The sequence below is a fragment of the Longimicrobium terrae genome (genome assembly GCF_014202995.1).
Lineage (GTDB): Bacteria > Gemmatimonadota > Gemmatimonadetes > Longimicrobiales > Longimicrobiaceae > Longimicrobium > Longimicrobium terrae.
On sequence record NZ_JACHIA010000005.1, the window covers coordinates 1 to 230,686 of the forward strand.

Here is a 230,686-nt window from a genome sequence, read left to right on the forward strand (position 1 = left end):
CACACGCGGGGTGAATCGGAGGAGCAACCAGGCCTGCGCAGACAAGATACGGCTCAGGCGCGCATCCACATAATCATACGAGGCTGGACATCTACCATCCGCCGAGCCAACGTCGCGGGACACACGTCCGTTCTCGCGGGGAAAGCAGATCCTTCGCCGGCACCAAAGTTTGGCGGGTCGCCGCATCGTCCGGCGTCCCTGTTCCGATCGCGATCCACCACGACCCGCTTTCCCCAATTTCCGGATTGACCACGATCCGCGGCGGGGCGCGACCGGGGCGCAAGCACTGCGCGGTCCAACGTGAGATCCGGCGGGCCGGCAACTCCGTTCACGTTTCGTCATCAATCCCCAACTCCTTGCCGCGGGGCGCTTTGTAGAGACACCCGCCTCCCCGCGCGCCGCCGTTCGCGCTCCCGCGCACCCGAATCCGGCGAATCACGGCAGAAGCGCCTGTGCGGAAGTTCGCGGTTTTCGTATCGTTTCCCTTGACACGGAGGCGCAGGAAAACGGAGATTCCCACGGGAAAACTGCGTTGGATGGTGCATGCCTCACGTGGAGGTCGGATGGCACGCCACAACCGCGAGGGCGAGGGAGAAGACCAGCACGGCCGCCGGTACATCATCGGCTACCAGCCAGACTGGCTTCAGCAGGTAAAGGTGGCGCGCGGGCTCGACAACGGGCGCCAGAGCACCAAGATCCTCATCCGCAACTCCGAGGTGCCCCTGGGCGACCCCGGGCCGCGGGTGCGCACCCACATCGCCGCCCCGGAACTGGGGATCGACGTGGAGGTCACGCTGCGCGACGAGGGCGGCGTGGTGCGGCGCATCATCGTGGAAACCGTGGTGCCCGAGGGCGAGGAGCGCGGAGAAACGGTGTCGTTCATCGTTTCGCGCATTCCCGAAGCGCGCCGCGACGGCCGTGGACTCTGAAGGGCGGGGCCGCCCGGCCCCGCCGCGTCGCACGTTCCCCCGCCCGCGCACTCTCGCATGATGCTGGTCATGGCGGTGCAGTCCGCCATTCCGCCCGACAACCGCCTGTTGTTCGTGGTGAGCGTGGTGGTGGTGGCCAGCGTGGTGCTGTTCACCGCCGGCGTCATCGTCACCCTGCTGCGCCGCTCCGACCGCCGCCGCGCGGAGGAAGAGAAGCTGGCCGCCATGGGCACGGCCACCGCGCGCATCCTGCACCAGATCAAGAACCCCCTGCAGACCATCGTTCTGCACGCAGACCTGCTGCAGAACGACCGCATCGTCAGCGACGCCGAGCAGCGCCGCGAGGTGGCCGACGCCATCATCGGCGAGTCGCAGCGGCTGGTGGACATGCTGGAGGAACTGTCCGTCTACGCGTCCGGCGCGCAGCGCTCCATGAACCGCCAGCCGGTGGCGCTGGACGAACTGGTGAAGCACGTGGCCGCCCACGAGGCCCGCGACGCGGGCGACAGCGGGCTGCTGGTGGACACCTCGCGGATGGATCGCGCGGTGGTGCTGGCCGATGCCTACTATCTGCGCCAGGCCATCGACAACCTGGTGCGCAACGCGCGCGAGGCCATGGCGGAGCAGGAGGGCGCGCGGCTGGCTGTTTCGGTGGAGCGCGATCCGGCCGGGGCCGTCGTCCGCGTGGCCGACAACGGGCCCGGGATTGCCGCGGACAAGCTGGAGCGCATCTTTGAGCCGTTCGTGTCCACCAAGGGCAAGGGCATGGGGCTGGGACTGGCCATCTGCCGCGAGATCGCCGAGGCCCACGCCGGGCGGCTGGACGTGGACAGCACGGTGGGGCAGGGAACGACATTCACGCTGCGGCTGCCGCTGCACGGCGACGGGGTAACGACGGGCGCGCTGCCCGGGCTGGCGCCGGAACCACGAGGGATGGGAACATCATGGAACTGAACGGCGTTTTCGCCCCGGCCACCACGCCGTTCGATCCGGTGACGGGCGAGGTGGACGTGATCGGGATGCGCGCCAACGTGCGCCGCTGGCTGCGCGCGCCGCTGGCCGGCGTGGTGCTCTTTGGCTCCACCGGCGAGGGCGTGCTGCTGGACGAGGACGAAAAGGTGCGGCTGACCGCCGCCACCCGCGACCTGCTGGACAGCGGGCAGCTGCTGCTGGCCGGCACCGGCGCGGAAAGCACGCGCGCCGCCATCCGGCAGACGCGCGCCGTGGCTGAGGCCGGCGCCGACGCCGTGCTGGTGCAGCCGCCGTCGTTCTACAAGCCGCTCATGACCCCCGCGGCGCTGCGCGACCACTACCGCGCCGTGGCGGACGCGTCGCCGGTGCCCGTAATCCTGTACCAGGTGCCGCCGCGCTTCAGCGGGGTGGAGTTGGAGCCCGGGCTGGTGCACGAACTGGCGCGGCACCCCAACATCACCGGCATCAAGGATTCGTCGGGCGACCAGCGCACGCTGGGCAACCTGGTGGATGCCTGCCGCGGCGGCTGCGACGTGCTGGCCGGCAGCGGCGCTATCCTGTACGCGGCGCTGGAGATGGGCGCGGTGGGCGGCATCCTCGCCGTCGCGCTGCTGATGCCGGAGGAGTGCGCGGAGCTGTGCCGTGCCTTTGCCGAAGAGCGCTTCGCGGACGCCGGGCGGCTGCAGGAGCGGATTGCGCCGCTGCACAAGGTGGTGGTGGGCGAGCTGGGGATTCCGGGGATGAAGGCGGCGCTGGACGCGCTGGGAATGCAGGGCGGCGAGCCGCGGTCGCCCATTCAGGCGCTGCGCAACCGCGACGGGGGCAAGCTGGCCGACGCACTCGCCATCGCCGGCATCCTGCCCAACCCCATCGCCGCCCCGGCTGCCTGAGTCGAGAAGGCGGCCGGCGCGCCTCGCCGGGGATGACGGGCGTTCGGCGCTGGGCGGATCGGGGTTCCGCGTATCATCCCCCCGGCGGCAGTTGATCAACACAAACAGCGTGGGGCCGCGATGAACGCGGCCCCACGCTGTTTTTCATCCACCGAAGCCGGAACTACCTGCGCGGATCCAGGCCGTTGGTGGGCGCGAAGCCGCCGCGGTTGTAGCCGGCGTACCCGCGCTCGTTGGGCCGCTGCTGCCCTGCCTGCGGGATGTAGCGACCCTCACCGCGCGCGCCGGGCGCATGGCCGTAGCCGCGGTCGTACTCGCTGCCGTAGCGCAGGCCCACGCTGTTGCGGTTGTACTGGCCCAGGAAGCGGCTGTCGCCGTGCACGCCGCCGTTTTCCACGTGCCGGTACTGCGCGTCGTACCGCCCGCCGCGCGGCATGCCCTGGGTGCGGGGGCGCTGCACGCGGCCGTGGTGCATGGGGTGATGGTAGATGCCGCCGGCGTCGTAGCTGCCCGGGCCTTCGTCGTAGATGCCGTCGAAGCCGCCGCTGGACTGCAGGTCGCGCTCATGCGCCTGGCGGTACCAGCCGTACGCGCCGTGGCGGTTGTCGGGCGTCATCCGCTGGCCGTGGTACTCGCCGTCGGCCCAGTTGGGGTCCATGGGGTGCGGCTGGCCCCACTGCGGTCCCATGGGATAGCCGCGGTAGTACGGATCGTCATAGTGCCTCATCAGGCCCTCCTCTGGTTCATGCCGTGCGTGATCTTGCCGGCGGTCACCAGCGCAAGAAGCCTTCCCGCTGGCGATCCAGCACGGAGTTGGGGTTGATTCGTATGGGTCCCTTGGATTCGTGCGGGCCTCAGGCCGTGAGGGCCCCTCCCCCGGCCCCTCCCCGTGCAAACTGCGCACGGAGAAGGGAGAACGACAACTCAACCCGATCCGGATGGTGCCGCTCGGCGGAGAGGGCCCCCCTCTCCCCGGCCCCCTCCCCCGCTCCGCGGGAGAAAGGCAGACCTCAGCGTGGGGGCTGAGGGCGATGCGGGTCGGCGGGTGTCGCCCGGCGGTTGAAACCGCGCCTCGAAAGACAGGAAGTCCGCCTCCGCGGACTGCGCCCGCAACCAACATGCTCGTACCCCACGCAGTTGAAGCCCCGAACCGGACGCGCCAGCGGCCGGTGTCGGGGCTTTGCGCTTGTGGAGCGGCGGATTCATCCGCTCAACAGGTGCCCGGCGGCGCAGATCTCGGGACCGCATGCCGAACCCTCCGCCCCGACAACCCTCCCCCAGTCTTTTTTGGGGGAGGGTGGGCGAGTAGTACGAGCCCGGGTGGGGACCGCCCGCGATCTCCCGGTTTTGCACCGCACATCATCCCCGCCTACATTCCCGCCCTTCGCCTCCGCAGCCCCGATCCGCGCGCCGTTCATGCCGCTCAAGCTCGTTCAGGTCGATGCGTTCGCCGACCGCATGTTCTCGGGAAACCCCGCCGCCGTCTGCCTGCTGGACGCGCCCCGCGACGCCGCGTGGATGCAGTCCGTCGCCATCGAGATGAACCTGTCGGAAACGGCGTTCCTGGAGCCGCGCGGCGACGAATGGGGGCTGCGCTGGTTCACCCCCGCCGTCGAAGTGGACCTTTGCGGACACGCCACGCTCGCCAGCGCGCACGTGCTCTGGCAGGACGGCCATCTCCCGGAATCCGCCACCGCGCGCTTCCACACCCGCAGCGGCCTGCTGACCGCGCAACGCGACGGCGAGTGGATCTCCATGGACTTTCCCGCCAAACCCTCGCAGCCCTCGCCCGCCCCGGACGGGCTCGCCGAGGCGCTGGGCGCGGAGCCGGTCGCCATCGTGCGCAGCCACTTCGACTTCGTGGTGGAACTCGAATCGGAGGCCGTGGTGCGCGGCCTGCGGCCGGACCAGGCGCGGCTCGCGGGCGTGGAGGCGCGCGGCGTGATCGTCACCGCGCGGGGGGAGAACGGCGAGTACGACTTCGTATCGCGCTTCTTTGCGCCGCGCGTGGGCGTGCCCGAGGACCCGGTCACCGGCTCCGCGCACTGCGCCCTCGCGCCGTACTGGGCCGCCAGGCTGGGCCGCGAGCGGATGACCGGCTATCAGGCGTCCGCGCGCGGCGGCGTGGTGCGCGTGCGGGTGGAGGGCGACCGCGTGCACCTGGGCGGTCAGGCGATCACCGTGATGCGCGGCGCCCTGGTGGACTGAACGAGGAGGATCGGACGATGAACGACATTTCCAGCCACACAGGCCCTCCGCTCGCCGCCGCCGACGGGACGCGCGACGTGCCGCTTCCCGCCATGACCGTCCGCGAGGTGGCGGGACGGACGCAGGTGTCCAGCGGCGGGCCGTGGGAGGAATCCGTCGGCTACGTGCGCGCGGTGCGCACCGGCCCGCACATCCACGTCGCGGGGACGACGGCGACGGATCCCGAGGGCGAAATCGTCGGGGCGGGCGATGCGTACGGGCAGGCCCGGTACACCTTTCTGAAGATCCGGGCCGCGCTGGAGCTGCTGGGCGCGGGGATGACGGACGTGGTGCGCACGCGCATGTTCGTCACCGACATCGGGCGATGGGAGGAGTTCGGCCGCGCGCACGGGGAGTTCTTTGCGGGCGGCGGCGCCCGGCCCGTGGCGACGATGGTGGAAGTGGCCAGGCTGATCGACCCCGCCATGCTGATTGAAATCGAAGTGGAAGCGTATGTCGTTGCGCAATAACGACATGGGTCATTGCGGCGACTTCATCTGATTCCGTAGCAGGTGTAAGACTCTGGCGTGAGGCGGCGCCTCGTATTATCATGCCCCCCACGCAACTGAACGCCGTGTACGCGCCGCCCCCGTGCCTGCGGGAAGCCGTCGCGCGTTCGTATCCGCAACATGCACCCGGAGCGTCAGTTACACCCGCCGCAGTTCGCAGGCACGTCAGGCAGTTTCCGTTCGATTTCCCGGCCGCATCCGCATCCGGGGACCTCACCGAAAACGGCAAACCCGTCGAAAGCCGGGGACGCAAAGCCACGAGGCTACCGCGCGCGCTCCACGCGCCGCTACGCCAGTCGGGCCGCCGACGAGATCACGCAATGAAATCCTCGCTCTTCCCCGCCGTGCGCGTCGCCGCCACGGCACTGGCCCTCGTTGTCCTCGCGCTTCCCGCGAAGGCACAGGCGCCCACCGCCTCCATGTTTTCCGCCAGCGCCGGCCTCCTGAGCCCCCGGGGCCGCACCGCCGAGGCCGGACGCATGATGGTGCCCGTGCAGGGCATCACCCGCGAGCAGCTTCACGACACGTACACGCAGTCGCGCTCGCAGGGCCGCACCCATCACGCCATCGACATCCATGCGCCGCGCGGCACGCCGGTGATGGCCGTGGCCGAGGGCACCATCCGCAAGCTGCACATCAGCGGGCTGGGCGGCACCACCATCTACCTGATGGACGACGACGGCCGCACCCGCTACTACTACGCGCACCTGGACAGCTACGCGCAGGGGCTTCACGAGGGGCAGCGCGTGCAGCGCGGCGAGGTGATCGGGTACGTGGGCGATACGGGGAACGCGCAGCCGGGCGACTGCCACCTGCACTTTTCCGTGGCCATTCTGCAGAACCCGTCGCGCTGGTGGGACGGCGAGAACCTGAATCCGTACGACCTGCTCAAGCCCGTCGGCCGCTGAGCGTTGCCGGTTGATGAAAGCGCCCCGCCCGCATTGCCGGGCGGGGCGCTCGTGCGTCGTGGATGAACGGCGGCCCGCCGCGTGCAAAAGGTCCGCACAACCCTGGAGCGAGGAGACGCATGCGGCGGCTGGTGCTGTTCGACATCGATGGAACCCTGCTGAACGCCGGCGGTGCCGGCAAGCGCGCCGTGACGCGCGCGCTGCGCGAGGTGTACGGCGAAACGGGGCAGGTGGAGCGCTACAACATGGCCGGGCGCACCGATCCGCAGATCCTGCGCGAGGTGCTGGGGCAGGCCGGGCTGGACCGCGCGCGCATCGACGCGGGGATGGACGCGTTCTGGGACGTGTACATCCGCGTGCTGCGCGATACGCTGGATCCCGCCACCGTGCATGCGCTTCCCGGCGCGGCGGCGCTGGTGGACCGCGTGGAGTCGGAGAACGACACCGTGCTCGGCCTGCTGACGGGAAACGTGCTGGAAGGCGCGCGCATCAAGGTGGACGCGGCGGGGCTGGGCTTTGACCGCTTTCAGGTGGGCGCGTACGGATCGGACCACGGCGACCGCGCGGAGCTCCCCGCCGTCGCCGTCCGCCGGGCCAGGGATCGCACGGGCGTGGAGTTCTCGCGCAAGCAGATCGTCATCATCGGCGACACGCCGTTCGACATCAGCTGCGGCGAGGCGCTGGGCGTGCGGACCATCGCCACGGCCACGGGAACGTACAGCCGGGATGAGCTCGCCGAATGCCATCCGGATCATCTGTTCGCGGATCTGGCGGATACGGAGGCGGTGTGGAGGGCGATCGTGGATTGAGGGAAGTACGAAAGTGCGGAGGTACGAAAGTACGGAAGTACGAGAGTGCCCAGTGCTCAGGGTCTGGGGCCAGTGATGCACGTCGGGGTGCAAGCCCGAACCGCGTGAGCGACTGACGTTGCCGCTACAACGCGGGTGAAGCCTCCACGATACTGCTGTGAGCTTCACCCGCATTGAATCCGGAAAAGAAAGCCGGAGTCTGCGCTCGCGCTGAGGTCTCCCTTTCTCCCGCGGAGCGGGGGAGAGGGCCGGGGAGAGGGGGCTCTCTCCGACCGCGCGGCACCGTCCGGGACCAAGCTGAGTTGCAGTCCTCCCCTCTCCGTGCGGCAGTTTGCACGGGGAGGGGCCGGGGGAGGGGCCTCCCGGCCCGGCGCCGGGCGAGCATCCGTGACCGCGAGTGGTGGCTTCCGGGTCCTCGCGGTGTCGAACCGGATCGCGCAGATTGCACGGGCGGCTCCGGTCCGGTGCAGACGCGAAGGGCGCGCATTACTTTCCTCGCTCCAACCCCGCTCCATCCATCCAATCCATCCCTGGATCACCCGTGAAACCTCGCTTCACACTCCTGGCCGCCGCGCTTGCCGCGGGGTCGCTTTCCGCCTGCGCCGTGGCGCGTGGTGCGCCGGCGGACAATCCCCGCCTGGCGCAGCTGTACGAGCAGGACCAGGCGGACCGCACGGGTACGACGGTGCTGGGCCCCGAGGTGGACCGCCGTGACGCCGAGCGGCGGCGGGAAGCGCGCGCCCTGCTGGATTCGTCGAGGGTGCGCACCGCGGCGGACCACTACCACGCCGCCATGGTCTTTCAGCACGGGTCCGATTCCACAGACTTCCGCCTGGCGCACGAGCTTGCCAAGCGCGGTGAGGAGATGGGAAACGACCGGGCGCGGTGGCTGGCCGCCGCCTCGCTGGACCGCTGGCTGCTCAGCACTGGCCAGCCGCAGCGCTACGGCACGCAGTACCTGGAGCAGGGCGGCAGAACGTACCTGCAGCCCATCGACAGCACGGCGGTGACGGATGAGGAACGGCGCCGCGCCGGGGTGGAGACGCTGGACGGCATCCGCGCCCGGCTCGCGCGGGTGAACGGGACGGCGGAAGGCTCACTCGCCCCGCCCCCCGCCCGCGCGGAAGCGGATGAAGGCCCGCGCGTGGAACTGGTGGGGACGGTGGCGGATCTCGCCCGGCAGGTGCGCTACCCGGAGGCGGCGCGCGCGGCGGGAATCACCGGCCGCGTCCGCGTGCAGCTTACCGTGCAGCCGGACGGCACGGTGGGCGAGATCTTTGTCGTGGACGGGCTGGGGCACGGGGTGGACGAGGAGGTTCTGCGCGTGATGCGCGCCGCCCGCTTCACCAACCTCACCGGCGAGCCCCATGAGATCCGCATGGTCATCCCCGTGGCGCCCTGACCTGATCGAGATCAGCCGGGCGCTGGCGCAAAACGAACGAGAGGGCTCCCGCGCGGATTGCACGGGAGCCCTCTTTCATCGGTCAGGCGCGGGGCCGGCGGTCATTCCTCGCCGTCGTCCTCTTCCTCGTCGCCCGCTTCGTCTTCGTCGCCGTCATCCACCTCCGCGGCGAAGTCGCCCGGGCCGCCGGCGACCGCCAGCACCCAGGACGGCGGCGTGCGGCCGTGGCGCACGAACAGGCCGCGGAACAGCTCGGCGGCTTCGCGCACGGCCTGCTTGCGCCCGTCGTCCAGGCCCCAGAGCAGCAGTTCCAGCACGGCGGCCGCCTCCGCGGGCGGGAGCGCGTCGTCCGGGCGGCCGGCCAGCCCCTCGCGCAGGTCGCGGGCGTAGAAGCGCTTCCAGAGCCGCAGATTGCGCTCGTACGGAACCGAGCCGTCCACGAACTTCTTGGTCGCGCCCACCTTGGCACCGGCGCGCGCGGCCACTTTGCGCAGCGACGTACGCGCCACCTGCGCGCGCACGTGGTCACGGATCCGGTCGATGGACGGATCGGGTACGCGGTCGCTCATGCGGTCCTCCGGGGCCGGAGAACCGAGGCGCTGCGTGCACTTTGTTTAACTTGGTTTGGATTACACTCTACAGATTAGTGCCGCTTTTTGGGACAGGCAAGACGCGGAAGTGCCAAGTTCTGAACTTATACAGAATAGACACCCCGCCGTCCCCCCTGCCGCCGTCCCGCGCGTGGCCGATCCGGAGCGCCCGCGGTGGAAGAAAATGAGTGGATTAGCCACCTGTGGCGGATTCTGGATGCCTCGCGCCCGTCAGAGCAGGGTGAGCGCCGCCGTCAGCGCCGAAAGGAGCGCCGCCGCCGCCGCGAGGCCCAGCGCCAGCGCCGACCGCCGCTCGGCCGCGGCGCCGGTGGTGCGCGCGGACTCCGCGGCCGTGGCGCCCGCCGCTTCCACGGTGCCGCGCAGCTGGTCGATGCGGGTGAGCGCGTCGGCCTGGGCGCGCTGCACGCGCCGCAGTTCCTCCGTCATCGACGTCACCGCGTCCTCCACCTCCACCAGGCGCGAGGCGAGCGCCGACAGCTCTTCGTCCAGCTCCGGCCCGGGGCGCGCGGCGGCCAGCGCCGCCATGGACGCCGCGTCGCCGAACAGCGTCTGGTCCATCACCCGCTTGGCGCCCAGCACTTCTTCCATGCTGGATTCAAAGTGCCGCTGCCAGATGCGCTTTTCCGCGTCGTCGCCCGGCTCGGCGATGGCCATCTGCGCGGCCTTGAGCACGGCGTTCTTGATGTCGCCGCCGGTGCCGGGGTAGCGCGCCGCCAGCGCGCGGAAGTCCACGTCGTCGCCCAGCGGCGTCTTGCGGGCGTGGATCTGCACGCGCCAGATCATTTCCCGTTCGTCCGGGCCCGGCTGCTCGAACAGGATGTGCGTGCGGATGCGCCGCTCGAACGCCGGGTCGAAGTTGGCGGCCAGGTTGGTCGCAAAGATGACGACCCCGCTGAACTCCTCCAGTTCGCGCAGGAGGACGTTGACCACAGCGTTGGCCTCGCGCTGGTAGCCCTGCTCCACGTTGCTGAAGCGGCGCCCGGCGATGGCGTCGGCCTCGTCAAAGAAGAGCACGGCGTCCTGCTCGGCCGCGGAGGCGAATACGGCGGCCACGTTCTTGGCCGTGGCGCCCGCCCACTGGCTTTCCAGTTCGTTGTAGCGCACCACCAGGAGCCGCTTGCCCAGCGCGTGGGCGATGGCCTCGGCGCAGACGGTTTTGCCCGTTCCCGGCGGCCCGGCGAAGTTGAAGGCCAGCCCCAGCCCGCTTTCGTGCCGCTCGCCCAGTCCCCACTGGTTGAAGATCACGTCGTGCTTGCGGATCTGCACCAGCGCGTTGTCCAGCGAGCGGCGCGTGGCCGGCGGCAGGACGACGTCGGCGAACGTGCGGCGCGGCAGGTGCGCGGTGGCCAGGTCACGGCGGTCCTGCCCAAAGAGCAGGTCGCGCAGGGAGTTGCCCATGCAGGTGCTTCGGGAATCGGGTACGGCCGCCCTCGCGCGTGTCCGGAACGGGCATCGCGGGGCGGCTCAGCGCGGGTGGATTGCAAGAGCTTCGCCGGGGGTTGGTTTCCGGTGCTGCTCGTGCGGATGGATGCATGGAGAGCGGGGAACTGCAGAGCCGTGCGTTCCGGATGGTGTAGCGCGGCGGCTGGCAGCCCTCACCCCCCGGCCCCCTCTCCCGCAAGCGGGAGAGGGGGAGACCTCAGCGCCGGGGTGGGTTCGGCGCCGGGCGGCGGGCGCGCGTCCGGCGGCTGAAACCGCGCCTTGAAACGCGCGGCGTCCGCCTGCGCGGACTGCGGGTGTCGGTGCGATGTGGTTGAAGCCCCGATCGTGGACGCGTCAGCGGCCACGAGTCGGGGCTTTCCGCTGTTTGAGCGGCGGATTTATTCGCTCAACAGACTCGGCTTACGCGCCGGCCTCCGCTCCCGCGCACCAATCTCCGCTCCCGCGCGGGGATCTCCGCTCATGCGATGACCCCCGCTTCCGTACTGATCTTTGTCACGCGACGGCCTCCCGCCGCCCGCACCGAACTCTCCGCCCCAACAACCCTCCCCCAGTCTTTTTTGGGGGAGGGTGGGCGAGTAGTACGAGCCCGGGTGGGGGCCCGCCGTTGCGCCCCTACCCCTGCCGCACGCTCTCGCCCGCCATGATGTCCGCGGTCACGCGCTCCGTGAGCTCCTCCTCCGGCTCGGCAAGCCGCTTCCGCTTCCAGTCACCGCGCGCATATACGGCCAGCGTCACCAGCACGGTGATCGTGTACGTGATGGGGAACGCCCACCAGATCCCGCGCGACCCCATCGCCGTGTGCTTGCTCAGCACGTACGACAGCGGAAACTGCAGCACCCACTGCGACATCAGCGTCAGCATCATGGTCATCACCATGTTGCCCGACGCGCGCAGCACGCCCGTCATGCACAGCTGCGCGCCCAGAAAGCCCCATGACAGCGCGATGGTGCGCAGAAACACCGTTCCCGCCGCGATCACGTCCTGGTCGCCGGGCACGAAGAAGCCCACCAGCTGCGGCGCCAGCGCGAACACGATTACCCCGAACGCGGTCAGGATCCCGAAGCCCAGCCACGCCCCCAGCCGCCCGATTTGCGCCGCCCGCTCGATGTTGCCCGCGCCGATGTTCTGCCCCACCAGCGTGGAAACCGCCATCGACAGCCCCATCGCCGGAATCATCACCACCTGCAGGATCGTGCTTCCCACACCGTATGCCGCCACCGTCAGCGTGCCGAAGCTGGTGATCAGAAAGGTCAGCACCGTCAGCCCCAGCGCGCGCGCCGACTGCTCCACCGAAGCGGGCAATCCCAGAAAGAAGGCGCGCTTGATGTACGCCAGGTCCGGCCGGAAGTCGCGCCACGCCAGGTGCACACCGTGCCGTCCGCGCAGCAGCACGATCAGCGCGATCACCGCGGCCAGGCTCTGCGTGCCCACCGTGGCGACCGCGGCGCCCATCACGCCCATGGCGGGAACGGGGCCCCATCCAAAGATGAACAGCGGGTTCAGCGCAAAGTTCAGAATCACCGTCCCCAGCACGATCAGCACGGGAAAGCGCGCCTCGCCCACGCCGCGCATGATCGACTGGAACATGAAGAAGAAGAAGTTGAACACCAGGCCGATGAACGACATGCGCATGAAGCCCAGCGCGCCGACGTACACTTCCGGCGCCACGCCCATCAGCTTCAGCAGCGAGGGCGCGGCGATGTAGCCCGCCGTCCCCAGCACCGCGGACACGATCACCACCATCAGCAGCGTCTGCGCGGCGATGTGGTTCACCATCTCCTGGTTGCGCGCGCCATAGTACTGCGCGATCAGCGTGGAGCCCGCGATCGCCAGCCCGGCGCCCACCGCGATCGTCAGGAACACCACCGGCGTGGTGACGGACACGGCCGCCACCGCCGCGCCGCCGAGCCGTCCCACCCAGAACGCGTCGTTCAGCTGATACGCCGCCTGAAGGATGTTGGCGGCGGCGATGGGGATTGCCAGCGTGAGAAGAGAGCCCAGGATGGGCCCTTCCAGCAGATTGCGAGACTGTACCTGTGCCATGCCCGGCTACCGATGCGGGAAGGCGGAACGCGTGCCGCGCGCCGCCGGAATTCCGGATTCTCCGTCCCGCGGCGGGCAATACTCCTGCCACTCAGGGCGCGCGCCGTCCGCGGCGGTGGGCGGCGGGAAGCACGCTTCCTGCTCCGCGGCGTTACCTGTTTTCATCGCGACTTCCGGCCCGGACTCATGACTTCCGTTCCCGACACAGCCGCGCCGGCCCGGCGCTTCCGCGTGCCGCCGTCCGCGCTCGTCGTCCTCGTCTCCATGGCGGCGTTCATGGGGCCGTTCACGCAGACGGTGTACACGCCCATCCTTCCGGACCTGGGCCGCCGCTTTCACACCTCCGTCTTCGTGGTCAACCTCACGATCTCGCTCTTTACCGTCGTACTGGCGGTCATGCAGATCGTCTACGGGCCGCTGACGGACCGGCGCGGGCGGCGCGCGGTGCTCGTGCCCGGGCTGGTGCTGTACGCGGTCGCGTCCGTCGCTTGCGCGTTTTCGCCCAGCGCGCCGGCGCTGCTGGCCAGCCGCGCGCTCCAGGCCGTGGGCATCGCCGCCGGCTCCGTCGTGGCCACCACCGTCATCGCCGACCTGTTCACCGGCGCCGCGCGCGGCCGGGCGATGGGGACGTTTCAGATGCTGGTGGCCATGGGGTCGGTGATCGGGCCCGTAGTCGGCGGGGCCGTGGCGGTGCACTTTGGCTTTCGCGGCATCTTTCTCCTCTTGGCGGCCATTGGCGTCGTGCTCGCGCTGGCGCAGATGGCGCTCCTTCCCGAGACGCGCCCCGACGGCATGGGCGAGCCGCGGCGCATGCGGCTGGCCGATTTCGCGCGCATCCTCGGTGACGCGCGCGGGTCGGCGGTCATCCTGCTCGGCATCGTGCAGTACTACGCCTACTACTGCTTTCTCGTCTTTCTCCCCGAAATCCTCCGCGAGCGCTACCGGCTTACGGCGGACCGGACCGGGCTCGCGTTTCTTCCGCTGTCGCTCGGCGTGGTCATCGGCAGCTTTGCGGGCGGACGGCTGCAGGCGCGATTCAACGGGCCGCGCATGCTGGTCGTCACTTCGCTGCTCAACGCGGCGTCGCTGCTGCTCTTCATCTTCCTTTCCGGATGGTCGCTCCCGGCGCTGCTGGTCGGCGGCGGGGTGTTCGGGCTGCTGCTCGGCCTGTCGCTCCCGGTGCAGACCACCATCCTGGCCGACGCCTTTGTCCGCGACCGCGCGACGGCCATTGGCGTGTACAACTTCGGCCGCTATCTCGGCATGGCCGCCGGGCCCATGCTCGGCGCAGTCCTCTTTCACCGCGGGGGCGTGCCGCTGCTCTTCGGGTTCGGTGGATTGGTATTCGCCGCCTCCGCCTGGATCGCCAGTCGCCGCATGGCCTTGGCCCCGACCGCCTGATCGCGTTCCGTAGAAGCTCGCCCTCTGCGCGGGCTCGCCGTGCCGCGCGTGGGCTGAGTCCATGAACAGACGCGCAGCAGACAGGTGTGCCGGCGGGCCTCGTCGCCGACGCGCCGCCTTCCGTGCGTCGGATGGCGTGTTCTGAGGATGAGGATGGATGATGAACAGCCGCGCGCACCGCGATCCATCATCCGGGAAACCGAAAGGTGTCCTCTCCCAAAATGCGGATGAACTCAGCGCGGTCGCCTGCCCGCGGCCCCGCCCGCGCAGTGCCGCGCGGCATTCCTGGCGCATGGTGCGGGATTGGCGGATGATGTTCATCGCCGAACACGAACCTGCCGCCTGACGAGAGCGTGCAAGCAACGGCGAATTCCTTCGCTCCTGGAGCGGACTCGCCGCCGATCACCATGCTCACTCCGCGACGGGCACCGGCTGACGAGCTCTGACGAACAGATGGCCAACGCACGGCTGTCGAACGCACATCATCAACAACACGAAAGAGATACGGATGCTGCTGAACGGAAAGGTCGCGCTGGTTACCGGCGCGTCGCGGGGAATCGGGGCCGCCATCGCGCGGGAACTGGCTGCGCAGGGCGCGGCGGTGGGCGTCAACTATTTCAGCAGCCAGGCCGCGGCGGATGATGTCGTCGCGTCGATCCGCTCAGCCGGCGGGCGGGCAGTCGCGCTCGCCGCCGACGTGCGCGACGCCAGCGCCGTCCGCGTGATGGCCGATCGTGTAGCAGAGGAGTTCGGCGGCGTGGACATCCTGGTCAACAACGCGCTCCACAACTACCGCTTCGACCCCATCGCCAACGTCCCCTTCGCGCGGATGGAGTGGAGCGGCTTTCAGGACCAGATCGACGGAACCGTTCACGCCGCCGTGAACACCTGCCAGGCCGTGCTCCCGCACTTTCGCGCGCGCGGCGGCGGGCGGATCATCAACATCCTCACCAACCTGATCACCAATCCCGTGGTGCAGTACCACGCCTACACCACGGCCAAGAGCGCCATGCTCGGCTTCAGCCGCAACCTGGCGGCGGAACTGGGGCCGGAGAACGTCACCGTCAACATGGTCGCGGGCGGGCTCATCATGACCACCGCCGCGTCGGAGCCCACCACGCCGGAAGTGCAGGAGATCGTGCGCGGCTCCACCCCGCTGCGCCGGCTGGGCCAGCCCGACGACATCGCGCGCGCCGTCGCCGCCCTCGCCTCGGACCTGATGGGCTTCGCCACCGGCCAGTACATCGCCGTCGACGGCGGCCTCACCATGCCGTGAACCGCCGCCGCATGCACCCGTGGCGGGTGCGCGGTATCGTCGATGACAGACGGGCCTCTGAGGCTTCCACCAGATCGTGTGGCGGTGCCGCTGGCCGGCGCCCGTGCTGAGTTCATCCGCATTTTTGGGAGGGGACGCCTTTCGGTTTTCGGGCGGGGATCCGGGGCGTGCGCGGCTGGTCATCATCATCCATCCCACACCCGACGCGCCATCCGCCACACGATGGGCGGCGTGACGCGCGGGAGCCTGCCGACACACTACCTGCCGCGCGTCTGTTAGCGGATTATGGGTGCGCGGGCAGTGTGGGATGCGCGCCGGACCGATCCGGGCGGCTGATCGAGCGGTGGCGGATGCGGGATGATCAGCGCGGGAATGACGATCGGCCCGGCACCCTGAGCGGGGGCCGGGCCGATCGTCATCCATCCACAAACGACGAACTGCCTATGCGGCTTCGTCGGGGAGCGAGGCGCGGCGGGCGGGGGTGCGGCGCAGCGAGTCGAGCTGGGCCATGTCATCCTCCCACACGGACTTGAGGATAGGATGCCGCTCCATGTACTCGCGCAGCCCGCCGACCAGCGCATCCAGGTTTACCCCCTCGAAGTCCTCCGCGAAGCTGGCGGTGATCGCCTGCCCGTCATCGGCGAGCGCGTCGGTGGTGCTCTGCGCATCGCCCAGCCACACCACGCGCCCGTCCTGAAACTGAATGCCCACGCGCGTGCCGTCGGTGGCGTAGCGCAGCGCGCCCTCCCAGGGCATCACGTCGTGGATTTCGCGCCCGGCCGCATCGGTGCGGGGGAGGTAGAAGCGGTCGGGAAGGCGGATTTCGCGGGTTGCAGACATCTGGACGGCGGGGTGAGTCGGGTTGGTGCGTGAGGGCCGGTCCCCATACGAAAACGGGGCGCCCGCGGGCGCCCCGGACCGTCAGGCGAGGGAAGAAGACGTTTCGGGGCGCGTGGGGGACGCGGGGTCCCGGGGCGCCGCGTTGAACGATTCCGGCTGAATGCGCTCCAGCTGCGCGCGCACCTCCACAAAGCGCTGCGCCTGCGCCACCAGCCCGCGCCGCTCCAGAAACGCGTTCAGGTGCTGCATGACCGAGCAGAGCGAATCCATGCGTTCCTCCACCCGCCGCAGCCGCCGGATCTCGCGCACAAGCCGAAGCCCCGCATCGGGATGCATGGCGGCGATGTAGCGCTGGTCCGCCTCGGAGATGTCGACCTCGCGCTCCACCACGTACCGGAACTCGCTGTCGGATTCGGGGGCGTGCACCACCACGCGCGCGCTTTCGCCCGTCACGTAGTCCAGCACCACCTGCGGCTCCCAGGGGCCGGGGGTGGCGTCGCAGGCCAGCGCCTCGATCTCGTACAGTTCCTGGTCGGACGGCGGAATGTGCTTGGCCATGGGCGGGAGTGCGTGGCCGGGGCGCTGGGCGCGGCGGCCGGTGGGACTGAGGAGCGGTGCGGGAGCGGACGCGTGGGCGGCCGGACCGCCAAGCTTGCGGAAAGCGGGCGGGGTACGCAAGGGTTTCGGGCGCGCTTCGGGCGATGGTGGTGCGTGCGGTGGCGGATTCCGGGTAGATGAGGATGGATGCGCGCGGCGTGGTACGACGGATGCGGAACCGCCCCGATCCGAGGACTGAAATCATCCAAACGATTCTGCCCGAAAGGTGCCGATGTTCAGGCTGCGCTCCCTGTCCGCCCTGGTTCTGACCGCCGGTTTCGCGCTGGCCGCCTGCGATGGTTCCGGCGGGCACCAGGTGCCCGATGAAGAGAACCAGGCCACCAGCCGCCCCGATTCCATGTCGGCGGGCACCAACATTCCGCCGGTGCTGCCGCCGGCGGGCACGGTGAACCCCAACGCCCCGTCCGGCCCCGGCACCGATCCCAATGCCGACAGCACCGTGCAGACGCAGGGGGCCACGGGCGGTCCGGTGCAGAGCGGCGCGACGGGCCCCGTGGGGAACGCGACCGGGCAGACGACGGCGGATTCGGCGAAGCAGTAGCCGACGCGGCGGCCTCACGCGGACTGGCACGACCGCCGACCCCCTCACCGGAACAGACCGGGAGCGCCGGAGCGTGGCGGAAGGCGTGAGGCGTTTCGGAAGGACCTGTCGCGCCCAGGCATTCTGGAGCGAATAAATCCGCCGCTCCAACAGCGGGAAGCCCCGACACGACGCCCACAGGCGCCGTTCGGGGCTTCAACTGCATACAGCGGGTTTTGGGACGAACGCCACGGTCTGGACCCCGTACCCGGTGCTCCCCCTCCCCCGCTTGCGGGGCGAGGGGGGAGCCCGCCGCCACGCCAAACCATCCGATCCGCACGATACTGGTGTGTGCTCCCTCTCCCACATCGGTTCGTGGGAGAGGGTCGTCGTGCGCAGCACGCGGGGTGAGGGCCCCCCGCGGTGGTTATTTCGGCGGGGTGACGCCGATGCCGGCCAGGGCGCGGCCGTAGAGCGCCGCCAGATCGCGCAGCAGGTTGGCGGGATCCCACGTGCCCCCGCGCTGAATGAGCGTGAGCGAGGCGAACAGCGCCGCGTCGTACACGCTGGAGCGGTCCACCGTGAACTCCACCTCCAGGTTGCGCGCCGTCTGGACCGCGCGGAACACCACGCCCGTGGGCCGGGCCTCGCCGAGCGCCGCCAGCGTGGGCGCGCGCAGCCCCGCCATCGCCGATTCCACCGTGCCGTCCAGCACCAGGTGATGCGCGGAAAAGGTGAGTTGGTGCTTCTCGAAGGCGGCAGACGGGGCGGCGGTCTTCAGCCAGTTGCGGCCCAGCGCCAGCGGCTTGACGATGGTGGCCGGATCGCGCAGGTCGGGGTCCAGCGTGGTCCACTGCACCCCGTCAAAGGTGAAGCGGTACACGCCGCCGGGCCCCAGTTCCGCCACGATGGCCGACGCCAGCGAACCGGACGGATCGTCGTCCACGTGCACGTCGGCGAGCGCCAGGCCCAGCGGAGCGAGCGCGGTGAACAGCCCCGCCGCCAGCGCGTCCCGCTGCGGAAGCAGCGCAGCCGCGGGGGTGGTGAGGGTGCCTTGGTACTCCAGGGTGCTTTCGGCGATTTCGGTCTGCGGCATCGGGATCGGCGCGGGGGTGATGGATCGAGCGCGCATCCTACCCGTTGCGCGCGCCGATCACAAGCGGGAGCGCCGGCATCCGGGGTGCGGGATGCCGTCGAGGAACGGGATGATGATGATGCGAGGACAGCGGAGGCTCGTGCGGCCGCCGGCGGGGGCCCTCACCCCGCGTGCTGCGCACGACGACCCTCTCCCACGAACAAATGTGGGAGAGGGAGCACACACCAGTGTCGTGCGGAGTGGATGGTGCGGCGCGGGGGGAGAGAGGCCCTATCTCCGACCTTTCCCCATAAACCAGGGGAAGGAGACCGCAGCGCCGGGGCTGGTTCGGCCCGGGGCGGCGATACCCGCCCGGCGGTTGAAACCGCGCCTCGAATAACACGATGTCCGCCTCCGCGGACCGGGTTCGATCAACGATGTCTATGCCGCAATGCAGTTGAAGCCCCGAACGTGGACGCGACAGCGGCCATGTGTCGGGGCTTACCGCTGTTTGAGCGGCGGATTCATCCGCTCTCGCACGGGTGGGGGCCGCCGTGGAGCCTGTCGCGATCGCATCACGGGTGGCGGAATGCGTGTTTTCTCATCCTCTCCGTCCAGTATCTCCCGAACGGATGGCGAAGATGTTGCAAGCGCAAGGATGTGGACGAAATACACGCGTTGCAGGAACCTTCGCCCGAAGTGCTCATGACCGCATCCGTCCTCACCCGCCCCTCGCGCACGCTCCCGGCCGGCGCGCGGCTGATCGCGCTGGCGCCCGGTGCGGCGTACGCGGTGCGCGTGCTGGCCTCCGCCGCGGCGGGGGCCGCGCTGGGCACGCTGGCGTCCGACGGCGTTGATCCATCGCAGCGCATCGTGAGCGGCGCGGCGGCGCTGGCGGACGGCATCGTGGCGCACGCACTGGATGCGCCCGGCGCGCCGTCCGGCGACGCGCTGCGCACATCGGCACAGGAAGTGGCGCGGCTGCTGGATTCCATGCGCATCCGCCTTCCGCACAGCGCGGCGGAAATGATGCCCTCCACCGACGATCCCCCGCTGGCGCTGGCCCAGGAGTGGCTGCAGGAAGCCGCGCTGGAGCGGCACGCGCACGCGCTCATGCTCCTCATCCACCCCCGCTACGCCATCGTGCTGGGCGTGCGCGCGCTGCACCCGGCTGAGGCGCTGGGGCGCGCGGCAGAGCGCGTTCTGGCCGCCGCCGAGGCGTGGGCCGCGCACGACGAGCTTCTGGAGATGGAAACGGAGGCGGCGTACTGGCTGGGCGAGCGCTGGAGCCAGGCCGCGGACGACGAAAGCGAGCGCGCGGCGCGGTCCATCACCCGGCGGATGGAATGGGCGTTCGCGGAGCGGCCCACGCTGGCGGCCGGGCAACCCATCCTGCGGCTGCTGCTGGATGCGCCCGAGTCCGCGCACTGGCCCGCGTCCCGGCGCGCCGCGGCGGAGGCGCTGGTGGCGTCCATCCCCGGCGCGTGGCGCGTCGTGCGGCGCACGGGGGACGAGACGGCGGACGTGGTTTCGCTGCTCGATGGGCGGGAACTGGTCATCCGCGATCCGTACGGCGAGGCGCTGCCCGGCCGCGTGCTGATGGGGCGCGCGCTTCCGTCCGCTGGCGGGGAATACGTGTTCGCGCTGTCGACGGAGCTGGTGGCGGAGTGCTCGCCCGGGGACCTGCGCGGGCTTACGGCGGACGTGCGGGCGTTCGCGGGGACGGCGCACCTGCCGACCGCGCTTGCGGTGGAGGCGACCATCGCGGATGGATTGTTCGGCGCGCGCATCCCGCGCCCGGTGCCGCCTGCGGAGGATGCGGACGACGCCCTGGCCCGCATCGACGAAGCGGGCGACCTGCTGCTGCGGCGCGGCGTGGCGCAGCGGCTGGACGCGTCCGCGTCTGACGCGTCTCCGGGAACGACGCTGGATCTGCTCGCGATCCCGGACGATCCCGCCGTGGGGGCATGGATGCGCGCGCTGGCGGACGCTGCCCACGCGGTGAGCCGGCATCGCTGAACCGCCGTTTCACACGGAGGTCACGGAGGATGCACGGAGGTCACGGAGGGGCGGATGATCATCATCTGCTCCTTCGATGCACTGCGTGGATGGCGGTGGATGGTGTATCTTGGGATCGATCCCCATTGTGAACCCCGATCGGAGTCCGTTCGTGAACGTCAGCCAGCTGGTTCTTCGCCATCGCATTCCCACGCTCCCGGACGACGCGGAGCAGATCGCGGCCCACCTGACGGAGGCGGGATATGAGGGTGTGCGCATCGTCCCGCTCGCCGAACTGCTGAAGCCGATCGTGGTGGCCCGGGTGGAAGAGGTGACGCAGCACCCCAACGCCGACCGCCTGCGCATCTGCGTGGTGAACGATGGCGGCGAGCAGCCGCTGCAGATCGTGACGGGCGCGCCCAATGTGCGGGCCGGCGCGTACTATCCCGTGGTGCGCACGGGGGTTACGCTGCCCAACGGGACGAAGATCAAGCGAGGCAAGCTGCGCGGCGAGGAGTCGCAGGGAATGCTGGGCTCGGCGGATGAGCTGGAGCTGGGCACCGACCACGCGGGGCTGATGGAACTGCAGGGCGAGCCCGCGCCCGGCACGCCGATCGTGGAGGTGATTCCCACGCCCGGTGTCGTATTCGTGATGGATGGCAAGGACACGCTGGACGACGTGATCCGCAAGCTGGGCGGCGAAGTCCCCGACCCGCCCGCCGCCGCGGAGTAACCCGCCCCATCCCGACGAGAAACGCCCGCCGCGATCCCATGGTCGCGGCGGGCGTTCTTCATCTATTCCCAGGCGTCAGCTGGCGCAGAGTACCCGTACGTCGCGCGCGAAGCGCCATGCGGCGGAGCGTGTCTTGTGCGTTCTCACGCGCCTGAGCGCCACCTCGAAAGTGACTCGCGCGTCGTGACGCCGGAGCGCACCGCAGGACGGTGTCTCGCTCGTCCCCGCCGCCGCGACTCCGTGGAGAGCGCATGCTGTGGCCGCAATAACGCCCAATGGCGTCATCCTGAGCGAGCGTGCGCGGAGCTTTCCCCGGGGCCGAGTCCTGCGCGAGCGAAGGATCTACCATCCGCCAAGCCAACGTCGCGCCACGCGAGCCCGTTCTCGCGCGGAACGTAAACTTTCGTCAGCGCGTGGATTCGGCGCCGTGGAAAGAGCCCTCGGTGCCTCCAGGATGGCACCCGGCGCCGCCATCCGCCGTACCTATTCCCTATTCCCTATTCCCTATTCCCTATTCCCTGCCGTTCGTCGCCCATCCCCCCGGTACCGCTCCACCCCGATCCCCAGCACGTACCGCGTATACCCGTTCTCCGGATCGCGGCCGCGGCGCAGGTCGCGGTCCACGGCGCCCTCGCCGCGGTTGTACGCCAGCAGCGCCAGGTTCAGGTTCTGGTACTTGTCGATCAGCCGCCGCAGGTAGCCGAACCCCGCGCGCAGGTTGGGCTCCGGCTCCATGATGGCCTCGCGCGATGTCATCCGCCGGTCCAGCCAGCGCGCGGTGGATGGCATCAGCTGCGTCAGCCCCAGCGCGCCGGCGTGGCTGCGCGCCCGCGGGTTGAACCCGCTTTCCGCGCGCACCAGCCGGAAGCCGAGCTCCGGATCCAGCCCCTCGGTTTCCGCCGCGCGGTGGATGGTGCGCGCCAGCTGCGGCGAGATGCCGTACCGCATGGGCGAGGTGAACATCCCGCCGCGCCCCAGCTCCGTAAAGCGGTGCGCCTCGTCGCGCAGCCACCGCCAGAACTGCTGCCCCGCCGTCTCGTTCGCGGGGGCGGCCGGCGCGGGCGCGGCTTGCTGCGCGCACAGCACCGGGGTCCAGGCGCACAGCGCCACGAGGGCCAGCAGCACGGGGGTGCGCCGGCCCGCGCGGGCCGGCGTACGGGTTGCCGTGGAACTCACGTCGTCGTCTCCCTGTTCCGGGTTCCGCCTTCAAGGAAGCCGCACAACGTGGCCGCCGCGCCGAGCCCCGTCAAGCAAACGCGCGTTCGAACGCGGGTAGTGCAAAGCCTACGGGATAGAGCTAAGTGCTTTAACGGCACTGCCAGCCGCGGTTGCCTAGCCCCACTCCACCCGTGCCTGTGGGGCAGCGGTTTGGCAGGCAAACAGGCCGGTGCCCATCGTGTGGTGGATCAGGTATCGCAGAGGGCGGCCCCGGCATCCCGCGCCTTAGTTGGGGTGTGGTCGGACCTGCACGGAGCTCAAGCGGCTAGGTCGAAAGGAAGGTCGCTGATGTCACGCAGACGTTGGCTGGTTACCAAGGTTTCGACTTCTTCGGCCGGATAGTCGAATCTTGAATGTGAGCTCAGAGCTGCACGCAACTCGCGGAGAGCAAAATGGTACGTGCAATCCACATCTCCAGTCCCAAGTGCGATTGAGGTGATTCGCGCCGGCAAGGGCTCTGCGGTAACAACGATGATACGCGGTGTAGTTCCCTTCCGGTTCCGAACCAAGTTCAACGCCTCTGTACGTGTATTCTGGGCTCGGTCACTCCGGATAGTCCATTTGCACGAAATGCTTGCGTGCAGAAAAGCCAGCTTTTGGTTTGCCGAACGAAACGGGGTCAACGTAGCGAGCCCGGCCCCGGGCTCGACAAGCATCTGGTGCTGGTTGATTTCCGAGTCGTCAACAGGTTCACGCGCCACGGTGATGTCAGGCGTAATAAAATAGTCCTGCCCGAGTATGTCCCGGATCTCGGGGTGGGCGCTAGCTAGTCGGCTCAGCTTCGACAAGTGGGCATATTGTTCAAAAGCTGCGATTCCTAGCTTCGCTTGGCTTGTCGAAAACTTCCACTTGCCCGGCCGAAGGTGAGCGAGAAGCGGGAATGATTTGCTAAGAAACTCGCAAGTGCGCTTCCCGAACTCTGAACCTGCGCGTTGGGCAGTAGGAGGGTGAAGACAGAAGGGAGCCCCGATCTGCTGCGCTAGCGCATCCGCGATAGCGATACTCATTTTGGAACTCGAATCCGCGTTGGTGTAGCCTTTTGAGGTACCGCCACGCAGTCCGAGGATCTCGCTGCAGATACCCCGGTGATATTCCTTCCGCAGATCCTCGATCAGCATCGCTCACCCTGGGTGGATTCGGCCAGCACTAAGGACGGTTATTCTATTCTCATTCAGTGGCTGGGAAAAGGTGCCATCCCGGCAGACCACAATCCGCCACTGCACGAACAAGATCGTGTAAGGCTAAGTTCTTGCGCATCTTCCGATTGCGGTCTTGAAAATCGGCCTCTCTGCACCCATCTTTCCCCCGTTCACCCCCAGTCCTCCTGAGTACCGGATAGCCAGATGCTGACGTCTCTAGAGATTTGCGCTGGCGCTGGAGGCCAGGCGTTGGGGATCGAGCAAGCTGGTTTCAACCACGTGGCCTGCGTTGAGGTTGATCCGTTCGCCGCAGCTACGCTAAGAAAAAACCGCCCGGGCTGGAATCCGCTTGAGATGGATGTGCGTGATCTGCGGGCCCGGGACTACCGCGGCGTCGACCTGTTCGCGGGGGGAGTGCCTTGTCCCCCATTCTCGATTGCTGGGAAGCAACTCGGGGCTGAGGATGAGCGCGATCTTTTCCCGACGGCGCTCCGGCTGATTGAAAAAGCAAGGCCGAAAGCAGTCATGTTGGAGAATGTGAAAGGCCTTTCCGGTTCGCGTTTTTCGGATTACAGACGGGATGTAGTCGCTAGGTTAGAGCGGATGGGCTACCGGGTGGATTGGAGAGTGCTAAACGCTTGCAACTACGGCGTACCCCAGCTCCGCCCACGGTTCATTCTCATCGCGCTGCGCCCCCGCGCGTTCGCCCGGTTCGCATGGCCGGAGCCGGTAGGAGTTCCCCCGACTGTGGGAAGCACGCTACGTTCCGCTATGGCGGCACGGGAGTGGGCGGGTGCAAACGCATGGGCGGAGGTAGCCTCAGGCATCGCCCCTACGCTCGTTGGCGGATCGAAAAAGCACGGCGGGCCAGATCTCGGGCCAACCCGGGCTAAAGCCGCGTGGCGTGCAATGAGGGTAGATGCTATGGGCCTCGCCGACTTACCTCCCGGGCCAGATTTCCCCATCGATGGTGCGCCGAAGCTCACCGTCTCTATGGCCGCTGAGATTCAAGGCTTTCCCCGTGAGTGGGAGTTCGCGGGACGGAAAACGGCCGCTTATAGACAGGTAGGGAACGCGTTCCCGCCGCCTGTTGCAGAGGCTGTCGCAACCTCTATCCGGGATGCGCTCACGGGAAAAGGCACGGCGCGAGCCCGGCCGCGCAAATCTGAAGTGCTCACGCTAGATGTGTGAGTATTACCGGGTTGGCATTGAGAACTTGGGGCTGCGCTATGAGTAGCTATCGCCCGAAGCCCCGCGATGAAATTGCCCGTAACATGAGCGCGATCCGATCCAAGGACAATCGGACTGAGGTCGCTTTACGCAAAATTTTGCATCGCAGGGGACTTCGCTACCGCACCTACTACACCGGTCTGCCCGGTAAGCCGGATATAGTCTTTCCCCGGCAGCGTCTCGCCGTCTTCATTGATGGAGATTACTGGCACGGCCGGCTGTTGAGAGAGAAAGGCCTCGATGCTGTGGTGGCAAAGATAAAATCACCAAACCGGGAATACTGGGTACGTAAGTTCCAGCGGAATGTAGCACGAGACGACTTCGTGACGTCTGAACTGCGGGCGAAAGGCTGGACTGTCTTGCGCTTCTGGGAAAGCGACACTAAGCGGGACATTGAAGGCGTGGCACAAGTTATCACAGCGGCCGTGCGTGGGACTCTCGCGAGTAACACCAACGGCCCGGCGACTGAATAGATCACGCGTTTGTAGCACGCTATGCTCGCTTCCTTTTCTTTCGTTCGGTTTCGATGTGGCTCACTGCCGCCCGGGGCCCTTCCGGCGGCCACGCGGCAAACCGCTCGAGCCGGTAGTAGGAGATCATGCGCTTCCCCACTCGTTTCTTGCTAACCTTGATTTCCCAACCTATCGAGCGGAGTTCGCGTAAGCGCCGGGTTGGATCTCCTTTGTTTTCCTCTCGTGCTACCAGGTTGACTACATCGACCGGAACATCACGGCCTTGTAGTGCCTTCAGGAGTTCGCCAATCCGCAGGTGTACTTCCCCGTGGTTGATTGCATCGCGGATCGCCGGACCATATTCGTCAAATGAAGCAAAGTGAGCCTGCTTTCCGTGATTGTGCTCACTACAGAGCGCTTGGAGGTTATCAATGTCGTCTGTGCCACCCCAGTCGACGGGGATTTTATGATCAATGACTAGCTTTACGCGATCCTCCTTTGGTGACCTGCCGCACATCGCACACCTGTATCCATATGCCTCAAAAACGGTGGCCTCAGTCTTCGCACTTAATTGCCGCCGCGCGCCTCCTTTAGCGGGCCGTCGGCCAACGAGCTTGTACGTCGCTTCCGCACGCTTCCCAGAGCCGCGGCGGTGAACGACTTCAATCAGGAAATGAGTTCGCAACTCTCGCGTGCGGCGGTCTATCTGCTCATGTGCTTCCCCCAAGGTGCGCTCTGCATGGGCACGAATCTCCGCCATTGTGGGTGGATGATCCTGCCGCGCATGCAGGAGCGTGTAGATGGCCCGGTGATCGTCTCGCGGTAGAAGAAGGGCCAGCTCACTAGAATCCGGCTCTGGTAGCGGGTATAAAGGGCCACTCGCCCCATCAGCAAGTACAACCACTTCATCTAACTGGTCGGGTACCACAATCCCGTCCCAGCGTTGGTCTAAAAAGTCATCCTTGTGGCTGTCTTTAGAAAGCGCATCCATCTGCAGGTTGAGAAACCCGGGACCAGGGAATGAGGCGTCGTTCATAGAAAGCTCGGTGTCCGCTAACGTGCGTGCTGAACCGACTAGAGTTCCAATATCATATACTTTCCGCCATCGAGAGGACAGAGCCTCTTGCTTGCGGTCTGAATGCATTGGTTTCTAGCCAGTTCATGGAGGATCCGCATGCTTCTGTTTGCATTGTCGTCCATGCTCGGCGGCATCTCTTGGATCTGCGGGCCAGTCTGCTGTTGCAATCGCGTGTATCGGGACGTTATTTGTGATCCAGCTGAGTGTCTGCCTCGAGTCACACAGCGGTTTACCGAGATCCGCTCCCACCTTTCAGCCCTGGGCCCACATGAACGCGAGACTCGCCTTTTTGTCGCTGTCCTGCTGCTCGCATCTACCGCGGCGTGCGACAATCCCGTGAGCCGGAGCACACCGCCCAGCGCAGCGCCCGATGCACCGAGCAGCGCGAGGTCTGCGGATGGCGTGGTGTACTCGTGTGAGTTGTTCGTCCGGAACGTGCACGGACGTGGGCAGTCGGCCGAGCACGGGCGGCGGATGAACGTTGTGTTCCCGCGGGCGGAGCTGGCGCCCGGCGGTGTCACGCGGGCGTTCACCTACCGAGGGTACGCGAATGGCGCCACCCTGGTGCGGAACGCCGAATGCACGGTCCCGGCAACGCGGGGTGCCATGGAGCGGATCACCCGCACCTTCATTCGTGAGGGCGCCCCGGGCGAGCCGACAATGCAGGTGATGGCAGACCCGTGGGTGGTTGTCGTGACCGCATGCCAGAACGGGGGAACGTACCCCAGCTGCGAAGATCAACCCACCGACATCCCGGTGATGGAGAACGACTGCGCCTTTTACGGCACCTGCAGTCCGACCTCGCCTTCCGGCGGCGGCGGTGGGGGCGGCGGGGGAAATCCTTCGATGTCCTGCGATCCGAATGTCGATCCGACGTGTAATCAGCTACTGTCCGACCACGACAAGCAACTGATCAAGAATGCAATTGCTGCCTTCGTGCGTCCAAAGGCTGAGATCAGCGATTCTGCCACTGCAGAGATGTGCGAGCAACTACTTAACACATTCAACAGCATGGTGACGAGCGGGGAGGTGTTCAAGGGAAAGTATGATACACCCAGCGGAACACGCGATCATTACGGCGCGTGGGATGAGGGAAGCGGAACCATCCATATCGAACCCAAGACGCTCGTTTTGGCCTTGTCAGGCGATTACTATGAGCTTGCCGCTACGGCCTTGCACGAGGCGGGGCATGAACTGGGCTACCGCCACCCTCTCGGTTCGCACCAAGTGGGAAATTATCTGATCTACATGGACTATCCTTTCGACCTGCTCAACCCCGGAGAGAACTCGTGCTTGAAAAGTCGCTGATCCTGTTCATCGTGGCATTGCTGGCAGGCCACAGCGGCTCTTTGAGCGGTCAGGGCCAAAGCGAATACCGCGCGGACAAGCTCGATGCAGTTTCAGCCAGCATGCGGGCGCGTCTGGACATGATGGATGATCCTGTTCCGTTCGACGCATGCACCGTCTACGAGCAGGGCGGCAGACCGGACAGTCTGATTTCGCGTCTTTCCCCGGGGCTTCGAGAGTTCCTGGACCGGCCAGTCAATCAACCGTGCGCGGTGCCCGCCCCCGTATCACGGCCCGGCAACTCGCGCAGCGTGGCGGTGGATTCTCTGGTGCTGGGCGATTCCACGGGTTCAGTGTACCTCACCGTCCAGCGCGGAGAATGGATGTATCGCGAGCGCCATGACCTCATGCTGACGGCGAATGGACGCCGCTGGGCGCTCCGCGGCGTGCAAGTGTATCCCGGCACGCGGATCACTCCGTCGCACTGATCTGCAGCCCGAGCGCCGGTTGCGGCCTGTGGAGATCATCCAAAATCAGATTGCCACCATGTCTCGAACGTCGGGCGTTCTCCTTATCCTGCTGCTCTTCGGAGCCGGCGCTGCTCCCATGCCCGCCAGCGCGCAGCACGCCGGATCCAGGCTGGAAGCGATCCGCACGGTGATGTCGGCAAGGGCGGGGCAGATGGGCGATCTGCTGCCCTTCGATGCATGCAGCGTGTACGAGCAGGCCGGCCGGCCCGTCGCGATGATCGACAGCATCCGGTTCATCGCTCGCGATCTGCTGGACCGCCCGGTGAACGACCCCTGCGCGCAGGAGCCCGCCCCGTCGCGGCCAGGGCGCAACCGCTTCGTTCGCGTGGAATCGGTGGTGGTGACGGATTCAGTAGCGTATGTGGACCTCGCGGTCATCCGCGGCGAGTGGAGCTACCGCGAGCGGCATACGCCTCCGGCGTTGCGCGGTGGCGGTGGTTGGGGCTGGCGTGAGGCGCGCGTATTTGCTGGACTGCAGGGTTTTCCCGGCACGCGCGCGCCGGACTGAACTCCATCGCACCTGCCGTTTCCTACCTGCGCCCTCCCCGCAACGGGAGGGCGCGCTGTGTTTCGGCGGATGGCGGCGGCCCGGTGCAGCTGGCCGGAACAGGCGTCGTCTGATCCGGTTCGCATCTTGCCACACGGTCCGGGGCTGGCCGGCCGGGAGCCGAGCGGCGCTAACTCGCGGATGCGGGGGCACATGGCGGGATTGGAAGGCCTGCTCACCGGCCACACGCTGGTGAAGCGCTACACCATCGAGCAGGTGATTGGCCGCGGCGGGTTCGCCGTGGTCTACCAGGCGCTGGACAAGCGGCTGAACCGGCCCGTGGCCGTAAAGGTCATTACGCTCACCGCGGTGGACGAGGGGCTGCGCGAGCAGATGCGCGAGCGCCTGCAGAAGGAGGCGCGCGCGGCCGCCAGCCTGCCGCACCATCCCAACCTGGTGACGGTGCACGACGTGGGCACCGATCCGCAGCTGGGGCTGGACTTTCTGGTGATGGAAATGCTCTGGGGCCAGAACCTGTCCCAGTACTTCACCCATCACGGCCGCCCCAACCTGCACGATGGCCTGCGCATCCTGCGCGACGCGGCGGAGGGCCTCGCCATCGGTCACCGCGCCGGCCTCATCCACCGCGACGTCAAGCCGGCCAACATCTTTCTGGCCGAGCCCGCCTCGGACGACGAGCCCACGCGCGTGTGCCTGCTGGACTACGGGATCGCGCAGGCCGTGGAAGACGACGCCACCGTAACGCGGGGCGCCAACACGCCGCTTTCCCCGGCCTACGCCAGCCCCGAGCAGCTGGCCGGCGCGCGCGACCTGACCGCCGCCACGGACGTGTTCAGCCTGGGCGTGGTGGGATACCAGCTGCTCACCAACGAGCGGCCGTTCGCCACCAAGGCCGGCGAGGCGCCCACCTCGTGGACGGTGCGCCGCCCCATCCGCGCCTTCAACTCGCGCGTCCCCGCCGCGGTGGAAGCGGTGCTGATGCGGGCAATGTCGGAGTCGCCGGCGGACCGGTATCCGGACGCCGCCGCCTTTGCCGAAGCGCTGGATGCGGCCCAGCGTCCGGATGACGTCACCGCCGTTGCGCCCGCGCCGGCCATCGTGGCGCCCGTGGCGGCTTCCGCGCCTCCAGTCGACATCCAGCCCGTGGCCGCGCCGCCGGCCGACGACGTGACTGCGCTGGCTCCCGCGCCGCCGCCCATCCGCGAGGAAGCCCCTCGCAGGCCGGTCCCCGCGGCCGTGTCGTCGCCGCGCGCCATGCCGCCGCTGCGTCCAGCCGCGCCCGCGCGTAAGGGCGGAAGCGGGTTGATCATCGGCATCGTGCTGGCGCTGCTGGTGGGTGCGGGCGCCATGTGGGCCATGTTCGGCCGGGGCGATGGGGATGAACAGCAGGCGGCGGATCGCCCCGCGCGCGACACCGCGGCGGTCACGCAGCCCGCCGATCCGTCGCCCACGGACGTGACGGGAACGATGACGGTGGATTCCGCCGCGGTGGACGTTCCGCCGGTCAGCACGGGCGAGCCGTCCGCCACGGAGACGGAGCCGGGGATCGCCACGGGCGTGAACCCCACCTTTCCCGCCGTGGAGCCGTCGCCGTCCGCGCCGCGGCCCAGCGCGCCCGTGAGCCGTCCCGCGCCCTCGCAGCCGGCCGCGACGCGTCCGCAGCCGGCGACGCCCGCGCAGCCCCAGCCGCGTCCCACGACCCCGGCGCCGCGTCCCACGACGCCCACGCAGCCGCGCCCGCGTCCTACGACGCCGGTGGAGCGCGAGCCGGAGCCCACGCCGCCGCCGGCCCAGCCGCAGCCCGAGCCGCCCGAGCCGCAGCCGCCGGTGCCGCAGCCGTCGCCGCCGGTGTACACGCCCATCCCGGCGCCCACGCCGCGAACCGAACCGGTGGACACCATCTTCTTTCCGTCCACTCCGCCAAACGGAACGCGCGGCAGGTAAGCGATCGGTTGATGGCGGATGATGGTTGATGGATGACGAGAAGCCCCACGTGATGCCTGATGGCTCGCGTGGGGCTTCGTCGTGTCCTCATCCACCGCCCGTTCCTTACCGCGCGTGGCGGATTCCGGATCGATGGTGGCGCCTGGTGTATCGCGCGTATGGAGATGATGATTGCGCGCAGGCACTCCTGAGCGAATGAATCCACCGCTCGGACAGCGGTAAGCCCCGACACCGGCTCCTGGCGCATCCGGTTCGGGGCTTCAACTGCATTCGGAATCCGCACGATGGTTTGGGCCCCAGTCCGCGAAGGCGGACTTCGTGCCTTTCCAGCGCGAATTCACTTGCTCCTGGACAGGCGGACGTGCCGCGGACCGCCACCCGCACCGATGCCGCCCCCACAGTCCGCGCAGGCGGACTTTGCGCCGTTGTTGCCGCGGCTTCAGCCGCCCGAGCTCTTTTCCGCCACGGGCAGCCGTTCCATCCGGATCGCATAATCCTGGAATCCCACGGATTTCCAGAAGTGATGCCCGCCCCCGTTGCTGGCCAGCACGTCCAGCGTCACCCGCGCGCTCGGCGGGATGATTTCCGCCATCAGCAGTGCAATCGCTCGCTTGCCCACGCCGCCGCCGCGGTGCTCGCGCAGCACAAAGAAGTGGCGGATGAACGCCGAGTCGTCCTCGTCATCCACGCTCACCAGCGAGTACGCCACCGTCTGTCCGTTTTCGATGAACAGGGTGGCCTGATAATCACCCTCTTCCAGCCAGCGGCGCATCCGTGCCTCCAGCCGCTCCATCGACATTCCGCCGCCGTCCCACTCGTCCTCGATCAGCTGCCGGTTGATGTCGGCCAGCAGCGGTACGTCTGCATCAACCGCCTTGCGATATTCCATCAGGTCTCGTTTCTGTCGAAAAAAGGACCGCGTTCCCCGCGAGACGATTCCCGTCCCGCCACAGAACGCGGTGCTGCAGCCATCAATCCTCGCGCGCATCGCTGACGTAAAATCTATCCCCGTCTGATACGCGGGCGGACAATCTAACGCATCCCGGCCAGGATCTCTTCGATGGCGCCGAGCGCGTGGTCCACCTGTGCATCCGTCATCACGAATGGCGGAGAAAGGGAGAGCACGTTGCCGTGAATTCCGCCGCCGAGCAGCAGCAGCCCGCGGCGCAGCCCTTCCACCATCAGCCGGCCGGACAGCTCCGGCGCGGGCGCGCGGGAGGTCCGGTCGCGCACCATCTCCACACCGATCATCATCCCCCGGCCGCGCACCTCTCCGATGTGCGGGTGGTCCGCGCCGATCTCCGCCAGCCGCGCCCGCATCCGCTCGCCGACTGCCGCGCTGCGTTCCACCAGGCCCTCGTCGCGCAGCACGGAGATGGCGGCAAGTGCGGCGGCGCATCCCACCGGGTGGCCCAGAAAGGTGGAGGTGTGGATGGCCTCTCCGCCTGACTTCGGCCACGCCTGCATCACCGCGTCCGTACCGGTGCAGGCGGCAAACGGAAATCCGCCCGTCAGCCCTTTTCCCACGAGCATCAGGTCCGGCACCACGCCCCAGTGCTCGCACGCGAACCACTTTCCCGTGCGCCCGAATCCGGTGTAGACCTCGTCCAAGATGAGCAGCAGCCCGCGCTCGTCGCAGATCTGGCGCAATCCGGGAAGGAACGCGTCCGGCGGAACGATGTCGCCGCCGCGCGCCTGAATCGGCTCCACCAGGATTGCGCCGATCCCCTCGTGCGCGGTCCCCGGCGTGTCCAGCACGTGGCGGATGTACCGCAGCGTCTGCTCTCCGATCGCGTCCGCATCCCCATCAAACGGCGAGCGGTAAGCATACGGGTACGGCACGAACACCGTCCCCGAGCCCAGCTGTGCCTGAAAAGGTGCGCGGAAATCTTCCCGCCCGCTTACCGACAGCGCGCGGTACGTCAGCCCGTGGTAGCTGCCGTGAAAAGCCAGCACGCGCGGCTTTCCCGTGGCCATCACGGCCGTCTTGAGCGCCGCTTCCACCGCTTCCGCGCCGGAGTTGGCGAGAATGCTCCGGTTCAGCCCGCCGGGCGCCACCTCGGCCAGCGCGCGCAGCAGATCCACCTTGATGGCCGGCGGATGCACGTCGCCCATCCCGTGCAGCAGCCTTCCCGCCTGCGTCTGGATGGCGGAAACTACGCGTGGATGCCCGTGCCCGATTCCCGTCACCGCGAACGCGGAGGTGAGGTCGAGGAACACGTTTCCATCCACGTCGCGCACATTGGAGCCGCGTGCTTCATCCCAGAAAACCGGGAAGTCGTCGGCCAGGTACGTGACGTTGGGCGATTCCCATCGCGCCAGCTCCGCCGCAAGCTCGCGCGAACGCGGCCCCGGCGGCGGCACGGGAACGGAGGGCAGGGCGGTTCCGGACAGCGTTTCGATCACGTGCGTGGGGGTCAGGTCAGAAGCTTCAATACATATCGCGATCGTGATACACAATGATAACTGACTTAGCCACGCCGCGCAGTGCAGTGTGATCTCTGAATCCCGTGCTGCTGACGATCAGTAAACTGCTATCACGCGGAGGACGCGGGGGTGGCGGAGGGGCGCGGGGGAACTGCGGGGGGATGTGCGACGCCCCGAACACCGGGCGGGCGTTCGAGGCGTCGGGGCGGATAAGAACGCGGGATCAGCGCTTGAGCATCACACGCGCGGCGTTGCGGCCGGAGGCACCAAAGACGCCACCACCGGGATGCGTGCTCGCGCCGGTCAGGTACAGGCCCGGAATGGGCGTGCGGTAGCCGGAAAGGGCAGGCGAGGGGCGAAAGGTGAACATCTGGTCCAGCGACATCTCCAGATGCATCACGTTGCCGTTGTACAGCCCCAGTTCGCGTTCCAGGTCTGGCGGGGACTGGATGTACACCTGCTCCAGGCACGCCGGTACGTTGGGCGCGAACCGTCCTACGGTCTTCAGGATGTCGGCGGCCGCGCGGCGGCGGGTTTCGTCATCCCATTTGCCGTCGCTGGCGAGCGCGTACGGATGATACTGTGCCCACGCGAACAGCAGGTGCTTACCGTCCGGTACAATGCTGCGGTCCACGGCGGACCAGGTCATCGCCACCACCGCGGGGTCGCGAGGAAGCTCGCCCCGCAGGTAGTCGGCGTACGCGTGATCCAGGAACGGCGCGGGGGGACAGAGCAGCTGCAGTCCCTGGTGCATCGGCCCGGGCGAGCCGTCCGCGGGGGCGCCGGCGTACGCGGGAAGCTCGGAGGTCACGCAGCGCAGGATCATCCCGAACCCGTTGCCGATGCGCAGGTTGGCCACCCGCTCCCGCAGCGGCGCGGCTTCCGGCGCGTCCGCCAGCAGCCGCCCGAACGTGGTCGCCACGTGGCAGCCGGCCAGCACCGAACGCGCTCGTACAACACGGCCCGGCCCGTTATCCGCCACCGGCGCGCCGAGCGGCAGTCCGTCTTCCGCCCGGTCGCCGATCTCCACGCCCGCCGCGCGTCCACTTTGCACGATGATCCGCCGCACCGGCGCGGATGTGTGCACCTCGCCACCGTGCGCGCGAATGTGCGCCACCAGCGCCTGCGTGAGCGCTCCAGACCCGCCAACCGCCCGTTTTACGCCGCTGTCGTGATACAGCGGCTGCCATCCGGCGAGCGGCGCACTCCCCAGTTCCGTCGGGGGCGGACCGCTCTGCGCGGCGATCCACTCGATGGCGGCGCGCACGGCGGGGTGCTCAAATGTCGTATTCAGAAGCTGCCGGTACGAGCCCAGAATATCCTGCAGCTTTTCCGCGCCGCCGCGCGCGAATCCACCGCCCGTCCCCATGGTCCACGCCAGCCGCCCGGCCGTGGGCGCGCCCAGGAACGCGCGCAGAACCGCCTCGCTGATGGGCCGCCAGTCATCCAGAAACCGCCGGTACGCGACCGCATCCCTCGGCGAAATGGCGGCAATGGAATCGCACGTACGCCCCACATCCTTGTGAAAGTAGATGGCGCGCCCGTCCTCCAGCGGATAGTACGCCCACGGATCGCAGTCCACATAGCGCAGCCCGTACCGCTCCAGTTCCAGTTCCTGCAGGATGGGCGTAAGGTGGATGAGGATGTGCGCCGACGAGCCCACGTCGATACGGTAGCCGTCAAAGATGTCATCGCGCGTCTGCACCGCGCCGCCGGGCCGCGGCGCTCGCTCAAAGACGGCGACGCTGCGCCCGGCCTGCGCCAGGTACGCGGCGGCGATGAGCGCGTTGTGCCCCGAACCGACGACGGCGACGTCCAGAATCGACAAGCGAGTGCGTGAGTACGGGGTACGTTCGTGCGTGAGTGTCGCGATCCGGGGGATTTACCGCGTGCGAAGTCGGCTGTCAAAGGATTGTGAAGACTATCACGCGGGCCTGCATCCCCGGCGTTACCGAAGTCTTTCTACAGGAAGGGTATCATGCTCGCCCGGACGCGCCGGGCTCTCAGATGCTTTGTAACATCCGCACCGACGCTCTCGTGGTGAAATGTAACACCGGGAGATGCCCGACCGGATTGTTCCCCAAGTTGTGGGTGTGCAACAGTTTGGAGTGCCGACAGTCCGTGGCCGTATCAGTCTGCGTGGCTGACCAGGAACTCTGTAACGCGGGTCTCGGCTGCGAATAGTTGATTGTAACGCCGCTTTGGTGAGCGTCCCCGCCCCGCTTTGTCACGGCGCACGGCCCGTTCCTGCCGATCAGCCGCCGCGGAGGGCCGCGTGCAGCGCATCTTCCATCGTGGGGTGAAGATAGCGGAAGCCGAGCTCCTTCAGCCGGCGCGGTTCGGCGTTCTGGCTGCCGAGGAGCGTCTCGTCGGCCATTTCGCCGAAGAGGGCGCGCAGTGCGAACGCGGGTGTCGGGATCAGAGCGGGCCGGTGGACGGCGCGCCCCAGGGCGCGGGTGAAATCCTGGTTCCGCACGCTGGCGGCAATCGCGTTGATGGGCCCCTTGTACCGCGGATCGCGCAGCGACACCACGATCATTTCCACGGCGTCGTCAAGCGACAGCCAGGGCATCCACTGGCGGCCGGTGCCCACGGGTCCGCCCACGCCCATGCGAAAGGGGAGCAGCAGTTGCTTCAGGGCACCGCCGCGCGCGCTCAGCACCACGCCGAAGCGCAGCTTCACCACGCGGATCCCCGCCTCTTCCGCCAGCGACGACGCACCTTCCCACGCGCGGCCCACGTCGGCCAGAAATCCCTTTCCCGGCGCGGATGACTCATTCAGCGCCTCGTCGCCGCGGGCGCCGTAGATGCCGGTGGCGGCGGCCTGCACAAAGACCCGCGGCTGGCGGGTCATGTGCGCCGCCGCGTGCGCGATCAGGCGCGTGCCCTTTACGCGGCTGTCCATGATGCGGCGCTTCTTTTCGTCGTTCCACCGCGTGCCGACGTTCTCGCCGGCCAGGTGGACGATGGCATCCACCCCTTCCAGCGCGGCGGAATCGATAGTCTCCGCCTCAGGATCCCACGCCACGTCGCCGGGCCCGGCCCGGCCCCGCACCACGCGCACGACCGTGTGCCCGTCGCGTGTGAGCCGGTCCACCAGCGCCGATCCAATCAGCCCCGTGGCGCCGGTGACCGCAACCCGCATGGTGCCCGCCGCGGCGGGAGAAGTATCGCTCATGATCCGCTTCCAGTCAGGAGAAACCCGCTCCGTCCATCGTACGCACAACTCGTACTCCGCCCCCGAGTGATGGCCGTATCACCGCGCCAGCCCTCGCGGCGCGACTCTTCCCGTTCCCATCCCGTCGACCAGGCCCTATTCCCCATTCCCGATTCCCTATTCCCCATTCCCTGCCGTTCTCCCTTGCTTCGGATTTTCTTCACCCGTAACCTGTGTGCGCGTTCGCCCGCTGACCTGAACCGTATCCCGTGAAGCCTCGCACGCCTGACCTAGAGTCCTACTCCAGTGCCGTCGCCGGCGGGTTTGCCGGGCGATGGGCGCAGGGCGTGGCGCGCCGGTCGGCGGAGGCGAGCGATGCGGAGGTGGCGGCTTCCGGATGGTTCGTGGATGCATTCGCGGGGGCAGACCTGCAACGTGCGGCGCTCAGCGGCCGGTCCGTGCAGCCCGCCGCCGTCGCCGCCGTGCGCGCGATGGCGGGTGAAGCGGCAATGATGCGCATCGCGTTGGTGGAGGAGGATCCTGGGCTGGTCGCGCGCTTGGCGGAGGCACTGGACGGCATCGGCGTCGGAAACCGGGTGCGCGTCCTCTCCGATCCCGCCACGATCGCGCCGGGGGAGATCGGCCTGCTGGAAGCCGCCTTTCCCGCTATCACCCCCGCCCTCGCCGCCGCTGTGGGTGACGATCCGCTGCTGATGCGCATGGCTCCGCTGGCGGCGCGCGCGCTTCCATGGCGAAGCGTGGAGCCGTTCGCCGCGCTGGCCTCCGCCGATCTGCTGCTTCGCGTTCCAGAGGAAGACTTTCGCAAGCAGGCTCGCTTTTCCGGACCGCTAGCGGACTATCCGCCCCACCTGCGGCGCGTGGTGGAAGGCTGCTCCGCGTTCATGGGCGATGACCGGAACGGGTGGCTGGTTGCGTGGCGCGCGGCGGAGCGTGCCGGCGGCGTGGATGCCGCGCTGGCCGCGATGGCGGAGCGTCTGCGCCTTCTGCTATCCGCCGCGGGCGAGGACGGGCGGATTGTGCGGACGCAGCTGCTGGAGGCGGGAAAGGAATCCGTCCACGTGCTGCTCGCCGCCTCCCGCCCCGAGCATCCGCTGGAACTGAACGGCGCGATCGGGGATGCGGGCGGAGAGGTGGCGCTCACCGTCGGCTTCCGCGCGGAGGCGGAAGAGGAGCCGGAATCTGCGCCGGAGCCGTCACCCGTCCTGGAACTCTTTCCCGTCGTGGCGCCCGCGCCGGAGCCCAAGCCGCGCGGCCCGGACCCGCAGGCGATCGCGGATGATCTGCACGCCCGGCACCGGGGTGAACTCGTCCTGTTTCGCGATCTGCTGGCGAGCCTTGCGGAGAGCGGCCTGACGACGGAGCAGGTGCGCGCCGCGCTTGCCCAGTTGCGGCGGGAAAGCCGCGTGCGCTACCGCGGCCTGGACGCGCCGGATGCCGAGGTGGACTTTCTGCTGGAGCCCGCGCTACCTACGCCGCGGGTGAAGAAGCCGCGCAAGGCGCTGCCGGGGGAACTGGGGCTGTTCGACGAGGGGTGAGGGAATAGGGAATGGGGAATAGGGAATAGGAACAGACATCGCAGACGGCTGCGACGAATCCATTTATCTACTCTTCCATCATCTTCTCTGCTGTCCCCGCGACCTCCGCGACCTCCGCGACCCCCGCGTGAGATGCAGTTAAGGATGCCTTGACGCGCACGTGGCTGGCCGATGACAGCTCGATCCAAAGCAATCTCCCCATCAGTTCCCCCGCGCACCTCCGCAACCTCCGCGTTCTCCGCGTGAGGGCAGTTATTCGGAATACGCCACCGCACGAACGCCGGAGAATCCCGCAACGGTGCAGCGAATCCCACGAGGTTCGCGGGATCGATGAACTGGCATTGTTCCTGCCTCCAGATGTTTCGTCCATCGGGCCTGGGCACCGGCCCCGACCGCTCGCACCACCGTACGATCCCGCATGCAACAGGACGTTCGCACCCCGGGCCGCCGCGCTTCTGCGTGGCGCGGCTTCGACGGCCGTTCCGCCGACCGCATCGACTCGCAGATGCGCGAAGGACGCCGGCCCTGCTGCCCGCTCTGCCGCGAGCTGCTCGAAGCCCGCCCCGTCACCCGCATGATCCGCCACCTGGTGCTGGACGCCTCCGGATACGACCTGGAGTGCCGCACCTGCCGCCGCTTCCGCTCCGTCATCAAACACACCGCCCGCTCGCTCCGCCTGGTGCGCATGCGCCGCCTGGCCGCCGCGGTGCGCGCCACCGGAAGCCGCGAGCCCGCGCTGGCGTAGACCGCCGGAAGTGGCACGCGCGTTGCTCCTTGCCGGGGATTCGGAAACGTACTGAAACCCTTCGCGCCGCCGGGCTCCGGCGGCGCGTCCATGATCCCGGGAAGCGCACGATGTCCCTGCACCTGTTCAGCACCCCGGTCCAGTGCACGCGGTGTGGCACCGTGGTGGAAGACCCCACCACCGACAAATGCCCCAAGTGCGGCAACCTCATGAAGGAGCGCCGCGCACCCCGCCGCCTGGCCGGCGTGGAAACGCGTTACAGCAGCCTTCGCCTGCTGCTGAACGCCATCCGCTTTCTGGCGGTGCTGCTGGTATTGCTGGGCGGGCTGATGTTCTTTTCCACCCTGGGCAACGACGGCCTGAGCGGCATCCAGGGCGGAATGGTGCTCATGGGCTCCATCGTGGTCGCCGTGGCCATGCTGGCCATCGCGGGCATGTTCGTGCTGATGATCGACATCGAAGAAAACACGCGGTCGTCGTTCCGGCTTCAGCAGCAGATTCTGGAAGAGATTGAACTGGCGCGCGGCGACCACCGCCCGGGTTCGGGCGCGTCCGCGGTTCCGGCCGCCGTGCCGGTGCAGCCCGCCGCCGCCCCCGTGCCGCCGGCCACCGGCGCACGCTGAAAGGAAAGCAGATGAAGTACCTTCATACCGCGGCGCTGGCGCTCACCCTGAGCGCCGCCGCCGCGGCGCTGGCCGCGCGCGGCGCGCAGACGCAGGCCTCCACGCCCGCCACCGGTCCGCTGCAGGCCCAGGCCGACGCCCTGGTGGGCAACAAGGGCGAGTGGACCATCCTGGCGTGGTCCATGGACCGCAACGAGCCGCTCTTTGCCATCAACGCCGACTCGGCGCGCGTTCCCGCGTCCAACAACAAGGTGTACAGCACCGTGTGGGCGATGGGCACGCTGGGCCCCGACTACCGCTTTCCCACCGACCTGCTGATCGCCGGGCCCGTGCAGAACGGCACCCTGCGCGGCAACGTCGTCATCCGCGGCTCGGGCGATCCGGCGTTCGGCTATCCGGACTGGGACAAGGACGTGATGGCCAGCCCGCGCAAGATGGCCGCGGCGCTGCAGCGCATCGGAGTGCGGGTGGTGGAGGGCGGCGTGGTGGCCGATCCCTCCATTCACGACCAGCAGAACTTCGGGCCGCAGTGGCCGCTGGATACGGGGAACGGCGCGTCGCGCTATGCCCCCACCGTCAGCGGGCTGCCGTTCAACCGCAACATGCTGTGGATCGAAATCCGCGGGGGCACGGCCTTTCAGCGGATTCCGGACGTGCCGGAGATCCCGGTGATCAACAACGTCCGCGCCGGCGGAGGTCGTGCCTTCGCGGTGCGCAAGCCGGATGAAGACACCATCCGCCTGCGCGGCGGGGTGGGCGGCCGCGGGCCGTACCGCTTCGGGGTGGGCGCGTACGAGCCGGCGTACCTGGCCGGCGGCGCCATCCGCCAGGCGCTGCGCGAAGCGGGCATCGAGGTGCGCGGCGCGGTGACGGTGGGCAAGACACCGGAAAACGCGGTGGTCGTCCATCGCCACTTCAGCATTCCGCTGCACGAGATCGTTCACGTCACCAACCGGCACTCGGACAACTTCTTTGCCGAGCACCTGTGGAAGGCGGCCGTGGCCAAGAGCACCGGGCACGGCACGTACGCGGGCGGCGGCTCGGCGTCGGCGGCGTTCTTTCACGACCGGGCGGGCGTGCCCTGGGGGCAGCTGTGGCAGGCGGACGGCTCCGGCCTTTCCGCGCAGAACCGCACCAGCGCCAACGCCATGGTCCGTACGCTCATGTACGCCCACAAGGCGCCATGGTCGGCCCAGTTCCACGAATCGCTGGCCATCGCCGGCGATCCGGAGGGGACCATGAAGAACATGTTCAACAACACGCCGGCCGCGGGAAACCTGCACGCCAAGACGGGGTTCATCCGCAGCGTGCGCTCGCTGTCGGGATTCGTAAAGACGGCGGGGGGCGAGACGGTGGCGTTCAGCTTCATCTACAACGGCCGCAACACGTCCGGCTCGCGCGGGGTGCAGCTCGCCCTGGGCAACCTGCTGGCGACCTACCGGCGCTGACCCGCGGCGGGGATGGATGTCCCGGGGAGATGAACAGCGGGGGACCGGCGGCGCCGGTCCCCCGCTTTCGTTTGTGGTGCTTGGCCCGTCCCGAACGTCGTGCGGATAAACTTCACCACCGCCGATGATCGTTCTTTACTTCGACGAGGGCGGAGATTAGTATCCGGCGGACGAGGGAGGGGACGTTCCATACCACCTGCCAGGAGCAGCGGCGATGACGATGACAGAGGCGGCGGATCCACGGTTTCCCGCGGGCAAGTTCCACTGGGAAGACGGCGCGGATGAGAATCACCGCGCGGAGTGGATCGCGGAGATCGCCGGCGCGCCGGCGCGGTTCCGCGACGCCCTCCGCGGCCTGAGCGACGAGCAGCTCGCTACGCCCTACCGCGACGGCGGATGGACGGTGCGGCAGCTGGCGCACCACATCCCCGACAGCCACATGAACGCCTACGTGCGTCTCAAGCTCGGGCTTACGGAAGACAATCCCGTCATCAAGCCGTACGAGGAGGCCGCGTGGGCGGAGCTGGGCGACACGCGCACCACGCCGGTGGAGGTGTCGCTGACGCTGCTGGAGGCGCTGCACGAGCGCTGGGTGAACACTCTTCGCGCCATGAGCGAGGCCGACTGGTCGCGCACCGTCCGCCACCCGGAGCGCGGCCTCATGCGGCTTGACCAGCTGCTGGCTCTATACGCGTGGCACAGCCGCCACCACATCGCCCACATCACCGCGCTCCGCGAGCGAATGGGCTGGTGATCCGGCAGCGACAGCTGGAATGAGGCGGGGCCCCGACCAGTGCTGGTCGGGGCCCCGCTTTGCGAATCCGAGAGGATCAGGCAACCGGTCAGGGCGTCGTCATGCCGAGAAGGCGCTCGATTCTCTCATTCAGCACCGCCTTCTTCGCCGCGAGTTCTTTCAGCTGCTGGCGAAGCAGTTCATCGCTCTCCCCGATGCGCGTAGCCAGTACTTTCGCACGGAGTGCTTCGATGCGAGCCGTCAGATCACTCTTGCTCTCGTCGCGCATCGTCGTCTCCCTCCATTCCATTGCTCTGCGAGCCAGCCGACTGGTCAACCACAGCTTGCGAAAGGATCGGGCGATCGATCCGCGCATTCAGTTCCGCAAGTACTCCAGACATCTCGCTGACTAATTCGGTTAAAGCATTGTGATTTCTCACCGTGGCGTCAAGCCTCTCGTTTACAGCCGCCAGTTCCGTATCTCTGACGCGATCGGTTTTCTGCTGATCCGATTGCGACTGCTTGAGGGTGAACACGCCCGCGACGCCGAGTTCGCTGATCTCGACGGGTGTCTTGCTCCATCCGCCCGATTTGATGAAGTGAAACAGCCGGTGCACCACCATCAGCCCGGCGCTCAGCAGAAGCATGGCCGCCACCACGATCGCCAGGACGATGAGCGTCTGCATCGAGAACCGGGCCGGCTGCCAGCCCGGAACCAGGTTGTCGATGATCGGCGTTGATGTCTCTGCCTTCTGCTTCTCCGGCTCGGGAGCGCGAACCGCCGGCGCGGCGGCCTGCACGGTGTCCCGCGTCCGTTTCGCGGAGTGATGGGAGGATTCGGCCGGGACCGCCACCGGCCGGGGTTCCGCTTTCTGCATCAGCGTGTCAGGCATGCTCGGCACCGGCTCGCTCCTCCTGTCCGGCTGGACCGCGGGGACCCATCGCGGCGGCGTGCATCGCCGCGAAAGAGGACGTACAGTACACGGGGCGGAACCGGGGATCAAGGCCCATGACGAGGCCGAATCAGGGCGGATGGGCGGCCGCGGTGCGATCCGTGCCGTGACCCGATTCGGAATCCGTCACGCGCCGCACACGCGGCCGCACCCATCAGCGATCCAGGCACGCATGGCCAGCGACCAGCCATCTTTTACGCGCCAGCTCTTCAGCGGCACCATCGACGACAGCATCCTGTTTCCGTTCCCCCGCATTTCGGAGGACGAGGAGCAGCGCGTCACCGCTTTTCTGGATGAACTGCGGGCGTACTGCGAAACCCACATCGACCGTGCATGGATCGACGAGCACGAGCAGATCCCGCAGAACGTCATCGACGACCTGAAGCGGATGGGGCTGTTCGGCATCTCGCTGCCGCGCGAGTACGGCGGAATGGGGTTGTCGCAGAGCGCGTACTGCCGCGTGTTCGAGTTCGTCACCGGCTACGATGTGGGGCTCGCCATCATGCTGGGCGTGCACCTGTCCATCGGCATCAAGGGGATTCAGCTGGCCGGGTCGAATGCGCAGAAGGCGCTCTATCTTCCCAAAGCCGCCACGGGTGAGTGGATGGCCTCGTTCGCGCTCACCGAGCCGGGCGCCGGGAGCGACGCGGCCGGCATCCGCACGCGCGCGGTGCCCGACGGCGAGGGCGGATGGATTCTGAGCGGCTCCAAGATCTGGATCGGCAACGGATCGTTTTCCGAAGTGATCGTCACCTTTGCGCAGACGCCGGTGGAGCGCGACGGCAAGACGACGGACCGGGTGACGGCCTTCATCCTGCGCCCCGACATGCCGGGGTACGAGCGCGGCCCGGCGTTGCGCAAGATGGGCGCGCGGGGGAGCAACCAGGCGGAGCTGTACTTCAAGGACGTCCGCGTCCCGGCGGAAAACGTGCTCGGCGAGGTGGGCGACGGCTTCAAGATCGCCATGCGCGTCCTCAACTCCGGGCGCCAGGGGCTGAGCGCCGGCGCGGGCGGCGGCGTGAAGCAGTGCCTGCGGATGGCGAGCGAGTTCAGCCGCACGCGCGAGCAGTTCGGCGAGCCGATCGCCAAGTACGAGCTGATTCAGGGCAAGATCGCGGCGATGGCGGCGGACGCGTACACGGCGGAGAGCGTCGCCTTCTTCACCACCGGGCTCAACGACCGCGGCGACGTGGATTACGCGCTGGAAAGCGCCGCCGCCAAGACGTGGAACTCCGAGGCACTGGACCGCGCCGTGGACGAGCTGGTGCAGATCGCCGGCGGGCGCGGGTACGTGAAGGACCATCCGTACGAGCGCCTGTACCGCGACGCGCGTATCACGCGGATCTTTGAGGGGACCAACGAGATCCTGCGGATCTTCGTGGGGCTTTCGGGGATGCAGGAGCCCGGCGCGCAGCTCAAGGAGGTGGCGGCGGCGCTGCGCGAGCCCATCCGGCAGATCGGCCTGCTGACGGACTTTGCGGCGGACCGGGTGCGGCTTGCCCTGGGCCGCGGCGAGCCGGAGCTGGCCAAGCAGATTCATCCGCGGCTGCAGAAGCACTTCGACTACCTGACCGAGCACACCCGCGATCTGCGCATCGCGGTGGACCGCGCCATTCGCCGGCACGGGCGCAAGATCGTGGAGCGGCAGTTCGTGGTCGCGCGCATCGCGGACATGGCGATCGAGCTGTACGTGCGCGCGGCCACGCTGTCGCGCACGCAGGCGCTGCTGGAGGCGCGCGACGCGGGCGAGACCATCGCGCCCACGCTGACGCCGACGCGGCAGTCGCTGGATGCGGAGTCGGTGGAGCAGATTCTTCGCGTCTGCGACCTGGCGTGCCAGCGCAGCGGGCTGCGGTTCCGCGCCGCGCGCGTGCAGCTGAACGGCGAGCGCGACGACCTGGTGCGCGCCGTTGCGCAGGACGCGCTGGGGATGGATGCGGGCCCCGGCTCCAGCACGACGCAGGAGACGGAGGCGCCGGAGTTCGGGAAGCGGTAGGAGCCGGTTCGGGGACCGCCGTTCGGTCGATGGGGTCGGTCGATGGAAACGGGTGCGGGTGGCGGGCTTCACGGGCGCCCCCCACCCGGGCTCGTACTACTCGCCCACCCTCCCCCCAAAAAGACTGGGGGAGGGTTGGGGCGGGCGGAGGGTTCGGTGTGGGACTCGAGGTTGGATGGGGCCCAGGCTGTCCTGAGCGAATGAATCCGCCGCTCCAAAAGCGGAAAGCCCCGACACGGCGCTATTCGCGCGCCGTTCGGGGCTTCAACTGCATTGGGCGTGGCGGGCAGAGTTGGCGACCCAGTCCGCGCAGGCGGACTTCGTGTATCTCGAGGCGCGGTTTCAACCGCCGGACGGAATCCCGCCGCCGCGCTCCGCCTATTTCCCCACGCCGATCTGGGGTGTGCTCCCTCTCCCACATCTGTTCGTGGGAGAGGGTCGTCGTGCGCAGCACGCGGGGTGAGGGCTCACCTCCGCTGCTCACGCGAAAACCCGGAGCCGGGTCGATCCGTTCTCCCGGACCCCCTACAATCCCATCCGCCGCTTCATCTCCTGAAGCCTCGCTTCCACATCGTCCGCGTTGGGAGCGGAGGGCGGAGGCGGCGAATCGTCCAGTTCCTCGAGCGCGTCGCCGTACGCGGCCTCGCTTTCGATGCGGCCGGCCATGCGGTCGAAGTCGTCCATCCCCACCTCGCCCGCCTCGCGCACCGACTGCTGCGCGCGCGCCTTGCGCACCGCGGCCAGCAGCCCGAAGCGGTTCAGGTCCGCCTCCTTGTAGCGGCGCATCATGTCCTGCACCTCGGCCGCGCGCAGCTCCTTTTCCGCCTGCGCCGCGCGCACTTTTTCCTCCAGCACGGCCACACGCCGGCGGTGGCGCTCCGCGAACTCGGCGGCGATGCGCACCGTTTCGGCGTCCTGAATGCGTTCGGCCAGCCCGCCGCGGCGGACGGCGTCTTCCAGCGCCTTGCGCTCGCGCGCCAGCTCGGCCTCGGCGGCGCGGACGCCTTCGTCGTACAGGGGAAGCGAGGCGCGCGCCTGCACCATCTCGCGGCGCATGCCGGTCAGCAGCTCGGCCACGTCGTCTTCGGGCCCGCGCCGCCCCGCCTCGGTCACGAAGGCGCTCCAGCTTTCCGAGAACAGCTTCTTGAGATCGTTCAGCATGGGGCAAAGGTACGCACGCGCGGCGCCGCCGGTCAACGCACACGGGGCCTGGAGCCGTGACGGGTCCGATTGTTGCTTTTCCCCGGCGCAACGATTCAACCACGGATTCGGTTCAAATGCCCAAGGTTCAGCCGGACGCACCCACGTTTCCCGGGTTCAACTACCTCACCAAGGAAGAGCGGAAGTCCGTCACCCACGGCGGATTCTGGATTCCCGAGGTTGAGCGCGAAGTGTACAAGGTGGCGCTCGCCGCGCTGAACGAGGCCAAGGTGCCGTACGTGGTGGCGGGCGCGTACGCCATCTACGAGCACACCGGCATCTATCGCCAGACCAAGGACCTGGACCTGTTCTGCACCCCCGAGGCGGTGCTGCAGGCCATGCAGGTGCTGCGCGATTCGGGCTTCATCACCCGGCTGGAGCAGCCGCACTGGATCGGCAAGGCCATCAGCAAGGCCAATCGCGACCACTTCATCGACATCATCTACGGGATGGGCAACGGCCTGGCCCTGATCGACGATGACTGGTTCAAGTACAGCACTCCCGCCGTGCTGGCCGCCACCGACGTGCACGTGGCCCCGGTCGAGGAGCTGATCTGGCACCGGCTGTTCATTCACGAACGCCACCGCCAGGACATGGCCGACGTGGCGCACCTGATCCTGTGCAAGGGCCATCTGATGGACTGGCGCCGCCTGATCACCAAGACGGGTGAGCACTGGCCGCTGCTGCTGTCGCAGGTATCCATGTTCCGCTACGTGTATCCCGGGTACCGCGACCAGGTGCCGGAGTGGGTGGTGCGCGAACTGGTGGGCCGCGCCGAAGAAGCCGCGCACCAGCGCTCGGACGAGGGCGACGAGCACAACATCACCCGCGGCACCATGATTTCGCGCTTTTCGTTCGCAATCGACGTGAACGAGTGGGGATTCCACGACCTGCGCGAAGACAGCATCTCGGCCATGCAGAAGCATCCCGCGGTGCTGGGCGTGGAGGCGAGCGACGTGTGGGACGAGCGGGCCAATTTCGAGGAAGAAACCTCCGGCGGCCACGGCGAAGAGGACGACGAGGAATGACGGACGGGCAGAACGTGGCGGACGAGAGCGGCGCGGCCGGCGCCTCCTTCGGGCGGCGGCGCGAGGACCGGGCGGCGCGCGTGGTGCGGGTGGCGGCCGTGGGCGACTTTCACTGCGGCGAAAAGGACGGCGGGCTGTACCGCGACCTGTTCGCCAAGGTGAACGAGGAGGCCGACGTGCTGCTGCTGGCGGGCGACCTTACCCGCCGCGGTATTCCCGCCGAGGTGGAGGTGGTGCTGGGCGAACTGGCCGACGTGCGGGTGCCCATTCTGGCGGTGCTGGGCAACCACGACCACGAATCCGGCAACGTGGAGCGGGTGAACGACATGCTGCGCGCGCGCGGCGTTCATCTGCTGGACGAGGCCCCGTTCGAGCTGAACGAGCACGTGGGATTCGCCGGGGTCAAGGGCTACATGGGCGGTTTTGGCCGCTACACGCTCACGGCGTTTGGCGAGCAGGACACCAAGCAGTTCGTGTCGACCACGCTGGACGAGGTGCAGAAGCTGGAGTACGCGCTGCGCCGGCTGAGCACGCCGGTGCGGGTGGTTCTGCTGCACTACGCGCCCATCATGGAAACGGTGATGGGCGAGCCGGAGCAGATCTTTCCGTTCCTGGGCAACGACCGCCTGGTGGAGCCCATCGACCGCTTCAAGGCGGCGGTGGCGTTCCACGGCCATGCGCATCATGGCACCTTCAGCGGCACCACGCCGGGCGGCGTGCCGGTGTTCAACGTGTCGATGGTGCGGGTGCGGGAAGATGCGGGGCTGCCGATGTACTACGTGCATGAGATTCCGCTTCCCGTGGACGCGCCTGCGGAGCACGCCACCGAGCCCGGTGTGGAACAGCCCGCCGGCGCCGCCCGCTAGCCCCGGCGGCACCCGCCCGCGGGATGTCTCGAAAGACAACGGCCTTCACCGATGCGTGGAGGGCCGTTTTCTTTTGCGGGTGATCGGGGAGGTGCGGGCGCCGGGCCGTAGTCCCTGACCGATGCACCCGGCCCGCGGACAGGCGGAACGGCAACACCGTTTCACGCGGAGGACGCGGGGGTGGCGGAGGGGCGCGGGGGAACTGCGGGGGGGACCCGCGCGGGTCCGGAGCGGGGCAGAGGAGTAGGGGAGGGGGGGATATGGGTGGATGCCGCAGCCAGACCAGGGCGGGTGCCGAGAGCTGTTCCCGTACTTTCGTACTCTCGTACTCTCGTACCGCCCGGACGCAGAATGCCCGGCACCGGAAATCCGGTGCCGGGCATCCCTCAGCCGAGCGTGAAGCTTACAGCGTCGACTTGAACAGCAGGCGGTTCGGCGTGCCCGTGGGGTTGCCGGTGATCACGTTCAGCGTCGCGTTGTTCTTGAGCCACGCGTCGATGGTGGCCTGCGAGGCGTTGCCGTACACGCCCTTGTACAGCGCCGCCACGCCGGCCACGTGCGGGCTGGCCATCGAGGTGCCGCTGATGCTGTTGGTGCCGCCGTTGCTCCAGGTGCTGGTGATGCTGCTGCCCGGGGCGTACAGGTCCACGCAGCTGCCGTAGTTGCTGTACGAAGCGCGCGCGTCGGTGCTGGTGCTGGCCGCAACCGTGGTGACCGCCGAAGCGTTGGCCGGCGACACGTTGCAGGCGTTCTGGTTCTCGTTGCCCGCCGCCACGGCGACGAACACGCCCGAGTTGGCCAGGTTGGTGACCGCGGTGTTCAGGCTGGCCGAGTTGCCCCCGCCCAGCGACAGGTTGGCCACGGCCGGGTTGGTGCGGTTCAGGCGAACCCAGTCCACACCCGCGATGATGCCGCTGATGCTGCCGCTGCCGGAGCAGTCAAGCACGCGCACGGCGCGCAGGCGCACGCCCTTGGCCACGCCGTAGGTGGAGCTGCCGACGGTTCCGGCCACGTGCGTGCCGTGCCCGTTGCAGTCCTGGCCGTTGCCGCCCAGCGCGTCGTACGCCACCGCCGCGCGGCCGCCGAAGTTGCTGTGGGCGGTGTAGATGCCCGTGTCGATGATGTACGCGTACACCGAGCTGCCGGTGTTGGTGTAGTTGTAGGTGCCGCTCAGCGGGCGCGCACGCTGGTCGATGCGGTCGATGCCCCAGGTGGCGCCGCTCTGCGTGGTGGCCGCTTCGGCAACCGCGTCTTCTTCCACGTACGCCACGTTCTGGTTGTGCAGCAGGGCGTTCAGCTGGCCCTGGTTGAGCGACGCCGAGAAGCCGTTGAGGGCCGTGGTGTACACGTGGCTCGGCGTCACGCCGACGATCGCCGCGACGGAGTTGGCGTTGGCGCCTTCCTTGAGCACGACCATGTAGTCGCCTTCAATGGCGTTCACGCCGGCGCTGAGCAGCGGAGCCGCCTCGGGGGCGCGGATTCCGGTGACGCCTTCGCTGTCGGAGCAGGCGGCGAGCGCGAGCACGCCGGCCAGGGTGAGGGTAGTGCGGCTGAGCTTCATGACATCCTCCGTACGTGGGGTGGTACGACTGCGCGCGGCCGTTCGGCCGCCGCGCGGGGGACTGCACCTGCCGGATGGACCACCAGATCACCGTATTCCGAATACAGCGGGATTTCCGCAAATCGCGTAACTCCTCTCCGAGCGGCCTGGCGCCTCGTGCCGGGGGGCACGGGACAGGGCTGCGTCGGCACTGCATTCGTTGTGATTCGGCGGGTTGCATCAAGGCACGGCGCGCGCCATTCGCCCGCACAGCGCTAAACCCTTTCCGTGCAACAAAGTCAACGCTCCGTACACAGATTGTGTCCGACCAAGAATGGTGCACCTCACACCATTATGCATCGGCGATCCGTGCAAAACGGGACGACGCAAAATGATCGTGTGTTGGACCGGCTGATCCGGACCCCTGAATTAGGCCCAAGTTCTACCAAATGCGCAGCGATCCAGCTTCGTTTTTATGTCTGTCAATATGGTCGTAATAGGTGAGTTGCTGGCCGTCGGGAATGCCTGACGCGGAACGCGGGCGCGGCTATGGATCGCGCACGGGAGGTCCGAAGAAAGGAATCGGCGCGGAGGTCCGCGTGGCGGGCTGGAGACGTCCGTCTGCCCGCTGCACCGTCTTCTGCTCCTCTGCTGCTCTGCTGCTCTGCGTGAGGTTCCCCTGCTGTTCCCCCGCGCCCCTCGCCGTACAACCCCCGCGTCCTCCGCGTCAGAGCAGTGGGTGTAGAAGCTCGCCCTCACACCGGACCCGGCACCACAAAAGAGAACCGCCCGGCGCGAGATCGCGCCGGGCGGTTGTGACTGCCAGTTCCGCGGGTGCGGATCAGGGCTTGGTGGTCACCAGCGTGTAGGTGCCGGCGCCGCTGTACGAGTACACGCGCCAGCGGTAGGTGCCCGCGGTGCCGCTGTACGTCACGCTCTCGGCGGAGGTGGCGCCCAGGCTGGAGGCGACGGTGCTCCAGGTGCTGCCGCTCAGCTTCTGCAGGTACAGGTCGAAGTCCGCGCCCGTGCCGCTCAGCGTGGCCGAGTGCGTGCCCGAAACGCTGCTGACGTAGCCGGCGCTGGGCTGGTACGAGTTGGCGCCGGTGCCGCTCAGCGAGCCGGTGAAGGTCACCGAGGTGCCGCCCGTGGGAGGCGTGCCCGTCTCAACCGTCAGCAGCGAGTACAGCAGCTTGTTGGGCGAGCCCGTGCCGGCCGACGTCACCTTGTTGCTGGTGGTGGTGCCGATGACGGCGCTGGCCACGGCCGAGGGAATCGCGCCGGTGTTGCCCTGCAGGTACAGCGCGGCCACGCCGGCCACGTGCGGCGACGCCATTGAGGTGCCGCTGATGGTGCTGGTGGCGGTGGTGCTGGAGTACCAGGACGAGGTGATGTTGGTGCCCGGGGCGAACAGGTCCACGCAGCTGCCGTAGTTGCTGTACGAAGCGCGCGCGTCCGTGTTGGTGGTGGCGCCCACGGTGATGGCGGCCGGCACGCGCGAAGGCGACACGTTGCAGGCGTTCTGGTTTTCGTTGCCCGCGGCCACGACGACGGTCACGCCGGCGGCGATCATGCGGTTCACGGCGTCGTCCACGGCGGTGCTGGCGCCGCCGCCCAGGCTCATGTTGGCCACGGCCGGAAGCACGCGGTTGGCCGTCACCCAGTCCATGCCCGCGATCACGCCGGCGTTGGTGCCGCTGCCGGAGCAGTCAAGCACGCGCACGGCGATCAGGCTCACGCCCTTGGCCACGCCGTACGTGCTGCCGCCCACGGTGCCGGCCACGTGCGTTCCGTGCCCGTTGCAGTCGGTGGCGCCGCGGCCGTCGCTGATGGCCGAGTAGCCCGCCGACGCGCGGCCGCCGAACTGGCTGTGCGTGGTGAGGATGCCCGTGTCGATGATGTACGCCCGCACGCCCGCGCCGGTGGGCGTGTAGTTGTAGCCGCCGTCCAGCGGCAGGTTGCGCTGGTCCACGCGGTCAAGGCCCCAGGTGGCGCCGGACTGCAGCGTGCTGGCGCTCACCACGGCGTTCTCTTCCACGTACGCCACGTGCGGGTTGCTGCGGATGGCGTTCAGCTGGCCGGCGTTCAGGTTGGCCGAGAAGCCGTTCACCGTGGCCGAGTACACGTGCGACGGCGTGGCGCCGGCGTCCGACGACACGTCGCCCGCGTCGCCGTCGTTGAGCACCACGATGTAGCTGCCCTGCACGGCGCGGCCCGCGGGGGCGGACAGCAGCGGGGCGATGCGGCCCGGAGCGGCGGCGGTGGGCGAGTTGCTCTGGTCGCCGCAGGCGGCCGCGGCGGCCAGCACGAGCACGGCGAAGGGAGTGAGGGTACGCTTGTTCACGAGCTCCTCCAGCATGATAAGGGTGGGCAGGACGGGTGTGCCGTGCCCGGGGGAAGGCGGCCCGGGGAGGCCGCCAATTCACCGGGACGCGGACGGAGTCGCGCTGACCTGATCCGCCGCATCCCATGGTTGAGTGCGGATGGATAAGGCACGGGGCGGACCACAAATGGCACAATCGCAAGTGGCCATCCCGCAACGACTTGGCAAAAATGCCCACCGTGGATGCGCGCCCGCGCTGGGGCACGGGATGGTGCAGGTGCACCGTTTCGGTTCACCGGCGCCATCCGTTTGATGCGGGCGGAGAGGATCGCGGACACTGTCGGATAGTGTCTGCCCGGCGTGCGGCGGGAAGCCGTCGCGCACGTGCGGAGTCGAACAGGCTGCGGGATTGAAGGCAGCTGCCGATCGGGATCGGGTGTGCTTACGAAGGCGATCGGCGAACCTGATGGCCTGGAGGGAGCGGATATTCGCGGGGGGCGCGGCGGATTGGCGGAAATCCGCGACGAATGGCGGATCACGCACGTCATCCACATGCAACGGCCGCACCGGGATGGTGCACGGGGCCGGCGGATCGGCGTGCGCGGCGGGGTGGGCGGGTGCACGGTTGACACGCGCGCGCACGGGGGGCAGTGTACCCCCTCGCACCTGATCCAATCCGCACGAGGCAGCAGACGATGTCAGATCGCAGGCAGGACGCGCTCGACTACCACAGCCAGGGCCGCCGGGGCAAGATCGCCGTGGTTCCCACCAAGCCCGCCAGCACGCAGCGAGACCTGTCGCTGGCGTACTCGCCCGGGGTGGCGGAGCCGTGCCGCGAGATCGCCGCCAACCCGGAAGAGGTGTTCCGCTACACGGCGCGCGGCAACCTGGTGGCGGTGGTCAGCAACGGCACCGCGGTGCTGGGGCTGGGCGACATCGGCCCGCTGGCCGCCAAGCCGGTGATGGAGGGCAAGGCCGTGCTCTTCAAGCGCTTCGCCGACATCGACGTGTTCGACCTGGAGGTGGCCAGCAAGAACGCGGACGACGTCATCCGCTTCTGCGAACTGCTGGAGCCCACGGTGGGCGGCATCAACCTGGAGGACATCGGCGCGCCAGAGTGCTTCTACATCGAAGAAACGCTCAAGGAGCGGCTGGACATCCCCGTCTTTCACGATGACCAGCACGGCACGGCGGTCATCAGCGGGGCGGCGCTGCTGAACGCCATGGAGATCAGCGGCAAGAAGATCGACGAGATCACGGTCGTCTTTTCCGGCGCCGGCGCGGCCGCCATCGCCACCGCGGAGCACTACGTCTCCCTGGGCGTGCGGCGCGAAAACATCAGCATGACGGACAGCAAGGGCGTCATCCGCGCGGACCGCGGCAACCTGGACCGCTACAAGGGCCGCTTCGCCACCACGCGCGATCTGCACACGCTGGAAGAGGCGCTGCGCGGCGCCGACATGTTCGTCGGCCTGTCCATCGCGGGCGCGGTCACAAAGGAGATGGTGGCGGGGATGGCGGATCACCCCATCGTCTTCGCCCTCGCCAATCCGGATCCGGAGATCCTGCCGGAAGACGTGCTCGCCGTGCGGCCGGACGCCATGGTGGCCACCGGGCGGACGGACTATCCCAACCAGATCAACAACGTCCTCGGCTTCCCCTTCATCTTCCGGGGCGCGCTGGACGTGCGGGCGCGCGCCATCAACGACGAGATGAAGATGGCCGCCACCCGCGCGCTGGCGGAACTGGCGCGGCGCGATGTGCCCGAGTCGGTGGAAAAGGCGTACGGCGGCGAGCGATTCCGCTTTGGCCCGGAGTACCTGATCCCCAAGCCGTTCGACCCCCGCATCATGCTGTGGGTGGCGCCCGCGGTGGCGCAGGCGGCGATGGAAACGGGCGTGGCGCGCGTGCAGATTGACTTGGACCAGTACCGCGCGGAGCTGGACGCGCGCCTGGGCCGCGGCCGCGAGGTGATGCGCGACCTGATGCGCCGCGCCCGCAAGGACCCGCGCCGCATCGTGTATCCGGAAGGAGAGAACGACGCCATCATCCGCGCGTGCGCGCTCGTGCTGGCGGAAGAGGTGGCTCGCCCCATCCTCCTCGGCCGGCCGGACGTGATCCGGCGGCGCGCGGCGGAGCTGGGCGTATCCATCGAAGGCGCCGAGCTGGTGGACCAGTGGAGCGAGGAAGCGCGCGAACGGTACGCGCGCGACTTCTTTCAGCGGCGGCAGCGCAAGGGCGTGACGATGGTGCAGGCGCGCGCGCGGATGCACGAGCCCGTCTTCTTCGGCTGCATGATGGTGCTGGCGGGCGACGCGGACGGGCTGCTGGCGGGCGAGGATCTCTATTATCCGGAGACGATCCGCCCCGCGCTGGAAACGATCGGCACGGCGCCGGGTGTGCGCCGCGTGGCGGGATTGTACATGATGGTGCTGCAGCAGGAAGTCGTCTTCTTCGCCGACACCACGGTGAACCCGGACCCCGATGCGGCGACGCTGGCGGACATCGCCCTGCTGTCCGCGGACTTCGTGCGGCGGCTGGGGATTGAGCCGCGGGTGGCGATGCTGTCGTACAGCAGCTTCGGCTCGGCGCGGGGGCCGGCGTCCGACAAGGTGGCCCGCGCCACGGCGATCGTAAAGGAGCGCGCGCCGGGGCTGGAGGTGGATGGCGAGATGCAGGCGGACACGGCGCTGCTGGACGATTTCCGGATGGAGAACTACCCGTTCACGTCGCTGCGGAACCGGCCCAACGTGCTCGTGTTCCCCAACCTGGACGCGGCCAACATCGCCTACAAGCTGATGTGGAGGATGGGCGGCGCGGAGGCGTTCGGCCCGATTCTGCTCGGCATGGCGCACCCCATTCACGTGCTGCAGCGCGGCAGCGAGGCGGCGGACGTGCTGAACCTGACCGCGCTGGCCGTGGTGGATGCGCAGGAGCACGCCGGCCGCCGTGGCTGAGCCGTCTTACGCCGCGGGGGAGACGATCGAGATCCACTACCTGCGCCCGCCGGACCGCGTGACGGTGTTCCGGCAGCGCGTGGTGGATGACAACGAGACCGTGGTCGTCACGTATCTGCCGTCGGCGGAGCTGCGGAAGCCGGTGATGGCGGGCGGGCGCGTGGTGCTGGAGCCGGGCGCGCCGGTGGTGTGGTTCAGCTACCGCGGCGAGACCTGGCACGACGTCGGCCGCTTTCACCTGGCGGACGGCACGTTCACCGGCATCTACGCCAACGTGCTGACGCCGGTGCGGATGCGCGGTGCGCGGTGGGACACGACGGACCTGTTTCTGGACGTGTGGATGGGCGCGGACGGCCGCGTGGAGCTGCTGGACCGCGACGAGTTCGACGCGGCCGTGGCAAAAGGCGTGGTTTCCGCCGCGGACGCGGAACGCGCGTTCACCGAGGCGGAGCGGCTGATCCAGGGCGCGCGGCAGGGCGCCTGGCCGCCCGCGCACGTGGCCGAGTGGACGCTGGAGCGCGTGCGCGAGGTCGCCGGGGCGGCGGGATGATCGGGGAGTGATGGGTTCGGGTGATGGAAATCGGCGGATGGCGGGCTTTGCGGGCGGCCCCCACCCGGGCCGGCACCACCGGCCCACCCTCCCCCGAAAAGACCGGGGGAGGGTTGGGAGGCGGCAGGGTCCGGCGCGGAAAGCGGAGATTTGCCCGCGCCGAAGCGTGTTGAGCGAATGAATCCGCCGCTCGAACAGCGGGAAGCCCCGACACGACGCCCACAGGCGCCGTTCGGGGCTTCAACTGCATTCGGGACCCGATGCATCGTTTCGGCCGCAGTCCGCGGAGGCGGACATCGTGTATTTCGAGGCGCGGTTTCAACCGCCGGGCCGAAAGCCGCCGACACGCGCCGCGCTTTACCCTCGCGCTCAGGTCTCCCCCTCCCCCGCGGAGCGGGTGGAGGGGGCCGGGGGGAGGGGGCCTCTCCGACAAGCGGCACCATCCGGGACGAACCGAGTTGCAGGTCTCCCCTCTCCGTGCGGCAGTTTGCACGGGGAGGGGCCGGGGGAGGGGCCCGCGAGGCGTCGGACGCGAGCAACCTTTCCGATCCGCACGGCACTGATGTGTGCTCCCTCTCCCACATCCGTTCGTGGGAGAGGGTCGTCGTGCGCAGCACGCGGGGTGAGGGCCCCGCCCGATTGACCCGCCGGACGGCGCGCGGCTATCTTCCGGCCGATCTTGTACGCGCGGAAGGGGCGCCCGAGCCGACCTCGCGCGCCCCTTCCGCGTTCTCCTCACCGCACCCATGATCCGTATCCGCACGCCGCAGCCGCGGCACCTTCGCTCGCTGGCGAGCGCCGCCGCGCTGCTCCTGGCGTCCGTGCTGGCCACCTCCGCCTGCGCGCAGCCGGGCTCCACCTCCCAGGCAAACGGCGCCGCCTCGGCCGTGAACGTCGACTCCGTCGTGGCGCGCGCCGACCGCGGCCGGATGAAGGGGCAGGAAAACGCCCCCATCACCATCATCGAGGTGTCGGACTTCCAGTGCCCGTTCTGCCGGGACTTCGCCACCACCACGTACGCGCGGCTGGACAGCGCCTACCTGCGCACCGGCCGGGTGAAGATGCTGTACATCAACCTGCCGCTCACCAGCCACAGGCAGGCCTTTGCCGCCGCCGAAGCCGCCATGTGCGCCGGCGCGCAGGACAAGTTCTACGCCATGCACGACCGCCTGTTCGCCACCCAGCGCGAATGGTCCGGCCAGGCCGACGCCACCACGCGCTTCGAGGGCTTTGCGCAGCAGCTGGGGCTGAACATGGCGGAGTTCCGCGACTGCACGCAGAACGACCGCACCGCGTCGCTCATCGTGAACGATGCCATGCAGGCGGCCGGCGCGGGGATCCAGGGCACGCCCATGTTCATTCTGAACGGCGGCAACGGGCAGCAGACCTCGCTGAACGGCGCCGTGCCGTTCGAGCAGTTCGTGCAGGCCATCGACTCGCTTTCCGCCGGACGCGGCACTCCGGCCCCGCAGCCCGGCGCGGCGCCCCCCGCCTCCTGATCCGCGAAGTCGTCGCGCGAAAACGGCGTCATCCCAACAAGAAACCGGCCCTCCCCGCGACTGCGGAGAGGGCCGGTTTTTCATCACGGTGCGCAAACCGTCAGGATTCGGACTCGACCACGGCCGCGGACACCAGCCGGTTCATGTCCACGAACAGCTGCCGGGTCACCGACTCTTCCTCGCGCAGCAGGTCCACCAGACGCTCGTACCGCCCCAGCAGGTCCATGGGCACGTTCACCGTTTCGGCGTGAAACGTTCCCTGGTCCGCGAACACGAGGCGCACCAGCACCGTCTGTCCCGGTGTATGTGACATCGTACGGACTTCCTTTGCAGATCGGTCCAGAATGATTGCCGCGCCTACCGGGCCTGCCGCAGCCCCGGAATGGACAGCAGAAAGATGAGTGTGATCAGGATCGCCGAAACTACGCACCACTGGCACCACGCGTGGATCACCGCGGCCTCCAGGTACGTCAGGTACGCCGAGAACAGCACGCCCACCAGCGACATGGCGAAGATGGAAAGCGCCACCCACCGCTCGCGCGCAAAGCGCGGCTGCGTGCCCATCATCGCCAGCGCGAAGATGATGATGTACGCGCCCACGCCCCATACCGCCACCGGCTGCCCCAGGAAGAAGGCGTACCGTGATGCCTGCACCTTTTCGCAGCTCCCGAACTGGCACTGGATGATGCCCAGGTAGCCGAGCTTGTACATGGACAGGTACACGGCCACCAGCAGCCCCACCAGCGCCAGGACGGCGATGGCCATCCGCGCCAGGGGTGGACGGTCTTCCAGTTCGCCGGCCAGGTGCTCCGCGGCGGTGCTCATCCCGCCGCGCTGTCGGTGGCGGCCGGAACCGCGCCCGCCGCGGGAGCCGCGGCCGGAGCCGCACCCGCCGCCGGGGCGGCCGCGGGAGCCGCCGCGCCGCCGCGCTCCTGCTCAATCAGCTGCTGCCACTCGGCGCGCGTGCTGGGGATGTTCGTGACCTTCTTGCCGTTCACGAACAGCGTGGGCGTGCCGCCCACCCCCAGGGTTTCGCCAAAGGCCGACGACTCCGACACTTCCTTGAGGTACTTGTCGGAGCCCAGGCAGCCGGCGAACGCGCCGCGGTCGATGTTCACCGCTTCGGCGTAGCCGGCGAACAGGTCCGCCGCGTCGTTGGACTCCGACCACTCCGCCTGGCGGGCAAAGATGTGGTCGTGGAACTCCCAGAAGCGGTTCTGCTCGTTGGCGCAGCGGCCCGCGCGCGCGGCCAGCACGGCGTTCTTGTGCAGCTGCGGCAGGGGGAAGTCGTACCACACGTAGCGAACCGTGCCGTCCTTGATCCAGTCCTGCATCAGCGGCTCGCTGAACGTGGCGAACTGGCCGCAGCCGGGGCACTGGAAGTCGGCGAACTCCAGCATCACCACGGGCGCGTTGGGGCTCCCCTTGCTGATGCCCGCCACGGACTGCATCTGCTCCGGGGTCAGCGCCACCTTTTCCAGCGTGGTGGCCGGCGCGCCGCCTCCGCCGCTTGCCTGGCGAAAGAGGAAGAAGGCGCCGCCGAGCGCGACGAGCCCCAGGATGATGTAGAAGGGCAGCATTGACGACGAGCGCCGGGCGCTGGGCGCGTTGCGGGGCACGGGTCTTTCTCCGGATGGTGGGTGCGGAGGCGGGCGGCGGGGGCCGCGGGACGCCCCGGTGCGGGACCGCAAACAATAACCGCCGCGCCGCGCGCCCGGCAAGCACGCACCGGAACACTCCTTGCGCATCCCGGCCGTGTTAACCCGTTTCTCATCCAGGCGAAACCAATGGATATCAGGCTGGTGCGCGGACGCGAGTCGCGCGTGTGGCTGTGGACGGGGATGCTGGCCGGCCTGTCGCTGCTGGTGCTGGTGTCCGCGTACGTCTTTGGCGACCGGACCATGTCGGCCAAGAAGATGGTGGGCGCGGCGGCGGGCTTCGGCTCCGACCGCACGCCCGTGCTTCCCATGCAGACGGACGAGTTCGAGTCGCTTCTGCCGCTGGACACCCGCGAGCTGGGCCGCCTGGTGCACATGACGGCCACCACGCAGAGCGTGGTGCGCGGCAACTCGGTGTGGGTGCGCACGCCCAGCGGCCGGCGCATTCTGGTGCGGTTTGAGCCGGATCCGGATGCGAGTGCGTTCCGGGGGATGGGGCCGGGGTCGCGGCTGGATGTGAACGGCTACCTGCAGAAGCTGTCGCGCGCCGAGCTGGAGCTGTGGACCGACACGCTGGGCGTGGTGATTCCGCGCCCCACGCCGGGGGTCAAGTTCGGCGACCTGCCGGACAGCGGGTTCGCCAAGATCGATTCGCTGTTCATTAAGGACTTCTACCTGTCCGTGCGCCCCGAAGGGTTGCGGGCAGTGCGGTCCACCACGCAGCTGCGGCCCGACACCTCCGCCGGGGCGGCCGCGCCCATGCCGCTGCCCACGCTGACGGACAGCGCGGCGGCGGTGGGCGCCGCCCTGGGCGAAACGTCCAGCGTTCCCGCGGGCGCGCAGGGTGCCGCGCGGGACAGCGCCCGTCCGGAGCCGGTTCCCCAGGCGCCGCGGTGATCTGGACGCCCACCGCGCTCACCCGGCTGGAGCGCGCGATCGACGAGGGAATGCGGGTGCAGATCCGCCGGCGCGGCACCGACATCGTGCTGATTCCCTCGGAACTGCGCCACGCATACGGCGGAGAACTGCTCGTCGGCAGGCACCTGGGCACGGGGGACCGCGTGCAGGTGGCGCTGGATGAGGTGGAGTCGTTCGTGGTGCTGGGGTAGGGTGGATGGGCGGGATTGGTCGATCAGGGACGACGGATTGGACGTGGATGATGAAGAGGCGCACGGAGCATCGTGCGCCTTTTTTGTTGTGCGGCGGGCTCCAGGGCGGCCCCCACCCGGGCCGGCACCACCGGCCCACCCTCCCCCTCGAGAGCGGATGAATCCGCCGCTCAAACAGCGGTAAGCCCCGACTCACGGCCGCTGTCGCGTCCATGATCGGGGCTTCAACTACATGGGGACGCGAGCGGGGATGGCGTCCAGTCCGCGGAGGCGGACTTTGTGTGTTTCGAGGCGCGGTTTCAACCGCCGGCCGGGAGCCGCGGGGCGAACCGATGCGTGATCCTTCGTTCCCCGGCGTTTGTCCCTGCAACGCCGAGGAGTTGAGCGAGGAGGCGCGTCAGTCCCCGCCGATGGAGACAGCGGCGGCGGATTCGGCGGCGAACTCGCGGGCGGCCTGCACGAACGCCCAGAACAGCCGCCGGTCCGGGTCGCGCTCGTCCGCGTCCGGCCCGTGCGCCTCGCCGCGCTCCGGGTGCCACTGCACCCCGCACACCCATCCACCCTCCGTTCCCTCCACCCCCTCCACGACCCCGTCCTCCGCCCAGACGGTGGCGCGCAGGCCGGGTGCCACGTCGCGCACCGCCTGGTGGTGGAACGAGTTGATGCGCAGCTCGCTCGCGCCGAATACCTGCTCCAGCGTGCTCCCTGCCTCCACGCGCCCGGCGTGCGACCGCTCGCGCCAGTCGCTGGTCTGCTCGTGCAGCACGTCACCGCCCAGTTCGGAGGGAATGTCCTGGTACAGCGTTCCGCCCAGCGCCACGTTCAGCACCTGGATGCCGCGGCAGATGGCCAGAATGGGCAGTCCCAGCCGCCGCGCCTCGTGCACGGCGGCCAGTTCCGCGGCGTCACGGGCGGGATTGATTTCGCCCAGCTGCGGATGCGGCTCCGCGCCGTAGCGAACCGGGTCCACGTCCTCGCCGCCAGTGAGGAGCAGGCCATGGCAGAGCCCCAGCAGCCGCCGGATGGAATCCTCGCCGTGCGCGGGGGTCAGCAGCAGCGCGGTGGCGCCGGGCGACTCCAGCGCATCGATGTACTGCGCGTTCAGCTGCGTGCGCGGCAGGCCGAACGATCCCCCCGGCCAGAGCGTGGTGGTGACGGCGATGAGCGGACGGTCGGTCATACCCTGCGATCCCGGTTTCTCGGCGAAAAGAACGGCGCGGCGGGAGTCGCAGGTTCCACGCCGGGCGGGAGCTCAGGGAAGAGGGAATAGGGAATGGGGAATAGGGATTAGGGTAGAGCAAAGAAAAGAGGAGGGCGGCCCGGTGCGGGCCGCCCTCCTCTTTTTCCTCCGCGTTCCTCCGCCACCCCCGCGTCCTCCGCGATCAGGCAGTTGCCGGACTCCGCCAACGTGCCGATCTGGGCCGTGCGTGGCGGATTCCGGGTTGCGTCAGGCCGCGGCGGCGGTGGCGGACACGCAGATGCGGTTGCGCCCGCCTTCCTTGGCCTGGTACAGCGCCGTATCCGCCAGCGAAATCAGCTCATCCGCCGTGGCGGCATCCGCGTCGGGCCACGACACCACGCCGGCGCTGAGGGAGGCGCGGATCGTCACCTCGCCAAAGACAAAGGGGATGGAGGCGAAGTGCGCCCGGGCCCGCTCGGCAAACAGCTGCGCCGCCGCCGGCCCCACTCCCGGAAGAACGACCACGAACTCGTCGCCACCGTAGCGGCCGGCGCGCTCGTTGGCGCCCAGCCCGTCCGATTCCAGCCAGCTCCCCAGCGCGCGCAGGGCCGCGTCTCCCGCCAGGTGGCCGCAGGTGTCGTTGATCTCCTTGAACCGGTCCAGGTCCAGAAGCACCAAGCTGAGCGGCGCCCCCGTGCGGCGCGCGGCGTCAAACTGGCGCGTCAGGTATCCCACAATGGAACGGCGGGTGTCGCACCCCGTGAGTTCGTCCGTGTGCGCCAGGTCGTGCAGCTGCTTGCGCTGGTCCACCAGCTTCTGAAACAGCTGCACCCGCCCGCACGCCTGCACGATGGCCTCCACCACCCGCTCGGCCAGCTCCGCCGCCTCGTCGCCCAGCAGCGGCTCGTCCACCGTGGCGCGCTCCACGAAGAGGCCGGTGACGGTTTCGGTGATGGGGAAGGGAACCACGATCACGGAACGCAGCGGCGTCAGCATCCCCCGCCGTTCCCACTCTTCGCGCACGCCGTCGAACAGCGGAGACAGCGCCACATCGCGCACCACCACGGGGCGGCGCGTCTGCAGCGCTTCGCGCACCTCGGGGTAGAGGGAAAGGTCCAGTTCCAGCCCCTCCGTCAGCTCCTTTTCCGACGACGCGGCGACGCGCACCACCTGCTCGCCCTCGTGGACGACCAGCACGGAGCATCGCCCCACGCCCAGGATTTCGGAGGTGCGGGAGGTGACTAGGTGAAACATCTCCTCCGCCGTGACCACGCGGTTGAGTTCGCGGATCAGGTCGATGGCCTGCAGGCGCATGCGGGCCTGCTCGCGCGCCCGCTTGAGTTCCTGGTTGCGCACCACGTGGCGCTCCACGCGGGCCAGCAGTTCATCCAGCCGGAACGGCTTGGTCAGGAAGTCCACCGCGCCGTCGCGCAGGGCGGAGACGGGGAGTGCGCCGTCGTTGGTGGCGGTGATGAGCACCACGGGGATGTCTACCCAGCGCGGGTTCAGCCGCAGCGTGCGCAGCACCTCCAGCCCCGTCATTTCCGGCATCATCACGTCCAGCAGCAGCAGGTCCGGCACCTGGTCCGCCGCTTCTTCCAGCAGCTTCAGAACGCCGCGGCCGCTGGTGGCGGTGCGCACGTGGTACCCGGTCACCTTCAGCGCCCTGTCCAGGCCCTGCAGAATGGAGGGATTGTCGTCGGCGACAAAGACGGTGGCGCGATCGGTCATGGGTGCAGCGGCGATGCGTGTCCGGCGCGGCGGCCGGTTCGCGATGAAAGACTGCGGGCTGCGGCCCCCGTGGGAGGCGCGGCCGGAAGAACGAGCGGATGAAGGGACCCGCGGATGGACGTGCGCGCGCCATGCGCATGCGCGAACCCGGAAGGAGGCGGCAAGAGCCGGACCAGCCATGGACGGTCCGCCCGCGCGCGCGGCTGCGTGCGCCCGTCCACCGGCCCCGCGGAGCGGTGAGGCGGCGTTGACCCGGCATGCACCATGGCTGTCCCATGCGCGTCCCGGTCCGGAACCTGCCTCCCCATCCGCCAGCGCCTCGCGGGTGCGCGGGCGCAGCCGTCCGTGCCTGCGGGGCGCGCCCGCGCCGTGCAGGCACGCCCGGGCTAATCTCTTGACTCCTGCATTCGTTTGACCCGCATCCGCCCGTCCGCGTTGGCCGCCGCCCTGCTCGCCCTGTTGGCCGCGGGGTGCAGGCAGGCCGAAACCTCGCCCTGGTCCGAAGACCGGCTGGCGCGGATGGAACTGCGCGCGCGCGTGGCGCAGATGCTGGCGCCCGCCGTGTACGTGGGCGCGGACGCACGCGCCGTGGCCGACACCGCGCTCGCCCGCCGCTTTGCGCAGGCGGGCGTGGGCGGCGTGCGGCTGCTTCCCGGCACGCTCCCCGTGGCGGAGCGGCGGCTGGGCGCCATTCAGCGCGCCTCGCGGCTGCCGCTGCTGGTGATCGCCGACCTGGACCGCGGCGTGGGCGGGGCGCTCGCCGGCGCGTCGGAACTGCCGCCCCCGCTCTCGCTCGGAACGGCGGAAGGGGAGCGGGTGGACGCGGCCGCGGCGCAGGCGTCGGCGGAGGCGGGGCGGCTGGGGATCAACTTCGCGCTGCTGACGGCGCCCTCGTTTCCGTATCCCACGGCGCTCCCGGCACCGTGGGGCGCGGGGGCGGACAGCGCCTTTGTTCGCTACGCGCGGCAGCTTTCCGCGGGCGGAATGCTGGTGGGCGTCCGCGCGCTGTCCGCGGGGCCAGAGGCGCGCGACGGAGGGCCGCCCATTCTGGACTGGGACCGCGCCGCGGTGGACGGGCTGCAGCTTGGACTGATGCGCGGGCTGGTGGCGGCCGGCGTGGCGGGGATCAAGCCCGCGTCCATCGCCATCCCCTCGCTGACGCGCGACACCGTTCCCCTTCCCGACAATGCCGTGTTCACGCAGGGCGTGCTGCGGCGGGACCTGGGGTTTGACGGACTGATCCTGGAGGACCTGGCGCCCGTGACGCCGCTGGTGCGCCGCTACGGCGCGCAGGAAGCCGCGGTGCGCGCCGTGGCCGCCGGGGCGGACCTGCTGGTGGGGGTGGATGACGTGCCGGGGACGGTGGACGCCATCGTCCGCGCGGTGGAGACCGGGCGCATTTCGCCGTCGCGGGTGGAGGCGGCGGTGCGCCACGTCTTTGCCGCCAAGGAACGGCTGCGGCTGGGGATGGCGGACACCGCGTCCGCGCGGCCGGACTCGGCGCGGGCGCAGAACCCGCGCGCGGCGGCGGACTCGGCGTTCCGCGGCGCGGTGGCGGCGCACCGGGCGGCGCTGCTGGTGATGGGGCAGGTGCCCGCCACCACGCTGCGCGGCTGCCGGACGACGGTGCTGGTGACGGCGCCGGGGATCGCCGCGCGCCCGCTTTCCGTCGCCCTGGCCGGGCGCATCCGCGGGCTGACGCACCTGCAGACGCCCCGGCTTCCGCGCCGCGGTCCGCTGGTGCCGCGCGCCGTGGACTATGCCGGGCGGGACGCGGACTGCGTGATCGCTGCCGCTTTTCCCGGCGCGCGGCCGGCGGTGCTGGACCGGCTGGGATCGGCCGGGGCGTGGCCGGATTCCGCCGCGCGGGCCGCGCTTTCGCCGGACTCGCTCGCCCGGCTGGCGCGCGACACGGTGCCGCGGCGCATCGTGTGGATCGACTTCTTTCCCGGCGCGGAGGCCGCGGCGCCGGCCGCGCGCTCGCTGCTGGTGGTGCGCGGGGTGGGCCCGGCGGCGCAGCAGGCCGCGGCGGAGGCGGTGCTGTCGCCCTCCACCCGCGCCGGCGTGCCCTCGGGCGGCGCGTGGCCGGCGGCCCGGACGCTGCGGGTGGCGGCGCCGGACTCCGCGGAAATGAAGGCGGCCCGTCTGGCCTCCATCGACACCATTCTGCGCAACGGCATTCGCGACAGTGTGTTCAGCGCGGCGGCCGTGGTGGTGGCGCGGCGGGGGATGGTCGTCAAGATGAGCGGATACGGGCAGACCGGCGGCGAGCCGGTAGACCCGCGCGGCACCCTGTTCGACCTCGCGTCGCTCTCCAAGGTGGTTGGAACGACGCCCGCGGCCATGGTTATGGTGGATGACGGGGCGATTTCGCTCGGCGCGCCGGTGCGGAGGTACATCCCCGAGTTTCGCGGCGGGAACAAGGCCGACGTCACCGTGCGCCACCTGCTGACGCATACCTCCGGGCTGCCCGCGGGCGACTGGCTGTACAACCTGTCGTCCTCCACCACCGCGCTTAACCGCGTGATCCGCTCGGAGCTGGTGCGCGCGCCGGGGAGCGGGATGGAATACAGCGACTTCGGGATGATTCTGATGGCGGAGTCCATCCACCGCGTGTCGCGCGAGCCGCTGGACCGGCTGGTGGCGCGGCGGGTGTTCGGGCCGCTGGGGATGGTGAACACGCAGTACCTGCCGCCCAGCTACGACCAGGCGCGCACCGTGCCCACCGCGGTGAAGTCGGAGCGGCCGTACGTGGTGGACGGCGTGGTGCACGACGCCAACGCGTACCGGCTGGGCGGGGTGGCCGGGCACGCGGGGCTGTTTTCCACGGCGTGGGACGTGTCCATCTACGCGCAGACGCTGCTGAACGGCGGCGCGTACGGCACCCGGCGCGTGTTCCGCGAGCAGACGGTGCGCTCGTGGACGCGCAGGCAGCCCAATGCCGACACGCGCGGGCTGGGGTGGGACACGCCCGGCCCGCGCAGCTCCGCCGGAAGCTACATGACGGCGCGGGCGTACGGGCACACGGGCTTTACGGGCACGTCCATGTGGATGGATCCGGAGCTGGACCTGTTCGTGGTCCTGCTCACCAACCGCACCTACCGCGAGGGGAGCCAGGGCGCGCTGCTGCGGATTCGCGCGGCGGTGGCGGACGCGGCGGCGCTTTCCATCACCGACCGCCCGGTTCCGCCGCGCGCGGGGACGGCGGCAGCCATCGAGGCCGCGCGTCCCAAGGTGAAGCCCAGGCGTCCGGCCCCGCGCCGCCCCGCCCGCCGCCCGACGCGGCCCGCCCGCCGGCGCGGATAGCGCGAGGTCCGTTCGTCGTTCAGGATCAGCGCCGTCGGCCTGCCCTCCTGAGCGGATGAATCCGCCGCTCAAACAGCGGGAACCCTCGACACGTGGCGCTGACGCGCCCACGTTCGGGGCTTCAACCGCGTCTGGAAACAACACCGCCGGTCTGTAACGACGTGCGCCGTGCCCCAGCGTTTCCGGCCTCCAGCGGTTCTTGGGATAGCAATGCGGCCGCTCTCCGCCGGTGCCGGTCCATCCAGAGCACACGGCACTGGGGTGTGCTCCCTCTCCCACATCCGTTCGTGGGAGAGGGTCGTCGCGCGCAGCGCGCGGGGTGAGGGCCCACAGCCGGCGATCCTCCATCGAGCCCGCCGAACCGCTCAAAAGACGCTCGATCCAACCCAGGCCCATCAACCGATTCACCTCTCCCGCCACGGCCGTGTCTTTTCCCGGATGGCTCCGGACGACAGATTCCCCGTCGGAAAGGGCCTGACGCCGCCGTACGGAAACCGGCGGACGCGGGCGTTCGTAGGGCCGGCACGCACGCCGGCCGCGCATCCGCTACGGGAGATCTCGTGTGAAGAAGTTCTTCGCCGCCATACTGATCGTCATTTCCCTGTTCATGTTCCTGGGGTTTCTGAACGCGGGGGACAGGGCATCCACGGGTGCCAACATCGCCGGGCTCTGCCTTACCGTCCTCCTTCCGGCGGTGGGCGCCTTTCTGCTGCTGCGCGGCGAATCGCGGGAAAAGAGCCGCGTTTCCGGCCACAAGGCGGCGCTGCGGCAGAACTCGCTGGAATCGGAGATCCTGCGGCTGGCCACGCGCAACGAGGGCAAGCTGCTGGCCCTGGAGGCCGGAATGGCGCTGCACTTGTCCGAGCCCGCCGTGCGCGAGGTGCTGGACCGCATGGTGGCCGAGGGCCGCGCCGAACTGGAGGTGACGGACGGCGGGCACCTGGTGTACGCCTTTCCCGTTCTGAAGCAGTTGGCGGACAAACGCACGGCCAGGGGGATTCTGGATGAATGACGCGCTGATCCGGATGGAATGCCCCGCCTGCCTGGGCATTCCGCTGGAAAAGGTGGCCGTGGAGCCGGGGCTGGACATCGACCACTGCAACCGCTGTGGCGGAAACTGGATCCTGCAGGCGCACACGCCGCAACTCGCCGCCGTCCCCAGGGCGTTTGCGCGCGCGGCGCTCTCGCACCGCACGGAGGAGTTCCGCTTTCTGTGCCACGGCTGCCACGCGCCCATGGAGCGGAACTCGGCCCGCTGCGGCACGTGCGAATGGGGCAATCACCTGGACTGCCCCTCGTGCGGCCGGGCAATGGCGCACCGCAAGCACCAGCACATCACGCTGGATGCGTGCGCCCACTGCCGCGGCATCTGGCTGGACCACGCGGAGCTGTGGGCGCTGTGGACCGCCGCCGCCGCGGCCGTGGCGCACACCAGCGGCGGGCTGGCCAGCGACATCGGCTCCGGGCTGGACGCGGCCGACGCCATCTTCAACGTCCTGTACTACGGCCCCGAACTGGTCCGCGTCTCCGGCCACGCGCTTTCCGCCGGGGTGGAGGCCGCCGCCAACATCGCCGAGGGCACCGGCGGCGTTCTTTCGCTGCTGCACGGCGCAGGCGAGGTGGCGGGCGCCGTCTTTGGCGCAATCGGCGACGTGTTCAGCATCTTTGACGGGCTGTGACGGATTCCGTGCCCGTCGCCGCCGTCCGTGTGTGTACCAGCCGTACCCGGGGCGCGATCTGTTGCGCCCTCCTCTGTCCATCGAGTCGAAAATCGTGATCCGTACCCCTGGATGGGCGCGCGCCGCGGCGTGCGCCCTTTGTGCTGGCTGCTTCCTTTTCCGCCCCGCCGCCGCGCAGACTCCGCGCAAGCAGCAGCAGGCGGTGCGCGTGTCCGGCGCCGCCCCGCAGGTGGACGGCCGCCTGGACGACGCGGCGTGGGCCGCCGCGCCCGTGCTGTCGGACTTCGTGCAGAAGGAGCCGGTGCAGGGCGCCGAACCCAGCGTGCGCACCGAAATCCGCTTCGTGTACGATGACAACGCGCTGTACGTGGGCGCGCGCATGTACGCCGGCGCGGGCGGGCCCATCCGCGCGCCGCTCACCCGGCGCGACAACGGCGGGCAGGCGGAGCGCCTTCTGCTCTCCCTCGACACGTACCTGGACCGGCGGACGGCCTACACCTTTGGCGTCACCGCCGCGGGGGTGCGGCTGGACTACTACAACGCCACGGACGAGGAGTACAACCGCGACGCCTCCTTCAATCCCGTGTGGTCCGCGCAGACCCGCGTGGATTCACTGGGATGGACGGCGGAAATGCGCATCCCCTTCAGCCAGCTGCGCTTCAACGACCTGCCCGAGCAGACGTGGGGCTTCAACCTGAACCGCTTTGTTCCGGCGCGGGAGGAAGACATCTACTGGGTGCCCATTCCGCGCGGCGTGGAGGCGTGGAGCTCGCGCTTCGGCGAGCTGTCGGGCATCCGGGGCGTGCGGCCGTCGCGGCGGGCGGAGCTGGTGCCGTACGTGGCGGCGGAGGGCACGCGCCGCGGCGAGGTGGATGAGGACGATCCGTTCGCCCGCTCGCGGTCGGGAACGGTGCGGGCCGGCGCGGACGCCCGCATCGGCCTGGGGAGCAGCCTTACGCTGGAAGCCACGCTGAACCCGGACTTCGGGCAGGTGGAGGCGGACCCGGCGGAGGTGAACCTGAGCGCGTTCGAAACGTTCTTTTCCGAGCGGCGGCCGTTCTTTACGGAGGGGAGCCGCTACCTGTCCGCGGACGGCCCTTCGTACTTCTACTCCCGCCGCATCGGCGCGGCGCCGCGGGCGCGGGTGAACGCGGAGTACGTGGACAATCCGCGCAATTCCACCATCCTGGGCGCCGCCAAGCTGACCGGGCGCACGCAGCGCGGTCTTTCGCTGGGCGCTCTGGCGGCGGTGACGGACGCGGCGGATGCACGCTTCGTGGCGGCGGACGGCGACATTCAGACCGTGCGCGTGGCGCCGCGGACGGCGTGGGGCGTGGTGCGCGCGGCGCAGGAGTTCGGCGCCAACGCGTCCACGGCCGGGGTGAACCTGACCGCCGTGCAGCGGGGCACGGAGGAGGGCGGGCTGGACGCCGCGTGGCTGCCCAGGACGGCGGTTACCGGCGGCGCCGACTGGCTGCTGCGCTTTCGCGGCGGCGACTACGAGCTGGGCGGGTTTGTGGGCGGCAGCGCGCTGCGCGGCGACACCGCCGCCATCCGACGCGTGCAGACCGCGCCCGCGCACTTCTTTCAGCGGCCGGACCGCGACTACGCGGTGCTGGACGCCACCCGCGACGGGCTGGCCGGCTACACCGCGGGGCTCAGCCTGGAGCGGCGCAACGCGCGGCACTGGGTGTGGGGCGTATCGACCACAGCCATCTCCCCCGGCTTTGACGTCAATGAAACCGGCCGCATGCAGGTGGCGGACTACACCACGGCGGACGGGGAGCTGACGTACCGCGAAACGCAGCCCTCCGGCGTGCACCGCGGGTACGAGATCGAGGTGGAGATGGAAAACGGGTGGGACTACCAGGGGCTGCGGCGCCATGGGGTGCTGGCGCTGGGCGGCGGCATCACCTGGGCAAACTACTGGCAGACCTCCGCCACCGTGGTGACGCAGCTGCGCCGGCAGGACGCCTCCGCCACGCGCGGCGGGCCCCGCGTGGGGTTTGACCGGGGATGGGCGGCGGAGTTCAACGCAAGCGGGCGGCAGACGTCGCTGGTGCGCTGGGGGACGGGGATGGAGGTGCGCGGCGACGCGCAGGGCGGGCGCGGGTGGGGTGTGGAGGTGTCGGCCGCCGCCAATCCCGGGCCCAACTGGCAGATCTCCATTGAGCCGTACTACGACCACGGCCGCGATCCGCGGCAGTACGTGGGAACGCTGGGCGGCGGCCCGGCGGCGACGGGCGGCGTGCGGTACCTGTTTTCCGCCATCGACCGAAGCACGCTGGCGGCCCCGGTGCGGCTTTCCTACACGGTGACGCCGGACCTGTCGGTGGAGGTGTATGCAGAGCCCTTTGCCGCCAGCGGGCAGTATTCCGGATTCGGGCAGGTGCCGCGGGCGCGCGCGTTCGGGCTGGACCCGCTGGACGAAACGGAGATCCGCAGCTGCGGCGGGGGCGGGGATGGGTGCGCGCCGGGGAGCCACGTGTTCATCGCGGGCGGCGAGAACGAGACGATCGCGCGCGACTTCAACGTGCGGTCGCTGCGCAGCAACGCGGTGCTGCGGTGGGAGTGGAAGCCGGGAAGCACGCTGTTCCTGGTGTGGCAGCAGGACCGGTCCTCCAGCCTGCCGTACGGCGACGCGGTGGGCCCGCGCGCGCTGGGCGACCTGTTCGAGGTGCCGGGAAACAACTTTCTTGCCCTGAAGATGACGTACTGGTTGCCGGTGCAGTGAGCCGGCCCGAGGCGCGGGACGTCGTCCCGAGGGATGACGGGGTGGGGCGCTCCCCTGGTGAAACCGCACGAACGTGCCATCCTGACGAGGCGCCGGAGGCACCTGCTCCCGCCCCACAGTCTGGCGCCGACGAAGGATCTGCTTTCCCCGCGGGAACGGGCGTGCGTGTCGCGACGTTGGCTCGGCGGATGGTAGATCCTTCGGTCGCGCATGGGCTCGGCGTGGCGGAGGGGGCGGCGCACGCTCCCTCAGGATGACATGGCTGGGCGTGGGCGTGGTAACTGGAATCCCCACAACAACATATCATCCTGAGGAGGCGGCGAAGGCACCTGCCTCCATCCACACTCCGGCGCCGGCGGAGGATCTGCTCTCCCCGCGAGAACGGGCGTGCGTGTCGCGACGTTGGCTCGGCGGGATGGTAGATCCTTCGGTCGCGCATGGGCTCGGCGTGGCGGAAGGGGCGGCGCACGCTCTCTCAGGATGACGCCCGTTGGGCGCGCTCGGCATGCGGAGCGGGTTGAGAGCGCGAAGTCGGGACGCGGGGACGCAGGGACGCAGGGATGCGGCGGGGCGGCGGGGCGGCGGAAGCGCCTGGCAAAGAGACTTGCCGCCGCCAAGGCGACGTGCAGACGCTCGCCGCGGCGGGTGGCGGGAGGACGGAACGCAGAACCGGCCCGGGCGCGAAGCGCCGGGCCGGTTCTTTTCATCGGGGCGGAAGAAGCACCGCGAGGGTGGCGACGACGCGTGAGGGATTCGCGCCCGGAGGGCCGAGAACCCGGTTCGCGCGTGCTTCATCTCCGCTTCGCGAACCCGACCGTGGCGCGAACCGGGGGCTCGGCGCCGTTGGCAACAGCTGTATCGTTGCCTACGGCGCGCGAAGCCCGGCCCCGCGCAGCGGGGACACGCACAGAACCGCAGTGCGTGAGTGCTGGGTGCGTGAGTGCGTCAGTGCTTGAACAGCAGTGCTCAGTGCCCGGTGCTCAGTGCCCGGGTGCAGAAGACGCAACCCCCCAACAGGATCAGTCTTCTTCAAAGATGTCCGCGAACGCCATCCCCACCGGGCAGATTCCCGTGCGGACGGTGCGGTCCAGCGTGCTCGGCCCCGTGAGCCGGTACAGGAACCCGCGGTCCGTGCAGCTGCCGTAGTCGCTGATGAGCAGGCGGCCTTCCGGATCAAACTCCACGTCCGCGATCGCCGTGCTGCCGCCCGGCTTGATGGCGCCGGCCTGCGAGATGGGAAAGGTGTTGGAGAACGGATCGTACGCGAACACGCCCAGCCCGTACCCGCCCACGAACAGCACCGGGCCGGGGCCCACTTCCAGCGCCGTGGGCGCGGCGCCAAAGCCGGTGCGGTGCTCCACTTCCGTCAGCGAGGTCATGTCGATGACGGAAAGCGATCCGCTGGGCGTGGAGTAGCTTCCCGAGTTCAGCACGTACAGCCGGGTGCCGATGGCAACCGCCGCCACCGGGTTCACGCCCGTGAGCGGAATGGTCTTGGTGACCACCAGGTTGCTGTTGAGCACCGTGATGCTTCCCGGGCCCGCCGGGTTGAAGTTGACCAGGTTGGAGTTGAGAATGAACACCTGGTTCTGCGCCACCGTGATGGCCGACGGATAGGTGCCCACCGCGATCTCCGGCCCGGCGGTGCCGCTCACCGTGCGGACGGTGGAAACGGTGTTGCGCCCCGGGTTGGCCACCATGGCCAGCGTGTCGTTCAGGAACGCCACGCCGGTCGCGCCCGAGTTGGCGGGAAGGGGCACGTTGTGGCGCACCGTCCCCGTGCGCAGGTCCACCACGGCCGCGAACGGATAGGTGCCCATGGGAACCACGGCGGTGGTGCCCAGCACGGCCACGTCCACCGGCGTGCCCTGCGCGCCCAATCCAACGGTGCGGATGGCCACGCCCGCGTCGCCGTCGCGCGGAACGAGCGACAGGGTGCGGTCGATGCTGTTGACCACCACCACCAGGCGCTCCTGGATCTGCGGCAGGTTGGGGCTGTCGTCGTCCAGGCACGCGGCCGCGCCGGTGAGCCCGGCAAGGGCGGCAAAGGTGAAGAGCCTGCGAACGAATCGATTCTGCATGGTCGTCTTTACATCGGGGGAAGAGAACCCGCGCGCGACAGGCGCACGGTGAAGCGAACCCGGCGTCCGGGTTCGGGAAATCCGGCGATCAGCGCGCCCCGCTCGTCCAGGGCGCGGTCCACGTCCAGCAGGGTGCCCGCGGTCCACCGCCGCATCCGCCAGTCACGCCCGGCGGAGAACTCCGTCGTCCAGTAGCCCGGGATGGCGTTGGCGTCCGTGGGCGACGAGTTGCGGGTGCCGGTGTAGCGGGCGCGCGCTTCCACCCGCCACGCTCCCGGTGCCCACGCCGCGCCCATCAGCGCCGTGTGCCGCGGGCGGTAGACCACCTGCACGTCTTCGTCCGTCTCGCGGTCGTAGGTGATGCGCGCCAGTGCATACGACGCGCTCACCCGCAATGCGCCACGCGCGGCCTCGCCGCGCGCCTCGGCGCCGCGCCGGTGCGCGTTCACGTTGGCGGGCGACCAGCGCTCGTTGAAGCGCCGCATCCACACGATCATGCCGCGCACGTCGCTGTCGTACGCGGCGGCGGACCCGCTCACCCGCACTCCGTTGATCTCTCCCGCCGCGGTGGCGCCGCCCTCCCACTCGTTGGGCACCCGCTCCGCGCGCAGCTCCGGGTTGGGCACGATCCCCACGCCGTCGCGAAAGAACTGGTCGCCCAGCGAGGGCGGGCTGAAGGCGCTGCGGTTGGCCAGGTGCACGCGCACGGCGGACAGGTCCACCGCCAGCGTCAGCCCGCGGCTGCCGTACCATCCGCCGGTCACCCCGTCGCGGTCCACGCGCCCCTCCGCCTCCACCGTGGCCGGCCGGCCCAGCAGCCGCAGGTCCGTCCCCGCATGCCCGAACACGCCCAGCCCCGCCAGCGTCCGCGGCGCCTCGTCCGAAAGCGGCGCGGTGATGCGCTGCAGCTGCCCCTCCGCCCCGCCGCCCCACACGCGCACCGGCCCGCCGCGGACCGTTCGCGACGATTCCACCCGCGCGTTGAGCGTGCGCGCCCGCGTGGTGTCGTCATACGGGATGCCGAACGGGGGCGCCGGGTCCGCGAAGTGAATGCGCTGCACGGCTGCGGAAAGCACGGCCTGCGTCGGTCCGCGGCTCCACGCGGCGGAGGCGCGCCCGCGCGACATCTCTTCCCGCGCGTGCAGCGAGGGCGTGTGCCCCACGCCGGGCAGCCCGCGGTCCAGCCACTCCCATCCGCCGCGCAGCCGCAGGTCGCCGCCGGCCACGCGCCCGCCCGCCGCGCCGAACAGGCTGGCCTCCCCCAGGTCCGCGTTGGTCCGCCGGACGACGGTGGGATCGTTCACGTCGCGCGCGTAGTCGAAGCGGCCGGACATTTCCCGCGCGCCGCCGCCCGCCTGCACCGACCACCTCCCCAACGTTTCACCCCACTCCGCGCGGACACCGCGTTCCCCCAGCGTCCCCGCGGCAAGCTCCACCGCGCGCGACGTTTCGCCCGTCCGCGTCTGGATGAGGACCACGCCGCCCTCCGCCCGCGGCCCGTAGCGCGCCGAGCGGGCGCCGGGGAGCACGGTCACGCTTTCGATGGACTGCGCGGGGATGCCGCTGAGGTCCGCTTCGCCCGTCACCGGATCGTTGAGCGCCACGCCGTCCACCAGCACCAGCACCGCGTCGGCGCCGCTGCCGCGGATGCTCACCGTCCGCGCGCCGGTCGCGCCGGTGCCGCGGACCACCACGCCGGGCACGCGCTCCACGATTTCCGCCGCGCTGCGGGCGCCGGACGTCTGGATCTCCGCGCGCCCGATGCGCGTTCCGTCCGCCAGCGGGTCGGCCGCGGCCGCCGTGGCGCGCACCGTCTGCAGCCGCACCGGCGCGGGGGCCAGGGTGATGGCGATCCACACCTCCCCGCCGTTGCGCGCCTCCACCTCCGCGCTGGACGGCACGTATCCCGTCCGCGTGACGCGCAGCCGTTGCGGGCCCGGATCCACGCCGCGCAGGCGAAAACGCCCCGCCGCGTCGGTCGATGTCCGCAACCCCAGTTCCACGATCTCCACGATCGCCCGGTCGACGGGGTCGCCGCCGCGCTCCGTCACCGTTCCCGCCACCTCGCCCGGCCGCTGGGCGCTCAGGCGGAGGGGGACGATGACCATCATCCCGATCAGAAGCAGCCAGCTACGCCGCATCCACCCGCTCCGCGCCGTGCTCCATCCGCACGCACTGCTCGCCCGCGAGCGCGACCACCTGGGGCGCGCCGGTGTCCGGCCCGGGGCCGGGGTGCGCGGCGATTTCCACCGGCCAGCCGTACACGCGCTCCACCGTGGCGCGCGTCAGCACCTGCGCCGGCGGCCCGGACGCGGCCAGCTGCCCGTCCGCCAGCAGGATGAGGTGGTCGGCGTAGCGCGCGGCCAGGTTCAGGTTGTGGGTGACGAGCAGAACCGTCCGTCCGCCGTGCCCCAGGTCGCGCAGCAGTTCAAAGATCGCCATCTCGTGGGCGATGTCGAGCGCGGCGGTGGGCTCGTCCAGCGCCAGCGTGGGCGCCTCCTGCGCCAGCGCGCGCGCCACCCGCGCCCGCTGCCGCTCCCCTCCCGACAGCGTCGACACGGGACGCGCGGCGAGGGAGGATACGTCGCAGCGGCGCATCGCCTCTTCCACCGCGCGTCGATCGGCATCCCCTTCCCGCCGCCACGCGCCCAGGTGCGGGTAGCGGCCCATCGCCACGAGTTCGCGGACGGAAAGCGGGAACGCCGCCTCTTCGCCCTGCGGCACGACGCCGACTTCGCGCGCCATCGCCTCGCGCCCCCACGCCGCCACCGGCCGCCCGCCGAACGTCACCTCGCCGGCGGAGGGACGGTGGATGCCCAGCAGGATGCGCAGCAGCGTGCTCTTTCCCGACCCGTTCGGCCCCAGCACCGCCGTGCAGGCGTCCGCGGGGATGTGGACGGAAAGATCGCGCAGCGCCGGCCGGTCCGCCTCGGGATAGCGATAGGTGACGCCCTCGCAGTTCCACCCGCTCACGCCGGCCTCCTGCGCAGAATCCACAGAAAGAACGGCGCGCCGATGAAGGCGGTGATGACGCCGATGGGCAGCTCCGTGGGCGCGGTGGCCGTGCGCGCCACCACGTCCGCCAGGACGAGGAACGTGGCGCCGAGCAGGATGGACGCGGGGAGGAGAAAGCGGTGGTCGCCGCCCCACATCGTCCGCACCACGTGGGGGATGATGAGCCCCACGAAGCCGATCACCCCGCTCACACTCACCGAAGCCGCCGTCAACAGCGAAGCCGCGCCGTACGCGATCACCTTCACCCGCTCCGTGCGCACGCCCAGGTAGGCCGCCGTTTCCTCCCCGACGGCCAGCAGGTTCAGCGGCCGCGCCAGGCCGATCAGGATCAGCAGCGCCGGGCCGCCGGCGAGGGCAAGGAGGCCGATTTCCCGCCACGTGGCGCCGCCAAAGCTCCCCATCATCCAGAACAGCGCGGCGCGGAACGACTCCGTGTCGGCGAAGGTGAGGGCCAGCAGGATGCAGGCGTTGAAGAACGCGCCCACCACCACGCCGGAAAGCAGGAGGATGCGCGTATCCAGCGTTCGCCCGATGGACGCCGCCAGCCGCAGGACCAGGAGGATGGCGATCACCGCGCCGCCGAACGCCGCCAGCGCCACCGTTCCGCTCGCCGCCGACGCGCCCAGGACGATGGCGAACACCGCGCCCACCGCCGCGCCGCCGGACACGCCCAGCACGTACGGCTCCGCCAGCGGATTGCGCAGCAGCGCCTGGAACGTCGCCCCGCTGGCCGCCAGCCCCGCGCCCACCAGCGCCGCGAGCACGGAGCGCGGCACCCGCAGCCGCCGCACGATGGCGATGGTGGTGGGGTCGCCCGTGCCGCGCAGCGCGCCCACCACCTCGTCCACGCCCAGCCGCACCGCGCCCAGGCGCACGCTCAGCAGCAGCGCGCACGCGAGCAGCGCGGCCAGCACGGCGAGGCGAAGGGCGGGCTTCACTTTCCCGCCAGCTCCGGATGCAGGGCGTCGCGGAACATGCGCGCGGTGACGGCGATTCCCGGCCCCATGCGGTTGACCTCCATCACCGGAAGCGTGCGCACGGCGCCGGTGCGGAACGCGTTCAGATCCCGCCATCCCGGGCGCGCGGACAGTTCGCGCACCCTGGCCGGCCCGTCACCGTCGACCGGGAGGAGGACGATCTCCGGCTGGCGCTTCACCAGTTCCTCCATCGACACGTACTGCGGCTGGCCGGTGGCGTCGGGAAAGATGCTGCGCCCGCCCGCGGCTTCCAGCAGCTCGTACGTAAAGGTCCCGGGCCCCGCCGTCATCAGCGGCTCGTCGCCGATGACGAAAAAGGCGGAGCGCACCGGCAGGCCGGCGACGGAACGGTGCACTTCGTCGATCTGCGCGCGGACGGAGGCACGCACGGAATCCGCCGCCGCCGCGCGTCCCGTCACCTGGCCCATCGCGCCGATGATGCGGTACACGTCCGCCGTGTCCGTCGTGCGCACGGCAAAGAAGGGAATGCCCATCTCGCGCATGCGGTCGCGCGTGGGGTTGGGCCCGGCCGAGTTCCACCCGATCACCAGGTCCGGCCGCAGCGCGATCAGCCGCTCCAGGCTGGGGTCCAGCGCGCCGCCCACGGACGGAACGGAGTCCACGCCCACGTCCACGTCGTAGTCCGAGCGGCCGGCCAGGTGCCCCAGCGCGCCGATGGCCACCAGCGTTTCCGTCGCGTTCGGCGCGAGCGAGACGATGCGGCGGGCGGGCGCGGCAAGGCGCACCGTGTCGCCCGCGTCGTCCACCACGGCGATGGCGGACGGCGCGGCGGCGGGCGCGGCGCGATCCTCATTCCCGCACGCGGCGGCAAGGACGAGGAGCAGGACCGGGGCGAACCGGTGGATGAACGACAAAACGCCCGTCCTTCCCGAAGCGAATCGCGGGAGGAACGGGCGCGGACGGCGCCGGAAGGGTGCACACGGATGTGCCCCGGCCGGCGGATACGCGGACCCCGCTCCCCTCCCGCGAGGGGTTTGCATGTGCGGGAGCAGAGAGGGCCGCGTCTCCTGGCTCGAGGCGGTCCCCGCTCGCCTTCCCGGGGGTGAACCCAGTGGCGCGTGTGAGCGGGGCCGGGCCGGCGATGGGTTGCCGGGCCTCTTACAGTGGCGGGGCCGCGCCGGATTTTCACCGGCTTCCGTGAGGCCCTCCGTGCTTATGTGCGGGGGAAGCTAGTCCCGCGTGCACGGGATGTAAAGTGTTGCGGCGCCAACGTGCGGCCGCGCAGGGAGATGCACAGGCTTCGTCCATCCTCCTTCCCGCCACCATCCGTGCGGATCGTGATCCGGCACGGGCGGGGGGTCGCCGGTGACCCCCACCCGGGCTCGTACTACTCGCCCACCCCTCCCCCGCGAGAGCGGATAAATCCGCCGCTCACACAGCGGGAAGCCCGACACGTCGCCCACAGGCGCCGTTCGGGGCTTCAACTGCATGCCGCGATTCCACATACCAGCCGGGCGGCCACAGGCCGCGGAGGCGGACTTCGTGTGTTTCGAGGCGCGGTTTCAACCGCCGGACAGAACCCCGCCGCACCATCCGATCTCTCTTCCGCGCCGGGCTGGGGTGTGCTCCCTCTCCCACATCTGTTCGTGGGAGAGGGTCGTCGCGCGCAGCGCGCGGGGTGAGGGCCCGCGACGGCATCGTGTGCCGTGGTCCCGGCGTCCAGCGCAGATCCGCACCTCACACCATCCACCATCCTCTGCAAACCCGCCATCACCGCAGGCGCTGGCCCGTTCCGCTGCACGCCGCCGTGCATGGTTTCTGCGTTGCGCCGCGCTCCGGAAAACACATCGACCGGCACTCCTGTGCGTGAAGGCGCGACCTCATACGGTCCGCGCCACCGCCCGCGCATGCCGGCACCGCGCAACCCCGGCCCGCACATCCATGAAACGCAACATCCTGCTGGGCTCCCTTGCCGCACTGGTCGCGGCGACCGGCGCGCAGGCCCAGAACAACACGCCGGCCAAGCAGGTGGAGATGTCCGGGGTGCGCAACACGCCCGGCCGCCTGCCGCGGATCAACCCCGACGAGATCGCGCGCGGACTGCGCGTGCCAGCCGGCTTCACGGTGAACGTGTTCGCCGCCAACGTCGGCAACCCGCGCATGCTGGCGGTGGCGGAAGACGGCACGGTGTACGTCAGCCGCCGGGACAGCAGCGACGTGTGGATGCTGCGCGACCGCGACGGCGACGGCCGCGCCGACGAGCGCCGCCAGGTGGCGCGCGACATTCTCATGGCGCATGGCCTGGCGCTGCACGGCGGCAAGCTGTACGTGGCCTCCGTGCGCGAGGTGCAGTCCGCCGACATCCGCGCCGACGGGACGCTGGAGCCCATGAAGGTCATCATCAACGACCTTCCCGACGGCGGCCAGCACCCCAACCGTACCATCGAGTTCGGGCCGGACGGGATGATGTACATCTCCATCGGCAGCTCCTGCAACGCGTGCAACGAGACCAACCAGGAGCACGCCACCATCGTCCGTGCCAGGCCGGACGGAACGGAGCGCGGCGTGTTTGCGCGCGGCCTGCGCAACACCGTGGGATTCGGCTTCCATCCCCAGACGCGCGAGATGTGGGGCTCGGACATGGGCAGCGACTGGCGCGGCGACGACAGCCCCCCGGACGAAATCAACCGTATTCAGGTGGCCACGGACTACGGCTGGCCGCACTGCTACGCCAACCGCGTCCCCGACGACTATCTGGCCACGGAACCCATGGGGAGCCGCAAGGAGGAGCTCTGCCCGCGCACGGCGGCGCCGGTGCTCACCTACACGGCGCACAGCTCGCCCATCCAGATGAAGTTCTACACGGGCACGCAGTTCCCCGCGGAGTACCGGGGCGACGCGTTCGCCACGCTGCGCGGCTCGTGGAACCGGCGCGAGTTCAGCGGCTACAAGCTGGTGCGCATCCGCTTTCAGAATGGCCAGCCGGCCGCCATCGAGGACTTCGCCACCCGTTTTCTGACGGCGGATGGACGACACTACACCGCGCGCATCGCCGGCCTGGCGGTGGCGCGAGACGGATCGCTGCTTTTTACGGATGACGACTACGGTGTGATCTACCGCGTCTCGTACACGGGCGCGCGCTGATCTTTTTCCGCCAGACGCGAACGCTCCCCGCCCTCGATGCCGAGGATGGGGAGCGTTTCTGTTTCCGGCCTTCCGCCGGGGCGGGGAAGGGGATTCGGGGCCGGGATTCGGTGCGGCGGACGGTGCGGTGCCCGTCCGCCGGCTGTGGCCCTCACCCCGCGTGCTGCGCACGACGACCCTCTCCCACGAACGGATGTGGGAGAGGGAGCACACCCCAGATCGGCGCGGTGGATACTTTCGCGTGGATCGCGGATCTTCGCCCGGCGGTTGAAACCGCCTCGAACACGATGTCCGCCTGCGCGGACTGTGACCGCCCTGCTGGTATGTCGAATCGCCGCATGCAGTTGAAGCCCCGAACGGCGCCTGTGGGCTCCGTGTCGGGGGTTCCCGCGGTTTGAGCGGCGGATTCATTCGCTCTCGCGGGGGAGGGTGGGCGAGTAGTACGAGCCCGGGTGGGGGCCGCCCGTGGAGCCCGCCGCCCCGACGAAAAAACCGGCGGAACTCGCGTTCCGCCGGCCTCATCTCCATGCTCCTCCGACCATCAACCGCTGGCGAACCTTACCGCGGCAGCAGGTGCGCTTCCACGCGGTTCTGGTTCAGGCGCGCCAGCAGCAGGCGCCCGCGCCGCGCATCCACCGAGATGTCGCCCACGCCCATGATGTTGTCGATGGCCTTGGCGCCGCCATCGCCATCATCGTCGTAGCGGTGGATGGCGCTCGTCGCCTGGCTGGAAACGAGGATGGTGCCGTCATCCAGCACCGCCACGCCGTCAAACTGCCCCGGCCCCGTCGCCACCTGCCGCACCACGCCGTTCTGGAGCGACAGAATGCGCGTGCCGCCGTACGATACCACGATCATCCGCCGGTTCCGGCGGTCGTATGCGATCCCGTTGGGTCCCTGCATCAGCGGGTCCGCCGTCACCACCGAAGCCGCGCCGCCCGCCAGCCGGTAAATGCGGCCGCCGTCGGGAATGGGTACGCCGCGCTCGTCGTAGCGCGTTCCGGTGTCGGTGGCGTACACGCCGTCCGGCCCCTCGGCCAGGTCGTTCAGGAACACGGCGCCTTGCGCGCGCAGGTCGATGGTGGCCAGCGCGGCCCCCGTGCGCCGGTCAAAGCCGCGCACCGCGTCGATGTCCGCCACCCACAGCGTGTCGCCCACGATCGCCATCCCCTTGGGCGCGTTCAGCGTCACACCGTTGCGGCCACCGGCCACCCACTCGCGCGTCTCCACCGTGCCGTCCGGCCGCATGCGGCTCAGAAAGCCGTTGTTGTCGCGATCGGCGTTGCGGCCGTTGATGTTGGAAACAAAGTAGATGTCCTGCTCCGGATCGTGGATGACGGATTCCGGGATGGCGAACCCCTGCGCGTGCGCCTCCATCCGCGTGTGCGGAAGCGGCGGCACCAGCGCGGGGTCCAGCGTGGCGGTGGGCGCCAGCGTCAGACGCGCCGGCGCGACGGGCCACGACGGGCCGCCCGCGGAGGGCATGGGCGGCGGAGGCGGCGCGGCGTGCGAACAGCCGGCGGCCACCGCCGCCACAAGCGTCCACGAGGCAATTCGCTGAAACATCGGTTCTCGTCCGGGTCAGGGTTGGCCCCGCGCTCGGGCAAGTCGCGAACCACCACGGCTGCACCCGGAACCGACCCCATCCCGCGTGCGATCCCCGTCCAGAAGCCGCCCGATCCGCGCGGATCGGATGTGCGCCACACCCTGAATGACCGAGATCAAACGACCGCAATCGTGGGATGATCGCCCGCGCGAACCTCAGCCGGCCCGCGTTCCGCCGTCCGCGCGGCGAAAGATGCCATCCACCGCCAGCAGTTCCTCCGATTGCGGATCGAGCAGATTGGGCTGCAGATCCAGGCAGGTGAACCCGGCGTCCGTCAGCCACGCGTACAGCTCGGGAAACAGAACCTGCCCGGCGTACAGCGGCAGCAGCGACATCTCGATCTCCACCGTCTCGATGCGCGGAAGCGAGGCAGCGGCTCCGGCCAGCACCGCGTCCTCGTGCCCCTGCGTGTCGATCTTGAGCCACGCGCGCTCGCCGGGCCGCACCAGCCGGCCGAACAGGGAGTCCAGCGTGATCGTCTTCACCGCCTCGGCGCCGACGTACGCCGAATCGGGCGCGACGCGCAGATGCCGCTCGTCCATGTCGTGAAGCGAACTGCTCCACGAATTGCCGGAGCGGAACAGCGTGCGCTCCCCCTCGGTGCTGCTCAGCGCGACGGGGTGTGCCTCCCACGCGCCGTCTGCCGCGGCCACGCCGGACAGCGCCTCGAACGCGGAGGGGAGCGGCTCGAACGAGACGATGCGCCCCGCGTAGCCGCACGCCCGCAGTTCGCGCCCGTAGATGCCCGAGTTGGCGCCCACGTCCAGCACCACCGATGGCGCAAAGCGGGAGAGCAGCCGCGCGCGCCGGCGCAGGTGCGGCGGAACGGGCTCGTACCGCGCCACGTCGATGCCGAAGCGGCGGAGGGCGTGTCTGGCGAGGCGGCCTGCGGAGCGGAGCATGGATGGAGCGGCTGGGGATGGAGGGCGAGCGGGAATGCTGGTCCCCCCGCCGCGCGATGTCAACGGATGGGGACGGAAGCGGGGATTTCAGTGCGGCCCCCACCCGGGCTCGTACTACTCGCCCACCCTTCCCCCAAAAAGACTGGGGGAGGGTTGGGGCGCCGCGGATGGATCCAGGCGGGACGCGGAGATCGTCGCGTGAGCGGATCTCGTTGAGCGAATGAATCCGCCGCTCGAACAGCGGGAACCCCCGACTCGTGGCCGCTGTCGCGCCCACGATCGGGGCTTCAACTGCATCGGCGATCGCAGTCGGCGCCGCGATCCGCCACCAGGGTGAGGTCTCCCCCTCTCCCGCTTGCGGGAGAGGGGGCCGGGGGGTGAGGGCTGCCCGCCGCCGCACCATTCCATCCGGAACGCGATGAACTGCCGTTCTCCCCGCCCTGTCCAGCACGCAAAAGCAGAGGCCCGCTCCGGCAATCCGGAGCGGGCCTCATCAACCCAACACGTGATGGATCAGCGCGCGGTGGTCGCCTTTTCCGCCTCGGCGCGCATGGCGGGCAGCCCCTGCTGGTGCTCCTGGTACTCCGGAAGCCCGCGGGCGACCTCGTCCTGGTACGCGGCCAGGAACCGGCGGTAGAACCCGGCCGCCGCCCCCGTATCCCCACGAACCATTTCCGCCTGCGCCGCGCCGAACAGCCCGAACAGGTGCGTCGGCGACTCCGCCAGAATCGCGTCGGCCTGGGCGCGCGCCTCGGCCGCGTCGCCCTGCACGCGGTACAGCTGCACCACGTGGTAGCGGGCGTCGGCATCAGGCGCCTCCACCATTCCGTACGCCTGAATCCCCATGGGCGCAAACTGCTTGGCGGTCGCCATGTCGCCCGTGGCCTCGGCCTGCATCACGCGGTCGAACAGCCGGTCGGCGGCCTGGCGGGGCGTCATGCTCGCCAGGTCCACCTTGGTGGGGTCGCCCGCGCCGGCGCCCGGCGCGGCACCCTGCGCAAACGGAGCCGCGGGGGCGGCCGGCGCGACGGTGTCCGCGGGCTGGCGCAGCACCAGCACGCCCGCCAGCGCGGCCACGGCCACACCCGCGACCGCCCAGGGCAGCGCAGCGGCGCCACGCCGCCGGGCCGCCACGGGGACGGCGGAAACGGGAAGTCCGCACTCGTTGCAGAAGCGCGCCCCTGCGGGAAGCGGGTTCTGGCACTCGCGGCACGCGGCATCAAGCGCCACGCCGCACTCAGGGCAGAAACGTCCGGACGCAGCCGCGCCGCAGGACGGACAGGATTCGCTCATTCAGGCCGGGCCGGGGAGGTGAACGGGGAGATCAGCGGCCCAAATCTATGCGCTGCACTCACTTCCCTCAACCCCGCGGGAATGCCCCCAGCACACACCCCGAATCCGCCTGCCTCTGCTACAATGGGCGGCGGTGCCGGGCACACCTTCTGCAACGCCAGCAATCCGCTACCGCAAGACGACACACGAGCCCAGCCCACCCGGGCGGAGGACCCCATGAAGACCGGAGCCGAATCCGCGCTCCCGCTGGCTGAAGACCGCCAGACCGCCTCGGTAACCCCGATCCGCGCGCTGCCGCTGGACCCTGACCCGCAGGCCGTGGAACAGGCGCGCCTGCTTCGCCGGCTGGCCACCGACCGCCTGCGCGAACTGCGCGACGACGGCGTGACGCCCGGCTACATCGCCCGCATGTACGGCGTGGAGCTGGGGATGATGGAGGATACCATGCAGTCGCTGGGCCTTCTGGCCCGCTGACCGCCCGACGGAGGGATGCAAGACGGCCGGACCGCCACTGTGCGGTCCGGCCGTTCTGGCATCCATCATCCCCGATGGCCCGTCATTCACAATCCGTCACGGCGTGAGCAGCACCTTGCCGAAGTTGCGGCGGTCCTGCAGGTACGCGTGTGCCTCGCCCGCGCGTTCCAGGGGAAAGGTCTGGTCCACCACGGGGGTGAACGTCCCGTCATCCACCAATGCCATGATCTCGCCCTGCATCTGCTTCAGCAGATCGGCGCGGTGCCACAGGTGGCCCAGGTTCACGCCGTGCACACCGCGGTTGGCGTTCATCATCGCGATAGGGTGAAAGCGCGGGATGCTCAGCATTCCCTTGAGCGCGGCGGGAATGCTGCGCCGCCTTCCCGGCGCGAAGCTGCTGACCCCGAACACGTACAGCCGCCCCAGGTGCGCAAGCGAGCGGTAGCTCTTGCGGAACGATTCGCCGCCGACCGCGTCCAGCGCGATGTCCACACCGTTGCCGCCGGTGATGCGCTTGACCTCGGCCTCGAAATCCTGGGTCGTGTAGTCGATGCAGTGCGCCACGCCGGCCTCGCGCAGCCGCGCGTGCTTGGAGGCGCTCGCAGTGCCGATGACCTCCGCGCCGCGCCACCGGCAGATCTGGATGGCCGCCTGCCCCACCCCTCCCGCCGCCGCGTGCACCAGAACGCGCTCGCCCGCGTGCACGTTGCCCAGGTGCACCAGCATGATCCACGCGGTCAGGTAGTTCACCGGGATGGCCGCGGCCGCCTCGAAGGAGAGGCGGTCCGGCAGCGGCGTGGCCTGCGCCTCCGTGACGCAGACCGTGTCGGAGTATCCGCCGAAGCGGGTGAGCGCGCCCACGCGGTCGCCCTCGCGGATGCCGCGCACGCCGGCGCCCACGCGGTCCACCACGCCCGCGACCTCGTAGCCCACCACTGCGGGAAGGGGAGGCGCGTCGGGGTACAGCCCCATGCGCGCCAGCACGTCCGCGAAGTTCACCCCGGCGGCGGCCACGCGGATGCGCACCTCGCCGGGTTTGGGCTCCGGGTCCGGCGCCTCGCGCACCTGCAGTACCTCCGGCCCGCCCGTCTTGGTAATCCACACCTGCCGCATGATGGCTCCCTGTTGGTGAACGGCTGAGATCGCGATGGCGCGTGGATTCCCGTCGCTGCAAGATCGGTACGTATCGCCATCGGAGCGGGTGAACCCGCCGCTCAAACCCCGCGGAGAGGGAAGAACTGCGGATCTCGTGTGCTCCGGATGGTTCGGCGCGGCGGCGGGCAGCCCTCACCCCCCGGCCCCCTCTCCCGCAAGCGGGAGAGGGGGAGACCTCACCCTGGTGGCGGATCGCGGCGCCGACTGCGATCCCCGATGCAGTTGAAGCCCCGATCGTGGACGCGACAGCGGCCACGAGTCGGGGGTTCCCGCTGTCTGAGCGGCGGATTCATTCGCCCAACCGACCCCGCCCACCGGCCAATCTCCGCCCGTCACACCGAACTCACCGCCGCGTCCCAACCCTCCCCCAGTCTTTTTTGGGGGAGGGTGGGCGAGTAGTACGAGCCCGGGTGGGGGCCGCCGTGAACCCCGCCCCCCGCAACACAAACCGCCCGGCCGGATGAACCCCGGCCGGGCGACTCTTTTCCTCCGTGACCTCCGTGCATCCTCCGTGACCTCCGTGTGAAACGGCAGTTCAGCAGAGACGGCGGCCCGCGCTCAGTTGCGGACCTGCACGCTGGGGTTGGGATCGATCGTCACGCCTTCCTCGGTCTCGGCGATCAGATGATCCACCACGTCCTTGAGGTCGCCGGTGCGCTCGTACACGGCCAGCTGCCGGTCCGCGCTCGACCCTTCCTCCATGATGCGCAACGCGTACATCACCTCGGCGCGGCTCCCCAGATCGTCCACCACGTCATCCACGAACCACTCCAGCATTTCGCGGATCAGCGCGCGGGCGCTGCTTTCCTTCTGCTTGCCGAAGTCGATCAGGTTGCCGTCCAGCCCGTAGCGCACCGAACGCCACTTGTTCTCCTCGATCAGGTCCGAGGGGTACAGGCGGAACGTCATGTTGTCGCGGCGCAGCTTCCACAGCTTGGCGATGATGGCCTGCAGAATCGCGCCCACGCACACCGCTTCCTCCACGCGCGTGCACACGTCCAGAAAGCGGAATTCCAGCGTGGGATACGCGTGGTGGGGCCGCAGGTCCCAGTAGATCTTGCTTCCATCGGGAATGCAGCGCGTGGCCACAAGCGTTTCCTGCAGTTCGTTGAAGTCCGCCCACCCGCGCATGATGCGCGGCACGCCCGTGCGCGGAAAGTTGCGGAACACCACGCTGCGGTAGCTCTTGAGCCCCGTGTTGCGCCCCATCCAGAACGGCGAACTGGACGACAGGCACAGGATGTGGGGCAGAAAGTACCGCGACACGTTCATCGCGTCGATCAGAAACTCCGGATCCTCGATGCCCACGTGCACGTGGGTGCCAAAGATCAGCAGCTGCTGGGCGAGGTCCTGCATGTCCTGCTTGACGCCGATGTAGCGTTCCAGCGGCGTGATTTCCTGCGTCATCCAGCTGCTGAACGGATGCGTGCCCGCCGCCACCACCTTGAGGTCCTTTCGCGCCGCCAGCCCCATCACCATCCCGCGCAGGCGCCGCAGTTCCGTGCGCACCTCCTGGGGCGTGCGGCAGACGTTGGTGCCCACCTCCACGATGGACTGGTGCAGCTCCGGCTTGATCTCCCCCATGATCATGTGGTCGGATTCCAGCAGCTCGGTAATGTACGACCGCAGCTCCCGGGTTTCGGGGTCGATGATCTGGTATTCTTCTTCGATGCCGAGCGTCAGCGAAGGCGCCTTCATTGGCGGAGATCCCCGAGGGTGGTGGAGCGGACGTTCGTCCGCACGAGACATCTGATGATTTTCCTGCCGCCGCAATCTGCACGGACCGCGCCCGCTACTCTGCCCGAGAGCCGTCTCGGGTTGAAAGGGTGCAGTGCCCAGTCCCAAGTCCCCAGTCCCGGCCGTCCTCAGCCCCGGCCGTTCCTATTCCCTATTCCCCATTCCCTATTCCCTGCCCCTCTACCGCTCCTCCACCAGGAACATCGCCACACTGCTCCCGCCACCGGCCGTCACGTTCAGCAGCGGGTCCGTGGCGATGCGCGTCAGCCCGCCGTCCACGAACGTGGTGTCGCTGATGTACGGCGCCAGGTCCAGCATGCGGTCGGTGATCTGCACGCCGCCATCCACCCACGACGGGTACGGCTCCTCGGGAAGGATGATGCGCTCCTGCACCACGTGCGGCCGCTCCAGCGCCGTCCTGATGGCCGCCTGCCACTCATCATCCGACACCAGCCAGCCGAGCACGATGCCGTGGCCGCCGTAGTCGTCGTTGGGCTTCAGCACCAGGTGCTCGCGGTTGCGCGACATCCAGGGCAGCAGGTCGATGTCCGTGCCCTCGTAGTCGGTGTGCCGCTCTTCCACCACGCGCGTCCACGGAATGCTGGCGTGGATGGACTGCAGTTCATCCGCCGTGAACATGTCCGCGTTGCGCTCGTCGGCCAGCACGGCGAGACCGGCCTTCTTGTAGATGATCTTGCAGCGGAACGGGTTGACCATGCACACCGCGCCGTCCTTTACGGCACGCGCCACGGGGTTGTCCATCCCCATCCGCAGCAGCAGTTCATCGATCAGCACCCGCTTGTAGATCAGGTCGATGACGAATCCGCCCGGCGCGATCAGCTTGCCCTCGCGGTACTCGCACTCGCGCGGATCGGCGATCTCGCACTCCAGCCCGTGCGCGCGGAAGTAGTCGCGAAAGAAGATGAACTCGCTGACGGTCGGCACATCGTTCCAGTCCAGAATGCCGATGCGCGGCAGCGTGCGCCCGCCGCTGAATTCCCGCCACGCGCGCAGCAGCGTGTGCATCACCCCGTGCCGCGCGGGGAGGGGATGAAGCACGTGCGTCCGCAGAAACTCGCCGGTGACGGGAAGCGACAGGAACGCCTCGGAAAGCACGTCCATGTACGCCGGCCCGGCGGGCGTCTCCGCGTTGTACTCCGTCACCTTCAGCGTCTGGTCATCAGACGAAAAGAAGGTGTCCAGCCGCGACGTGGGGCAGGGCGAGGTGAAGCCGGGATCGAAGTGGACGATCTCTTCTTCCCAGTCCAGCAGGCGGAACTGCCCGCGGAACTCCGCGTCCACCAACGCGCGCTCGTGGATCTTGCGGTAGGCGCCCATGAGCGAGCCGATGCGCCGGCGCACCCATCCGTACTGGCCCACGGTCATCATCCGCGGGCGCAGCACCGAGCAGAGCGGCCGGTCGCCAAAGTACATCCCCTGGCGCCGGTGCTCCGCTTCCATGCGCTCCGCGCTGTCCGCCGCGAGCGCATGATCCTCCAGCAGCGTGTGCCAGTCCTGAATGGCCCGGCGGGCCAGCGCGGCGTCGCTCACGAGTGGCCCTGCTCCACCTCGGCGTCCACGACGGCGTCGGGCGCGTCGCCCGGATCGGCCGCGCCGCGGATCGTCTCCGGCGCCGTCCCCGTGCCCAGGATGGCCGCGCCGCCGACTTCCGCCGCCACGCGGCGGCCGGTGAACAGCCCGTCCCAGCTGAGCGCGCGGTCCTGCCGGCGCGGGTTCTTGGCCAGGTTGATGGCCATGTCGGCCATGTGCTTGACCACCCACTCAAAGTAGTGCGGGGTCAGCGAGTACACGTCCATGTCGGGCGCGGGGTTCATGAAGTCGATGGCGTAGGGCACGCCGTCCTTGACGGCCCATTCCATGGAATTCATGTCATAGCCCAGCGCCTGCACCAGCTTGCGCGAGTCGTCCACCACGCGGCGGCCCAGGGCGTCGCTCATGTGGTCGTGCTCCACGTGGTACTTCCGTTCCCGCGGATCGTACTTGATGGGAAGGATTTCTTCCTGCCCCAGGCAGATGCAGCGGATGAAGTGGTCCCAGTGAATGAACTCCTGCACGATCATCGTCAGCAGGCCCGACGTATCGTAGTGGTGAATCAGCTCCTCGAGCGTGCGGCAGACGTAGACGTCCTTCCACCCGCCGCCGTGGGCGTCCTTGAGGATGCAGGGAAGGCCCACGTGCTCTACGATGGCTTCCCAGTCCAGCGGATACTTGAGGTTGCGCAGCGACTCGTCGTGCACGATGCCGGGAATGTACTCCTTGTTGGGGAGCACCACGGTCTTGGGGTGCGCGATGCCGAGGTTGGTGGCCAGCGCGGCGCCGAAGAACTTGTCGTCGGCCGTCCACATGAACGGGTTGTTGACGACGGTGGCGCCCTGCAGCACGGCCTGCTTGAGGTAGGTGCGGTAGAACGGCACCTCGTGCGAGATGCGGTCGATGATGACCGCGTAGTCGCAGGGTTCGTCCATGCGCGGCGCGCCCAGCGTGACGAACTCGGCGGTCACGCCCTGGTCGCGGCCGTTCACTTCTTCGATGAAGGCCGGCGGAAACGACCACTCGCGCCCTACGATCAGCCCCACTTTCAGCGTCATCTGCCGCTCCGTTGTTGAGAAAAGAGAAAGGGAAGTGCGTTAGTGCTGGGTGCGTCAGTGCGTCAGTGCGTCAGTGCTCGTCGCCGGCTGCTTTGGCGCGTCGTGCGTGCTTCATGTGCTCCGGACGTTGGCAGACAACCTGGAGGCGGCGGGACCGTTCCGGAGCCGGCCGGGGCAACGGTACTGCTGTCGCCCCATCCGTCTCCTGCACGGGGGCGGCGAGCCTCCTCGGCGCGGACGGGCCTTGTCTCACCACGCCGGCCCCCGCGCGCCGCGCCTGCGGGGTCTCCCCGCCCGCTCCGGGAGCCTCGCGCCGCGATCCGTCGCGCTCCGCAAGATCCCGCCCGCGCGAGTCTCCCTCCGCCCATGCGGCGGGAGGGGCAACTCACCGCCGCGTCAGTCTTTCGTGCGGCCGGCCCGCCCGAGTTCGGCCGCCTCGGCCCGCAGTTCATCGAGCGCGTCCTCGGGAACCAGGTGCCCCGCCTCGCGGTGCCGCAGCAGGTGCTCCACCATCGCGGCCTGATCGGGCGTCACGGTATCGCCGTTCTCGCGGAGCGCGCATTTGCAGCAGATGAACTGGTCCCCATCCGCCTCAAAGACGTATACGTCGCTCATGGCGCCGAACCGGCAGAACGCCATCGCGACCTCACCTCATCCGCGTCTTCAGGTACCGGGCACTGAGCACCGGGCACTTGGCACTGAGCACTTCCTTCTGTTTCCCTCGCACTCACGCACCCCGCACCCCGCACTCACGCACTTCGGTTCAATCGCTTCCGTTCACGTACGCCCGGATCATGTCCTGCCAGTACGGCCAGTCGTGCGCCCAGCCGTCCCAGATGCGCAGGGCGTTGCCCACGCCCTTGTCCCACAGGATGCGGCTCAGGTGGCGGTTGTTTTCCACGAAGCTGTCGTCGTGCCCCGTCGCCAGGATGATGTCCATCCGGCGCAGCGCCTCCAGGTGCCCGTGGTCGCTCAGGTCGCTGATGAAGTGCGACGGGTTGTTGGCGTAGACCGCCTCGTCGTAGTGCCCCGCCGCGAACTGGCGGATGTCGTACATCCCGCTCAGCCCGATCACCCGGTTGAAGGCGTGCGGATGCCGCAGCGCCATCGTCACGGCGTGGTACGCGCCGAAGCTGGCCCCGGTAGCGATGACGAACGGGTTGTCGTTGCGGCTGCGCGAAAAGGGCAGCACTTCGTTCAGGATGTACGACTCGTACTGGAACTGGCGCTGCGCCCGGTCGTGCGGATGCTTGCCGCGCGCGTACCAGCTTTCGCCGTCCACACTGTCCACGCAGATGATCTGCAGCCACCCGTTGCGAAGCTGCTCGCCCAGCGTGTCCATCATCCCGCGGTCTTCCCACTCGTAGAAGCGGCCCATGGAGGTGGGAAAGACCACCATGCGGGCTCCGGCATGGCCAAACACGAGCAGTTCCATCTCACGCCCCAGCGAGGGGCTGTGCCAGCGGTGGTGCTCACGGTTCACGGAAGCTCATCTCCGGTGCGGGGCGCAGGGCGAGACAGCGGCGGGCCGGGCGCACGCTCCGCAAGCCTCGCACCGGGCCAACGTACGCCCCCTCCGCGCGGGGGAAAAGGGGCGCGAGCCGTGTGGATGAAACACCCATCAACGCAGACGGGCGCGGATCACTCCGCGCCCGTCCTCCGCACCCTCGCACCCGCGTTCGGGATCGATCAATTCCCGTCAGCGCCACCCCGCCAGCAACCCGACACGGCAACGCTCACCTCTCACCAACAACACTCTTGACGCCACCTATCGTCGACACCGTATTGTAGCCCAACCCTCTTCAAGAAAGGACGATCATGAGAACATCGATGCGCAGTTTCACAGCCGCCCTGTTGAGCGTATTTCTTGGCGTCACACCTTGCCGCGTCGCAGCGCAAGTACGGAGTATTCCGATGCCGTATGACAATTGTGCATACCTTGGGACCGGCTCACCGGGAGATCCACACGAGTACTTCGTCTGGATGTGCTGGAACAACGACAATCAGGGGTACGCGCTGGTCTACATCCCCACGGGACGGTACTAGCCGGTTTGCGTCATCAGTAGCGGCGGCGCGCCTACTGCGCCGCCGCTTGGTACCCGCCGGTATCAGGGTTCTTGCTCCGCTCGGCTGCGGGAACCAACACTCACCTCCACGCCTCATTCGACTTGCTTGGCGTTCGATCCCTCCCCCGATCGCGCCAAGTGTACTTCCACCACTTGATCCTGATCAGGACGTCCAGTCGAAGACGTCCGCTGTATCGACGCGCATCACCGCCATCCCGCCGGCAGCCGCCGCACGACGACGTGCTCCACATCGTCCTCATCCCGCTCGATGAACGCCGCCAGCCCGCCGCGGCTGATGGCGGCGGGCAGCTTCATCGCGGTCGTCGTGCCCAGGTACTGTCCATCACTGGTGATCAGATCCAGCGGCCCGGGCTCACCCGCGACAGGCCCGGTGCGCTCCACCCAAAGCCGGCCAGTCGGCGTAGCCAGGAGTCCCTGCAGGGTCATCACGGTATCAGCGAAACGGGTGCTCGAGAGCAGTTCTTCCCGGCGTCGCCGAATCTCGTCTGCGGTCGGGCCGGCCCTGCCCGCGGCTGACACGGAGAACACTCCGGCCCCACTCGCAATGCGAGCCCGTTCCGCCGTCAGCCATGCTTCGCGGTCCGCCGCGGTCGTGAGGCGCGGACGAATTGGGCGCTGCAGGTAGTGAGTAGTCTGCCCATCCAGGCCCACGAGGCGAATGGTGTATCCCGTGGTAAAACTCACCGCCATCTGCCCGTTGGACAGCACCGCAACCAGGTTTCGAGGCGAGAACACAGGCTGGCTGAGAAACACCGCCATCCTTGACCCCGAAGACCCCGAGCCTCTGGACGTTGACGCTGCTTCGCGAGAGGGGATGCCGAACACGCGCCGCGGCTCTCCGCCCGCAAACCCGAACAGCATCAGGGGCGTAACGTCGGATGCCGTTGCACCGCCAGCGGCCATCGTGGCCGCGGGCGCGGGCCGCACCGGCGTCACAATCCCCTGCCGATGCAGCGCGAGGGGCGCGCCGAATCCCATGGACATCCACGGCGTGGTAAGCACGTTGCGCACAAATGTCCCATCCGGCCGGAACAACGCGTACCCGAAGCGGGCCACGTCGGCAACGACGACTGTACCGTCCGGCGCTACACCCACCTGTGCGGCCGAGAGCAGCTCTCCGGGCCCTTGACCACGCCTGCCGATCTGCCGCAGGAACCGTCCGTTCGGCCCGTACACCATCACCCGTGCGTTCTGCCGGTCCAGCACGTACAGGTTTTCCGCCGCGTCGAACGCCACGCCGGCGACCGCGCCAAACATCTGCTCTTCGCTGCCCTCCGCGGCGCCGAGCGTGTAGACGGCCGCGGGGGCACCGGCGAGCGGGCGGTCCTCGCGCGGAAGCGTGACGACCCGGCCCTGCGCCCCCGCGTTCGCCGCCAGCAGCGCAATCGCCAGCAGCGGCGCCGCGCCCCTCATCCCGATGTGCCTCATGTCCGTCCGCGTGTGCTGAAATGTGATGAGCGGCGGCGCATCCGGTGCGCCGCCGCCCATTCCGATTCCGCCACCGTCCGGGTGGTTGCTCGTCTCCCCCGCCGATCCGCCGGTTTGTACCACGGGTGCCGGCACGCGTGTGGACCGTCGCCGCGATCTCCTTCACCCGCGCCAGAACGAGAACGGGGCGCGGATCGCTCCGCGCCCGTCACCCGTCACTTCCCCCGCGCCCCTCCGCTCACCCCCGCGCCCTCCGCGTGAAACTAGAGACTTTCCGCCGCGCTCGGGCCTTCTCCCGTGCGGATCGCCATCCGCCGGATCAGCGCCACCCCGCGGGGAGCCGCCGGACCACGACGCGGGCCACGTCATCCTCGTCCGTCTCGATGAACGCCGCCAGTCCGCTCGCGCTCACGGCGTCGGGCAGCTTCATGGCCGACGTGGTCCCCAGGTATTCGCCCCGCGCCGTGATCAGGTCCAGCGGCCCGGGCTCATCCGCCGTGGCGGTGCGCTGCACCCAGATGCGCCCCGACGGCGTGGTCCGCAGCGCACGGACCGCCGCGATCGTGTCGGCAAAGGTCAATCCCGAGACGTACTCCTCCACCGACGCGGAACTCGGCGCCGTGGACCGTCCGCCGGACGAAGATCCGCTCAGCTGCCGCATGGACTCGCGGGCACGGTCGCGCGCCCGCTCGCGGTCCGCCTCCGTGGTCACCCGCGCGCGCATGGGGCGCTGCAGGTAGCGCGCGGTCTGCCCGTCCGGGCTCAGGATGCGGATGGTGTAGCCGTTGGTGAAGGTGAGGGCCATCTCCCCGCCGGGCAGCACCCCGAAGCTGGGCGACGGGGCAAAGACGGGCGGGCCCTGCATCATCATCGTTCGCGTCACGTTGCGCACCGATCCGCTGCCGCTGCTCTGCTCCGTCTGCTCCACCCGGCTGAACTCCGGGATCCGAAAGAGCCGCACCGCCGCGCCGCCCGCCAGCGGTTGAAACAGCAGCGGCACCGAGGTTTCCGTCCGCGAAAAGTTGCCCTCGCGCGAGGCCGGATTGCGGAACGTGCCCACCACGCCGCCGCGCGGGTGCCACGCGAACCCCGCCCCCGTGCCGAAGCCGAGCCGCTCCATCGGCACGTCGCGCAGATAGGCGCCGTCCGGGCCAAAGACGATGAACCCGGCGCGCACGGCGTCGTGCACCACCACCCGGCCGTCCGGGGTCACGGCGAACTGCATGGGATGGGAGAACTCGCCCGGCCCTTCTCCCTTCCCGCCGATCTGCCGGATGAACCGCCCCGTGGGCCCGTACACCATGACGCGGGCGCTCTGCCGGTCCAGCACGTACAGGTTGTCGCGCGCGTCGAACGCCACGCCGGCCACCACGCCGAACATCTGCTCGTCGCTCCCCTCCGCCTGGCCGACGGAAAAGACCTGCGCGGGCGTCCCGGCCAGCGGCCTGTCGCGCGCGGGGAGCGGAATCACGCGGGCCTGTGCCCGCGCCCCGGTCGCCAGGACGAGCGCGGAAAGGACCGAGGCGGCAACCCGGATCATCGGTTTCATGGGATTGAGACTGGGTGGGATGGAAAGGTCCGGCCCGGCGAGCCGGCGGCACCCGCCGGGGATGCCGCGGCCCGCGCCGGGGATTGCGGGTCAGGCGGACGGCTCCAGGGTGAACTCCGTGCGCCCCGTCAGTACGTCCGTGCCGGCCAAGCGCACGCGGACGGGAGTGCCCGGCTCCGGCGCCGTCACACCTTCCGCCAGCTGCGCGACGGCGCGCACCGGCGGATCGTCGATCTGCACCTCCACGCCGTGGCCGCGCGTGTCCAGGCACGTGGCGGGAAACACCTCGCCGACGCGCTCGCGCAGCACCCACGCCTCCGCCACGTCCACCGACCGGCGCTCCAGCTTTGACTCGCGCGTTTCCGCCTCGTTCATCACCGCGGGAACGCGGGCCAGCGTCTCCGCCTCCTCCGCCGAGGGACGCGCGCCAGCGGCCAGGGTCACGAGCAGGTCCAGCACGTAGCGGTCGCCCAGGCGGCGGAGCGGCGCGGTGGCGTGGGCGTACTGCATGGCCAGCGCGTGGTGCACGGGGTCCGCGGGCGGCTCGCCGTTGAAGGCGACGTAGTCCGCGCCGCGCATCACCGGTCGCGCCTGCCACACCAGCGGCGTCAGCCGGGGATGTGCGCGGTCCAGCGAGTGGATGAACTCCGCGTAGGCCATCCCTTCCGGCCACGCGAAGCCCATCGCCAGCGCCGCGCGGCGGAACTTTTCCACCGCGCGGGGATCGGCGCCGCCCATCACCCGGAGCATTCCGATCCCGCCACGCACCATCTCCACCGCCGCCTGGTGCCCGATCAGCAGCGACACCTGCTCGTTCCACTCCTCCGAAGGCGCCGGCTGCTCGAATTCCAGCTCGTACCCCAGCCGCTGCGCGGTCATCTGCGCCACGTGCTGGCTGACGAGGGGGAGGGAGACGCCGCCGCGCGCCGCCTCCTGCGCGCGCCGCAACTCGCCGAAGCGCCGCATCTCCGTCAGCGTCCCCGCCCATTCCTCGGATGCGAAGAGCGTTTCGCCCTCGCACACGTGCTCCGTCACCTGCGCGTACGTGAGCTGCGCGCGGCTGCGCACGATGGCGGGCGAGACCTGGAATCCGGTGACCTCCGCTTTGTCATCCAGCGTAAAGTCGAAGAGGATGCACGGCCGGTCCTCGTCCGCCAGCAGGCTGCCGGCCTGCTGGCTGATCTCCGGCGGATACAGCGGCTCGCGGTGGTCCGGCGTGTAGAATGTGACGCCGCGCTTCCACGCCTCCTGCTCTACCGCGCCGCCGCGATCCACCCAGAATCCCACGTCGGCGATCGCGTAGAACAGACGGAAGCCGTCACCGTCCGTGCGCTGGATGCACACCGCCTGGTCCAGGTCGCGGCTCCCCGGCGGATCCACGGTCACCAGCGGCAGGTCGCGCCGGTCCCCGTGCTTTTCGGACGGCGCGACGGGACGCTTCGCCGCCTCCACCGCGGCGGCGACCACCTCCGGCGGAAAGCCGCTGCGCACGCCGAACTCCGCGCGCGCCGCGTCCAGCGCCTGCTCCACCGTGCTCTGCTCGCCGTCCGCCATCGCGTCTCCGTGGGATGATGATCATCTGCTCCGCGCCCAAGGTGCGGGCGGTGCCGCCGTCCGCGCAACGCATCCGCCGTTCACGGACGCGAAAAGGCCCCGGCTCCATGCGGAGTCCGGGGCCGTTCTCCATCGATCAGAACGCGGTCAGGCGAAGGCCAGCGAGTTGGCGTCGTGAAACTGGTTGGCGGCTTCGATGAAGTCCTCAAACAGCTTGCGCGTTCCCGCGTCCGAATCGATCAGCATCTCGGGATGCCACTGCACGCCCACCAGGAACTGCCCCTCGCGCGTGCCTTCCAGCGCCTCCACCAGCCCGTCCGGCGCCCACGCGGTGGCGGCCAGGCCGTCGCCCAGGCGGTCGATGGCCTGGTGGTGCATGGAGTTCACCATCGCCGTGTCGCCCAGCGCGGCCTGCAGCCGCGAGCCCGGGGCAATGCGGATTTCGTGCGCCAGGTGGTCGCGCGCCCAGCCCGCGCCGGGAAAGTAGTCGTGCTTGATGGCGCCGGGAAACAGCTCCGCGCAGTCCTGCACCAGCGTGCCGCCCGCGGCCACGTTGATGACCTGCTGGCCGCGGCACACGCCCATGACCGGCTTGCCGTCTTCCAGCGCCCACCGGGCGAACATCAGCTCCACGTAGTCGCGGGCCAGGTCGGTGCGGCCGCACAGCTGGTGGCGCTCGGCGCCGTACGAGGCGGGATCCACGTCCACGCCGCCGGCGATGAACACGCCGTCCAGCCGCTCGTAGATGCCGCGCAGCGTCTCGGGATCGTTTTCCAGAAGCGGCACCATCCACGGAATGGCGCCCACCGAGGTGCACGCCAGAAAGTAGCGCTGGTTCATGACCCACGACGCCGGAAGATCTTCCGGAATGCGGTCGATGGACTGCAGCGTCTGCGTGGGAATGCCGATGACGGGGCGCTGGCGCATCTGTAAACCTGCTTCCTTCCTGAACCTGCGTGAATCTGAAGAGCGACCGCTGGACTGATTGGACCGGCCCCCGGGGGTGGCAAGATCGGGACCGCCCGGCAACATGCACGCGGCCGGCCCATCATGCAACCATCTCGTTACACCCGGGCGGGACATCTGTTTCCCGCGCGCGTTCGAGGGGTGGATCAGAGGCCCTGGGGAAGCCGGGCCGGGGCGGATTCGTGCAGCGGGGCGGCGGCGGGCGCGGGGTTGGAGTCCGCCGGAACCAGGTTGACGGGCGACTTGCCGCGCCGGCCCAGCACCAGTTCCGCGTAGCCGTTGCCGGGGTCGCCGCCCTTGCGGCGGATGCGCGCGACTGTGCCCGGGCCGCGGTTGTACGCGGTGAGCGCCTCCTGCTCGTCGCCGTCGTACACGGCCAGCAGCTGCTTCAGGTAGCGGAAGCCCAGCCGCAGGTTGGTGTCGCGGTCCACGATCTGTTCGCGGGTAATGCCGGGCTGCAGCTCCGCCGCGGTCGCCGGCATCAGCTGGGTGAAGCCGAGCGCGCCCACGTGGCTTCGCGCGTGCTGCCGGAACTCGCTTTCCACGCGCACCAGGCGGAATGCGAGTTCCGTGTCCAGCCGCTCTGCCCGCGCCGCGCGTTCGATGGCGTCGGCCAGGTCCATGGGAATGCCGTACTGCCGCGCGTAGCCGGCCACCATCCGCTCGCGGGCCTCTTCGGCGCGCATGGCGCCGAGCGCCGCGTCCACCCGGTCCCACGCGCGTCCCGCCACCGCCCGCGTAGGCGGAAAGATCAGCAGCGCCGCCACGAGCCCCATCACCAGCCACGCGCGCCGGTCCACCCGCCCCGCCGCCGCGCGCGCCGAACCCGCGCGGCGCCTGGGGGCGCGGCGCGGCGTCGTGGGATTGCGGCGGCGGTTCGGTGATCGAGGAGGCATGTCGCTCGGCGGATCATCGGTCAGAGGATGACTCGGAAGCTAACCCCATCCGCCGCAACGCGCGACAGTCATGTGTGATGGGGCCGGGAGATGACAAGCAACCCCGCTGTTCGGCGCCGCTGTCAGGGTTGATGAATCCGACGTAGCTCAGTGCGTCAATCCACCTGTCCACGTGATCGTGGATCGCAGGCGAAGTTCTCCCCTCTCCGTGCGGCGGTTTGCACGGGGAGGGGCCGGGGGAGGGGCCCGCGAGGCCGACGGCCCGCCCAGAGTTTGTGCCGCGAGCGAACCCCGTTGAGCGAATGAATCCGCCGCTCAAACAGCGGAAAGCCCCGACACATGGCCGCTGTCGCGTCCACGTTCGGGGCTTCAACCGCAAACAGAATCACCGGCGAAAAAAGGGGGCGGATTGCTCCGCCCCCGGGTGGAACCTACTAACCGGTCTGGCCGGGTTTCAGATCCGCTTTGATACTACTCATCTCCCAGCGGTCTGTCAAGAGCGTGCGATTTGCGCGGTCTCGCATCCTATTTCGAGGCCAGACAGCTGCATCTCACGCCGACGTGCGGGACGGCAGAACGGGAGACCAATGGGGCCGGAGCAGGACCATCTACCGCGCCGATCCACCTATTCCCCATTCCCTATTCCCTATTCCCTGGCCCTTCCACGTCCGCCCACCGCACCAGCTCCCGCAGCGGCGCGCGGCCGTCGTGGTGCCACCAGGGCGGCGGCCACGCCATCGAACCCAGCGGGGAGAAGCGGCTGGCCCCCAGCGGCGCGAGCACCTCCGCCACGGTCCGCATCTCCTCCGCCGTGCCGCCCACGCCCACCGTCTGCAGCACCGCGCCATACGGCTCCACCAGCCCGGCGATCTCCGCCAGCGAGCCCACCGGCTTCACGCGGACGAGGCGGTTCAGGCACGACGCCACGAAGTCCGGACGGGGATCGTGGACGACGGTCCACGCCGTCCCCTCCGCCGAGGCGTGCAGCCGCATCCCGCCGCCGCCCGCCTCCGCGAACTCCGCTTCCGCGCGCAGCTGCCGGATCGCGGACGACTCACCCGGCGCCAGCGTGCCGCGTGGCAGTTCGCGCTCCACGCCCGCCATCTCCTCCGCCAGCATCGCCGACCACTCGTGCGGCGACACGCGGCCGCCCTCCTCCACGTAGAACAGATGCGGAGAAACGCATCCCTGCTGGTCGAACGTGGACGCGTCTCGCGCGGCGCCGCGGGCGGCCTCGCGCGCAGCGCCGCCGTCCAGCGCGCCGCGCGCGACCACGCCGAACGACACCTTGGGCCCGTAGCCCAGGAACCGCGCCGAGGCCGGCGTGCGCGCGCGGATGGCGCTCACCGCCTCCGCCCCGCCATAGACGACCACCGCGTCGGCCCCGTCCAGCGCGGCGCGCTCCATCATCTCGTCCCCGCCGGGCCAGTACGTCACGGCCAGGCACGAGCCCAGCTCCGCGTCCGCCTCCGCCACGCCGCGCGCAAAGAGCGCGGCCAGCAGCGGCTCGCCCACGGCCGCCTTGCCCAGCGTGGCCGCCTTCACCAGCAGCGAGCGGATCAGCGACGTCACCGCTACGCCCGGCACGTTGCCGCTGAACACGTGCACCGCCAGCCGCGGCCCGAACGCCGCGTGCAGCCCGCCGGAACGCGCCACGGGCTGAAACCCGTCCAGCACCCGCGGATCACCGAACTCCGCCCGCAGCAGCTCGCGCAGCCGGGGCGCGCGCCAGTCCGCCGCCATGCGGTCCAGCACCAGGCGGATCATCGCCGGCGAATACGCGGTCACGGCGGGAAGCGCGCGCTCCGCCGCCTGCCGCAGCGGGTCCGCCGGGTCCAGCAGGCGCGCCGCGACGGCGTCCACCACGTTGATGATCTCCGCGACGGGGCGGCGGGCCAGCACGCGGTCGCGCGCGGCCACCAGCGCCTCCACCTGCCGCTTCAGGTCCGCCGGGGCCAGGCGCGGGATGCGCACCTCGAACGCGTCCTCGCCCTTGCCGTACGACCATGTGGTCGCGCGCGGATGCTCCAGCGCGGGCAGGTGAAAGGCGTCGATCACCGAGGGGCGGCTGGCGTTCACCGGCATGATCTGTCCGCCGTGCGGATGTGCATCACAGGAAATCCCAGAACGTGGGATTGGCTTCCACGATCACCTCCCACCGCCCGTAGCGCCCCATCCCCCGCGCCAGGTCCACGCGGATGATGTCGTAGAACAGGCCGACCCCCGCGCCGACGGACGCCATGCCGCCGCGCTCCGGAATCAGGTCCAGCGTTCCCGCCTGCCCTCCATCCACCACCACGCGCCGCCGCAGATCGTGATCGAACTCGTCGCCCGTCCACCCCGCCGCGCCGAACACCCGCCCGCGGATGAAGGGGTGCGCCACGTTCCACGAAAAGGTGGCGCGGCCAAATCCGTACACGTCGCCGCCGTACCCGCGGAACTCGTAGCCCGGCACGGTGCCGCGCCCGCCGATGCGCCACTCCGCCTGGAGCGGCACCCCGCCCAGCGCCGCGCCGGTGGAAGCCTCCAGCAGGAGTTCACCATTCCGCGGATGCCGCAGCGTGTACGCCGCGTCCACGCGCGGGCGCACGAAGGCGGCGTCTTTTTGATAGAAGTCGGTGTCCAGCACGCCGCCATCCACCGTGACTCCCAGCGACAGCCCGCGCGCCACCAGTTCCGGCGCCTCGCGGCGGAGGGAAAGGGTGCCGCCCGTCAGCGTCCCTTCCGCGATCCGGGGAACGGGGCGGAACGATCCGCCGAACACGCTGAAGTCCGAGGCCAGCCGCGCCTGCTCGTGCTTTTCCACCCGCACCGCGGCGGACGCGGTCCATCCACCCAAGGGACGTTCCGCCCGCAGTTCGCCGCCGCTGGCGTAATACGGATCGCTGTAGTCGCTCCCCGCCAGCAGCGCGGACAGCGAGTTCATCGCCCCGCTGATCACCGGCGCGTACCCCACGTCGCGCGGCTGCCGAAAGTATCCGCCGATGCCGATGCGGTCGCCCAGCGCGCCCCGCCACGCCTCCGCCTCGGCGAACGGCCTCATCGTCGCCGTCGCGATGCCGGCGCGCAGGGCCAGCGACGTGCGCTCCGCCGGCGTGACGCGGTAGCCGGCGGAGAGGGCCAGCCCCTCCGCGCGGTTGTAGCGCAGCGTCCGCGTCGCCCCGGCCAGGTCCACCCGGCTGCCGGGAAGCCCGCTCAGCAGGCGACGGCCCAGCAGTTCGGCCGCCTGCTCGCGCACCTCGCCCAGCTCCGTGGCCGGGCTGAGCCCCGCCTCGCGCAGCTCCGCGTCAATCCCTTCCTCAAAGGCGAACGCCTCGCGCTGCGCCTGGGGCACGCTCACTACGCGCCGCCCGCGGAACAGGGAGGGGGAAAGCCCCTGGTTGAAGCGGTAGTTGGAGATGCGCATCGTCCCGCGGATCATGCCGCCCGCGGGAAGGCCCAGCTCGGGAAGCTGGCGGCGGATTTCCACCTGCTGCTGAATGGGGAGCCAGAACCGGCCCTTGTACAGGCCGTTTTCCATGCGGATGTTGATGAAGTCCAGCTGCCGGTCCACGTACGACGACGGCGTGAAGGTAAAGTCCATCCGCACGATGTCGCCCGCTCGGCGGTCCACGTACACCGCGCCCACCAGCGCCGGAACGGACGGATCGCGCGGGCGCACCTCCAGCTTGTACACGCGCACCGGCTCCGCCACGCCGGGAAGGCGGATGCTGCTGCTGTCCGCCAGCCGGTAGTCGTAGATGGAGGGCGCGGCGCCGGCCGCGGGGTGCAGCACGTCGCGCACCTCGTCGCCGTCGCCCAGGCGGATCAGGTCGCCGAAGTTGTCCTGCACCACGGACAGGTGATCCTGGTGGTACTGGATGTTGGTGGGCAGGTCGCGCCGGTCGCGCAGCCCGATGATGCGCTGCTTGGCCAGGTTGGGCGCGGCCCACAGCACCTCCAGCGCCACCTGGTCCGTCTTTACCAGGGTGCGCTCGCCGGTGTCGCGCCGGTCCAGGTAGAAGTAGATGTAGCCCCGCGCGTCGGCCTGGTAGTCCACCATGCCGGTGTCGGCCTGCGTCTGCTGCCGGCGGTCGCGGGCGCGCCCCACCAGCTCCATCGCGCGGCCGGAGTTCCACGCCTCGGGCGCGGGCTCCTGCGCGCGCGCGGGAGCCGCCGCCAGCACCGCCGCCGCCAGCGCGGCGAGCATTCCCATCCCTCTGCTTGCCAACCGAGTACCGCTCCTGTGTGGATCTCTCAGAACAGGCGGTGAAAAGATAGTGCCCAGCCCGCAGTACCAGGTGCCCGGTACCAGGTGCTCAGTGACAAGTGCCCGGTCCGCGGTACCAGGTCCCCAGGTCCCGTGTGACAAGTGCCCAGTGCCGGAATCCTGGGCACTGGGCACTGGGGTCCTGGGCACCGCCGTTCTCCTACGCTCCGCAGCCGCCCGTGCTCAGCGAGATCCGCAGCGAACCGTTGATGGTGTTCTGCAGCCCTTCCTCGCTCACCCCGGCCGCGCGCGCGTAGTCCGCGCGGGAAACGGCGTAGGGAAAGTTGTCGCCCGCGCCGGCCGTAAGCCGCTGCCCGCCGGTGCTGCTGAAGCGCAGGCTCAGCACGCGGGGCAGCAGCAGCTCCGCCGGAATGGCGCCGCTGGAAAGCTCCAGCCCGATGACATCCTGCCCGTAGCTCACGCTTCCGCGCAGCTGCTGCAGAAAGTTGTCGCTCTGCCGGGTGTACACCAGGTCGTAGCCGCCGTTGAGGGCCAGCGCCAGCGTGGGCTCCGGCCGCCCGGCGGAGGGCGTGGTGTCAACCACCGTGCGCAGCAGCTCCGCCGCCGGCAGGATGGCGTTGGACGGGGTGAAGGCCAGGTCGCACACCTGGTACACGCCGGCCACCTCCGCGGGGCTCAGGCGGCTGCCGCCGGTGCCGCCGCCGCCGTCGCAGGCGGCCAGCAGCGCCGCGGCCAGCAGGGCCGCGCCAGAAAAGAATGCGTGCTTCATCAATCAACCGGGGTGCGTCTGATGTCGTCAGGCCGGAATGGCGGGCGGGGATGTACCCTGCGAGGCCCCGTCCGGGTCCGTGCCGGGCTCGCCGCCCTCCCGCTCCAGCATGGCCGCCTGCGGATCCAGGTAGGCCGTAAGGGACGACAGAATGGCGCGGTCCACCATCCCGTCGATCTGCTCCATCGCGGCGTAGGCGCCCTCCACCTGCGCGCCCACCGCCGTCAGGTGCGCCCAGATGGCGCGGCGGAACATCAGCAGCTCCAGCACCGTTTCGGCGATGTTGTAGCCGCTGAGCCGCCGCATGAAGCCGTGCACCGTGGCGAACTGCTCCGCGTCCTCGCGCGACCGGTTGATCTCCAGCCGGTCCAGAATGGCGTCGAACAGCTGCGGCACGTGGTCCAGCAGCAGCGGCTCGGCCATGGCCTGGCCCGTGGCCATGGCCTGGTTGGCGCGTACCCGCTCGATCCAGTCGCGCAGCACGGTTTCGCGCCCGCCGCGAAGCTGCTCCACGGCGCGGTTCAGGTCGCGCGCTTCACGTTCGGTGTAGAACTGCGTTTCGGTCAGGCTCACCGCGTCTCCCGGGTTGCTGGTGCCGTGCAAGCTAGCACCGCGCGCCTGCCCCCGGTAGCGTCACCCGGCGCCGGCCAGTACCAGAAACACGTCGTACAGCGCGTGCGTCCACGCCGCGATCCCAAAGCCGCGCCACACGTACAGCGCGCTGAACGCCAGCCCCGCGATCAGCCGGAAGGTGAAGCTGCCCAGCTCCAGCGGGTACGCGTACGGGCCGATGTAGTGAAAGGCGCTGAACAGGAACGCCGAGGCGATGACGGCGACCGGCGCGGCGGTGGAGCGGCGCATGCCCAGCGCGGGAAGCAGGGCCAGCAGCCCGCCGGTGAGCAGGACGCGAAAGAGCAGTTCCTCGTAGATGCCGGCGCCCAGCGAAAGCACGATTCCCTGCGCGCGGGGGAGAGACGCCAGTCCCCCGTCCGCCGCCATCCGCACGAAGCCGCCCAGCAGCGCCTGCGTCGCGGTGGAAACCACGACCCCGAACGCCAGCGCGTACACGGCGCTTTCCGCCATCATCCCCGCAAAGAACGAGGGGCGGATGGCGACGCGCTTCTTCCGCTGCTCCATCGCGATCAGGATGGCGCCGCCGATCGCCAGCGCGGCGGTAAAGGCCAGCGTCCCGCTCACGCCGCCCGCGGCCAGCAGGGTGCGCAGCAGCACGTCGGCGCCGTTGCGCATCCCGCCGCGGTCCGTGGCCGTAAGCGCGGCGCCCACCTCGTACAGAACGAGGAGCGGGAGCGCGAACAGCAGCGTGTAGGTGTGCGTGCGGGTGGTCTGCAGATAGGTGCGCATGTCCCTCTGTACGGCGGTTGCGGCGAGGCGTTCGCGGCGGCTGGCCTGTCGATTGCGAAATTCGGCCCGCGAAGCGGCGCGGGCCCCCATTGGACGGGGCAGGCGCACGGAAAGTTTCCCGGGGAGTGTGTCGATGCGGCGTACGCGGTTCGGGATGGGCACCACGGTTCTGGCCGCGCTCCTGTGCGCGGGGTGCAGCGTGCTGGGCGGCGGATCGGCCTCCGCGCCAACGCCGGCGCAGGTGGCCGAGCGCACCGTGCAGGACACCACCATCGCGCGCGAGGTGGAGGCGCGCATGGCCGCGGAGCCCTCCATCGGCGCGGGAAAGGTACGCCCCATGGTCAGGGACGGCCAAGTGCAGCTTCACGGCGCGGTGCAGGGCTTTGGCGCGCTGCAGTGCTCGCTGGCCAACGCGGGGTTGGTGCCCGGCGTTACGCTCGTGGTCGACATGCTGGTGCTGCAGCCGGGGCCCGCGCGGGTCACCTGCCTGGCGCCGCGCGTTTTCGGACAGCCGCGCGCGGAATGATGGCTGGGTGAACTGCCCTCACGCGGGGGTCGCGGAGGACGCGGAGGTCGCGGGGGGAACCGCAGAAAACGGCCGGTCTCACGCAGAGCAGCAGAGGCGCGGAGAAGGGCTTGGAGCAGGAGGATCGATGCCGATCCTCCTGCTCTTTTTTCGTAACTTTTCTGCGGGACCGCATCCTTGCGGGAGGTCGGTTCTGTACCGTTTTCGGCGTACCGGAAACCGCCATCGTCAGTACGGATGGCAGGCGGATGCTTGGCTTTGCGCCTGTGTCGGGAAGGGGGAGCGGGGTTGCGGGATCTCTTTGGTTCGTTTACCATCCGGAGCAAGAAGTGGACAAAGAAGACGGACTTTACGAACGGTCAACAAGGGCCATGGAAGCCGTTCGTGCCGTCGTATCCGTACGGGCAGAAGGGGCCGAATGAGCCACTCCCGCCCGTCCGCCGGAATGGGCAGGAGCGATGGACCATCGGGCTGTGCCGCTGGAGGTGCTCAGGGAGTTTGCGCGGGATGAATCCGAGCGCACTTCGCTGCGCCAGGTGGCGACAATGCTGGGGCTGGGACGCACCACGCTGCAGAAGTTCATCGGCGCCGAAACGACGCCGCACCCGCGCGTGCGCCGCAAGATCGCGCTCTGGTACCTGGAAGCCGGGCCCGGCGGCGACGCGGCCGTGCCCGCGCGCGCACCCTCCCCGTACGGCTCGGCGGTCGACACGCTGCTGGACGGCATCGACCAGGCCCGCCACCACGACGCCCGCGCCGAACTGCTCGACGCCATCGCCGCGCTGCACGCCGCGCACGGATCGGGGCCGCCCGCCTGGCTCGCCGAACTGCGCGGGGAGTGAGCGCTTGATGGTCATCCGCTGAAGACATCATCGATCATCCGCTGGAGCAGCATCGATGTCGGCTGGAGATCATCATCTGTCATCCGCCTGAAAGGTCGATCGACCGCGGGATCGTCAGCCGCTGGCGATCGTCATCTACCGAAAAACAGAAAGCCCCGCCTTCCCGGCGGGGCTTTCTGTTTCAGTCATCCAGCGTGGATCAGGGGGCGACGTCGTAGAAGACGAGGTCCTTTTCGCGATCCACCGTGGTGCGCATGGTCCACTCGCTGTCGAACAGGACCAGCGGCTTCTGCTTGGCGTCGTACACCAGCATGCGGCCGTGTCCGTGCGCCAGCCGCTCGATCTCGCGGATGGGTCCATCCACCCAGCGCGCGCCCGTGTACGACATGTGCTCCAGCCGGGCGCGCACGTTGTACTCGTGCTCCAGCCGGTGCAGCAGCACGTCGAACTGCAGCTTGCCCACGGCGCCCACGATGGGCGCCGGGCCGGTGAGCGACTCGGCGTAGAACACCTGCGCCGCGCCCTCTTCCGAGAGCTGCTGCAGCCCCGTATCCAGCTGCTTGCGCTTCATGGGATCGCCGATGACGATGCGCGCGAAGTGCTCCGGGCTGAAGCGCGGAATCCCCCCGAACTCCAGGTCGCCGTCCGCCGACAGCGTGTCGCCGATGCGCAGGTTGCCGCGGTCGTGAATGCCGATCACGTCGCCCGGCCACGCTTCTTCAATCAGCGTCCGCTCGCGCGCCATGAACTGCGTGGGGCTGGCCAGGCGAATGGGCTTGCCGCTGCGGATGTGCTTTACCTGCATTCCCGCCTCGAACCGGCCGGAGCACACCCGCACGAAGGCGATGCGGTCGCGGTGCTTGGGGTCCATGTTCGCCTGGATCTTGAACACGAATCCCGTGAACGACGTTTCCTCCGGCTCCACCATGCGCGTGTCGGCCTGCCGGGGGCCGGGCGCCGGCGCCAGTTGCAGGAAGCGGCGCAGAAACGGCTCCAGCCCGAAGTTGGTCAGCGCGCTCCCGAAGAACACGGGCGACACTTCTCCCGCCAGGAACGCTTCTTCGCTGAACTCCGCGCCCGCCATCTCCAGCAGCTCCAGATCTTCCAGAAGCTGGCTGATGGCGCGTTCGGGGATGGCGGCCAGGATGTGGTCGTCGGTCAGCGCGCCCTCGTGCGTTTCCACGCGGCTGCTGCCGTGGTCCTCGCCGCGCTCGAACAGGTAGACGCGCTCGTCCACGCGGTCGTACACGCCCAGGAAGCGGTCGCCGTCCAGGATGGGCCACATCATGGGATAGCACTTCATCCCCAGCTCGCGCTCCACGTCGTCAATCAGCTGCAGCACCGGCGCGCCCGGCCGGTCGCACTTGTTGACGAAGGTGAACACGGGCGTCTTCCGCAGCCGGCACACCTCAAACAGCTTGCGCGTCTGCTCCTCGACGCCCTTGCGGTTGTCCAGCAGCATGACGGCGCTGTCCGCGGCCATCAGGGTGCGGTAGGTGTCTTCGCTGAAGTCCTGGTGGCCAGGGGTGTCCAGCAGGTTGATGGACTTGCCCAGGTACTCGAACTGCAGGACGCTGGAGGTCACGGAAATGCCGCGCTCCTGCTCCATCTGCATCCAGTCCGAGGTGGCGTGCCGCGCCGCGCGGCGTGCCTTGACGCTCCCCGCCAGGTGAATCGCGCCTCCGTACAGAAGGAGCTTTTCGGTGAGGGTGGTCTTGCCCGCGTCGGGGTGGCTGATAATGGCAAAGGTCCGCCGCCGGCGGACCTCTTCGCTCAACGTGCCGCTCATGGAAATCGTTGTACGAGTTTGTGTTTCAACCCTGCAATCTAACACCCCCGCCGCGCCGGTTCAACGACGGGCCCGCGGACGCGCTTCACCACGCCCCGCGCCCCGCCAAATCCCGCCCCAAGGCGTCATCCTGAGAGAGCGTGCGCCGGCCTCTCCATCACGCCGAACCCCGCGCGACCGAAGGATCTGCCGTCCTGCCGAGCCAACGCCGCGACACGCACGCCCGTTCTCGCGGGGAGAGCAGATCCTTCGTCGGCGCCAGAGTATGCGGCGGGAGCGGGTGCCTTGGGCGCCTCCTCAGGACGACGCCGGTGGCGTCTGACCCGATGCAGCCCAGACCTCGTCATCCGCCGACATCGCTCTTCCGCACGGGCGCGGATGGCGGCACATTGCCGAATCCCCGCCGCGCGTCTCCCGCCGCCATCCGCATGAACGAGCAGATCATTCCCATTCAGGACCGGGCGCAGTCCGTTGCCGGCGCGGCGGAACTGGTGGGCCACATGGCCGCGGCGGTCGGCGTGCTGGGGGCGGCGGCCGGCCAGCTTCCCGTGCGCACGCCCGGTACGGCGCTGCTGTTCGCGGTAGAGTGCGCGGCCGGCGCGGCGCTCGCCGTCGTCATCGTGCGCGAGGCGCGGCAGCGGTTCCGCAAGCGCAGGGAAGAGCGCGCGCATGGCCGGAACTGGGTGAGCCTGTTCGCCGGCGCGGTGCTCCTTCTGGACTGGTACCTGGGGGTGAGCGGCGGGGGCAAGATCATCAGCCCATCCCTCGTCGCGGCGGGAATCGCGTTCATGCAGCCGCGGCTGGACGCGCTGGCCCGGCGCCACCGCGCCCTGCGCATCACCGGCGACGGGCTGGATCTGCGCCTGGGCCGCCTTCGCCGCGTGCACGCGCGGTGGCGTGACGTGCTGCGCGTGGAAGCATCCGGCACCGAACTGCGGCTGGTGCTCACCGACGGTGGGGTGCGCCGCATCAGCCTGCGGCGCGTCATCAACCGCGAGCAGGTGGTGCGGGCGGCGCTGGAGGCCGGCCGCGTGCACGCCTCCGCATCCACCGGCGCCGCCGTGCTCGCGCGCGGCGCCTGACCGCGGTCAGCGGATCACGAACAGCTTTCCAATCAGCGACGCCACGCCGGTCAGCAGCAGCCCCAGCGGTCCCAGCACCTGCGGCCGCTCCGCATCCAGCTGAATTCCCGACAGCGCCACGCGCCCCTGCAGCCCGCGCTGCGCCGCCTCCAGCGCGTCGATCTCCCCCTGCACCCGCGCCAGTTCGCGCTCCACCTGGATCAGGTCGCCCACCGCCGAGCTCTGCGACAGGTGCGCGCGCAGCCGGTCGCGCAGCGTGCGCAGGTTGGTCAGCCGCGCATCCAGGTCCGTGGCCTGCGCCGTCACGTCCTGCCTGCGGATGGAGCGCTGCCGGACGCGCCCCATGGACGCCAGCCGGTCCAGCGCGGCATCCAGCGACGGGGCGGGCACGCGCAGCACCATCCGCAATCCGTCATCTCCGCGCATCTCCGACGTTTCCACGAATCCGCCCAGCGCCGTCGCCATGCTGTCCGCCGTGCGCGCCACCGCGGGCAGGTCGTTGGCCACCAGCGACAGCCCCGCCTGCTGCGCCACCTGCCGCTGCTGCGCGCCCCGGGGCTGCACGGTGAGTTCCTCGAGCATCAATGGACCGGAGGCCGGCGGCGCCGCTTCCATGCTGGCGCCGCACGCGGCGAGCGTGAGCAGAAGGGCGGCAGGGAGGAGGGATGGGGTGATGCGCATGCGCGGCTCCGGATGTGGCGGGATCGGTGAGTTTCGGCGGGACGGCGAGAGCGCGGAATCAACGCACCGGGTGGCGTGATCGGGACAGGATGCGCGCGGTCTCGACAGGCGGCGCGCGGGGACGATACTGTTGATCCGCCGCGCCCGCGAGGTGTGTCATCCTCTCCATCCCACCCGCCCGCATCCGCCCATGCAGCCCGCCGCCCAGCGCCAGTTTCGCTACTACGACTTCATCACCGCGACCTTCGTGACGGTGCTGCTGTGCAGCAACCTCATCGGCCCAGGCAAGATCTGCGAGCTTTGGGGATTCACCTTCGGCGCGGGAATCCTCTTCTTTCCCATCTCGTACCTGTTCGGCGACGTCCTTACCGAGGTGTACGGCTACGCGCGTGCCCGCCGCGTGGTGTGGACCGGCTTCGGCGCGCTCGCCTTCGCCAGCCTGATGTCCGTGGTCGTCCTCAAGCTCCCGCCGGCGCAGGGGTTTGCGGGGCAGGCGGCGCTGGAGTCGGTGTTCGGCAGCACGCCGCGCATCGTGCTGGCGTCGCTGGCCGCGTTCTGGACGGGGGAGTTCGCCAACTCGTACGTGCTGGCGCGGATGAAGGTGGCCACGGACGGGCGGCACCTGTGGTGGCGCGCCATCGGCTCCACCGCGCTGGGGGCGGTGGTGGACAGCGCCATCTTCTATCCCGTCGCGTTCCTGGGCGTGTGGGCCACCCGCGACGTGCTGGTGGTGATGGCGACCAACTACGTCCTCAAGGTCGTGTGGGAGATCATTGCCCTTCCCGCCACGTACCGCCTGGTTGCCGCGCTCAAGCGGGCGGAGCACGAAGACTACTTCGATCGCGCGACGGACTTCACCCCGTTCTCCCTCCGGCCGGAGTAGGCGCTCCGCACGGTTCGTCTGCATCGCACGAAACGGAGGGAGGCGAAGCCGGGTGCTTCGCCTCCCTCTGTCGTTCGCGCCGTATGGCCTGGCGACACACCACCTGATCGCGATCCGTGAGAGCCTGCCATCTCGCGGGGCCGGCTGTGTCGTGAACGGCGTAATCTGATAAAAGACGCGCGGCGGGTGGAGCGTCGGCCGGCCGCGGTGCACATCCGCATCGATCCGTGTGGCGGATAGCGTGTTTCGGGATGCGGATGGATGACGATCAGCCACGAACGCGACGATCGTCATCCCCGGAAACCGAAAGGTATCCTCTCCAAAAAATGCGGATGAACTCAGCGCGGGCGCCGGCCAGCGGCACCGCGCGCCGTTGTTCGTGCGAACACTACGGTCACCTGGCGACACGCCACCTGATCGCGATCAGTAAAGGCCTGCCTCTGCGCGGGGCCGGCTGTGTCGTGAAAGGCGGAGGCCGCAAACAGACGCGCGGCGGGTGGAGCGTCGGCCGGCTACCGTGCACATCCGCATCGATCCGTGCGGCGGATGACGGGTCGTGGGATGCGGATGGATGACGATCAGTCACGAACGCGACGATCGTCATCCCCGGAAACCGAAGGGTGTCCTCCTTAAAAAATGCGGATGAACTCAGCGCGGGCGCCGGCCAGCGGCTCCGCGCGCCATCTTTCCCGCCGTTGCCGCGCCGCTCAGAAGGTGCCGGAGTCGGGCACGGGGGATTGCGGGCCCGTCGCCGCGGGCGGGGCGCCGGTGCGCTGCAGCCGCTTGGGCGCGCCCGCCGCGCAGTACGGCTGCACCACACTCATCACGCCGGGGCAGGTGGCGTCGTTCGCGCACACCTTGTTGTGCCACACCTTGGTTTCGCCGATGGAGGTGGGCGCGGGGACGCCGGTGCAGAAGCCGGGCGTGCTCTGGCTGTATTCCAGGCAGACGCGGGTGAATGTGCCCAGGATCATCCCCTCCTTGATCCCCGAAACCCCCGCCGCGCGCTTCCGTGCCTCGGCCACGCACCCCGCCTCGTCCGTCGTGCTGCCGAACTGCGCGCCCTCCTCTCCTCCCCGCGTCATTCCTTCCTTGTTGCGGTTGAAGAAGATCATCACACCCACCACAAAGAGGATGCCGATCAGCACCAGCGCGCCGCAGCCGATGCCGGCGGCCTTGAGGCACCCCTTTTTCTGCGATCCGGGCGGGGTGGGTCCGGGAACGATGGGCGGAACGCCCTGCGCGTCGGTCATGAGAATCGGGTACGGTGCGGCGGAGAAAACGATGGGGCGGTGGATGGGAATGGATGGGGCACGCGGGGCGCGCTGTCCAGAGGCGCGCGCGTCAGTCGCGGTCGTATGACTCCAGCATGGCCCGTTCTTCGTGCGCCAGAATGGCCCGCAAGGCCGCCTCCCAGGTGATGCGCTCGGTGAACGCGGCGGCCTGCGCCTCGATCCACACCTCTCGCAGCACCACCTCGCTTACGCCCACCGGCTGGCTTTCGCGCGTGCGCCGCAACTCCGCCGCGCGCCGCGCGATGTAAATGAGCGGCTCGGGGATGTCGGCTTCGGGATGCAGATAGGCGCGGCCAGCGGTTTCGTCGCTGCGGCCCTCGCTGGGATCGTCGGGGACGGGCGGCGCCTTGCCCCAGCGGCGCGGATCGGCCGCCACGCGCACGGCCAGGCTGCCTTCGGCAAACGGCTGCCACCAGTCCACCAGGCCGCCCTGAAGTTCGCCCAGCAGCTTTTCGATGGAGGCGCGGATGGGGCCGCTGCGTCCGCCCACGCGGCGGGCGCGCTCCACGATCAGCAGCAGGTCGGCGCCGGGCTGCTCGTGCGCGTAGCTCTGAATCCACCGCAGCGCCTTCTGCCGCGCGGTGTCGGGCCCCTCGCCCTGCAGATCCAGCCGGCGCATGGGCGGGTAGCGCTGATTTTCGTACTCGCGCGCAAGCTCGTTCAGCCGCATGGGCGGGTGCATCGCGGGTGCGGGGCAGGGTGGACGCGGCCCCCGTACGCACGGACGGGGCCGCGTCTCCTTCACCCCACCGCCGCGCGCTCCGCATCCGCCGCATACCGCCGGGAACGGCAAAGGCCCGCGATTCCGGATGAATCGCGGGCCTCGTTTCCGGCCATCCGGCGATCCGCCGCCTTGGTCAGGCGGGCTGCACGATCAGCTTGCCGCGCAGCATGTTCATCCCGCACGTCCAGGTGAACTCCCCGGCGCGGTCGGGCGTGAACTCCACCGCGGTCGTCTGGTGTGCGGGCAGGTCGCGCGCAATGCCGAAGTCGCCCAGAATCACCTGCTCGCTGCACGAACTGGTCTCGTCGCGAAAGAAGTTCAGGCGCACCGGCCGTCCCTGCCGCACGGTGACGACGGACGGTGAATATCCGCCATGGACGGTGATGTCCACCTCCTGCACGCCGCCGGTATCCGTAGCCGCGACCGCCTGCCGCTCGCCCAGAAAGTACCACAGCACCAGCGCGATCAGCACGATTCCGCCAGTCAAGACGGCGATTTCCGTCGTATCCATCACACCCTCCGCAGGTTACTCGAAAGTACAACAGTCTGATTCAGGACCGTACCGTTCAGGGAGAGCCCCCTTCTCCCCTTTTGTCGCAGCAGAAAGAGACACCTCAGCGCGGTCAGGCTGTGTCGCGGGCCGCCATCGCTGATGCAGTTGAAGCCCCGAACGGGGCGCGAATAGCGCCGTGTCGGGGGTTCCCGCTGTCAGAGCGGCGGATTCATTCGCTCAAGGCACCCCGCTCACGCCCGGCACCTTCCGGCTCGCGCCGAACCTTCCGCCCGCCCCAACCTCCCCCAGTCTTTTTTTGGGGGAGGTTGGCGAGTCGTACGAGCCCGGTGGGGGCCGCCCTGAAGCCACCGCCAGCCGCGGGCGTCACACCCGTGCCGGCTTCCACCCGCGCAGGCGCAGCGAATTGCCCACCACGCTCACGCTGGACAGCGACATCGCCACGCTCGCCAGCACCGGCGAAAGCAGCCACCCGGTGACGGGATACAGCAGTCCCGCCGCGATCGGAATGCCGATCACGTTGTAGACGAACGCCCAGAACAGGTTCTGCTTCACCGTGCGGATGGTGGCGCGAGAAAGCTGGATGGCGCTCGCCACGCCGCCCAGATCGCCGCGCATGAGCGTGATGTCGCTGGCCTCCATCGCTACGTCCGTCCCCGTGCCGATGGCGATTCCCACGTCCGCCTGCGCCAGCGCCGGCGCGTCGTTGATGCCGTCGCCCACCATGCCCACGCGGCGCCCGGCGTCCTGCAACCGCTTGACCTCGCGCGCCTTGCCGTCCGGCAGCACCTCGGCCAGCACGTCGTCCACGCCCACCTCGCGCGCCACCGCCTCGGCCGTGCGCCGGTTGTCGCCGGTGATCATCACCACGCGCAGCCCCATGCGGCGCAGCGCGGCGATGGCGGCTTTCGATTCGGCCTTCACCGGGTCCGCGACCGCCACCAGCCCCGCCGCGCGCCAGTCCACCGCGGCGAACATGGGCGTGCGGCCCTCGCCTGCGATCGCGTCCGCGCGTGTCGCCAGATCACCGAGTGCAATGCCGCGATCCGCCATCAGCCGCGCATTGCCCAGCAGCAGCGCGCGCCCATCCACCGTCGCCTCGATGCCGTGCCCGGCCAGGGCGGAAAACGAGGCTGCATCCGTCAGTGTCAGCCCGCGGTCGCGCGCGCCGCGCACGATGGCCTCGCCCAGCGGGTGCTCGCTGCCGCGCTCCGCGCTGGCGATCCACCCCAGCAGTTCATCTTCCGCAACCCCTTCGGTGACAACGACGTCCGTGAGCGCGGGGCGGCCCTCGGTGATGGTTCCCGTCTTGTCGAGGATGATGGTGTCCAAGCGGTGCGCCGTTTCCAGGCTTTCGCCGCCCTTGATCAGCACGCCGTGCTCCGCGCCCTTGCCGGTGCCCACCATGATGGCCGTGGGCGTGGCCAGCCCCAGTGCGCACGGGCACGCGATGATGAGCACGGACACGAACGCCACCAGCGCATCGGTAAAGCGCGTATCGTCTGGCGCCAGCAGGAACCACCCCACGAATGTCGCGATGGCGATGCTGATCACCACCGGGGTGAACACGCCGCTGATGACATCCGCCATCCGGGCGATGGGCGCGCGCGAACCCTGCGCGTCCTGCACCATGCGGACGATGCGCTGCAGCGCGGTGTCGCGCCCCACGCGCGTGGCGGTGAAGCGGAACGAACCTGTCCGGTTCAGGGTGCCGCCGAACACCTCGTCGCCCGGCGCCTTTTCCACCGGCAGGCTCTCGCCGGTCAGCATCGATTCGTCCACGGCGGATGCGCCGGCGGCCACCTGCCCGTCCACCGCGATCTTTTCGCCCGGGCGCACCACGATGAGGTCGCCCACGCGCACGTCGGCGAGCGGGATGTCGGTTTCCGTACCGTCGCGCAGCACGCGGGCGGTGCGCGGCTGCAGCCCCATCAGCCGGCGGATGGCGTCTCCTGTGCGGCCCTTGGCGCGCGCCTCCAGCATCCTCCCGAGCAGGATGAGCGCGATGATGACGGCCGCGGCCTCGAAGTACACGGGCGCGCCGCCCATTCCCGCCATTCCGCCGTGCGCGTCGCTGGCGAACCAGTCCGGCCGCACGGTGGCGGCAACGGAGTAGAGGTACGCCGTGCCCGTTCCTGTCGCGATCAGGGTGTTCATGTCCGCCGCGCGATGGCGCAGCGCGGCCCAGGCACCGCGGTAGAACTGCCCGCCGGCGTACAGCACCACCGGCGTGGCGAGCAGCATCTGCACCCATTCCACGCCACGGAACGCCAGCCACGGAATGCGTCCGTGCGACATGGCCAGCACCAGCACGGGGAGCGAAAGGATCGCCGCGACCCAGAACTTGCGCCGCGTCTCGCGATACTCCGCCGCGCGGTTCTCGGCCTCCACGTCCACCGGCTCCGCGTCGTCCGTCGCCGCGGTGTCGCCAAGCGGAATGCCGAGCGCACGAACGGCGTCACGGAGCGCTCGCTCGTCCGTGACGCCGTCCAGGTAGTCGATCCGCAGCGAACCGGCGTCCGCCTCGGCCGTCACCACGCCGGGCAGGGCGCGGACGGCCGTCAGGCGACCGTCATCCAGCGCGGCGGCGGCGGAAACGGGGAGGACGGCGCGTGCGCTTCCCGCCGCGCCGTAGCCCGTGTTCTGTACGACGTGAATCAGCGACGGCAGGCCGGTCGCGGCGGGATCGTACTCCACCGTGGCGCGGCCGGTCGCGAAGTTTACGCCCGCGCGGTGCACGCCCGGCGCGCGGCTCAGCTTCGTTTCCACACGGCGCGCGCACGCCGCGCAGGTCATTCCCGTAATCGGAAGCTCAAGGCGTTCTCCAGATGGCGCCGCGTCCGCCCGCGGCTTCATCGAAAGCTGCACGACGGGCTGCGTTACGCCGCTTCCGTCATCATGGGTCGAGTCACTGCCTCGCGTGTTCGTCATCCAAACTCCCCGACGATGTTCATTCAGAACCGCCCTTCTCGTATACCCCTCCCCCCTATAATGTGCCAAGGTGCGGTGTGTGTCAACGGGCGGTCGTTCCCGGTCACACGGTGGCGCCAGACGAGAACGCGGCGAAGCACCTGGAGTGCCCCGCCGCATTCAGATGTCGTTTCCGCCGTCCGTCACCGCGGTGGCGGGCGAAGTGTGATGTGGACCTCGTTCTCCGGCCGGTCCGCGCCTTTCCTGCGCAGCTCGATGGAATCGATCCGGGATGCGTCGATCATCCGGAATACGTCACCGGTCACGCGCTGGCCGTTCACGATGAAGACGATCGGCTCGTTGGCGGGGATGCCCGGGCCATTCCCGCCGTCCAGACGAATCACAACCGGTTTCCCGGCCGGGGCGGGGCTCAGTTCCGGCGCCGTGACGCCATCCCCCGCGCACGCGGCCAGCATCAAGGCGGAGGCGGCGAGCCAGCACGGGCGACGGAACGGCGGGTTCCGATCTGCTGAAATGCCGCGATCAATCCCACGAATCAGGCGCATGCGGACCTCGTGTTCCCGGGGCGGATGAACTGCACCAGCGACAAACGTCGTGAGCGGGGCGTTTCGGACAGAGCGGACGCGCCGCATCTTCCATTCCGTGCTACACGCCGGCCGGAATGCGGAACGGTTCCGGCTGGCGTCCGTCCACGTCCGTGAAGCCGTACTCGCGCGCCAGATCGCCGGCGGTCAGCAGCTGCCCGGACCAGCGCAGCACATCCGTATCCGCCACGAGCGCGGCGACGGCGCGGCCCAGGTACGCGGGCGACTCGGTGGCGTCCAGGTTGAACGGTGCCGCATCATGAGCCGCCATCACGCGCTCGGTGCGCATCCACCCGGGGGCGAGCGCGACCGCGGCCACGCCGTGCGGCCGAAGCTCCCACGCCATGCCGTACGCCATCCGCGCCAGCGCGCTCTTGGCCACGTCGTAGTACAGGTGCCGCAGGTACTCGCCGTGCGCCCAGGCGATGGTGTTCACGATCAGCCCGCGGCCGCGTTCCACCAGCAGGGGCGCGGCGTGGCGGCTGGAATCGAACGCGGCGCGCACCCCGGCGACGAACATGCCGTCCCACGACGATGGAAGCGTCCAGAACGGCTCCATCGGCAGCCCCGACGCGGCGCCCTCGTATCCGCCCCACGCGTTGTTCACCAGCAGGTCCAGCCCGCCCTGTTCCCGCCGGACGCGCGCGAACAGCGCCTGGATGTCCGCCTCCACCGTGTGGTCGCAGCGCACACCGATCCCGACACCGCCCGCTTGAGAAACCGCCTCCGCCGCGTCCTCCACCGAACCCGGCATGCCATCCGGTGCCCGTCCGCCGCGCGTGGTGCGTCCGGTGACGTACACCGTCGCGCCCTGCTCCCCCAGCACCCGCGCGATCGCCAGCCCCGCGCCGCGCGTGGCGCCCGTAACGACGGCGACCTTTCCCCCCAGCGTTCCCATCCGTATCCTCACTGCGTGACGTACGACGTTCCGGCGAGCAGAATAAATGAACACTCATTCAGAAACTGTCAAGCATGGCACGTCCACGCAGCGCATCCACTGAGCAGATCGTCGCCGCCGCCATCCGGGTGATCGGCCGCGTGGGCCCGTCACGCCTGACGCTGGCGGAGGTCGGTGACGAGGCGGGGCTGTCCGCGGCGGCGCTGGTGCAGCGGTTCGGCGGCCGGCGCGAGCTGCTGCTGGCCGTGGCGCGGCACGGCGCCGGCTCCGTCCCCGAGCTGTTTGACCGGGCACGCGAACGCTTTCCGGCCTCGCCGCTGAACGCGCTGCTGGATGCGCTGGCGGAGGGCGCCGGCGCGGTGCAGACGCCGGAGGAGATCTCCAACCACCTGGCGTTTCTGCAGATGGACCTGACGGACCCCGAGTTCCATGCGCTCGCCCTGCAGCACGCGCGGGCGATGCTGGTGGAAATCTCGGCGCTGATCGAGGAGGCGATGGCGGCCGGCGAACTGGGAGACTGCGACCCGGACGGGGTGGGGCGGACGGTGCAGAACAGCTACAACGGGGCGCTCGTCACCTGGGCGATCTACCGCGAGGGGACACTGGCGGAGTGGATGCGCGGCGAGGTGGAGGCGGTGCTGGAGGGGTACGGCCCGGCCCCCGCGCGCTGATCGTTTTCCGTCATCGGCGGAACGAGGCGGTGCCGCCGCTCCCCATCCGGACGGGAGCGGCGGACGGGGGCGGGCCAGCGGGATGCTACTGCCGTTCCCGCGAGGCGATCAGCGTTGCGAAGCCGTTTTCTTCCGCGATCTCCACTGCGTACCCGATCGGGCGGTCCTTGCGGATCCAGGGGAAGGGAAGCACCGGCACCGGGTCCAGCAGCTCCTCAAGCGCCTCCAGGTTGGTGCTGATGGCGATGCCGCGCGGGTCCGGCCCCATGGCGTTCAGCACCACGCCGCGCACCCGCAGCCCGGCGTCGTGCGCGGCGCGGACGGTGAGCAGCGTGTGGTTGAGCGCGCCCAGGCGGTTGCCGGCCACCACCACCAGGTCCAGCCCCCATCCCACGAACAGCCCGTCCCACGCCAGGTCGCGCGTGACGGGAACCAGAAGGCCGCCCGCGCCCTCCACCAGGATGGCATCGCGGTCCTTGCAGAGCGCCTCGTACGCCGTTTCCAGCGCGCCCAGGTCCAGCAGCCCGCCGCTGCGCGACGACGCCACCCAGGGCGCCAGCGGTTCCGTCATCAGGATGGGGCGCACCGTCTCCAGCGGGTCGTTCTCCCCCGCGGCGTCGCGCAGAAGGACGGCGTCGCTGGCCGGATCGTCGGCTTTCACGCCCGTTTCGATAGGCTTCATGGCCGCCACGCGCAGGCCGCGGTTGCGCATCATCGCCAGCAGCACGGTGCCGATGAGTGTCTTGCCGACGTCCGTGTCCGTTCCCGTGATTCCCAGCCGGATCATTCTTGTTCCTGGTGCGGGGGCGCCTCGCGCGTTCGCCAGCCGGCGACATCCGCCGGAGCCCGGGCGCGTGCGGCGGGCCAGCCCGCAAGGTGCGTGCGCCGCGCCGCGCGCGAAAGGGTTCCGTCGCGGCACGGCACTTCCGTCAGGCCCCTCCAACATCGCCCTGCGTGCCCGCGCCGGCCGACCGCGAAAACGATCCTACGCCGCCCATGCCGCACCGCCTTCGAACGCACGCCACCGCATCGCCCGCCCTGCCCGGGCGCGACGAGCTGTATCGCCTGCTGGTGGAAAACGTTACCGACTACGCCATCCTGCTGCTGAGCACGGAGGGGCGCGTGGTGACGTGGAACGAAGGCGCCGAGCGCATGTTCGGCTACGACGAGGCCGACGCGCTGGGCCGCGAGTTCGCCCTCTTCTTTCCCCAGGAGGAAGCGGAATCCGGAACGCCGGACCGCGACCTGGCCACGGCGGCGCGCGACGGCCGCTGCGAAACGGTGGCGTGGCGGGTGCGCAAGGACGGGTCGCGGCTGTGGGCCAGCGTGGTGCTCACCGCCATCCACGACGCGTCGGGGCGGCTGATCGGCTTCGGGCAGATCACCCGCGACCTCACCGAGCGCAAGGAAGTGGCGGAGCGGTATGAGGAAAGCCGCCAGCGCTACCGCTCGCTCTTTGAGAACAACCCCGACGCGGTGTGCTCGTTCGACCCGGACGGAACGCTGCGCACGGCCAACCCCGCCGCGGAGTCGCTGACCGGCCACCATGCCGACGATCTGCGCGCGCGCGAGTTCTGGACGCTCTTTGTCCCCGCGGACCGCGAGCAGATGCGCACCCTGTTCGCCGAGGCGCTGGCGGGGCAGCCGCAGGTGGCGCAGTCCGCCCTGGTGCACCGCTCCGGGCGGCGGGTGGAGCTCCGGCTCACGCTGGTTCCCATCCTGGTGGCGGGCGCCATCATCGGTGTGTACTGCATCGCCGAAGATGTCACCGAGCGGCTGCGCGCCGACGCCGAGCGCGAATCGCTGCTGCTGCGCGAACGCGTCGCCCGTGCGGAGGCCGAGGCCGCCAACGCCGCCAAGACGGACTTTCTGGCCGTGGTGAGCCACGAACTCAAGACGCCGCTGCACGCCATCACCGGGTTCGCCGACCTGCTGCACGACGGCGAACTGGGCGCGCTGACCGATCCGCAGCGCCGGCCGGTGGACCGCATTCGCACCAACGGCCGCCAGCTGCTGCGGATGATTGAAGACGTGCTGGGCTACGCGCGGCTGGACTCCGGCGAGGAGCGCGTGCGGCTGGAGCGGGTGCCGCTGGACCGCGTGCTTTCCGAGCTGGTGGACGAGGCGCAGAAGAGCGCCACCGCCAAGGGGCTGGCGCTGTCCATGGAGGTGCGTGACGAGATCTGCCTGGCGGAAACCGATCCGGGGCGCGTGCGCGACCTGATCCGCGCGCTGCTGAGCAACGCGGTGAAGTTCACCGAATCCGGCGAGGTGCGGGTGACGCTGTGGCGCGAGCCGTCGTGGGTGGCGGTGGAGGTGGAGGATACGGGGATCGGGATCGACCCGGAGCAGATGCCGCGCGTGTGGGACCCGTTCTGGCAGGCGGAGCACCCGCTGATCCGCAAGGTGGGTGGCACCGGGCTGGGACTGAGCATTGCGCGGCGGCTGGCCAGCCTGCTGGGAGGCGACATCGCCGTGGTGAGCACACCGGGCGCCGGGTCCACCTTTACCGTGCGCCTCCCGCTCGCCCACGGGTGACGGGAAGAGCGCGATCCAGCATCCACCACGGACGGCTCCAGAGATGCCCATCCGCGATGAAAAAGTGTTTTCGGACGAGGAGTGGATCGCGGCGTTCTCGCTGATCCTGCCGCCGGACCGGGCGCGCGAGGAAGGCCTCGGCTTCAACCCCATGCCCGATCTGACGGGATTCGAGACGGCTACCGGCGCCGAACTCGCCGCCGCCCCGGCCTGCGGCCCGCGCAGCTACAGCGGAGATCTGCTCGACCTCCTTTCGCTGGTTTCGGACAGCTGCGCCGAGCGCGCCTGGCGTCTGATGAAGATCTCGCCCGAAGAGGGCGCCGTACGCAGGGACGCCATCAGGCTCCGCGTTGAGGAACTCGATCGGTATCGCCAGGAGCACGGTCCCGACTGAGTCCGCGGTTGAGGCGCGTTCGGAGAGGCCCCCTCCCCCCAGCCCCCTCCACCCGCTCCGCGGGAGAGGGGGAGCTTGTTCGGTGCGGAGGAGGGTTGGGCTCGCGTCCCACGCCTCGCAGGCCCCTCCCCGGCCCTCCCCGTGCAAACAGACGCACGGAGAGGGAGAACTCACACGCGATCCCATGCGCCCCGTGCAGTTGAAGCCCCGAACCGGACGCGCCAGCGGCCGGTGTCGGGGCTTTGCGTAGTTTGAGCGGCGGATTCATCCGCTCAGGATCGTCAGGCGCCGAGACAAACTCGTTGGCGCGCGCTCCGATCCGGCGCTCATCACTGTCCGCCAATCCACCGCCCATCCACTCTCATCGAACCGCGCTCATCACCAACCTCGAACGCACGCCCATCACTTTCCTCGAACGGGCTCATCGCCGTCCTGGAACCGCGCCCGGCGCCGTCCTCAAAACGGCGCGCGCTTGACACCGGCTCCGGCGCGGCGCAGCATTGCCCTGCCGCCGCGCACACCGGCGGCCATGCCCGGACCGGAATCCGGAACCGCCCACCCCGCACCCCCGGAAGCCACTGACCTCCATCACCGCGAACCCCGCCGCGCGGCCCCGCGCCGCGCTGCTGCTGGGCGCCACCGGGCTGGTGGGCGGCCACGTGCTCGATCTGCTGCTGGCCAGCCCCGCGTACGGCCGCGTCACCGTCGTGGGGCGGCGCGCGCTGGACCGCGAGCACCCGCGCCTGGTGCAGCACGTGACCGACATGGACCGCATGGCCGACCATCCCGAGTGGTTCGCGGTGGACGACGTGTTCTGCTGCCTGGGCACCACCATCGCCGCCGCCGGATCGCAGGAGGCGTTTCGCCGCGTGGACCACGACTACGTGGTGCAGGCCGCGGAACTGGCGGCGCGCGGCGGCGCGGTGCGCTATCTTCTGGTCAGCTCGTCCGGGGCGAACGCCCGGTCGCGCATCTTCTACAGCCGCACCAAGGGCGAGGCGGAGGACGGCGTGCGCGCCACCACCATCCCCGGCGTGACGCTGCTGCGCCCGTCGCTGCTGATGGGCGAGCGCGAGGAGCACCGCGCGGGCGAGGCGCTGGCGCAAAAGGTGGCGCCCGTCCTCAATCGGGTGCTGGTGGGGCCGCTGCGCCGGTACCGGGGCGTGGATGCGCACGTGGTGGCGCAGGCGATGGTGCGCCTGGCGCAGGACGAGCCGCGCGGCGTGCGGGTGGTGGAATCCGAGCAGATCCAGGAACTGGGCGCCGCATAGATGACGGAACGCGAGGAGCCGCGCGAGCGGGACGAGGCGGCGCAGCACACGCCCGTGGGGGTGATCGACCGCACGCCGCCGGGCGGATGCGGCTTTACGGGGTGCATGTGGATGGTGATGATCGTCTTCAGCGTGCTGCTGGCCCTGCTCATTTTCGGCCTGCTGACGCGCGTGTGGATCGTGCCGCCCCCGCCGGTGCGGTAGGCGCTGTCCACTCCGCTTCGCGCCAGCGCCGCCTCCGGATGGAGATGATGACGAGCGTCCGGACCGTGGCGTGAGCGGAATCGCGGGCTTCGTTTCCGCCGCCGGCGACGCGGATGCGGGGGTGCTGGCGCGGATGGCGGCTGCCCTCGCTTTTCGCGCCCCGGACGGCACCGCGGTCCGTGCCGCCGGACGCGCCGGGCTGGCCCACGCCGCCCTGCGCACCGGGGACGCGGGCGAGGCGGACGACCGCCAGCCGTTTTCGGTGGATGGACAGCGCTGGATCGTGGCGGATGCGCGGATCGACGCGCGCGGCGACCTGGTGCGCGCCCTCCGCGCGGGCGGCATCCACACGTCCGCGGACCGTCCCGCGGCGGAGCTGATCCTGCACGCCGTCCAGCTCTGGGGCGACGGCGCGCCGGAGCACCTGCTGGGCGACTTCGCCTTCGTAGTGTGGGATGTGCCCCGCCAGAGGCTGTTCTGCGCGCGCTCTCCCTTCGGCTTCAAGCCGTTCTACTACGCCGACGCTCCGGACGCCCTCGTCTTTTCCAACACGCCGGACTGCGTTCGCGTGCATCCGGGGGTGGCGGCGGGGCTGGACGAGGAGTGGATCGCGGACTTTCTGGTCCACGGCGAATCGCAATCCGCCACCGCCACCATCCACGCCGCCATCCGCCAGCTCCCCGCCGCGCACACGCTGGTGGCGGAAAACGGGCGCGTCCGCATCCACCGCTTCTGGTCGCTCCCGGAGCGGAGCGAGCCGCTTCATCTGAAACCCGCGGAGTACGCGGAGCGATTCCGCGCGCTGCTGCGGGACGCGGTGGCGGACCGGCTGCCGGCGGAGCGCGCCTCCCTGCTGCTGAGCGGCGGGCGCGACTCCACCGCGCTGGCCGCCGTCTGGCGGGAACTGGCGGATCGGGGTGACACCTCCGCCGAACTGCGGGGATACACCGCCCACCACGCGCGGCTGATGCCGGATCAGGAGCCCGCGTTTTCCGCCATGGCGGCGCTCGCGCTCGGGATTCCGCACGCGCTGCTGGCCGTGGACGAGTACGGGCCGTTCGACCGGTGGAACGCGGCGGAGTTGTACCGGCCGCAGCCCGCCGCGTCGCCGCTGCTGGCCATCGAGGCGGACCAGTACGCGCAGGCCGCCGCCCACTCGCGCGTGCTGCTGACGGGACAGGGTGGCGACGCGCTGCTGCGGGAAAGCACGTCGCGCCTTACGCGGCTCGTCGTTGCGGGACACCCGCTGCGCGCGGCGGCGGAGGCGGCGGCATACGTGCGGTGGAACGGGCGCCTGCCGCGGCCGGGGATCCGCACCTGGCGCGCGGGCCCGTACCGCCCGGCGGCGGACGCGCCGGCGTGGGTGGACGCGGATTTCGCGCGGCGGGTGAACCTGCCGGCGCGGCTGGATGCGTGGGCCGCGCAGTTCCACAATCCGCCACCGCACAACCTGCGGCCGGAAGCGGCGGAGCAGCTCTCCGGCGCGCTCTGGCCCGTGCTGGGTGCGCTGTGGGACCCGGGAAGCACCGGCGTGCTGATCGAGCCGCGCCACCCGCTGTTCGACCTGCGGCTGGTGGCGTTCGTGCTGTCCATTCCGCCCGCGCAGTGGTACAATGACAAGGGATTGCTGCGCATCGCCATGCGGGACCGGCTTCCCGCGCCGCTGCTGAACCGGCCCAAGACCCCCGTCGCGGACGATCCGCTCGCTGTCCGCTTCCGTGCGAGGGGAGACGGATGGCTGCGCGGGCTGCGCGCGGGGCCGAACGTGGCGCCATGGGTGAACCTGGCGCGCGTCCCGGCGCTCACCGGCGGCACGTCCGCGGAGGCGTCCGGCCGCCTGGACGCGGACCTCCGCCCGCTGGCGCTTTCGCTCTGGCTCACCCGGCCGCGCCGATGACCATCCACGCTGATCCACACGGCTCAGTGACACGCGTCCGCCTCCGCCGACACCACCGCCGCCGTTGATCTCCATCCGCCGATACCGCCTGTACGGGCTGGCCGTGGACGTGGAGCCCGGGCTCCCCGACCTGCCGGCCGAGGACGCCGCGGGCCCGGCCGACGTGCGCGTGTGGATGGGCCGCGTTCCGGCAGACGTTTTTCCGTCCGTGGCGGAAGAAGAACGGTGGTACGTGTCGCCGCGCTTGTCCGTAGAGGGCGAGCCGACGGTGGTGGTGCACCGCCGCGCGGATGGCGGATACCGGCTGGCGTACGCGGACGGGTGCGAATACGTCGTGGACGGGGCCGCGGCGGCGGTCGCCTGCACCTGGCCCGCGCACTACACGCCGGAGGACGCGGCCACGTACCTGCTGGGCCCCGTGCTGGGGCTGGTTCTGCGCATGCGCGGCGTCCCGTCGCTGCACGCCGGCGCCGTGGCGATGGACGGCGGCGTGGTGGCGGTCGTGGGCCCGGCGGGCGCGGGCAAGTCCACGACGACGGCGGTGCTGGCCGGCCGGGGACACCGCGTGGTGGCGGATGACGTGCTGGCCATTCGCCTGCGGGATGGCGCCGTGCTCGCCCAGCCCGCGTATCCGCACCTGCGCCTGTGGCCGGATTCGGTGCCCACGGTGCTGGGCCCGGGCGGTCGCCTTCCGCCGCTGACGCCCAACTGGGACAAGCGCTTCATGCGCATGGATGACGGCTTTCATCCCCATCCGCTTCCCCTTTCCGCCATCTACCTCCTCGCCGCGCGGCGGGCGGACGACGCGCCCCGGCTGGAGCCGGTGCTCGCGGTGGAGGGGATGCTGGCGCTGGTGGGGAACGCGTACGTGGGGTGGCTTCCCGACCGGGCGGCGCACGCGCGCGACGCCCGGGTGCTGGGGCAGGTGGCGCGCACTGTCCCCATTCTTCGCGCCACGCCGCACACCGATCCCGCTCTCCTCACCCGACTGTGCGAGATGATTGAACAAGACGTGAAACGGCGGTCCGGCACCGCGGGAGCGCCCGCGTGACCCGGTCGTACAACGTCCGCTCGTTCGGGCTGATGGCGGCGGACCACGTGCGGATCGATGCCTACGCCGCGGCGCTGGAGCAGGCGGTGCGGCCGGGCTCGGTGGTGCTGGACGTGGGGACGGGAACGGGGATTCTGGCGCTGCTGGCCTGCCGGCTGGGCGCGCGGCGCGTGTACGCCATCGAGCCCAACGACGCGGTGCAGCTGGCGCGGCTGGCGGCGCGGGACAACGGATTCGCGGACCGCATCGAGTTCATCCAGGCGCTCTCCATGGACGTGGAGCTGCCGGAGCGCGCGGACGTCATCGTCTCGGACCTGCGCGGGGTGCTTCCGGTCGCCTTTCCGCACATCACCGCCATCGCGGACGTGCGCGAGCGGATGCTGGCGCCCGGCGGCGTGCTGATTCCCCGCCGCGACACCGTCCGCGCCGCACCGGTGGAGGCGCCGCGGGAGCACGCCGCCATCACCTCGCCGTGGACGGAGCACGGCCTGGGGCTGGACATGTCATCCTCCCGCGCGGCCGCGCTCAACGACTGGGGCAAGGTGCACTTTGCCGCCGGGCAGCTGCTGGCGGCGCCGCAGACCTGGGCCGTGCTGGACTACCGCACCATCACGGACCCCAACCTCAAGGCCACGATGGAATGGACGGTGGAGCGCGACGGCACCGGGCACGGCGTGTCGGTGTGGTTTGACGCGGATCTGGCGGAAGGGGTGGGGTTCACGACGGGGCCGGAGGGGCCGCAGACCATCTACGGAACCGCGTTTCTGCCCTGGCTGGAGCCGGTGCCGCTGGTGCGCGGCGACCGCATCCGCATGATGCTGCAGGCGCGCGGCATCAGCGACGACTACGTGTGGGTTTGGGATACCACGGTGGAGCGCGCGGATGGTTCCCGTGTCCGCTTCCGGCAGTCCACGCTGCGCGCGGGGGCGTTCCCCTCGCAGCAGATGCGGCGCAGGGGGCACGATTTTGCGCCCATGCTGGGGGAGCAGGGGCGCGCGGACCGCGAGATTCTGGGCTTGATGGACGGAACCGCGACGCTGGGAGAGATCGCCACGGAGGCGCGGCGCAGGTTTCCCGCGCTGTTCACCAGCTGGGAGGCCGCCCTGTCCCGCGTGGGCCAGCTGAGCGAGACGTTTTCGGAGTAGGAACGGCCGGAACGGCGGCGGGCCTCAGGTCTTGAGGTTGTTGCCGCCGTTGATGTTGTCGTTCTTGTTCTTGGAGATGGAAACCGTCTGCGTGAGCGCGGCAAGATCCCCGAAGATGCGCAGGCGCGGCGGGGTGTAGGGAAGACGGTGCGTGTCTTTGGACTGCATGATGGGATTTCGGTTCGCATGGATGCCGGGCGCGCTAGCCACGCGCGCAGTAAACATTTAGCAGCATCCGTGCTACGGGGCAACCCCCGCGTCCACTGTGTCCCGTATCACGCGCCGCGCATCGGATGAGCACGCGGCGCGAAACTCTCCTTTGCGGACGCTTGTGTTCGATGCCAGCCGCAGGTTTTCTCCCGCCGTTTCCGTCCGCCGCGACGGGCTCCGTTCCTTTGCGACCGCCGCGCTTACGCAGGGGACGATTCCATCCGCGCCAGGTCGTACGCGAGCAGATGGCCGCGAAAGCGGTGGAGCCACGCCGCCAGCCGCGCTGGCTCCGTGGCGATGACGTATCCCCCGGTCGTCGCAGGGGTGGATCAGGGCGCCGGTTCGTCTCCGTCCCGCACGCCCGTTGCGCCATCGTCGATTCTGAATCTGCATTCATGATCCCTCGCCGGTGACGAACCCGCGCCGCAACCCGGGGGATCAGTTGCGGGTGACGTTCTCCAGCAGCAGGGTGTAGGCGCCGGTTTCGCCGCTGGTGAGCGTGTTGACGCGGATGGTCACGGGCCCATCCCGATCCGCCACGAACCGCACACGTGAGTTCGTTCCGCCCGCCCCGTCATCATCCGTCACCGCATTCACAAGCTGCGTCCCCGCGCCCGGCCGGCCGGCGTGCAGAAAGGCATCGAACGCGGCCGACGTCAGCGTGACGGTGATCCGCTCGCCGCGGCGCGCTGTGTACGTGTAGTCGTGATAGAACGATCCATCCGCCAGCCGCCCGTCGCTGTTCTGCAGCTCGCCCTGCGTGCGCTGGCCCGCGCGCAGAACGCGCGGTGCCGGCCCCCGAGGCTGCGGGCCATCCGTCCGCCCGCCGCCGATGGAGGTGAGCGCCAGCGTGTACGCGCCCGTTTCTCCCGGCCCCAGCGTGTTGACGCGGATGGTGAGCGGGCCGGCGCGGGGGGCCGTGTACTCCACGCGCGAGTTGGTTCCGCCGCCGCTGTCGTCGTCGTTCACGGCGTCCTGCAGCCCGCTTCCCGCGCCCACGAACAGCATCGCGTCAAAGTCGGCGGAGGCCAGGGTGACGGTGATGCGCTCGCCCGCGCGCGCCGTGTAGGTGTAGTCGGCGTAATGCGAATTGTCGCTCAGCACGGGGGCCGTGGCAGTGAGTTGGCCCTGCACGCGCTCTCCCGCGCGGAGCGTTCGGCTGGCGGTGGGCGCCGGGCGCGAGCCGCCGCCGCGGGGCGCGGGCGCGGGCGCGGGTGACCCGCCGCCACCGGGTGCGTTGATCACCATCGTGTAATCGCCGGACGTGCCCGGACGTCCGGGAGGCGCCAGCGCAGAGACAATCAGCGTTATCGTTTCCGTAGTGGTGATGTCCGCCGTCCAGAGATCCACGAGCCGTTCCCCGGTCCACTTTGCCTCGTACCCCATCTGCCGCACCCCGCTGGCGGGCGACACAAGCAGGACGGCCGCCTGCAGCGGCGCCGTCTTGATGAGCGTGACCTCCAGGCGCGTTCCGGCGCGCACCCTCACCTGGTGCTCGTCGGAGAGCACTCCGTTGGCGAGCAGCTTGTCGCCGGGCGCCAGGCTGCCGCGGATGGTGGTTTCCTGCGCCGCGGCGGGGCGGGCGAGCAGTGCGGCCACGATCGTGAGCAGCCACACCGCGCGCCGCGCCGTCCGGTTGCCGCTCGTGTGCATGTTGATGGCGTGCATGATTTTTCGCGTGTTCAACTGTGCGTTCCGGTGATGAACGGCCTCCCATCCATCCTGCCCGGTTCCGCCACCGCGCACACTGATGAGCAGCGGCGCGCCTGGCGGTCTGTTCCATCCATCAGCCGATGACGACCATGGACCTGCCGCTGGATCAGGCTTCCTCGTCCGGCGCGCTGGTGTAGAACGCCACGCCGAATCCGCAGCGCGGCGACGCGCACGCCCGCATCAGCACGCGGACGACGTAGGTGCCGGCGCGCTCTGCGGTGAGGCGGATTTCAGGTGATGTGTCAGCGTATTCCTTGGTCCAGATCGTCCGGCCGTCCGGATCCATCAGGCTCAGGTCCAGATTGCGGCAGTCCGCGTCGCACACGCCCTGAATCACATACTCGCTTTCCGCCACCAGCGTGACCGGCACATCCGTCGTCGTGTTCCAGTTGAGCACGCCGGTCACGGGATCGCGCGCGGGCCGCAGTTCATCCGCTTCGGCCTGCTCGTTCAGGCGCGCCAGCAGGCGGGGCACGATGCCGTCCGCGGCGACGCTGTCGATGGCGGCGCGACTTGTGGCCGCGTCACCCATCGGCGCAGGCGCGGGCCACGGCGACGCTGGCGTCGGGGATAGGGACGGCGGCGCGGACGAACCGCATCCCGCGCCCGTCATCATTCCCGCCACGGCGAGGACCCTTGCGCAGGCGCGGCGGGTTCGGCTCCGCCGCGCGCGGATCGCGATCGTGGCCGATAAGGTCATCATGGCGTGGCCGGCGGCGTGCTGGTCGGGATCTCCACCGGCGTCGCGGGCGAGGTGATGGTCGTCACCTCCGGCGTGAGGACGACGGGCTCCACCGGGGGCTTCTGCGCTGGCGGAGCGGGTGCGGCGGGCTCGGTGGTCGGAGCAGGCGCCGGGGCGGGCTCGACTGGCGGCGCGGGCGCCGGCGGATTGGGCGCCGTCGGAACCGGCGCTGTCTGAACCGGTGTTGCCGGAGCAGGAGCCGGACGGGTCGGAGCCGGCCTCGGCGCGGTGCGCGGGGCAGCCGGCACTTGGCGCGGAGCGGGCTCGGGAGCGACGGCGGGCGGTGTGGCCGGCGTGGGTGCCGGTGCCGGAACGGGCGTCGGTGCGGGAGCGGGAGCCGGCGGAGCCGGACGGTTCTGTGCCGGCGTTGGAGCCGGGGACGGGCGCGGAGAGGTGACCGGCGGCGCGGCGGGCGGCGCGGGCGGAGTGACGCGCGGCGCTGCGGGAGGGGTCACGCGCGGGGCGGTGGAAGGACGGGGGCGCATGGCCGGCTCGCCCGGCGTCTGGTGGATGGCCACCGCGAATCCGCACGGGTTGGCCGTGCACCGCCGCATGATGGCCTCCAGCGTCCACCCGCTGGCCCGCGCGGGCGGCAGGCGCAGGAACGGGAGCGCATCGGCATCGGCATCCACCGCCACCACGCCGCTGGGCGAAACGACGCGCAGGTCCAGGTTGGAGCAGTCCATGTCGCACGCGGCGACGACGGTGTAGCGGACGCCCGCCTCCAGGTCCAGCGGCATCCGCATCACGCCACCGTTGTCGAGCGAGTTGACCCACAGATCGTGCGTGCGGTCGTTCAGCCCGAACCACGCTTCCGATTCGCCCAGCCGCGAAATCACGTAGCGGCGCAGCGGATTCAGCCGCTCCAGCCTCCAGGCATTGCGCGGCACGGACGTGTCCGGATCGTCCTCGTCATACGCGCCGCGCGTCTCCGAAATCCGCCGGTACACGCTGACGTTGCTGGGCCTCTCGTAGTAGTCGGGGCAGCGGCCGCGGCTGGCGACGCTCGTCACCACGTATCCCGGAATGCTGGTTGTAAGCGTGTTGCAGACGGAAACCGTATCGCCCGGAACCCGGATGGTGAGCTGGTTGTAGCTCCGCTCATAGTAGCCGGGGCACTGCCCGCGGCTTTCCACGGCCACCACCACGTACCGCGCGGGAATCGGCTGGCCACTGCAGATGGTGATGTTCTCCTGCGCGTGCCCCCGCCCGGGCGCGGCGAGCGCGAGCAGTGCCGTGCACGCGAGCAGAATGCGCGGGAGCGCGCGGGGCGAGGCGTTGCGGCGAACGAGAGTCATGGATGTCCGATGCGTGGAGGACGGCGTCGCGTTTTCTGTCGATCAACATGCCCGGAGCGCGTTCCCGCTCCGTTCCCCCGCCGTTCATCCACGCGCAACCGGCTGCGGCGCAACAACATCCCCCGAGATGGCAATCAGCGCAGCGGATGCATGGCGACGACGATCAGCAGATCCTGGTGCGTGATGATGGCGATCAACCCGAGTGCCGGCGCAGGCGATCAGCGTCCCGCATCATCCTGAACGATCAACACCAACAGCGGGAACGCGGGGGACGCGGAGGTGGCGGGGGTGCGCGGGAAACGGCGTCCATCATCCGCCACCGCTGTCGATCTGTCTGGATAAAATGGTGGCCGGGCGCGCGATCCTCCGCGCACCCGGCGCACCCCTCCGGCGGTCTGCCGCCCAGCCCCCTGGGTGCCGGCCGCCAAAGGACCTACTTGTTGTACAGCGACACGCCGTAGGAGCACGGATTGGCGCTGCAGCGGGCCATCACCACGCGAATGCGGTGGTTGCCGCTGGCCGCGGCGCGGAACTCCAGCACCGGCACGTCGTCGTCCAGCACGTCTTCGGCGATCTTGTTGCCCGACGGATCAAACAGTTGCAGGTCCATGTCGCTGCAGTCGCCGTCGCACATGCCCACCATCAGGTACTCGCGCCCCTGGTTGAGCGTGATGCCCACGTCTTCCTGCGTGCCGTTGTTCAGCTCGCCCGTCGCCGGAGCCGTGGTGGACGGCGAGTAGCCGCGCTGCTTGGCCAGCTGCCCCGCGGCGGCGATCAGCCGGGTGACGGTGGCGTCGGGCGAGGGGCCGCTGCTGGGGCCCGCGTTTCCGGGGCACGCCGCCAGCGGCGCAATGGCGAGCAGGGCGGCAAACGTGCGGATCTTCATCATCAGAAATCTCCAGAGAAGGGGTGTGAGGAGCGTTATTGTCCGGATTTCACCCGCAGGGTGTACCGGCCCGTCTGTCCCGCCATCAGCGAGTTGGCCCGGATGATGACCGGCCCCGCCGCCCGTGCGGTGTACGTCACCTGCGCGGTGGTGCCGCCACCGCTGTCGTCGTCGCTCACCGCGTCCAGCAGCGCCGTCCCCGCGCCGCGCCGCCCCACGTACAGGTAGGGGTCGAACGCATCCGACGAGAGCCGCACCTGGATCTGCTCACCCGCGTGCGCCATGTAGACGAAGTCGTCGTAGCGCGAGTCGTCATCCAGCCGCGCATCGCCGTCTTCCAGCGCGCCCGCTTCCAGCCGCCCCGCCGCCACCATCCGCGCGACCGCGGGCCTGACCGCGGAGACGGCGGGGGCCCCCGGGGACTGCGCATCCGCCCGCGTGGCGAGGAGCAGGGCGCAGAGAAGGACGAGGAGCGGGCGAACAGGCATGGGTGTCCGTCGGGTTGGGACCGGCACGTCCGGTGACGCGCCGCAAGCTTACGGGGGTGGCATTGCTCCGCCGTTTCCTGGCCGTTGCGGGCGGCGTAACCGCTGCGGCGCATGGCTCTGCGAACTGCCGTTCCGTGTGGATGAAGCGCGTCTTCAGCCGCCGTGCGTGCGCCGCCACTCCGCCACACGGCGCTGTACCTCCGCGCGCTGGGCGGGAGTCAGGCGGGCGCGCAGGGCCGCGTCGATCGTCCTGCCCTCCTCGTCGTCGGCCAGCGCTTCGCGGCCGAGGTCCAGCCACACGGCGGCCGCCACGTCGTCGCGCGGGGCGCCGCGGCCGCGCGCCAGCATCTGCCCCAGGTTGCTCTGCGCGCCGGGAACTCCTTTTTCCGCCGCGCGCGTCCACCAGCGCACCGCGTCCGCGTCGCTCGCGGGAACGTTCTCGCCCAGGTAGTACAGGTTGCCCAGCAGCTCCTGGCCGCGGCCGTATCCGCCTTCCGCGGCGCGCCGCAGCATCGCCATCCCCGCCGGGATGTCGGCGGCCACCAGCTGGCCCTGCATGAGCACGAGGGCGTAGTTGTACTGCGACTCGCCGTGGCCGCCCTCCGCCGCGCGGCGCATCCACTGCAGCGCCTGCGGCATGCTTGCCACCACGCCGCGACCGCCCGCGTACATCCCCGCCAGCGAGCCCATCGCCTCCGCGTCCCCCGCCTCCGATGCGCGCTGCAGCCAGCGCAGCGCCTCGGCGTCGTCGCGGGCCGTACCGCGTCCGGTGGCCGTCATCAGCCCCACCATGCGCGCGCCCTCGGGCTTGCCGTGCTCCGCCGCAAGCCGGTACCAGCGCAGCGCTTCCGCCTCGCTGGCCGGCACGCCGCGCCCGGATTCGTGCAGCAGGCCGAGCAGATATTCCGCGTCGCGGTAGCCGGCGCGGGCTGCGCGCGTGTACCAGCCCACCGCGCCGGCCTCGTCGCGCGCGGTGCCGCGGCCGTTCATCATCATGTTGCCCGTGGCGAACATGGCCTCGGGCACGCCGCCCTCCGCCGCCGCGCGAAACCAGCGGACCGCCTGCGCGTCGTCCTTCACCACGCCTTGGCCGCGGTCGTAGCGGCTGGCCAGGTCCGCCTGCGCCATGGGGTTGCCGCCCTCGGCCCAGCGCCGGATCATGGCCACGGAATCCGCCGTCGTCCGGGGCGCGGGGGTGCGCCGGACTACCACGCCGGTGGCGATCTGCCCGCGCCGGCCCATGGCGGCTTCCGAGCAGTTGCCGCTGTAGCTCATGTCGCGGGCGGCCACGCCACCGGGGGCTTCCAGTTCCAGCCGCTCGCGCACCTGCGCCACGGCGGCGTCGCGGCCGCGCACCACGCCCAGCGGAAAGGCGCCCTCGTCGCGCCCGGTGCCGCGCCCCAGCCCCGCGAGCATGGCGATTTCACCGCGCGAGGCAGGGACCGGGGCCTCCACGATGGCGAAGTGCAGCGAGTATCCGTTGCCGCCACCTGTCGGGGTGAAGCGGTACGCCACGTAGCAGGCGGTCTGTTCGGTCTGCGCGGCGGCCCGCGCCCCGGGAACGGCGAGGAGTGCGGCGCAGAGGGAGAGGCGGAGCGAGTGGGAGGGCATGGTCCGTCTGGGTTGAGGCCGGGGCGGCGGGTCCGTGACGCCCGGCAAGCATACGCGGAGGGCATTGCTCCACCGTTTCCTGATCGTTGCGTTTGCTATAACTCGTTGCTGCACCAGAGCCTGCAAACTGCCGTTTCACACGGAGGCCACGGAGGAGGCACGGAGGACACGGAGGAACTGACACGAAAAAACCTCACACAGAGCCGCAGAGGCACAGAGAGAAAAGCAGAAAGACCGGAGATCAGATCTCTTCAACTCTTTTTGTCTCTTCTCTGCGTCTCTGCGGCTCTGTGTGAGGCCCTTCTGTTCCTCCGTGCCCTCCGTGCATCCCCCGTGACCTCCGTGTGAAACGGCAGTTCCCCCGCACGCACCCACGCGAGATCCGCCGCACGCCCGTTCGCTGGCCGTTGCTGCCTTGCGTAGCACGTTGCGGGGGCGCATTCTCTCTGTCCGCCGGCGCACAACCCTCCCTTCAGCCTGGCCCGCGTGTCCCCCCCCATCCAGCTTCGCGTTCTCGGCGCCACCGATCTGCGGTCGGCGGACGGAGAACCGCTCCGCCGCATTCTGACGCAGCCAAAGCGCACGGCGCTCCTGGTGTACGTCGCGCTCGCGCGCCCGCGCGGGTACCAGCGGCGCGAGCGACTGCTGCTGCGCTTCTGGCCGGAAGCCGCCACGGACCGCGGCCGTTCCGCCCTGCGTCTCGCGCTGCACCACCTGCGCAGGGAGCTGGGCGAATCCGTCCTGTTGAACCGGGGGGATGACGAGGTCGGCTTTGCCGATGGATCGCTCCGGTGCGACGCGATCGACTTTGAGGCGGCGGTGCAGCAGGGGCGGTACACGGAGGCGCTGGAGCTGTATCGCGGACCGCTGATGGCGGGATTCGAGTTGGATGGATCCGCGGAGTGGGACGACTGGCTGGGCGGGGAACGCGCGCGCCTGGCCCGCCTGGCGTCGTCCGCCGCCACGGCGCTCGCCGCCCGCGCGGAGGCGGAGGAGGACGCCGCGGCCGAACTGCGCTGGCGCCGCGCCGCGGTGGAACTGGACGCGGACGACGAGGTCGCCCTCCGCGCGCTGCTGATCGCGCTGGACGCGGCGGGAAACCGCGCCGGCGCGCTGGCCGCCTACGAGGCGTTCTGCCGCCGCATGCGCGCGGGCTTCGACTGTGAGCCCGCGGCGGAAACGGCCAAGCTGGCGCAGGCCATCCGCGACCGCCGCCCCGCCCCGGTCCGCCCCGCGCCACCCGTCGAGCCCTCGTTTGCCGAAGCACCCGTCCCGGCGGATGCCTCGCCCGTCATCGATCCCGCGATCACGGCGGATGAACGGCCCTTCATCGACCTACTCGCCGTTCATCCACCGAGGCCCGCTTCACCGTCCTCGCAACGGGTTTCGGTGGCGGAAGATGCGTCCGCGCCGCCGTCCACCCGCGGCGTGCGGCGGCGCTGGCGTGCGGTGCTGGCCGGGGTGGCGGTGCTCGCCTGCGCGGCGGTGGCGTGGCCCGCGCTGCGCGGCGGCGTGGGCGGGGATGACTCCGTCGTGGCGACGCGCGTAGCCGTGCTGCCGTTCGCCGTGCGCACCGGCGCGCCGCACACGTACCTGGGCGAGGGGATGGCGGACCTGGTGTCCGTCCGGCTGGACGGCACCGGCGAGCTGACGACGGTGGATCCGTATGCGCTGCTTTCGTTTCTGCGCAGCCGTGGGGACGATCAGACCAGCCTGGAGGCGGGGCGCCGCGCCGCCGGCCGCTTCGGCGCGGGGCGCTTCATCCTGGGCACGGTGATCGAGGCGGGCGGACGGCTGCACCTGACCGCCGCCGTGTACGGCGCGGACGGCCGGCGCCTGGCGCGCGCGGAAGTGGCGGATCTCAAGGAGGATAGCCTGTTCGGCGCGGTGGACGGGCTGGTGCGCACGCTGGTGGCGGAGGGGATGGATGCGCCGCCGGAGCAGCTGGACCGCACCGCCGCGCTCACCACGCAGTCGCTCCCCGCGCTCAAGGCGTACCTGGCGGGTGAACGGGCATTCAGAAAAGGGGCGTTCAAGCGCGCCGCCGAGCAGTTCGCGCTGGCGGTGGAGGGCGATTCGTCCTTTGCGCTCGCCTCGTACCGGCTGAGCGTGGCGCAGGACTGGGCCGCGCAGGACGGCTCCGTGGCGGCCGCCCGCGCCATGCGGCTGGCGGACCGGCTGTCCACGTCAGACCAGCAGCTTCTTCGCGCGCGGCTGGCCTTTCGCACCGGCTCCGCCGTGGCCGCCGAGCAGCTGCTGCGCTCGCTGGTGGCCGAGCGGCCCGACAACGTGGAAGCGTGGAACGAGCTGGGCGAGGTGCTGCACCACCGCGCCATGTGGCGGGGCCGCTCGCTGGCCACCGCGCGTCCGGCGTGGGAGCAGGTGATCGCGCTGGATTCGTCCAACGTCAACGCCCGCCTGCACTTGGCGTACATCGCGGCCCTGCAGGGGCGGCGGGCGGAGCTGGACAGCCTCGTCCGCTCCGTGGCCGAACTCAGCCCGGCGCACGAGTCGCTCACCCGCACGCGGGCCGTGCGCGCCTTTGCGCTGGATGACGAAAAAGGACAGGCGATCGCGATCGACACGCTGCGCGCGCAGAGCGCCGCCCCGCGCGACGCCAACGATATCCCCGCGTGGGGCGCGGCGTGGCGCACCGCGGACTTCCTGGGCGACCCGGAGGCCGGCCTGCGCCTTGCCGCGCTCATGACGGAAAATGATCGCGGCGCGCAGAGCCGGCTGGTGGGCTACACGACGCGCGCACACATGCAGATGGCGCGCGGGCGGTGGCGTGATGCGCGGGTGCAGGCGGATTCCGCCGCGCGCATCGACCGTGACTACGCCGTGCGCACCTGGGCCTTTCTGGCCGCCTTCTTTCCCGCCGCGCTCCCGGCGGACGAGGTGCGCCGTGCCTATCGCGATCTTGCCGCCTCGCCCGTGCCGCGCGCGCTGGGCACCGGCGGCGTGGTGGATGAGGAGCGGGGCCGCTATCCCGCCGCGCGCCATCAGTACGTGCTGGGCGCGCTCGCGGTGCGGATGGGCGACGCGGCGGAGGCCAACCGCCGCGCCGCCGCCCTTGCCGCCATGGTGGACACCACCGCGGCCGGACGCTTCGCCCGCCACCTGAACGCGCAGCTTCGGGCGCGTGTTCGCGCCGCGGCGGGAGACGTGCCGGGCGCGCTGCAACTGGTGCAGAGCGGGTGGCCCGAGCCGGTTCCGGAACTGTTCGTCAAGGACGATTCGTACAGCACGGTGGCGGACCGCTTCTTCCGCGCGCGGCTGCTGGCCGCTTCCGGGCGCGATGCCGAGGCGCTGGCCTGGTTCGGCAGCCTGCCGGAAGACATCAGCCGCGGCATCATGTTTCCTACGGCGGCGGAAGAAGATCAGGCGCGCATTCTGGAGCGGATGGGCCGCCGCCGCGAAGCCGCTGAACACTACGCGCGCTTCGCCCACCGCTGGCGCCAAGCGGAGCCGGAGCTTCTGCCCGCCGTCCGCGCCGCGCAGCAACGCTCCGCCGCCCTGCAACCCGGGCCGCGCTGACCGCGTCGATCACGCGGACCGGACGGAAAGTGAACCGCCGTTCACAAGGACCAATGGTGCCCCCGCGAGTCCGCCGTCAAGGCGGAACGGTTCATCCGCCGGATGGCGGGTGGCGGTTGGCGAGGGAGATTGCGCGTTGCGCGAGGGATTCGCGCCCGTAGGGCCGAGAACTCGGTTCGCGCGTGCCTCGACCTTCCGCCACCGTCCGGGCTGTGGCGCGAACCGGGGGCTCGGCGCCGTTGGCAACAGCTGTATCGTTGCCTACGGCGCGCGAAGCCCGGCCCCGCGCAGCGGGGACACGCTCACATCGCAGCTTTTCTGGTCTCTATTCCAACGACAGATCCCCAGCTCCCCAAGCCGTGTCCTCACCACCATCCACACCGCTCCCGCCACACACGTCCCGCGCGCACCCCGCCGACCTCGCCACGCTGCTGATCCTGGCGGTGGTGACGGCGACGCTGGCGGCGGCCGTGGCGCGCGGTGTTCCGCTGGAGCGCGACCTGGCCGTTCATGTCGCCCTGCTGGCGGCTTTCGGCGGGATAGCGTTCACGCTGCGGCGGAATCCGGACGCACGCTGGACGCCGTACGTGCGCGGCGTGGCGGTAATCGGGATGATGTTTACGCTGTACAGCACGCTCGGCCATGTCGCCTTCCGTGCGATTCCCTGGCTTGCCGACCCGGCGCTGGAGCGCGCGGACCGGCTGCTGGCGCTCGGCCGGTCACCGTCGCTGCTGCTGCAATCCGTCGGCACGCCGGGGTGGACGGAGTTTCTGAGCGTGTTCTACGCGGCCTTCATCCCCTACCTGTACCTGAGCATTCTGCTGGGGCTGATTGGGCGCCCGGCGGCGCAAAGGGATGAGTTCGTGACCGCGTTCGCGCTGCTGTACACGGCCAGCTTTCTGGGCTACCTGTTTCTGCCAGCGCGCGGACCCATCGTCTACATGGCGGACGCCTTCAACGCGCCGCTCGCCGGCGGACCGGTTCACGCCACCATCGTGCGCACCATCGACGGGCTGGGCGGGCCGCACGGCGCGTTTCCCAGCCTGCACGTGGGCGCGTCGTTTCTGGCCGCCGCGTTCGACCTGCACCGCGGCGACCGGCTGCGCGGGTGGATCTACGTTCCGCTGGTGATCTTGATCGCCGCGGCCACCATCGTGCTGCGCTATCATTATGTGGTGGATCTGGTTGCGGCGGTTCTGCTGGCCAGCGGCGCCCTGTACGCAGCGCCCCGCCTGCTGGCCCGCCGCGCGGGAGCCGGACGATGATTTACCGCCTGTTCCGCGCAATCTGGCGAGCCGCGCTCTTCGCCTTTTTTCGCCGCGTGGACGTGCAGGGGCGCGAGCGCGTCCCGGTGCGCGGCCCGCTGCTGCTGGTGAGCAATCACGCGAACGCGTTCGTCGATCCGCTGCTGGTCATCACCGCGCTACGGCGCCCGGTGTCGCTGACGGCCAAGAGCACGCTGCGCCGCAACCCGTTGCTGGCAGCGCTGATCCGCGCACTGCACGTGATCGAGTTCCATCGCGGGCAGGACCGCGCGGAAGGCGCGGATCCGTCGCGAAACGTGGATGCCATGGCGGCGTGCCGGCGGCGGCTGGCGGAGGGGGGCGCCGTGTGCATCTTTCCGGAGGGCGTCAGCCACTCGGACCCGGCGCTGCGGCCGTTCCGCACGGGCGCGGCGCGCATCGCGCTGGACTTTCTGGCGGAAGCGGACCCCGGCGCGGCACTTACGATCGTCCCGGTCGGCTTGCAGTATGAGGAGAAGGAGCGTTTTCGCTCCGCGGCGGGAATCGTGTTCGGCGCGCCGCTGGATGCCGCGGCGTGGCTGCGCGACCATCCAGAAGCCGACGCGGGCGCGCTTACGGCGGAGATGGAGTCCGGAATCCGCGCGCTGACCGCCAACTTCGCCACCGAGCGGGAGGTTGCGACCTTCGCCCGGGCCGAGGCGTTGTGGAACGCCGCCGCCGAACCGCCGGTGCCGCTGGACCGCGCGGAGCCGGTGGACATCACGTTGCGGCTGCAGCGGATCCATCGCCTGCAGGACGGGCGCGGGTGGCTGGCGCGGGAGCGTGCGGACGAGCTTGCCGCGCTGGAGCGGCGGGTGGATCAACTGCACGGCGCGTTGCGGGAATTGGGTGTCTCGCCCGACGAACTGTTCCTGCCGATGGATGCGGGGCGCGCCGCCTTTTTTGTGCTGCGCGAGGCGGAAGTGATGCTGATCGGGGCGCCGCTGGCGGCGTGGGGCGCGCTGAACCACGCGCCGATCCTGCTTACGCTGCGCGCGCTGGTGCGGCGGAGGTCCACGGATCGCGATCATTTCGCGTCCAACGCGGTCTTTCTGGGCCTGCCGATCGTCCCGGTCTTCTACGCAGTGCAGATCGGCGTCGCGGGGCTGCTGCTGCCTGCGTTCTGGACCGTGGTGTACGCGGCCAGCCTGCCCTTTACCGCCGCCGTCGCGCTGCTGTATGCCGACCGCGCGGGGGGCGTGGTGCGGCGCGCACGTACGTTTCTACGGTTCGCGCGCCGCCCCGAGCACCAGCGCCGACTGCGCGCCGACGCCCTCGCCATCGTGGACGACCTGCGCCTCCTGGACGCGGAACTGACCGCGCGTGAAGAGGCCGTCGCAGGCGGAAGATGATGGTTGGGCGCCGCCACAGATTTCGGCGCTGGTGGCGGATACTGGTGATCGGCACGCTGTCCTGAGCGAATGAATCCGCCGCTCAAACAGCGGTAACCCCCGACTCGTGGCGCTGACGCGTCCAGTTCGGGGCTTCAACTGCGACACAGCGTCACGATCAGAGCCGCCGCCGGCCCCCACGCTGAGGTCTCCCCCTCTCCCGCTTGCGGGAGAGGGGGCCGGGGGGAGAGGGGTGCCCGCCTCCGCGCGACACCATCCGGAACACGCTGAGTCTCCGTTCTCCTGCCTCCCTGCGTCTGTTTCACGGGGACGGACCGGAGGAGGAGCCCCGAAGCTCCGCGCCGAACTCCATCTTGTGACAAATCCGACTTTTCCCGTCACCATCGAGCACGAATGCACGCACTCCTGGAGTTCCCCGATCCCGCGGCGACGGAAACGGCCGTGTCAGGCGGAAAAGGCGCGAGCCTCGCCCGACTCACGCAGGGCGGATTCGGCGTTCCCACGGGCGTCATCGTCCCGGCAGAAAGCTATCGCGCGTTCCTCGCCACCATTCCCGGCCTGGCGGAACTCATTGCCGCGCTCACGCCAGAAGACGCCACGCGGCTGCACGCCCAGTGCGCCGACATCCGGACGCGGCTCACCGGCAGTCCGTTGCCGCCAGCGGTGGACGCAGCGCTCCGTGAACGCCTCCCCGCGCTCCTGGCCGGCGGCCGCGTTTCCGTGCGCTCCTCCGCCACGCTCGAGGACCTAGTCGGCGCCGCGTTCGCCGGCCAGCACGACACGTATCTCAATGTGGCCGACGTAGATGACGTGATCGACGCCGTGCGCCGCTGCTTTGCGTCGCTGTGGGAAGACCGCGCCGTACGCTACCGCCACGAAAAGGGCTTTGCGCCCGACGCGGCGGCGATGGCGGTCGTCATCCAGCGCATGGTGCGCAGCGAGGTCGCGGGCGTGGCGTTCTCCATGAACCCCATCACCGGCGCGCTGGATCAGGTGGTCGTCAACGCGGCGTACGGGCTGGGTGAGACCGTGGTGTCGGGAGAGGGTGGGATTGACCAGTTCGTTCTCGCCAAGCGCACCGGCGATGTCATCGAACAATCCATTTCCGCCAAGGAGCATGCGCTCGTGGGCGGCGAGAACGGAACCGAGCGCGTCGCGGTGGATGCGGAGCGCGCGAACGCCTCCTGCCTGTCGGAAGCGGATCTCCGTGCGCTGGCGGATATGGTGCGGCGCGTGGAGCGGTTCTACGCCTTTCCACAGGATGTGGAGTGGGCGCTGGCGGAGGGCGATCTGCACCTTTTGCAGTCACGCCCGGTCACGGAATTCCCGGAGCGGTGGACCCGCGACGAGTCCGCGGAGCGCTTTCCCAGCCCCGTCACGCCGCTGACGTGGGACTTTACGATGGACGGCTTTCACGAGTCGCTCACGTACTCGCTGGAGCTCATGGGGCTGCCGCCGTTTCGCGGCGCATGGTTCGACCGCTTCGACGGTTACGTGTACGGCAACCAGACCGCGGTGCAGCTGTTCACCGCCGGCCAGCAGGTGTCGTTCGAGAGCATGGACGAACTGCGCGGCATGCGCGAAACGCTGGTGGAGCAGTACCGCTGGGTTCAGGAGCTTCCCGTCACCTGGGCGCGCGACCTGGACCGCTACCTGCTCGCGCTCGGCCGCCTGGGCGCGGTGCAGCTGCCGGCGCTCACGGATGAGCAGGTGTGGCGGCAGATGCGCGACATCGACGCACTGGGCCGCGCCTACTTTCTGCCCAACATCGCCATTTCCATCACCCATGGCATTCTGCACCGCACCCTATACCGACTGGTACATTTGCTCGCCGGGGCGGAAAAGGCGCCGGTTCTGTACGATGCGCTCAATTCGTTCAGCGAGCTCAAGACCAGCCTGGTGAACGGCGATCTGTATCGCCTGTACCGGCTTGCCGTCGCGGAGCCCGCGCTGTCGTCGCTGCTCAGGGACACGGACCGCCGCCGCGTGTGGGACGACCGACTGCTGGAGAACTATCCGCGCTTTCTGTCCGCCTTCCGGCGGTTTCTGGATGATCACGGGCACCGCGAGGTGGAGTTCGACACGTACGTCCCCACGTGGAGCGGGCAGCCGTGGGTGGTGCTGGAGAACCTGCGGCTGATGCTGATGCAGGGCGACGTTCCCGATCCCGCCACGCGCGAAGGCGACCTGCGCGCCCGCCAGTCCGCGGCGGAACGGGAGTTTCTGGCCGCCGTGCCCGAGGAACTGCGCAACTTCAGCGCGGAACTGCTGCGCCTGGCCCGCGCCTACACCGCGCTGGACGACCTGGAGCACTACCAGACCACGCGGCTGAACCCGCTTTCGCGTGCGGCGGCGGTGGAACTGGGGGCGCGACTGGTGAAGCGCGGCGTGCTGCCCGTGGCCGAAGACGTGTTCTTCCTCCGCAAACGCACGCTGCAACGTTTGATGGAGGAGGGTGCTGGCGACGCGGACGCCACGGCCGAAGCGGCGGAGAACCGCGCCGCGTACGAGCAGCAGCGCGCCACGCAGCCGCCGCGCGTATGGGGGCAGGACAACGCGCCCCCGCCGGAGGGTGCGCTTCGCGGGCTGCCCGGCTCGCCCGGCGCGGCGGAGGGGCCGGTGTGCCTGGTTCACGGCGTGGAGGACTTTGCGCGCTTCGTGCCCGGTTCCGTGCTGGTGGCGCGCACCACCAATCCCGCCTGGACGCCGCTTTTCTACTCCGCGGTCGCGGTGATCACGGAGAGCGGCGGGCCGCTCTCGCACGGCGCGGTGACGGCGCGCGAGGTGGGGATTCCCGCCGTAATGGCCGTCCACGGCGCCCTTTCCGCGCTGCGGGACGGCGAGGTCGTGCGCGTGAATGGAACGCAGGGTGCTGTATCCCGTCTCTGACGGATAATGCTTTATCTTTGATGCCTTATTTCATGCGGAACGATTATGAGATCCAATCAGATGACGGTGATCGTGGCGGTTGCCCTGCTCGTTGCCGCCTGGGTAGACGCGAGCGCGAAACGGACGCCCGTCGTTGGCGCGGCTGTCGGGAGCACGCCTGTACAACCACCTCCCGTCACCCGCGAGCCAGTCTCACCGCCAGATCCCGTGATCGGTACGTGGGCCGAGCCCCAGCGCCCCATCGCGCCCGTGGCGGAAACGGAGCCGATCGCCGACGAGGTTGATAATGGTCTGGCGCCCTATCCCGCCTGGAACGGGTACGACCTGGACTGCTCCGACATGGACCGTCCCGTGCGCGTGGATGGCCCCGATCCGCACCGGCTGGATCGTGACAACGACGGAGTTGGGTGCGAGAGCCGGTAAACGAATCGCCCGTGCGGACTTGGTCCACACGGGCGATTCGATCCGCTCGGTACGGCGCATTGATCAGTTGAAGCCTCGATCGTGGACGCATCAGGGCCATGAGTCGGGGGTTCCCGCTGTTTGCGCGGCGGATTCATTCGCTCAACCAACTTCGCCCCCGCGTCTCTCCACGCCGCCTCACACCCAACCCTCCGCCCGGATCAGCTTCTGGATTCACCCGGCTCCGACGTTGGTCCCGCCGCCTTTGCGCGGCCGATGTAGCCCATCATCTCGCGCATCTCGGCGGCGTCCATGCCGTTGACGGTGCTCTCGCTGTCCCATACGGCGCGGGCGCTGCGCTCGATTCCCGGGTCGCCGCCCGTGAACTCGGCCAGCAGCCCCATCCACCGGCGCGCCAGTTCCTGCACGCGCGGCGTGGCGGGATCGGTGCCGGCGCGCATCTCCGTCCGCACCTCGTCCATCAGGCGCGGCCACTCGCCCTCCACCTCACGGATGCGGTCATCGCCCAGGATTTCGCGGCGCTGGTTCAGCTGCTGCATCTGCTCGGGCGTGTAGTACTGTTCCATTCTCGTAGTCTCCTCGATGGCGTGAATCAGTTCGTCGGGAGAGACGCGGATGGCGGCGTGCAGCCCGGCCGCCACGCGGTCCAGCCGGTCCGCAAGCCGTTGCTGCGCCTGAATCTGCTCGCGCAGACGGGCCGCGTGCATCCGAACCACCTCCAGTGGCGCCATGCCGTCGCGCAGCACCGCCCGGATGTCGTCCAGCGCGAACCCCAGGCTGCGCAGCGAAACAATCTGCTGAAGCCGGCCCACGTCGTCCTCCGCGTACAGCCGGTGCCCCGCCGCCGTCCGGTGCGACGGCGAAAGCAGCCCGATCTGGTCGTAGTGGTGCAGCGTGCGCACGGTCAGCCCGGTCTGTTTCGCCAGTTCGCCCACTTTCCAGGTCCGCATCCCCGAATCCCCCCATGTTTCCTGCGTGTGTCGTGGCCACGAGAACATGCTAATCCCTGACGCTGCGTCAGGTGCAAGGGCTGGACTGAAATCCAACCTCGCTGTCGGAAAGAGGCGGATCGTGGCGCAAGCAGTCGCGAATCCGCCCCGTGCGGCATCTGTCCGCCAGCCGGATCGATAAGCTGTTGCTCTGTAGAGCTTTGCGTGGACGGGTCCCAGCGTGGCGGATCTGCTGAGAACTCGGCATCGGCAGCGGCGTACTACTCTGCTTCTTCCCCCCGTACCGCTGGATCGATGCCCAAGCCGACTACCCGCCGCAGGACCAGGCGTGTCCCATTCTGGATTACGATGGACCTGATGTGGGTCCGCGTGGTCGCAATCGTCGCGATCTCGTTCGCGATCGTCGTATTCCTCCAGAATCGGCCACGGATGGGCAGCATTGCGGAATGCATCGACCGCTACGAGGCTGCATCCACACCGCGGGACTCGTCCCGGATCGACAGCCTGCGCCCGTACGAATCCAGGAAGCTGCGCGGCGAATCCTGCGGCGCGCTGCGCAAGTCGCCCGCGTATGCCCGCGCCCTGCACGACCGTCATCTACAGCCGCACCCGCGCGCCTGAGCGGTCGCAATGCCGGGCCTTGGGCTGCATCGTTTATCTCCAGGGATAAGCGTCGGCCCGGTTGAGCATGCGGCTGTTCACCACAACAGTTTCCGACGATAGGTGTGGACGGGAAGTTCACGGCGTAAACATGTCGAATCGTGCAGCCGAGTCCGTCACGGTTGCGGAAGCGAGGCTCGTTTCCCCGCCTGACCCGATCTCCGGATCGCGAAATCCCCCCCTCCATCGGGGTTTTCCTCCACCCCGGCACCTGCCTCCACAGTCCGCGAAGGCGGACTTCGCGCCGTTGTTGCCGCGACTTCAGTCGCCCCAGTCTCACTCAGCTCCATCTCGTGCTGCCCACGCTGTAACCCGTTCTGCTGCAAGTATCTGCATCAGATGATCCCGGCGCGCACCCACTTGCGCGTGGTGTGATCAAGGTGCTTTCCATCCACACATAATCAGACTACTTTAGATACGCTGCTGCCGACCGGACGCAGCGGAGCCGTACCCAAGCGGCCATCGGCTCCACGTCATCTCCACTCCCAGGGAGGTCACCATGGTGTCCAGCGAACCGATCATCGGTCCCATCAAGCCGTACGGCCCGCCCATCCGCGACGCGGTGGCCAGCGGCGACACCGGGCGCATGCGCCGGGTGAGCGACAACGCCCACCGCTGGCTGGAAGAGTATCCCCATCACAAGGACGCCGGAGAGGTTCGCGCCGCCCTGGCCGACCTGGACAGCGCCCTCACCCGCGCCTGAGCGGAGCCCCCATGGAAACGGTGCCGGCCCGATTCGTATCGGAACACGACGTACGCAGCAACGTTCCGGTGCACGTGGTGTGGGAGTTGACGCTTGCGTGCAACCTCAAGTGCCAGCACTGCGGCTCGCGCGCGGGCCGGCGCCGTCAGGACGAACTGAGCACGGACGAGGCGCTGGCCCTGGTGGCCGACCTCGCCGCGCTCGGCACGCGCGAAGTCACGCTGATTGGCGGCGAGGCCTTCATGCGGCGCGACTGGCTGCAGATCATCCGCGCCATCCGCGACCACGGAATGTCGCCGTCGCTGCAGAGCGGCGGGTATCGGCTGACGGAGGAAAAGGTAAAGGCCGCGGCCGACGCGGGGCTCGTTGCGGCCGGCGTATCCATCGACGGCCCGCCGGAACTGCACGACCGGCTGCGCGGCGTGAAGGGCTCGTTCGACTGGGCCATGCGCGCACTTGCCGCCATGCGCGACAACGGGCTGGTCGCCAGCGTGAACACGCAGATCACCCGCGACGTGATGCCGCACCTGCGCGAAATCCAGGAGCGCCTGATGGACGTGCGTGTCCGCAACTGGCAGGTGCAGTTGACGGTCGCCATGGGGCGCGCGGCGGACCATCCGGAGTTTCTGCTGCAGCCGTACGAGCTGCTGGAGCTGATGCCGCTGCTGGCGGAACTGTACCACGCGGGCGAACCGCGCGGCCTTCTGCTCCAGGCGGGCAACAACGTGGGCTACTTCGGCCCGTACGAGCACCTGTTCCGCGGCTACGGCAACGAGCAGGCGCACTACACCGGCTGCCAGGCGGGAACCACGGGAATCGGTATCGAGGCGGACGGCACCATCAAGGGCTGCCCGTCTCTCCCCACCACGCCGTACGCGGGCGGCAACATCCGCGATACGCCGCTGTCCCAGATGTGGCGGGAAAGCGATGCGCTGACCTTTGCGCGCGACCGCACGGCGGACGACCTGTGGGGCTTCTGCCGCGGCTGCTACTACGCCGAAATCTGCCGCGGAGGGTGCAACTGGACCTCGCACTCGCTCTTTGGCAAGCCGGGCAACAACCCGTTCTGCCATCACCGCGCGCTGGAGCTGGATGCGCACGGGCTGCGCGAGCGGATCGTGCAAGTGGCAGCGGCGCCGGGGTGCTCGTTCGATCACGGCGAGTTCGAGCTTATCCTGGAGCCGGCGGACGGCGCGGCGGAGACGGTAAACGTGATGGAACTCGCGCGGCGGTGGAACGGATCGTATTCCGCCGACGCGGTGCCCGCCGCGCCCTCGTACCCGCCGGCGCATGCGGGGGCGCGTCCGTCACGCCTGCGCGCCACGCCGCCCATGCTGGTGATGTGCCACGCCTGCAGCCGCATGGTGGGCCCCGATGAGGCGTGGTGCCCGTTCTGCCAGGCCAGCCTCAAGGAGTCAGAGGAGCTGCACGTGGTGCGGATGGAACGCGCCCGGCAGGCCAGCCAGCGCATTCTGGAGTTGATCGGCGCCTGAGCGGGCCGTGTGCGAACGACACGGATGCCGCCATCCGTTGTCTCTGTAGCAGCAGCTGGGTCGAGGGATTCCGTGCGCCTCCGCTGGCGATTCTGGTGGATGGCGGCGCGTCCTCTCCGGAGGACAAAGAGGGTCGTTTACGATCCGCTTTACGACAATGGCGAGGGCGTGAAATCGCCTGTCAGGAAACGCGGGTCTGGTGCGTTGTATGATCGTAGGGCGAGCAGGGACGCAGGATTCCGAACCGTTGCACTTCACGATCCCGGCACCGAAAGGTAACGAACGATCGTTCGGCACGGATTCTGCCAGATCCGGTAGCAGGTCGCCACCGGACGGCGCGCCATCACACCCCGCCACGGGAGGCGCTTATTCGTACCTTGGGTGTCAGTCTCATCGCCATCGCGGCCGTCGTGGCGAGCCTTGCCGTAGCACGCCAGCGTCAGGACGACGCGCGGCTTCCGGAAGGCGACAAGAGGCCTCAGCTTTCTCCCGCGCACGGGTCTCTGGATCTGGACCAGCTGCGCGCCGCGGGGATGTAAGTCTCCGCTGGTAGAACGCTCGCAATCAGGGGCGCGGATGTCCTCCCCGGGACGTCTGCGCCCCTTGTTGCGTCTGTCATCCAGCCACTCTGGAGAGGTTCCGCCCCCACGCCACTGACGGATCTCCGTACGTGTCCGGAAATCGGGCGCCGAACGCCTCCGTGCGGGATGCCCCCCAGACCCTCTCCTTCGCCCTTGGTGTCATCCAGAGGCGGTGTTGAGAAAAACCCCGGTCTGTTCTGCCTCGATTGGTCCACGGGCCGGCTCACGCCGCAAGGCGTCATCCTGAGACGCCGACGGAGGATGTGTCAGCGGCACCGTAATCTGGCGCGGACGATGGATCTGCTTTCCCCGCGAGAACGGGCGTGCGTGTCGCGACGTTGGCTCGGCGGGAGAGCAGATCCTTCGGTCGCGCATGACCCGGCGGGATGGAGAGGGCGGCTCCTGCTCCCTCCGGATGACGCCTCACGGCGTGTTCGCTTACGTGGAACGCTGCCGGCGAGCAATGCTGTACGCGGGCGATGCTCTTTATGAGCAGCGCTGTCTTAGCGACGTAGCCCATTCGCGATGTTTTCCTTGGCGGTCGATGTACTAACAATCAGCGGGACAAGACCTTGCCACGCCAGGAATGATCCAGCAATACGGGTGCATGTTGATGGCGGCATGGGTGCCGATCGCCATCACATTATCCGGAAACGCATGATGCTGGAGCCAAGTTGATGCAGGGCAGAGCAGTGGGTGCCGACGAGAGTTTCTGCCACGGACCATGGGAGCACACGGCCCATCTCAAATTGACATAACGGGTTACGGCGGTTAGCTTCCCAACGTTGAAACGCGATGACGGATGCGGCCGGAACAAGCCGGCGCATCCTTTCGCATGACCAGTAGACCCGTATCCGTGAGCAACAACGAGAGCCGAAACAAGCCGGTAAAGCCTGGCGCCACCGAGCTGCGTAACGACTTTCGCTCGCTGATCCGTTCGCGCGCGGTTCAGGCGCTGCTGCTGGGCACCGCCGCCGTGCAGGCCGCCGTGGGCTTCACCGGCGGCGCGCACGACAACGACGGCAAGCTGCACCGCGGTGTACTGCAGAATGCCGTGCGCGAGGGCGTGGCCCTGCGCCTGGCCCCCAACGTGGTGAGCGCCCCGGCCCGCCTGGCCGCCGCCACCGGCGCCGCGGACGGGTCGCCCGCGCTGGCGCTGGCCGACGAGTACCGCGCCCAGGGCTACCAGATTCCCGACGAACTGGCCTCCAAGATCTACACCGCCGCGGTGGAGAACGAACTGCCGCCGGAACTGGCCTTTGGCCTGGTGCGCACGGAAAGCGAGTTCAAGGACTACGCGACCAGCCACGTGGGCGCCATCGGCCTTACGCAGCTCATGCTGCCCACCGCCAAGTGGTTCAAGAAGGGCGTCACCGAAGACGATCTGCGCGACTCCGACACCAACCTGCGCATCGGCTTCCGCTACCTGGGCGAGCTGATCGACCGCTACCACGGCGACGTGGAGCTGGCGCTGACCGCCTACAACCGGGGCACCGGCACGGTGGACCGCGTGCTGGCCAAGGGCGGCGACCCCGACAATGGCTACGCCGGCAAGGTCCTGGGCCGCGGCACCGAGTAGGCGCACCGCGCCGCGGACGCAAAAAGAGGGGCCGCATCCACGCCGGATGCGGCCCCTCTTTTCGTTCATCAACCGTGGCGCAGACCGGATCAGATGCCGGACAGCTCGCGGTTCTTGGCGATGTAGTCCGTCCACTCCGGCGGCACATCCGTGTCGGGAAAAATGGCCTGCACGGGGCACTCGGGCTCGCAGGCGCCGCAGTCGATGCACTCGTCGGGGTTGATGTAGTACTGCGCGTCAGCCTCGTAGATGCAGTCCACCGGGCACACCTCGACGCAGCTCGCGTCCTTGGTCCCGATGCACGGCTCGGCGATCACGTAGGGCATATCGGTCTCCAGCCAGGGGTCAGGGATTGGCGTCGGTCGCGGCCGCGCGGGCCGGCAGATCGACAACGTAACAAGCTATCAGACGATTGTAAAGCTGTCGAACGAACGTTCGAGCGGATCAGGCCAGGTGAGTGGAAAACCACTCCAGCGTGGCGTCGGCGGCGGTCCGCAGCTCCGGCGTGGCGCCCGCGTACGGGTGCTTCGACCCGAAGGTGTGGTCACCGCCCTCCACCACCAGCAGTTCCGCCTCGTCGCCCGCCGCGTCAAAGAGCGCGTGCCCCTCCTCCACCGTCACGGTCGCATCCGCGTCGCCGTGCACGATCAGCCACGGAATGGACAGCCGCGCCGCCGCCGCGGGAATGTCGAGCCGCTGCTGGTTCTGCTCCCAGTCCGCCCAGTACGCGGGACCCACGGGCATCATCTGCCTGGTCCGCGTGTTTTCCACCTCCACTGTGCCGCCCGCGCGCCAGGTGGCGATCTGCTCCGGCTTCCACCGCGAGGCGACGTCGCCGATGGCGGCCCAGGTGGCGAGCGCGTCCACCCGCGGATCGTCCGCCGCGGCTAGGACCGCTTCGCCGCCGCCGCGCGAGTGCCCCATCAGCCCGATGCGCCGCGGCGTACGGGGAAGGATCGTGCCGCTGGAGACGGCGTCCAGCACGGCGCGGATTTCGGCCACGTTGCGGCTGTGCGTCTGCTGGGCAAAGCGGTCCAGCGCGGAGAAATCCACCCCGTCGTCGCCCAGCCCGTTACGCGAAAAATCGAACGTGACCGCCGCGAAGCCCCGCTGCGCCGCCGCCCGCGCCAGGTTGGGAAAGAAGTTGGCGCCGCGAAAGCCCTTGAAGCCGTGGCAGATGACCACCGCCGCGGTGGGCCGCAGCCCCGCGCGCACGCGCACGTCGCCGCGGATGGGCGGGCCGCCGTCCGCGGCGCGGATCTCGAAGTCGGTGCGGGTGAACGCGGGCATGGGCCTCCGGATGAGGAGCGGTGGTCAGGCCGCCATGGGGCAGCCGCGGCAGGGAACGGCCTTGGGACAGCCTTCGCACGGAAGCTCCGGCGCGGCCAGGTCGCCGATGCGCTCCTTTTCCTCCGCCAGCCGCAGAGCCAGGTAGCGCATGCGGCGGGAATTGGTGGGCTCGCTGAACTCGCCTTCGCGCGCCAGCCCCACGGTTCCCGTCGCGGCGGAGGCGACGATCTCCCGCACCTGCGAGATCTCTTCCGCCCCCAGGCGGCCCAGCCCGGCGAGTTCAAAGCGGGGCGAGCGCTCCTGCACCAGCACCTGCCGGGCAAAGGAGATGAACATGGAGCAGGCTTCGGGGCAGGGCACCGGGGCGTCGCCCGTCACCTCGCCCTCGGAGGGCATGTCCAGCGGCGTCTGCGCGTCCACGCTCCACGCCACCCGGCGCAGGCAGACGGCGTCGCCGCAGCAGGCGCGCACGGTGTTCCGCACCACCTGGGGCGGCAGCAGCTTGACCGCGCCGTACATCCCCGTCTGCCGCGCGGCGACCTCGCGCCAGTGCGTCACCCGCAGCGAGTTCGTCCGCCCCGCGTGCCAGTGCACGGCGCAGGCCGGGTACAGGTACTCCAGCGCGGTCCACAGCCCGGGGCCGTCCAGGTCCACCAGCGCCCACCCCTGCCGCAGCGACGGCGCCGTCTTGAGCGGCCGGTGCTCGCCCGCGAACGTGGTCTGCGCAATCTCCCGCGCGGCGAACGGATCGCCGCTGACGAAGGCGACGGTGTCCAGCGTGCGGAACTCGTCGCGGCAGTGGCGGATTTCGTATCGCCCCTCGCCCGTGCGGCGCAGGCGGGCCTCCAGAAACTCGCGGCCGTCGTGCCCCGCCTCGTCCACCCAGGCCAGCAGGGCGGCGCGGGCCTCGGCGACGCCGGCGGGCGCGTGCCCGCCGCGGTCCTCGCGCGCGTCAGACACCGGCGGCCTCCACGGACAGCCCGGCGGGAACGCGGGCGCCGGCTTCGCGCGCGCGCTGCAGGACGATGTCGCCCACTTCCGGAAAGGTGCCCACCGGCGGCGCGTAGAAGATCACCTTGCCGTCCTTTTCCGTCACCGTGCTCACCGCGGGGCGGTTGATCCCCAGGTCGTCGGGAATGGTTTCCTGCGTGTGCCATCCCTCGGCGACAAAGAAGGGAACCAGCACCACGCGATCCTCTTCCATCGACTCCAGCACCTCCCCCACTTCGGGCTCCTGGTCCAGAAAGCCGGTGCGCACGTGGCCGAAAACGGCGGCTTCGTCCGCCTCGCGGCTCACGCGGTAGATGACCTCCGCCGAGTTGCTGTTGCGCTCCGTGCCGTGCCCGATGATGATGAGCCCCGCCCCGCGCGCCTGCTCGTCCGAGAGCCCCGCCGTTTCTTCGGCGCGGCGCAGGATCATGGACGCCATGCCGGGGTGCGTGCCCACGGGGCCGGCGTAGTGGATGGTCTTGCCCAGCTTGCGGGTGACGGAGGGCGCGGGCCCGTCCAGCCCCAGTTCACGGGGGATGACTTCTTCCGTGAAGTAGCCTTCGGAGATGAAGAGGGGAACGACGTACACCTCGTCGGCTTCCACCAGGTCGAACACCTCGCGCATGGAGGGCTCTTCCTTCCAGAAGCACTCGCGCACCTCGTCAAACGCGCCGGTGGCGCGGATGGCCGCGGCGTGGCGGTAGACGGGTGCGCTGCTCTCGGCGTTCAGGTGCGACCCGTGGCCGATGATGATCAATGCCTGCACTGCACTTGCTCCTTCGACGATCGTTGTGCGAGCGCCGAAGATGCGAGCGCGGGGGGCGGGGGGCAAGGGAAGAGGGCGGGGGCGGATGGTCTGGTGCGCGGGGCGGAGTTCACGGGCGGCCCCCACCCGGGCCGGCACAACCGGCCCACCCTCCCCCAAAAAAGACTGGGGGAGGTTGTTGGCGGGCGGATGGTCTGGCGCGTGAAGCGGAAATCGATGCGTGCCCACGCTGTCTTGAGCGAATGAATCCGCCGCTCAGACAGCGGGAACCCCCGACACGACGCCCACAGGCGCCGTTCGGGGCTTCAACCGCGTTCGGTCTCCCGCGGCGAAATGGGGTGTGCTCCCTCTCCCACATCCGTTCGTGGGAGAGGGTCGTCGTGCGCAGCACGCGGGGTGAGGGCCCCCGCCGGCGGCCGCGCACCAAGCCAGTCGCCGCCGCCGAACCGCCTGCCCCTGAACTCGGCTATCTCCACGAAAGCCCTTCTTTTCTCCGCACGGTCCAAGGTCCGGCTTGTGCTTTGCGTACGCCCGGGAGATGTTGTCCCGAGCTGCAACTCGCCGTGGTACCAGTCAACCAGCACGTCCTGAAAGTCATGCCGAACCGCCTTTTCGCCCGTGCGCTGCCGCTGCTGGTTCTGGCCGTTGCGCCCCGGCTGGCCGCGCAGCAGGCGGCGCCCATCCTTCCCGGCAATGAGGTGCGCGTGCTGGCGCCATCGGTGAGCCCCAACCGGCTGCAGGGCACCGTGGTGCTGTACCAGGCCGACACGCTGGCCATCGAAGACGCGGGCGGCATGCGCTACGCCATTCACGTGGACCAGATCCGCAAGCTGAGCCGCAACCTGGGCTACAGCCGCGCGCGCTCCACGCGCCGCGGCGCCATCATGGGCACTTTCGTGGGGACGGCGGTTGGCCTGGTGAGCGGCCCGCTGATCTCCATGGAGCGCAAGGACGAGCGCTTCGGGCGCACCACGGCCCTCACCGCGGCGGGCGGCGCGCTCGTGGGCGCCGGGCTGGGCGCGGCGGCGGGCTCCCTCTTTGCCGGCGACCGCTGGCAGAACCTGCGGACGCCCATCCCCCGCACCCGCTACGACGTCGCGGTGGGCGCGTCGGGCGTGGGGATGACGTTCCACGTCCGCTGACGGCGGTTTCCGGATGATGAAAAGAGGGGCACCGGCGGGTGCCCCTCTTTTCGTTTGCGGCCAGCGGCGTTTCATCCCGCAGCGCGGCGCCGCGAGCCGGGGTCCGTGCGGACGACCATCACCCCGACCAGGGTGAGCGCCGCGCCGGCCAGGGCCAGCGTGGACGGGCGCTCCCGCAGGATGACGGCCCCCGCGGCGAGCGCCACGATCGGCGTCAGGTTGCTGAAGATGGCCGTTCGCGTGTTGCCGATCCGCTCCACGCCGCGATACCAGATCAGGTATCCCAGGCTGATGGCGAACCCGGCGGAAAAGGCGAGTCCGCCCCACGCGCCCGGCGTCACCGCGGCCCACCGCTGCGCGCGGAGGGCGGGAATGCCGGCGGGGATGAGCCCCGCGGCGCCCACCCACAGCGTCCACGCCGTGGTGCGCACCGATCCGTATCGCGCCACGATGGGACGCGCGCCCACCGTGTACGCCGCCCACGCGATCGCCGCGGCCAGCAGGATGCCGTCGCCCACCAGCCCCGCGCGTCCCTGCGCGCCCAGGCCGGCGCCGCTCACCAGCGCGATGCCGGTGATGGAAAGCGCCGCGCCGCCCCAGGTGCGGCCGCCCGGTTGCTCGTGCCCGGTGGCGAGGGAGAGAAACGCCGTCATCACCGGGGTGAGCGCCAGGATCAGCGCGCTGTGGCCCGCCGCGCTGCGGTCCAGCCCCAGGATGAAGCACATCTGGTAGATGACGTTGCCCAGCAGCCCCAGCGCGATCACCCGCGGCGCGTCTGCCCGGGCGGGAAGCCCGGCCTCGCCCCGCGCGCGCAGCACGCCGTACACGAGCACGGAGGCGATGGCGAAGCGCAGCGCGTTGAAGCCCAGCGGATCAAATACGCGCAGCGCGTCCTTGACCACGGCGAAGTTCACGCCCCACACGCACACCATCAGCGCCAGCGAGCTTTCCGTCCACCCCCACCCCGGCACCGGCCCCGTCGCCTCCGCGCCCAGTTCCGTCGCCCCGTCCCGCTCGTCCATCCCGCCGCTCCGCTGTAAAACGAAGCCGGGGAAGACGCACGTCGTCTCCCCCGGCATCCGGTATCCGCCACTCGCGCGCTATCCGCGGGCGAACGGCGACTCGTCGAACCTCGCCAGAAGATCGGCGGGATCGCGGTAGACCGCAACCGCGTCCTTCAACTCATCCTCCCTCCAGCCGCCGCAGGTGAGCGCGATGCAGCGCACGCCCGCCTTGTTGGCCGCCTCGATGTCGTACGGCGTGTCTCCCAGCATGAGCGCTTCCCCCGGCTCGCACCCGCCGCGCTTCAGCGCCGCCTGCACGATGTCAGGATCCGGCTTGGACGCGTCGGCGTCGCTGGACGACGTCTTTTCATCCATCAGCTTCTCCAGCCCGCCCTGCTTCAGCAGCCCCTTCATGTCCGTCTTGCTGGCGGAGGTGGCCACGACGAGCGTGAGCCCCTCGTCGCCAAAGCGGCGCAGCAGGTCGGCCGCATGCGGAAACGGCTTCAGCGTCGGGAGATAGCGCTCGCGAAAGATCTCGCCGCGGCGGTCCTTGATGCGCGTTCCCTCATCCGTGTCCTCCTCGATTCCCGTCAGCTCGGGGAGAACCTTGTCGCCGCCCATGCCGATCATCCGCCGCACGCGCCCGTACTCCACCGTGTGGCCGAACTCGGCCAGGGCATCCACCCAGGCGTGGGCGTGCTCGTCGTTGCTGTCCATCAGCGTGCCGTCGATGTCCAGCAGCACCGCCTTGAGGCCGCTCACGACTTCACCTCGTCCAGCTTCTTGAGCGGGCCGATGGCGGGGCCGGTGAGCACCTCGCCGGTGGGGCCGAAGCGCGAGCCGTGGCAGGGGCAGTCCCAGCTGGTTTCCTCCGTGTTCCACCGCACCACGCAGCCCAGGTGCGTGCACAGCGCCGACATCTCGTGCACGGCGCCGGACGGATCGCGGTAGCACGCCACCTTGGAAAGCCCGCGCTGCAGGATGGCGCCGCTGCCGGCGGGAATCTGCACCGGGCCGTCCACGTCGCCGCCGGTGGGCGCCAGGCGCAGCATCTCCGACGCGACGTCCAGGTTCTCCTCCACGAACTCCATCACCGAATCCGTGCTGATGCGGATGCGCGACGGATCGTACAGCGACTCCCACTCGTTCGGCGTGCCCAGGATGAGGTCGCGGATGAGCATTCCCGTGATGGTCCCGTGCGTCATGCCGTGGCCGGAGTCGCCCGTGCCCACGTACACGTTTTCGCGCTTGCCCGGGTCGCGGCCGATGAAGGCCATGTAGTCCGCGGGCTCCATCACCATCCCGCTCCAGCGGAAGTCAAAGGTCTGCGCGGCGGGAAAGTGTTCGCGCGTCCAGGCTTCCAGCGGCGCGTAGCTCTGCCGCTCATCGTCCTCGTGCGCCTGCTTGTGGTCTTCACCACCCACGATCAGCCACTCGTGGGACGGATCGCCCTCCACCGGCTGCACGCGGATGTAGTGATAGGCCTCGCGCGTGTCCCAGTACAGCCCGCGGGCGACGCTGCCCGCGGGGATGCGCGACGCCACCACGTACGAGCGATACGGCGCCTGCTTGGTGTGTGGCCGGAACCGGTCGTGGATGGGCGGATTGGTGCAGACCACCGCCGCGCCCGCGGTGACGGAAAATCCTTCGCCGGACACGCGCGTCCGCTCGCCGCCCTCCACCTCCATCACGTGCGTGCCGGTGTGGATGCGGCCGCCGCGCCGCTCGATGGCATCCGCCAGGCCGTTCAGGTACTTGAGGATGTGGAACTGTCCCAGCCGCGGAAAGCGCAGCGCAGGGCCGCTGTCGAAGGGCACGCCGGGAATGCGCTCCACCATCTCGGCGTCTGCGCCGGCGCGGCGGGCGGCGTCGCGTTCTTTCTCGAGGAAGTCCCGCGTCTTGTCGGGATCCAGAAAGTAGTAGCCGTCCACCCGCTCGTAGTCGCAGTCGATCCCTTCCGCCGCGGCGATGGCGCCGATCTGCTCGATGGCGGCCTGATGGCTGGCAAAGGCCAGGCGCGCGCCGTCCTCGCCGTGCACCTTTTCGAGCACGTGGAAGTAGTCGTCCAGCGCGCTGCTGAGGTGGGCGGTGGTCTGCCCCGTCTCGCCTGCGCCGATGGCGTCCTTTTCCAGGACGATGACGCGCTTTCCCGCCGCGGCGAGCAGGTACGCGGTGGTCATGCCCGCGATCCCCGCGCCGATGACGCACACGTCCGCCTCCGCGTCGCCCGTGAGCGGCGTGGTCTGCCGCTGGGGGTGCGTGGATTCCCACACTGAAACCGATCGTTCGTTGGACTGCATCCCTGGCCTCCCGTACCGAGCACGCCTGCGGCCGCCGCGCCCCGGTGCGGCGGCGGGGCGGAGAGCGTTTGCAATGATCGTACAAGGACGCGGGGCAGGATGGATGGAGGGCGTCCGGGTGAGAATTGCGCGCCGCTCTCTGACCTCCTGAGCGGATGAATCCGCCGCTCAAACAGCGCAAAAGCCCCGACACCGCGCTATTCGCGCCCGGTTCGGGGCTTCAACCGCATTGGGGCTGACGGCAGGTCAAGGATGCAGTCCGCGGCGGCCGATTTCGGGTCCGCAGGCGCGATTGCCACGCCGAGCGGCAGCCCAGGAACGCACGCCGAACCCGCCTCCGCACCGAACGGCTCCCCCTCCCCCGCTTGCGGGGCGAGGGGGCTGGGGGGAGGGGGGTGCCCGCCGCCACGCCGAACCATCCGGAACGCACGATCCTGGTGTGTGCTCCCTCTCCCACATCCGTTCGTGGGAGAGGGTCGTCGTGCGCAGCACGCGGGGTGAGGGTCCTTCCTTCTACCGCAGCGCGCTGGTCACCACGCGCCCGTCCAGCGCCTCCGTGGGGCGCACGCCCAGGATCGCGGCCAGCGTCGGCGCGATGTCCACCACGCGGATCTCGTCGTCGTGGCGGCCGGGGCGAAAGGCGGGGCCGTAAAAGATGATGGGCACGTGCACGTCGTACGCGTGCGGCGCGCCGTGCTGCGCGTACGTTCCCGGCCCCCACACGCGACCCGGCTCCAGCGTCACCACCACGGGAATCGGCTGGTCGCGGGGGATCATGTGCACCCACCGGCGCGCGATCTCATCCCGCTCCAGCGCGGCCGGGGCGAGCCTCCACAGGTCCGCGATCCGGTCCACGCGCCGCACCCCGCGCACCCGCCGCGCGCGCCGCCCGAACGCGTCCGCCAGCGAATCCGGGTTCACCCCGCGCGGCAGCAGTTCCGGCCGCACGAACAGAATCCCGTCATCCGACTCGAACGCAGCGGGATTGACCCCGGAGCCCAGTTCCGCGCGCATCGCGGTGACGATCGTATCCAGGCTCACGTGGTACTCGGCGGCCCGCGCCGGCACCGCGACCTCCGGAAACGACGCCACGCCGTGGTCCGCCGTGAGCGCAAAGATGACGCGTGACGAATCCACCTGCGCGTACACGGAATCGATGAAGGCGCCCAGCGTGCGGTCCAGCCGCAGCACCTGGTCGTGGATTTCGCGCGAGTCCGGGCCGTAGCGGTGGCCCACCGCGTCCGTGGTGGAAAAGGAGACGGCCAGCAGGTCCGGCTGCCCGCCGCGCCCCAGCTGCATCGCGCGCAGGCCGGTGATGGCGGCGTCCGCGGTCAGCTGGTCCATGAACGGAAACTCGGTGAAGTACTTGGCCGCCGAATCGGGGTCCGCCGGCACGCGGTGCGGAAACGCGGGCTCGTGGCGGCCGCGCTCGATGGGGGAGCGGCTTTCGGCGGCGACGGTGTCCGGCTCCGGATACTCGCGCACGGGGAGCAGCGGTGCCCAATCGCGTCCCGCCATCCCCTGCACGATGCGGCGCGCGTTGAACGCCCGCACCCAGGCGGGAAGCGTGTCGCCGTAGTAGGTGCTGGTGGTGAACGAGCCGCGGTAGTCGTACCAGAACACGGACTGCTTGGCGCGCCCCAGGGGGAGGATGGCGCCGCGGTCCTTGCGGGAGATGGAAAGCGCGCGGCTGGCGGGATTGGCGATGCGCATCCAGTCGATCAGCGTGCTCCCGCGAAAGCGGAAGGGCGACGCGCCCAGCATGGTCCCGCTCAGCAGCGGCGTCTGGGCGTCGCCCACGCCGTACGCGTTGGCCACGATGCCGGTGCTGGCGGGAAAGCGCCCGCTGAGCGTGCTGGCGTGGCCGGGCGCGGTTTCGGTGATGGCGTGGTCCTGCATGCCGTTGGCGTAGAACGCGCCGTTCCGGTGCAGCCGCGCCAAGCCGCCGGTGAGCTGGCGTTCGTACCGGGCAAAGTAGTCCGGCCGAAGCTGGTCCACGGTGATGAAGACGACCAGCGAGGGCCGCGCGGCCTGCGCCGTCTGCGCGGCGGCGGGGAATGCCAGGGCCGTGGCCAGTGCCGCGGCCGCGGTCAATCTTGAAATCATGCTGCGTTCCTGCGTGTGCGGGTTGGGCTGGATGCACGCAAGGTATTCACCCCCAAATGCCTGCGCTACCCGGGCGCCCGGCGTGCGCGCGCCGCCGCCGCAAGCGCCCTGCCCGTGCGGCCGTCCGTGGCGGAAACGGGACGATGTTGTGACCGGCGACAGGAAATATCCCTGGTGCAAACGCACGTGGGATAGGCTTTCGGCGCACGACTGGATTCGGCGTGGCCGCCGGCTGTGGCCCTCACCCCGCGTGCTGCGCACGACGACCCTCTCCCACGAACAGATGTGGGAGAGGGAGCACACACCAGGATCGTGCATCCCGAATGGTTTGGCGCGGCGGCGGGCTCCCCCCTCCCCCTCGCCCCGCAAGCGGGGGAGGGGGAGCCGTTCGGTGCGGAGGTGGGTTCGGCGTGCGTTCCCGGGCTGCCGCTCTGTGTAAATTCGCGCCTGGAGGACACGAAACCGGCCGCCGCGGTCTGCATTCGAACCCGCTTGTCAGCCCCAACGCAGTTGAAGCCCCGATCGTGGACGCGACAGCGGCCGCGAGTCGGGGGTTCCCGCTGTTTGAGCGGCGGATTCATTCGCTCAACAGACTTCGCGCAGAACGATACTCCTCGTCACGCACCGACCTCTCCGCCCTGCCTCAACCCTCCCCCAGTCTTTTTTGGGGGAGGGTGGGCGAGTAGTACGAGCCCGGGTGGGGGCCGCTCCGGGGCCACATCTCCCGCCACCGTCGCCCCCGGTACGACGATTGCTCCCCCGTGATCCCGTTGTCTCTACACACACTCTGGAGGATTCCGTGGACCTGCTGACCTGGATCATCGTTGGACTCGTGGCGGGCGTGCTCGCCGGGCTGGTGGTGGGCGGCGTCGGCCTGATCGGCGACATCGTGGTGGGGATCGTGGGCGCGTTCGTCGGCGGATGGCTGTTCCGCCAGCTGGGCGTCACCACGCCGTTCAGCGGCTTGGCCGGCACCATCTTCACCGCCTTCATCGGCGCGGTGGTACTGCTGGTCCTGCTGCACGTCATCCACCGCAGCCGGCGCGGCGGGCGCAGGCTGTAGCCCGCGCCGCAGCGTCCGCGGAGCATCATCCCATGCTTCACGTCACCAACGGTGACCACGCGGCGGACGCGATCCGGGCGGCGGGTGCGCCCGGACCGGTCCTTCCGTGGCGCGACGTGCTGCACGACGGCCCCGTTCCCGCCGGCCTGCCGCTGGCGGAACTGAGCCGCATCCGCGCGGAGTTCATCGCCTCGCGCGGATGGGCGTCGCCGGAGGATGCGGAGCGCTCGTTCCGCGAGCGGGACGACGCGCTGGCCGCCGCGCGCGATGAGGATGAGGTCGTGCTCTGGTTCGAGCACGACCTGTACGATCAGCTGCAACTGGTCCAGGTGCTGGACGAGGCGGCGCGCCTCCCCGTCCGGCTTACGCTCATCAACCCCGCGCAGTACCTGGGGCCGTCCGCGCCGGAGCAGCTTCGCGCGCTGTTTCACCTGCGCGCGCCCGTCACGCCCGCGCAGACGGCGCTCGCCCGCGCCGCGTGGGAGGCATTCCGCGCCCCCGATCCGCGTGGCATCCAGTCGCTGCTGGAAACGGACACCTCCGCGCTCCAGCACCTCGGGTCCGCGCTGCGCCGGCATCTGCAGCAGTTTCCCTGGACGACGGACGGCCTGTCGCGCACGGAGCGGCAGGCGCTGCGGAGCCTGGCGGATGGCCCGGGCTCGTTCGCCGAGGCGTTCGCGGCGAATCAGGCGCGGGAGAGCGCGATATTTCTGGGCGATTCGTCGTTCCTGGGCGTGCTGGCGGACCTGGGCGCCGACCCAGATCCGCTGGTCACGTGGGATGACGGCGCACCCGTCCGCGCGCTCGCGCCCGGCGTGACGATCGCGAGCGTGGCGGACCATCGGCTCACCCTTACCGACAACGGCCGCGCTGTACTGGAGGGACGGGCCGCGTGGGCGCCGCGGACGGACCGTTGGCTCGGCGGCGTGCACCTGCGCGCCGGCGAGAGCGGATGGCGGTGGAACGACGACACCGGCCAGATCGAAGCCGGCACAGGGCGGACGGGCGAATCCGCATCCGCCGCAAGCGCGTAGTTCAGCCGCGTGGCACACATCCTCCACCGGGGAGGAGCACAGGGTACACGCAATCCCAGAAAACCGAACTCGGATGGACAATGGCCGGTTGAGCCTGCCCCCGCTTCCTGACGAAGAACTCAAGCGGCAGCAGCTGGATCACATGAAGCGCCTCGCCACCGGCCTGCTGGCCGTGGCGACGCTCATCTTCATCGTGGCGCGGATCTACGAGTCGCGGTATCCGTGGCTGGGGTACATCCGCGCCACCGCCGAAGCCGCCATGGTGGGCGCGGTGGCGGACTGGTTCGCCGTCACGGCGCTGTTCCGCCATCCGATGGGAATCCCCATCCCGCACACGGCCATCATCCCCACCCGCAAGGAGCGCATCGGCCGCAGCCTGGGGGGGTTCGTGCAGAACAACTTCCTCGCGGCGCCGGTCATTACCGCCAAGCTGCGCAGCGCCAACATCGCGGGAAAGCTGGCGCAGTGGCTGGCCGATCCCGCGCACGGCGACACGGTGGGGCGCCACGCCTCCGCGGCGGTGACGGGCGTGGTGCAGGTGCTGCGGGATGAGGAGGTGCAGGAGATCATCACCGAAAGCCTGAACAGCCGCGTGCGCAAGACGCAGGTGGCGCCGCTGATGGGCAACGTGCTGAGCCTGGTGACGGCGGAAAACCGGCACCAGGAGCTGCTGGATTCCGCCATCCGCCTGTTTGACCGGCTGTTCGAGGAAAACCGCGACGCGCTGCGCGACCGCATCGCCAAGGAAACGCCCTGGTGGATGCCGTCCGCGGTGGACGACCAGATCTACCGCAAGATCGCCAACGGGATCGAAAACACGCTGGTGCAGGTGGCGGCCGATCCGGACCATCCGCTGCGCCACCGCTTCAACGACGCCGTAAACGAGTTCGTGGAGCGGCTCAAGAGCTCGCCGCAGATGATTGCGCGCGGCGAGGAGCTCAAGGAGGAGATCCTGCAGCATCCGGCGGTGCGCGGGTACAGCGCCTCGCTGTGGGCAGACATGAAGGCTTCCGTTCTGCGCCACGGCGCGAACCCGGAATCCGAGTTCCGCCGCCGCGTGGGCAACGCCGCCACGCGCCTGGGCTCGTCGCTGGCGGAGGACCAGGAACTGCTGGACAAGGTGAACGGATGGGCGGAGCAGGCGCTGCTGTACGTGGTGGAGCAGTACCGCGGCGAGGTGGCGGACCTGATCGAGACGACGGTGGCCGCGTGGGACCCGGAGGATACGACGCGCAAGATCGAGCTTCAGATCGGCCGCGACCTGCAGTACATCCGCATCAACGGAACGCTGGTGGGCGGATTGGTGGGCCTGTTCATCTATACCGTCAGCCAGTTCTTCGGGGGATGACGGGAAGCCTCGCCCGGGGCGACTGAAGTCGCGGCAACAACGGGCAAAGTCCGCCTTCGCGGATTGTGGGGGCGGTTTCCTCCAGGAAGGCGCTGTTCGGAAAGTCCGCCATCCAGGAGCGAATAAATTCGCCGCTGGAATAGTGCGAAGTCCGCCTTCGCGGACTGCGGCGGAAGGGTTCGGCGCGGGTCGCGAAGTTCGCTTGTCGCAGGCCAGATCCTTCGGTCGCGCACAGTTCGGCTTGGCGGAGAGCGCGGCGCACGCTCCCTCAGGATGACATGGTGCGGGGTGCGTATCTCTTTGCGGCGCCACATCATGTCATCCTGAGGAGGCGCCGGCTGAAACCGCCGCCGCACCGCCGCTTGGCGCCGACGAAGGATCTACTTTCCGCCGAGCCAACTCCGCCTGACGCGCCGAATCCGCCGCCAATGCAGTAGAAGCCCCGAACAACGCCCACAGGCGTCGTTCGGGGCTTCTCATTATCAGAGCGGCGGATTCACCCGCTCCCGACCATCCGCGGCGAGGATGCCGGCGTGCTGATCCGCATCATCCACCACCCCGCACTAACGCACTAACGCACCCAGCACTAACGCACTTCCCGCCCTTACCACGTCAGCACGATCTTCCCGAAACTGTCGTTCCCTTCCATTCGCTCGTGCGCCTTGCGCACCTGCGAGAACGGAAAGGTGCTGTCCACCACCGGACGGATGCGTCCGGAGCTGATCAGCGGCAGCACCGCGCCGGAAAACTCGCGCGCCAGCGCGATCTTCTCCTCCAGCGGCCGGCTGCGCAGCACCGTGCCGAACAGGTGAATGCGGCGCCGCAGCAGCAGCCCCAGATCCACTTCCACCTTGCTTCCCCCCGTCGTCCCCACCACGCACACGCGGCCGCGCAGCGCCACCACGCGCAGGCTAGCCTCCAGCAGCGGCCCGCCCACCAGGTCCATTACCGCGTGCACGCCGCTGCCGTACGTGGACTGATTCACCGTCTCCGCCAGGTCCTCGCGCGTGGTGTCGATGCCGATCTCCATCCCCAGCTCCTTGGCGCGCTTCAGCTTGGAAGCCGACCGCGACGTGCCGATCACCGTCGCGCCCGCGGCCCCGGCCAGCTGCACCGCCGCCGTCCCCACGCCGCTGCCCACGGCCAGCACCAGCAGCCGCTCGCCCACGGTCAGGTCCAGCTGCCGGAAGAGCGCGTCGTACGAGGTCAGGAACGCCTCCGGGATCGCCGCGGCCTCTTCCCACGACAGGTTCTGCGGAATGCGGATGCCCTCGCGCTCGTGCACCACCACGTACTCCGCGTGCCCGCCGCCGCCCACGATCCCCATCACACGGTTCCCGACAGCCCACAAACCGGCGCCCTCGCCCACCGCGTCCACCTCGCCCGCGTACTCAAGCCCCGGAATGTCCGCCGGCGCGCCCGGCGGGGCGGGGTAGGAGCCCCGCCGCTGCAGCAGGTCCGCGCGGTTGAGCGCCGAGGCGTGCACGCGCACGCGGATTTCGCCGGGGCCGGGCTGCGGAACGGGGCGGTCCAGCAGTTCCAGCACCTCCGGCCCGCCCGGTTTGGTGATGACCAGCGCCTTCATCAGCGGCCTCCCCCGGCCGCGCGCTCGCGAAAGAACGCCTCGATGCCGCGCACGTGCGCATCCGCCAAGCGGTCCAGAAAGGCCGGGTCGCGCAGCGCCGCTTCCTGCTCCGGAATGGGCATGAAGAGCGATTCCGTCAGCGCCGTCGGCATCCACGTGGGCCGGGCGAGCGCCAGGTTGCTCTGCTGCGCGCCGATGTCGCGGATTCGCGTCACACCCACGATTTCGCGGTTGAGCGCGCGCGCCAGCGAGGCGGAAAAGGGATGGAACCAGTAGACGCTGGTCCCCTGCCCGCGGAATGGGTTCTGTCCCTCGCCGAACGCGTTGTTGTGCACGGAAACCAGCAGCTCCGCGTTGCGGTTGACGGCCAGCGACACGCGGGCGCCCAGCTCCTGCGACGCGCTGGTGTTGCTCACCATCGCCTCACGGGTCGTGCGCGTCATGATGACTTCCGCGCCGCGCGCCCGCAGCTTTTCCGCCAGCGGCAGCGCGATGGCGAGGTTGGCGTCGCCCTCGTACATCCCGGTCGGCCCCGTGGCCCCTGCCGGCGGGTGGCCCGGGTCGATGACGATCCGCCGGCCGCGCAGCGGGTTGGCCGCGTCGATGGCCGGCGGGCGGCGGACGCGCACCACGAGCGTTCCATCCCCCTCGTACCACGCCTTGTAGCCCCACGCCGGCGTGGACGTCATCACCATGTACTGCGGCGATCCACCCGACGCCGACGCCTGCGCCACGCCGCGCAGCCACGCGTCGGGTGCGGCTTCGCTGCGGGGCGCGGCCGTACCCGAGGCGCCATAGACGGTCACGCGCACCGCGCTGTCCGTGTGCTCCACCAGGAACGGCCGCCCGCCCGCGGCGATGCGCAGGTCCACGCCGTCCGCCGCGCGCACCAGCCGCGCCGCGCCGATGGTGCCGCCCGCGGGAGCCGCCGCCGTGGTGTCGGCGATGGCCAGATTGTCGGCGTCCACCCATGCCTCGGTGGACGCGTCCAGCCGCACGCGGTACTGGCTGCCGCGCCGCTCCACCACGCTCAGCCGGGTGCCGCGGGGAAAGAACCAGCGGTACGTGCCGGTGGGCGTCGGCCGCGCGTAGATGGCGTCGGAGCCGGTGGCCAGCGTGTCGCCGCCCCGCGTGACGGTGGCCGCGCGCGCGGTGGCGTATACCGCGTTTTGCGACGCGCCGGTGGACGGCGTGACGCGCGTGGCGGTGGACGGTGTCACGTAGGCGATCTCCCGGGTCACCACTTCGCTGCCCAGCCCTGCCCGCAGCCGCCACGTGCGGTCCGCCGGGCGCGGCAGGTAGGCGATGAACGCGCCGTTGGGCGCCACGGGAACGGGGGTGCCGTTGATCTCCAGCCCCGCCCGGCCATTGCCGACGGAGCCGTACAGGATGATGCTGTCCGACCGGGGCTGCGCGCCGCCGCCGCTGGGCTCGATGACGCGGATGGCGAGCGCGCCGTTCACCGCGGGAATGGCGGGAAGCTCGGGGCTCACCGGCTGGTAGTCCACGTGCGCGACGGCAGACGGGGTCGTCGTCGTGCCCGTGGGCGCGGGGCGCGGCTCGGGGCTGGTTGCCGGACCGGACGGCGAGCAGCCAGCGGCCAGGACGGCGGAAAGCGCCAGGGGCGCTGCGATGCGATGCATCAGAGCTTCGGGAACCGGTGGTGAAGCGCGGGGATGGACCGCCCGCGCGGCTTCGTTCGCCGGGGCCTACTGCAAGGTGCGGGCAACTCCGCCGATCGGCCGCACCCGCGCGCGTTTTTCGTGGATGCCGATCATCCCCGGGCCGCCACCGCGCGCTCTACGAAGCGAGCCGCCATCCGCGGGTCCGCGCCAAAGTGCAGGTGCAGATACGAGGCGAGAATGTTTCCGTCGATGGAGACGAATCCATCCACCGCGCCGTTGTCCAGCCGGTACGCGGGGCGGATGGACGGGGCGGCCAGCGTGGAATGATGGAACTCGTGCCCGCGCACCATCCATCCGGATTGCGCCACGGGAGAATCCGCCAGCGCACGCGCCTCGCGATAGCCGATCGTCAGCCCGCCCATCGCCGAGGTGCCGGGGATGACGCCCGCCATCGCGTGCCGCGCACCGTCCGCGTCCACCAGCCACTCCGCCAGGTACATCAGCCCGCCGCACTCGGCGTAGACGGGGCGCCCGGACGCGGCAAAGGCGCGGATCGCGTCCAGCATCGGCGCGTTTGCCGCCAGCGCCGCGGCATGCAGTTCCGGATAACCGCCGCCCAGGTACAGCGCATCCGCGTCAGGAAGGGAGTCGTCCGCCAGCGGAGAGAAGGGGACCAGTTCCGCGCCCGCCTCGCGCAGCAGGTCGAGGTTGTCTTCGTAGTAGAAGTCGAACGCCACGTCCCGCGCGACCGCGATCCGCGCACGTGTCTGCGCCACCGGTGGCGGGAGCGGATCGTCGAACCGCGGGAGCGCGCCCGCGGACCGCGCGATCTGGAGAATGGCGTCCACGTCGATCGTGGGGCTGGCGAGGTCGCGCAGCCGCGCGATGTCCATCGGCCGCTCGGCCGCGGTGGTCAGCCCCAGGTGCCGCTCGGGCAGGCGGATGGCGTCGTCCGCCGGCAGCCAGCCGAGCACGGGGACGCCGGCCTGCACGACGGCGTCGCGGCAGAGCGCAAAATGCCCCGCGCCGGCGCAGCGGTTCAGAATCACTCCCGCGAGCGGCAGGTCCGGGGCGAGGGTGTTCAGCCCGTGCGCCACCGCCGCCGCCGTCCGCCCCATCGTCCACACGTCGATGACGGCGATCACCGGCGCGCGCAGAAGACGGGCGACGTGCGCGGTGGATCCTTCGTCGTCCGCGCCGCGCCCGTCGAACAGCCCCATCATCCCCTCGATGACCGCCACGTCCGCCGCGTTCCGCCCCGCCGTCGCGCGGCGGAAAAGGGCACGCAGCGTGTCTGGCGGCAGCAGCCACGCATCCAGGCTGCGCCCCGGCCGCCCCGCCGCCGCGCGGTGGTGGGCGGGATCGATGTAGTCCGGCCCGGCCTTGAACGGCGCGACGCAAAAGCCCCGCTCGGTGAGCAGGGCCATGATCGCGGCGGCGACGGTCGTTTTCCCCTGCCCGGTCCCCGCGGCGGCGATCACAAGCCGCGGTGCGTCTTCCCTAGCCTTTCCCGTCATCAGCCGTGCAGCCATGGGCGCACCAGGTGCGGTACCAGCACGCAGACGGCGAAGCGGAAAAAACGGCCCACCAGGCCGATGGCCAGAAAGAGCCACAGGTTCATCCGCGCGGCTCCCGCCACCAGCGTCATCAGCACAAAGGGCGGAAAGCCGACGAACGCGCTGATGAACATCACCATCCCCCCCGAACGGGGCTTGGTGGCGATGTACTCGTTGGCGCGGGTAAGCGCGTTCTGCAGGTGCTTGCCGGGAAGCTTTACGGCGCCGGTTCCCGCGTAGTAGACGAGGATCTTTCCCACCATCTGCCCCAGCGCGGCGGCCAGCGCCAGCGAAAGGGCAAAAGGCTTCGGCGCCAGTGCCGCCGCGCCGATCAGATAGATTTCAATGGGGATGACGGGAATGACCGCGCTGGCGAACGCGACGCCGAACGTGGCGAGACAGGCAAGCAGAAAAGACATCACAATCCGGTGCAGGGGCGTGCCGACAGGGACGGAAACGTAACGCGGCGTCACGGCCCGTGCACCCTGCCGCGCAAGGACGGCGCCGCGCGGAAACGGATGGCTTCGCCGCCGGGCGCGGGCTGGGAATTGCATTCCCCCGGCCGGGGCGCGGAGCGCGCGCCGTTGTTCGCACCCCGTGGCCGCCGCCGCGGGCCGCATCCACCGTACGGGAGTCCGCCGTGATCCGTTTCCTCCGTTCCGCCCGCATCGCGGTTCTGCTCGCCCTGCCGCTGCTCGCGGCCTGCGACGACGGTTTTACGGCCCCCAAGCGGCGCGACATCGCGGGCACGTACGCGCTGGCCAGCATCCAGGTCACGGAGAGCGGCGCCACGACCACGAAGCCGGTTCCGCTGCTGCTGTACCAGGGGCCGCTGACGGTGAACGGCACGGCGTTCAGCATCCGTTACGAGCTGCTGTCGGGCTCCATCGCCCTCACGGAAACCGGCGGCACCTTTTCCTACTCCGCCACCTACCGCATCACCGAGGTGAATGGAGGATTCGCGCCGGACACGCGCACGGTGACCGCATCCGGTACGTACCTGTTCCTGAACGGGCAGATCGGCCTCACCCAGACCGCGGGCGGCGACGCGGAGATCGCGCCCGGCGGTACGCTGGTAAACGGAGAGCTTACGTTGCAGACGCGCGAACCGCTGTTCGGCAGCCCCGGCACGTACCTGTTCCGCCGGTGACGGGATCTGGATGGATGACGAGGGGCCCCGGAGCTTGCTGCCCCGGGGCCCCTCGCTCGTTCTCCGCGCCATCGTGCCTGACGGGTCCGCCGATGCCCCCGTCGATCTGCCACGTGGTGGCTCGGATAGATGCCGCTGATCGGCGTCACCAATCCGCAGGTGTCCTGCGTAGCGATACTGATATCGACGCGAGGATCAGGGCTGCTGGCGGGAGAGCGTCATCACCCAGGGCGCGATCGGGGGCTCGCCGGCAAAGAAGTCGCCGCGCTCTCCCTGTGTAATCGCCCAGCGGTGAATCCAGCTGATTCCGCCCGCGCCGGTGAACGTGTCGGCCGACGCGTACACGGGGTCGTCCAGTGCCTGCGCCATGGGCACGAACCGGTAGCCGCGGCGGCGCAGCATCTCGGCCACACGCCCGAAGTGGTCGGCGTTCAGATTGTTGGCGTGCACCAGCAGCACCTGCGGGATCTCGCGGCCGAACAGCGCGGTGGACTGCTGCTCGTAGTACGCGGTAATCGCTTCCATGTAGCGCACGTACTCGTCCGCCAGACGCACGCGCGTGGCGGAATCCGGCGCGTAGTCGTACGCGGCGGCAAAAAGCCAGTCCTGGTCGTCGATGGTGACCGGCGCCACGCGATAGCCGCGCTCCGTCAGCAGCGCCTCCACCCGGCGGCGGTCATCCAGCGAGCGTCCCGTGTGCAGAAACGGGTGGCGAAAGTAGCGGGGCCGCTGTCCGGAATCCCGCGTCAGCGCGCGCGTCACGGAATCCCCGCGCGTGATGTCGGCCAGGTACGCGTCCAGGGACGTGGTGTGCATGTCCAGGTGCGCGTAGCCGTGGTTGCCCAGTTCCAGCCCGGCATCCGTCCACTGGCGCAGAAAGGCGATCCTCTGCGGATCCGGCGCCCCATCCGTCACCAGCTTGGCCTCGTTGACGAACCCGATCACCGGAATGCGGTTTTCGGTGATCGTGGCAATCAGCCGTGTGGTGATGCGCTCGTGCGTGGCCAGCACCCCGTCGTTCACCTGCGCCACGGCCGGCAGATCGTCAAAAGTGATGACCATCTGCCGCTCAGTGGTGGGAGCGGCTGGGCTTCGGGCAGCTGCGGGCCCCTGCGCCGAAGCGATTGACGCGGCCAGGAAGGTCGCCGCAAGGCTGATGGTTGCAACGCGCATGTTCATGAGGGCAGACGCCGTTGTCGGATGCGATCTTCGTAGACCACGGTGAAGTAGCCGGTGATCTCCAGCTCGGTCGAGTTCACCAAAGCCGCGACCGCGTGTCCAACGGCGGTGAGGTCGGCCGGTCCGCGTCGAATGTAGATCACGGCGCGGGGCGCAGGCGCTCCTCGATAGTAGATCAGTTCCCCGAAGTCTCGGTCTTGAGTGATGAGAACCCGGCCCGTGGCCCGTGCGAGCGCAAGGACATCGGTGTCCGCACTCCCCGGCGCGAGTTCCGCAACCGACTCGATGTCGAGGTTCGCGGCTCTCAGCAGAGTTACGCTCAGCGCCGAGACATTCTCATCCGCCAGAAAGCGCATTCAGTCTGCCGCGGCCAGCGAGGCAGAGAAGTACGACTCTTCGCTCATGTTGTCCTGAGCGAACGCGAACACGGCGCGAAGGTCCTCCGGCTTCAGATGCGGATACCCCTCCAGCACCTGCGCCTGCGTCAGCCCGTCCGCAAAAAGCCCGAGCAGGAATTCAACAGCCAGCCTCGTCCCGCGAACAACCGGCCGGCCAGACAGGATTGCGGGATCCGAGTGGATATGCTCGCGCCAGTCAATCTTGCTTTCCATGACGACCACCTTGGTTGGGGATGAGATCGGTCGCGGTTCAACGCGACTGCTGCGCCGCCGCCCGAATCCGCACGGTGCGCTCCAGTTCATCGCGCGACTGCAGCAGCTTGCGGCGCACGTCCAGCGGCAGGTCCGGGTTCTCGGCCAGGTAGCGGTCCACCACGGCCAGCGCCTCCGGGCTGGACTGCCCGCCCACGAACGAGCTGATCCAGCGCGGCAAAAAGAAGATGCGCCGGTTGTCGCGAATCCACACCAGCCGGTCCAGCGAGCGGCGCAGGAACGGGAGCGTGAGGTCCGCCTGCGACGGCACGTTGAACGTTCCGGCCGCGGCCGTCACCCACTCCTCGTTCAGCGCCGGATCATCCAGAAAGCGCCCGAACAGCTCCGCCTTCGACGCCGCGGACGGCACCGCCGCCTGCGCCACGAACGCCCGCCGCGGCGACTCGGCGCTGGTGTCGCGCGCCGCCTCCGCGCTGATCAGCCGCGCCGGCTCCCGCTCGCCGAGCGAAACCAGCCGCTCCACGATGCTCCACCGCGTCGGCTGCCGCACCGCCGCGCCGTCGAACGTCCGCGTGCCGGCCAGGTACTCGCGCAGCACTGCACGCCCCTCGTCCGTGCGCGCCGTGCCCGCCAGCCAGTCCAGGCTCGCCTTGCGCGCGCCGTAACCCAGGCGCGAATCCGCCGTGCGCGCCAGCAGCAGCCGCTCCCACTGCGCGGACAGCGCCGCGCCGCGCGCCTCCGGAAGGTAGGTGGCGATCGCCGTCCACGCGCGCCCCATGTTCAGCCCGGCGATCTGCTCGTCCGTTTCCGCCGGCAGGTCGCGCAGCACCGTCGCGGCGAACGCGGCCGGGTCCATCCGTCCCTCGCGCACCTCGTCCCACAGCGCGCCCCACAGCATCGCCCGGCGCAGCCCGTCCGGCTCCGATCCCACCTTCTGCGCCACGTGCCGCGCGCTGGCGCTGTCCAGCAGAAACAGCCCGTAGCCGTAGTCGCCCTCGTTGCTCCACACGTACTCCGGCGCGGGGAGCCCCGCCGCCTCGCGCACCTCCGTCACCGCACCCGTGAACGCCACGGGAATGACGGTGTCGCGCCTACCGCCGTATGCCAGGCGGACCAGGACGCGCCCCGGCCACCATCCGCCGGGATCGCCCGCCAGGTCGCGCGCCGGACGCTGGTGCAGCGTCAGCCCGCGGATGCGCCCGTCGCGCACTTCCACCCGCGTTTCCACGACGGGCATTCCCGCGCGCAGAATGTACTGCTCGCCGAACTGTTCCAGCGGCACGCCCGACGTTTCCTGCACCGCGGCCAGCAGATCGCGCCAGGTGGCGTTGCCGTACGCATGGCGCTTGAGGAACACCGTGAGTCCCGCCTGGAACGCCGAATCGCCCACCATGAAGTTGAGCTGCTTCAGAATGGCGGGCGCCTTGTTGTAGACGATGGGGCCGTAGTTGCTCTTGGCCAGGTCCAGGTTGGGCAGGTCCTGCCACACCGGCGTGGTGCCGGAGGTCTGGTCCGTGGCGTACGCCAGCGGCTTGTTGCGCAGGTAGAAGCTCTTCCACGCCTCGCTTCCCGGATCCAGCTCGTCCTGAATGCGGGCCGCCATGTACGTGCTGAACCCCTCCTTGAGCCACAGGTCGTCAAACCAGCGCATGGTCACCAGGTCGCCGAACCACTGGTGCGCCACCTCGTGGTAGATGGTGCTCTTGCGGCCGATCTGCTGGTTGAGCGTCGGTGCTTCGCGAAAGACGAACTGGCTTTCGTTGTAGAAGACCGCCCCCACGTGCTCCATCCCGCCAAAGGGGAAGGCGGGCGCCAGCAGCATGTCGAACTTGGCGAAGGGAAAGGGGACGCCGAAGTACCCTTCCAGCCATCGCACGGCCCGGCGGTTGGCCTGCATCAGCGTGTCGGCGTCCACCTCGCCGGCGCGGCTGGCGCGGGCGTACAGGGTGATGGGGAGCCCGTCGTCGTCCGACGTCCACGTGCGCCACGGCCCGGCGGCAAAGGCGGCCAGGTAGGTGCTGATGGGCTCCGTCTCCGCGAAGGTCCAGCGCCGCACCGCGCCGTCCGGCTCCGGCGAGCCCGGCCCGTTGGCCAGCACCTTCCACCCCGCCGGCGCGGTGATGGTCACGCGGAAGCGCGCCTTGAGGTCCGGCTGGTCGAACGAGGGAAAGAGCTGGTTGGCGTCCGCGGGAACCAGCAGCGTGTACAGGTAGCGCGAGCCGTCCGCCGTGTCGTCCGCGCGGATGATGCTGGCGCCCGCCGGCGCGATGCGCGCAGTGAACGCCGCGGTGACGGTGTTTTCCCCCGCGCGCAGCCGCGCGGCGGGAATGCGCAGGTGGCCGTTGCGCCACTCCGCATCCGCCACGGGAACGTCGTTCACCGAGACGGCGCCCAGCGCGGGGCCGCGAAAGTCCAAGATCAGGTCGCCCGCCTCCGCCGCGCGCACGAAGCCCACCCGCACCCGCCCCGGTGCGCTGTCCGCGGCGGTTACGTCCAGTTCCAGCCCGTAGCGCACGTCGCGCAGGGTGGCGGCGCGGCGGCGGGCCAGTTCCGCGCTCACGCCGGGCTGCATCATCCCGTCCGGGGCGGCGCTCACGGACGACTGCCCGGCCAGCGGCGCGGCGAGAACAAGGGGAGCAAGGATGAGCGGAAGCAGCGCATGTCGACGGATCATCGGGCGTAACCACGGATTTGCGCGCACGGCGGCGATCCCGTCCACGGCGGCGGGGCGAACGCGGGTGCGGCGGCTGAAAAGGATGACGCCGAACTATAGACGGGCCCGCCGTTCCGGGACAGAGGTCCTGTCCGCCGCCATCGCATCCACCTCCGCCTGTTCGTCCGGGTCGGACTCCCACTGCATGGGCTCGATCGCTTCGATCTCGGCTGCGCTGGACGAGTGGATGGCATGATACAAATCCCACGCTGTCTGCAGGCCCAGCCACATGTCCGCCGTGGTTCCCAGGAAGCGGGCGAATCGCAGGGCCGTATCCGCCGTGACCCCCCGGCGGGCGTTCACGATTTCGTTGAGACGGACATATGAAACGCCGATCCGCCGCGCGAACTCGGCCTGCGTCATCCCCATCGGCCCCAGGAACTCGTGCAGCAGCATCTGCCCGGGATGCGTTGGTTCACGGTGGGTGGGCAGGTTTCGGTAAACATGCGTATAAAGCGTCGACATGTTTTCTTCCACCCGGCTGACCGGCTCAGTGGTAATCGAGGATCTGGACCTCGGTCGCGCCTCCTTCCGAGAACCAGAACCTGATCCGGTACTGGTCGTTGATTCGAATGCTGTGGTATCCAATGTAGTCTCCCTTCAGCTTTTCCAGGCGATTCCCCGGCGGGACCTGCAGATCGGTCACTTGCTTCGCTTCGTCGATCCGCTCCAATCGCCTGAGTGCGGCGGGCCAGAGGATCCGCGGGCAGGTTTGCCGGGCGGCGCGGGTGTCTCTGCCGCGGTAGATGTCTTCCGTACCATCATCGGCGAACGACTTGATCATCGCGGGTGCGCGAGGTGGCGGGTGGATGAGAACGGACCCGTGCACCTCTCGCGCTGTCCAGATTATAACGAGGTCCGTTATAGTCTGCAAGCCCGGCGAGTGATGCCCCACCAAGCTGATGAATGAGGTGTAAACATGGCAATGTCTGTGGTTTAAGTGATCCGCACGCTGGCGGAAAGTGAACGTGGTGGTCAGGCGGGCATTGTTTCTGCCTGTGCGGATTGCCCCATGAAACCAACGAAAATCTTTCTGCTTTCGCCTGCGTACTCCGGCGGCAAGCGCGGGCAGATGCTGCTGCGCGAAGCGGCAACCTTTCCTCTGGCGACACAGCTGCGCAGCGCGGAAGGCGCGGAGCTGGGCGACGTCTTCAGTTTTCTGAGCGGATTGTACTTTCGCGGCAAGATCGCGTACGCCCGCGCCTTTGCCGCGCCGCCGCCGCGGCTGCCCGGCGCGCTCGTCATCACCCCCACGCGCGGGCTGGTGCCGGCGGAGTCGCGCATCGGGGCCGGCGTGCTGCGCGAGTTCGCGGAGCAGGGCGAGGTGGCGCTGAACAACGCCCGCTACCGCGAGCCGCTGGAGGAGCACGCCCGGGCCGTGGTGCAGGCGAGTGCGCCGGACACGGCATTCGTTCTGCTGGGGAGCATCGCTTCCGGCAAGTACGTGGACGTTTTGGCGAGCATCATGGGTGACCGGCTGATGTTTCCCACCGACTTCGTGGGGCGCGGCGACATGAGCCGCGGCGGGCTCATGCTGCGGGCGGCGGCCGACGGTCCGGAGCTGGCGTACACGCCGGTGCGGGGCGCCGTCCGCCACGGCGCGCGTCCACCCAAGCTCGCTCCCCGATCGTGGAAACAGGCCGACCCATGACGCCCCGCGCATCCACCTCCGCATCTTCGGCGCGAAGCAAGCCCGCCGCGCGCCGCGCCGCGAAGCCCGCCAGCGTTCCGGACGCGGAGGCCACGCCGGACATCATCCCGCGCGGCGGCAAGTCGTGCGAGGTGCGGGTGGGCGGCCGGACGGTGACGCTCACCAATCTGCAGAAGCCGTTCTGGCCGGAACTGGGCATCACCAAGGCGGATCTGCTGCGCTACTACGTCGCCGTATCGCCGTATCTGCTGCCGCACCTGGCGGACCGGGCGATGGTGATGAAGCGCTATCCCAACGGGTGGAACGGCAAGTTCTTTTTCATGAAGCGCACGCCGGAGAATGCGCCGTCGTGGCTGAAGACGTGTGCCATCGAGCACGCCAGCAAGAGCGTCATCGACTTTCCGCTGGTCAACCATCTCGCGGAACTTCTGTGGGTGGTGAATCTGGGGTGCATCGACCTGAACCCCTGGTACGCCCGCTGCGACGACGTGAACCGGCCGGACTACCTGCACTTCGACCTGGATCCCGTACCCGGCGCGGACTTCGCGCGCGTGCGGCAGACGGCGCTGATGGTGCGCGACAATCTCAGGAAGCTGGGAATGACGTCGTACGCCAAGACGACCGGCTCGTCGGGCATTCACGTCTACGTCCCCATCGTGCGCGGGCCCCTGCAGAAGCAGGTGTGGAGCTTTGCCAAGGAGTTCGCCCGCGCGATGGAAACGCTGGATCCCGCGCTGGTTACGGCGGAGTACCGGATCTCTAAGCGGCCGCACGGGCGGGTGCTGGTGGATTACAACCAGAACGCCTGGGGGCGCACGCTGGCCTCCATCTACTCCGTGCGCCCCAAGCCCGGCGCCACCGTGTCCATGCCGGTGACGTGGGACGAGGTGGAGAACGGGGTGGAACTGGAGGACTTCACGCTCCAGAACGCGCCCGCCCGCCTGGCGCGCGTGGGCGACCTGTGGAAGCCGCTCACCCAGAAGCGCGGCCGCTTCAACCTGGGGGACCTGCTGTGAACCTTCCGCTTTCCACCGACTACGCCGCGGCGGAAAGCGAGCCGCGCGACGAGCTGCCCACCGGGCCAGAGTGGCAGTACGAGCCCAAGTGGGATGGATTCCGCTGCCTCGCCTTTCGCGACGGCGACGAGGTGGATCTGCGCTCCAAGGCCGGCAAGCCGCTCGCCCGCTACTTTCCCGACGTGGCCGATGCGCTGCGCTCCCTGCGCGCCCGCCGCTTCGTGCTGGACGGCGAGATCGTGATTCCGGTGGATGGATCGCTTTCGTTCGAGGAGCTGCAGCTTCGGCTGCACCCGGCGGAGAGCCGCGTGCGCAAGCTGGCGGCGGTGCATCCCGCCACGCTGGTCGCGTTCGACCTGCTGCTGGGCGCGCGCGGGGGGGTGCTGGTGGACCGTCCCCTGCGCGAGCGGCGGGCGAAGCTGCAGGCGTTCGCGGACCAGTTCTTTGCGGAACGCGTGGCGCTCTCGCCCGTGACGGACGACGCGGAGCAGGCGCGCGCGTGGCTGGAACAGGGAGAGAAGGGGCTGGACGGCGTGATGGCCAAGCGGCTGGACCTGCCCTACCTGTCCGGCGAGCGAACGGGGATGGTCAAGATCAAGAACGTGCGCACGGCGGACTGCGTGGTCGGCGGGTTCCGCTATGCGCAGAAGGAGCGCGTCGTCGGCTCGCTTCTCCTTGGGCTGTATGATGAGGTGGGGAAGCTGAACCACGTCGGCTTCTGCTCCAGCATCAGCCGCGGCGAGCGGAAGGAATTGACGGAGCGGTTGGAGGCGCTGCGCGGCGGCGAGGGGTTCAGCGGCGCCGCGCCGGGCGGGGAAAGCCGCTGGACGCGCATGTCGGACCGGTCCACCGAGTGGGAGCCGCTGCTGACGGAACTGGTGGTGGAAGTGAGCTACGACCACTTCACCGGCGGCCGTTTTCGCCACGGTACCGGGTTCGTGCGGTGGCGGCCGGACAAGGCGCCGGAGCAGTGCACCTACGCCCAGCTGGGCACCGCGGGGCGCGAGTCGCTCCGGCTATTGGGCGTGTAGGCGGGCGTTCCGGGAGCCGCGGTCAGGAAACGATCGGGTGAGGTGGAGGAGACAATCCATCCACCTTCTTGTCCCGGCTGGTCGCGTGACCCATGTCCCCAGGGTGCGCGCGACCTCGAAACTTCCTGTCCCGCCGCGCCGTTGATGCGGCGGGACGTCCGCGTCTGCTCCGGTCCCACTCCGGCGAAACCGGCGGATGCAGAGAACGTGACGGCCCGAATTCTGCTCCGGCCGAACCACGAATCGGTCAACTGCGCGGACCCGTTCCGCGCACCTACACCCTGTACCCGAAAACGAGAGATGAAGAAAGCTGCCGCTGGTTTGTTCGCTGTTCTCGCTACGGCCGCCCTCGCCGGGACGGCCTCGGCCCAGGTGTGCGCGGGCTTCCCGTCGTCCGATCGCGGGTTCTACTTCGGTGGCCGCGCGGACTTCCCCGAGGACCAGGACTCCTTTGGTGTGGAGGCCAACTACAACGCGGCCGGCCCCATCGGCGTGTACGGCGGTCTGAACGTGATCACGATTGACGAAGTCGAAGATTCGGACACCAACGAGTTCTTTGCCGGCGTCGCGTTCGAGACGCCCGCGCTGGGCATGATGATCGGGCCGCGCGTGTCGGCGTGCCCGGTGATCGAGGGCCGCGTGCGGTCGTTCGAGGATTTCGGCGACCTCGTGCAGGTTCCCATCGGCCTGGGCCTGGGCGCTGACCTGGGCATCCCCGTGGGGCCGTCGGTGTCGGGCTACGTGCAGCCGCAGGTGGTGTTCTCGCGCTTCAACCCGGAAGACGACGACATCGACACCGAGACCGAGACCGACTTCGGCATCAAGGCCGGCGCCAACATCGGCTTCAGCCTGCTGACCATCGGCGGCGAAGTGCGCCACGTCTTCCAGGAAGACGCGGACCCGCTGTTCGCCATCCGCGTCGGCATCCGCCTGTAAGGCAGCTGCCCTGACCACAGCCGCCGGGCGTGCATCGCACGCCCGGCGGTTCTTTTTCCCCCTCCCACGAGCGCCATCCCGCCCACCTCGCCCCTCACCGTCATCCATCCCGTCTTCTCCCCACCTGACCCGCCTCCGCCCCGATCCGCCGTCCCACCCCGAATCCAGTCCTCAGTCCTATTCCCTATTCCCCATTCCCTACTCCCTATTCCCCAGCAGCCGACCCATTGCCCCTTTCCGCCACGGCGCTTTCAGCCCGCGACCGTGTCCATCTTACGCGTTTATGTGTCCGCATAGAGACACACCTGTGTCATCGTGGATGATGAAAAGTGTTGCACCGCAACGATTTCTCAGTTGGCACCGGTGATGCTTTACTCCACGGCGGGCACCGGACGTTCGGTATACAGCGTCGCGGTGCACGGACGGACGTGACCCGCCGGCGCAGAGCCGGCGGCAGACCACCGGGCACGGAGCCCGGAGCAGCGCAGCAGGCAGGCGCTTGCCGAGGCCGCCATCTGGGGCGGAGCGGCATGACACTTTTCAGGATGAACAAATCGTGAACAAGAAGCTGATCTTTTCGGTGCTGGTGGCGGGCACTGCCCTGACCTCGACCGGCCTTAGCGCGCAGGTTTCCAAGAACGCCGGCCTGCTGCTCAACGCGCACGTGCTCGGCAGCGGCCTCACGATCGAGGACGAAGATGCCGAGGGCGGCGTGGGCGCCGGCATCACGGCGGGCTACGGCTTCAACGAGAATCTGTCGATCTACCTGACGGTCGACGGCGCCAAGATGAAGTACGACGAGGGCAGCGACCCGACCGGCGAAGAAACCTACACGCTGGCGCAGGCCGACCTTGGGCTGCGCTATACCTTCGGCAGCACCGCCAACTCGCTGCGCCCGTACCTGAACGCGGCCGTCAGCGGCGTCAGCCGCTCGGACGAGTTTGACGACACCGATTTCACGCTCACCGGCCCCGCGGGCACCTTCGGCGCCGGCCTGCAGTACTTCTTCAGCCCGAGCCTGGCGCTGGACACCAACCTGCAGGTGAGCCTGGGCAAGTTCAACAAGTACACGGTGGACGGTGACGACGTCGACTTCGACGACGACGGGGAGCCGAGCCTCACCGGTTCGCGCCTGCAGGTGGGCCTGAGCTGGCATCCGTAATCGGACGCAGCACGCGGGCGCGGTCTTCGGACCGCGCCCGTTTTTTTGTCGATGGTGGTTCGTGAGACAAGGATGACCGGCGCCGCGGGCTGAGCCGGACGTTCACGGCGGGGTGCGAGGCGATACGGCTTTCGCATCGCGCGGCGACGCCGGGCCTCATCGCCCGGGTACGAAAAACAGGAACGGCCGCGGCGCGCTGATGCGCGTCACGGGCGTGCTTCCGTGCGTCCATCAACCTCGCAGATGCGGAGCGTTTTTCCGATTTTTTTTCCCGGTGGAATGCGGGATCTTTCCGTGATCGCGGCGTGTATCCGTCGGGCGCTGATCGCAAGAACATTCATTTCCGGACCCGGGCCGGTGACGGAAATGTGAACCTGACGGTGCCCGGCCAGACGGCACGGGCACGCACGCCGGCGGCCGCTGCTCCATCTCCGGAGAGCGTCGTGCCCGGCGCACCCTGCACCCCAGGATCGGCCATGAAGCGTACTCTGTTTGGCACCACGGTCGCGCTCGCGCTCCTTGCCCTGCCCGCGGCGGGGCGGGCGCAGACGGGATGGAGTCTGGGCGCGAACCTGGCCGGCGCATCGTTCAGCGGGGGCACCGGGCCCCGCGGCGGTCTGGGCGGCGGCGTGACGGTGGAGTACGGCCTTACCGAGCGCCTGGGCGTGTACCTGGCCGGGCAGCACAACGGCAGCGTCGGCACGGTAGACGACCAGCAGTACGGGGTTCTCACCTCCGGCACCACGCAGGGAGACCTGGGCCTCCGCTACCGCCTGGGCCGGTCGACCTCGTCGTTCCGCCCGTACGTGAGCCTGGCCGCCAGCGCCATTTCCCTGCACGAGAGTGCGCCCGTCAGCGGCGAAAACTCGTTCAGTTCCACCACGTACGGCTTGGCCGGCACGCTGGGCGTCGGCGTGCAGCACGCAATCTCCCGCCACACCGCGCTGGACCTGGGGCTGCAGCGCACCATCGGCGGATTGACGCGCATCAAGGCGGACGGAGAAGACCGCAAACTGTGGTCGGACCGCGGCTTTGGCGCATCGAGGCTGCGGGTGGGCATCACCTGGCGCCCGTAGTAGCCTGACTGGTTCTGTTGGATGAGAAGCCCCGGAATACCCACTGTGTTCCGGGGCTTCTGGCATGGTGCACCGATCGCCGCGGATCGGTGGGACGGACGGATATGCGTTCGGCGTGGATGGCACTCTGCCGGCTCAGGCGGTGCGATCCAGTTCCCACCGCTGCAGTTCGATGAGATTGCCCTCCGGATCCGCCGCGTACACGAAGGTGATCCGACCCTTCCCCGGCACGACGGCTTCGGTGATGCGCCCGACCTCCGCCCCGCCGTGAAGCACGACCTCGGCGAGCACGGCGGCAACGTCATCCACCTCAAACGCGATGTGGCCGAAGCCGGTGCGGTTGGCCACCTGCGGCGGATTCGGCTCCATCGACGAATACGAGTACACCTCCAGCGTCGGCCCCGCGTCACCGAATCCCGGAAGGCGCAGATGCACGCCGTTCAGCCGCGCCCCGGGCACTCCGGTGCCCGCTTCCAGCCACGCCCCGGATTGCGAGCGCACCGGCGGCACCCGCACGCATTCAAACACCTGCTCGTAAAAGGCGGCCAGCCGCTCCCAGTCGCGGGCCACCACGTTGGTATGCGCGTACTTCATCATGCCTCCCGTCGCGAGAACCTGTGCATCTCCGGCCACCCGGAGTGCAGCATCAGGTGAAAGATACGGCTTGGGATGGCCGGCGGCGCCGGTTGCATGACCCGCTGCGTGGTTGTGGGTGTCGCAGGCAAAACGCCGTTCCGCTTCCGTGGTGAGTGGGTCCTGGCGGAGCCATCGATGAAGAGAGCCCCGGGAGACGCGATCGTCTCCCGGGGCTCTCCATCATTCGCTTCCCGCCATCCGGCGAAAGGATTACCGCTGCTGCATGGGAAGCTGAATCATGGGCATGGCGCTGCCGCTCACCTGGGGCATCTTGCCGTCCCAGCGCTTGGTCATCTCGTACTGCACCAGCGTGCCGGTGATGCTCTGCGAAAGCAGGCGGTTGGCCTCGGCCTGGGCCTGCGCCTCGGCCAGAATCGCCTTGGCGCGGCCGGCCGCCTTGATGCTGTCGCCCTGCGCCTGGTACATGTTCTTCTGCAGCTCGTTCTGGGCCGTCAGCGCCTGCTGCTGCATCACGTTCTTGGCGTTGATGGCGTCCATGACGGCGCCCGGCGCGCGGATTTCGTTGATGGTGAACTGCTTGACCACGAATCCGTACGGAGCCAGCCGCTGGCTCAGCAGCCCCTGCGCCTGCATCACCGTCTGCGCCTTCTTGGGGCCCAGGATGGCCGCGATCTCCTCGCTCCCCACCACCTCCTGCAGCGCCTGGCGAATCGCCTGCTTCAGGTAGCTGTGCTGGATCGTTTCGATGTCCGTGCGGAACGTCTGGTACAGCAGCGGCGCCCGCGCGGGCTCCAGCTCGAACGAGAGCGACACGTCCATGGAAACCGGCTGGCCCTCCATGCTGTTGACGTTGATCTCGTCGTTGCTGTTGTTGGTGTTGGCGCGCGCCAGCACCAGCGTCTGCATGTAGACGGGATACTCCTCGATCCCCGTGGTGAACGGGTTTCGCAGGTGCATTCCGGCGCTCATCGGCTTGGGATCCACGCCGCCCCGCAGCTTGTGAATCACGATTCCCACGTGCCCGGGGTTCACGTAGGTAAACGCCTGCGGGATGCTGATGAGAAGGATGAGCGCGACGGCGACCCACCCCCAGGCCATTCCGCGGAACATGCGGCCCACGCCGGCACCGACCGATGACGACGACGGGCGTTTGGAACCGGGCATCTTGATGGCGTCCATGATTCTGCGTTGTCATCCGCCGTGGCGGACCTTGAAAGGAGTGCGCCCCTGCCGGAGCGCTTCAGGCGGCCGTACCGATCGTGGCCGCGGGGGAGAATACGGGGCGGGGAGGGGGCGAGTTTCGCCGTAACCGGCTGCGTCCGCTGCGCTTCAGCTCTGGCTGGGTCTGCTGACCCATCCCGGCCGTGAATGCGGATGCGTACCGTTGTCGGGCAGTTCGCGACGGAAATCAGACGCTCACTCCCCATCAGGATCCACGGCCATGACCGATACGCTTGCCCCCGCGCACTTTCTGAACGCCCGTCTGGACGCCGCATTTGGCGATCCCGCCGATCCCATGGCGCTGCTGGACGCTCGCGCCGCGGAGTTTCTGGCCGGTCAGCAGTCGATCGTGTGGGAGTGCGACGCGGCCACCTTTGTCTTTTCGCACGTGAGCCAGTCGGCGAAGGAGATTCTGGGCTACCCCGCGTCCCGGTGGACGGACGAGCCGACCTTCTGGGCCGATGTGGTGCTGCATGACGACGACCGCGAGGCGTCGGTGACGTTCTGCGTGGCCGAGACGCAGTGCGACCGCGACCACGACTTCGAGTACCGGGCGCGCGCCATCGACGGCCGCATCGTGCGGCTGCGCGACTACGTGCGCGTGATTCCCGCGACGGGGGATGCGCCCAAGCGGCTGCGCGGCATCATGCTCGTGATCGACTGACGCACTTCAACAGAAACGCCTCACGCAGAGCAGCGGAGACGCAGAGGATGATGGAAAAGGATGAGAAGCCTTCATCCTCATCCTTGCCTTCTCTCTCTGCTGCTCTGCTGCTCTGCGTGAGGCGTTGTTGCTGTTCATCGCGCCGCCCAGGTGCGTCAGTCGCTCTCGAGCCGGGCGAGGTTGCCCCGGGCGATCACGGAACCGGCCTGGCCGGCGCGCCGGTACCAGGCCGCGGCTTTCCGGTGGTTCTCCGGAACCCCCAGGCCGCCGTCGTACAGGGCGCCGATGCTGTTCATGGCCTCGGCGGAGCCGAGTTCGGCTGCTTTGCGATACCACGCCATCGCCATCCCGTAGTCCTGGACGGTGCCCACGCCGTCCTGGTGGCTCCGGCCTACCGCCAGCATCCCGCGCCGTGATCCCGCGGCCGCGGCTGCGCGGTACCATTGGAGCGCGAGCGACGGGTCCCGCGGCACGGCCTGCCCGAACTGGTACATCGCTCCCAGATCGACCATGGCCTCGATGGAGCCAGCTTCGCGGGCCCTGCCGTACCACGCCAGCGCGTCGCGGTAACCGTCTTCCGTCATCCGCCGCGCGGCGAGGTGGCCCAGGCTGCGCATGGACTCCGCGTGGTGCAGCAAGGCGGCTTTTTGGAACCATTCCCTGGCCAGGTGCTCTCGCCGGTCGGTGCCCTGACCGGCGAGATACGCGTTGGCCAGCACGTACATCGCGTGCGGGTTGCGCTCCTTCACCGCACCGTCGTGCACCAGCCCGAATCCGATCCCGGGCTGCGAATCCACGCCGCGGCCGTTGAGGTACATGTAGCCCAGGCACCCCATGGCCTCGCCGTCTTTCGCGGCCACGCCACGCGCGAATGCCTCGGCCGCGGCCGTGTAGTTCCGGTCGTGGTACAGTGCCTTGCCGTCCGCCACGTCCTTTGCGGGTCCCCCGAGAGCGGCGGATGCCAGCGACATCGCGCCCTGACCGGGTGCGTGCGTCTTGACGTCCGTGGCGGAAACCGATCCGCAGGCAATGTCGGAGGCAGTAAGCTCCAGCGGGACGGGCGGCTCCCGGACCAGCCGCGCCGTCGTGACTGCGCAGGCGAGGGCGGCGGCGGATGCAAAGGCGACAACGCGGGGACGGACCCGCGGAAGCGTTTTTACCAGGACAAGATCGGCGGCGTCTTTCTTCTCACCCAGCAGAATCTTCGGGTATTCGGACTCCAGTATCCCGTGTACCTGCAATGCCGTCAGCCCCTTGTCGAACGCCCTGCGAACCGAGTCGCCGTTCGCGATCGACTGATAGAACCGGCTGTTGAAGATGATGGCGGCGTCGTCGCTGATCTTGCTCGTGGTACCGATGGCGCATCCCACGATGTTCGCGATGGCCTGCGCGACATCGTGACTGGAGCACGCGGCGACGACTACCAGCCGCACCGGGCCTTTGTACTGCCTGAAAACCTTCGCGAGCGCCTCTGCATCCACGTTGTGAGGATGGAGCCCGTCCGCGTGCACGAACCTGAGGCCCTGCTTCCCGCCGTGCCCGCTGAAATGCACGATGCGCGCGTCCGCATGTTCCAGGAAATCCAGAAAGTCGTCCGCCCGCGCGGCACCGTGCGCCTCAAAATGGAGGCGATGTGCATGGCGCGCCTTTCTGACCTGTGTCTCGATCCGGTGCATCTCCTCGGCGATCTCCAAAGGCGCGCCGCCGGGCCGGGCGAGGATGGGGTCCGCCGAAAAGAACAGGACTTTGGTCTTTCGCATGATGGACTCACACAAGGATTGAAGAACGCAACATTGATCATCAGACATACTGCAAATCAGCTGCACCACCAGCGCAAGCCAGCCCTAACTTCACCGGACTGCACGGACGCCGGTCCATCCACCGCTCCGATCCCGGACGTATCTCGCTCTTCTTCTCCTCCTCCGTGACCTCCGTGCATCCCCCGTGACCTCCGTGTGAAACGGCAGTTCCCTTTGCCGTTCATCCACAAAACACGGAGCGAGGATCAGGACTCGGCTTCGGAGTCGCCTCGGCCGCGGTGCCGGTCCTTGGGGTCGCGGTTGGCGATGCGCGCTGGCACCAGCGTGCCGCGCCCGTACTTTCCGCGCAGCTTGTCCGACGCTTCCGCCAGCCGCCGGTCGCGCTCCGTTTCGCCGCTCCCTTCCACGTCGGCGAAAAGCTCCGGCTCCGCTTCCTGCTCCGGCCCCAGCTTGCTGACGCCCACGCCCAGCAGCCGGATTCCCCCCGCGCGCCGCGCCAGCAGTTCGCGGAACAGCTCCCGAGCCACGGCGTAGATCGCGCGGTCGCTTTCAATCGGCTCCGGCGCGGTGCGGCTGGCACTGCGGTCGGTGAAGTCGGCGTAGCGCACGCGCACGGTCACGGTGCGTGCCCGCAGCCCTTCCGCGCGCAGCGAGGCGCCCGTTTCCACGGCCAGCATCAGCAGCCGCGTTTCCAGCTCTTCGCGGTCGCTGATGTCCATGGGAAACGTGCGCTCGTGCGACACGGACTTCTGCGGCCCCCGGCGCGACACCCGTCCGCCGTCCTCGCCGCGCGCCAGGCGGTGCAGCCACGGCCCGCGCGAATCGCCCACCCAGGAGACCACCGTCGCCAGGTCCTGCACGGCCAGGTCGCGCACCATGGTCACGCCGCGCCGCCGCAGCGACTCGGCGAGCGCGGGCCCCACGCCGGGGATGTCGGACACGGGAAAGCGCGCCATGAACTCCGCCTCGCCTCCCGGCGGCACGATGCACACGCCGAACGGCTTGTTCACCGACGCGGCGATCTTGGCCAGCGTGCGCCCCGTCGCCCCGCCGATGCTGATGCTGATGCCCGTGCGCTCCATCACCTCGCGCTGAATGCGCAGCGCGGTCTGCTCCAGCGGCTCGCCGTGGTACATCAGCTCCGTCCCGGTGAGGTCCAGGTAGAACTCGTCCACGCTGGCCGCCTCCACCACGGGGCTGAAGTCGTCCAGCACCGCCCGCACCTCCACGTGCTTGCCGCGCACGACCTCGCCGGGGACGGGGGCGAAGACGGCGCCCGGGCACAGGCGCACGGCGGTGGCCATGGGCATGCCCGCGTGCACGCCGAACGCGCGCGCCGCGTACGAGGCGCTGGTCACCACGCCGCGCCCCGTGGGGCTGCCGCCCACGATCACCAGCTCCGAGCGGCCCGCGCCCTCCGGGTCCGCCAACATGGCGCAGCGCACGAAGTACGAGTCGCAGTCGGCCAGCAGAATGCGCGGTTCGCTCAAGACGCGGAGGCGGAAGCCGTTTTGTGAGGGGATGATGAGCGGCACCGGGCGGGGATGGTGCCGCGGCGCGCGACGAACAATAATGCGGGCGATGACGGAGCGGTATCGCCGCCCGTCCCCGCCTTCCTTCCCGCCCGTTCCCTGACGGAGCCGCGGCGGGCAACCCTCCCGCATCTACCGGCATCCCACTCGCCGGACCCGTGAGCGGACCATGGACGATACCGACAACCACCTGATCCACCAGGCCCGTCAGGGCGACGGCGGCGCCGTGCGCGCGCTGTACGAACGGCACGCCCAGCGGGTGTATGCCGTCGTAAAGCGGCTGGCCGGCCACGACGACGCCCTGGCCGAAGACTGGGCGCAGGAAGCCTGGGTGCGCGCCATCCGCGCGCTTCCCACCTTTCGCGGCGATGCACGCTTCACCACGTGGCTGCACCGCATCGCGGTGAACAGCGCGCTGCACGGCCGCCGCACCCGCATGCGCAAGGCGGGGCGCGAGACGGTGATGATGGACGACACGTTCTCCGTTCGCGCGGTGGCGGATACGTCCGTGCTCAAGATCCGTCTGGAGCGCGCGATGGAGCAGCTGCCCGAAGGGATGAGAAAGGTGCTGGTCCTGCACGACGTGGAGGGCTACACCCACGAGGAAATCGGCGAGATGCTGGGCGTAACGGCCGGCACCTGCAAGAGCCAGCTCTTCAAGGCCCGCGCGCGCATGCGCAGGCTGCTGGCTCCGCGGCCCGCCGCAGATGAACCCGCGGAGGAGGAGATGGCCGCATGCGCCACCTGAACGACGAAGCGATCGCGCGGCTGGTGGACGAGCCCGCCGAGCCGCACGAGGCCCAGCACCTTCGCGAGTGCCTGGTCTGCCGGCGCGAGCTGATGGAGATGCGCGCGCAGACCACGGCCCTGGCCGAACTGGCGGACCCGCCGCTTCCCGCGGAGGCGTGGGACCGGCTGGAGGCGCGCCTGCGGGACGAGCGGCTGCTGGACGGCCCCGCGCCCGTGCGCCGCGGCTGGGTTCGCCTGCACGGGGTTCGCGCCGCCGCCGCCGTCGCCCTGTTCCTGCTGGGCGGCGCGGCGGGCGCGGCGCTGTGGAGTCGGCGCGGCGCTCCCTCGCCGCCGCTGGCGCTGATCCCGGCGCAGAACGCCACGCGCACCGCGCCGTCCCCGGCCGCTGAAGGGGAGGCGGATGGGGGTGCGGAACTGTTTGCTCCCGCTCCGGCACGCTCACTGATGAGCCCGGTTCCGTCCTCACCCGCGGGCGTCCGGCTGGTGTCCACCGCACAGCCGGAACCCGCCACCACGCGGATCCGCACGCCGGACCCGCGTCCCCGGGCGTCCGCGCCGCGGCCGGCGCCGGTGCGCGTCACGCGGCGGCAGGCGGAGCAGGCCGCGCGCGAACTGGTGCAGGCGCAGGCGGCGTACGTGGCGGCGCTGCAGCGCTATACCGACATCGCCGATCCCGCCTCGGGCAACGACGCCGATACGCGGATGGCCGCGCTGGACCAGCTGATCGAACTCACCGGCGCGGCGCTGGAGCGCACGCCGGAGGATCCGGTCATCAATGGATACCACCTGGCCGCCACGGCCGAGCGCGACCGCCTGCGCCGCGAGCAGGCCCGCGATGCCGAAACCAACTGGTTCTGATTCAACCTGTACGATTGGATGGAGACACACCCATGAAGCTGCGTACCCTGGTTCTTCCACTGCTGGCCGCGATGCTTGCCTTTCCCGCCGCCGCGCGGGCGCAGAACGATTCCACCCCATCCCGCAGGCCGGGGATGCTGGGCTTTACCTTTGATGTCCGGACGCGGCAGACGTCGGACGCGCCCGCGCAGCACACGATCCGCGTGACCGACGTGCTGGCCGGCTCCGCGGCGGCCCGCGCGGGAATGCGGGAGGGCGACCTGATCGTGCAGGTGAACGGCGCGCCGGTCGCCGACGTGCCGCAGGCTTCCCCCCTGCTGCAGGTGAACGAGGGCGACGCGGTGCGCATCCGCGTGCGCCGCGTGGACGGCGAGCACGAGCTGCGGATGGTGGCCGGCGCGCGGCCCGCGTCGCAGCTGGCGGGGATGGCTCCGTCGGAGCGCCGCCGCGTCATCATCCGCGAGGGCGTGCCCGGGGCGCCCGGCGCGCCGATGCGGGAACGCCGCCGCGTGATCGTGCGGGGCGCGGATTCCCTGACCGGCACGCATGACGACGAAGTGCGCGAGATCATCATCGAACGCGATTCCCTGGTGCGCCGCGGGGAGCGCCGTCGTCTGGAGGTCACGGTCGACAGCGTGCGCGGGCGGCGGGGCGAGCTCCGCCGGACGATCGTCATCGACGGCGACACGGTGCCGCATGCACGCATGCACCCGTCCGTGGAACGCCGCGTGGTGGTCATCAACGGGGATACCGTGCGGGACGGCGAAGGCTTTACGATGACGGTGGATACGCTCAGCTTTCCGGTGCAGTGGCTGGCGTCGCGGATGGACAGCCTGATCCGCGTGGTGCAGACGGACTCGTTCATTGCGTCGCGGCTGGATTCACTCACCGTGGTGCTGCGCGACAGCCTGCCCCGGCTGCTGCAGTTCGGGCCGACCCAGCAGGCGTTGCGGGAACTGCCCGACATGCAGCGCCAGATCATCCGCCTGGGCGAGCAGACCAGCATGATCAACGTGGGGCCCTCCGCGCGGGCGTTCTTCATGGACGCGGGGCGGGCGGCGGCGGCCGGCGCCCAGCTGGCGGAGATGAACGAGGGCCTCAGCCGCTACTTTGGCGGAACGAGCGAGGGCGTGCTGGTGCTGGAGGTGTCGCCGGGGAGCCCGGCGCGCCGCGCGGGGCTGGAAGCGGGCGACATCATCGTGGGCGTGGAGGGCGGGGTGGTGCAGCGTCCCGAGGACGTGCGCGCCGCGCTCACCCGCGACGAAGACGGCAGCATGATGCTGAACGTGGTGCGCCAGGGCCGCCGCCGCGAGATCACGCTGCAGTGGGACCCCCAGCGTGACTGGGTGCGCGTCCTTGCCCCGTCGACGGTGGAACTCGACATGGCCTCTCCCCACGCCCCGCCCTCGCCGCCGCGGCCCTGAGCGGACGGGCAGGATGACAAAGGGCCCGCTCTCCGGATGGAGGGCGGGCCCTTTCTGCTTATGTTGATCACCATCGCTTGGCCAGGCAGCCGGGCTTGTCATCCAGAGACACGCCGTGTTGACCAGGACCGGTCAGATGACGCGGCCGTCGGCCAGGCGGATCAGCGGCGGCGGATGACGGTGGGGGCGTGGGCCAGCAGCCGCGCGAGCGTCTGCCGCTCCGCGCGATAGGCGGGGTTGAAGTCCGCGCGGGGCGCCACGCGGGCGGGCGCGGCGGCGTAGGCCATCGCCATCGCGGGATCGACCGGCTGGCCCTTGCGACGCACTTCGTAGTGCAGGTGCGGCCCCGTCGCCAGCCCCGACATCCCCGTATACCCGATGACGTCGCCCTGCCGCACCGGCTGCCACGGCCGCACGGAGACGGCGGAAAGGTGGGCGTAGCGGGTGGCGTACCCGTTGGGGTGCTGGATCTCGATCAGGTTGCCGTACCCGCCGCGCGGGGCGGCGTAGGAAACACTTCCATCCGCCGTGGCGTGAACCGGGGTGCCGTACGCCGCGGCGTAGTCCGTTCCCGTGTGCGGCAGCACGCGCCCCAGCAGCGGGTGCATGCGGTTCATGCGAAAGGGCGAAGTGACGCGCAACGTGGGAAGCGGGCCGGCCCAGGTCTGCGGGTCCAGCGACTCCCCCGCGTCGCCGTAGTAGCCGGGCTGCTCGGCCTGATCCACGAGGTAGACGGTGTGCAGCCCACCGCCCACGGCCGCCTGCGCAGCCAGCACCTGGATGGAGCGCGTGGTGCCGTCCGGCCGCCGCGTGCGCTCATACGCCACCTTGAGCCGCCCGCCCGTCTTGAGCGCGCCGTCCTGGAGGATGGGGACGAAGATCTTGTCCAGGTGCCGCCCCACCATCTCGCGTTCCGCGTCCGTCAGGTCGCTGGCGATGACCCGCAGCGCCTCGCCGAAGGTGCCGCGCGCGAATCCGCCGATGAGCAGCGTATCCGTGGTGACGGGAATCGCGTGCATGGGCGGCAGCGTGGCCAGTTCCTGCTCGGCTTCGCGCGGCTCGGCGGGGAGCGCGGCGGCACCAATGCCCAGCACCGCCGCCGCCGCGACGGCAACGACGAGCGGAGACGGCCGCCAGGGCCGCCGCGTGCTGCTGGGAAATGCGCTCATGGATGAAACGGAACGATCCGGGTGGGCACGCGAGCGTGCACCGATGTGTTGGGGAGACAACAAGATAGTGTCCGCCGGGATCGAACGGAAGCGCCTCACCGTCAGCCGCGGGCCCACTCGCGCGTTGCATGAGGGAGCAGAGCGGACGACTGCTTCGGAGTCGCGTATCAGCAGAGGCGATGGCGGTGCATGCTGCCGCTGGCGTCATGCTGAGTTCATCCGCATTTTTTGAAGGAGATCCATTCCGCTCCCTCCGCTGATCCTGTCGACCGCACTGCCCGATCGCGTTTGTTGCCGGAGCAGGGAACCCGCACCGGCATTCGCCGAGTACAAGCGTCCGCACGTTTCCCATCCTCATCTCCTTCCGAGGCTCGCATGCTTCCTCGATTGCTGCTGGCCGCCCTTCTGGCCGGCGCGGTGTCCGCGCCGCTCGCCGCGCAGGGCGTCATCATCCCCGGCGAATGCAACGACTGCCGCCCGTGGACGCCGGGCCGTCCCGCCGGCATCCCCGTAGAATCCGTCACGTTCGAGACTACGGTAGAGGGCCAGGTCGCCACCACGCACGTGACGCAGGTGTTCCGCAACGAGACGGGGAGGGTGATGGAGGGCACCTACCTTTTCCCGCTGCCGGGCGAGGCATCCATCACCGAGTTCGCCATCTGGGACGGTGACCGGCGCCTGGCGGGAGAGGTGCGGCCCCGCGCGGAGGCGCGGCGCATCTACGAAGACATCGTACGCCGCGTGCGCGACCCCGGCCTGCTGGAATACGCGGGGCAGAACCTGTTTCAGGCCCGCATCTTTCCCATCCCGGCGCGCGGCACCAAGAAGCTGGAGCTGACGTACACGCAGGTGCTGCGGGCGGAAAACGGGAGCGTGGGCTACCGGTACCCGCTGGGCGTGGGCCGCAACGCCTCGCCCGTGGAGCGGCTGGAGGGCACGGTGCGCATCAACGCGCGGAGCGGCCTGCGCGCGGTGTACTCGCCCACGCACGACGTGGATGTGCGGCGCGAGGGCGGGCGCGCGGCGACCGTGCGCTTCACCCGCGGCGCGCGGACGGAGCAGCGCGACTTTCAGCTCTTCTACACGCTTTCGGAGGTGGAAGTCGGCCTGTCGCTCTTTACGTACCGCGAGCCCGGCAAGGACGGCTTCTTTCTCCTGCTGCTGTCGCCGGATAACGAATCGCAGCGGCGCGAGTATCCGGCCAAGGACGTCGTCTTCGTGCTGGACGTAAGCGGGTCGATGACGGATGAGGGGAAGATGGAAAAGGCCCGGCGCGCGCTGACGTACGGCGTGCGCGGGCTGAACCCGGGAGACCGCTACAACATCATCGCGTTTTCCGGCGAGACGCGGCTGATGGAAACGGGGCTGATCGCGGCGGACCGGGCCGGCATCGCGCGGGGCGTGGCGTTCGTGGCGGGGCTGCAGGCGCGCGGCGGAACCAACATCAACGATGCGCTGATCGAGGCGCTGGGCCAGTTTCCCGCGACGGGCACGCGGCCGCGCATGCTGGTGTTCATGACGGACGGCCTGCCCACGGTGAGCGAGACCAACGTGGAGCGCATCGTGGCCAACGTGACCCGCGCGCGCCGGCCGGGGCTGCGGCTGTTCACATTCGGCGTGGGGTACGACGTCAACACGCGGCTGCTTGACCGCGTGGCGGCGGAAAACGGCGGCACGGCGGACTACGTGGCGCCCGAGGAGGACCTGGAGGTCAAGGTGTCCGGCTTCTTCGACAAGGTGAACCACCCGGTTCTCACCAACCTGGCGCTGGACCTGGGCGCGGTGCGCACGGACCTGGTGTATCCGCGCGCGCTGCCGGACCTGTTCAAGGGAACGCAGATCGCGCTGGTGGGGCGCTACCGCAACGACCGCGACCTGAGCGCCATCACCGCGCGCCTGACGGGAAACGCGTCGCCCACGCAGACCTTCACCTATCCCGGGCTGCGCTTTCCGCTGCGCGACGAACGCCACGAGTTTCTGCCGCGCCTGTGGGCCACGCGGCGCGTGGGCTGGCTGATGGAGCAGATCCGCAGCTACGGCGAAAACCGCGAACTGGTGGACGAGGTGACGGACCTGGGAACGCGCTACGGCATCGTCACGCCGTACACCTCGTTCCTGGCGCTGGAGCCGGGGGCGGGGGAACGGGGGCAGGTGGGGCTGGACCAGGTTTCGGTCACGGGTGCCCCGGTGCGGCGCCGCGACGGGCAGGCGCCGCCTCCTCCTCCTCCTCCTCCGCCGGCCATGGTCCCCGCGCCGGTGGCCGCCAGCGGGCAGGGCGCGGTGGAGGCCAGCCGCTCCAGCCGCGCCCAGCAGGAGGCGCTGAACCTGGACGAGGTCGTCGTCACGGGAATGTCGGGCGGCACGGCGGCCAAGGCGGCGGTGCAGCGCGTGGGCACCCGCACCTTCCGCGAGATGGATGGCGAGTGGCGGGACACGGAGATCACGGACAGCACGCGGCTGGCGGAAACCGCGGTGGTCTTCGGCTCGGATGAGTACTACGCGCTGATCCGGCGGATTCCGGAGCTGGGGCGGTACTTTGCGCTCGGCACGCGGGTCGCGGTCATCCACGAAGGCCGCGTCTACCGCGTCCGCGAGCGCTGACCGGCGCCGCGTCTCTACGAAAGATGCGGGAGGAAAGACGAGGGGCACGGAGCGAGCGCTCCGTGCTCCTCGTTTCGTCAGCGACCGAAAACACCCGCGTCAGGGATGCGGCGGCTCGGTCGCCGTCTCCGCGGGCCGGTCTGCCGCGGCGGTAAGCAGCACGCCGAACAGCACCAGCGCCGCGCAGGCGTACCCGGCCGCGCTCAGCCGCTCGTTCCACATCAGGAAGGCGGCAAAGGCGGCGACGACGGGTTCAATGGTCGCCACCGTGGCGGCGCGCGTCGCCTCGATCCGCTTCAACCCCGCGCTGTAGAAAACGTACGACGTGTAGGTGGGGACGATGGCGAGAAAGGCGAGCGCGCCCCACGCCGCCGCTGATTTGGGATGAAAGCGCACGGCGGGAAGGATGAGGAGTGCCGCGGCGGGCAGCGCGTACATGAAGAGCGTCGCCGTCGCGTACCGCTCGAAGTAGCGCTTGCCGAACAGGTAGTACAGCGCGTACGCCAAGCCGGAGGCCAGTCCCCACCCCAGCCCCGCGGCGGTCAGGCGGATGCTTCCGCCGCCGGTGGACAGCGCGATTCCCGCCACCCCCAGCGTGGCCAGGGCGAGCGCGGCCAGCTTGCGCCCTGTCATCCGCTCGGCGAGGAAAAGGACGGAGAACAGGGCGACCCACACCGGCGCGGTGTACAGCAGGATGGCGGCGAGGGCCGCGCCGCCGGCCTCCACCGCGAGCGAGTATGTGGCCAGCAGCCCCGCCACGCCCGTCAGCCCGAACGCGATCACCATCGGCACGTCACGCTTCTGCAGCCACGGGCGCTGGATGACGACGGCGTGCACGGCGAACAGGCCGCCCGCCAGCATGCCGCGCCAGAACGCAATCTCCAGCGGCGTCAGCCCTTCGGCGAGGGCGATGCGGGTCACGGGGCCCATCAGCCCCCAGAGGACGGCGGCGACGGTGACGAACAGGGTTCCCATCGGTTTCCGGCGGATGTGTGAGGTCGCGCAACCTACGCCCGCGCCCGCGATCCCGCACGCCGGACTTGCGCGCAGGGGTGCCCGCCGCGATCCTCCGCCAACCGATCCATTCCCCCGGCCCCCGCCCATGCCCATCAACCGCTTCTTCGTCATCCTGAACGCCACCGCCGGCCGGGGCGCCGCCGCTGCGTTCGGACCGCGCCTTCGTGAGGAGCTGGAAGCCGCGGGGGTGGAGCACCTGATTGTGCAGACGCAGCGGCGGGGGCATGCCGCGGAACTGGCGGAAAGCGCGGCGCGCGCCGGCTGGCCCGCCGTGGTGGCCGTGGGCGGCGACGGCACCGTGCACGAGGTGGTGAACGGCCTCATGCGCGCCGCGGGGGACGGGCCTTCCACGCCGCTGGGGATCATTGCCGTGGGGAGCGGAAACGACTTCGCCAAGCTCGCGGGCGTCCCCGCGAACTCCATGGCCGCCCTGGCCCGGCTGTCCGTCGCGGAGCCCCGGGCGGTGGACGTGGGCTCGGTGAACGGGCAGTGGTTCAGCAACGGCGTGGGGATCGGGCTGGATGCGCAGGTCGCCATCGAGGTGGACCGGCGCCGGCGGTTTCGCGGGATGGCGATGTACCTGAACGCCCTGGCGCGCGTGCTGCGCGCCTTTCGCCCGCGCCGCATGCGGCTGGAACTGGATGGCGTGCTCGTCTCCGACCTGCCGATGACGCTGGTGACCATCGCTAACGGCGGGCGCCATGGCGGCGGATTCTGGATCTGCCCCGACGCGCGGATCGACGACGGCGCGCTGGACATCTGCGCCTGCGATGCGCTGGGCACGGCGGGCATTCTGCGCTTTCTGCCCCGCGTGATGCGCGGCACGCACGTGGGCGCGTCGTGCGTGCACATGCACCAGGCCCGGCGCGTCCGCATCACCAGTTCCGACCCGCTCCCCGTGCACGCGGACGGCGAAATCATCGCCGAAGACGCCCGCGAGCTGGATATCGTGATCCACCCCGGCCGCCTGCGCGTACTGGTGTAAGGGCTTGGGGTGGATAGGACGATAAACGGAAGCGGCGCCGACCCTCATGGTCGGCGCCGCTCTGCTTTCGGCATCTGGGCTCAGAAGCCGCGCCTGGCGCGAATCCGCTCTCGCAGGAGAGCCTTCTCCTCGGTGATGATTCGCAGCCGTGCGCGCAGTTCCCGATCCCTTTCCTCAAGGTTGTGCGCCGCTTTCTGGAACTCGCGCGCCCATTCCAGGAACGCGTCGCTGCTTTGCTTTTCAGGCATGGGCGTTTTCCACTCCGTCATTGCTGGGGTGCAAGCGCGCTGTCACTTTCCGTCTCTTCCAGGTCCAGCCGAGAAAGAGTGGCGTTCATAACATGGACAATGGATACAATCGTGTCAACCCGTTCGGTGAGTACACGGATGTGTTCATCCTCCAGACGCCCTGCCTTGTCCAGTTCGAAGCTCGCCCCGTCGGGTCCCACTTTCCAGCCGCGAATAAGTGGCGGCGGCTGCTTCCACTCGCCGGTTCTGAAAAAGAACACCGCGCGCCGCAGCAACGACGTGATTCCCGCGACGAGCAGCATGAGGATAAGCACGGCTGCCAGCGTAATGGCCGTCTGGCTCACGCCGCGCGCGGGCTGCCACGCCGGGATCAGCCGGTCGAGGAGCGGCTGCTGGGCCGTGGCGGACTTTTCGGGATCGCCGGCGGGTCTGCCGGGCGCGCGAAGGGGCGCCGGCGCCGCGGAGCGGGGCTTGGGTGAGGTTGTGCCCGGCGTGGGATGCGGCTGTGCGTTCCGGGCCGGCGCCGGGCTCTGCTGCAGAATCATGATCATGATCTGCACTTACGGGTTCACGATGTTGATGCGCGCCCCACGACGCCGGGCTCGCGTCCGTTCAATGCTGAAATCTGAACGGACCGAGCACTGCTGGCAACGTTTGGAGCACGCCCGGAACGTGAACCGTTGCGGCGCCTACTTTTCTATCGTGACGCCCTTCCAGAAGGCGACATGGTCGCGAATGTTGGCCGCTGCGTCCTTCGGTTCCGGGTAGTACCAGGCCGCATCCTTGTTTTCCTCCCCGTCCACCACGACGCTGTAGTAGCTCGCCGTCCCCTTCCAGCCGCAGACGGTATGCGTGTCGGTGGGCTTGAAGTGCTCCGCGCGGATCGACTCCGGCGGAAAATAGACATTCCCCTCCACGACTTCGAACCGGTCGCTTTCCGCGATCACAGTGCCGTTCCACGTTGCCTTTGCCATCACTTCTCCTGTGTTCAGATGACCGCGCCTCCGGAAGATGCCGGTCAGCGCGCCAGAATGGCGGCGGCCTGCTCCGCAACGGCGTCCAGTGTCTGAAACGGCATCAGCCGCCCGCTCGCGACGTCATAGATGAACGTGCGCTGCCTCGTCTTCGCCGTGTCGGCCGCGGTGGGCTCCATCGCGTACACCAGCATGCGGCCGGGGCGGATGGGCGCGTACTCGCTCACCCGCAGCGGCGGACGGACCACGGGGCGCAGGTTGCGGCCGTCCAGCCCGCTCACGTACAGGGCGCGCGGATCGCGCTCGTCCAGGCGGCCGTCCCGGTTGCCGTCCTCCAGCGCGACGTCGTACGCGATCCAGTCCTGCGCCGGGTCCGCCATCCCCTCGGCCGTGCCGTCGCCGGGAACGTCGATCACGCGGATGTACGCCGGGCGGTCCAGCAGCAGCCGCGCGCCCTGGTCATCCACGAACACCACGTTCACCGTGGGCCCCTGCGCCACACTGGCGGACCCGGAGCCGTAGCTGGTGCGCCCCGGCTCCGGCGCGCGGTACACACGAATGATGCGCGTCGCCGTCCCGCGCACGCTGTCCGGCAGGCTCATCCGCAGCAGGTCCGGCTCGCGTGCGGGGGAGCCGGCCTCGCGCGCCACGCGGACCGCATCTTCGCTCGCGCCGCGCGTGCCCATCCATCCGGCGGCCGCCACGAAGCCAAGAACCACGATCACGCCCAGCAGCAGCACGCCGATCGTCAGCCAGACGGCTCGCAGCGCACGGTCCACGTTCAGCTTCATGCGGCGGAGAAGGGGAGGAGGGAAAAAGGCTTTGTGCAAGGTGCGGCGGAGCGCGGCGCCCGGCAAGCCGCCGCGCCCTCGTCATCGGCCGAAGCTCACCGCAGGGTGGGCGTCCGGAAGCGCTCCAGGTACGGATCCGCGCGGACCAGGTCGTAGTCCGGCGACTCGTCCACAAAGCGGCGCAGCAGCGGTCCGTGCCCCGAGCCCATGATCACCAGCACGCGCTCGCCGGGCTGCGCCACCCGGGTGATGTTGGCGAAGATCTTCAGATTCCGCTCGTACCATCCGGCTACCATCTCCGCCCCGGGATAGACGGTGTCGCGGCCGACGGGGACGAACAGCAGGTACTTCGCTTCCAGTGAATCCATCATCGCCCCGTTGTTCACCCGCACCACCTCGCCCAGCGTGGAGGTGCGGATGGTGCTGTCCATTCCCGCGACGATCGCCTGGATCTCGGTGCCCATCCGCTGCGCCACGTGGCCCTGGCCATTGCGGGTGGCAAAGGCCATCACGCCGTCGATGTCCATCCCGTGCTGGTAATCCACCGTGTACACGCGGGGATGGTTGAGGCGGGCCGCCAGCCGCAGCCCGATCTGCTCGCGCTCGTCGCGTCCGAGCGTGTGCGACCCGGTGCGGTACTGTTGATAACGGGCGTTCCACAGGCTGTCGTACGCGGGCTCGGCCTCCAGCGCGATGCGCGTGGGACGGAACTCGGCGATGGCGGCGACCAGGGCCTCCATCTCCGCCTGCCGGCGCGGCGCGAGCACGTCGTCCACCGTGGGATTGTTGTAGTCCATCCCCGGATTGTCCCAGTGCGGGGTGCCCAGCACCATGACCTGCGGCCGCGCGGAAGACGGAGCGGCGGGGGCCTGCGCCTGGGCACGCGCGGCAAAGAGAACGAGGAGCAGCGCGGGCAGGCCGCGCGAACGGAGCGGAGCGGGACGCATCATTCGGAAATGTCGGGAGAGGGCGGGGGTGGGCCGCGAAACCACGGCGGCGACGGGGCCGTACGCTCCCTCCCGGGCCGCGGTTTCGGGCGATTGCGGGTCACCTGACCCCCCTCGCGGACGGTGGCCGAAAGCGTGCTCCGCGCACGCTTTCGGCCGTGGCGCGGGAGGGCCCGGCAGAGAGGAACCTTACGCCCGGGGGCTGGTACTGAACCGTGTGACGAGAGCGGCGGAAAACAGTACGCCGCGACCGTTGACGCGCATCGTGGGCCGCTCTACTTTGTGCGCCCCCGTACAATGGTTACGGGCTCTCTCAACCTTTTTTCCATCCCCGGTGCATTGAAGATGGCGTTCGCGTTCGCCCCTGGCCTCATGGACCTCCCCGGCTCGTTCCGGGCGCGGTTCCGCATGGGCATGGCGAACGCATGCGCCGGGGACGGCGGCGGGACGCACGCGTAGCTTCTGGCACGCGCCGCTCCCTCCGCCGCCCGCCGCAACCGCGTCGGGCGGCTTTGTTTCGCACTGCGGCAGAGCTTTTGCAAGTCCGCGCCCATCCGCGTTCGTTCGCGGAAGCAGGGCCGGACCCTCTTCGGAAGGGCACGTGAAGAACGACGACACGACCACGCAGCGAAAGGGAGCCCGCCGCCGCAAGCGGTCGGCACCCAGCCTGGACGGGGGCTTCGGCGTAGCGGCCGAAGACCAGTCCAGTCTTGACCAGTACCTCAAGGAGGTCAGCACCCACTCGCTGCTGACCCCCGCGCAGGAAGTGGAGCTGGGCAGGCGCTCGCAGGTGGGCGACGAGCAGGCAGTCGCCGAGCTGGTGCGCGCCAACCTGCGCTTCGTGATCTCGGTGGCCAAGAAGTACCAGAACCGCGGCGTCTCCCTGGCTGACCTCATCCAGGAAGGCAACGTGGGCCTGGTGACGGCCGCGCGGAAGTTTGATCCGGAGCAGGGCGTAAAGTTCATTTCCTACGCCGTGTGGTGGATCCGGCAGGCCATTCTGTCGGCCCTGGCCAACCAGGGGCGCAGCGTGCGCGTGCCGCTCAACCGCGCCAGCGACCTTGCCAAGATCTTTCGCGAGCGCGAGCGGCTCAAGCAGGAGCTTCGGCGCGATCCCACGCCGCAGGAACTGGGCGAAGCCACGGGCCTGTCCGTGGACATCGTCGAGAGCCTGCAGACGCTGAACGCGGCCGAGATCCGCCTGGACGCCCCCATCGGCGACAGCGACGACAGCCAGCTGATGGACCGCTTCGTGGCGGATTCCGCCATCGAAACGGAGGACGAGGTCGAGGAGCGGCTGCTTTCCGAGCGCATCGACAAGGCGCTGGGCACGCTGCAGCCGCGCGACGCCAAGGTGCTCAAGCTGTACTTCGGCCTGGAAGGCGGACGCGAGCACACCCTGGAAGAGATCGGCGACATCCTGGGCGTGACGCGCGAACGCATCCGCCAGCTTCGCGACCGCGCGCTCAAGCGGCTGCGCGAGGGCGAGATGGGCGAAGCGCTGGCCTCCTTCGCCGCGTAATGCGCATCCGCACCGGTTCGTACTCCACACGGCACTCTTCCGCACGGAAGGGTGCCGTTGTGTTTTCCGCCACGCGCGTCCGGACTGGCCGCGCGCACCCGTACCGAAACACCGAATGCTGACGGGCACGATCAGACAGGGGCAGGGCGGCATCTACGAGGTGGAGACGCCGGACGGCGTGGTGGAGGCCTCCCTCCGCGGCCGGCTCAAGCGCGACGAGCGCTCGGGGGGCAAGGTCGTCGTCGGCGACCGCGTGGACCTGGAATCCGAGGCGTCGGGCGAGGGAATCGTGTGGGCCATTCAGCGGGTGCACGAGCGCACCACGCTGCTGGAGCGCCGCTCGCCCGGCAAGGCGCCGCGCTCCAAGCCCATCGTGGCCAACGTCGACCAGGTGCTCATCGTGTTCGCCGCGGCCAATCCCGATCCGCACCTGCGCATGCTGGACCGCTTTCTCGTCATTGCGGGAAGCAGCGGGATCGCGCCGCTCATCGTCATCAACAAGGTGGACGTAAAGGGCGAGGCGGCGGCGCGGGCCTTTTTTGCGCCGTACGAAAAGGCGGGGTACCGGCTGCTGTTTACCGCGGCCAAGGCGGGGATAGGGGTGGATGAACTGCGCGAGTCGCTCTGCGGGCGGCTGTCCGCGCTCACCGGGCCGTCGGGCGTGGGCAAGAGCAGCCTGCTGAACGCCATCCAGCCCGGGCTGGGGCTGCGCGTGGCCGCCATCAGCGAGGCGGTGAACAAGGGCAAGCACACGACGGTGACCGCGCAGCTGATTCCGCTGGACTGCGGCGGATGGGTGGCGGACACGCCCGGGCTGCGCGAACTCGGCCTGTGGGAGATCGACCGCGACCAGCTGCAGTTCTATTTTCCGGAGATCGAGCGGTTGCTGGGCGGATGCCGCTACCCCACCTGCAGCCACATCCACGAGCCGGACTGCGCGATCCGCACGGCGGTGGCCGCGGGGGAGCTGGATGCCGGCCGCTACGACAGCTACCGCCGCATGGTGCTGGGCGAGGACGACTTCTAGACCGGTCGATGGAGGGCTGTGATGACGTCCGCCGTTGATGCTGATCGAGAATGATCACCGCTGTCCGATGATTCGCGACGGGGGCGACTGAAGTCGCGGCAACAACGGCGCGAAGTCCGCCTTCGCGGACTGTGGCGGAAAGACAGGCGCGGACGGCGACGGGGCAGCGCGCTGGCCGCTTTCCAGGAGCGAGTGAATACGCCGTTGGAGAAGCACGAAGTCCGCCCTCGCGGACTGTGGCGGGCATAGGCGGTGCGGGGGGCGACGTTGGCTTGGCGAAAGGCCAGATCCTTCGTCGGCTCCAGAGCACGGCGCGGCGGACACTTCGGCCGGCGCCTCTTCAGGACGACCTGTGTCGTGCGCTGCGGTGGAGGATAACAGCTTGGGATTTGTTGAGATCGTCTGTGGCGGATAACGAAAGAGGAGAGCAGACCATGTCTGCTCTCCTCTTTCGTTTCGCTGATGGCGAAGCAGCCGTCAGGGCGTGCCCACCCGCTGCGCCGCACCGATGCTGCGGGGCTCGGGCGCCTGGTCGATGCACCGCCCGGCTTCCCACGTCTTGCGCCAGGTGCCGCCGTCGCGCGAGATCGCCTCGTACCAGCTTTCGCGCACGCCAAAGATCTGGATGAGCAGTTCGGGCTGGCCGGCGCCGTTCCAGTTCAGGTGGTCCACTGCCTTGGGCGCGCCCTTGCCGGTCTTGGCGTAGGAGCGCACTTCCTGGTAGATGGGCGTGTACCCCGCGCGCTGCTCGTAGTCGCCCACGTAGAACACGCTCCACGCGTCCGGCTCCGCCGCGCCAAGCCCGATCTGGTCGCCCACCAGGTAGGTGGAAGCCATCTCCGGATGCCCGCCGCGGATCAGGTCCAGCGCCTGCAGGTCACGCATGGCCCCGCCCCAGCTGCGCGGCCGCTGCAGGCCGTTCTGCAGCACCAGCCGTTCGGCCACGAGGGAAGCGTAGCGGCGGATGGTGCCATCCACCTGCGGCGGCGAGTACTCGCCCATCACGTCCGGCGCGAGTCCCTTGCGAAAGGCCAGGAACTCGCCTTCCGCCGCGGCGGCGGCCACCGTGGTGGCCTGCCCCTGCGCCGTGGGCACCCCGCACGCCGTGGGACGCGAGGGCGTCTGGATGGTGAGCGTGCCCACCTGCGAGCCGCGCCGGAACAGCACGAACTGCGCGTTCAGGGGCATCACCGCCTCGCGGAAGCGCTGCTCGTACGCCTGCGGCGACACGCCCGCCGGCTTCTTGATGGTGCGCAGCGAATCGCCGGAGATCTCTGCCACGGGAATCAGCTGCGCAATGCCGTTCTGCGCGCGGATGACGTGAAAGAGCACGGGGCCGGTGGGCAGCGCCATTCCCGCGATGGCGCCCGGTTCCGGGCCCGTCGCGTCTTCGCCGCCCGGGGGCGGCGGCGTGACCACCTGCACCGACGCACCGCCCCATTCCACGTTGTCGCAGGCGGCCGGAGCGGTTAGAATCAGGAGCGCCGCCACGCGGGCGGTGCGTGCTGCTTGGACGCGCATGGTGCGGTTCTGTCTGTCGGAAGAGCGGGCCGGCCCATCCGGACGGCCCGGCTTTTGTTTGGGGATCGGTTCGACCCCGCAGGCCGCGCGCTCCGCAAGGACCCGGCCAGCACTCAGCCCAAGCTACGGCCGATCCCCGTTCGCTGCCAGATGATTGATCCCAGCGAGTACCGCCGCGTCATGGGCCACTTTGCCACCGGCGTGGCCGTGGTGACCTCGTGCCGTGACGACGGATCGCCCGCCGGGCTCACGGTGAGCGCCGTTTCGGCCCTTTCTCTGCAGCCCACGCTCATGATGGTGGCGCTCGACCGCAAGTCGCAGACGCACGCGTGGATCGAGCAGTGCGGCTACTTTGCCGTCAACGTCATGGAAGACGGCCGGGGAGAAACGCTGGCGCGGCGCTTTGCCGCGGGCGGGCAGGAAGAAAAGTTCCGCGGCGTGGCCTGGCACTCGCAGACCACCGGCGCTCCCGTGCTGGACGACGCACTGGCCTGGCTGGACTGCCGCGTGCAGGCCGCCCTTCCCGGCGGCGACCACACCATCTTTGTCGGCGAAGTCGTGGCCGCCGACACCCGTGAAGGCACACCCCTGGTTTATTATCGTGGCGGATTTGGACGCTTCGTCCCCTGACGCCCGCGGACGCCCCTGGCCCGTGCTGGTTCGCGCGGCGCTGGCGGGTTTTGCCCTCGGGCTGATTCTTTTCGCCGCCGGCGCGCTGATCCTGTATCAGACGCAGGGCGTGCTTCCCGCCGCGGGAGGGCTGCTGGCCACATTTGCCGCCGCGCTCGCCGCGGGGGGGTGGGCCGGCGCGCCCGGCGCGCGCACGGACGCGCCCCCCACCTGGCGCTGGGTGGGAGCCGGGATCGCCGTGGCCGTGTCCGGCGCGTTCGGCACGCTGTGGGCGCACTTTGGCTGGGACCGCTTCGGCGGGGTGGCCCGCGCGCTGGCCCTGCTGTTTCTGGTGGGGGTGCCGGTGTACGCCATCGGCTTTCTGCTCCCCGGCCTGTCCACCTGGGCGGCGGCGTTCCGCGCCGCGCTGGAGGAGGACGACGAGGAAACGCGCGGCCTGCCGCGCGGCGCGGAAGAGGTGGTGCTGGCCATTCTCCTGGGTGCCGCGCTGGGCGCGGCTCTGGGCGGCCTGCTGCTGCTGCCGCTGGTGAGCCCGGGGCCGCTGCTGTTCGGCGTAGCCCTGCTGCTCACCTTTCCCCTCTTCTTTCCCCGCGAGATGCCCGTGTCGCCCGGCAGCGGCGAGCGCGTGCTGCACGAGGAAGAAACGGCGTACTGCACGCTGCGGGTGACGGAAACAGTGTTCCCCGGCGGGGGGCGCCAGCCGGAGATGCGGCTGTACGTCAACGAAGAAGCGGAGTCGGGAGAGCTGGAGCGCAGCGGCGCGCCCACCTTCGCCTACATCGCGGCCGCGGAAAAGTGGCTGCGGGAGATCACCCCCCGCGGCGCGTCGTACCTGTTTCTCGGCGGCGGCGCCTACACCCTGCCGCGCCGCGTGGCGGAAGACGACAGCACGGCGCGGGTCACCGTCGTCGAACTGGATCCCGCCATCACCCGCGCCGCGTACCGCTGGTTCGGGGTGCGGCCGGAGCACGGCATCACCACGCTGCACGGCGACGCGCGGGCGGTGGCGGCGGCGCTCCCGGCCGGCGGGTGGGACCGGGTGATCGTGGACGTGTACGGCGGCGACGAGATGGTGCCGCCGCACCTGGTCACGCGGGAAGCGCTCGCCGAGTTTGCCGCGCTGCTGCGGCCGGACGGGCTGCTGCTCATCAACCTGATCGGGGTGGCGCGCGGCGAGGGGCAGGGGCGCTTCTGGTCCACCGTGCGCACCGTGGCGGAGTCGTTTTCCTCCACGCGGCTGTACACGCACCTGGGGCGCGACTCGGGGGAGCGGCAGAATTTTCTGCTCGCCGCCTCACCGTGGGCAGGGGTGGGATTTCCGGAGCGGGCGGGGTGGTTTGAGCCGTGGGCGGCGGAGGAGTGGCCCCGGGTGGACGCCGCCGCGGTGTACCGCGACCGGGCGGGGGCGGATGAGGGGCAAGCGCAGCGCGCCGCGCCCCGGGAGGAGCGCGGCGCGCGGGTGACGCCGGCGGCGGACTAGCGCGGGCCGCCCTTGGTGCGCTTCTGCGCCTTTTTCTGCTGCCGGGCCATTTCGCCCTGCATGAACTCCATCTGCTTGCGCCGCATTTCCAGGTGGCGCTTCATCTGCTCCTGCTGCTTCAGCTTCTGCCCTTCGGGGCCGGCGTACCGCTGCCGGTCCATCATCCGCTTCATCAGGCGGATGACGGGCGCGGCCAGGTACTTGAGCATGAACGCCTTGCGCTTTTCGCCCTTGGCTTCCAGATCCGCGAGCGCGTACGGAAGCGCCTGCACCTGGTCCTGCAGGTTGCGGTGCCTCTGCTCGGGCGTTTCCTTCTTTTTCTTCTTTTTATTCTCGGCCATGACGACGTGGGTCGGTCGATGGTAGTGTCAGGATCGCCGGTGCCCGGCAGCGGTTCCGGTACCCCGGCGGGGAAACCCGGTTCGCGCCGCCCATCCCGCGCGGAACGCACAATCGTAGCCCCCGCGCGCCCCGCTCACAAGCGCGGACGCGCGGCGGGACGGGTGCGCCCGTGAGGATCGCGCACTGGGCGGACCTGCACCTGGGCTTTCGCGCGTACCACCGCGTCACGCAGCGCGGCGCCAACGTGCGCGAGGCCGACATCGCCGATGCCTTCCGCCAGACGGTGGCGCGCACCATCGAACTGCGGCCGGACCTGGTGCTGGTGGCGGGCGACGTGTTTCACACCGTGCGCCCCTCCAACACGGCCATCGCCGAGGCGTTCCGCCAGTTCTCGTCCCTCTCCGAGCGCCTTCCCGGTGTGCCCGTGGTGATGATCGCCGGCAACCACGACTCGCCGCGCTCGGCGGACACGGGGAACATTCTGCACCTGTTCCGGGAGATCGAGGGCGTGCGCGTGGTGGCGGATGAGTGCCGCGCGCTGCACCTGCCGGACGTAAATGCCTCCATCCTCTGCCTGCCGCACGTCTCCCTTTCCGGCGGGGAGGAAACGCGCATCGAGCCGGAGCCGGGCGCGCGGCACAACCTGCTGATGCTGCACGGCACCGTGGGCGGCGACGTGGCCGAGCGCAAGCTGCGCTACGTGTCGGAATACGGCGGCGCCATCGTTCCCGACACGGACATCGGGCCGGACCGGTGGGACTACGTGGCGCTGGGCCACTATCACATCTGCACGGACCTGGCGCCGAACATGTGGTACGCGGGCGGCATCGAGCGCACCTCCACCAACATCTGGATGGAGAAGGAAGAGAAGGGGTTCCTCCTGTACGACACGGATGCGGGCACCGCCGAGTTCCAGCCGGTGCGCACCCGCGCCATGGTGGACCTGCCCCGCCTGGACGCGCGCGGGCTTTCTCCCGCGGAGGTGGATGACGCCATTTACGCCGCTGTCAGCCGGGTGCCGGAGGGAATCCGCGGCAAGATGGTGCGCATGGTGGTGGGTGACGTGTCCCGCGCCGTCGTCCGTGAACTCAACCACCGCCGCATCCGCGAGTGGAAGGCGGAAGCCCTGCACTTTCACCTGGACGCGCGCCCGCCGGAAATCCGCCGCCGCGCGGGGAGCGCCGCGCCCGTCCGCCGCCAGACGCTGCAGGAGCAGGTGTCCGCGTTTCTGCGCACGGACTGGCAGCTGCGCGACGACCGGCTGCAGAAGGACCGGCTGGTGGAGATGGGGATGGACTACGTGGACCGCACGGGAGAGGGCTGAGCCATGCGCCTGCTCGCTCTGCGGATGCGCAACTTCCGCCAGCACGCCGACACGGAAATCACCTTCCGCCCGGGTCTCACCGGCATCATCGGCCCCAACGGCGCGGGAAAATCCACCATCCTCGAAGGGATCGCCTGGGCCATCTACGGCGCGCAGGCGGCCCGGGGGACCAACGACACCATCCGCTTCATCCGCGCGGGCGCCCGGTCGCGCGTGGAGGTCGAGCTCTCGTTCGGCCTGGGTGCACACGAGTTCCGCGTCGTCCGCACGCTGAACAGCGCGGACGTGTACCTGGACGGCGGCATCGCGCCCGTCGCGTCCACGCTGGGCGGGGCGACGGCGTACCTGCAGCAGCGCGTGGGGATGACGCGCGAGGAGTTCTTCAACACCTACTTCACCGGGCAGAAGGAGCTGCAGTTCCTGGCGGCCATGGGCCCCACGGACCGCGGCCGCTTCCTGAGCCAGGTGCTGGGCTACGAACGCCTTCGCCGCGCGCAGGACCTGGTCAAGGCGCGCAAGACGGAGCTGCGCGCCGAGATCAAGGGCCTTCGCGCCACCCTGGGGGACCGCGAGGGGATCGTCGCGGCGCGGCTGGGGGCGGAGCAGCGGGTGACGGACGCCATGGCCTCGCTCAAGGCCGCGAAGCTGGCGGTCGAGGACGCGGAGTCCGAGCTGAAGATGGTGCAGCCGCGCTGGGTGCAGGCGCAGGCCTCGCGCGAGCGATTCCGCGAGCTGACGCACGCCATGCAGTCCGCGGAGCGCGACCGCGAGTCCGCCCGCCGCGACCTGGACCGCGCCGCGCGGGAGCTGGAGGCGGTGTCCGCCGCGGAGGCCGAACTGGCCCCGCTGCGCGCCGGGCTCGCCGAACTGCCCTCCGTGAACGACCAGTGTTCGCGGCTGAGCGAACTCGCCCGGCAGGACGAGCGCCGCAAGGCGCTGGCGCGGCAGACGGCGGAGCTGGACGCGGAACTGGAACGTGCCCGCGAGCGGCTGGAAAAGGTGGCCACCGCGCCGGAGCTGGAGCGCCGCTACGCGGAGGAGCTGGAGCGCCTGCGCGCCGAGCGTGCCGCGGCGGAAACGGAGCTGGAGGAAAAGAAGTCCGCCTGGCTGGTGGACAAGCAGGACGCGTGGACCAAGCTCAGCGGCTACCGCGACCGCGCGGCGGAACTGCGCGAGCAGATCAAGCAGATCCAGACGCTGGGGCCGGAAGGCACCTGCCCCACCTGCGGCCGCCCCGTGGGCGCCGACTACGAGCGGCTGCTGGAGGAGCTGGAGGAGCAGTGGGGCTCGCTGGTGCAGGACGGCAAGTGGTGGGCGCGCCGCCACGAGCAGCTGGAGCCCAAGCCAGAGGACGTGGCGGAACTGGAGACGCGCGTCCGCGCGCTGTCGGAGGCGATCGACGACCGCTCCCGCAAGCACACTCGCTGCCAGAGCGCCGTCCGCGAGCGGGACGAGCTTTCCGCGGATCTCACCCAGCGCGTGGCCCGGCGCGAGGAACTGGGCGCGGAGATCCAGGCGCTTCCGTCCGGATACGACGCCGCGGAGCACCGGCAGGCGGAAAAGCGGCTGGGCGAACTGCGCGAGCTGGAAAAGCGCGCGGCCCGGCTGGATGAAACCGCCGCCCGCCGCCCGCACTGGGCCGCGGAGCAGGAAGCCGCGGGCGCCCGGCAGGCGGATGCGGTGGAGCGCGGCCGCGCCGCCGCTGCGGAGCGGGGTGCGCTGGCCTTTTCGGAGGAAGCCTTTGCCGCCACGCGCGGCGAGCACGAGCGCGCCGACGTCACCCTGCGCGGCGCCCAGCTCCACGCCGCGGACGCCAACGGCAACGTGCGCACGGCGGAAGAAGCGGTACAGGCCGCCCGCCGCGCGGAAACGGAGTTCGAGGAGCGCAGCCGGGCCGTGGAGGCGCAGGAAACGGATCTGCGCTACCACGACGAGCTGGACGCCGCGTACAGCGAACTGCGCCAGGAACTGAACGACCAGGTGCGCCCCGAACTTTCCGAGATCGCGTCCGCGTTCCTGTCGCAGTTGACGGACGGGCGCTACACGGCGATGGAGATCGACGAGGCGTACAACCTGATGGTGCTGGACGAGGGCGAGGAAAAACCCGTCATTTCCGGCGGCGAGGAGGACATCGCCAACCTGGTCCTTCGCCTTTCGCTTTCGCAGATGATCGCCGAGCGCGCCGGGCATCCGCTTTCCCTGCTGATCCTGGACGAGGTGTTCGGCTCGCTGGACGTGGCCCGCCGCGACAACGTCGTCCAGCTTCTCCACCATCTGGAAGACCGCTTCGAGCAGGTGATCCTCATCACCCACATCGAGGGAATCCGCGAAAGCCTGGACCAGGTGCTGCGCGTGGACTACGACGAGCGCGCCGGCACCTCGCGCGTGCGCGAGGAAAACGTCACCGGCGGCGAGGAGTTCCCCGAAGCCCCCATGGCGGCGGACTGACGGCGTCCGTCCACCGAAACCGCGTCGCGGGCCCGTCCATCCTCTCCGGGGGACGAGCCCGCCGCGGAGCCCGCCCCGTCCACATGTTGACAGGGAACCGCGCGCAGCGGACATTGCGCGCCGCCCACATCCCGGAAGCCGTCCTGAAATGCCGTCGTACACGCCGCCGCTTTCCGAATTCCTGCAGCTGGCCGGGGACGCCACCCTGGTGCCGGTGTCGCGGGAGTTTCTGTTCGACACCGACACCGCGGTTTCCGCCTTTCACAAGCTGGCGCGGCCGCCGTTCGGCTTTTTGCTGGAATCCGTGGTCGGCGGCGAGCGGTGGGCGCGCTACACCATTCTGGGAAGCGAGCCCCGTTCTGCGTGGCGGCTGCGCGGCAGCCGGGTAGACCGGTGGACGCCGGAAGGCGGATGGTCGGAACCGGTGGAAACGGCGGACCCGCTGGGCGACTTTGATGCGCTGCTCCAGGCGCACCGCCCCGCCGAGGTGCCCGGCCTTCCGCGCTTCTGGGGGGGCGCCGTGGGCTACTTCGGCTATGACGTGGTGCGCCTGATCGAGCGACTGCCCGACGCCCCCGCGGACGACCTGGGCCTTCCCGACGCCCTGTTCATGTTCACGGGCGCGACGCTCATCGTCGACAACCTCTTCAACCGCGCGCGTGCCGTCATCGCGGTGGAAACCCAAGGGGTGTCACAGGATGAACTGGCGGAACGTTATCAATCCGCGACACGGGAGCTGGAGGGATTGATCGCCCGGCTGGCCGAGTCCGCGGGCCCGGAACCGCTGGCGCTGGCCAGCCCGGGCGGGGACGAGGATCCCGGCTTCGACAGCACCAGCACCCCGGAGCGGTACCAGGAGGGCGTGCGCCGCGTGCAGGAGTACATCCGCGCGGGCGACGCCTTTCAGGTGGTGCTTTCGCAGCGGCTCACCGTGCCGCTGAGCGCCCGGCCGTTCGACCTGTACCGGGCGCTGCGCACGCTGAACCCGTCGCCGTACCTGTTCTATCTGGAACTGGACGGCATGCAGCTGATCGGCTCGTCGCCCGAGGTGATGGTGCGGCTGGAGGAAGGGACGGTCACGGTGCGCCCCATCGCCGGCACCCGCCGCCGCGGCCGCGACGACGCGCACGACGACGAACTCGCCGCCGACCTCCTGGCCGACCCCAAGGAAGTGGCGGAGCACCTGATGCTGCTGGACCTGGGGCGCAACGACGTGGGCCGCGTAAGCCGGTGGGGCACGGTGCGCGTGCCGCAGCGGATGGTGATTGAGAAGTACTCGCACGTGCTGCACATGGTGTCCACGGTGGAGGGTGCGCTGCGCGAGGGGTTGTCGGCAATGGACGTATTTCGCGCCTCCTTTCCCGCCGGCACCGTTTCCGGAGCGCCCAAGGTGCGGGCGATGGAGATCATCGACGAGCTTGAGCCGGTGCGCCGGGGGGCGTACGCGGGGGCGGCGGGCTACTTCGGATACGGAGGGCGCTCGATGGACACCGCCATCGCCATCCGCACGGTGGTGGCTCGCGACGGCCGGGCGCACGTGCAGGCCGGCGCCGGGATCGTGGCCGACTCGCGCCCCGCCGACGAATACGAGGAAACGCTCAACAAGGCCCGTGCGCTGCTCCGCGCCGTGCGCATGGTGGAAGCCCGCGGCGAAGACAATCCCGGCTGAATCCGGGCTCCGCGGGGAGGATGACGCGATCGTGACCGGGCGCGGAACCGCTCTTGACATGATCGAACGCCCGTTCTATATACCAGTCATTCCAGCCACCTGCTTGTTCGCGCCCCTGCAGTTCACGTCCCTTTTCGTATCTCATCCGTGCTGACCGCGCCTCCGGCGCGCCGATGACCAATCGCGCCTGTACGGCGTCAACGACATAGTCCGCCGCGGTTTTTCTTTTTCTGTTCACTCTGCCAGGAGGTGCGCACCGGAGCGAGCCGTTCTTTGAGGCAAAATACAGGCTGTACCCCGATCGGGCGGCGGGATGTTCCACCGGAACATCCGCATGCCTGGTGCGACGGGGGGCGCATGCCGCGCCCGTTCTGCTTCGCACGGATCGGATCCAACCTCGGTGGCCCGCAGGGGGCTGCCGAACCACAGGAGGACGAGGAATGAAAAACTTCCGTCGGCTCATCGCGGTCCTGATCGCGGCGGCCTTCACGCCCCTCACCGTGCTGGCGCAGGGCGCCGCGACGGTGACCGGTCGCGTGACGAACGCCCAGGGCCAGCCCGAGGCTGCGGTGCTCGTGCGCATCGAAAGCCTCAACGTCGGCGCCGCCACCGGCGCGGACGGCAACTACCGTCTCGCCATTCCGGCCGACCGCATCCGCGCCGGCCAGAGCGTCGCCATCACGGCGTCGCGCCAGGGCCTGGGAAACATCTCGCGCCAGCTCACGCTGTCGCCGGGTGCCAACCTGACCCAGAACTTCACCATGAGCACCAGCGTCATCCAGCTTGAAGAGCTGGTGGTGACCGGTGTGGCCGCCCCCACCTCGCGCGCCCGCATTCCGTTTGAAGTCGCGACGGTGAGCGCCGAGGACATCGTCGTTCCGTCGACCTCCGCGGCCGGCGCCATCCAGGGCAAGGTCGCCGGTGCGCGCGTGGTTTCGGGCGGCGGACAGCCGGGCTCCAGCCCGTCCATCCTGCTGCGCGGCCCCACCAGCATCAACGCCAGCGGCCGCACGCAGGACCCGCTCTACATCGTGGACGGCGTCATCCTGGGCGAAGGCAACGGCCTGGGCGACATCGACCCGCAGGACATCGAGAGCATCGAAGTCGTGAAGGGCGCCGCCGCGGCCTCGCTGTACGGCTCGCGCGCCGCCGCCGGCGTCATCCAGGTGCGCACGCGCCGCGGCCGCAACCTGTCGGGTGAGCGCACGCGCTACACCACCCGCCTCGAGGCCGGCCAGAGCGACATCGAGCACTACGTCGAGGTTGCCCAGCACCACCCCTGGCGCATGAACGCCGCCAAGACGCGCTTCGTGCGCGCGGACGGCAGCGAGTACGACTGGAGCACCCGCACCACGCAGGCGCTGGCCGGCTCCAGCCCGTACACCACCTTCCAGGTGAACCCCTGGCCGGGCACGAACTACAACCAGCTGGAGCGCTTCTTCAACCCCGGCGACTACCGCCAGGGCTATGTGGGCGTCGAAGGCGCGTCGGGCCGCACCAACTTCTTCGCGTCGGTGACGTCGCTTGACAACTCCGGCGTGGTCGTCGGCCACGACGGCTACAAGCGCAACAGCTTCCGCCTGAACCTGGACCACGGCATCGGCGACAAGCTGCAGGTGTCGGCGAGCGGCAACTACATCCGCTCCAACCAGGACGTCATCAATGACGGGGGCGCGGGCTCGCCGTTCTACAACCTGACGTTCATCACCCCCAACATCGACCTGGCGCAGCGCGACAGCCTGGGCGAGCTGGTGGTGACCGGCGATCCGCAGAGCGCGACCGAGTACGCGAACCCGCTGTACGAGATCGAGAACCGCGAAACGACGGACACCAACAACCGGTTCCTGAGCAGCCTGCAGTTGGTGTACGCGCCGGTCAACGGCGTGTCGCTGGACGGCCAGATCAGCTATGACCGTACGGACTTCAACCGCCAGGACCTGTACCCGTACGGCTACCGCACCAAGACGCCGAGCGCGACGCTGAACCGCGGCTACCTGCAGCGCTTCAACTCGATCACGGACGCCCTGAACGGCAGCGCCACCAGCACGTTCGACAAGACGTTCGGCGACCTGCAGGCGCGCACCCAGTTCCGCTACTCGTACGAAGAGCAGAACTACGAGGACTTCGACGCGGAAGGCGCGGCCTTCGCCGCCGAGGGCGTCGAGACGCTGGAAGCCACCACGCAGAACAAGTTCGTGGACTCGCAGCGCACGTCCGCGCGTTCGGAAGGCTTCTTCAACCAGACCAACCTGTCGTTCCGCGACCGGTACATCCTGGACGGCCTAGTTCGCCGCGACGGCAGCTCGCTGTTCGGCGCCGACCAGCGCTGGCAGACGTACTACCGCCTGAGCGGCGCGTGGCGCGTGGCCGAGGAGCCCTGGTTCAACATGGCCGCCGTCTCGGACCTGAAGCTGCACGCCTCGCTGGGCACCGCGGGCAACCGCCCGGCCTTCTCGGCGCAGTACCAGACCAACCGCCTGGACCGCGGCACCGTGACGCCGGACATTCAGGGCAACCCGGACCTGAAGCCGGAACGCGTCACCGAGCGCGAATTCGGCATCAACCTGGGCCTGCTGGACCGCTTCAACTTCACGGCCAACTACGCCAACTCGACCGCCGAGGACCAGCTGCTGCTGGTGCCCCTGCCGTCGGTGGCGGGCTACACCGCGCGCTGGACCAACGCCGGCACGCTGCAGAGCAACACGATCGAGCTTTCGCTGGACGCCACGCTGATGCAGCGTGAGAACTTCGGCTGGTCGGCCCGCGTGAACTGGGACCGCACCCGCCAGGAGATCTCCGAGCTGGACGTGCCCTGCTACTCCTGGGGCAACCCGAACTACCAGAACGTCGAGAACGTCTTCTTCAACTGCGAAGGCGTGGAGCTGGGCACCTTCTTCGGCCGCAAGTGGGCCGAGTCCTGCGACGACCTGCCGGCCGCGCAGCAGAGCCAGTGCTCTTCGTTCGACGTGAACGACGACGGCTACCTGGTCTACGTGGGCGAGGGCGGTTCCTCGACCGCCGGCGCCGGCCCCGACGGCGTGCTGGGCAACGCCGACGACAAGTGGGGAACGCGCGGAACGGGCACCCTGTTCAACTACAACTGGGGCATTCCGTTCTCGGCGATCGGCACCGACCCGTTCTCGGGCGCGCTGACCAACTACTTCGCGCTGGGCAGCGCCCAGCCGGACTACAACTTCTCGGTGTCCAACACCGTGAACTGGGGCGGCCTGTCGCTGTACGGCCTGCTCGACGCCTCCATGGGCTTCGAGGTCTACAACCAGACCCGCCAGTGGGCCATGTTCCGCAACCGGTCGGGTGAAAACGACCAGTTCGGCAAGTCGGTCGAGGAGATGAAGCCGGTGGGCTACTACAGCCTGCTGTACAACGCCGCGACCGTGAACAGCGAGTTCGTCGAGGACGCCAGCTTCGTGAAGCTGCGCGAAGTCGCGCTGCGGTACTCCTTCGGCGCCGACCGTCTGCGGGCTCTGCGGATGGGTGGTTTCAACCGCCTGACCCTGGGCGTGATCGGACGCAACCTGAAGACGTGGACTGACTACCAGGGCTACGACCCCGAAGTGGGCGTCGCGGGCAGCACGGGCGGTTCGGCGGTGATCAGCCGCTTCGATGCCTTCGGGTATCCGAACTTCCGCACTGTCAGCCTGTCGGTCGAACTCGGATTCTGATACCGGACGTGGCTCCCGCCCCACGGGGACGGGAGCCACCCTCACTGTGAAGGATACCAATGAACAAGAGAGTTGGCGCATACGCGGCCGCCCTCGCCTCGGTGCTGGGCGCGGCCTGCGCGGACCTTGACGTCACGAACTCGAACTCGCCTCCGGCGCCCACGGGCGACCCGACGCCGGTCGTGATCGAGAGCCTGCTGGCGGGATCGTTCCGCAACTACCACCTGGCTACGCACAGCGAAGGCGGAATCACCCTCGCGATGAGCGTGGCGGCCGACGAGCACACGTCGAGCGCCGGCAACTTCGCGATGATCGACTTCTACCAGGAGCCGCGCCGCCAGATCGACAACTTCCCGCAGTACAGCAACTCCCCGGTGCTGAACTACACCTGGGACCGCCTGTACCTCGTGCTGTCGTCGGCGCGCACGGTGATGACGCCCATCAGCCGTCCGCAGAGCCCGGTGAAGGTGATCATCGCCGGGGAAGACAACACGATCCGCGCCAAGGCCTTTGCGCGGTTCATGCAGGGAATCGCGACCGGCGTGGTGGCTTCCACGTACGACCGCGGCTACCGCCTGGACGAGACGACGCCGGCCGACGTGGCCCCGACGCTGCTGTCGCACGATGAGATGCTGGCCCTGTCGCTGGCCTACCTTGACGAGGCCATCACGCTCGCCAACGGCAACAGCTTTCAGATCCCGGCGGGGTGGATCCCCACCGACCTGACGCTGAACAGCGCCGAACTGGCGCGCCTTGCGCACTCGTACAAGGCCCGCTTCATGGCGTGGGAAGCGCGCACGCCGGCGGAGCGCGCGGCGGTGAACTGGGATGCCGTGATCACCGAGACGGGCCTGGGCATCACCGACGACTTCAACATCATCATCGACGACGTCGTGTACGCCAACGGCCTCGTGTACCAGACCCTTCCGGGCTGGGGCTGGTGGGACCTGCGCTACGCCGGCATGGCCGAAACGACGGGCAACCTGTACCAGGCGTGGGCCGCGACCCCGCTGGGCCAGCGCCAGCCGTTCCGCTTCGGCTCGCTGGACGCGCGCTTCCCGGCCACCACGGCCATCGACGACGCGGGCCTGTACGTGTACAACACCGGCTTCGTGGGCGGCAACGCGGACCGCGGCACGTACAACTGGTCGGAGTACGGCGACTATCGCTGGTCGGAATACTGGGAGGCCTCGGACGTGCCGATGCCCGACATGACCGCCCGCGAGATCCAGCTTCTGCGCGCGGAAGGCATGTTCCGCAAGGGCAACCTGGCCGGCGCCGTGGCGATCATCAACGAGACGCGCGTCGGCAACGGCGAGCTTCCCCCGGTGACCACCGCCGGCATCCCCGACGGCCCCTCGACCTGCGTTCCGCAGCTGGCCAACGGCCAGTGCGGCAACCTGTTCGAGGCGCTCAAGTGGGAGAAGCGCACCGAAGTCTACGGCATCACGCTGGGCGACTGGTTCTTTGACAGCCGCGGCTGGGGCGACCTGATCGAGGGCACGCCGATCCAGTTCCCGATTCCGCCCAAGGAAAGCGCCGGCCTGGGCCTGGCGCCGTACACCTTTGGCGGCGTGGGCGGCAACTGCTCCGCCGGCGGCACCTGCGTCGCGGTTCAGTAAGCAGTCATGACCGCCGTGCCCGGACCCGGTCCGGGCACGGCGGCGGCGAACCGTTGTGGTACGCTCTTCCAAACGGCCCGCCGGCGTACGCTGGCGGGCCGTTCCCGTTCTTTTTCCCTCTCCTATGAACACGTGATCATGCTGAGGAAGTCCGCCCTTGTGGCGCTCACGGCCGCGCTGGCGCTGGGCGCCTGCGCCCCCGCCCCCGGTGCCTCCACCGGCGCAGCGCCCTCCGCCGCCCGGTCGTCGGACCCCAACCGCCTCACCCTGGCGGAGATCGAGTCCGCGCCGGGGATGAGCACCGCCTACGACGCGGTGCAGCGGCTGCGGCCCGCATGGCTGCGCGTGACCGGCGCCCGCGCGAGCGACGGGCAGATCGCGGTGTTCCAGAACGGCACCCGGATGGGCACCGTGGAGGCGCTGCGCCAGATTTCGCTCGAGGTGGTGGGCTCCATGCGCTACCTGGACTCGGTGGACGCGAACAACCAGCTGCAGGTGTCGGGGATGGGGCCCATCGCGGGTGCCATCATCGTGAGCACGCGCGGACGCTGAGCCGCGCGCGTGCGGGCGCGGCTCAGCGTCCGCACGCGGAACCGCGCTCCGCCGCGCCGACATCCCGCAGCCGCAGGGTTCTCCCGCGCGGATGGCGGCGCGGCGGGAACGGACGGCCGCCGGCCGCCGCGATCCGGTGCGGACAGGGGCTGGCGCGCGTGCCCGCCTTTGCGGTCAGAATCGTGCGGACTGCGGCGTTCAGACTGGTCCTTGAAGGTGGCTCCCTATCATGCCCGGTGGGGCAGGAGGCAACGATGCTGCGACCTTTGGTGCTGTCGATCGTGCTGGCGCTGGTGTCCCTTCCCGCCGCGGCCCAGAGCTGGGTTTCCGGGCGGCTGATGGATTCGCGCGACGGCGGCCCGGTGGCGCGGGGGAGCGTCGTTCTGCTCACCGATGGGGGCCGCTTTCAGCGGGAGGTGCAGACCGACTCGCTGGGGGTGTTCTGGTTCGACGGCGTCACGCCCGGACGGTTCCGGCTGCGCGCCTCGCGCGTGGGGTACAACACCGCGCAGAGCGGCTATCTGAACCTGTCGCACAACGACACCGTCGTGGTGGACATCCGGGTTTCCGTCACCGAGGTGCTGCTGGACCCGGTGACGGTGGTGGCCCGCTCGGCGCCGCGAAGCAGCGCCATGCTGCGCGGCTTCTACGACCGCAAGGAGCGCGGAATGGGGCGGTACCTGACCCGCGACCACATCCAGGCCCGCAACGCGTCGGTGGTGAGCGACCTGCTGCTCACCATTCCCGGGGTGCGCTCCGGCGGATGGCAGCCGGGCGGGCGGCAGCTCTTCTTTTCGCGCGCCATCCGCAGCGGGCCGGGCGGGTGCCCGGTGCAGTTCTTTGTGGACAACGTGCACGTCAACCGCACCAGCGGCGTGGCGGCGCTCGGCTCGTCGCGCCTGGCGGCGCGCGACACCATCGGCATGTCGCAGGGCAGCGACCCGTTTCAGCCCTCCATCGACGAGATCGTGGATCCGCAGGCGGTGGAGGGAATCGAGGTGTATCCCGGCCTGGGCAGCGTGCCGGCGGAGTTCTCTAGCCCGGAAGCGCGCTGCGGAACCGTGGTGATCTGGACCCGACGCGGCTACCAGGACTGATCGCCCCCGTCCCGCGCGGGCTGGCTCTCCGGCCCGCCGCAAAGGCCGCCGCGCGAAGCTCGCGCGGCGGCCTTTGCCGTTGCGCGGCGGGGCGCGCGGACGCGCCCGGCTGGTCCAACCTTTGCGCCTGCGCACGAACATGGCAGACGCAAACCCATCCAGTGAGCGGCGCCGCGGCCAGGACCGGCGCCAGCGCCCCGGCGGAGGCATGCGCCCTCCGCGCTTTTCCGTTTTCCCCATCGTGCTCGTGCTTCTGGGGCTGCTGCTGGTTTCGCAGCTGCTGAAGCCCACGGGCGCCCAGAAGATCAGCTACAGCGAGCTCAAGAACCGCATCTCGGCGCGGCAGGTGAAGGAGGTCACCATCGGCCAGACGGTGGTGGAGGCCATTCCCGTCGACAGCATCAGCGCGGGCAAGGGCCCGGACCGCTGGCGCGCCGAAAAGGTGGACGATCCCTCACTGGTCACGCTGCTGGAGGCGCGCCAGATCCGCTTTCAGGCGCAGCCCCGCAGCGGGTGGAGCCCGTTCCTGGTCTTCCTGCTCCCCCTGCTGCTGATGGTGGGGCTGTGGATGTTCATGCTGCGGCGGATGAACCCCACCCAGGGTGTGCTGACGGTGGGAAAGAGCCGCGCGCGCATCGTGGGCGAAGAGGGAACGGGGATCTCGTTTGACGACGTCGCCGGCGTGGACGAGGCCAAGGTGGAGCTCCAGGAGATCGTGGAGTTCCTCAAGACGCCGGAGAAGTTCGTCAAGCTGGGCGCCAAGATCCCCAAGGGGGTGCTGCTGGTGGGCCCTCCGGGAACCGGCAAGACGCTGATTGCCCGCGCCGTGGCGGGAGAGGCGGGGGTGACCTTCTTCAGCATCTCCGGCGCGGAGTTCGTGGAGATGTTCGTGGGGGTGGGCGCGGCCCGCGTGCGCGACCTGTTCGGGCAGGCCAAGGCGCAGGCGCCGTGCATCATCTTCATCGACGAGCTGGACGCGCTGGGCAAGGCGCGCTCGCCGGGGAACATGCTGGGCGGCAACGACGAGCGCGAGCAGACGCTGAACCAGCTGCTGGTGGAGATGGACGGGTTCGATCCGCGGCTGGGCGTCATCATCATGGGCGCCACCAACCGGCCGGAGATCCTGGACCCCGCGCTGCTGCGCCCGGGCCGCTTTGACCGCCAGGTGCTGGTGGACCGCCCGGACGTGAACGGCCGCCTCGCGATCCTCAAGATCCACTCGCGCGGCATCACCCTGGGCGAGGATCTGGACCTGGAGCGCATCGCGCGGCGCACGCCGGGCTTCGTGGGCGCGGACCTGGCCAACCTGCTGAACGAGGCGGCGCTGCTGGCCGCGCGGCGCGACAAGTCTGCCGTGACCATGCAGGAGGTGGACGAGGCGGTGGACCGCATCGTGGCCGGGCTGGAAAAGAAGAACCGGCTGATCAACGACAAGGAACGCACCATCGTGGCCTACCACGAGGCCGGCCACGCCATCGTGGCGGAGCGGGTGCCCACGGCGGACCCGGTGCACAAGATCAGCATCATTCCGCGCGGCGTGGCGGCGCTGGGGTACACGCAGCAGCTGCCCACGGAAGACCGCTACCTGCTGCAGAAGCAGGAGCTGATGGACCGCATCGCGGTGCTGCTGGGCGGGCGCGTGGCGGAAGAGATCGTCTTTGACGAGATCAGCACCGGCGCGGGCAACGACCTGGAGCGGGTGACGGAGCTGGCGCGCAGCATGGTGACGGAATACGGCATGTCGCGCGAGCTGGGGCCCGTAAACCTGGCCGGACCGCGCCGCAGCCAGTTTCTGCAGCAGGACGGCGGGATGCAGCAGCGCAACTACTCGGAAGAGACGGCGCGCGCCATCGACGCGGAAATCCGCGGCCTGATCGACGGCACATATGAGCGGGTGCGCCGCATTCTGACGCAGGACCGCGCGATTCTGGAAACGCTGTCGCAGCGGCTGCTGGAAAAGGAAGTGGTGGACGAGGCGGAGCTGCGGGAGATCATGGGCCTGCCCGTTCGCAAGCACGAGCCCCTGCCCCAGCGCGTGGTGCAGCCGCCGCCGGTGAACGGCACGGAGCAGGCGGCGGCATCGCCCCCGTCCGGCGCCACGGCCGCGCGGCGGGGCGGCCGGCCCAAGAAGTAACGCCCGCCCCGCGCGAGCGGGACGGTTTTCAGCCACGACACGCGATCGCGTTCGCGAACCTGGAGGAACCGGTGGAGAAAGACCCGCGCTACGAGGACAAGAGCCCGCACATGGCGGACGAGCAGGACCAGCCGGAGCCGGAGCGTCCCACGACGCCGACGGAAAAGCGGCTGGACGGCCCGGAAGACAAGCCGTCGCAGGCCGAAGGCGAGCGGGATTCATCCGCCGAGTAGGACCGGGACGGCGGCAGAAGGAGGGAGGGCGCATGCGGGACGTGCGCCCTCCCTCGCCGTTTGGGGGGATGCTCGCTGGACGACGGCGGCTGGCGATGGCAGGTAATCGGCGGATGACCACGCCGAGTCCCCATCCATCGTGTTCCGTTGAGCCCTGAACATCGTCGATCACCGTCGATCAGGAACGCCGGTGATCGCCGGTCTCGCCGGGCGTGAGACGCGGACCGAAGCCGATCCACATCCATCAAACGTCCACGAAGCTGCTTCCGTCGCAGGCACACGGGTGCGCGCGGCGGGTACGCAGGGGCGATCGCGCCCGCGCTGGCGCAGGGGTTGCACCCGCGTCGCGTGCGGCCTGCACCGCGGTCCGGCCCCGGCCGGACCTCATGGACCGAGGTTTACCAGGACAGATGCACTTTCGACGTTTGCCGCGCCTCTTTCCGGCGCTGATTGCCGCCGCCCTGCTGGCCGGCTGTTCCGCCGTGGGGGTGGGCTCGCGCTCGTCCGCGCCCGATCCGCGCGTTGCCGCGCCGCCCGCGGACCAGCCGCCCGTTCGCCGCGACCTCAAGTACGTGGTGGTGGACGTGGAGGCCAACGAACTGCGCTTCATGGACGGCCAGACCGTGCTGTGGCGCGCGCCGGTGGGCACCGGAACGGGCTTCCGCCTGGCGGGCACCGACCGCCACTGGAATTTCAATACGCCCAGCGGCACCATGTACGTGCAATTCAAGGAGCAGAACCCCACCTGGATCATTCCCGACTGGTGGTTCATCGAAAATAAGCGCCCCATTCCCCCGGAGAACTCGCCGCTGCGCCGGCAGGAGGGCGGGCTGGGCGCCGCCGCGGTCTACCTGGGGAACGAGCTGGCCATCCACGGTACGGACAAGCCCGAGCTGCTGGGCCGCCGCGTGTCGCACGGCTGCATCCGGCTGAGCGACGCCAACGCGCTGCGCCTGTTTCACAACGTGCAGGTGGGGACGCCGGTGGTCATCGTGGGGACGGCGCCGCTGCTGGGCGAGCAGCCGGACAGCGTGGCTGCCTTCACCCGCGCCGCGCGCCGGGTGACCCGCGCGCCCAATCCGCTGGACCGCCTGTCCACCGCCGCGCTGCTGACCCGGCTGGAACGCCAGCTGGGCGCGGCGGACACGGCCGCCGCGTGGACCGCCACCGCGCACACGCTGCTGGAGCGGGGATTGAAGGAAGACGCCCCGGCGCTGCGCGGACTGCTTTCCCGCGCGCGGCAGGCGGGGACGGAAGCTCGGCGCGACGAGTACGGGACCTTTCTGGCGGACGCGTTCTCGCGCGGGTCGCTGCGGGTGACGGTGAGCCTGAACCGCATTGACGCGGACGCGCGGGAGCGCGCCGCCGCCGACATCGTGGACGCGACCATGGGGTTGTGGCACGGCGGGCTGGACGACCAGACGACGCCCTGGCCCACGCGCCGTGTTCCGCGCGACCGGCTGGGGCCGGAGGGGCAGGCGGGCTGGCTGGCCATTCAGCGCGCGGAAGAGGCGTACCGCACCCGCTTCGGCGCCTCTCGCGCCCGCACCGCGGGGAGGAACTGATGGCGGATTCGCTGATCGGCCGGCAGGACCTGCACGCGCACACCACCATGTCCGACGGCGATCTGCCGCTGGAGCGCGTGATCGAGCTGGCGCGCGAGCGCGGGGTGATGATCGGCATCGCCGACCACATCTCGCGGCGCAACGTGGACCGGTTCGTGGCCACCGAGGCGCAGCTGCAGCACTACCTGGAGGTGCTGGAAGCGCCCATGGTGTTCCGCTCCGGCGAGTTCTGCTGGTGCGACGACTTCGCGCTGTCGCTGCCGCAGGAGGTGCTGGACCGGTTCGACTACCGCATCGGCAGCAACCACGGCTTCAACCTTCCCGGCGGGGGGATGGGCTCTCCCTGGTGGCAGAAGCTCCCCGATCCGTGGGGAACGCGCCCGCAGGAGCTGATGGACGCCATGGTGGACGAGCTGTGCCGGATGGTGAAGGCCATGCCCATCCACATCGCGGCGCACAGCACGCTTACGCCGCCCGCGCTGTACGAGATGGAAAGCGACGTGCATGCGTGGTGGACGGAGGCGCGCGAGGACCGGTGGATCGAGGCGCTGCGGGCCAGCGGGGTGGCGCTGGAGATCAGCAACCGCTACCGTCTGCCGCATGACCGGCTCCTGGTAAAGGCGCGGGAAGCGGGGGTCCGGTTCTCGCTGGGGAGCGACGGGCACACGGAGGCACAGGTAGGCCGCCTGGAGTGGGCCGCCGAAACCGCGCGGCGGGTGGGGTACACGGACGCGCTTCTGTTCGTACCCGAGCGGCGGCGCTAGAGCAGGACTTACGCGGTACGGAACCGACACGGGGGAGATTGATGCGAGAGGACGAGGCGGGGCGGCCCATCGGCGACCCGGACGGACGTGCCGGCGGGCAGGGATTTCCGGCGCGCGGCGAGGCGATCCCGGAGCGGATCCAGCCGGTGACGGAGCGTGCGTCCCAGGGCCCGGCGGGTCCGGCGGTGCCGGGCTCCGAGGTGCGGCGCGATCCGGGCTCCATCCGGGCGGAGGACACGGAGCCGTACGTGGGGCTGCAGTACATCGCGCGGCTGTTCAAGATCGTCGCGCTGATCGTGCTGGTGGCGATCTTTGCCGAGGTGGTGGCCGGGCTGATGTTCGAGGCCAGCTCGGAAACGCAGGCGTGGCCGGAACTGGTGCTGAACCTGATGGCCGAGGTCATTCAGGGCGGCGTGCTTTCCGCCATGCTGTGGGGCGCGGGCGACCTTACCCTGCTGCTGATCGACGTGGGCCACGACGTGCGCGCGGGCCGCGTGCTGCTGGGCCGCATGTCGGCGCGCATGGGTGCCGCGGACTTCGCCCCGCGCCGCCGCGAACGTGGAGGCGAGCCTCCCGCGGCCGACCTGCCGCCGCGTCCCACGGGCGACCCCCGCACGCCGCGCTGACGGATCGATCCGGGACTGTCTTCCGTCCCGGCGCGGGTTGACTGGACGCGGGCATCGGCCATGAGAGCCGGTGCCCGCGTTCGTCCATCCGCCACCGTCGAACGCCGTCCGCGCATCCTCTATCACCGACTGCGATCGGGATCGATGGTGATCATGGATGATCGTCATCCGCAGGTCATGAGCTACGGACGGGATGCCGTTCATCGACGCCATCCGATGAACGTCATCCGATGAACGTCATCCGATGACTGGGATGGTCGTGCCGGCGGTCATCGGCCGGCAGGATCGTCATCCACGGAGGCTCATCCAGCGGAGGGAACGGATGACGGGCGGAAGGGTCCCATGGTCCCCCCGCTGGCTTCCATGGCGCCGGGGTGCTAAATCTCTCGCTGCTCCATCGCGCAACCCTCGATCCCGCTCCCGAATGCGTCATCTCCTCCCGCTGCCGGCGCTTGCCGCGGCCCTGCTGATCGCCGCGCCGGCCTCCGCCCAGGAACGCGTCGAATACGACATCCGCTTTCCCAACCGCGTGCACCACGAGGCGGAGGTGACGGCCACCTTCACCGGCGTGCCCGCCGGACACCCCCTGGAGGTGCGCATGAGCCGCACCTCGCCGGGCCGGTACGCGCTGCACGAGTTCGCCAAGAACGTCTACGGCGTCCGCGTGACGGACGGCCGCGGGCGCGCGCTGCAGGCGGAGCGCTCCGACCCCAGCGGGTGGACTGTGGCCGGCCACGACGGCACGGTGCGGGTGCAGTACACGCTGTTCGGCGACCGCGTGGACGGCACCTACACCGCGGTGGACGCCACGCACGCGCACCTGAACATGCCCGCCACCTTCATGTGGGCGCGGGGAATGGAGCGGGCGCCCATCCGCGTGCGCTTTGACCGGCCGGACGGGTGGCGCGTGGCCACGCAGCTTGCGCCCACGCCCGACAGCGCCGTGTTCACCGCGCCCAACCTGCAGTGGTTCATGGATTCGCCCGCCGAGGTGAGCGACTTTGACCTGCGGACGTGGACGGTGGCGGGCCCCGGCGGGCGCACGTACACCATGCGCATGGCCATGCACCACCTGGGCACGGACGCGGAGCTGGACCGCTACGTGGAAAAGACCAAAAAGGTGGTGGCGGAGGAAATCGCCATGTGGGGCGAGCCGGCGGCGTACGACAACGGCACCTACACTTTTCTGGCGGATTACCTGCCCTGGGCCTCGGGCGACGGGATGGAGCACCGCAACAGCACGGTGATCACCGCGCCGGCCTCGCTGGCGCAGGCGGAGATGGGACTGCTGGGCACGGTGTCGCACGAGTATTTCCACTCGTGGAACGTGGAGCGCCTGCGCCCGCGCTCGCTGGAGCCGTTCAACTTCACCGAAGCCAACATGAGCGGCGAGCTGTGGTTCGCCGAAGGCTTCACCAGCTACTACGACGCGCTGTTCATCCGCCGCGCGGGGCTCAGCGACGACGCGGAGTACGCGTCGGAAGCGGGCGGCACGGCCAACGCGGTGGTGAACGCGGCGGGGCGGCGCTTCTTTTCCCCGGTGGAGATGGCGAAGCAGGCGCCGTTCGTGGACGCGGCGGTTTCCATCGACCCGGTGAACCGCGGCAACACCTTTCTGAGCTACTACACCTGGGGCGCGGGGATCGGGCTGGGGCTGGACCTTACGCTGCGGTCGCGCTTCAACAACATCACGCTGGACGACTTCATGCGCGCCATGTGGCGCCAGTACGGCCGCGAGCAGACGCCGGCGCTGGCGCCCGCGCGTCCGTACACCGTGGCCGACCTGCGCCGCGTGCTGGGCGAGGTCACGCGCGACACGGCGTTCGCCAACGACTTCTTCCGCCGCTACGTGGAAGGGCGCGAGGCGGTGGACTACGCCCCGCTGCTGGCGCGCGCCGGGTACCTGCTGCGCAAGTCGCAGGCGGGGCGGCCCTGGCTGGGCGGGCAGATCGACGACGCGCAGGGCGGGGGCGTGCGCCTGACCCAGCCCTCGCTGTACGGCGGGTCCCTGTACTCCGCCGGGCTGGACATCGGCGACGTGATCCGCTCGGTGGACGGGCAGCTGGTGGCCAACGCCGCCGCGCTGCGCACGCTGCTGCAGGGCAGGCAGGCGGGCGACCGCCTGCAGGTGGAGGTCGTCTCCCGCGGCACGACACGCACGGTGGCGATGGCGCTGGTGGAGAACCCCGCGCTGGAAGCGGTGCCGTACGAGGCGGCGGGAATGACGCTGACGCCGGAGATGCGGGCGTTCCGCGAATCGTGGCTGGGATCGAGGGCCGGGCGGTGAGCGGGAAAGTGATGCCGCGCGTGCCCCTTCTCTGGGGAATGGTGATTCTGATGACGACCGCGGCTTCCTGCGGCGGCGACGGCACCGCGGACCGGTCCGGCACGCAGACGCCGCCCCCGGGCCCGCCCGCGCCCGTGGTGGCGGTGGACCAGGTGCGCAGCTATCCGCACGACACGGCCAGCTTTACGCAGGGCCTGGTGTGGCAGGGCGGCAATCTGTACGAAAGCACGGGGCGCTACGGAACGTCCACGGTGCGGCAGGTGGAACTGGAGACGGGGGCGGTCATCCGCAGCACGCCGCTGGCGCCGCAGTACTTTGCGGAAGGGCTGGCGTTGGTGGGCGACAGCCTGTTTCAGCTCACGTGGCGGGAAGGGGTCATGTTCGTCTATGACCGCGCCACGCTGCGGCCGGGGCGGCAGATCAGCTACCAGGGCGAGGGCTGGGGGCTGACGACGGACGGCCGCTCGCTGATCATCAGCGACGGCAGCAGCTACCTGACGTTTCTGGACGCGCGGACGCTGAATCCGCAGCGCACGGTGCAGGTAGTTGACGCCGGGCAGGGCGTGAACGACCTGAACGAGTTGGAGTGGGTGAAGGGTGAGGTGTGGGCCAACGTATGGCACACCAACCGCATCGCCCGCATCGATCCGCAGACGGGGCAGGTGAAGGGATGGCTGGATCTGGCGGCCCTGGTTCCGCCCGTGAGCGACCCCGAGGGCGTGCTGAACGGCATCGCCTACGACTCGCAGACCAACCGGCTGCTGGTGACGGGAAAGCTCTGGCCGAAGATCTTTGAGATCCGCATCCCGTCGCTCGGCATCGGGCAGTAGGCTGTTCGTTGGATGAACGTCGCGAGCCCGCCCTTCCGTCCGGAAGGCGGGCTCGCGTGTTTCGGTCGATGACGGGAACCGCAGGCCGCGTCGCGCTCGTCCGCCTCAGCGCAACGCACGCCGAGGTCGCGATGGCGAGGGGATGCGCGAGCGGGGGTCTGTCTTCTGCTGGCACATCGCCCGGCGCTAAGTCAGGATGATATGCTTCGGCGCAGTCGATCCTCCGCGTGAAACTCGCCGGGGCGGAGGTGCGTACCAAGGCGAGTGTCGGAGGCAGGCCGTTCGCATTCACCGTCAGGCCCACCATGCTCCTCGTTATCCGCTTTCTCTTCCGGACTCTGCTCACCGGCCTCGTCACCAAGGGCCTGGGCAAGTTCTTTCCGCTGGTCCGCAGGCTTCTCGCCCTGATCTGGCGCTAGACCGAACGGCACCGCCTGCCGCATCACGGGCGCTCCGTCCACCGACGGGGCGCCCGCCGCGCGTTGTGCACTTGCCCTCCGTCCCCGTCCCCACGACCTTTGCGCGGTTCGCCGTTCTCCCCTTTCGGCTCTGATGGACCGCATGCACGAAAGCCCGTCGCCCCTGCTCGCCATTCCCGGCCTGCCGCTGCCCCCGTTGTACCCGGGCGGCTTCTTTCCCCCGTTCGGCATCGCCGCGGCGGGCGGATCGGCAGAGCTGGCGGACGCGGATGCGGCGCGGCGCGCGATGGACTGGGAGCAGGCGCGGACGAGCGCTTCGCGGGCCGAAGCCGTCGCGCGCGAGGCGGACGACGTGCCCGCGACCGCCGCCGCGCGCATCGAGCACGCCTGCACGGATCTGCTGGCGGGCGAGCTGGAGCGCGCCGCGTCGTACGCACGCGAGGTGCTGGCGGAGAGCGCCGGCCTGCCGCGCCTGGCCAAGTTCGCGGCGGCGCTGGTGGATGCCATCGCGAGCGGCCTCGCCGGCCGCGCAGACGAAGCGCTCGCCAAGCTGACGGACGCGGAACGCCACGCGCAGGCTGCGGGCGACGTGGGCCTGGTGCTGATCCGCGTCAACCGCGCCGCCGTCCGCGCAAGCACGGGCGTGTTCGACGAAGCCGAGCGCGACGCGTCCAGCGCGCAGCGCGCCGGCCGCCGCGCCAAGGACGACGAAGCCGCGGCCATCGGCGCTCTCTCCCTCGCCATCGCGCACCTGGCTCGCGGCCGCCGCGCCGCCGCGCGCTCCCGCCTGGGCGACGCGCTGCGCACCTTTGAGCGCACGGGCGACGTGCTGCGCCAGATCCAGTGCCATCACCTGCTGGGCGAGGTGGCGTGGGACGGCGAGGACGCGATCCGCGCCGGCGGCCACTATCGCGACGGCCTCTCGCTCGCCCGCCCGGCGAACGCGCTGCCGATCGTGGAACTGCTGACGCTGCGCTTCGAACACCGCTGACGTTCATCCCTCGACAAAAAGGCCCGCCGGAATCATCCGGCGGGCCTTTTCGTCATCCATCCAAGTCCCGTCACCACGTGCGCCCCTCCGCGATCAGCTGTTCGGCCCGGTCCGCGCCCATGGGCTCGGCGATCAGAAAGCCCTGCACGTGATCGCACCCCATCTCGCGGAGCGCCTCCAGCTGTTCACTCGTTTCCACGCCTTCCGCCACCACGCGAACACCAAGGATGTGCGACATGTTGATGATGGCGTGCACCAGCTGCCCGCTGCGCGGATCGCGGTCCATCCGGCTGACGAACGAGCGGTCCACCTTGAGAATGTCCAGCGGAAAGCGGTGCAGGTAGCCGAGCGACGAGTAGCCGGTGCCGAAGTCGTCCATGCACAGCCCGACGCCGATTTCGCGCAGCTGGTGCAGCACGCGGATGGCCGCCTCCTCATCCTCCAGCAGCACGCCCTCCGTCAGTTCCAGACGGATGCGCGACGGAGCGACGCCGCACCCGTTGAGCGTGGATGCCAGGTGCTCCGCCAGGTCTGGCTGGGCGAACTGCACGGGAGACAGGTTGATGGCCATGGTGAGGCGGGCGTTGCCCGGGTCCCTGCTCCAGCGGGCCACCTGCGCGCAGCACTGCTCAATCACCCACCGTCCGATGGGAAGGATGAGCCCCGTTTCCTCGGCGATGGGGATGAACTCCAGCGGCGGAACGTCGCCGCGCTCCGGATGCCGCCACCGCAGGAGCGCTTCGAACCCCTCGATGCGCCCCGAGTGCAGAGAAACGAGCGGCTGGTACAGGAGCCGCAGCTCCTCGCGCTCCAGCGCCCGCCGCAGATCCGTTTCCAGCCGCAGGCGCGCCATTGCCTGCGCGTGCATCCCCCGGTCGAACACCTCGTAGCGGTTCTTGCCCAGCGACTTGGCCCGGCTGAGCGCGGCGTCGGCGTCGCGCAGCAGCTCTTCCGCGCCCTCCTGCCCCGTGCCGGAAAAGGCGATGCCGATGCTGGCGCTGGCGAACACCTCGTGCCCGTCCGGCGAGAACGGCGCGGCGATGGCGGCCAGCAGCCGGTCGGCCAGGTGCGTCGCCTCGATGGGGCTCTGAATCCCCTCCAGCAGCACGGTGAACTCGTCGCCGCCAAAGCGCGCCAGCGTGTCGGCCGGCTGCAGCGCCGCCTCCAGCCGGCTGGCCAGTTCGGTCAGCAGCCGGTCGCCCGCGCCGTGCCCCAGGCTGTCGTTGACGACCTTGAAGCGGTCCAGGTCCAGAAACAGGACGGCAAGTGACGCGTGGTCGCCGCGGCGCACCCGCTCCGCCGCGTGGTCCAGCCGGTCCACAAAGAGCACGCGGTTGGGCAGGCCGGTAAGCGAGTCGTGCAGGGCGCCGTACGCCAACTGCTCCTGCGCGCGCTTGCGGGTGGTGATGTCGTGAATGATTCCCTGGTAGCCCAGGATCGCGCCGTCCGGCCCGCGCCGCAGCGAGGCGGAAACGAGCACGTCCAGCGTTTCGCCGTCGCGGCGCAGCAGGCGCACCTCGAAGTCGCGGATGGACTCGCCGCGGGTGATCTCGTCCCGGAAGCGACGCCGGTCGCCCGGGTTGGCGTACAGGTCGGTGACGCGCATGGACAGAAGCTGCTCGCGGCTGTCCGCGAACATCTCCACCGCCGCCTGGTTCACGTCCACGAAGCGGCCGTCCAGCGTGGTGATGTAGATGGCGTCGCGCGACTGCTCAAAGAGGCTGCGGTAGCGCTCCTCGCTGGCGCGCAGCGCCTGCTCCACCGCGCGCCGCGGGGTCACGTCGCGCGCGAAGCCCTGCACCGTGGCGGGGCCGCCCGGCTGCCCCACCGCGGTTTCCACCAACTCCAGCGCCACCTCGTGCCCGTCGCGGTGCCGCGCGGCCAGCGACAGAATGCGCGGCGCCTCGCCCGCGCCCGGCACCGGAAGGCCGGCATGCTCCTCATCCGCGGAAAAGACGGATCGGGGGCGGCCCGCCAGCTCCTCCGGCGCGTATCCCAGCACCTGCGCCACGGATGAGGACAGGTACACCAGCCGTCCCGCCGCGTCCGCGGTGTAGAAGAAGACGGTGTCGCTGCCGGCCATCATCAGCCGATAGCGCTCCTCGCTCAGCCGCAGCGCATCCTCCGCGCGGCGGCGGTCGGTGATGTCGCGGTTGACGCCCAGCGCGCCCAGCAGCTGCCCGTCGTCATCGCGCAGAGGCACGACGATGGTTTCCGACGTCCCCTCCGTACCATCCTTGCGGCGAAAGCGGATTTCGCCCTGCCAGCGGCCCTCGCGCTCCAGGTGGTCGAATACCTCCCTGCGCAGCGACTCGGCGCGGTGGTGCCCCAGCCACATCTCCGGCCCGCGGCCGCGCGCTTCCTCGCGCGACCAGCCGTAGATGCGCTCCGAGGCGCGGTTCCAGGTGACCATCTTCCCGTGGACGTCGGTGATCATCACCGCGTCGTACAGGTTGTCGAACACCAGCGCCTGCCGCCGCAGCGTGGCCTCGGCCTGCTTGTGCGCGGTGATGTCGAACGCGGTGCCCAGCGCGGCCGCTTCGCCCCGGTAGTGCACGATGCCGGCGGCGAACTCCACCCACCGCTCTTCGCCGTCCTTGCGGATCACGCGAAAGGGGTAGCGGTTGGGGACGGGTTCGCCCCGCTGCCGGGCCAGGCCGCGCTCGCGCACCATCTCGCGGTCCGCGGGGTGCACGATGTCCCAGAAGCTTACGCCCAGCAGCTCGTCGCGCGTGTAGCCGGTGAGCTCTTCCGCGCCGGCGTTCACGTAGCGGAACCGCGTGCCCTGGTACACGAAGGTGGCGGCGGCCACGGTTTCCGCGAGTTCGCGGAACTGGCGGTCGCTTTCGCGTAGCGCCTCGGTCGTACGGTCCAGCTCGGCGACGTCGCTCTGCAGGCGGCGGTACCGGTCCAGCAGCTCGCGCCCGTCCACGTCCGCGTGCAGCAGCGTGGCGAGCTCGTCCGTGCGGCGCAGCGCATCGTCCAGGTCGCCGAGCAGCGCGCGCCAGGGGGACGGAATCCCCTCCAGCACGCCCAGGTGCCGCTCGGCCAGGCGGCGGAGGTCGTGGTGCAGCTCCGCCGCGGGAGGCGTGGCGGAAGTCATCGGACCGAGCCTGTGGGCATGGGTCCTCCGGGGGCCGGGGAAGGCGGAAATCAGGATACGTCGCAGTATATCCGCATTTCCCTCGCCGCGCCAAGTAGAAAAATCAAAGCCCCGCGTCCCCGCGCCGCGCGGAGGGATTAACGCCTCTGCAAAGCCCGCCCTCCACCGCGATTCCACCGTCGCCGCCGCCCCCGTGCCCGCCCGTCCGTTTGCGAAATCCGCCGGTTTCCGCATGCGGATCGTCCGTTCCGCGCGGCGGAAACTCCGCGAAATCCGCCGCGCTACCAGCGGCGGTCCTGAGCCAGCAGGGCGAGCATGGCCTCCGCGTCCAGCGCGGGGGAGATCAGGTAGCCCTGCGCGTGGTCGCACCCCAGCGCCCGCACGCGGTCCAGCTGGGCGGGCGTTTCCACTCCTTCCGCCACGGTCTGCAGGCCCAGCCCGCGCGCCAGCCCCGCGATGGCGGCCAGCACCGGCGCGCCGCGCGCTTCGTCCTCCGCCAGGAACGAGCGGTCTACCTTTACGCCGTCCATGGGCAGGCGGTGCAGGGCGGAAAGGGAGGAGAATCCCGTCCCGAAGTCGTCCATCCACGTCGCCGCGCCGAGGGACCGAAGGCGGCCCAGCACGGCGGGCGCGTCGCCGCCCGCGTCCATCAGCACGCTTTCGGTGATCTCCAGCCGGAGCCGGCCGGGCGCCACGCCGCCGCGCTCCAGCGCCATCTTCACCTGGTCTGCCAGCTCCGCCTGCGCGAACTGGCGGACGGAAACATTCACGCTCACCGAAAGCTCCCCGGCGGCGGGGAGCACGGCGCTCCACGCACCCAGCTGCGCGCAGGCGGTGTCCAGCACGTGCCGGCCGAGGCGGAGAATGAGCCCCGTTTCCTCCGCGCAGGCGATGAACTCGGCCGGCGGCACCCATCCGCGCTCCGGATGCCGCCACCGGGCGAGCGCCTCCATCCCCGTGATCCGCCCGCTGGCGAGATGGACAATGGGCTGGTAGTGGACGCTGATCCTCCCCTGGTCCAGCGCGCGGCGCAGGTCCGTTTCCAGCCGCAGGCGGGCGAGCGCGCGGGTGTGCATCCCCTGCTCGTACACGGCCCAGCCGCCGGGGCCGGCCGCCTTGGCGCGGTACATGGCCGCGTCCGCGCCGCGCATCAGCGCCTCCGCGCCGCCCGCGCACCCCGGGCCCGGCGCGATCCCGATGCTGGCGGAGGCAAAGACCTCGTATCCCTCCAGCACCACCGGCTCCGTCAGGGCTCGGTGGATGGATTCCGTTGCGCGGACCGCCGCCTGGACGGAGACCGAGGGCAGGAGCACGGCGAACTCGTCCCCGCCCAGGCGCGCCACCGTGCCCGCCTCGCCCGCGCACCCGCGCAGCCGCCCGGCGACGGCGGCCAGCAGCCGGTCTCCCGCGGGGTGTCCCAGGCTGTCGTTGAGGATCTTGAAGCGGTCTAGGTCCAGACAAAGGACGGCGAACTCCCCGTCTCCGCGCCGCGCGCGATCCAGTTCACCCTCCAGGCGGTCCATGAAGCCGCGCCGGTTGGCGAGCCCGGTGAGCGGATCGTGCAGCGCCCCGCGCGGGCGCTCCCCGGCCGCACGCGGCGGGGCTCCGTCCTCCCCGGACGGGTGCACGCGGCGGAGCGGCCGCCGCACAGGGCGCGACCAGCGGAGCTCGCGTGGGCCCACGCGAGCCTCCGCCACAGGGATAACGAGTTGGGCGGACACGATCCGTCCGCCGCCGTTCCACGCGGAGTCCGCCATCTCGCGCAGGACGTCCGCCCGCTCCTCCGCCGTCCGTGGCGGCACCTCGTGCACCAGGCCGATGACGCCGGCGATGGATCCGTCCGCCGCGCGGTGCGGAACGTACTGCACCCAGATCCACCCGGAGCGCACGCCGGGAACGTGGTAGCGGCGGTCGGGAAGGCAGACGGATTCACCGCCCAGCACGCGCCGCAGCACCGGCTCCAGCCGCTCGTCGCGCAGGTGCGGATGGATTTCCAGCGCGTTGCGGCCCAGGACAGACGGCGCGGAAAGCCCCGTCATCCGCTCCATGAAGCGGTTCCACGCCAGGTAGCGGAAGTCGCGGTCGCACACCGCGACGCCGACGGTTTCGCTCATGGCCAGTGCCTGGAAGAGCGCGTCGGGGATGCCGTCCGGGCACTCGGAATCCGCCACGACTGCACGTATCGGCCCGAAAGTGCCGGATGGTGTCGCTGGCGGGCGGAGCTGGGTGGAGAGGCGGACCATGGCCACACGTCGGCTGGAGGAGACAGACAACGAGAACGGAGCGGACAAACTAGTGTCCACTCCGTTCAGAGCGCAAGCATTCCGTCACCGCGTGGCCAAAGCAGACAGCCAGTGTTTCCGCCGAAAAAACGCGTTCGTGGCGGCTTGTGCACTACCAGCGCCGCTGTTCCGCCAGCAGCGCGCGGATCCCCTCCGGGTCCAGCGGGCGCGAGATCATGTATCCCTGCGCGTACTCGCAGTTCAGCGACCGCACCAGCTCCATCTGTTCCACCGTCTCCACCCCTTCGGCGATCACGGCCAGCCCCAGCCCGTGGGCCAGCGTGGCGATGGTGGCCACCATCTGCGTGGTCGCGGGTTCGCCGGGCACGCGCGACACGAAGCTGCGGTCGATCTTGAGCCCGTCCAGCGGCAGCGTGTGCAGCGAGCTGAGCGACGAGTAGCCGGTGCCGAAGTCGTCCATCTGCACCTGGATGCCGATCTCCTTCAGCTGCCGCAGCATGGCGCCAGCCGAGCCGGGATTGTCGATGATGGCGCTTTCGGTGATTTCCAGCTTCAGGTGCCGCGGGTCCAGTCCCGTGTCGCGGAGCGCGGCGCGGATCACATCCACCAGGTCGCGCTGGCCCAGCTGCTTTGCGGACAGGTTGACGCTGAGCGCGATGCGGGCGTCGCGGAACTCGCGCCGCCATTCCGCCAGCTGCGCGCACGCCGCGTTCAGCACCCACACGCCCAGGGGAAGAATGATCCCCGTCTCCTCCGCCACCCCCACGAAGTCCGCGGGCGAGATGCGGCCGCGCAGCGGATGGTCCCACCGCAGCAGCGCCTCCAGCCCCACCATGGCTCCCGTGCGGAGCGAGACAATCGGCTGATAGACGAGGCTGAACTCGTCGCGGCTCAGCGCCCGGCGCAGGTCTGTTTCCAGCGACAGCCGCTCCACCGCGCGCGCGTGCATCTCCGCGTCGAACACCTCGCAGCTGAGCGTGGCGGATGACTTGGCGCGGTACATGGCC

At 69.7% G+C, this 230,686-nt stretch carries 196 protein-coding genes and 2 riboswitches (1 of these 198 cut by a window edge); of the genes, 97 read left to right on the plus strand and 99 right to left on the minus strand.

Features of this window, described 5'->3' with window-relative positions; translation table 11 throughout:
• Positions 1–563 precede the first annotated feature (563 nt).
• From HNQ61_RS10160 to HNQ61_RS10170, 3 genes are read left to right on the plus strand one after another with little or no spacing between them, the layout of a single operon-like run.
• Positions 564–929: a hypothetical protein gene (locus HNQ61_RS10160; RefSeq protein WP_170034252.1), complete on the plus strand. Its 366-nt coding sequence runs from the start codon at positions 564–566 to the stop codon at positions 927–929.
• Positions 930–986: 57 nt separating this feature from the next.
• The gene (locus HNQ61_RS10165; protein ID WP_170034254.1) at positions 987–1,883 is read left to right on the plus strand and encodes a sensor histidine kinase; all 897 of its coding nucleotides are present in this window, start codon (positions 987–989) and stop codon (positions 1,881–1,883) included.
• Entirely contained in the window at positions 1,874–2,791 is a 918-nt protein-coding gene (locus HNQ61_RS10170) for a dihydrodipicolinate synthase family protein (protein WP_170034256.1), read from the plus strand. The genes HNQ61_RS10165 and HNQ61_RS10170 overlap by 10 nt, the downstream gene beginning before the upstream one ends.
• 163 nt (positions 2,792–2,954) lie before the next feature.
• On the opposite strand, the gene HNQ61_RS10175 is transcribed toward HNQ61_RS10170, so the two are convergent.
• Complete coding sequence (locus tag HNQ61_RS10175) at positions 2,955–3,518, minus strand: hypothetical protein (protein WP_170034258.1); 564 nt, start codon at positions 3,516–3,518, stop codon at positions 2,955–2,957.
• A gap of 689 nt (positions 3,519–4,207) precedes the next feature.
• Here HNQ61_RS10175 and HNQ61_RS10180 point away from each other — a divergent pair.
• From HNQ61_RS10180 to HNQ61_RS29550, 5 genes are all read left to right on the plus strand, one after another.
• On the plus strand, positions 4,208–4,999 hold the full coding sequence (locus HNQ61_RS10180) for a PhzF family phenazine biosynthesis protein (RefSeq protein ID WP_170034260.1): 792 nt from the start codon (positions 4,208–4,210) through the stop codon (positions 4,997–4,999).
• 92 nt (positions 5,000–5,091) lie between these two features.
• Positions 5,092–5,508 (plus strand): RidA family protein, encoded by a 417-nt coding sequence (locus HNQ61_RS10185; protein WP_170035933.1) that lies wholly within the window; start codon positions 5,092–5,094, stop codon positions 5,506–5,508.
• Positions 5,509–5,761: 253 nt separating this feature from the next.
• Positions 5,762–5,856, plus strand: a riboswitch (cyclic di-GMP riboswitch).
• Positions 5,857–5,867: 11 nt separating this feature from the next.
• On the plus strand, positions 5,868–6,455 hold the full coding sequence (locus HNQ61_RS10190) for a M23 family metallopeptidase (protein ID WP_170034262.1): 588 nt from the start codon (positions 5,868–5,870) through the stop codon (positions 6,453–6,455).
• Positions 6,456–6,574: 119 nt separating this feature from the next.
• Positions 6,575–7,264 (plus strand): HAD family hydrolase, encoded by a 690-nt coding sequence (locus HNQ61_RS10195; RefSeq protein WP_170034264.1) that lies wholly within the window; start codon positions 6,575–6,577, stop codon positions 7,262–7,264.
• Positions 7,265–7,805: 541 nt separating this feature from the next.
• Positions 7,806–8,666 carry a TonB family protein gene (locus tag HNQ61_RS29550; protein ID WP_170034266.1) on the plus strand — a complete coding sequence of 287 codons (861 nt, stop codon included), beginning with the start codon at positions 7,806–7,808 and terminating at the stop codon, positions 8,664–8,666.
• 101 nt (positions 8,667–8,767) lie between these two features.
• Here the strand turns inward: HNQ61_RS29550 and HNQ61_RS10205 are convergent, their stop codons facing one another.
• The 3 genes from HNQ61_RS10205 to HNQ61_RS10215 all read right to left on the minus strand — a co-directional run bounded on the left by HNQ61_RS10205 (position 8,768) and on the right by HNQ61_RS10215 (position 12,763).
• Positions 8,768–9,235: a hypothetical protein gene (locus HNQ61_RS10205; RefSeq protein ID WP_170034268.1), complete on the minus strand. Its 468-nt coding sequence runs from the start codon at positions 9,233–9,235 to the stop codon at positions 8,768–8,770.
• Between the two features lie 252 nt (positions 9,236–9,487).
• Positions 9,488–10,675, minus strand: coding sequence for an ATP-binding protein (locus tag HNQ61_RS10210; RefSeq protein ID WP_170034270.1), 1,188 nt, complete (start codon positions 10,673–10,675; stop codon positions 9,488–9,490).
• Positions 10,676–11,332: 657 nt separating this feature from the next.
• Positions 11,333–12,763: an MATE family efflux transporter gene (locus HNQ61_RS10215; RefSeq protein WP_170034272.1), complete on the minus strand. Its 1,431-nt coding sequence runs from the start codon at positions 12,761–12,763 to the stop codon at positions 11,333–11,335.
• A gap of 186 nt (positions 12,764–12,949) precedes the next feature.
• Between HNQ61_RS10215 and HNQ61_RS10220 the strand changes: the two genes are divergently transcribed.
• The 3 genes from HNQ61_RS10220 to HNQ61_RS10230 all read left to right on the plus strand — a co-directional run bounded on the left by HNQ61_RS10220 (position 12,950) and on the right by HNQ61_RS10230 (position 15,440).
• On the plus strand, positions 12,950–14,164 hold the full coding sequence (locus HNQ61_RS10220; RefSeq protein WP_170034274.1) for an MFS transporter: 1,215 nt from the start codon (positions 12,950–12,952) through the stop codon (positions 14,162–14,164).
• Positions 14,165–14,321: 157 nt separating this feature from the next.
• Positions 14,322–14,510: a hypothetical protein gene (locus HNQ61_RS10225; protein ID WP_170034276.1), complete on the plus strand. Its 189-nt coding sequence runs from the start codon at positions 14,322–14,324 to the stop codon at positions 14,508–14,510.
• A 162-nt stretch (positions 14,511–14,672) separates the two neighbouring features.
• Positions 14,673–15,440, plus strand: a complete 768-nt coding sequence (locus HNQ61_RS10230) for an SDR family oxidoreductase (protein WP_170034278.1) — start codon at positions 14,673–14,675, stop codon at positions 15,438–15,440.
• A gap of 441 nt (positions 15,441–15,881) precedes the next feature.
• Here the strand turns inward: HNQ61_RS10230 and HNQ61_RS10235 are convergent, their stop codons facing one another.
• On the minus strand, positions 15,882–16,280 hold the full coding sequence (locus tag HNQ61_RS10235) for a hypothetical protein (RefSeq protein WP_170034280.1): 399 nt from the start codon (positions 16,278–16,280) through the stop codon (positions 15,882–15,884).
• An 81-nt stretch (positions 16,281–16,361) separates the two neighbouring features.
• Positions 16,362–16,838, minus strand: coding sequence for a hypothetical protein (locus HNQ61_RS10240; protein ID WP_170034282.1), 477 nt, complete (start codon positions 16,836–16,838; stop codon positions 16,362–16,364).
• Positions 16,839–17,109: 271 nt separating this feature from the next.
• On the opposite strand from HNQ61_RS10240, the gene HNQ61_RS10245 reads away from it, so the two are divergent.
• Positions 17,110–17,439 carry a hypothetical protein gene (locus HNQ61_RS10245; protein WP_170034284.1) on the plus strand — a complete coding sequence of 110 codons (330 nt, stop codon included), beginning with the start codon at positions 17,110–17,112 and terminating at the stop codon, positions 17,437–17,439.
• Positions 17,440–17,845: 406 nt separating this feature from the next.
• Here the strand turns inward: HNQ61_RS10245 and HNQ61_RS10250 are convergent, their stop codons facing one another.
• A complete protein-coding gene (locus HNQ61_RS10250; protein WP_170034286.1) occupies positions 17,846–18,514 on the minus strand; it encodes a hypothetical protein in 669 nt (222 codons plus the stop codon).
• A 684-nt stretch (positions 18,515–19,198) separates the two neighbouring features.
• Here HNQ61_RS10250 and HNQ61_RS10255 point away from each other — a divergent pair.
• Together HNQ61_RS10255 and ytpR are read left to right on the plus strand one after the other, a co-directional pair.
• Positions 19,199–20,512, plus strand: coding sequence for a hypothetical protein (locus HNQ61_RS10255; protein ID WP_170034288.1), 1,314 nt, complete (start codon positions 19,199–19,201; stop codon positions 20,510–20,512).
• Between the two features lie 151 nt (positions 20,513–20,663).
• A complete protein-coding gene (ytpR, locus tag HNQ61_RS10260) occupies positions 20,664–21,224 on the plus strand; it encodes a YtpR family tRNA-binding protein (RefSeq protein WP_170034290.1) in 561 nt (186 codons plus the stop codon).
• Positions 21,225–21,728: 504 nt separating this feature from the next.
• Here the strand turns inward: ytpR and HNQ61_RS10265 are convergent.
• Positions 21,729–22,400 carry a transglycosylase SLT domain-containing protein gene (locus HNQ61_RS10265; RefSeq protein ID WP_170034292.1) on the minus strand — a complete coding sequence of 224 codons (672 nt, stop codon included), beginning with the start codon at positions 22,398–22,400 and terminating at the stop codon, positions 21,729–21,731.
• 299 nt (positions 22,401–22,699) lie between these two features.
• Entirely contained in the window at positions 22,700–23,560 is an 861-nt protein-coding gene (locus HNQ61_RS10270; protein WP_170034294.1) for an NgoMIV family type II restriction endonuclease, read from the minus strand.
• A gap of 225 nt (positions 23,561–23,785) precedes the next feature.
• Between HNQ61_RS10270 and HNQ61_RS10275 the strand changes: the two genes are divergently transcribed.
• Complete coding sequence (locus tag HNQ61_RS10275; RefSeq protein WP_170034296.1) at positions 23,786–24,772, plus strand: DNA cytosine methyltransferase; 987 nt, start codon at positions 23,786–23,788, stop codon at positions 24,770–24,772.
• Between the two features lie 38 nt (positions 24,773–24,810).
• Complete coding sequence (locus HNQ61_RS10280) at positions 24,811–25,284, plus strand: very short patch repair endonuclease (RefSeq protein WP_170034298.1); 474 nt, start codon at positions 24,811–24,813, stop codon at positions 25,282–25,284.
• Positions 25,285–25,303: 19 nt separating this feature from the next.
• On the opposite strand, the gene HNQ61_RS10285 is transcribed toward HNQ61_RS10280, so the two are convergent.
• Positions 25,304–26,299 carry an HNH endonuclease gene (locus HNQ61_RS10285; protein ID WP_170034300.1) on the minus strand — a complete coding sequence of 332 codons (996 nt, stop codon included), beginning with the start codon at positions 26,297–26,299 and terminating at the stop codon, positions 25,304–25,306.
• A gap of 516 nt (positions 26,300–26,815) precedes the next feature.
• On the opposite strand from HNQ61_RS10285, the gene HNQ61_RS10290 reads away from it, so the two are divergent.
• The 4 genes from HNQ61_RS10290 to HNQ61_RS10305 all read left to right on the plus strand — a co-directional run bounded on the left by HNQ61_RS10290 (position 26,816) and on the right by HNQ61_RS10305 (position 30,610).
• Positions 26,816–27,649 (plus strand): hypothetical protein, encoded by an 834-nt coding sequence (locus tag HNQ61_RS10290; RefSeq protein ID WP_170034302.1) that lies wholly within the window; start codon positions 26,816–26,818, stop codon positions 27,647–27,649.
• Positions 27,631–28,116 (plus strand): hypothetical protein, encoded by a 486-nt coding sequence (locus tag HNQ61_RS10295; protein ID WP_170034304.1) that lies wholly within the window; start codon positions 27,631–27,633, stop codon positions 28,114–28,116. Before HNQ61_RS10290 ends, HNQ61_RS10295 begins: the two co-directional genes overlap by 19 nt.
• Positions 28,117–28,174: 58 nt before the next feature.
• The gene (locus HNQ61_RS10300) at positions 28,175–28,666 is read left to right on the plus strand and encodes a hypothetical protein (RefSeq protein ID WP_170034306.1); all 492 of its coding nucleotides are present in this window, start codon (positions 28,175–28,177) and stop codon (positions 28,664–28,666) included.
• A 192-nt stretch (positions 28,667–28,858) separates the two neighbouring features.
• Positions 28,859–30,610 (plus strand): serine/threonine-protein kinase, encoded by a 1,752-nt coding sequence (locus tag HNQ61_RS10305; protein WP_170034308.1) that lies wholly within the window; start codon positions 28,859–28,861, stop codon positions 30,608–30,610.
• Positions 30,611–31,049: 439 nt separating this feature from the next.
• On the opposite strand, the gene HNQ61_RS10310 is transcribed toward HNQ61_RS10305, so the two are convergent.
• The 4 genes from HNQ61_RS10310 to HNQ61_RS10325 all read right to left on the minus strand — a co-directional run bounded on the left by HNQ61_RS10310 (position 31,050) and on the right by HNQ61_RS10325 (position 36,215).
• Positions 31,050–31,499: a GNAT family N-acetyltransferase gene (locus HNQ61_RS10310; protein ID WP_170034310.1), complete on the minus strand. Its 450-nt coding sequence runs from the start codon at positions 31,497–31,499 to the stop codon at positions 31,050–31,052.
• A 143-nt stretch (positions 31,500–31,642) separates the two neighbouring features.
• Complete coding sequence (locus tag HNQ61_RS10315; protein WP_205761421.1) at positions 31,643–33,016, minus strand: aminotransferase class III-fold pyridoxal phosphate-dependent enzyme; 1,374 nt, start codon at positions 33,014–33,016, stop codon at positions 31,643–31,645.
• A gap of 244 nt (positions 33,017–33,260) precedes the next feature.
• On the minus strand, positions 33,261–34,865 hold the full coding sequence (locus tag HNQ61_RS10320; RefSeq protein WP_170034312.1) for a phytoene desaturase family protein: 1,605 nt from the start codon (positions 34,863–34,865) through the stop codon (positions 33,261–33,263).
• A 426-nt stretch (positions 34,866–35,291) separates the two neighbouring features.
• Positions 35,292–36,215, minus strand: coding sequence for a TIGR01777 family oxidoreductase (locus HNQ61_RS10325; RefSeq protein WP_205761423.1), 924 nt, complete (start codon positions 36,213–36,215; stop codon positions 35,292–35,294).
• Positions 36,216–36,463: 248 nt separating this feature from the next.
• Between HNQ61_RS10325 and HNQ61_RS10330 the strand changes: the two genes are divergently transcribed.
• From HNQ61_RS10330 to HNQ61_RS10350, 5 genes are all read left to right on the plus strand, one after another.
• The gene (locus tag HNQ61_RS10330) at positions 36,464–37,750 is read left to right on the plus strand and encodes a hypothetical protein (RefSeq protein ID WP_170034314.1); all 1,287 of its coding nucleotides are present in this window, start codon (positions 36,464–36,466) and stop codon (positions 37,748–37,750) included.
• Positions 37,751–38,168: 418 nt separating this feature from the next.
• Entirely contained in the window at positions 38,169–38,495 is a 327-nt protein-coding gene (locus tag HNQ61_RS10335; protein WP_170034316.1) for a hypothetical protein, read from the plus strand.
• A gap of 110 nt (positions 38,496–38,605) precedes the next feature.
• Positions 38,606–39,118 (plus strand): TFIIB-type zinc ribbon-containing protein, encoded by a 513-nt coding sequence (locus HNQ61_RS10340; RefSeq protein ID WP_183685631.1) that lies wholly within the window; start codon positions 38,606–38,608, stop codon positions 39,116–39,118.
• Positions 39,119–39,129: 11 nt separating this feature from the next.
• On the plus strand, positions 39,130–40,566 hold the full coding sequence (dacB, locus tag HNQ61_RS10345) for a D-alanyl-D-alanine carboxypeptidase/D-alanyl-D-alanine endopeptidase (protein WP_170034318.1): 1,437 nt from the start codon (positions 39,130–39,132) through the stop codon (positions 40,564–40,566).
• A gap of 214 nt (positions 40,567–40,780) precedes the next feature.
• Positions 40,781–41,320: a YfiT family bacillithiol transferase gene (locus tag HNQ61_RS10350; protein WP_205761424.1), complete on the plus strand. Its 540-nt coding sequence runs from the start codon at positions 40,781–40,783 to the stop codon at positions 41,318–41,320.
• Between the two features lie 88 nt (positions 41,321–41,408).
• Here HNQ61_RS10350 and HNQ61_RS10355 read toward each other — a convergent pair whose 3' ends face one another.
• Together HNQ61_RS10355 and HNQ61_RS10360 are read right to left on the minus strand one after the other, a co-directional pair.
• Complete coding sequence (locus HNQ61_RS10355) at positions 41,409–41,588, minus strand: hypothetical protein (RefSeq protein ID WP_170034320.1); 180 nt, start codon at positions 41,586–41,588, stop codon at positions 41,409–41,411.
• The gene (locus tag HNQ61_RS10360; RefSeq protein WP_170034322.1) at positions 41,566–42,192 is read right to left on the minus strand and encodes a hypothetical protein; all 627 of its coding nucleotides are present in this window, start codon (positions 42,190–42,192) and stop codon (positions 41,566–41,568) included. The genes HNQ61_RS10355 and HNQ61_RS10360 overlap by 23 nt, the downstream gene beginning before the upstream one ends.
• 232 nt (positions 42,193–42,424) lie before the next feature.
• Between HNQ61_RS10360 and HNQ61_RS10365 the strand changes: the two genes are divergently transcribed.
• The gene (locus tag HNQ61_RS10365; protein WP_170034324.1) at positions 42,425–44,248 is read left to right on the plus strand and encodes an acyl-CoA dehydrogenase family protein; all 1,824 of its coding nucleotides are present in this window, start codon (positions 42,425–42,427) and stop codon (positions 44,246–44,248) included.
• A 525-nt stretch (positions 44,249–44,773) separates the two neighbouring features.
• Here HNQ61_RS10365 and HNQ61_RS10370 read toward each other — a convergent pair.
• The gene (locus HNQ61_RS10370; RefSeq protein WP_170034326.1) at positions 44,774–45,409 is read right to left on the minus strand and encodes a hypothetical protein; all 636 of its coding nucleotides are present in this window, start codon (positions 45,407–45,409) and stop codon (positions 44,774–44,776) included.
• Between the two features lie 116 nt (positions 45,410–45,525).
• Between HNQ61_RS10370 and HNQ61_RS10375 the strand changes: the two genes are divergently transcribed.
• Both HNQ61_RS10375 and HNQ61_RS10380 read left to right on the plus strand, forming a co-directional pair.
• Positions 45,526–46,476: a nucleotidyltransferase family protein gene (locus HNQ61_RS10375; RefSeq protein ID WP_170034327.1), complete on the plus strand. Its 951-nt coding sequence runs from the start codon at positions 45,526–45,528 to the stop codon at positions 46,474–46,476.
• Positions 46,473–47,342 carry a metallophosphoesterase family protein gene (locus HNQ61_RS10380; RefSeq protein WP_170034329.1) on the plus strand — a complete coding sequence of 290 codons (870 nt, stop codon included), beginning with the start codon at positions 46,473–46,475 and terminating at the stop codon, positions 47,340–47,342. The genes HNQ61_RS10375 and HNQ61_RS10380 overlap by 4 nt, the downstream gene beginning before the upstream one ends.
• 403 nt (positions 47,343–47,745) lie before the next feature.
• On the opposite strand, the gene HNQ61_RS10385 is transcribed toward HNQ61_RS10380, so the two are convergent.
• Both HNQ61_RS10385 and HNQ61_RS10390 read right to left on the minus strand, forming a co-directional pair.
• Complete coding sequence (locus HNQ61_RS10385) at positions 47,746–48,903, minus strand: S8 family peptidase (protein ID WP_170034331.1); 1,158 nt, start codon at positions 48,901–48,903, stop codon at positions 47,746–47,748.
• Positions 48,904–49,723: 820 nt separating this feature from the next.
• On the minus strand, positions 49,724–51,223 hold the full coding sequence (locus HNQ61_RS10390) for a S8 family serine peptidase (protein WP_205761425.1): 1,500 nt from the start codon (positions 51,221–51,223) through the stop codon (positions 49,724–49,726).
• A 674-nt stretch (positions 51,224–51,897) separates the two neighbouring features.
• Between HNQ61_RS10390 and HNQ61_RS29205 the strand changes: the two genes are divergently transcribed.
• From HNQ61_RS29205 to HNQ61_RS10405, 3 genes are all read left to right on the plus strand, one after another.
• Complete coding sequence (locus HNQ61_RS29205) at positions 51,898–54,159, plus strand: NADP-dependent malic enzyme (RefSeq protein WP_170034335.1); 2,262 nt, start codon at positions 51,898–51,900, stop codon at positions 54,157–54,159.
• Positions 54,152–54,709 carry a DUF402 domain-containing protein gene (locus tag HNQ61_RS10400; protein ID WP_170034337.1) on the plus strand — a complete coding sequence of 186 codons (558 nt, stop codon included), beginning with the start codon at positions 54,152–54,154 and terminating at the stop codon, positions 54,707–54,709. The genes HNQ61_RS29205 and HNQ61_RS10400 overlap by 8 nt, the downstream gene beginning before the upstream one ends.
• A gap of 746 nt (positions 54,710–55,455) precedes the next feature.
• The gene (locus HNQ61_RS10405) at positions 55,456–56,208 is read left to right on the plus strand and encodes a DsbA family protein (RefSeq protein ID WP_170034339.1); all 753 of its coding nucleotides are present in this window, start codon (positions 55,456–55,458) and stop codon (positions 56,206–56,208) included.
• Between the two features lie 100 nt (positions 56,209–56,308).
• On the opposite strand, the gene HNQ61_RS10410 is transcribed toward HNQ61_RS10405, so the two are convergent.
• The 3 genes from HNQ61_RS10410 to HNQ61_RS10420 are packed head-to-tail and all read right to left on the minus strand — an operon-like array spanning position 56,309 to position 57,827.
• Complete coding sequence (locus HNQ61_RS10410) at positions 56,309–56,521, minus strand: hypothetical protein (RefSeq protein WP_170034341.1); 213 nt, start codon at positions 56,519–56,521, stop codon at positions 56,309–56,311.
• 44 nt (positions 56,522–56,565) lie between these two features.
• Entirely contained in the window at positions 56,566–57,033 is a 468-nt protein-coding gene (locus tag HNQ61_RS10415; RefSeq protein ID WP_170034343.1) for a vitamin K epoxide reductase family protein, read from the minus strand.
• On the minus strand, positions 57,030–57,827 hold the full coding sequence (locus HNQ61_RS10420; RefSeq protein WP_170034345.1) for a thioredoxin domain-containing protein: 798 nt from the start codon (positions 57,825–57,827) through the stop codon (positions 57,030–57,032). The genes HNQ61_RS10415 and HNQ61_RS10420 overlap by 4 nt, the downstream gene beginning before the upstream one ends.
• Before the next feature lie 168 nt (positions 57,828–57,995).
• On the opposite strand from HNQ61_RS10420, the gene HNQ61_RS10425 reads away from it, so the two are divergent.
• Positions 57,996–58,763 carry a hypothetical protein gene (locus HNQ61_RS10425; protein WP_170034347.1) on the plus strand — a complete coding sequence of 256 codons (768 nt, stop codon included), beginning with the start codon at positions 57,996–57,998 and terminating at the stop codon, positions 58,761–58,763.
• Positions 58,760–58,975 (plus strand): hypothetical protein, encoded by a 216-nt coding sequence (locus HNQ61_RS10430; RefSeq protein WP_170034349.1) that lies wholly within the window; start codon positions 58,760–58,762, stop codon positions 58,973–58,975. The genes HNQ61_RS10425 and HNQ61_RS10430 overlap by 4 nt, the downstream gene beginning before the upstream one ends.
• Before the next feature lie 397 nt (positions 58,976–59,372).
• On the opposite strand, the gene HNQ61_RS10435 is transcribed toward HNQ61_RS10430, so the two are convergent.
• Together HNQ61_RS10435 and HNQ61_RS10440 are read right to left on the minus strand one after the other, a co-directional pair.
• Positions 59,373–60,155, minus strand: a complete 783-nt coding sequence (locus tag HNQ61_RS10435) for a gamma-glutamyl-gamma-aminobutyrate hydrolase family protein (RefSeq protein WP_170034351.1) — start codon at positions 60,153–60,155, stop codon at positions 59,373–59,375.
• A 267-nt stretch (positions 60,156–60,422) separates the two neighbouring features.
• On the minus strand, positions 60,423–61,886 hold the full coding sequence (locus tag HNQ61_RS10440; RefSeq protein WP_170034353.1) for a diguanylate cyclase: 1,464 nt from the start codon (positions 61,884–61,886) through the stop codon (positions 60,423–60,425).
• Positions 61,887–62,297: 411 nt separating this feature from the next.
• Between HNQ61_RS10440 and HNQ61_RS10445 the strand changes: the two genes are divergently transcribed.
• From HNQ61_RS10445 to HNQ61_RS10460, 4 genes are all read left to right on the plus strand, one after another.
• Positions 62,298–65,192 (plus strand): serine hydrolase, encoded by a 2,895-nt coding sequence (locus HNQ61_RS10445; protein WP_170034355.1) that lies wholly within the window; start codon positions 62,298–62,300, stop codon positions 65,190–65,192.
• A gap of 562 nt (positions 65,193–65,754) precedes the next feature.
• Positions 65,755–66,204: a hypothetical protein gene (locus HNQ61_RS10450; RefSeq protein ID WP_170034356.1), complete on the plus strand. Its 450-nt coding sequence runs from the start codon at positions 65,755–65,757 to the stop codon at positions 66,202–66,204.
• Positions 66,197–66,871 (plus strand): TFIIB-type zinc ribbon-containing protein, encoded by a 675-nt coding sequence (locus tag HNQ61_RS10455; RefSeq protein ID WP_170034357.1) that lies wholly within the window; start codon positions 66,197–66,199, stop codon positions 66,869–66,871. The genes HNQ61_RS10450 and HNQ61_RS10455 overlap by 8 nt, the downstream gene beginning before the upstream one ends.
• 94 nt (positions 66,872–66,965) lie before the next feature.
• The gene (locus HNQ61_RS10460) at positions 66,966–69,605 is read left to right on the plus strand and encodes a DUF5916 domain-containing protein (protein WP_170034358.1); all 2,640 of its coding nucleotides are present in this window, start codon (positions 66,966–66,968) and stop codon (positions 69,603–69,605) included.
• Positions 69,606–70,624: 1,019 nt separating this feature from the next.
• On the opposite strand, the gene HNQ61_RS10465 is transcribed toward HNQ61_RS10460, so the two are convergent.
• From HNQ61_RS10465 to HNQ61_RS28280, 5 genes are read right to left on the minus strand one after another with little or no spacing between them, the layout of a single operon-like run.
• Complete coding sequence (locus HNQ61_RS10465) at positions 70,625–71,686, minus strand: YncE family protein (RefSeq protein ID WP_170034359.1); 1,062 nt, start codon at positions 71,684–71,686, stop codon at positions 70,625–70,627.
• Between the two features lie 8 nt (positions 71,687–71,694).
• Positions 71,695–73,827: a TonB-dependent receptor gene (locus HNQ61_RS10470; RefSeq protein WP_170034360.1), complete on the minus strand. Its 2,133-nt coding sequence runs from the start codon at positions 73,825–73,827 to the stop codon at positions 71,695–71,697.
• Positions 73,817–74,659 carry an ATP-binding cassette domain-containing protein gene (locus HNQ61_RS10475; RefSeq protein WP_170034361.1) on the minus strand — a complete coding sequence of 281 codons (843 nt, stop codon included), beginning with the start codon at positions 74,657–74,659 and terminating at the stop codon, positions 73,817–73,819. Before HNQ61_RS10475 ends, HNQ61_RS10470 begins: the two co-directional genes overlap by 11 nt.
• Positions 74,656–75,639: an iron chelate uptake ABC transporter family permease subunit gene (locus HNQ61_RS10480; protein ID WP_205761426.1), complete on the minus strand. Its 984-nt coding sequence runs from the start codon at positions 75,637–75,639 to the stop codon at positions 74,656–74,658. Before HNQ61_RS10480 ends, HNQ61_RS10475 begins: the two co-directional genes overlap by 4 nt.
• Positions 75,636–76,553: an ABC transporter substrate-binding protein gene (locus HNQ61_RS28280; RefSeq protein ID WP_205761427.1), complete on the minus strand. Its 918-nt coding sequence runs from the start codon at positions 76,551–76,553 to the stop codon at positions 75,636–75,638. Before HNQ61_RS28280 ends, HNQ61_RS10480 begins: the two co-directional genes overlap by 4 nt.
• Before the next feature lie 148 nt (positions 76,554–76,701).
• A riboswitch (cobalamin riboswitch) is annotated at positions 76,702–76,836 on the minus strand.
• A 744-nt stretch (positions 76,837–77,580) separates the two neighbouring features.
• On the opposite strand from HNQ61_RS28280, the gene HNQ61_RS10485 reads away from it, so the two are divergent.
• Entirely contained in the window at positions 77,581–78,783 is a 1,203-nt protein-coding gene (locus HNQ61_RS10485; protein ID WP_170034363.1) for a PQQ-dependent sugar dehydrogenase, read from the plus strand.
• Positions 78,784–79,341: 558 nt separating this feature from the next.
• On the opposite strand, the gene HNQ61_RS10490 is transcribed toward HNQ61_RS10485, so the two are convergent.
• From HNQ61_RS10490 to HNQ61_RS10500, 3 genes are all read right to left on the minus strand, one after another.
• Positions 79,342–80,349, minus strand: a complete 1,008-nt coding sequence (locus HNQ61_RS10490; RefSeq protein WP_170034364.1) for an SMP-30/gluconolactonase/LRE family protein — start codon at positions 80,347–80,349, stop codon at positions 79,342–79,344.
• Positions 80,350–80,544: 195 nt separating this feature from the next.
• Positions 80,545–81,291, minus strand: a complete 747-nt coding sequence (locus HNQ61_RS10495; RefSeq protein WP_170034365.1) for an FkbM family methyltransferase — start codon at positions 81,289–81,291, stop codon at positions 80,545–80,547.
• 513 nt (positions 81,292–81,804) lie between these two features.
• Entirely contained in the window at positions 81,805–82,584 is a 780-nt protein-coding gene (locus HNQ61_RS10500) for a zinc ribbon domain-containing protein (protein WP_170034366.1), read from the minus strand.
• Positions 82,585–82,800: 216 nt separating this feature from the next.
• On the opposite strand from HNQ61_RS10500, the gene HNQ61_RS10505 reads away from it, so the two are divergent.
• Positions 82,801–83,058: a hypothetical protein gene (locus HNQ61_RS10505; protein WP_170034367.1), complete on the plus strand. Its 258-nt coding sequence runs from the start codon at positions 82,801–82,803 to the stop codon at positions 83,056–83,058.
• A 96-nt stretch (positions 83,059–83,154) separates the two neighbouring features.
• Here HNQ61_RS10505 and HNQ61_RS10510 read toward each other — a convergent pair whose 3' ends face one another.
• From HNQ61_RS10510 to HNQ61_RS10585, 16 genes are all read right to left on the minus strand, one after another.
• The gene (locus HNQ61_RS10510; RefSeq protein ID WP_170034368.1) at positions 83,155–84,171 is read right to left on the minus strand and encodes a synaptic vesicle VAT-1 family membrane protein; all 1,017 of its coding nucleotides are present in this window, start codon (positions 84,169–84,171) and stop codon (positions 83,155–83,157) included.
• 600 nt (positions 84,172–84,771) lie between these two features.
• Complete coding sequence (locus HNQ61_RS10515; RefSeq protein ID WP_170034369.1) at positions 84,772–85,911, minus strand: carboxylate-amine ligase; 1,140 nt, start codon at positions 85,909–85,911, stop codon at positions 84,772–84,774.
• A 219-nt stretch (positions 85,912–86,130) separates the two neighbouring features.
• Positions 86,131–87,501, minus strand: coding sequence for an ATP-grasp domain-containing protein (locus tag HNQ61_RS10520; protein WP_205761428.1), 1,371 nt, complete (start codon positions 87,499–87,501; stop codon positions 86,131–86,133).
• Positions 87,498–88,559 carry an ATP-grasp domain-containing protein gene (locus HNQ61_RS10525; protein WP_183685632.1) on the minus strand — a complete coding sequence of 354 codons (1,062 nt, stop codon included), beginning with the start codon at positions 88,557–88,559 and terminating at the stop codon, positions 87,498–87,500. The genes HNQ61_RS10520 and HNQ61_RS10525 overlap by 4 nt, the downstream gene beginning before the upstream one ends.
• Before the next feature lie 396 nt (positions 88,560–88,955).
• Positions 88,956–89,174 carry a hypothetical protein gene (locus tag HNQ61_RS10530; RefSeq protein ID WP_170034370.1) on the minus strand — a complete coding sequence of 73 codons (219 nt, stop codon included), beginning with the start codon at positions 89,172–89,174 and terminating at the stop codon, positions 88,956–88,958.
• Positions 89,175–89,322: 148 nt separating this feature from the next.
• On the minus strand, positions 89,323–90,042 hold the full coding sequence (locus tag HNQ61_RS10535; RefSeq protein WP_170034371.1) for an alpha/beta hydrolase-fold protein: 720 nt from the start codon (positions 90,040–90,042) through the stop codon (positions 89,323–89,325).
• A 787-nt stretch (positions 90,043–90,829) separates the two neighbouring features.
• Positions 90,830–92,134, minus strand: coding sequence for a 6-bladed beta-propeller (locus tag HNQ61_RS10540; protein ID WP_170034372.1), 1,305 nt, complete (start codon positions 92,132–92,134; stop codon positions 90,830–90,832).
• 259 nt (positions 92,135–92,393) lie between these two features.
• Positions 92,394–93,623, minus strand: a complete 1,230-nt coding sequence (locus tag HNQ61_RS10545) for a 6-bladed beta-propeller (RefSeq protein ID WP_170034373.1) — start codon at positions 93,621–93,623, stop codon at positions 92,394–92,396.
• 90 nt (positions 93,624–93,713) lie between these two features.
• Positions 93,714–95,177, minus strand: coding sequence for an RNB domain-containing ribonuclease (locus tag HNQ61_RS10550; protein ID WP_170034374.1), 1,464 nt, complete (start codon positions 95,175–95,177; stop codon positions 93,714–93,716).
• Between the two features lie 147 nt (positions 95,178–95,324).
• A complete protein-coding gene (locus tag HNQ61_RS10555; protein WP_170034375.1) occupies positions 95,325–96,104 on the minus strand; it encodes a gamma-glutamyl-gamma-aminobutyrate hydrolase family protein in 780 nt (259 codons plus the stop codon).
• A 185-nt stretch (positions 96,105–96,289) separates the two neighbouring features.
• On the minus strand, positions 96,290–97,039 hold the full coding sequence (locus HNQ61_RS10560; RefSeq protein WP_170034376.1) for a transglycosylase SLT domain-containing protein: 750 nt from the start codon (positions 97,037–97,039) through the stop codon (positions 96,290–96,292).
• Positions 97,040–97,678: 639 nt separating this feature from the next.
• Positions 97,679–99,124 (minus strand): acyl-CoA reductase, encoded by a 1,446-nt coding sequence (locus HNQ61_RS10565; RefSeq protein WP_170034377.1) that lies wholly within the window; start codon positions 99,122–99,124, stop codon positions 97,679–97,681.
• Between the two features lie 25 nt (positions 99,125–99,149).
• Positions 99,150–101,249, minus strand: coding sequence for a BamA/TamA family outer membrane protein (locus HNQ61_RS10570; RefSeq protein WP_183685634.1), 2,100 nt, complete (start codon positions 101,247–101,249; stop codon positions 99,150–99,152).
• 199 nt (positions 101,250–101,448) lie between these two features.
• Positions 101,449–102,018, minus strand: a complete 570-nt coding sequence (locus HNQ61_RS10575) for a hypothetical protein (protein WP_170034379.1) — start codon at positions 102,016–102,018, stop codon at positions 101,449–101,451.
• A 27-nt stretch (positions 102,019–102,045) separates the two neighbouring features.
• Positions 102,046–102,591, minus strand: a complete 546-nt coding sequence (locus tag HNQ61_RS10580; protein ID WP_170034380.1) for an RsbRD N-terminal domain-containing protein — start codon at positions 102,589–102,591, stop codon at positions 102,046–102,048.
• Between the two features lie 60 nt (positions 102,592–102,651).
• A complete protein-coding gene (locus HNQ61_RS10585; RefSeq protein ID WP_170034381.1) occupies positions 102,652–103,380 on the minus strand; it encodes a CPBP family intramembrane glutamic endopeptidase in 729 nt (242 codons plus the stop codon).
• 133 nt (positions 103,381–103,513) lie between these two features.
• Here HNQ61_RS10585 and HNQ61_RS10590 point away from each other — a divergent pair, with 133 nt between their 5' ends.
• Both HNQ61_RS10590 and HNQ61_RS10595 read left to right on the plus strand, forming a co-directional pair.
• Positions 103,514–103,906, plus strand: coding sequence for a BON domain-containing protein (locus HNQ61_RS10590; protein WP_170034382.1), 393 nt, complete (start codon positions 103,514–103,516; stop codon positions 103,904–103,906).
• 458 nt (positions 103,907–104,364) lie between these two features.
• The gene (locus HNQ61_RS10595; protein WP_170034383.1) at positions 104,365–104,748 is read left to right on the plus strand and encodes a hypothetical protein; all 384 of its coding nucleotides are present in this window, start codon (positions 104,365–104,367) and stop codon (positions 104,746–104,748) included.
• 199 nt (positions 104,749–104,947) lie between these two features.
• Here the strand turns inward: HNQ61_RS10595 and HNQ61_RS10600 are convergent, their stop codons facing one another.
• Positions 104,948–106,537: a peptide chain release factor 3 gene (locus HNQ61_RS10600; RefSeq protein ID WP_170034384.1), complete on the minus strand. Its 1,590-nt coding sequence runs from the start codon at positions 106,535–106,537 to the stop codon at positions 104,948–104,950.
• Between the two features lie 428 nt (positions 106,538–106,965).
• Here HNQ61_RS10600 and HNQ61_RS10605 point away from each other — a divergent pair, with 428 nt between their 5' ends.
• On the plus strand, positions 106,966–107,619 hold the full coding sequence (locus HNQ61_RS10605) for a hypothetical protein (RefSeq protein ID WP_170034385.1): 654 nt from the start codon (positions 106,966–106,968) through the stop codon (positions 107,617–107,619).
• Positions 107,620–107,625: 6 nt separating this feature from the next.
• On the opposite strand, the gene HNQ61_RS10610 is transcribed toward HNQ61_RS10605, so the two are convergent.
• Positions 107,626–108,300: a DUF4349 domain-containing protein gene (locus HNQ61_RS10610; RefSeq protein ID WP_170034386.1), complete on the minus strand. Its 675-nt coding sequence runs from the start codon at positions 108,298–108,300 to the stop codon at positions 107,626–107,628.
• Positions 108,301–108,490: 190 nt separating this feature from the next.
• Between HNQ61_RS10610 and HNQ61_RS10615 the strand changes: the two genes are divergently transcribed.
• Positions 108,491–109,183: a queuosine precursor transporter gene (locus tag HNQ61_RS10615; protein ID WP_170034387.1), complete on the plus strand. Its 693-nt coding sequence runs from the start codon at positions 108,491–108,493 to the stop codon at positions 109,181–109,183.
• Between the two features lie 707 nt (positions 109,184–109,890).
• Here HNQ61_RS10615 and HNQ61_RS10620 read toward each other — a convergent pair.
• The 6 genes from HNQ61_RS10620 to HNQ61_RS10645 form a co-directional block, all read right to left on the minus strand.
• Positions 109,891–110,436 carry a hypothetical protein gene (locus HNQ61_RS10620; RefSeq protein WP_170034388.1) on the minus strand — a complete coding sequence of 182 codons (546 nt, stop codon included), beginning with the start codon at positions 110,434–110,436 and terminating at the stop codon, positions 109,891–109,893.
• A 91-nt stretch (positions 110,437–110,527) separates the two neighbouring features.
• Complete coding sequence (locus HNQ61_RS10625; RefSeq protein ID WP_170034389.1) at positions 110,528–111,160, minus strand: hypothetical protein; 633 nt, start codon at positions 111,158–111,160, stop codon at positions 110,528–110,530.
• 175 nt (positions 111,161–111,335) lie between these two features.
• Positions 111,336–111,713, minus strand: coding sequence for a cupredoxin domain-containing protein (locus tag HNQ61_RS10630; protein ID WP_170034390.1), 378 nt, complete (start codon positions 111,711–111,713; stop codon positions 111,336–111,338).
• A gap of 366 nt (positions 111,714–112,079) precedes the next feature.
• Positions 112,080–114,644: a heavy metal translocating P-type ATPase gene (locus tag HNQ61_RS10635; protein WP_205761429.1), complete on the minus strand. Its 2,565-nt coding sequence runs from the start codon at positions 114,642–114,644 to the stop codon at positions 112,080–112,082.
• A gap of 182 nt (positions 114,645–114,826) precedes the next feature.
• A complete protein-coding gene (locus HNQ61_RS10640) occupies positions 114,827–115,189 on the minus strand; it encodes a hypothetical protein (RefSeq protein WP_170034391.1) in 363 nt (120 codons plus the stop codon).
• A gap of 100 nt (positions 115,190–115,289) precedes the next feature.
• Positions 115,290–116,126: an SDR family NAD(P)-dependent oxidoreductase gene (locus HNQ61_RS10645; protein ID WP_170034392.1), complete on the minus strand. Its 837-nt coding sequence runs from the start codon at positions 116,124–116,126 to the stop codon at positions 115,290–115,292.
• Positions 116,127–116,200: 74 nt separating this feature from the next.
• Here HNQ61_RS10645 and HNQ61_RS10650 point away from each other — a divergent pair, with 74 nt between their 5' ends.
• Positions 116,201–116,797, plus strand: a complete 597-nt coding sequence (locus HNQ61_RS10650) for a TetR/AcrR family transcriptional regulator (RefSeq protein ID WP_170034393.1) — start codon at positions 116,201–116,203, stop codon at positions 116,795–116,797.
• A gap of 85 nt (positions 116,798–116,882) precedes the next feature.
• Here the strand turns inward: HNQ61_RS10650 and bioD are convergent, their stop codons facing one another.
• On the minus strand, positions 116,883–117,584 hold the full coding sequence (gene bioD, locus HNQ61_RS10655; protein WP_170034394.1) for a dethiobiotin synthase: 702 nt from the start codon (positions 117,582–117,584) through the stop codon (positions 116,883–116,885).
• A 167-nt stretch (positions 117,585–117,751) separates the two neighbouring features.
• On the opposite strand from bioD, the gene HNQ61_RS10660 reads away from it, so the two are divergent.
• The 7 genes from HNQ61_RS10660 (at position 117,752) to HNQ61_RS10690 (ending at position 125,297) form a co-directional block, all read left to right on the plus strand.
• Complete coding sequence (locus HNQ61_RS10660; protein WP_170034395.1) at positions 117,752–119,335, plus strand: PAS domain S-box protein; 1,584 nt, start codon at positions 117,752–117,754, stop codon at positions 119,333–119,335.
• A 43-nt stretch (positions 119,336–119,378) separates the two neighbouring features.
• The gene (locus tag HNQ61_RS10665; protein ID WP_170034396.1) at positions 119,379–119,729 is read left to right on the plus strand and encodes a hypothetical protein; all 351 of its coding nucleotides are present in this window, start codon (positions 119,379–119,381) and stop codon (positions 119,727–119,729) included.
• A 500-nt stretch (positions 119,730–120,229) separates the two neighbouring features.
• Complete coding sequence (locus tag HNQ61_RS10670; RefSeq protein ID WP_205761431.1) at positions 120,230–121,000, plus strand: oxidoreductase; 771 nt, start codon at positions 120,230–120,232, stop codon at positions 120,998–121,000.
• Entirely contained in the window at positions 121,001–121,204 is a 204-nt protein-coding gene (locus tag HNQ61_RS10675; RefSeq protein WP_170034397.1) for a hypothetical protein, read from the plus strand.
• A 70-nt stretch (positions 121,205–121,274) separates the two neighbouring features.
• Positions 121,275–123,101: an asparagine synthase-related protein gene (locus tag HNQ61_RS10680; RefSeq protein ID WP_170034398.1), complete on the plus strand. Its 1,827-nt coding sequence runs from the start codon at positions 121,275–121,277 to the stop codon at positions 123,099–123,101.
• A 64-nt stretch (positions 123,102–123,165) separates the two neighbouring features.
• Positions 123,166–124,152: a hypothetical protein gene (locus HNQ61_RS10685; RefSeq protein WP_170034399.1), complete on the plus strand. Its 987-nt coding sequence runs from the start codon at positions 123,166–123,168 to the stop codon at positions 124,150–124,152.
• Entirely contained in the window at positions 124,149–125,297 is a 1,149-nt protein-coding gene (locus HNQ61_RS10690; RefSeq protein WP_170034400.1) for a 50S ribosomal protein L11 methyltransferase, read from the plus strand. The genes HNQ61_RS10685 and HNQ61_RS10690 overlap by 4 nt, the downstream gene beginning before the upstream one ends.
• 24 nt (positions 125,298–125,321) lie before the next feature.
• On the opposite strand, the gene HNQ61_RS10695 is transcribed toward HNQ61_RS10690, so the two are convergent.
• The 7 genes from HNQ61_RS10695 to HNQ61_RS10725 form a co-directional block, all read right to left on the minus strand.
• Complete coding sequence (locus tag HNQ61_RS10695; protein ID WP_170034401.1) at positions 125,322–125,465, minus strand: hypothetical protein; 144 nt, start codon at positions 125,463–125,465, stop codon at positions 125,322–125,324.
• A 480-nt stretch (positions 125,466–125,945) separates the two neighbouring features.
• A complete protein-coding gene (locus HNQ61_RS10700) occupies positions 125,946–127,193 on the minus strand; it encodes a PPC domain-containing protein (RefSeq protein WP_170034402.1) in 1,248 nt (415 codons plus the stop codon).
• Positions 127,194–127,326: 133 nt separating this feature from the next.
• Entirely contained in the window at positions 127,327–127,752 is a 426-nt protein-coding gene (locus HNQ61_RS10705) for a hypothetical protein (RefSeq protein WP_170034403.1), read from the minus strand.
• Between the two features lie 167 nt (positions 127,753–127,919).
• Positions 127,920–129,260 (minus strand): hypothetical protein, encoded by a 1,341-nt coding sequence (locus HNQ61_RS10710; RefSeq protein ID WP_170034404.1) that lies wholly within the window; start codon positions 129,258–129,260, stop codon positions 127,920–127,922.
• 433 nt (positions 129,261–129,693) lie between these two features.
• Complete coding sequence (locus HNQ61_RS10715; RefSeq protein WP_221239681.1) at positions 129,694–130,146, minus strand: ubiquitin family protein; 453 nt, start codon at positions 130,144–130,146, stop codon at positions 129,694–129,696.
• A 35-nt stretch (positions 130,147–130,181) separates the two neighbouring features.
• Positions 130,182–130,634, minus strand: coding sequence for a hypothetical protein (locus HNQ61_RS10720; RefSeq protein ID WP_170034406.1), 453 nt, complete (start codon positions 130,632–130,634; stop codon positions 130,182–130,184).
• A 153-nt stretch (positions 130,635–130,787) separates the two neighbouring features.
• Positions 130,788–132,245 (minus strand): SEL1-like repeat protein, encoded by a 1,458-nt coding sequence (locus tag HNQ61_RS10725; protein ID WP_170034407.1) that lies wholly within the window; start codon positions 132,243–132,245, stop codon positions 130,788–130,790.
• 486 nt (positions 132,246–132,731) lie between these two features.
• Between HNQ61_RS10725 and HNQ61_RS10730 the strand changes: the two genes are divergently transcribed.
• The 5 genes from HNQ61_RS10730 to HNQ61_RS28285 all read left to right on the plus strand — a co-directional run bounded on the left by HNQ61_RS10730 (position 132,732) and on the right by HNQ61_RS28285 (position 141,729).
• A complete protein-coding gene (locus HNQ61_RS10730) occupies positions 132,732–135,782 on the plus strand; it encodes a BTAD domain-containing putative transcriptional regulator (RefSeq protein ID WP_170034408.1) in 3,051 nt (1,016 codons plus the stop codon).
• Positions 135,783–136,141: 359 nt separating this feature from the next.
• Positions 136,142–137,047, plus strand: a complete 906-nt coding sequence (locus HNQ61_RS10735) for a phosphatase PAP2 family protein (protein WP_170034409.1) — start codon at positions 136,142–136,144, stop codon at positions 137,045–137,047.
• Complete coding sequence (locus tag HNQ61_RS10740; protein WP_170034410.1) at positions 137,044–138,417, plus strand: lysophospholipid acyltransferase family protein; 1,374 nt, start codon at positions 137,044–137,046, stop codon at positions 138,415–138,417. The genes HNQ61_RS10735 and HNQ61_RS10740 overlap by 4 nt, the downstream gene beginning before the upstream one ends.
• Before the next feature lie 393 nt (positions 138,418–138,810).
• Positions 138,811–141,306, plus strand: coding sequence for a PEP/pyruvate-binding domain-containing protein (locus HNQ61_RS10745; RefSeq protein ID WP_170034411.1), 2,496 nt, complete (start codon positions 138,811–138,813; stop codon positions 141,304–141,306).
• Positions 141,307–141,513: 207 nt separating this feature from the next.
• The gene (locus HNQ61_RS28285; RefSeq protein ID WP_205761433.1) at positions 141,514–141,729 is read left to right on the plus strand and encodes an excalibur calcium-binding domain-containing protein; all 216 of its coding nucleotides are present in this window, start codon (positions 141,514–141,516) and stop codon (positions 141,727–141,729) included.
• Positions 141,730–141,929: 200 nt separating this feature from the next.
• On the opposite strand, the gene HNQ61_RS10755 is transcribed toward HNQ61_RS28285, so the two are convergent.
• Entirely contained in the window at positions 141,930–142,679 is a 750-nt protein-coding gene (locus HNQ61_RS10755; protein WP_170034412.1) for a MerR family transcriptional regulator, read from the minus strand.
• A gap of 348 nt (positions 142,680–143,027) precedes the next feature.
• Here HNQ61_RS10755 and HNQ61_RS10760 point away from each other — a divergent pair, with 348 nt between their 5' ends.
• The 5 genes from HNQ61_RS10760 to HNQ61_RS10780 all read left to right on the plus strand — a co-directional run bounded on the left by HNQ61_RS10760 (position 143,028) and on the right by HNQ61_RS10780 (position 147,695).
• Positions 143,028–143,300, plus strand: a complete 273-nt coding sequence (locus tag HNQ61_RS10760; RefSeq protein ID WP_170034413.1) for a hypothetical protein — start codon at positions 143,028–143,030, stop codon at positions 143,298–143,300.
• Between the two features lie 538 nt (positions 143,301–143,838).
• The gene (locus tag HNQ61_RS10765) at positions 143,839–144,042 is read left to right on the plus strand and encodes a DUF1843 domain-containing protein (protein ID WP_170034414.1); all 204 of its coding nucleotides are present in this window, start codon (positions 143,839–143,841) and stop codon (positions 144,040–144,042) included.
• Between the two features lie 11 nt (positions 144,043–144,053).
• Complete coding sequence (locus tag HNQ61_RS10770; protein ID WP_170034415.1) at positions 144,054–145,535, plus strand: GDL motif peptide-associated radical SAM/SPASM maturase; 1,482 nt, start codon at positions 144,054–144,056, stop codon at positions 145,533–145,535.
• Positions 145,536–145,912: 377 nt separating this feature from the next.
• Positions 145,913–146,074: a hypothetical protein gene (locus tag HNQ61_RS10775; protein WP_183685636.1), complete on the plus strand. Its 162-nt coding sequence runs from the start codon at positions 145,913–145,915 to the stop codon at positions 146,072–146,074.
• Between the two features lie 877 nt (positions 146,075–146,951).
• Positions 146,952–147,695: a lytic transglycosylase domain-containing protein gene (locus HNQ61_RS10780; RefSeq protein WP_170034416.1), complete on the plus strand. Its 744-nt coding sequence runs from the start codon at positions 146,952–146,954 to the stop codon at positions 147,693–147,695.
• Between the two features lie 89 nt (positions 147,696–147,784).
• Here HNQ61_RS10780 and HNQ61_RS10785 read toward each other — a convergent pair whose 3' ends face one another.
• From HNQ61_RS10785 to HNQ61_RS10800, 4 genes are all read right to left on the minus strand, one after another.
• Complete coding sequence (locus HNQ61_RS10785; RefSeq protein ID WP_170034417.1) at positions 147,785–148,021, minus strand: indolepyruvate ferredoxin oxidoreductase subunit alpha; 237 nt, start codon at positions 148,019–148,021, stop codon at positions 147,785–147,787.
• Positions 148,022–148,139: 118 nt separating this feature from the next.
• Positions 148,140–148,985 carry an alpha/beta hydrolase family protein gene (locus HNQ61_RS10790; protein ID WP_170034418.1) on the minus strand — a complete coding sequence of 282 codons (846 nt, stop codon included), beginning with the start codon at positions 148,983–148,985 and terminating at the stop codon, positions 148,140–148,142.
• 24 nt (positions 148,986–149,009) lie between these two features.
• The gene (locus HNQ61_RS10795) at positions 149,010–149,945 is read right to left on the minus strand and encodes a DR2241 family protein (protein ID WP_170034419.1); all 936 of its coding nucleotides are present in this window, start codon (positions 149,943–149,945) and stop codon (positions 149,010–149,012) included.
• Positions 149,938–150,741: a CbiX/SirB N-terminal domain-containing protein gene (locus tag HNQ61_RS10800; protein ID WP_170034420.1), complete on the minus strand. Its 804-nt coding sequence runs from the start codon at positions 150,739–150,741 to the stop codon at positions 149,938–149,940. The genes HNQ61_RS10795 and HNQ61_RS10800 overlap by 8 nt, the downstream gene beginning before the upstream one ends.
• A gap of 596 nt (positions 150,742–151,337) precedes the next feature.
• Between HNQ61_RS10800 and HNQ61_RS10805 the strand changes: the two genes are divergently transcribed.
• Positions 151,338–151,883 carry a hypothetical protein gene (locus tag HNQ61_RS10805; RefSeq protein ID WP_170034421.1) on the plus strand — a complete coding sequence of 182 codons (546 nt, stop codon included), beginning with the start codon at positions 151,338–151,340 and terminating at the stop codon, positions 151,881–151,883.
• 71 nt (positions 151,884–151,954) lie between these two features.
• Here the strand turns inward: HNQ61_RS10805 and HNQ61_RS10810 are convergent, their stop codons facing one another.
• From HNQ61_RS10810 to HNQ61_RS10825, 4 genes are all read right to left on the minus strand, one after another.
• Entirely contained in the window at positions 151,955–152,905 is a 951-nt protein-coding gene (locus HNQ61_RS10810; RefSeq protein WP_170034422.1) for a DMT family transporter, read from the minus strand.
• A 78-nt stretch (positions 152,906–152,983) separates the two neighbouring features.
• A complete protein-coding gene (locus HNQ61_RS10815) occupies positions 152,984–153,649 on the minus strand; it encodes an HAD-IA family hydrolase (protein ID WP_170034423.1) in 666 nt (221 codons plus the stop codon).
• Positions 153,646–155,187 carry an FAD-dependent oxidoreductase gene (locus HNQ61_RS10820; protein WP_170034424.1) on the minus strand — a complete coding sequence of 514 codons (1,542 nt, stop codon included), beginning with the start codon at positions 155,185–155,187 and terminating at the stop codon, positions 153,646–153,648. Before HNQ61_RS10820 ends, HNQ61_RS10815 begins: the two co-directional genes overlap by 4 nt.
• A gap of 513 nt (positions 155,188–155,700) precedes the next feature.
• The gene (locus tag HNQ61_RS10825) at positions 155,701–157,293 is read right to left on the minus strand and encodes an alkaline phosphatase family protein (RefSeq protein WP_170034425.1); all 1,593 of its coding nucleotides are present in this window, start codon (positions 157,291–157,293) and stop codon (positions 155,701–155,703) included.
• Between the two features lie 799 nt (positions 157,294–158,092).
• On the opposite strand from HNQ61_RS10825, the gene HNQ61_RS10830 reads away from it, so the two are divergent.
• The 3 genes from HNQ61_RS10830 to HNQ61_RS10840 all read left to right on the plus strand — a co-directional run bounded on the left by HNQ61_RS10830 (position 158,093) and on the right by HNQ61_RS10840 (position 160,738).
• Positions 158,093–158,356 (plus strand): GlsB/YeaQ/YmgE family stress response membrane protein, encoded by a 264-nt coding sequence (locus HNQ61_RS10830; RefSeq protein WP_170034426.1) that lies wholly within the window; start codon positions 158,093–158,095, stop codon positions 158,354–158,356.
• Positions 158,357–158,388: 32 nt separating this feature from the next.
• Positions 158,389–159,390: a DUF1835 domain-containing protein gene (locus tag HNQ61_RS10835; RefSeq protein ID WP_170034427.1), complete on the plus strand. Its 1,002-nt coding sequence runs from the start codon at positions 158,389–158,391 to the stop codon at positions 159,388–159,390.
• Between the two features lie 88 nt (positions 159,391–159,478).
• Complete coding sequence (locus HNQ61_RS10840) at positions 159,479–160,738, plus strand: DUF445 domain-containing protein (protein ID WP_205761435.1); 1,260 nt, start codon at positions 159,479–159,481, stop codon at positions 160,736–160,738.
• A gap of 604 nt (positions 160,739–161,342) precedes the next feature.
• Here HNQ61_RS10840 and HNQ61_RS10845 read toward each other — a convergent pair.
• The 4 genes from HNQ61_RS10845 to HNQ61_RS10860 all read right to left on the minus strand — a co-directional run bounded on the left by HNQ61_RS10845 (position 161,343) and on the right by HNQ61_RS10860 (position 165,923).
• Complete coding sequence (locus HNQ61_RS10845) at positions 161,343–162,323, minus strand: NAD(P)H-quinone oxidoreductase (RefSeq protein ID WP_170034429.1); 981 nt, start codon at positions 162,321–162,323, stop codon at positions 161,343–161,345.
• On the minus strand, positions 162,323–163,966 hold the full coding sequence (locus tag HNQ61_RS10850) for an N-acetylmuramoyl-L-alanine amidase (RefSeq protein WP_170034430.1): 1,644 nt from the start codon (positions 163,964–163,966) through the stop codon (positions 162,323–162,325). The genes HNQ61_RS10845 and HNQ61_RS10850 overlap by 1 nt, the downstream gene beginning before the upstream one ends.
• A 131-nt stretch (positions 163,967–164,097) precedes the next feature.
• Positions 164,098–165,480: a cobyrinic acid a,c-diamide synthase CobB gene (locus tag HNQ61_RS10855; RefSeq protein WP_205761437.1), complete on the minus strand. Its 1,383-nt coding sequence runs from the start codon at positions 165,478–165,480 to the stop codon at positions 164,098–164,100.
• Positions 165,465–165,923, minus strand: a complete 459-nt coding sequence (locus HNQ61_RS10860; RefSeq protein ID WP_183685640.1) for a VTT domain-containing protein — start codon at positions 165,921–165,923, stop codon at positions 165,465–165,467. Before HNQ61_RS10860 ends, HNQ61_RS10855 begins: the two co-directional genes overlap by 16 nt.
• Before the next feature lie 221 nt (positions 165,924–166,144).
• Between HNQ61_RS10860 and HNQ61_RS10865 the strand changes: the two genes are divergently transcribed.
• Positions 166,145–166,654 (plus strand): hypothetical protein, encoded by a 510-nt coding sequence (locus HNQ61_RS10865; protein ID WP_170034433.1) that lies wholly within the window; start codon positions 166,145–166,147, stop codon positions 166,652–166,654.
• 195 nt (positions 166,655–166,849) lie between these two features.
• Here the strand turns inward: HNQ61_RS10865 and HNQ61_RS10870 are convergent, their stop codons facing one another.
• The 6 genes from HNQ61_RS10870 to HNQ61_RS10895 form a co-directional block, all read right to left on the minus strand.
• Positions 166,850–167,833: a polysaccharide deacetylase family protein gene (locus tag HNQ61_RS10870; protein WP_338088122.1), complete on the minus strand. Its 984-nt coding sequence runs from the start codon at positions 167,831–167,833 to the stop codon at positions 166,850–166,852.
• Entirely contained in the window at positions 167,830–168,189 is a 360-nt protein-coding gene (locus tag HNQ61_RS10875) for a DUF5615 family PIN-like protein (RefSeq protein ID WP_170034435.1), read from the minus strand. The genes HNQ61_RS10870 and HNQ61_RS10875 overlap by 4 nt, the downstream gene beginning before the upstream one ends.
• Entirely contained in the window at positions 168,190–168,444 is a 255-nt protein-coding gene (locus HNQ61_RS10880; RefSeq protein WP_205761441.1) for a DUF433 domain-containing protein, read from the minus strand.
• A 37-nt stretch (positions 168,445–168,481) separates the two neighbouring features.
• Positions 168,482–171,118, minus strand: a complete 2,637-nt coding sequence (locus tag HNQ61_RS10885; RefSeq protein ID WP_205761444.1) for a M1 family metallopeptidase — start codon at positions 171,116–171,118, stop codon at positions 168,482–168,484.
• Positions 171,119–171,211: 93 nt separating this feature from the next.
• The gene (locus tag HNQ61_RS10890; RefSeq protein ID WP_170034436.1) at positions 171,212–171,622 is read right to left on the minus strand and encodes a HigA family addiction module antitoxin; all 411 of its coding nucleotides are present in this window, start codon (positions 171,620–171,622) and stop codon (positions 171,212–171,214) included.
• Positions 171,623–171,647: 25 nt separating this feature from the next.
• Positions 171,648–171,941, minus strand: a complete 294-nt coding sequence (locus tag HNQ61_RS10895; protein ID WP_170034437.1) for a type II toxin-antitoxin system RelE/ParE family toxin — start codon at positions 171,939–171,941, stop codon at positions 171,648–171,650.
• A 228-nt stretch (positions 171,942–172,169) separates the two neighbouring features.
• Here HNQ61_RS10895 and HNQ61_RS10900 point away from each other — a divergent pair, with 228 nt between their 5' ends.
• The 6 genes from HNQ61_RS10900 to HNQ61_RS10925 all read left to right on the plus strand — a co-directional run bounded on the left by HNQ61_RS10900 (position 172,170) and on the right by HNQ61_RS10925 (position 178,029).
• Positions 172,170–172,808 carry a hypothetical protein gene (locus tag HNQ61_RS10900; protein ID WP_170034438.1) on the plus strand — a complete coding sequence of 213 codons (639 nt, stop codon included), beginning with the start codon at positions 172,170–172,172 and terminating at the stop codon, positions 172,806–172,808.
• Positions 172,805–173,824, plus strand: a complete 1,020-nt coding sequence (gene ligD / locus HNQ61_RS10905; protein ID WP_170034439.1) for a non-homologous end-joining DNA ligase — start codon at positions 172,805–172,807, stop codon at positions 173,822–173,824. Before HNQ61_RS10900 ends, ligD begins: the two co-directional genes overlap by 4 nt.
• Positions 173,770–174,855, plus strand: a complete 1,086-nt coding sequence (locus HNQ61_RS10910; RefSeq protein WP_420816063.1) for an ATP-dependent DNA ligase — start codon at positions 173,770–173,772, stop codon at positions 174,853–174,855. Before ligD ends, HNQ61_RS10910 begins: the two co-directional genes overlap by 55 nt.
• A gap of 300 nt (positions 174,856–175,155) precedes the next feature.
• A complete protein-coding gene (locus tag HNQ61_RS10915; RefSeq protein WP_170034441.1) occupies positions 175,156–175,791 on the plus strand; it encodes an outer membrane beta-barrel protein in 636 nt (211 codons plus the stop codon).
• Positions 175,792–176,347: 556 nt separating this feature from the next.
• The gene (locus tag HNQ61_RS10920) at positions 176,348–176,953 is read left to right on the plus strand and encodes an outer membrane beta-barrel protein (RefSeq protein ID WP_170034442.1); all 606 of its coding nucleotides are present in this window, start codon (positions 176,348–176,350) and stop codon (positions 176,951–176,953) included.
• Between the two features lie 476 nt (positions 176,954–177,429).
• Positions 177,430–178,029: an outer membrane beta-barrel protein gene (locus HNQ61_RS10925; protein WP_170034443.1), complete on the plus strand. Its 600-nt coding sequence runs from the start codon at positions 177,430–177,432 to the stop codon at positions 178,027–178,029.
• A 135-nt stretch (positions 178,030–178,164) separates the two neighbouring features.
• On the opposite strand, the gene HNQ61_RS10930 is transcribed toward HNQ61_RS10925, so the two are convergent.
• Together HNQ61_RS10930 and HNQ61_RS10935 are read right to left on the minus strand one after the other, a co-directional pair.
• A complete protein-coding gene (locus HNQ61_RS10930) occupies positions 178,165–178,623 on the minus strand; it encodes a VOC family protein (RefSeq protein WP_205761455.1) in 459 nt (152 codons plus the stop codon).
• A gap of 252 nt (positions 178,624–178,875) precedes the next feature.
• Positions 178,876–179,805: a prohibitin family protein gene (locus HNQ61_RS10935; protein ID WP_170034445.1), complete on the minus strand. Its 930-nt coding sequence runs from the start codon at positions 179,803–179,805 to the stop codon at positions 178,876–178,878.
• A gap of 262 nt (positions 179,806–180,067) precedes the next feature.
• Between HNQ61_RS10935 and HNQ61_RS10940 the strand changes: the two genes are divergently transcribed.
• Complete coding sequence (locus tag HNQ61_RS10940; RefSeq protein ID WP_170034446.1) at positions 180,068–180,511, plus strand: PAS domain-containing protein; 444 nt, start codon at positions 180,068–180,070, stop codon at positions 180,509–180,511.
• Between the two features lie 155 nt (positions 180,512–180,666).
• Here the strand turns inward: HNQ61_RS10940 and HNQ61_RS10945 are convergent, their stop codons facing one another.
• Together HNQ61_RS10945 and HNQ61_RS10950 are read right to left on the minus strand one after the other, a co-directional pair.
• Positions 180,667–182,271: a CHAT domain-containing protein gene (locus tag HNQ61_RS10945; RefSeq protein WP_170034447.1), complete on the minus strand. Its 1,605-nt coding sequence runs from the start codon at positions 182,269–182,271 to the stop codon at positions 180,667–180,669.
• Between the two features lie 245 nt (positions 182,272–182,516).
• Positions 182,517–183,761 carry a Y-family DNA polymerase gene (locus HNQ61_RS10950; protein WP_170034448.1) on the minus strand — a complete coding sequence of 415 codons (1,245 nt, stop codon included), beginning with the start codon at positions 183,759–183,761 and terminating at the stop codon, positions 182,517–182,519.
• Between the two features lie 211 nt (positions 183,762–183,972).
• Between HNQ61_RS10950 and HNQ61_RS10955 the strand changes: the two genes are divergently transcribed.
• From HNQ61_RS10955 to HNQ61_RS10965, 3 genes are read left to right on the plus strand one after another with little or no spacing between them, the layout of a single operon-like run.
• Positions 183,973–184,551 carry an RNA polymerase sigma factor gene (locus HNQ61_RS10955; protein WP_170034449.1) on the plus strand — a complete coding sequence of 193 codons (579 nt, stop codon included), beginning with the start codon at positions 183,973–183,975 and terminating at the stop codon, positions 184,549–184,551.
• The gene (locus HNQ61_RS10960) at positions 184,539–185,411 is read left to right on the plus strand and encodes a hypothetical protein (RefSeq protein WP_170034450.1); all 873 of its coding nucleotides are present in this window, start codon (positions 184,539–184,541) and stop codon (positions 185,409–185,411) included. Before HNQ61_RS10955 ends, HNQ61_RS10960 begins: the two co-directional genes overlap by 13 nt.
• Before the next feature lie 32 nt (positions 185,412–185,443).
• Entirely contained in the window at positions 185,444–186,835 is a 1,392-nt protein-coding gene (locus tag HNQ61_RS10965; RefSeq protein ID WP_170034451.1) for a PDZ domain-containing protein, read from the plus strand.
• Positions 186,836–186,996: 161 nt separating this feature from the next.
• Here HNQ61_RS10965 and HNQ61_RS10970 read toward each other — a convergent pair whose 3' ends face one another.
• On the minus strand, positions 186,997–188,004 hold the full coding sequence (locus tag HNQ61_RS10970) for a M23 family metallopeptidase (protein ID WP_170034453.1): 1,008 nt from the start codon (positions 188,002–188,004) through the stop codon (positions 186,997–186,999).
• Between the two features lie 375 nt (positions 188,005–188,379).
• Here HNQ61_RS10970 and HNQ61_RS10975 point away from each other — a divergent pair, with 375 nt between their 5' ends.
• On the plus strand, positions 188,380–190,605 hold the full coding sequence (locus tag HNQ61_RS10975) for a VIT and vWA domain-containing protein (RefSeq protein ID WP_170034454.1): 2,226 nt from the start codon (positions 188,380–188,382) through the stop codon (positions 190,603–190,605).
• Between the two features lie 99 nt (positions 190,606–190,704).
• On the opposite strand, the gene HNQ61_RS10980 is transcribed toward HNQ61_RS10975, so the two are convergent.
• A complete protein-coding gene (locus HNQ61_RS10980; protein ID WP_170034456.1) occupies positions 190,705–191,580 on the minus strand; it encodes a DMT family transporter in 876 nt (291 codons plus the stop codon).
• A gap of 127 nt (positions 191,581–191,707) precedes the next feature.
• Here HNQ61_RS10980 and HNQ61_RS10985 point away from each other — a divergent pair, with 127 nt between their 5' ends.
• Positions 191,708–192,607, plus strand: coding sequence for a diacylglycerol/lipid kinase family protein (locus tag HNQ61_RS10985; RefSeq protein WP_170034458.1), 900 nt, complete (start codon positions 191,708–191,710; stop codon positions 192,605–192,607).
• 80 nt (positions 192,608–192,687) lie between these two features.
• Here the strand turns inward: HNQ61_RS10985 and HNQ61_RS10990 are convergent, their stop codons facing one another.
• The 5 genes from HNQ61_RS10990 to HNQ61_RS11010 all read right to left on the minus strand — a co-directional run bounded on the left by HNQ61_RS10990 (position 192,688) and on the right by HNQ61_RS11010 (position 195,570).
• Positions 192,688–192,855 carry a hypothetical protein gene (locus HNQ61_RS10990; protein WP_170034460.1) on the minus strand — a complete coding sequence of 56 codons (168 nt, stop codon included), beginning with the start codon at positions 192,853–192,855 and terminating at the stop codon, positions 192,688–192,690.
• A gap of 17 nt (positions 192,856–192,872) precedes the next feature.
• On the minus strand, positions 192,873–193,406 hold the full coding sequence (locus HNQ61_RS10995) for a hypothetical protein (protein WP_170034462.1): 534 nt from the start codon (positions 193,404–193,406) through the stop codon (positions 192,873–192,875).
• 138 nt (positions 193,407–193,544) lie between these two features.
• Positions 193,545–193,829, minus strand: a complete 285-nt coding sequence (locus tag HNQ61_RS11000; RefSeq protein ID WP_170034465.1) for a DUF427 domain-containing protein — start codon at positions 193,827–193,829, stop codon at positions 193,545–193,547.
• A 44-nt stretch (positions 193,830–193,873) separates the two neighbouring features.
• On the minus strand, positions 193,874–194,620 hold the full coding sequence (locus tag HNQ61_RS11005) for a hypothetical protein (protein WP_170034467.1): 747 nt from the start codon (positions 194,618–194,620) through the stop codon (positions 193,874–193,876).
• A gap of 95 nt (positions 194,621–194,715) precedes the next feature.
• The gene (locus tag HNQ61_RS11010; RefSeq protein WP_170034469.1) at positions 194,716–195,570 is read right to left on the minus strand and encodes a DUF5694 domain-containing protein; all 855 of its coding nucleotides are present in this window, start codon (positions 195,568–195,570) and stop codon (positions 194,716–194,718) included.
• A gap of 598 nt (positions 195,571–196,168) precedes the next feature.
• Between HNQ61_RS11010 and HNQ61_RS11015 the strand changes: the two genes are divergently transcribed.
• Together HNQ61_RS11015 and rsgA are read left to right on the plus strand one after the other, a co-directional pair.
• Entirely contained in the window at positions 196,169–197,089 is a 921-nt protein-coding gene (locus HNQ61_RS11015; RefSeq protein WP_205761457.1) for a sigma-70 family RNA polymerase sigma factor, read from the plus strand.
• A 115-nt stretch (positions 197,090–197,204) separates the two neighbouring features.
• Positions 197,205–198,116 carry a ribosome small subunit-dependent GTPase A gene (rsgA, locus tag HNQ61_RS11020; RefSeq protein WP_205761466.1) on the plus strand — a complete coding sequence of 304 codons (912 nt, stop codon included), beginning with the start codon at positions 197,205–197,207 and terminating at the stop codon, positions 198,114–198,116.
• Positions 198,117–198,593: 477 nt separating this feature from the next.
• Here rsgA and HNQ61_RS11025 read toward each other — a convergent pair whose 3' ends face one another.
• Positions 198,594–199,637 (minus strand): hypothetical protein, encoded by a 1,044-nt coding sequence (locus tag HNQ61_RS11025; RefSeq protein WP_170034471.1) that lies wholly within the window; start codon positions 199,635–199,637, stop codon positions 198,594–198,596.
• Positions 199,638–199,787: 150 nt separating this feature from the next.
• Here HNQ61_RS11025 and HNQ61_RS11030 point away from each other — a divergent pair, with 150 nt between their 5' ends.
• Positions 199,788–200,267 (plus strand): flavin reductase family protein, encoded by a 480-nt coding sequence (locus HNQ61_RS11030; protein WP_170034473.1) that lies wholly within the window; start codon positions 199,788–199,790, stop codon positions 200,265–200,267.
• On the plus strand, positions 200,239–201,747 hold the full coding sequence (locus HNQ61_RS11035) for a fused MFS/spermidine synthase (protein WP_170034475.1): 1,509 nt from the start codon (positions 200,239–200,241) through the stop codon (positions 201,745–201,747). The genes HNQ61_RS11030 and HNQ61_RS11035 overlap by 29 nt, the downstream gene beginning before the upstream one ends.
• Here the strand turns inward: HNQ61_RS11035 and HNQ61_RS11040 are convergent.
• Positions 201,744–202,088, minus strand: coding sequence for a hypothetical protein (locus tag HNQ61_RS11040; RefSeq protein ID WP_170034477.1), 345 nt, complete (start codon positions 202,086–202,088; stop codon positions 201,744–201,746). The genes HNQ61_RS11035 and HNQ61_RS11040 overlap by 4 nt on opposite strands.
• Before the next feature lie 170 nt (positions 202,089–202,258).
• On the opposite strand from HNQ61_RS11040, the gene HNQ61_RS11045 reads away from it, so the two are divergent.
• From HNQ61_RS11045 to HNQ61_RS11115, 15 genes are all read left to right on the plus strand, one after another.
• The gene (locus HNQ61_RS11045) at positions 202,259–203,413 is read left to right on the plus strand and encodes a metallophosphoesterase (protein WP_170034479.1); all 1,155 of its coding nucleotides are present in this window, start codon (positions 202,259–202,261) and stop codon (positions 203,411–203,413) included.
• 3 nt (positions 203,414–203,416) lie between these two features.
• Positions 203,417–205,861 carry an AAA family ATPase gene (locus HNQ61_RS11050; RefSeq protein WP_170034481.1) on the plus strand — a complete coding sequence of 815 codons (2,445 nt, stop codon included), beginning with the start codon at positions 203,417–203,419 and terminating at the stop codon, positions 205,859–205,861.
• 148 nt (positions 205,862–206,009) lie between these two features.
• A complete protein-coding gene (gene trpE / locus HNQ61_RS11055; RefSeq protein WP_170034482.1) occupies positions 206,010–207,530 on the plus strand; it encodes an anthranilate synthase component I in 1,521 nt (506 codons plus the stop codon).
• Between the two features lie 440 nt (positions 207,531–207,970).
• Positions 207,971–211,213 (plus strand): SusC/RagA family TonB-linked outer membrane protein, encoded by a 3,243-nt coding sequence (locus HNQ61_RS11060; RefSeq protein WP_170034484.1) that lies wholly within the window; start codon positions 207,971–207,973, stop codon positions 211,211–211,213.
• Positions 211,214–211,272: 59 nt separating this feature from the next.
• Positions 211,273–212,835, plus strand: a complete 1,563-nt coding sequence (locus HNQ61_RS11065) for a RagB/SusD family nutrient uptake outer membrane protein (protein ID WP_170034486.1) — start codon at positions 211,273–211,275, stop codon at positions 212,833–212,835.
• 138 nt (positions 212,836–212,973) lie between these two features.
• The gene (locus HNQ61_RS11070) at positions 212,974–213,387 is read left to right on the plus strand and encodes a hypothetical protein (RefSeq protein WP_183685644.1); all 414 of its coding nucleotides are present in this window, start codon (positions 212,974–212,976) and stop codon (positions 213,385–213,387) included.
• A 254-nt stretch (positions 213,388–213,641) separates the two neighbouring features.
• Positions 213,642–214,484 carry a carboxypeptidase regulatory-like domain-containing protein gene (locus HNQ61_RS11075; RefSeq protein ID WP_170034488.1) on the plus strand — a complete coding sequence of 281 codons (843 nt, stop codon included), beginning with the start codon at positions 213,642–213,644 and terminating at the stop codon, positions 214,482–214,484.
• Positions 214,485–214,692: 208 nt separating this feature from the next.
• The gene (ftsH, locus tag HNQ61_RS11080; RefSeq protein WP_170034489.1) at positions 214,693–216,618 is read left to right on the plus strand and encodes an ATP-dependent zinc metalloprotease FtsH; all 1,926 of its coding nucleotides are present in this window, start codon (positions 214,693–214,695) and stop codon (positions 216,616–216,618) included.
• 71 nt (positions 216,619–216,689) lie between these two features.
• On the plus strand, positions 216,690–216,851 hold the full coding sequence (locus tag HNQ61_RS11085) for a hypothetical protein (protein WP_170034490.1): 162 nt from the start codon (positions 216,690–216,692) through the stop codon (positions 216,849–216,851).
• A gap of 410 nt (positions 216,852–217,261) precedes the next feature.
• The gene (locus HNQ61_RS11090; RefSeq protein ID WP_170034491.1) at positions 217,262–218,416 is read left to right on the plus strand and encodes a L,D-transpeptidase; all 1,155 of its coding nucleotides are present in this window, start codon (positions 217,262–217,264) and stop codon (positions 218,414–218,416) included.
• Positions 218,416–219,180 carry a hypothetical protein gene (locus tag HNQ61_RS11095; protein WP_170034492.1) on the plus strand — a complete coding sequence of 255 codons (765 nt, stop codon included), beginning with the start codon at positions 218,416–218,418 and terminating at the stop codon, positions 219,178–219,180. Before HNQ61_RS11090 ends, HNQ61_RS11095 begins: the two co-directional genes overlap by 1 nt.
• Positions 219,181–219,221: 41 nt before the next feature.
• Positions 219,222–219,806, plus strand: a complete 585-nt coding sequence (locus HNQ61_RS11100; RefSeq protein ID WP_170034493.1) for a hypothetical protein — start codon at positions 219,222–219,224, stop codon at positions 219,804–219,806.
• A 424-nt stretch (positions 219,807–220,230) separates the two neighbouring features.
• Positions 220,231–222,093: a M61 family metallopeptidase gene (locus HNQ61_RS11105; RefSeq protein ID WP_170034495.1), complete on the plus strand. Its 1,863-nt coding sequence runs from the start codon at positions 220,231–220,233 to the stop codon at positions 222,091–222,093.
• A gap of 11 nt (positions 222,094–222,104) precedes the next feature.
• On the plus strand, positions 222,105–222,923 hold the full coding sequence (locus HNQ61_RS11110; RefSeq protein ID WP_170034497.1) for a glutaminyl-peptide cyclotransferase: 819 nt from the start codon (positions 222,105–222,107) through the stop codon (positions 222,921–222,923).
• Positions 222,924–223,475: 552 nt separating this feature from the next.
• Positions 223,476–224,333, plus strand: a complete 858-nt coding sequence (locus HNQ61_RS11115) for a hypothetical protein (RefSeq protein ID WP_170034499.1) — start codon at positions 223,476–223,478, stop codon at positions 224,331–224,333.
• A gap of 70 nt (positions 224,334–224,403) precedes the next feature.
• On the opposite strand, the gene HNQ61_RS11120 is transcribed toward HNQ61_RS11115, so the two are convergent.
• The 3 genes from HNQ61_RS11120 to HNQ61_RS11130 all read right to left on the minus strand — a co-directional run.
• Positions 224,404–227,436 (minus strand): PAS domain S-box protein, encoded by a 3,033-nt coding sequence (locus tag HNQ61_RS11120; protein WP_170034500.1) that lies wholly within the window; start codon positions 227,434–227,436, stop codon positions 224,404–224,406.
• A gap of 281 nt (positions 227,437–227,717) precedes the next feature.
• The gene (locus HNQ61_RS11125; RefSeq protein ID WP_170034502.1) at positions 227,718–229,607 is read right to left on the minus strand and encodes an EAL domain-containing protein; all 1,890 of its coding nucleotides are present in this window, start codon (positions 229,605–229,607) and stop codon (positions 227,718–227,720) included.
• 223 nt (positions 229,608–229,830) lie between these two features.
• Positions 229,831–230,686, minus strand: partial view of an EAL domain-containing protein gene (locus HNQ61_RS11130; protein ID WP_170034504.1) — the 3' portion only. The gene runs 1,226 nt beyond the window's last position; only the last 856 of its 2,082 coding nucleotides appear in the window; the start codon falls outside the window, past its right edge; its stop codon occupies positions 229,831–229,833.

Coding starts and splice junctions, on each gene's coding strand:
- HNQ61_RS10160 (WP_170034252.1), top strand. CDS start 564: ATGGCACGCCACAACCGCGAGGGCGAGGGAGAAGACCAGCACGGCCGC.
- HNQ61_RS10165 (WP_170034254.1), top strand. CDS start 987: ATGATGCTGGTCATGGCGGTGCAGTCCGCCATTCCGCCCGACAACCGC.
- HNQ61_RS10170 (WP_170034256.1), top strand. CDS start 1,874: ATGGAACTGAACGGCGTTTTCGCCCCGGCCACCACGCCGTTCGATCCG.
- HNQ61_RS10175 (WP_170034258.1), bottom strand. CDS start 3,518: ATGAGGCACTATGACGATCCGTACTACCGCGGCTATCCCATGGGACCG.
- HNQ61_RS10180 (WP_170034260.1), top strand. CDS start 4,208: ATGCCGCTCAAGCTCGTTCAGGTCGATGCGTTCGCCGACCGCATGTTC.
- HNQ61_RS10185 (WP_170035933.1), top strand. CDS start 5,092: ATGACCGTCCGCGAGGTGGCGGGACGGACGCAGGTGTCCAGCGGCGGG.
- HNQ61_RS10190 (WP_170034262.1), top strand. CDS start 5,868: ATGAAATCCTCGCTCTTCCCCGCCGTGCGCGTCGCCGCCACGGCACTG.
- HNQ61_RS10195 (WP_170034264.1), top strand. CDS start 6,575: ATGCGGCGGCTGGTGCTGTTCGACATCGATGGAACCCTGCTGAACGCC.
- HNQ61_RS10205 (WP_170034268.1), bottom strand. CDS start 9,235: ATGAGCGACCGCGTACCCGATCCGTCCATCGACCGGATCCGTGACCAC.
- HNQ61_RS10210 (WP_170034270.1), bottom strand. CDS start 10,675: ATGGGCAACTCCCTGCGCGACCTGCTCTTTGGGCAGGACCGCCGTGAC.
- HNQ61_RS10215 (WP_170034272.1), bottom strand. CDS start 12,763: ATGGCACAGGTACAGTCTCGCAATCTGCTGGAAGGGCCCATCCTGGGC.
- HNQ61_RS10220 (WP_170034274.1), top strand. CDS start 12,950: ATGACTTCCGTTCCCGACACAGCCGCGCCGGCCCGGCGCTTCCGCGTG.
- HNQ61_RS10225 (WP_170034276.1), top strand. CDS start 14,322: ATGATGAACAGCCGCGCGCACCGCGATCCATCATCCGGGAAACCGAAA.
- HNQ61_RS10230 (WP_170034278.1), top strand. CDS start 14,673: ATGCTGCTGAACGGAAAGGTCGCGCTGGTTACCGGCGCGTCGCGGGGA.
- HNQ61_RS10235 (WP_170034280.1), bottom strand. CDS start 16,280: ATGTCTGCAACCCGCGAAATCCGCCTTCCCGACCGCTTCTACCTCCCC.
- HNQ61_RS10240 (WP_170034282.1), bottom strand. CDS start 16,838: ATGGCCAAGCACATTCCGCCGTCCGACCAGGAACTGTACGAGATCGAG.
- HNQ61_RS10245 (WP_170034284.1), top strand. CDS start 17,110: ATGTTCAGGCTGCGCTCCCTGTCCGCCCTGGTTCTGACCGCCGGTTTC.
- HNQ61_RS10250 (WP_170034286.1), bottom strand. CDS start 18,514: ATGCCGCAGACCGAAATCGCCGAAAGCACCCTGGAGTACCAAGGCACC.
- HNQ61_RS10255 (WP_170034288.1), top strand. CDS start 19,199: ATGACCGCATCCGTCCTCACCCGCCCCTCGCGCACGCTCCCGGCCGGC.
- HNQ61_RS10270 (WP_170034294.1), bottom strand. CDS start 23,560: ATGCTGATCGAGGATCTGCGGAAGGAATATCACCGGGGTATCTGCAGC.
- HNQ61_RS10275 (WP_170034296.1), top strand. CDS start 23,786: ATGCTGACGTCTCTAGAGATTTGCGCTGGCGCTGGAGGCCAGGCGTTG.
- HNQ61_RS10280 (WP_170034298.1), top strand. CDS start 24,811: ATGAGTAGCTATCGCCCGAAGCCCCGCGATGAAATTGCCCGTAACATG.
- HNQ61_RS10285 (WP_170034300.1), bottom strand. CDS start 26,299: ATGAACGACGCCTCATTCCCTGGTCCCGGGTTTCTCAACCTGCAGATG.
- HNQ61_RS10290 (WP_170034302.1), top strand. CDS start 26,816: ATGAACGTTGTGTTCCCGCGGGCGGAGCTGGCGCCCGGCGGTGTCACG.
- HNQ61_RS10300 (WP_170034306.1), top strand. CDS start 28,175: ATGTCTCGAACGTCGGGCGTTCTCCTTATCCTGCTGCTCTTCGGAGCC.
- HNQ61_RS10305 (WP_170034308.1), top strand. CDS start 28,859: ATGGCGGGATTGGAAGGCCTGCTCACCGGCCACACGCTGGTGAAGCGC.
- HNQ61_RS10310 (WP_170034310.1), bottom strand. CDS start 31,499: ATGGAATATCGCAAGGCGGTTGATGCAGACGTACCGCTGCTGGCCGAC.
- HNQ61_RS10325 (WP_205761423.1), bottom strand. CDS start 36,215: ATGAGCGATACTTCTCCCGCCGCGGCGGGCACCATGCGGGTTGCGGTC.
- HNQ61_RS10335 (WP_170034316.1), top strand. CDS start 38,169: ATGCAACAGGACGTTCGCACCCCGGGCCGCCGCGCTTCTGCGTGGCGC.
- HNQ61_RS10340 (WP_183685631.1), top strand. CDS start 38,606: ATGTCCCTGCACCTGTTCAGCACCCCGGTCCAGTGCACGCGGTGTGGC.
- dacB (WP_170034318.1), top strand. CDS start 39,130: ATGAAGTACCTTCATACCGCGGCGCTGGCGCTCACCCTGAGCGCCGCC.
- HNQ61_RS10350 (WP_205761424.1), top strand. CDS start 40,781: ATGACGATGACAGAGGCGGCGGATCCACGGTTTCCCGCGGGCAAGTTC.
- HNQ61_RS10355 (WP_170034320.1), bottom strand. CDS start 41,588: ATGCGCGACGAGAGCAAGAGTGATCTGACGGCTCGCATCGAAGCACTC.
- HNQ61_RS10360 (WP_170034322.1), bottom strand. CDS start 42,192: ATGCCTGACACGCTGATGCAGAAAGCGGAACCCCGGCCGGTGGCGGTC.
- HNQ61_RS10365 (WP_170034324.1), top strand. CDS start 42,425: ATGGCCAGCGACCAGCCATCTTTTACGCGCCAGCTCTTCAGCGGCACC.
- HNQ61_RS10370 (WP_170034326.1), bottom strand. CDS start 45,409: ATGCTGAACGATCTCAAGAAGCTGTTCTCGGAAAGCTGGAGCGCCTTC.
- HNQ61_RS10375 (WP_170034327.1), top strand. CDS start 45,526: ATGCCCAAGGTTCAGCCGGACGCACCCACGTTTCCCGGGTTCAACTAC.
- HNQ61_RS10380 (WP_170034329.1), top strand. CDS start 46,473: ATGACGGACGGGCAGAACGTGGCGGACGAGAGCGGCGCGGCCGGCGCC.
- HNQ61_RS10385 (WP_170034331.1), bottom strand. CDS start 48,903: ATGAAGCTCAGCCGCACTACCCTCACCCTGGCCGGCGTGCTCGCGCTC.
- HNQ61_RS29205 (WP_170034335.1), top strand. CDS start 51,898: ATGTCAGATCGCAGGCAGGACGCGCTCGACTACCACAGCCAGGGCCGC.
- HNQ61_RS10405 (WP_170034339.1), top strand. CDS start 55,456: ATGATCCGTATCCGCACGCCGCAGCCGCGGCACCTTCGCTCGCTGGCG.
- HNQ61_RS10410 (WP_170034341.1), bottom strand. CDS start 56,521: ATGTCACATACACCGGGACAGACGGTGCTGGTGCGCCTCGTGTTCGCG.
- HNQ61_RS10415 (WP_170034343.1), bottom strand. CDS start 57,033: ATGAGCACCGCCGCGGAGCACCTGGCCGGCGAACTGGAAGACCGTCCA.
- HNQ61_RS10425 (WP_170034347.1), top strand. CDS start 57,996: ATGGATATCAGGCTGGTGCGCGGACGCGAGTCGCGCGTGTGGCTGTGG.
- HNQ61_RS10435 (WP_170034351.1), bottom strand. CDS start 60,155: ATGACCGACCGTCCGCTCATCGCCGTCACCACCACGCTCTGGCCGGGG.
- HNQ61_RS10440 (WP_170034353.1), bottom strand. CDS start 61,886: ATGACCGATCGCGCCACCGTCTTTGTCGCCGACGACAATCCCTCCATT.
- HNQ61_RS10455 (WP_170034357.1), top strand. CDS start 66,197: ATGAATGACGCGCTGATCCGGATGGAATGCCCCGCCTGCCTGGGCATT.
- HNQ61_RS10465 (WP_170034359.1), bottom strand. CDS start 71,686: ATGCAGAATCGATTCGTTCGCAGGCTCTTCACCTTTGCCGCCCTTGCC.
- HNQ61_RS10470 (WP_170034360.1), bottom strand. CDS start 73,827: ATGCGGCGTAGCTGGCTGCTTCTGATCGGGATGATGGTCATCGTCCCC.
- HNQ61_RS10485 (WP_170034363.1), top strand. CDS start 77,581: ATGAAACGCAACATCCTGCTGGGCTCCCTTGCCGCACTGGTCGCGGCG.
- HNQ61_RS10490 (WP_170034364.1), bottom strand. CDS start 80,349: ATGTTTCAGCGAATTGCCTCGTGGACGCTTGTGGCGGCGGTGGCCGCC.
- HNQ61_RS10495 (WP_170034365.1), bottom strand. CDS start 81,291: ATGCTCCGCTCCGCAGGCCGCCTCGCCAGACACGCCCTCCGCCGCTTC.
- HNQ61_RS10500 (WP_170034366.1), bottom strand. CDS start 82,584: ATGAGCGAATCCTGTCCGTCCTGCGGCGCGGCTGCGTCCGGACGTTTC.
- HNQ61_RS10505 (WP_170034367.1), top strand. CDS start 82,801: ATGAAGACCGGAGCCGAATCCGCGCTCCCGCTGGCTGAAGACCGCCAG.
- HNQ61_RS10510 (WP_170034368.1), bottom strand. CDS start 84,171: ATGCGGCAGGTGTGGATTACCAAGACGGGCGGGCCGGAGGTACTGCAG.
- HNQ61_RS10515 (WP_170034369.1), bottom strand. CDS start 85,911: ATGAAGGCGCCTTCGCTGACGCTCGGCATCGAAGAAGAATACCAGATC.
- HNQ61_RS10525 (WP_183685632.1), bottom strand. CDS start 88,559: ATGACGCTGAAAGTGGGGCTGATCGTAGGGCGCGAGTGGTCGTTTCCG.
- HNQ61_RS10530 (WP_170034370.1), bottom strand. CDS start 89,174: ATGAGCGACGTATACGTCTTTGAGGCGGATGGGGACCAGTTCATCTGC.
- HNQ61_RS10540 (WP_170034372.1), bottom strand. CDS start 92,134: ATGGGCGGCGGCGCACCGGATGCGCCGCCGCTCATCACATTTCAGCAC.
- HNQ61_RS10545 (WP_170034373.1), bottom strand. CDS start 93,623: ATGAAACCGATGATCCGGGTTGCCGCCTCGGTCCTTTCCGCGCTCGTC.
- HNQ61_RS10550 (WP_170034374.1), bottom strand. CDS start 95,177: ATGGCGGACGGCGAGCAGAGCACGGTGGAGCAGGCGCTGGACGCGGCG.
- HNQ61_RS10555 (WP_170034375.1), bottom strand. CDS start 96,104: ATGCGCCAGCGCCCCGTCATCGGCATTCCCACGCAGACGCTGCAGTCC.
- HNQ61_RS10560 (WP_170034376.1), bottom strand. CDS start 97,039: ATGCCTCCTCGATCACCGAACCGCCGCCGCAATCCCACGACGCCGCGC.
- HNQ61_RS10565 (WP_170034377.1), bottom strand. CDS start 99,124: ATGCCGGTGAACGCCAGCCGCCCCTCGGTGATCGACGCCTTTCACCTG.
- HNQ61_RS10575 (WP_170034379.1), bottom strand. CDS start 102,018: ATGAAGCACGCATTCTTTTCTGGCGCGGCCCTGCTGGCCGCGGCGCTG.
- HNQ61_RS10585 (WP_170034381.1), bottom strand. CDS start 103,380: ATGCGCACCTATCTGCAGACCACCCGCACGCACACCTACACGCTGCTG.
- HNQ61_RS10590 (WP_170034382.1), top strand. CDS start 103,514: ATGCGGCGTACGCGGTTCGGGATGGGCACCACGGTTCTGGCCGCGCTC.
- HNQ61_RS10595 (WP_170034383.1), top strand. CDS start 104,365: ATGGACCATCGGGCTGTGCCGCTGGAGGTGCTCAGGGAGTTTGCGCGG.
- HNQ61_RS10600 (WP_170034384.1), bottom strand. CDS start 106,537: ATGAGCGGCACGTTGAGCGAAGAGGTCCGCCGGCGGCGGACCTTTGCC.
- HNQ61_RS10605 (WP_170034385.1), top strand. CDS start 106,966: ATGAACGAGCAGATCATTCCCATTCAGGACCGGGCGCAGTCCGTTGCC.
- HNQ61_RS10610 (WP_170034386.1), bottom strand. CDS start 108,300: ATGCGCATCACCCCATCCCTCCTCCCTGCCGCCCTTCTGCTCACGCTC.
- HNQ61_RS10615 (WP_170034387.1), top strand. CDS start 108,491: ATGCAGCCCGCCGCCCAGCGCCAGTTTCGCTACTACGACTTCATCACC.
- HNQ61_RS10620 (WP_170034388.1), bottom strand. CDS start 110,436: ATGACCGACGCGCAGGGCGTTCCGCCCATCGTTCCCGGACCCACCCCG.
- HNQ61_RS10625 (WP_170034389.1), bottom strand. CDS start 111,160: ATGCACCCGCCCATGCGGCTGAACGAGCTTGCGCGCGAGTACGAAAAT.
- HNQ61_RS10630 (WP_170034390.1), bottom strand. CDS start 111,713: ATGGATACGACGGAAATCGCCGTCTTGACTGGCGGAATCGTGCTGATC.
- HNQ61_RS10635 (WP_205761429.1), bottom strand. CDS start 114,644: ATGACGAACACGCGAGGCAGTGACTCGACCCATGATGACGGAAGCGGC.
- HNQ61_RS10640 (WP_170034391.1), bottom strand. CDS start 115,189: ATGCGCCTGATTCGTGGGATTGATCGCGGCATTTCAGCAGATCGGAAC.
- HNQ61_RS10645 (WP_170034392.1), bottom strand. CDS start 116,126: ATGGGAACGCTGGGGGGAAAGGTCGCCGTCGTTACGGGCGCCACGCGC.
- HNQ61_RS10650 (WP_170034393.1), top strand. CDS start 116,201: ATGGCACGTCCACGCAGCGCATCCACTGAGCAGATCGTCGCCGCCGCC.
- bioD (WP_170034394.1), bottom strand. CDS start 117,584: ATGATCCGGCTGGGAATCACGGGAACGGACACGGACGTCGGCAAGACA.
- HNQ61_RS10665 (WP_170034396.1), top strand. CDS start 119,379: ATGCCCATCCGCGATGAAAAAGTGTTTTCGGACGAGGAGTGGATCGCG.
- HNQ61_RS10675 (WP_170034397.1), top strand. CDS start 121,001: ATGACGGAACGCGAGGAGCCGCGCGAGCGGGACGAGGCGGCGCAGCAC.
- HNQ61_RS10695 (WP_170034401.1), bottom strand. CDS start 125,465: ATGCAGTCCAAAGACACGCACCGTCTTCCCTACACCCCGCCGCGCCTG.
- HNQ61_RS10705 (WP_170034403.1), bottom strand. CDS start 127,752: ATGGGTGACGCGGCCACAAGTCGCGCCGCCATCGACAGCGTCGCCGCG.
- HNQ61_RS10710 (WP_170034404.1), bottom strand. CDS start 129,260: ATGACTCTCGTTCGCCGCAACGCCTCGCCCCGCGCGCTCCCGCGCATT.
- HNQ61_RS10715 (WP_221239681.1), bottom strand. CDS start 130,146: ATGAAGATCCGCACGTTTGCCGCCCTGCTCGCCATTGCGCCGCTGGCG.
- HNQ61_RS10720 (WP_170034406.1), bottom strand. CDS start 130,634: ATGCCTGTTCGCCCGCTCCTCGTCCTTCTCTGCGCCCTGCTCCTCGCC.
- HNQ61_RS10725 (WP_170034407.1), bottom strand. CDS start 132,245: ATGCCCTCCCACTCGCTCCGCCTCTCCCTCTGCGCCGCACTCCTCGCC.
- HNQ61_RS10740 (WP_170034410.1), top strand. CDS start 137,044: ATGATTTACCGCCTGTTCCGCGCAATCTGGCGAGCCGCGCTCTTCGCC.
- HNQ61_RS10745 (WP_170034411.1), top strand. CDS start 138,811: ATGCACGCACTCCTGGAGTTCCCCGATCCCGCGGCGACGGAAACGGCC.
- HNQ61_RS10755 (WP_170034412.1), bottom strand. CDS start 142,679: ATGCGGACCTGGAAAGTGGGCGAACTGGCGAAACAGACCGGGCTGACC.
- HNQ61_RS10760 (WP_170034413.1), top strand. CDS start 143,028: ATGGACCTGATGTGGGTCCGCGTGGTCGCAATCGTCGCGATCTCGTTC.
- HNQ61_RS10765 (WP_170034414.1), top strand. CDS start 143,839: ATGGTGTCCAGCGAACCGATCATCGGTCCCATCAAGCCGTACGGCCCG.
- HNQ61_RS10770 (WP_170034415.1), top strand. CDS start 144,054: ATGGAAACGGTGCCGGCCCGATTCGTATCGGAACACGACGTACGCAGC.
- HNQ61_RS10780 (WP_170034416.1), top strand. CDS start 146,952: ATGACCAGTAGACCCGTATCCGTGAGCAACAACGAGAGCCGAAACAAG.
- HNQ61_RS10785 (WP_170034417.1), bottom strand. CDS start 148,021: ATGCCCTACGTGATCGCCGAGCCGTGCATCGGGACCAAGGACGCGAGC.
- HNQ61_RS10790 (WP_170034418.1), bottom strand. CDS start 148,985: ATGCCCGCGTTCACCCGCACCGACTTCGAGATCCGCGCCGCGGACGGC.
- HNQ61_RS10805 (WP_170034421.1), top strand. CDS start 151,338: ATGCCGAACCGCCTTTTCGCCCGTGCGCTGCCGCTGCTGGTTCTGGCC.
- HNQ61_RS10810 (WP_170034422.1), bottom strand. CDS start 152,905: ATGGACGAGCGGGACGGGGCGACGGAACTGGGCGCGGAGGCGACGGGG.
- HNQ61_RS10820 (WP_170034424.1), bottom strand. CDS start 155,187: ATGCAGTCCAACGAACGATCGGTTTCAGTGTGGGAATCCACGCACCCC.
- HNQ61_RS10825 (WP_170034425.1), bottom strand. CDS start 157,293: ATGATTTCAAGATTGACCGCGGCCGCGGCACTGGCCACGGCCCTGGCA.
- HNQ61_RS10835 (WP_170034427.1), top strand. CDS start 158,389: ATGCTTCACGTCACCAACGGTGACCACGCGGCGGACGCGATCCGGGCG.
- HNQ61_RS10845 (WP_170034429.1), bottom strand. CDS start 162,323: ATGAAGGCGCTGGTCATCACCAAACCGGGCGGGCCGGAGGTGCTGGAA.
- HNQ61_RS10850 (WP_170034430.1), bottom strand. CDS start 163,966: ATGCATCGCATCGCAGCGCCCCTGGCGCTTTCCGCCGTCCTGGCCGCT.
- HNQ61_RS10855 (WP_205761437.1), bottom strand. CDS start 165,480: ATGGCTGCACGGCTGATGACGGGAAAGGCTAGGGAAGACGCACCGCGG.
- HNQ61_RS10860 (WP_183685640.1), bottom strand. CDS start 165,923: ATGTCTTTTCTGCTTGCCTGTCTCGCCACGTTCGGCGTCGCGTTCGCC.
- HNQ61_RS10870 (WP_338088122.1), bottom strand. CDS start 167,833: ATGAACATGCGCGTTGCAACCATCAGCCTTGCGGCGACCTTCCTGGCC.
- HNQ61_RS10875 (WP_170034435.1), bottom strand. CDS start 168,189: ATGCGCTTTCTGGCGGATGAGAATGTCTCGGCGCTGAGCGTAACTCTG.
- HNQ61_RS10880 (WP_205761441.1), bottom strand. CDS start 168,444: ATGGAAAGCAAGATTGACTGGCGCGAGCATATCCACTCGGATCCCGCA.
- HNQ61_RS10885 (WP_205761444.1), bottom strand. CDS start 171,118: ATGATCCGTCGACATGCGCTGCTTCCGCTCATCCTTGCTCCCCTTGTT.
- HNQ61_RS10890 (WP_170034436.1), bottom strand. CDS start 171,622: ATGTCGACGCTTTATACGCATGTTTACCGAAACCTGCCCACCCACCGT.
- HNQ61_RS10895 (WP_170034437.1), bottom strand. CDS start 171,941: ATGATCAAGTCGTTCGCCGATGATGGTACGGAAGACATCTACCGCGGC.
- HNQ61_RS10900 (WP_170034438.1), top strand. CDS start 172,170: ATGAAACCAACGAAAATCTTTCTGCTTTCGCCTGCGTACTCCGGCGGC.
- ligD (WP_170034439.1), top strand. CDS start 172,805: ATGACGCCCCGCGCATCCACCTCCGCATCTTCGGCGCGAAGCAAGCCC.
- HNQ61_RS10915 (WP_170034441.1), top strand. CDS start 175,156: ATGAAGAAAGCTGCCGCTGGTTTGTTCGCTGTTCTCGCTACGGCCGCC.
- HNQ61_RS10925 (WP_170034443.1), top strand. CDS start 177,430: ATGAAGCGTACTCTGTTTGGCACCACGGTCGCGCTCGCGCTCCTTGCC.
- HNQ61_RS10930 (WP_205761455.1), bottom strand. CDS start 178,623: ATGAAGTACGCGCATACCAACGTGGTGGCCCGCGACTGGGAGCGGCTG.
- HNQ61_RS10935 (WP_170034445.1), bottom strand. CDS start 179,805: ATGGACGCCATCAAGATGCCCGGTTCCAAACGCCCGTCGTCGTCATCG.
- HNQ61_RS10940 (WP_170034446.1), top strand. CDS start 180,068: ATGACCGATACGCTTGCCCCCGCGCACTTTCTGAACGCCCGTCTGGAC.
- HNQ61_RS10945 (WP_170034447.1), bottom strand. CDS start 182,271: ATGCGAAAGACCAAAGTCCTGTTCTTTTCGGCGGACCCCATCCTCGCC.
- HNQ61_RS10955 (WP_170034449.1), top strand. CDS start 183,973: ATGGACGATACCGACAACCACCTGATCCACCAGGCCCGTCAGGGCGAC.
- HNQ61_RS10960 (WP_170034450.1), top strand. CDS start 184,539: ATGCGCCACCTGAACGACGAAGCGATCGCGCGGCTGGTGGACGAGCCC.
- HNQ61_RS10965 (WP_170034451.1), top strand. CDS start 185,444: ATGAAGCTGCGTACCCTGGTTCTTCCACTGCTGGCCGCGATGCTTGCC.
- HNQ61_RS10970 (WP_170034453.1), bottom strand. CDS start 188,004: ATGAGCGCATTTCCCAGCAGCACGCGGCGGCCCTGGCGGCCGTCTCCG.
- HNQ61_RS10975 (WP_170034454.1), top strand. CDS start 188,380: ATGCTTCCTCGATTGCTGCTGGCCGCCCTTCTGGCCGGCGCGGTGTCC.
- HNQ61_RS10980 (WP_170034456.1), bottom strand. CDS start 191,580: ATGGGAACCCTGTTCGTCACCGTCGCCGCCGTCCTCTGGGGGCTGATG.
- HNQ61_RS10985 (WP_170034458.1), top strand. CDS start 191,708: ATGCCCATCAACCGCTTCTTCGTCATCCTGAACGCCACCGCCGGCCGG.
- HNQ61_RS10990 (WP_170034460.1), bottom strand. CDS start 192,855: ATGCCTGAAAAGCAAAGCAGCGACGCGTTCCTGGAATGGGCGCGCGAG.
- HNQ61_RS10995 (WP_170034462.1), bottom strand. CDS start 193,406: ATGATCATGATTCTGCAGCAGAGCCCGGCGCCGGCCCGGAACGCACAG.
- HNQ61_RS11000 (WP_170034465.1), bottom strand. CDS start 193,829: ATGGCAAAGGCAACGTGGAACGGCACTGTGATCGCGGAAAGCGACCGG.
- HNQ61_RS11005 (WP_170034467.1), bottom strand. CDS start 194,620: ATGAAGCTGAACGTGGACCGTGCGCTGCGAGCCGTCTGGCTGACGATC.
- HNQ61_RS11010 (WP_170034469.1), bottom strand. CDS start 195,570: ATGATGCGTCCCGCTCCGCTCCGTTCGCGCGGCCTGCCCGCGCTGCTC.
- rsgA (WP_205761466.1), top strand. CDS start 197,205: ATGCTGACGGGCACGATCAGACAGGGGCAGGGCGGCATCTACGAGGTG.
- HNQ61_RS11025 (WP_170034471.1), bottom strand. CDS start 199,637: ATGCGCGTCCAAGCAGCACGCACCGCCCGCGTGGCGGCGCTCCTGATT.
- HNQ61_RS11030 (WP_170034473.1), top strand. CDS start 199,788: ATGATTGATCCCAGCGAGTACCGCCGCGTCATGGGCCACTTTGCCACC.
- HNQ61_RS11040 (WP_170034477.1), bottom strand. CDS start 202,088: ATGGCCGAGAATAAAAAGAAGAAAAAGAAGGAAACGCCCGAGCAGAGG.
- HNQ61_RS11050 (WP_170034481.1), top strand. CDS start 203,417: ATGCGCCTGCTCGCTCTGCGGATGCGCAACTTCCGCCAGCACGCCGAC.
- trpE (WP_170034482.1), top strand. CDS start 206,010: ATGCCGTCGTACACGCCGCCGCTTTCCGAATTCCTGCAGCTGGCCGGG.
- HNQ61_RS11060 (WP_170034484.1), top strand. CDS start 207,971: ATGAAAAACTTCCGTCGGCTCATCGCGGTCCTGATCGCGGCGGCCTTC.
- HNQ61_RS11065 (WP_170034486.1), top strand. CDS start 211,273: ATGAACAAGAGAGTTGGCGCATACGCGGCCGCCCTCGCCTCGGTGCTG.
- HNQ61_RS11070 (WP_183685644.1), top strand. CDS start 212,974: ATGCTGAGGAAGTCCGCCCTTGTGGCGCTCACGGCCGCGCTGGCGCTG.
- HNQ61_RS11075 (WP_170034488.1), top strand. CDS start 213,642: ATGCTGCGACCTTTGGTGCTGTCGATCGTGCTGGCGCTGGTGTCCCTT.
- ftsH (WP_170034489.1), top strand. CDS start 214,693: ATGCGCCCTCCGCGCTTTTCCGTTTTCCCCATCGTGCTCGTGCTTCTG.
- HNQ61_RS11090 (WP_170034491.1), top strand. CDS start 217,262: ATGCACTTTCGACGTTTGCCGCGCCTCTTTCCGGCGCTGATTGCCGCC.
- HNQ61_RS11095 (WP_170034492.1), top strand. CDS start 218,416: ATGGCGGATTCGCTGATCGGCCGGCAGGACCTGCACGCGCACACCACC.
- HNQ61_RS11100 (WP_170034493.1), top strand. CDS start 219,222: ATGCGAGAGGACGAGGCGGGGCGGCCCATCGGCGACCCGGACGGACGT.
- HNQ61_RS11105 (WP_170034495.1), top strand. CDS start 220,231: ATGCGTCATCTCCTCCCGCTGCCGGCGCTTGCCGCGGCCCTGCTGATC.
- HNQ61_RS11110 (WP_170034497.1), top strand. CDS start 222,105: ATGCCGCGCGTGCCCCTTCTCTGGGGAATGGTGATTCTGATGACGACC.
- HNQ61_RS11115 (WP_170034499.1), top strand. CDS start 223,476: ATGGACCGCATGCACGAAAGCCCGTCGCCCCTGCTCGCCATTCCCGGC.
- HNQ61_RS11120 (WP_170034500.1), bottom strand. CDS start 227,436: ATGACTTCCGCCACGCCTCCCGCGGCGGAGCTGCACCACGACCTCCGC.